Below are 230,686 nucleotides of genomic sequence, written 5' to 3' on the forward strand. Positions count from 1 at the left end.
GGCTGGATACTTATTGTAGTGTCAGCTCGCTTCCCCGTAACCTGTCAACCCTGACAGGTTGACATTCGCAATCCTCCGGGTGTAGGGCTTTTCAGTCGCCCCTAATGGGCGAAACGGACTATCACTTTTGATGCGCACGAATTTATCCACACGCCTGAAGCAGCCGGTTGCGTGAAGAAACAGGCCGACAGAATGGTAGGGGCGCAACAGAAAAAAGTTGATGCGGCGCTACGGATGCAGCCGCAACACCATATACCGCGCATTGGGAATGCAGAGTTGACCGGCCTCAGTCGTCATCGGACAAATTCGACTTTGACCGCTTAAATTCATTTAATTTGAATAGGGCTAACCTCACTCCTTCCGAGGATTTGCCGAATCGCAGTCATAGGTTTTTTTCTCTTGCCGGACTACAGGCTTAAGCATCTTTATTTCAATATCCTGATTATTAAAGTGGAACAATTTTTTCTCCTTTTTCCATTCGATTAGCGTCCCGCTCCATGCATCGCAACTGCCGTTTTCCATGTTGATAAGTGCTCAAGACTAACAGACGTGGAAGATTATTTTAGCTCGCTTTCCAGCCCTGAAGGGAGTTGCTGGCAGTACAAGAGTATATTTCCACGATGGTTAGGCGGACACACTTAGTCACGCCAATACGCTCGAATTTAATATGATTGGTTAACTCATCGCCGTGGTCCGTCTTGTTGACGAAATACTCGATGTAGGGCAGGTTCATAACGTTAACATACTGTTCCTCGCTGCCAATGGCGGATGTGCTTATCAAGGTGTTTGTTGCCAGAAAAAGCACAAAAAAACTCGTTTTCATCGTAATCGTTATCCGGGTTAAAACTACTAAAGGTTAGGGAGTCGACAGGCTTCGACTTATTTGACTGCTTCGTCGGTAGATAGTTCCACTTTTAAAACAACCGAATTAACATCAGATTAGTCATCGTAGAAGATAAGTGCTCAAGACTAACAGACGTGGAAGATTATTTTAGCTCGCTTTCCAGCCCTGAAGGGAGTTGCTGGCAGTACAAGAGTATATTTCCACGATGGTTAGGCGGACACACTTATTGGCAATATGCTTCTGCTCTGTTGTGATCTTGGATTCAATCTACACTCAACCGCATCAAGCGATGCGAAATCCTCAGACGGATAACGGGCGGTGGATTGTTCCACCTTGTGAACGAGGAACTAAGCGGAAAGGGTAACGATGTTGCCCTTGGTAAAAAAAATAACCATGACGTGTTACCCCTATGATTGGTATCTTGTCACTTAATCAAAACAAAACCGACATCGGGGAGGCTGATAAAATAAACGATATAAGCAACCACAATCATAACGGTAATAATGGTTACAACAACATCCGCCCCGCGATTTACAGCCAGAATCAGCCTGAACTGTTGAATAATATCTTTAATAATCATAAAGCCCTCATTTTCGACCTGGAACAGTCGAGGAAGGTATGCCAGCCCGCTGCGGCGCTACTTTGTAAAGCGCTTAATGCGCGCCTGGAGCCGGACTAAAGACCGACTATACCGCGCTGATGCGCTGGCCACAACCGGCTGGCGTTACAGTCCCGGCCTAATCGCGTGGAGACGGGGTAAGTAACGTGGGTGTCCTTTGGGTTTGAGTCGTCTGACCCAATTGGTTTTATTGACTATCAGCTAAGGTGCGGTATGTCTCGAAACGAGGCTATTACATATTTCTCAGCCGTCAGCCTGTTCAGTACCCAAGAAATCGAAGAAGCGTTGACCGTGTTCATCAATATAGCATCGGCTTCCGGCTACGACCTGCTTGCGTGTGTCCGGGGTTCGGGGATAAAGGTTTATCACTGAAACAGATTAAACAACAGGTTTAACCATGTCGCAAAGCAAACGCTCAGCCACCCTACAAATACAGGCCGATCTCGCCAGCCGCTGGCCCGGCCTATTCAATGCAAGCGCGCGCGGCGGCGCTATTCGCTTGCCGCTTGTGTGTTCGATCCGGTCACGATGGCAATTTCCTCCACGACCGCCTGAATCGCGGCTTTCAACCCATAGCGCTTTTGCGTGAGTACCTCCAGCATCCTGGGCGCTACGGTTTTGATGCCGGGCGGAATAGCCACCTGCGCCTTGGCCAGCTTTTGCTGAAACGTCATGCGTCCGGCGTTGAGCTTCTGCACGATTTCGGCAATTGCCGCAACCTGGTCGCTTTGGTTCGTGATCGGCGTAACCGCGCCGTTGATGAGTACCTGGAATACGTCGCCCGTCGCGTTGATGCGCATCACCACGGTTTGAGAATCGTCGAAGGTGAAAGTCATTTCCCGGTAGTTGATGCCTGACGTCCGCTTGATTTTGCCGTCAACGTCCTGCTGCGCGACATTGGCGCCGGCGCGCGAGAAATACTTCATCGCGGCCTTTGCCGCCTTGTCCTTTACCGATAAGTCCGCGAATGAAAATAAGTGTTGGATGCTCATCTGTTTTTCCCTATGCTGCTGAAACTGTATCCGAACCGGATGCCGCATGCCCGCAACTCGCCGCATCTCCGGCGCGGCATACCGGCAGTCCGCCCGCGCGGACTTTGGAAGATCCTTGAACCATAACCGGCGCCGCATGCTGATACTGTCCGTGCGGCGCAACCGTCGCCCCGACAACCGCGATCGGCGCGCCGTTTACTCGCACCTTTGGTGCCAGCGCCCCGGTAATCACACCGCCGGCGCTGTCCACGTTTACGCGTGCTATACCGGCCATTACCCTAAGTCCACTGTTTCGCCGTTGATTTTCATCGCGCCGCCCGCCGTTAACGACATATCGCCCCGCGCCTCCCAGGATATTGACCCCTGCGCGCTGCCCTTGATATCACCCTTGGCCTGCACCGACACATCCTTTTCGCAGATCACCGTTACATTGCCCCCCGCCTTGATGATCGTATCCTTGTCGCTTTCAAGAGCAATATTGAGGTGATGCCAGCGCCGCGTCTCCTTGTCGTTGCCGACGCGCGGGTTACGGTAGCCGGTGATTAACGGATAGCGCGAATCGCCGCCGATGAAATCAACCCATACGGTATCGCCGGAAAGTATCTCGACCTCGGTTGCAATCTTACCATCGGATTGTGCCGATCTATCGCCCAGCGAATATTCTATTTCAGCCTCCAGCGGCGTATCGCCGCCATCGCTGATGCCGGGTATCTTTACCATACAGGTACGGGTATCCGGGTCGTAACTGTGCACGACTGCCGGTTGCCGGCCAATGAGCGCTCCTTTTTCCACTTACCCCTCCAGACTCGATAACCACAATTTGCTGTATTGATTGCTGCCGCTGCCATCCGTGCCGGACTGATACACATGGGCGGCGGTCACGACCGCCAGCGGCGCGCCGCCCACAACGTCGATTAAATCGCCCGCTGCAATCGCCGGGGTGAAACCTACCTGGGCAATTTTTCTTTTGACCAAGCAGCGCGTCATATTGCGCAGTTGCTGGATATTTTTTCCCGGCACGAAACGCGCCGTCCGAGCCTTGTCCCTATTGCCGAAAATAATTTGACCCGCATCGTCGACAGAATAAAAACAGGGTATCTCGGGGCGCTCGGAAAACCCGCTGCCAACATCTTCCGCAGACTCGCTTCTGATGGACATGACCGTCTTTTGGGTAAACAGGTCCGCCAGCCGGAAATACCGGAGCTTACCGCTCTTCCAGCGCACAATTCCGCCCGCTTCCTGTAGGGCCAGCGCGATGGGGAAGGTAGGCGGTTGGCCTATTGGGCATACGAAGCGTGGCACCGGAAAGTCGGCGTCAACTGCCTTTATCGTCGCGCCGCAGGCCCGGTAGATTTGCGATAGCGTGGCGCGTTCCTTGATGATCGCCGTCGAACGGACAAACGAAACCGCGTGGCAGCAATCCAGCACGCCGATCAGCTTGACCGCGCCCATGTCGTGACCGCCCTGGTAATAGCCGCCAGCCGAATAGGGGTCGTTTATGATGCGGTAGGCGTCGCCGTCCTTGCCCGCATAAAATCTTTTCCCCTCCGCCAACTGCCTGCGCATGTCCGCGTCTACTCTAATCTCGGCTTCGACGGTGGATGGTATCGGCGTGGCGTCCGAGCGTAGTATGACCGACTTGATCAGGTCTCCGCGCACAGGCTTGCCGTTTTCCAGCGTGACATTCATACCGTGATGACCGTATAGCAGAACGCCTGCCCAGGAAGATTCTGCTCGGCCAGGGCGATATCCCCGGAGATTTCCGACGACATTCGTCCAAAAGTCTCCAGCCCCATCGCCCTTGACGCTTCCTGATGGATGGCGCACTCGCGCTCGACGTACAGAAGGAACAGCGGACGAATTACCGCCCACTCCGAATCGCTCAGATCGGTATCGGCGGTAATTTCAGCGCCGGTGTTCCCACATTCCAGCACCCCATACCCTGCATACATGCGCGTCGCGGCCAGCGCTTGCCTCAGCACCGTTTCCGGGTCGATAACAATGCCGATAGGGCGCTCATCTTTGGAAAATCTAGCCGACAGCGCGGAAATAGAAGCCATGACGCGTGTTAACGGTAATCTGTCGAATTACCGGCCATGTCGTCGCCGAAATAGTGGAAGAACAGCGTTCCGGAAAAGGTCAGCACCTGCGAACGGTTCTCCCAGTCACGATCCGGGGCGTCCAGCTGAATAAAACAATCGCGAATCGACTTCGCCTTGATGTACTTCATGGGCGTGCCTTCGTAGATCTTCGCGTCGAAAACACCCTGGTTTTTGGTAATCAGACCAACCAGCAACTGATTGACGGAACCGGCGCGCGTTTCCATGATCGAGATTGGGCCTTGTCCGGCAAACTTCACCTGTTGCGGCTGATAGGCCATGCCCCCGAGAACGGTCGGAACCTCGATCTCGCCCTGTGGCGTCAGTTCCGGCCACGGCGCTTGCTTCACCAGCAAATAAGTCCCCTCAAAACCGGCGATCTCGAACGCGAAATCGCTGGATATGGCCTTCAATCCGATCGCCTTGGTTAGATCGAAGAAACCCTTCATGTAACTGGATAATGAAATCGCCATAACAAAAGCCCTTATGCATGCTGCGTAAGGGCTTAGTTTTGAACAATGGTAGCGTGGTTTTTGCTTGGTTTTCCGGTTTTATATGGGGCGGACTCCGCCGCACGGCAGCGCCTTGCGGTTCACATCTTCCCACTGTGCTTTGTACTTCGCGGCGAGGCCGGGCGGGCGAGCCTCGAATATAGATCGCGTTTTCGGCGTTGGCCTTGTCGGCGGACTCGGAGTAATTGAAGCTGCCGGTTTCCACGGATGTCATGTCCACCACGAGAAACTTGTGATGCATGATCTTATGCCGGTGGTCAATTGCGCAACCGATGCCAGACTGGACAAGCTCGGCTTGCGCGTCGCCATGCGCCTGGGTTTTATCCAGCACAACCGCGATCTTGACGCCGCGCTTTTGCGCTCCCAGCAAAGCCCCGACAATATCGTCCTGGGTAAACTGGTACGCGGCCATGTAGATCGATACCTGCGCGTCGGCGATGGCCTGCAACACAATGTCCTTGGCCGACGGTTCGCCGCGCGAGAAGCCTACGAGCACTGGCGGCACGGCGTCATCCGCCGATGCGGACTTCACCCCCATGGCCATGCCAAACAGCATAAAGGACAATACCACAATCGATATCGTTTTGTATTTATTCATCTTTACTGCCTCACTCAGCGTTTATGGCAGAATCAATGCCGTAACCGGTTAAAAACACGGCGTAGGCCGTTACGGGCGTAAGTTCGGGGCTGCTCGATAAAAACCCGAATAGCGCGCCCGAAAATGTAATGGCGGTTGCCGCCGTCGCGCGCCGGTTGTATTTCAGGTAATAGTCGAGCAGCGATGCCGTGGTTTGTTCGCGCAGCCAGCGCTTACACCAATGCGCAATGAGACCGAAGGTTCCAATCAACATGAAAAATAGAATGTTCATGATGTACCCGCTTAAGCAGACGTTCCGGCCAGAAACAGATTACGCTCGTCCTGCCGTCGCTTTACCAAACCTTTCAGCACCTTGCCCCCGGATTTATTCCAGCGCGGGAACTGATCCGCAGCGCCAATGTAGTTTCCGGCATTCAGCAGTTTGAGCAGCGTGGAACCGCCAAGTCCGTCCGAGCCGTAGCCCACGTTGTACGCAAAGCTGACCAATGCGCCGAATTGATCGTCGCTGACATCAACCTTGATCAGCGCAGCAACATGACCGGAGAACTCCGCCAGGTCTTCTGTCAGTACCGCATTGGCCTGGGTTTCGTCGTTGATGCTATGCAGCTTGTTGGCCTTTGCCTTGTTTTCAGCCCCCTTGAGAAATTTACCGGTATCCGGGGCACGCATCGCGTGGCCCCAGCCTTCGGTCCAAATGCCAATCGGGTCCATTTTGGGCTGTAGGCCGATATGGCTCAGATCGCCGTCATGCAGGGAAGGGACTCGTATTTTTTGATGATGGCGACGGCAGCGTCGCACACCTGTCTGTATTTGGTCATATGTCCACCTGAAGTAGTTATCAGGGGGAAGTTTTGAACGAGGGGTAGGGCGGTTTTTGCGCCGTTTTCCGGTTTTGATGGGCGCGGGTATGCGGGACGGCTATTTTTTGCAGGCACAAGAAAGCCCGCTCGGGGCGGGCATAATTTGAACATTTCTCTGAGGTATGCCATTTATTGGTTCAAGCGTGTCGCCTATTTTTTGCTCCTGAGAGGGACTTGGATGACCCGGTAGGTTTCGCTACATTTAAGTTGATGAAATTTCAGGATGGGTCCAATTTTCTTCCACTTCCGAATCGACCCACTGACCTTTATCCCTCTCTTTCAGAATGGTTAGAACCTTGTCGGAGGTTACATTCATTTCTATATGTTTTATGAAATCATTTTCAGCATTGTCCATCTTTTCTATTACAAAATTGATAAGATTAGAATCCTTATCAATCAGCTCCTTATAAGCTTCTGATTTAGAGGCAAAATCGCTTACACTCTCAATGGAAGCCTCTGCATGCATATTAGCATAGGTTGCTTCGTACCTTGAATCGAGAGCTTCCTTAGTATCTTTTTGAAGTTCTTTTTTAGTGGAAGCACCAAGGAAGGCATCCACGATCTCGAATATAGCAAATGAAACAATAATGCCGACGCCAAACCCAGCAGCACGAGACCCCCATTTTACATACCCCGGCATTCTGTATATAAAAGCTTGCCTGGGAGCCAGTCGTGCCAAAAATCTGTTTAAATGCAAATTTTGTAATGCTTTTGTTGTACTGTATCCAGCGACACCACTTGCAAAAGCAGTAACGATGAATGTTGGTACAAGTATTTTAACTGAACTTATTGTTACTTCTTTATCTTTACTCCAGCTGTCGACTTTATCAATCAATTTTTTGACTCTTTCCCATAACTCCTTATTTTCTTCAAGGCTGAGTGTGGCCAAGTACTGTTCTAGCCTCTCTTTCAGTTTAATTAGATTGACTCTTAATTTATTTGCTTTCTCTTCAAACGTTTCACTCTGCTTCTGTTGAGACTCAACAGCTACTGTGAGTTGAGCGCTGAGATTTTTCAGTCTTTCCAATCTATTGGGATTGTCTGGGTAGGTTAGCATTATCTTTCTCCTTAAGTTTATGTTGTTTTAATGAAACTATAAATATAATAGTATACTTCGTTATCGTACTGTTTCAGGGTCTCGCGCAGCCCATTGGAAACACGGGCTACGTCGCCGTGCAAGTTGGCGTTATCGGTTAAAAATCCTTTGCGGGTAGGGCGTACATAATCATCCACGGGGCAAATAACCAACACCTGGCGCACTTTTCAATACCTGCCGTACCCGCCCGTCATGATGTCTGCGGTGCGCCGATCGCTCAACTATTGAACTTGTCTCGGCGCAGTCCATGATCGGAGATCAACCGTGTGTGCCGCCTGTCATAGAAACAATCTTTTGTCTCAGCACCCTTGTTCTTTCGTGTGTCATCGCAGTCATGCAATTCATGCGAGCCGCGTCTTGAGCAGCAAAGTTATTAGGCTCATCTTTTGCGGCTAAAATCTGGCATTCCTGTTCGCGTATCTTTAACCATTCCCGTTGCTCCGGCAAAAGCAATGTTCTATTTTGTTTTGTTGTTCCATTCCAAACAATATTGATTTGTTTGTTTGCCTCACCAAGCGCATCTTTCGCCGATGTCGTTGGGGATGAAACTCCCATTTCCGTTATTTTGTAGCTGGACGTATTAACTCCGCCGTTATTTACTATGCTGTAGGCGGTGCGATAGGCAGCGGCCTTATCCGGTTTTTGTATGGCATCCTTTTCGGCGTGTTCCTTGTAGAAATTGGCTATTTTTTCGCGATTAGACGACCAATAATAGGAAAGCAACAAGGCGGAAACAGCTTTATCCTGCTGTCCCGTTACCACATACGCCTCAGCCAATGGAGCCCACGTCCATGAACGCCGTGGATCAAGCTGTAGCGAAGATAAAAACGGAGTAACCGCTTCACCGGCGCGACCCGCTTCGGTCAGCGCTGAACCAAGATTAGCCTCCAGTTCGGCATCACGAGGGTTTTCTTTCAGAGCCATTTGGAAGTAGGCTGCGGCATTGTTGTAGCCGCCTGCCTTGAATGTTTCCAGTCCTTGCGCATTGAGTTTTCTACTCTGTACTTTATTTCCCAGTTCAGGTTTGGGCAGGGAGTCAATGCGCGAGGCGATATGGCGCACAATGTCAATGTTATTATCCCGAGCAGCTTTTAGGCTTTGCTCAATACAGGACTGAATTTCACTGCACTCTCCGGGCAATGGTTCGTTTACATGAGGTACGGGGGCTGTTGGCGCGATTGGTGCTTGTGTGGACATGGCAGCAGGTACGGTTTCCGCTGGTTTAGCCTGACGCGACAATGGGGTACTTACCGCAGCCGCTTTTAAATAACCGACCAGTACCAAATGAGTGAATTTTCCTCCAAGCTTATTCTCTACTTCTGAGCGCCCAACGGGAAAGCCACAAACCGTAGTCGTCTCCTGAGCTTTAAGTGATCCTGATCCATTGGTTGACAAAAGATCAACGATAGAGCCGTCATTGGTTTCTATTACGACCTCTGACGTTTGGTTGCTCACAAGCACCTTTGATATATCACTACCCGGAGGATAGTCCTCAACCAAAGCTGCCTCGCCGCTAAAGCATAACACTTGCCCGTAGTATTTCCATGGAGCTTTCCAGGCTGTATCGGCTGCTACTTGCGTATTTTCAGTGATAGGTGCGTTTGATTTAAGCTGTTTTACCGCTAATTTAATGTTTCCATTTGAAGCAACGTCTACGTCTTGAGTGTTCCATTCGTACGCTTGAGTGGTCAACTCTTTGCCTGAATTAATATCTGCGCCGCTTGTCGAGATCGCACTCTCATTTTGGTTGAGTGAAAAATAAATTCTATTGCTGCTGGTTGAATTGTTGTAAAATACAGCAGCTATCACTGCTATTGTTAAAGCGCCTATCAATATAAAAAGTGTTGGGGATAACAAGCTAACCCCACCATCTTTTTCAATGCGAAGTGCCGTTATGTCTCTTGATAATCCAAGTGACTTTGTTTTCTTTATTTTTTCATAGGAAAACTGTCTATACCATCCATTTGCATAGCTTAACAGTATCACGCTAGGTATCATGGTGACCCATGTAACACTATGCCCAGCGATGGATTCCACAATAACAACAACAGGAATATAGATTGCGAGACAAATAAAAAGATGTTTGTACATTTTTCTGTATGCAAGCCAGAAAAAAGTAAGGAAAAATGCAGACCAATTTAGCGTCTTTGAATTTCTCTTAGCCCACCATATTGACTTTTGTTTCGGTTGATCTTCTTCCTTCCACTTTTCAGCGTAATAAGAATTGTATTTTCTTCCAACAAACAGTCGCAAATCAGCCTCGGTCACATCCCCATGAATATCGGCTTGAGTTGTGATGTCAGAAACCGTAGATAAAGGTGCGCCGCAAGCACCGCAAAAAGATGCCGAATCACTTACATCGCTACCGCACTTGTTACAGAATGGCATTTGCTGTTTCCTTGATATTGGTGATTGCATAGACATTCGCATATTTTATCAAGCAGCTTAATGCGCAGATACCTGTCAATTCTGACAGATTGACACCAGAATCCCTCCGGGTGTAGGCTTTACCCCGTCGCCCCACATGGGCGGCCTGGGATTGGCGTCCCGGATTAATCAGACGCACAACCGCGTCATGCGGTTTTTTTGTGCGCGTCGTTCAGCACTGCCCATTATGGTGGGCTGGGCGAGGCACCCTTCGGGGTGGCCGGTTCCTGATTACCGGTACGCCAACCTCGTCCAGTCCACCACCTTAAGCTTGGCGTCATATCGGTGGTGGCTCACTAAACTAATCAGGAGTAAAGCCATGACTGCACTCGCACTTTCTTTCCAAGATTTTAATTTCGATGCTATTGACCGTGATGGAAGGCCTTGGTTAAGGCACCCTTAGATTGAGGGTGCCTTGGGGTATACCAATAAAGGTAAAGCGCTGAGCACGATTTACAAGCGGCACGCCGACGAATTCACCGACACCATGACCGCCCTGATCGAACTGGACACGGCAGGCGGCAAACAACAAGTCCGCATCTTCAGCCTGCGCGGCTGCCACCTATGTCACTGCCGGATGTAAATTGATACAGCGTGCCGATTGAAAACTGATACACCGAATTGAGAAGATCGGCTGCATTTGGAACGCAGCCGTGATCACTGACGAGGTGTATGTGGAAATTGAATTATTGAGAAAACACGGCTTGAGTTTACGCAAGATTGCCGAAGAGACCGGATGCGCGGTCAACACGGTACGCCGTCATCTTGCAAGCGATAGCCTGCCCCGATACGAACGCAAAAAGCAGCGCCCTACCAAGCTTTCGCCATTTGAAGCGTATTTACAGGAACGGCAGGCTGCGGCGCAACCGGCCTGGATACCGGCGACGGTGTTGTATCGAGAGATAGCCGCATTGGGTTATAGCGGCGGACAAAGTCAGCTACGTGCCTACCTGCATAGCCTCAAGCCCACATGCGCGGCAGAGCCGGTGGTGCGCTTTGAGACGGTGCCGGGCGAGCAGATGCAGGTCGATTGGGTCGAATTTCGTAAAGGCAGTAACCCGCTCTACGCCTTCTGCGCAACGCTGGGCTACAGCCGAGCCAGCTTTGTCGAGTTCGTCACGGACATGAAAGTGGAGACGCTGATCGCGTGCCATAACCATGCGTTCGACTCTTTTGGCGGTATTCCGCAACGGGCTCTTTACGACAACATGAAGACGGTGGTGTTGGAGCGCGACGCATCGGGTGAAGGTGAGCATCGTTTCCACGCTGGATTTCTCGATTATGCGCGGCATTGCGGTTTCGTTATAAAACTGTGTCGCCCTTATCGCGCCAGGACCAAGGGTAAAGTCGAGCGTTTCAACGGCTATCTGCGCCGCTCTTTTTATGTTCCGCTGGTGGCACAGCTCAAGCAGTCCGGGCTGACGCTGGACGTGGTCACTGCCAATGCTGAAGTGCGACGCTGGCTAAAAGACGTAGCCAATGAACGCATACATGGCACCACGCAAGTGCGTCCCTCGGAGCGCCTGGGAGAGGAACGCCTGCAAGAACTGCCCGCTCCCTGGCGCGGAGATATCCGCGCGGCGCGCCCGCAATCTGAGGCGGTGGTAACGGCGGCAGATCGTCCGGTCGTTGTTATCGAACGGATAGCGCAGGAAACGCCATTACAACACCCGCTCGCGGTCTATGACGGGCTTCTGGAGGCTATCCAGAGTGAAAGGGAGGTGGCGGCATGAACCTGCAACACGAAAGAATACAAACCCTGTGTGAATCGCTGAATCTGCCGTTCATAGCGCAGGGTTACCCGGCTGCCGCTCAGCAGGCCGCGCAACAGGAAAGCGCATATAGCGACTTTCTGGAAGACATGCTCAAAATGGAAGCAGCGGGGCGAACGGTAAGAAAACAGAGTCTATTTACACGCCTTGCCGGTTTCCCGGCGATCAAAACTCTGGAGGCGTTCGACTATGCCTTTGCCCCCGGAGTCAAACGCAGCCAGATTGACGAACTGGCAGGGCTGGGTTTTGTCGAGCGTAACGAGAATGTCGTGCTTATCGGCCCGTCCGGTGTCGGTAAAACCCATTTGGCGATTGCCTTGGGATACAAAGCGGCGCAGGCTGGCGTTAAGACCCGCTTTACCACGGCAGCCGATTTATTGCTGACGCTGGTGGCTGCGCATACCCAGAATCAGTTGAAGGCCGTCATGCATCGGGCGATCAACGCTTACCGCCTGTTGATTATTGACGAAATCGGCTACCTGCCGATGAATCGGGAACAGGCCAACCTGTTCTTTCAGGTCATCGCGGCGCGCTATGAAAAAAGCAGCCTGATTGTAACCAGCAACTTGCCGTTCGGACAGTGGGACGCGACCTTTGCTCAGGACGCAACGCTGACTGCCGCTCTGCTGGATCGCTTGCTTCATCACGCCCATATCGTGCCGATTGCCGGCGACAGTTACCGGTTAAAACATCAACGGGCAGCCGGTATGGTCAAGGCTAAAGGTGAGCCGACAACGATAGTGCCAGCGCGATAATGAATTAGGGGAGGTGTATCAGATTTAAATCGGCATTTCTTCAAAAACTGTATCAATTTTAAATCGGCATTGACAACTGGCGCACAGCTTCAGGTGCGATACCTGTATGCGCCGGTAAATGCCTCCAATTACCAACCCTTCTTCGCTCCAGTCAAACTGGAAGGCTTCGCCAAACTCAAATTTCAACGGCACAAAGGCATGGGGTTTCTTGCCTGTGTCAGTTCGCCAGTCACGAATGAAGGCAGTCACTTGGCTGTAACCGCCCGTGTAACCATCCGTCCTGATTTGTGCAAACAGATTCTTGGCGGTGCGCCGATTCTGTTTGGGGCGATGGGAATCCGCTTTGAGGGCTTGTTCCAGTGTGGGGTGAAACGCGCTGAGCTTGCAGTCCGCCTTTATCCTGCGGTATTTCGGCGGTACTGCTTTCTCTTCCGCCCTTAGCCATTTGCGTATCGTGTTGCGCGATAAGCTCGTGCGCTTTGCTATCGCATGCAGCGACATTTTGTCGCGTAAATACATCCGCCGTATCTTGCCTATCATTTCCATAGTGATCACCTTTATCTCCTGCCCAAAAATTGGACAGGGCAAGTAGAACACCTGGGTCACTTTTGAATCAGCAAACCACCTCTACATGGGTCAGTTTTCGGTCAGCGACAACAGGGAAGGGCGGCATCTGCACAAAATCGGCGCTGATGTTATAAAACGCCCGGTTGCCGCCATGCCGGATAGTTGCGCCGGTATTCCTGAAAAACTGCTCCAGCCGTTCGTCACGTTGTCCCGCTGTTTCCGGCGCCGGTTCCGGCTTAGCCATGTAATGCGCCGGCAAACCCTCGATCTGTTCGACGTTGAAAACTGTATACCCTTTCATGAACGGGATTTGCATTTCCTCATCTTCGCCGGTCTGCTCGTTGGCCTCGGTTTTCGTAAACGTGTTGGCATAAACTACCAGCGAACCGCGCTCACCCTTGCGCACATTCGCGCCCAGCTCCTGCGCCTGCTTAAACGTCATCCAGACTTGAGAAGAAAAACCCTGCTCGATGCTTGCCGCCCACAACAGCAGGATATTAACGCCACGGTAGGGCAGGCCGTTTGCGCGCAACGGTCGGGTAATGTTTCCGGCCAAATGTTCGCCGCTCCACGGCTTAAACCAAGTTCTGACGCCTTTTTCGAGATCGGCCAGAATTTTATCGGTAACGCGTGTATAAACATCCGCTCTGGTTTCGATTGCAGTTCCGCTTTTCCCCTTTGCTCTTTGGTGAGCCTTGGGGGTGCGGGGGAAATCCGCGCTGTGGGTGGCGTTGCTGTTGTGGGTCGTTGTCGTGGTCATCATTCTCTCCTTTGGTCTTCGTTCTGTTGATCTGCTCTTCGGAGCCGCCTTGACGCATGACCAGCGGGCGGAATTAAAGACAGCAAGGGCAGGAACGAAGCCGCACGCGGAGCGCAGCCGAAGGTGAGCACCGAACGGGTGAAGGTCATGGCGAAGCAAACCCTTGCGGGCTTGAAGGCCGTTCGCTATGCGTCGAAAAAAAGGCGGACCGAGAGCAGAGCGACGGGCTAGAACGAAGGACAAAGGAGAAGGAACACGGCAATGGCTCCCCACTACATCAGCGCCATAGAACAACAAGCCGGTTCGCGCCAAAGCGTGATCCGGCCGGGGACAGTCGGAAACGGTCTGCTCAAGCAGTCCGTTTCCACCACGCTGCGAAAGAGATGGAAGCCGACAGGCGCATATCAGGGATTGATAGCGCCGCGCGCGCCAAGGATGGCGTATAGCGCGGAAACAGCTCGCCCCGACGGGGAAAGGCGGGTTCGCCAAAAGAATGACGTCTGTAGATTTCTACTGGGGAACCAACTTGTAACTTATAACACTAAGTGCTATATATCTCTGGTAAAAACAGTGATTAACACAAGCAGGACGGCATGCGGATATTCAAAAACAAAGCCTTCGCGCGTTTTGCCAAAAAGGCAGGGATTGACGATCCCAGCTTATGCAAGGCCGTCATGGATGCTGAACAGGGATTAATTGACGCCAACCTGGGCGGGGGAGTTATCAAGCAACGTGTTGCCCGTAGCGGCGCAGGAAAATCTGGAGGATTTCGCACCCTGATTCTGTTCCGCATGAAATCACTGGCGTTTTTTGTTCATGGCTTTGCCAAGAATGAACAAGACAACATAGACGATGACGAACTGATTGCGCTGAAGAAACTGGCGGCAGCCATGCTCGGCTATGACGACGCCAAGCTGCAGCTCGCATTGGAAAACAAGACATTGACTGAGGTTATCTGCAATGAAAAAGCAATACCGTAGCCGCTTAATGGCTTCCGTGCATGAAACAGCCGAAGGCTTGCATGATGCCGGCGTTATGGACAAGCGCACCCTACGCCAGTTTGACGCGCTTTGCCTGACGCCAGTAAAGCCCCTGCAACCTGAAGAAATCCGCACACTACGACAACGGGAACGCGCAAGCCAAGCCGTCTTTGCAAGATATTTGAACGTGACGGCCGGCCTGGTGAGCCAGTGGGAGCGCGGCGAGAAACACCCTCAAGGCGCATCGCTGAAACTCCTGTCCCTGGTCGCTAAAAACGGACTGGAAGCCATCGCCTGAAAAGCAGCGCGCCTGCCTGAATCGCCCAAGATCACAGACTGCGCCATAACGCCATGAGCAACGAACAGGAAATTCCCGTCTACCCCAACAGCCACGACCTTGGCACGCGTGCGCTTGGCCCATCAGTCAGGCCGAAGGCCTGACATGAAAGCGGTCCTAGTCATAAATGGATGCCCTATCCATTTATGACGACCGCCCAAAACATCACGCCGCATCAGCGGCGCTCAATCCCGGCGCGGAAGTGGGGGGAGCATGACTCGGTGCGATCTGTTGGCGGCTTTTCTTGCCGACAGTTCGCATAGTGCGGCTCAGGGCGAAGCCGTGAATAAGCCGCACGATCCGGGACATGCGGGGGCGTGGGAGTTACGGGGCACTTACGCGCCGCGCCAAGGCCAGCAAATCGGGCATTGGCGCTTTTTTAAGCTTTATTTCAGAAGAACGCGGTCAAGCCGCGCTCTTCTCTCCTATTATTTCGTCCCTTAATTCTGAGCCGCCAGCGCATCGGGATAATGTTTAGCAAGAATGCGGTTCATCTGGTCAACCAGGTCGGGCCGGGTAAAATTCAAGTGCGCGTTGCCGTTTTTGAACCACTTCAAACTGAAATAGTCGCCTATCCATGCCGTGTGGTCATTGATCATATTTGCAACCATATAATAAATCCCCTGCCTGTGGTCAGGCTCCGGCTTGCCGTCCAGCACATGAAATACGCGCAGCAAGTCGTCCAGCTCATTGCTGGTCGAGTGAGAAAGATACGCCCATCTTTGACCGGAACCGTCAAGAAACCGGTTTATGATCAGTCGCTTGCCGAATTTGAACGGCTGGTTTGTTTTGTAGTTCCAGCTTAGGCGATGGAAACAGTTAATAACCCCACGGTCGAACAAATCCCCTCGCGATTCATGCAGCTTTTGAAAAGTCGCCGTGATGTTGTCCTTTGTCAGCTCCGGGATTTTTCCCTCGTAAACGCTCGTATCCCATTCCTTGCGCGCCGCGTTATCCATAAAGGTTCTCATGCCGGATTGCTCCATCAAATACTGCCAGCCTTTACGGTCGAGAACGTTCATCGCCCGATCAACCGCGCCCTCTTTGGTAAATGCGACGCTTTGGCTCATACCGCTGTAGGTTTCAAACAAGTCAGCAACACAGCCCAGGTGCGCTTCGGCGGCAACCTGCGACGCCTTCAGGATAATTTCATGCGCCTGCTGCAACATGGCCTTAACGGCTGCGCGCTGATTTATCAGGTTTTCGATACTGACGCTTTTTACCACATCAGAAAATGCGGCTTGTTCGTTCGCGGTATCTTCGCCGTTCCCATCTGCTTTTTGGTGAGCCTTGGGGGTGCGGGGGAAATCCGCGCTATGGGTGGCGTTGCTGTTGTGGGTCGTTGTCGTGGTCATCATTCTCTCCTTTGGTCTTCGTTCTGTTGATCTGCTCTTCGGAGCCGCCTTGACGCATGACCAGCGGGCGGAATTAAAGACAGCAAGGGCAGGAACGAAGCCGCACGCGGAGCGTAGCCGAAGGTGAGCACCGAACGGGTGAAGATCATGGCGAAGCAAACCCTTACGGGCTTGAAGGCCGTTCGCTATGCGTCGAAAAAAAGGCGGACCGAGAGCAGAGCGACGGGCTAGAACGAAGGACAAAGGAGAAGGAACACGGCAATGGCTCCCCACTACATCAGCGCCATAGAACAACAAGCCGGTTCACGCCAAAACGTGATCCGGCAGGGAATAATCGGAAACGGTCTGCTCAAGCAGTCCGTTTCCACCTCGCTACGAAAGAGATGGAAGCCGACAACAGGCGCATATCAGGGATTGATAACGCCGCGCGCGCCACGGATGGCGTATAGCGCGGAAACAGCTCGCCCCGACAGGGAAGGCGGGTTCGCCCTGAAGATCGCTGACCGAGCAAAACTTGATACAGGCAAATAACTGCGCGCGGCCGCAGATGAAGCCATAAAGCCGGGCTGCTTGATAAACAGGTGCAAAAGATCGAATTGATTCGACGTGATACAGCTTTTCAAATAACCATCACGCCGGGGCTTTCCATGTGCGGAAGCGGGGGAGCATGACTCGGTGCGATCTGTTGGCGGCGTTTCTGCCGACAGTTCGCATAGTGCGGTTCAGGGCGAAGCCGTGAATCCCAGCCGCACGATCCGAGGTATGCGGGGGCGTGGGAGTTACGGGGCGCTTCCGCACCAAACCAAAGCCCGCAGCACGGGCCTCGGCGCTTTGTTTTGACTTTCCGCCATTAGCCGCTGACAATCGGTACCAGCCGATAAAGATAAAGAAAAAGCGCCGCCACCCAACACACAGGAACCCCCAGCCTCTGGGGTATACCCTTCGGGAACCCCGGCTGGTTCCCCTGTGGATGGCTGACGTGAACACCCACGCGATTGCGGAAACCAGATCAAGGCACACACAACAGGCAAAAAGCGCTGGTTTTTATTTGATAACATCATCATAATCGTAGTATGACTACGATTCACAGAAACAAACTAAACACGTTATACACCAACCTGATACCAGGGCGGCCATTGACGTCTGAAAATCTGGCCGAATTAGGTATCTCAGCCGATCTCGCAGTCCACTATGTTCGTGCCGGCTGGCTCGCTCGGCTGGCAAGAGGCATCTACTGTCGGCCCAACGAATCACTGGAGCTACACTCCAGCCTCGTTCTGTTGCAGCAAAAAATAGATGGCCTGCACGTAGGCGGAAAGTCGGCGCTTGATTGGTACGGTATCCGCCATTATCTATCGCAACAAACAACGCTGTACCTGTACGGCTGGGGAATAGCGCGCCTGCCCGACTGGTTCATAAGCCGCTTCCCGGCTGAGTACCACCGTAAGCGCTTGTTCGACGAACGACCCAGCGCATTGCTCCACGTCTATCCTTTCGAAAACCGCAACGGCGCACCCCAAGTATCAGCGCCGGAGCGCGCACTTTTGGAAGTCTTAAGTGAAGTCGGCGTGCGCCAGTCGCTACAGGAAGCTCGCGAGCTTGCAGAAAGCACGTACAGCTTGCGCGCAGAAGTGCTGCGCGAGCTGCTGCTGCGTTGTACCAGTATCAAGACTGTACGGCTGTGCCTGCAACTTGGCCGGGAGCTCTCACTGCCCTGGGTAACAAAGCTTGATGCATCCCAACTCCCTACCGGTAGCGCTCAGCCCTGGGTATCCAGGGTTGACGATGGCCTGCTGATACTCAAACCATGAACAAAATCTACCTCGATACCGCGCGCCTGATGACCCAGGTCGCGCCTTTTATCTTCGCTGATGGTGAATTCGCGCTCAAAGGCGGCACGGCGATCAACTTGTTCATTCGCGACATGCCGCGCCTATCCGTCGACCTCGACCTGGTCTTTCCCAACCACAACATACCACGCGATCAAGCCCTGGCGCGCATCAACCAGGTTATCCGGCAGGCAACCGAGCGCCTAACCGCCCGAGGTTTCCAGACCCACATCCCCACTACCGTAGCCGATACCGGCGAAACCAAACTACTAATACGACGCGACGGCATTGAGGTCAAAATCGAAGTCAATTTTGTGATGCGCGGCACCGTTCATCCGGTTCGCATGGCGACATTAACGCCTAAAGCGCGCGATGTGCTGATGGCCGAGCTGGAAATTCCGGTTGTATCGCTGGAAGATGTCTATGGCGGCAAGCTGGTTGCGGCGATGGATCGGCAGCATCTTCGCGACCTGTTCGACATCATGCAGCTATTCGCGCACGAAGGAATTACTGCCGATATCCGGCGCGCTTTCGTTGTTTACCTGTCCAGCCATAACAGACCGGTTCACGAGGTACTGTTCCCGGCGCTGCGCGACATCAATCAGGAGTACGAACGCAACTTCAAAGGCATGACGGCAGAACCAGTGCAACTGCATGAACTGCTGAATGCCCGCGAACAAATGATACATATACTCCAACAGGGACTGGACACGAATGAGCGCCGCTTTCTGCTCTCATTGGTCGCCAACAAACCCGAATGGCAGTTACTAGGATTCGAGCACCTCGAACAACTGCCAGGCATCCGCTGGAAACTCCACAATCTCGCAGCATTGGAGAAAAATAATCCAAAGAAGTTTGCCACACAAATCGACGCACTTACCAAATTATTGGCATAGAAGCTCCACAACCGGAATTCACCCGTCTTCGCAATAAACCAAGCGAAAGAGGGCGTTACCGAATGGCTGAGACTGGCGGCCAAAAACGGCGAATTAGACAACAATTGAAGCCTTATCTGTTGTCGCTGACCGAAAACTGACCCAGTTAGAGGTGGTTTGCTGATTCAAAAGTGACCCAGGTGTTCTACTTGGCCTGTCCAATTTTTGGGCAGGAGATAAAGGTGATCACTATGGAAATGATAGGCAAGATTCGACGGATGTATTTACGCGACAAGATGTCGCTACACGAGATCGCTAGACGCACGAGTTTATCGCGCAACACGATCCGTAAATGGCTCAGAGCGGAAGAGAAGGCAGTGCCGCCGAAATACCGCAGGATAAAGGCGGACTGCAAGCTCAGTTCGTTTCACGCCATACTGGAACAAGCCCTCAAGTCGGATTCCCATCGCCCCAAACACAATCGGCGCACGGGCAAGGATTTGTTTGCGCAAATCAAGACGGCTGGCTACGAGGGCGGTTACAGCCAGGTGACTGCGTTCATTCGCAACTGGCGTGCTGACTCAGGCAAGAAGCCCCACGCCTTTGTGCCGTTGAAATTTGAGTTTGGCGAAGCCTTCCAGTTTGACTGGAGCGAAGAAGGGTTGGTAATTGGAGGCATTTACCGGCGCATACAGGTATCGCACCTGAAGCTGTGCGCCAGTCGGGCATTCTGGCTGGTGGCGTATCCGGGCCAAGGGCACGAGATGCTGTTCGATGCCCATACGCGCTCCTTTGCGGCGCTGGGTGGCATTCCTCGCCGTGGCATTTACGACAACATGAAGACTGCCGTTGATCGCGTCAACAAAGGTAAGGGACGCGTGGTCAATGCGCGCTTTGCCGTGATGTGCGCGCACTACCTGTTCGATGCCGATTTCTGCAACGTGGCATCCGGCTGGGAGAAAGGCGTTGTCGAGAAGAACGTACAGGACAGTCGGCGGCGCATCTGGCTGGAAGCGCAGAACCAGCGGTTCGGTTCATTCGTCGAACTCAATGTGTGGCTGGGTGATCGCTGCCGGGCATTATGGGGCGAGCTGCACCATCCCGAGTACAAGGAGCTTAGCGTAGCCGACCTGCTGGAGCAGGAGCGCGCGCACATGATGCCCATGCCGGTTCAATTTGATGGGTATGTTGAAAATCCGGCTCGTGTATCGAGCACGTGCCTGATCAATGTACAGCGCAACCACTACTCCGTGCCATGCGAGCTGGCGGGCAAGATGGTCAGCGTCCGGCTCTATCCCAATCAAGTCATCGTTGTGTCGGGTGACGCGTTTGTCGCCTGCCACGAGCGCCTGACAGAACGCGGACATGTTCGCTACGACTGGCAACACTACATCACGCTGATCGAACGCAAACCGGGAGCGCTGCGCAATGGCGCCCCGTTCGCAGACATGCCTGTACCACTCAGACAGCTCAGGCAGGGGCTGATGCGCGATCCGGGCGGAGATCGCTGCATGGCGCAGGTGCTGGCCGCCGTACCACGGGCGGGGCTTGAAGCCGTTATTGTTGCGGTGGAACTGGTCATCGAGTCCGGCGTGTTGAGTGTGGAACACGTCCTCAACGTACTGGGACGGCTGAATGCGCCGCCCCTTCCACCGAATGTGGAAACGAGTTTGCAGCTCAAGGATGTGCCGCTGGCCAATACCCGCCGATATGATGAGCTGAGGCATGACGCTGAAGCTCACCTCAATGCGGAGGAGATTGATCATGCGCTGTGATGTCACTGCTGAACTCAAGGATTTGCGGCTACATGGCATGGCCGGTGCATGGACAGACCTGATCGCACAAGGGTCTGCATCGACCGATTCGTCGAAATGGCTGATCGAACACCTGCTGCAAGCCGAAGCAACGGACCGGCACATGCGCTCAGTGAGAAACCAATTGAATGCGGCCAGGTTTCCGGTACATCGCGACCTGGCCAGATTCGACTTCGCCGCCTCCAAGGCTGATCGGCCGCTGGTAGAGCAATTGGCAACGCTATCATTCACCGAGACAGCGCAGAACGTGGTGCTTATCGGCGGGTCCGGGACAGGCAAGACGCATTTGGCGACCGCCATCGCGGTGTCGGGTATCACCACGCAGAGTAAGCGGGCGCGATTCTATTCGACGGTCGATCTGGTCAATGCACTCGAACGCGAGAAACAGGATGGCCGTGCCGGGCGAATCGCCGCATCGTTGATGCGCATGGATGTGCTCATACTCGACGAGCTTGGCTATCTGCCGTTCAGCCAAACGGGAGGAGCCTTGCTGTTTCACCTGCTCTCGAAACTGTATGAGCACACCAGTGTGATCATCACGACGAACCTGAGCTTCTCGGAATGGTCGGGTGTATTCGGTGATGCCAAGATGACGACGGCGTTGCTGGATCGGCTGACGCATCACTGCCACATTGTTGAAACCGGGAATGAGTCATACCGGTTTCAGCACAGCAGCATGGCCGCGAAGGCCCGCATCAAATCGAGAGAGCAAACACGAAGAGGAGGCAAAAACGCAGCCGTAGAAGAGCCGTTCTAACCAGGCACGCGCGGGGAGTTCACTACGGTCTCCAAACTTCGTGAACTTCCCGCGCATCTAAAAACTTCAAATCAACAATCTGGTAGACTTATCCACAGTTGCTGCAACACAAAACAGCAACAGGTCCTGGGTCAAAATTCAATCAGCACTCTGGGGCATTATTCAATCAGCGTTGACACCTTACCTTTGTTGACGCGATCAACGGCAGTCTTCATGTTGTCGTAAATGCCACGGCGAGGAATGCCACCCAGCGCCGCAAAGGAGCGCGTATGGGCATCGAATAGCATCTCGTGCCCTTGGCCCGGATACGCCACCAGCCAGAATGCCCGACTGGCGCACAGCTTCAGGTGCGATACCTGTATGCGCCGGTAAATGCCTCCAATTACCAACCCTTCTTCGCTCCAGTCAAACTGGAAGGCTTCGCCAAACTCAAATTTCAACGGCACAAAGGCGTGGGGCTTCTTGCCTGAGTCAGCACGCCAGTTGCGAATGAACGCAGTCACCTGGCTGTAACCGCCCGTGTAACCATCCGTCTTGATTTGTGCAAACAGATTTTTGGCGGTGCGCCGATTCTGTTTGGGGCGATGGGAATCCGCTTTGAGGGCTTGTTCCAGTGTGGGGTGAAACGCGCTGAGCTTGCAGTCCGCCTTTATCCTGCGGTATTTCGGCGGTACTGCTTTCTCTTCCGCCCTTAGCCATTTGCGTATCGTGTTGCGCGATAAGCTCGTGCGCTTTGCTATCGCATGCAGCGACATTTTGTCGCGTAAATACATCCGCCGTATCTTGCCTATCATTTCCATAGTGATCACCTTTATCTCCTGCCCAAAAATTGGACAGGGCAAGTAGAACACCTGGGTCACTTTTGAATCAGCAAACCACCTCTACATGGGTCAGTTTTCGGTCAGCGACAACACTTGTAGGGTTTATTTTGCGGTTTTGCGCTACGGATGGCAGTATCTGATAAGGGCATGACGGTAACACCTCCGACGGTATGTGCTGCTACCGTCGATATTACCGTCAAATATGGCGGATGTAAACGCACCTAGCCGCACTTGACCGCACCGCATAAGCATAAAAAAACCCGCTAAAATGCGGGCTTGCGTACTATATGGGACTCTGCGGAACTACCTGATGGAGCCCGAAACAGGAATCGAACCTGCGACCTATTCATTACGAATGACTGGCCTACCCCTATTATCCCCCTATACAAACCTTAACGAACCTTTACAAATCAATATATAAGGTCTATCCTTACCTTAACGGAAATACACCGAAATAGCCCGCTTTTTACCAAATAACGGGCACCGAGCGGGCACCGTATTTTAGCTGTAACCCGTATATAACGTGGTTTTTGTTGTCTCTCATAATCGAAAACGGGCACCACAGATCAAGGCTAGGCGCATGGACAAAAAATTCAGCTTCACAAAACCGCGTTTGGACGCGCTCCCATTTGCCACGGCTGGCGAGCGCATCATCTATCAAGACACTCACAAGAACGCATCGGGTTTACTGCTTCGTGTCACAGTGACCGCCAAGACGTTTTTTATCCGGCGGTTCGTCAATGGTCAGACGGAGCGCGTAACCTTGGGGAAATTCCCCAGTATGACAATTGAGCAGGCACGAAACGATGCAGCGGAGAAAGTTTCACGGATTGCAGGCGGCGAGAGCGTAGCAACTGTAAAGCGAGCCAAGCGCGAAGAAATGACACTGCAAGAGCTGTTCGATGAATACATGGTGCGCCGCGCTGCATTCAATCGCAGACCAGAGAAGGCGCAAAAGTTCTTCAACCTCTACCTGACCCCGTGGGCAAAACGTAAAGCATCAAGTGTCAGTCATGAGGACGTTACAGCGCTGCATACCCGCATAGGCAAGAATAACGGCAGGCCTGCTGCGAATCAGGCACTGGCGTTGCTCCATGTTATGTACAACGAGTAAGGTTAGATTGTGATCGCGAAGCGAGCCACAATCTGAACCGTTTGTTGGACGAGCCCGGTTGATACGAGGTTCCTATGGAAATAGCTTTTGGGGCAGTTCGGTTTTCGAGGGCGCTCGGTCATCATTCGCGCCCTTTCTATCCTTTTCATCATTGCCGTTGCAGCAACGCTTTTATTGAACCGAGCTTTCCCTGTGGAATTCTCCCGGTTTAGACCATTTTCAGGCCAGCCGCGTCCTTCAGCGCCTGAAGTCAGAGCCGGTAACGGGACGCGCGGGTGGGTGGGTGCGATTACATGTTCATCTCCGCTGTTGCTGCCCGCTATCCTGCTCCCTCCGCCATTGTGAAGCGGTCGTATCCCGGTTTGATGCCGGTGCGCACGATCTTCATTTCCCCGCCACAACAAGGGCAGCATAGCGTCGGGCGTTTTTTCGGCTCCACCCATACCGGATCGGGTATCCGATTCAAGAGCAATTGCAGCAGTTTGATCTGCCGTTTGCTGTTGGGATGTAAAAAGCCGAAGTTGCGGGCGCGGCGGAAGCCTTTGGGTAGAACGTGTTGCAGTATCATGCGTAAGAACGCGACACCGCTGACCGTTCTGCGCTCTATCTTTTTGGTTTTGCTGTTTTGATAGCGGTACGTCACCTGGTCGTTTTCGCAGCGGAGGATGTTCTTTTCCGGTATCACGCCACGGTACAGATAACGCCCCAGATAAACCAATGCCTTTTCGCCCGTGCCGACGTTTTTGCAATCAACCACCCATTTTTCCGGATAACGCCTGGGTAAGCCCAGCCCGGCTTGTCGGATGCCATCCAGCATTTTGGCGCGAAATACTTTGGCGAGGGCTTTGTGGTCGAACAGGTACTTCGCTTTTTTGGTGCGCCATAACCGCCGTTTGCTGTCAATCGCTGCGGCGGGTACGACCAGATGCGTGTGCGGGTGGTAATCCAGTGCGCGTGAGTGGGTATGCAATACGGCGACAGCCCCGGGGGTGCCTTGCAGCGCTTTGTCGTTTTGGCTGAAGCTATGTATCGTGTCCCAGGCACATTGCAGGATCAGTGGGTATATGGCCTGCTGGTTGTTCAAGGCAAGCGGGCGCAGTTCTGCCGGCAGGGTGAATGTGATCAGAAAATAGTCGCCCGGCACTAATTTTTCGACCTGTCGTTCGATCCAGCGCTGCGATTCGTGCGCCTGACAATGCGGGCAACTGCGGTGTCCGCAGGAGTGCGGCACCCGGATTTGATGTGCGCAGTCGCTGCATTCAGCCTGCATTTTTGGGCTTATGGCGCTGCGGCAGTTCCTGATCGCGGAGAGTGCGTTGCGTTGGACCGCCAGGAGTTGGCCGGTGTATTGTTGCAAAAACTCGGCTTCGAAAGTCTGAATGATATCGGCCAGCCGGATCATTTGACTTTCCCCCAGCCGATTGCGATCCGATCCATCAGCGCGTCGATGCGTGCTTTGGCATTGTCCTGGGTGCGGTGGGTGAGGCGGGTGTAGCGCGTGGTGGTGAGTATGGAGTGGTGGCCGAGAATCTGCTGCACTTCGAGCAGATCGACACCCGCTTCGATCAGGTGGGTTGCGTAGCTGTGGCGCAGGCTGTGCGGCGTGAGTTTTTTTTAATCCCGCAGGCCTGCGTTACGATACGCAAGGTGTTTTGCACACCGCCACGGTCGAGCGGCGTGACGGCACGATGGGCCTGCTTCAGACCGCCCAGCCGGTTGGGGAATAACAATATCGGGTTGCGATGGACTTGCCAGAAGCGGCGCAGTACCCGCAGAGTGGCGACGGGTAGCGGCACGAAACGATCCTTGTTGCCCTTGGCATCGCGGATATGCACACGCTGGCGCGTCGCGTCGATATCGCCGACTTGCAGCCGCAGTCCTTCGCCGAGCCGTAACCCCATGCTGTAAAGGGTATAAAAAAACACGCGGTAACTGAGTACGCGCGTGGCCGCGAAGATTTGTTGGGCTTGCTCGACCGTCACAATATCAGGCAACTGCTGCGATCTGGGCGGCTTGATCAGATCGGGCGCAACCCAGGGTTGGTGCAGCACATGCTCATAGTAAAACCTGAGGCCATAAAGGTCGAGTTTGACGGTACTCCATGAGTGGGATGCCAGCAGTTCGGCGAAATAATCGGTTAACTGCTGTTCGGTCAATGCGTCAATTTGAAACGCGAAACGCTCACCCGCCCGACGCACGGCGCGAGAATAAGCTTCGATCGTTTTGGGTTGCAAGCCATTGAGTTTAAGTCGCTTGAGAAGGGTTTGATAGTTTTGTTCGAAATCTCTGGGGAAATGTGGTTTCATTACGATACGTCCTCATGAGTAAAAAACCCCGAGCCGGGGATGAGGTTGCATTTTCATCTTTTTGAGCGTGCACTGGAATGCGAACTTGCTGGGGATGGGCTGTTTCTCCGCGTAGCGGCTTCGTCCAACCGAGCATTCGAGCGGACGCGTTTAACGTCGGCTGCTGTTATCGGCGTCATCCTGCGCGCCGCTCAATTTAACGTTAGCGAATTAATCGGCTCGGGCCGCAAATCGCGCCGAAGAAACAGTGTTGCGATACTGCGCATTGTGTCATAGTTGACTTCGGCGTTGCGGAAGACCGGTATGGCAATGGTGCTTTATGCCCGCACGTTAGCGTGGTCCTGGGTGACGTCATCGACATTGGTGAATCGGGTCAGCACTTTTCTTCTGCTGACCCGATATCCCGTTTAAGAGAGTGAGCTAGACGACGTACCCGATGCAGCGCCCACCTTTACTCAACGAATCATGGAGCAAAGCATGGCCCGAGGCAATCGCAAAATCAATCTCAAACTCAAAACCGGCCAGTCGGGTGAGCCGTTGACCATCGCTTACCCCAACGCTGCCGCTGTCGACATCGGGAGCGCTTCTCACTTTGTAGCGGTGCCGCCTGACCGGGATGATGAGCCGGTACGCGAATTTCCCAGCTTTACCTCCGACCTCAACGCCCTGGCCGATTGGCTGACGCGGTGCAGGATCGATACGGTGGCGATGGAATCGACCGGCGTTTACTGGATTCCTTTATTCGAATTACTGGAGTCGCGCGGCTTCACCGTATTTCTGGTGAATGCGCGTCATGTCAAAAATGTAACCGGCCGCAAATCGGATGTACTGGATTGCCAATGGTTACAGCAGTTGATGAGCTACGGATTGCTCAACGGCGCTTTTCGTCCGACCGATGAAGTGTGCGTGCTGCGCGCATTGACGCGACAACGGGCCATGCTGCTGCGCAATCAGGCGCGTTGCGTACAGCACATGCAAAAAGCGATGACGCAAATGAACATCCAGCTCGCCAATGTCATTTCCGATGTGGTCGGCGAGACCGGCCAAAAAATTCTACGCGCCATCGTCGACGGCGAACGCGATGGACAGGTACTGGCAGCGATGAAAAATGCGCGCATACAGGCCAGTAGTGACGAAATAGCCAAAAGTCTGCAAGGTAACTGGCGTTCGGAACATCTGTTTTCACTCAAGCAGGCACTGGCGCAATTCGATTTTATCGCCACCCTGGTGGCGGAGTGCGACGGGGAGATAGAGCAGCAGTTACAATGTCTGCAGAGACATGACGGCGAACCGGCAGCCGTTAAAAAAAAAGCCGTGCACGCAACGCACCACACTTTGATTTACGAACACAATTATTCAAAATGTGCGGCGTCGACCTCACCCGCATAGACGGTATTGAAGTCAGCACGGCGCTGGTGGTGGTCTCGGAAGTGGGTACCGATATGTCGCGATTCCGCTCCGACAAGCATTTTTCTTCATGGCTGGGGCTATGTCCCGGCACAAAAATCACTGGCGGCAAAGTGATGAGCGGAAAAACCAAACGCAGTGCAAATCGGGCAGCGCAAGCATTGCGGATGGCGGCAGCCGCCCTGCGCAAGAGTCAATCGGCGTTGGGGGCGTACTTTCGACGACTCTGCGCGCGAATGGATAAAGCCAGGGCCGTCACTGCTGCGGCGCACAAGCTGGCCCGATTGATCTACGCGATGTTGACCAAAGGTGAAGAGTACGTCGATCAAGGTCAGGAGTATTATGAAGAGCGCTATCGTGAACGCACCGTACGACAACTCGCGCAACGTGCCGAAAAGCTCGGTATGAAACTCGTCGCTGCAGAACAAGGCGCCTAAAAAGCATTTTAAAAACAAACATATTATCAATAACTTGGGATATGTTTCTTAAGAGGCGTAGATAACCGTGCGGTAAACGTTGATGGTTTTAAGCCGTCTTTTATTCTCTGAAGTCGGTGTACTGAAAACTGCAAATTCCCCTATTTACAAAAGCTTAAAAATATGCTACTTACGAAGCGTATTTATGCGCTGACGCATAATGAGTTGATGCGTCAGCGTAGATTCGCTTCGTGGTCATTTCGATGAAAAGTATTGAGAATTTTGGGGTTGTTTTGGCGGGTGTTGGTAGCTATGAGACACATCACTGAACAAGACCTTGTGCTTTTAACGATGTTACTGAAGCACCGTTATCCACGTCTAACGTGCGTTCGAGCGTACATCGCTGCGCTGCGCTTGCGACTGCGCCCACTTGAATTCGAGGTCCGCCATAAATGGCCGACCTCGAATTCTGCGGGGTGACGCTCAACTCTATTCGTTAGGGCGCACAGGACACATGGACTACGACGACGAACAGACACGAGATGTTTATGCGCACTACGGCCTAGCCATGTATCTTGCACAGACTCTCGAACACGGAATAGTGAATGCCCTGGTAATACTGCGGCTACCTGAAAGGGACAAATATACTCGTCAAGACATAGACGAATTCATGGAAAATCGGTTTCAAAAAACCCTCGGGGTTCTGCTCAAGCATCTCAAGTCAGAAGTAGCATTACCTCCAAATTTGGAGTCCGTAGTAACTGAGGCATTGAACCGAAGAAATTATTTAGCCCATCACTATTTTCGAGAAAAGGCAGAGAGCTTTGTTACCCGAAGTGGTCGAGTCCAAATGCTTCAAGAGCTTCAAGCCGACCAACAGCTTTTTGAAAGCGCAGATGAACAACTGGGAAAGATACTGACACCGTTTCGCGTAAAGCACGGAATTACAGATAGTGTGTATGAGGCAGAATACAAGCGCATGTGCCAACAACTCGGCATTGCGCCCTAACATGGCGTTCGAAAGGGACGCGCCAAAAGCGGCGCGCCCCTCAACTTTACGTGTGTGCCGTGCATGGCACGAAACTAGTCGGGTGAAAGTCCCGATACCAGGTTTACGCAGAGCCGAAGGTTAGCCAAAGGGCAAGGGCGTCGTCGCGAGGCGGGGTCTGGAGGAAGTCCAAGGCGAAATCGCGGGGCGATGAACAAAAACCGGATATGAGGCGTGATACATTCGGGGCAAGTGGGCACGTGACCATAAAGCCCTCCATCTGCGATAGGGATGTATTTTGTAAATCCGGCGTCTACGCGAGGAAAGTTTCGTGTCTTACCGCGGGAGGCCTGCCCGGTGTGCGGCAAAGCCGCACTGAGAAACGCGCAAGCGATTCTGACCGCCGGGCAGGAGTCAGCCGAGGGCATAGTAGGCTGGTTGGCCCCAGTCGAAGGCCCGAACGATGAACGACGAGGGTATCGAGATGAAGAACAACGGGATAGCATCTGACAACCGGCCTGAGCCGGGCGCGGCCCAGCCGTGCGATGAACCCGGTGTTGGAGAGTCTGAATTATCCGAGTCCGCAAACCCTGTCGGATTGCTGGAACGCGTGCTTGCACGCGACAACCTGCAGCGCGCCCTCAAGCGAGTCCGCCAGAACAAAGGCGCGCCGGGAATCGACGGCATGACCGTCGAAGAACTCCCGGTCTACCTCAAACAGCACTGGCTGGAAATCCGCGCGCAACTGGTAGCAGGCGTGTATCGCCCCAAGCCGGTATTGCGCGTGGAGATACCCAAAGCCGATGGAAAAACCCGACCGCTGGGTATACCAACGGCAGTGGACCGCTTTATCCAGCAAGCCATTGCGCAAGTTGTCAGCGCGCAATGGGAACCGCACTTTCACCGTCACAGTTACGGCTTTCGTCCCGAACGCTCGGCCCATCAGGCCGTGCGCGAAATACAGAAGCAGGTCCGCGACAGCTACCGCTGGGTGGTGGACATGGACCTGGAGGCCTTCTTCGACCGCGTCAACCATGACCGGCTGATGAACCGTCTTCAACGTCACGTACCGGATCGAGCGCTGTTGCGCCTGATCAACACCTACCTGAAAGCGGGCGTGCGCATCGACACCCTTACCGTACCGACAACGCAGGGCGTGCCGCAAGGCGGCCCCCTATCGCCGGTACCGGCCAACGTGGTGCTCGATGAACTGGACTGGGAACTGGAGCGCCGCGGCCACCGTTTCGCCCGCTATGCCGATGATTGTAATATCGTCGTCAAAAGTCGGCGAGCCGGTGAACGCCTCATGCTCAGCCTGACGCACTGGATCGACAAAACACTGCGGCTCACAGTGAATGAACGAAAAAGTGCGGTGGACAGGCCATGGAACCGGAAATTTTTAGGGTTTACGCTAAGCCGGGGAGATGCCCGGCTCAAAGTGTCGGAACCGTCACTGGCGAAACTTAAAAACCGGATTCGCGACCTGACGCGTCGAACCCGAGGCCGCCGCTTGATCGACATCATCGCCGAGCTAAGAACCGCCCTGCTTGGTTGGAAAGCGTATTTCGGCATCGCCGAAGTACTGAGCCCTCTGCGGGAGATCGACAAGTGGATACGACGCCGACTGAGATGCTACCAGTGGAAACAATGGGGGAGCGCCGGATATCGGGAGTTGCGCAAACGCGGCGTAACGGTGCGGGAAGCCTGGAATACCAGCAAATCCGCGCACGGACCATGGCGGCTATCGAAAACACCGGCGTTGAATCTTGCGCTGCCGGCGAAAACGTTCAGCAACATGCGGCTGCCATCTTTATGCGTTACGCGCTAAAGCATGGCAGAATTGTCGATCATCGAAACGCCGGATACGTGACCCGTATGTCCGGTGTTGTGGGGGGGGAGGAGCCGTGAGACTTCTTCCTATCCCGATTAGCGTGTTTTAGAAAAATGGTACAATGACCATATGAACAATATCTCTATTGCCGATATTCTTGAGCTTCCGGTGCAGGAACGCATTCGTCTCGTTGAGCTTATCTGGGACAGCGTTGCGGCGGTTCCCGAAGCCGTGGAAATTTCGCCTGCACTTAAGGTTCAACTCGAAGCACGCTTGGCGGAGTTCGAGGCAAGCCCGGAAGCAGGTTATTCTTGGGATCAGGTGAAATCAAGCCTTAAAGATGGCTCATGGCGTACCGCCTGAAATTCTCTACACGAGCATTGCGTGAAACTGGCAAAGCTCAAGAGTGGTACGAATTGCAGAGTCCCGGCCTCGGTGAAGAGTTCATTGCCGCAATGGAGTTGCAGCTAAAACGGCTAGAGCAAGCACCGCTGCTTTATGCTGAGGTAATTCCCAGTGTTCGCCGCGCCCTCCTTCCCCGGTTCCCTTATGGTTTGTTTTATGCTGTGCGGGGTGATCTCGTACATGTGTTAGCTGTGTTACATAATGCTCGCAATCCGAGTCGCTGGCCAAAAAACCGCTAACCGAGCGTTCGAGGCGGACGCGCTTGACAACCGGCCTACTTACCACCGTTTTTGCGCGCGCCGCTCAACTTTATACATGGACGCCCACATTTTGCCAGACATTTCAGCCAATGATTTTGAGAAGGTGAAGATTGCTGTCATACATCCGGACTTTGCTTGAAGCTGATGCTTCTGTCCCTGATGGAATCCGCTGAGTGAGGCCCCTATCACGTTATCGGGCTCGAGGCCCGCAAAGTTGACCGGACTTTTCCCACTCACGGTCTGACCTGTCTCGCCATCATTTTCTGATTGCCTGCGCAATCTGCGACGTTGCTCCTTTTACTCGTTCCTGTTTCCAGTTATTGGTTCGTCCTGTTATTTCGTCCGGGCCGATTACACGCCGGCGGCTTTTGCCGCAGGCGCGTAATCGGACTGGAATAGTCTGTCTTTGGCTAACAGCGCCCAGATTATCCGCGCATTTTTGTTCGCCAACGCCACTGCCGCCACATTTTTATGCCGCCTGCCGATCAATCCCAGCAGCCAGTTATCCGGTCGCGCCTGGTTTGCGGCTAATCGGACTACCGAGCGGGCGCCATGAATCAGCAAGGTGCGCAGATAGCTGTCGCCGCGTTTGCTGATGCCGAGCAGCGTGGATTTGCCGCCGCTGGAGTTCTGTTTGGGCACCAGTCCCAGCTACGCAGCCAGTTGCCGGCCATCCTTGAATTCTCGCGCCTGGCCTATCGTGGCGACTAGCGCACTGGCAGTGATCGGCCCGATGCCGGGTATCGCTTCCCGTTTGCGGCTGGCTTCATTTTCCCGGTGCCAGAGGCGAATCTGTTGCTCCAGCTCTTCTACCTGACGGTCCATCTCTTTTAAATTGAGAAACAAGCGCTCAAGCAGTTGCCGCATGACATCGGGCAAACCATTCCCGGCATCTTCAAGAATCTCCGGCATCCGCCTGAAAACCGCGCTGATGCCGTTGGGTATGACGATTCCGAATTCCGACAGCAATCCGCGCAGCTGATTGCCTTGCGCAGTACGCGCATGAACAAATCCCTGTCTGGCACGGTGTACCGACAGGATGCCCTGCTGCTCTACGGTTTTTACCGGAACAAAGCGCAGGTTCGGACGGGCCACCGCTTCGCAGATGGCTTCAGCGTCGGCCCGGTCGTTTTTATTGGTTTTAACATACGGCTTTACAAACTGCGGGGCCATCAGTTTGACCGTATGCCCGTAGCCGGTGAGCTTACGCGCCCAATCATGCGCGCCGCCGCAGGCTTTCATGCCGATCAGGCACGGATCGAGGTTCGCAAAAAACTTCGCCATATCCTTGCGCTTGATCTGCTTGCACAGCAGCCTCCTGCCATGCGTATCCACTCCGTAAACCTGAAAAACTTCCTTTGCCAAATCAATACCGATTGTCGTAATCTTCATGGCAAGGCTCCTTTCTGTTGGTGGTTTGTGCAACCGACACTTTGGCACTTTGATGCCGGTTGGGGAAGTGGGCGTCCATTCCATTACGTTAGACTTTTTCCTTTAACACCAAAATCTTATATGTATTTCTTCCGGCAATAGCTTGGTGGTGTGCCAGTAACCAGCCGTTGAGTTTTAAGGAAAATCTATGCTACATTGGCAACATGAAAGTTAAAGATCTTATCGCTCTTATCGAGTCAGATGGCTGGTGGCAGATACGGCAAAAAGGTAGTCATCGCCAGTTTCACCATCCGTCCAAAGCCGGTACGGTTACAGTGGCCGGTAAGCTCAGCATTGATGTTCCGCCAGGAACACTTCTCAGTGTCTTGAAACAAGCCGGACTTAAACAATAGGGGGTTGTGTATGCATTATATGGTTGTTATTGAAGAAGGGCCAACCAGTTTTGGTGCCTATGTCCCTGACCTTCCTGGCTGCATAGCTGTAGGCGAGTCTTCACAAGAAGCATTGCAACTTATTCAGGAAGCAATCGAGTTGCACATTGAGGAGCTTAAAAGTGAAGGTCTGAATATTCCAGTACCTCATTCTTCAAGCTCTTTTGTCGAAGTTCATGCCTAATTTTGTTCGGTGCTTGCATAAACATTCAGCGTAAAAAATTGCTTCCGGCTTTTTTCTGTTTATTGCGAGATTCAGCGTTATTGGTTCCCTCCGAAGTTCTAACGAGTAAGGTTAGATTGTGATCGCGAAGCGAGCCACAATCTGAACCGTTTGTTGGACGAGCCCGGTTGATACGAGGTTCCTATGGAAATAGCTTTTGGGGCAGTTCGGTTTTCGAGGGCGCTCGGTCATCATTCGCGCCCTTTCTATCCTTTTCATCATTGCCGTTGCAGCAACGCTTTTATTGAACCGAGCTTTCCCTGTGGAATTCTCCCGGTTTAGACCATTTTCAGGCCAGCCGCGTCCTTCAGCGCCTGAAGTCAGAGCCGGTAACGGGACGCGCGGGTGGGTGGGTGCGATTACATGTTCATCTCCGCTGTTGCTGCCCGCTATCCTGCTCCCTCCGCCATTGTGAAGCGGTCGTATCCCGGTTTGATGCCGGTGCGCACGATCTTCATTTCCCCGCCACAACAAGGGCAGCATAGCGTCGGGCGTTTTTTCGGCTCCACCCATACCGGATCGGGTATCCGATTCAAGAGCAATTGCAGCAGTTTGATCTGCCGTTTGCTGTTGGGATGTAAAAAGCCGAAGTTGCGGGCGCGGCGGAAGCCTTTGGGTAGAACGTGTTGCAGTATCATGCGTAAGAACGCGACACCGCTGACCGTTCTGCGCTCTATCTTTTTGGTTTTGCTGTTTTGATAGCGGTACGTCACCTGGTCGTTTTCGCAGCGGAGGATGTTCTTTTCCGGTATCACGCCACGGTACAGATAACGCCCCAGATAAACCAATGCCTTTTCGCCCGTGCCGACGTTTTTGCAATCAACCACCCATTTTTCCGGATAACGCCTGGGTAAGCCCAGCCCGGCTTGTCGGATGCCATCCAGCATTTTGGCGCGAAATACTTTGGCGAGGGCTTTGTGGTCGAACAGGTACTTCGCTTTTTTGGTGCGCCATAACCGCCGTTTGCTGTCAATCGCTGCGGCGGGTACGACCAGATGCGTGTGCGGGTGGTAATCCAGTGCGCGTGAGTGGGTATGCAATACGGCGACAGCCCCGGGGGTGCCTTGCAGCGCTTTGTCGTTTTGGCTGAAGCTATGTATCGTGTCCCAGGCACATTGCAGGATCAGTGGGTATATGGCCTGCTGGTTGTTCAAGGCAAGCGGGCGCAGTTCTGCCGGCAGGGTGAATGTGATCAGAAAATAGTCGCCCGGCACTAATTTTTCGACCTGTCGTTCGATCCAGCGCTGCGATTCGTGCGCCTGACAATGCGGGCAACTGCGGTGTCCGCAGGAGTGCGGCACCCGGATTTGATGTGCGCAGTCGCTGCATTCAGCCTGCATTTTTGGGCTTATGGCGCTGCGGCAGTTCCTGATCGCGGAGAGTGCGTTGCGTTGGACCGCCAGGAGTTGGCCGGTGTATTGTTGCAAAAACTCGGCTTCGAAAGTCTGAATGATATCGGCCAGCCGGATCATTTGACTTTCCCCCAGCCGATTGCGATCCGATCCATCAGCGCGTCGATGCGTGCTTTGGCATTGTCCTGGGTGCGGTGGGTGAGGCGGGTGTAGCGCGTGGTGGTGAGTATGGAGTGGTGGCCGAGAATCTGCTGCACTTCGAGCAGATCGACACCCGCTTCGATCAGGTGGGTTGCGTAGCTGTGGCGCAGGCTGTGCGGCGTGAGTTTTTTTTAATCCCGCAGGCCTGCGTTACGATACGCAAGGTGTTTTGCACACCGCCACGGTCGAGGGGCGTGACGGCACGATGGGCCTGCTTCAGACCGCCCAGCCGGTTGGGGAATAACAATATCGGGTTGCGATGGACTTGCCAGAAGCGGCGCAGTACCCGCAGAGTGGCGACGGGTAGCGGCACGAAACGATCCTTGTTGCCCTTGGCATCGCGGATATGCACACGCTGGCGCGTCGCGTCGATATCGCCGACTTGCAGCCGCAGTCCTTCGCCGAGCCGTAACCCCATGCTGTAAAGGGTATAAAAAAACACGCGGTAACTGAGTACGCGCGTGGCCGCGAAGATTTGTTGGGCTTGCTCGACCGTCACAATATCAGGCAACTGCTGCGATCTGGGCGGCTTGATCAGATCGGGCGCAACCCAGGGTTGGTGCAGCACATGCTCATAGTAAAACCTGAGGCCATAAAGGTCGAGTTTGACGGTACTCCATGAGTGGGATGCCAGCAGTTCGGCGAAATAATCGGTTAACTGCTGTTCGGTCAATGCGTCAATTTGAAACGCGAAACGCTCACCCGCCCGACGCACGGCGCGAGAATAAGCTTCGATCGTTTTGGGTTGCAAGCCATTGAGTTTAAGTCGCTTGAGAAGGGTTTGATAGTTTTGTTCGAAATCTCTGGGGAAATGTGGTTTCATTACGATACGTCCTCATGAGTAAAAAACCCCGAGCCGGGGATGAGGTTGCATTTTCATCTTTTTGAGCGTGCACTGGAATGCGAACTTGCTGGGGATGGGCTGTTTCTCCGCGTAGCGGCTTCGTCCAACCAATCATTCCAGCGGACTTCGCTGACGCTCGCCGCTGAATTCAAACTAGTTTTCAATATGACTATGCCAAACCTTGAATTGAGGTGCCAAATGGAAGTACGCGATTGGATAACGTTAATATCAGCCTTCCTAATTGCTAAGGAACCGAAAAAAAGGACACCCATTTAATATTTACGTCAACACGATCTTACGCTATGATTTTCCCTCTCCTCGCCGTTTAAAACCGGAGTCCACGTCATGACCAATCCCCGACATACCCTTGTTTCTCTGGAAGACACTCACTGGTATCACTGCGTCGCGCGTTGCGTGCGGCGGGCGTTTTTGTGCGGTTACGATGCGCATTCCGGCCAGGATTTCGAACATCGGCGCGGCTGGATACGCGAGCGGATGTTGCAACTGGCCGATATTTTTGCACTCGATATTGCCGCTTATACGGTTATGAGCAATCACCCCAGGCATTAGCCAGTTTTGAACCGAATGGCTTGTTATTCCGAAGAAATCTATCCATTACGCATGCTGTCGAACTCCCTGGAAATAAAGTTGATCACCCATTGCACTTTGGGCAGTTGATGGTGGCGCTTATGGCAAACGAGATATAAATTGCCTGGCGCATCCGAATCCAGGTCGATGTTCAATTCCTGCAATTCACGAAAATCCGCGTAACCCCGTAAAAGCTGCGGCAGTAACATGGCGCCCACACCTGCCTTGCAAGCGGCTATCTGTACAATAAAATCGTCGGAAGTAAACGCGGGCTTGAAATTGGGTATCAACGCTCTTAATGCCCGATTGGTCAGCAGGTTGTCGTAAGGAGCGGCCCAGCATATCCAATCCAAATCGGCTGGACGAGAGACCGCGGGGTGTTGCGCTGCATAGGATTTACTGGCGAAGACGCGAACGGCACTGGAAATTTCATCGACACACAGCAGGTCGGCATCGGTGGGTTTTTCCGTACGTAGCGACAAATCCGCTTCTCCACGGCCTAAATTCAAGGTTTCGACTCCGGACAGGGCTTCGATTTGTATTTGCGGATGGTCGCGGCGTATTTTTGCCGCCCAGGGGGCGATCAGTTCATATGCGATGCCGGGCGGCGCCGCTATTCGCACTTTTCCTTCCGGCAAAAAGCGTTGTTTTTGTATTCCGAGGTTTGCTTCATTGGCCCATTCGGCCATGTTCTGCACCGCCGGCAACAGTTTTTGCCCTGTCACTGTCAGGCTGACGCCGGAATTTTGCCGGTGAAACAGGGCTTCGCCTACGGTTTCCTCAAGCTCGGCAATTCGTCTGCTCAGCGTCGGCTGTCCCAGTTTCAACAGGCGAGCTGCGCCGCTTAGGCTGCCTTGTTCGTACACGGTTAAAAAAAGTTTCAGATCGTCCCATCTTAAATGCATATGCAACTTGCTTCAATAATTAAGGCTATCCGATTATGGATGGATGCATCCATATTTAGCCAATTGATCGGTGATATATGGATGTGTAAGTATAGCCAAAACTCCGGAGCATACTATGAAAACCAAACTCAAGCTTTCGCCTGCTTTGCCCTGTTTTATCATCTTGTTATTGCAGGGCTGTACGCCAACCAGCCATACAGTTGAAACATCGCAGCTGGGCAGAACGTCCAGCAGTGCCGAAATGGAAAGCGTGATCGATCAACCAGGGCCGATTCAGCTTGAAACCATTAACAGTGCTGATTGGTCGGTTCCACTTTCCGGCTTGTTGAATATCAACAGTCCCGAGGCTATACAAGCCGGACTGAAAGACCATGCCGAACCGATACAGATCTATGCGCATCTGCTGAAACATCCGCAACGCGGTAATTACCTGATCGACACCGGTGTATCCAGAAAATTGCTGGATGACCCAGGAAAAGCGGGTGTTGGCTGGTTGATACGTCTAGTGATGCCGCTTCAAGGCATACGTCTGAATAAAAGCACCGCTGATATCCTGCAAGGATTGGACGGCAGATTGTCCGGAGTGTTTTTTACCCATCTGCACCTCGATCATATTTCAGGTATGCCCGATATTCCGGTCGATGCGCACTTGTATATGGGCGCAAATGAATCCGCTGAAAGCAATCTGCAGAATATGTTGCTGCAAGGCACCGTCGATCGCTTCTTCAATCTTAAGCCGCCGCTGCAGGAATGGTCATTTCAGGCTGACCCGCAACATCAGTTTGAAGGCATAGTCGATATATTTGCCGACGGTTCGGTATTCGCCATCAGCGTTCCGGGGCATACGCCCGGCAGCACCGCCTATCTGGTAAGAACCACTCTTGGTCCGGTACTGCTGACCGGCGATGTCAGCCATACCCGGTGGGGCTGGGAGCATGCTGTGGAACCCGGTACTTATACGGAAGACCATGAGCGCAACCTGAAAAACCTGAAAAGCCTGAAAAATCTGGTTGCCAAACATCCGAAGATCGAAGTGCGTTTGGGGCATCAGCCTTAGCCGTTGATCCCCAGCTGCCCGACACGCTGCGGGTTACCGCCGGTCTTAATCGTACAGGCAGGGCCGGGTTTCCCGTTATTGTACGACTTGCGCCGGCACGTTTTTACTGGCCGAAGCCGGAATTCCGGATGGCCGTCGCGCCGTCACCGATTAGGCTTTGCCGGGTTGCCCGTTCACCGCTACCCCAAAATCGATGTCGATGGCGACGAGCTGTTTATCCGCGACGGACACATCTACATTCGGCCGGCATTAAGGCTGGCATGGATTTGGCCTAGCCCATGGTCGAAGAAAATTACAGGCGCGCAACCGCTCTGACGGTTGCGCGTGCGTTTGTGATGTTTCTGAAGCGCCCCGGCGGCCAATCGTAATCCAGTGTACAACGGTTCGGTAAAAATCGTCTTTCCGTCATGCATGTTCCACAACGCGGCAAACTTGACGCTGTCTGCCGCAGCAGGTTCATACAAGCAAGGCGCGCTTAACATGGAATACACTCCGATTTAACGTTTCGTAGCGGATGTTTTTGATGCTGAAAACCGGCGAAAGGTAGCTTCATCAAAACCTCCGGCCTAGGCATCAAGTCGAGCAGATTTCCATATCTTAATGAGGGTAAATATGATAAACAATGACATTTCATCAGCGCAAAAGTCAAAGAGCAATATGTTGCTGCTGGCGTTTGCCGGTTTCTGTCTGGCGATTGCACTGATTATCGCCTGGGTGCTGGGCGTCACCTTGTTTTTTCCGCAAGGCGTTCTGGCTGGATACATTTATGAAAGAGCGGATATTATCAGGGCTCATGTCGATTATCTGATGATGTCGCAATTTTTATTCATATTTTTCCTGCTGTTCAGGCAGTTTGCCGTCAATCCGCCGCTCTGGGTGGTTGGTGCCTGTTGTTTCGGCGCATTTTTTAATCCATTGGCTTTTCTGAAAAGAGGCCTGGCGCCCAAGCCCGACCTGGCGACGGCGATTCCTGTCGAGCCGCATTTTCCGTTGATGGCCGGAATAAGCTTTACGCTTATAACCGTCGGATTTATTACTGCTACGGCTCTGGTTGTCGTTGCGGCGTGGAAATCCAGATCATTGCCGGCTTTGGAACTGAAGTAGGTCTGTCAATATACGCCGGAAATCCATCAGGAGGCCGTCTATGGCATTCATGTCATAGACGGCCTTGCCACAGGTTTCACTCGAGCTTTTTTCAACACGTCGTACCGCAATCGAGGCAAAAGTTCCGTCCCCGGAAGCTTACCGCGGCCACCCTGGCCTTAGCGGCGGTCTATCTAGGCTCCTCTCCATCGGATTACTGTGCTCTGGTAAGGGCGCACAGCAAGCTGATTTTTATTAAGCTATAATTAGCCGCTTGGCGTGTGCTTATGCTGTGTTGGGTGTACTTTTTTTAAATGAGTGCATAGCTGAGTACGTGAAACCGTATTATTACTCAAAGTCATAATGAATTACTTCCGGACGCGATGCCTTTCGCTAAACCGCTCATGACGAGACTGTTGAGTCATGAGCGGAGTAACTATTAATCTGTTATTTCACAGTCCTCTCCGACAAGGCTCTCCTGAGCGTAGCCGAAGGGCTCCGAGCGAACGGAAAAACCTTAAACGAACGGTAACGCGCCCGGACGTCGTCCGGGGATTGTTACGCCGCCGCTACTTCGCCGCCGAACAGTTCCAGTAAACGCGGCAGGAACGTGGAAAGCTCCAGCGTCATGATGGAAAAATCCACGTCAAAACGTTCGATCTCATCCTGCGCGTCGGCGGCTTCGGCCTCTTCCTGTATGCAGTCGAGAAAACGCAGGCGGCGTATTCCGAGCTCTTCGTCGAGTACGAAGCTCAAGCGCTCGGACCAGCTTAGCGCCAGTTTTACCACTTCCTTGCCTGCTTGCAGATGGTTTTGTATTTCTGGAGCGCTCAAGTCCTGCTTGCTGCAGCGCACAATGCCGCCTTCCTCGTCAGGAGAGCGCAGTTCGCATTCGTTTTCGATGGCAATGTCGGATGGCGCTTCACTTTCCGACAACCAGCGCGTCAGCACATCGGCTATACGCTGCTGGGTAGCCGGTGGGCTGACCGCCAGCGTGCCGATGGAGCGGCGCAGCAGCGAGGCCAGTTCTTCGGTTTTCTTGCAGCTGGAACTGTCGACGATCAGCCAGCCGCCCACCGGGTCGAGATAGGCCCAGGTTTTGATGCGATGGCTGAACGCGCGCGGCAACAGTTCGTGGATGATGTCGTCGCGCAGGGCATCGCGCTCTTTGCGGCGTACCGGCGTGCCGCGCTGGAGTTCCAGTTCCTGGGCGCGTTCGGCCAGCAAGTCGTTGACCACCGATGCAGGCAGTATTTTTTCTTCCTTGACGGCGGAAATCATGAAAAACCCGTTGGCGGCATGAACCAGCGGCGCGTCGTCGTCGCCGACCGGCGCTTTCCAGCCGTAGCTCATCGGTTCCAGGCTGCTGCACTGGCGGAAGCGCGCCGACTGCAAATGCTCTTCCAGCTGCGCGCAGGTCAAGGTAAAAGGTGTGTTGAAGCGGAGTAGCGAGAGATTTTTAAACCACATGCGGTTAGCTGTTCCCGAAAGTTGCGTCATTAAGCGGTTATTATCAGGCTATGCCGCCGATTTGTCACCGCATGCGTAGGTAGGAGTTATTCCCGCTGCCTGACGCACGGTGTAAGATGACGCTTTGTATTGATACGAGATAGTTATCATGGCTACTTTTCTTGTTACGTTCGTGGCGATAGCCGTTGTTATTTTTATCATGGCCATCGGCGTCATTTTTGGCCGCCGCGCGATTCGCGGCAGTTGCGGCGGGCCGGGAGCTGCGGATTGTGTTTGTGTCGAGAAATGCGACAAACGCAAAAAACTCGAAGAAGAGCAGGCTGCGCGCGCGGCTCAAGCCGATCACGGCTAGAGCGTGGCCGAAACTACGCTTTACTGGCACGATTACGAGACCTTCGGCGCCGATCCGCGCAATGACCGGCCGGTGCAATTTGCCGGACTTCGTACCGATCGGGAGCTGAACGTCATCGGCGAATCGCTGCTGATTTATTGCCGCCCGCCGCGCGATGCGCTGCCGGAGCCGGAAGCCTGTTTGATTACCGGCATTACGCCGCAACGCGCGGATAAACTCGGTTTGAGGGAGGCCGACTTTATCGGCAGGATACACGAAGAGCTCGGCATGCCCGGCACCTGCGGTCTGGGATATAACACTTTGCGATTCGACGACGAGGTTACCCGCTACGGCCTGTACCGCAATTTCTTTGATCCCTACGAGCGAGAGTGGCGTAACGGCAATTCGCGCTGGGATATGATAGATGTAGCCCGACTCATGGCGGCGCTACGGCCTGAGGGGATACTCTGGCCTCGCGACGATAGCGGCAGAGTGAGTTTCCGTCTGGAAGATCTCACTGCCGCCAACGGCATCATGCACGAAGGCGCGCACGATGCGCTGGTCGATGTGAAAGCGACGATAGATCTGGCGCGTTTGATCAAAACTGCGCAACCGCGACTTTACGACTTCGTCTGGCGTAATCGCGGTAAACGCGAGGTTGCATCCCTGTTGCGTGTGGGCGAGTATCAGCCGCTGATCCATGTTTCCGGTAAGTATACTGCCGAGCAGCAGCGGTTGGCGGTGGTGGTTGCACTGGCGCAGCATCCGGCCAATCCGAACGGCGTCATCGTTTGCGATTTATCGACGGACCCTGAAAGCTGGTTGGCGCTTGACAGCGACGCCTTGAGACTGCGCTTGTATACGCCGTCCTCCGAAAGAGGCGAGGGCGAACTACGTATTCCGCTGAAAACCGTGCATATCAATAAAGCACCGGTAGTCGCGCCATTGTCGGTGATGCGTCCGCAAGACAGCGAACGCTTGGGAGTTAGTCTCGAACAATGCCGGAAGCATTGCCTGACCTTGCAGGCCGCCGCGCCCGCTTTGCTTGAGAAATTGGACCGCGTGTTTTCAAGCGCCCCTGATCTGCCCCCGGACATAACGAGCGATCCCGATACCCAGTTGTACGTTGGCGGATTTTTCAGCGACTCCGATCGTAAAATCATGACGCGACTTCGCCGGATGACGCCGCAGCAACTGGCGGACAGCCGCTTTGACTTTCAAGATGCCCGTTTGCCGGAAATGCTGTTTCGTTATCGCGCCAGAAACTACCCGGAGTCTTTGTCGGCGGCCGAGCTGGGGCGCTGGGAGGTATTTCGAAAAAAGCGGCTGCTGAGCGCCGCTGCCGGAGGCCAGTCGCGCCTGACCCACTATCGCAACAGCTTGGAAAAGCTGGAGGCCAGGCCTGAACTCAGTGAAACGCAGCGCAGCATTTTGAGTGACTTGAGACTATGGGAGCAGGAAATTATCGGTTAACCTGTTCGTCTTAGTCTTGTATACTGCCCAAGTTTGATATAGAGAAAGTCGAATATATTCACAGCCATCCATCTGGAGGATAAATGAAAAAATTGCAGGTACTTTTGACGGGGTTTGTTTTCGCGTTGGCGGGCGTTGCTCACGCGCATGGTCCGGTGCGTCATAAAGTCGTCGAATCCATAGAAATAAATGCTACGCCCGATGCCGTTTGGGCCATCGTCGGCAATTTTGCAAAACCGGAAGTATGGTTGCCGCCGGTTGCAAGCACTACCGAAACAGGCGGCAACGAAGTCGGCGCCACGCGCGAACTGACGCTGAAAAAAGGCGGAGTCGTCAAGGAAGAGCTGAAAAAGTACGAGGTGGACAAGAAGACTCTGGGTTACAAGATTACCGAAGTCGATCCAGCGGTATTGCCGGTAGCGACCTATACATCCACTATTATGGTGGAGGCAGCCGGAGCGGGTTCGAAAGTGGAGTGGAACGGCGCTTTCTATCGCAGTTTCATGAACAATAATCCGCCGCCCGAGCAGAGCGACGAAGCAGCCATTCATGCGGTAACGCAGATGTACAAGGAAGGGCTGGCAAATCTCAAACAGGTTGCTGAAAAGAAATAAGCCATGCTGCCTACTCCACATCGAAAGTGGTTAAATAAGGCGGCAGTCATTGCCGTCTTTTTTATGTCCGGGGCTTTGCAAGCTGCGCCATTCGCCTGGATCACCAATCAAACCGGAAACAGCTTGTCAGTGATCGAAACCGACGGCAATCGCGTTATCGACACGCTGGCTTTCCCACCGCAAGCGGCTCCTGCCGGCGTGGCGGTCAGCGCCAATGGCAGCCGGGTTTGCGTCAGCAACCCTGACGGCAAAAGCGTAACCGTCATCGACGGTGCTACCAGAATCATGCTGGCGACCATTCCTTTGGGAGCGGCCCCGGTGGGTATTGCCGCCGATAACGACGGTAAATATTGTTATGTGGCGGACTGGTATGAACGCGCGGTTCTTGTGCTGGATGTCCGGGCGATGCGGGCCATAGGCCGTATTGCCGTGGGTAATTCGCCTGCCGGACTGGTGTTGAACCGAGACGGAAGCCGCCTTTACGTGGCGAACCGTGACGACGACAGCGTGTCGGAAATCGACTTGAGCAGCCGTCAAGTATTGCGCACGGTCAGACTCGGCAAGCATCCGTTCGGGATAGAGCTGTCGGCTGACGATAGGTTATTATACGCGGCCAACGTCGAAAGCAACGATGTCTCTGTGCTGGATATCGAGTCCTGGCAAATCGTGCAATCTTTAAAAGTGGGCGAACGGCCTTATGCGATTGCCGTCGCACGCGGACGCCTGTTTGTTACCAATCAGGGCGACAACACGGTTTCGGTATTTGACGAACAGGATTACCGCTTGCTGCAAACATTGAAAGTGGGCGAATATCCGGAAGGTATTGCTACACACCCGGATGGTAAGCACGTCTATATTGCGAACTGGTTTTCCAATAACGTGATGGTGCTGGATGCCGATACCTTGACTGTTACGGTTACTGTTCCGACCGGAAACGGTAGTCGTGCATTCGGGCGCTTCATGGCCGTCCAGCCTCAATGAGGTTGCGCCGGTTCCAGGCAGAGCCATTGCAGCAAACAATAGTAGTTACTTAGCTATCCTGCCTGTTCCTACAGGATATTTCAGTCGAAGAAGCGCGTGCCGTTTATCTCCTGGCGTGCTTTTTTTTCTGGAAGCAGTGACACTGCTCCCCTGATGCCTCAATGACTTCGACAGCCGGCAGTTGCCGGCTTTTGAATCCAAAAGCACGGCAGCCATATCGGAAATTGGCGTCATAGGTAATGTAATAGTGAGTGCAATTATTGCAATCAGGGCGCTTGCCGTCTGCTTCTGTATCCATGGAAAGTTGACGCGACAGTCTAAGGCGCGGATGGATGCACTGCGCAGTTTGTCTCTACCGTCATGCCTGTCTCGCTTACGACTGCTTCAGTCATAATGCAAAACACTCGCTGCTAGTTGCCTTGCATCTATATGGCATGGCTTACTGATTACTTCCACGCTCCAGTGCAGCTTCAGCTTCCAAAAGAATAATTGCGGCCAAGGTATCCTCTCGCAGCAAATTACGCTCGGCATCGGGCAGCAGCAGCAAGTCAACCGCAGCCTGTGTTTTCGCGACGGCATTGCGGTAGCGCCCCAGCCGGGCGACTTCGTATGCGTTAAAATCAAACGGCGGCGCGGCGCTTTCAGACGTGGATTCGGGGTCATCGAATCCGCGCAACGATGTTTCGGTTATACCAAGTCCGTAGGCCCATCTTTCAACGGCATCTCCGAGCGGGTCGCCCTGTTTCCCGCTCAGAAATCTGTCGGTAATAGTGCTGGGTACTCTGGAAGCCTTTTCCAGGTCACTGGTTGTCCAGCCCCTTTTATTTATTTCTTCCTGAAGCCTGTCGCGTAATTTGCTCACTTATTCTCACTCATACCCGGTAACCGTCTGTTTCAAAAACATCAAACAACAAAAAAAGGAGTCATGCGGACACCCTGGTTCTTGCGCTGTTATGGGGCAATACCGGATCTATCAATCAGGGTGAGGGACCAAACCAGCCTTGTATTGCTTGTGTTTTATCGCAAGAGTCCGTCAAGTCAATTCTCTCACAATGATATAGTCCGCAGTCCCCGTCGGACGGGAGTATAAACGAAAATTTCCGCGCGGTGAGGGATGCAGGGCGTTCCTTGCGGGCATCTTTTGCCGGTTCGCAGCTGGCAGAAACGCCGCATACCGCGATACAGAACTATTTATCGATAAATAACAGTGGTATGACGGCGCAAGCCGAAGGCTGGAGCTTTGTGCTCCAACGCAGTTTACAACGCTTTAGACGGGGTGCAGGAGATGAATCCTGCACCCGGCGCGACCTGTTTTTTGAATTTTCCCAAAGCATGTGCTGATAGAGAAATGGCTTGTTGACTAAAAAGGATGAATTAATCCTGCGAAGATCGCTTATAACCCATTGACATAACAGCCTTATATAGCTAGGAATGCATCGTTGTCTTATATAACCCTACGCGCATGGTATTAGCGGACTATAGAATAAAACAGCCTAAAAAAGGGCAGTGAGCATATTTTGGGGTATGAGGCGCTTGAGAAACAAAACTTCCCGAACTTTTGCACGAAAAAAAAGAAGAAAGAAAGCTTTCGCAGTGAAAGTAATGTAAGTAGAAACAACTATTTACGGGGTGAATAGTGGCGGAGAGGAAGGGATTCGAACCCTTGTGCCGGGTTTCCCCGACCATCCGATTTCGAGTCGGCGCCGTTATGACCGCTTCGGTACCTCTCCGGAAACGGCATGTTAGTATACGCTCCGGTTGTTAAAAAATTAAGAGGAAAAGTCATGAATTCTAAAAAAATCATGCCTTCTAGCCTTTTTGCAAATAGCAAAATAGTTAAGATAATCACGCGCATTCCTGAGATAACCAGCAAGGGTTTAAGATACCGATTCAAAGTAACGATACTGCCTATCGTGTTGCTGGCCTTGCCTGGGTTGGTTGTCAACGCGCATTCGCCAGGTCAGGAGGTCAATGGCGAGAGCCAGCTGGAGAGAATCCGGCGATCTGGGGAACTGGTGTTGGCGATTCAAGGCCCTGCGCCTACCGATAGCGATACTGCGGTACTGCAGGAAAGCCTCGATTTCGAACTGGCCCAACGTTTCGCATCCAGGCTGGGCGTCAAATTGCGTTATATACAGGGCAACTCGCGTCATGATCTGATACGCATGCTGACTAACCATGAAGCCGACTTTATCGCGACAGCAATACCGATTACGGAAGAGCGGCGGCGTACACTGCGATTTTCTCCCGCTTTCCGGCAAATTACCGAAAAAGTGGTTTTTCGCGCCGAAGCCGGACAAGAAACCCAGAACGGTGCGGTTTTTCGCGACGTTCCGGTCACGGCGAAGGATTGGGTATTGGGCAGCGAGTCCTACGACCTTAAAAACCGCCTGCGCATGGTTAATGACGGCCTGTTGGACTATACCGTCGTACCATCCGATCAGATTGCGCGTATGCAACGCTATTTTCCCAACATTGAAGTTGCATTCGAGCAAGGGGAGCCGCAAGATTTAGGCTGGGCTTTCTCGCAAAGCGAAGATAACAGCCTTTACAACGAAGTATCCTCATTTTTCGATGCTATCCGACAGGACGGCACGCTGGCCCGGCTCACTAAAAAACATGATGCTGTCTGGATGGCTACCGATGCATCGGTAGACGCGGCGCTGAGGTCGCATGTTCGGCAAAGGTTGCCGCGTTATCGCGCACTGTTTCAAAATGCCGGACGAAAATTCGATATAGACTGGCGTTTGCTGGCTGCAATCGCTTATCAGGAGTCACAGTGGGATGCGCATGCAGTTTCCGCCGAAGGCGTGCAGGGCATGATGATGTTGACTGGAAACACCGCGCGTGAGCTCAATGTGACGGACCGTTTTAACGTAAGCCAAAGCATCCACGGCGGCGCCGAATATCTCCACGAAATTCTGGAAGGGCTTCCGTCCCCTGTCCATGGACAGGATCGCATTTGGCTGGCGCTGGCGGCTTACAATATCGGTTATAACCATATCGAGCGCGCGCGCAAGATAGCCGGCCGCCAGGGCCGTGACCCCAATGCCTGGGAAAGCGTGAAAGCAGTGCTGCCGCAAATGGGGGGTAAAGCGGCGGCATCTCCCAGGGAGCGCGCCAGAGGACATTTAACGGTGCATTATGTCGAAAATATTTGCAGACACTACGACCTGCTGGTATGGCTGACCGATGAGAAGCAAACAACGGCAGCCGGCTCGGCTGCATCGCGAGCACGACCTGATGTGAATAAAGGTCGTGCGCTCGAAGGCGGTGCATGATCTCAGCTTAATTAACGCCGGCGTTTAAAAAATGATTTGAGCAGCGCCGAACAGGGTTCGGCCAGAACTCCGCCTTGCCAGGCAACGCGGTGATTTAAAAAATCGGCATCGGCCAGATGCAGAACGCTGCAAACGGCGCCTCGATGCGGATCGCTGCAGCCAAACACCAGGCGTTCGACTCGTGCATGGGCTATGGCTCCCATGCACATCACGCAAGGCTCAAGGGTAACGTAAAGAGTCGTGTTGACCAAGCGGTAGTTATTCAACGCAAGGCCGGCATTGCGCAACGTCACCATTTCTGCATGTGCGCTAGGATCACGTGCAAGGATTGGCTGATTCCAGCCTTCGGCGACAAGCCGGTCATCCTTGGTCAGCACTGCTCCGACCGGTACTTCTCCGCTCTCTTCCGCTTTGTGCGCCAATGCCAGGGCGTATTGCATCCAATACGCATCCTGATACGCATTTTCAGTACGGGCTGTGCTTATTAGGTCCACACTTGGCCATGCCCGCCAATCTTATCTGCCGGTACGAAAAAATGCAGCCACATTATCGAGTCCTCCATGGTTTATCACCACATCGGCCGCTTGCTGCACACGAGGTTTGGCGTGATAAGCCACGCCTAGCCCGGCCATGCCCAGCATACCCAGATCGTTGGCGCCATCGCCGATGGCTATGGCTTGCCGCGGTTCCAGATCATAACGTGTCAATAGTTCCTGCAGGAAAGCGGTTTTTTGCTCGGGGCCGCAAACAGGCCCTGATAAACGCCCTGTTAGCCGGTCTGCCTGAATTTCCAGGTCATTAGCGCGCGCGGCATCCATTGCCAGCATTTCCTGAATTCGAGATGTGAAAAAGGTAAATCCGCCTGACACCAAAGCCGTTTTGACATTTTGCTGTCGCGCCTGAGTTATTAATGCTTCCGCTCCTGGGTTCAGATGCAAACGCTGGTCATACACGGTTTGCAATGCCTGAACCGGGCAACCGGCCAGCAATGCAACACGCTCCCTCAGAGCGTCGGCAAAAACCAGTTCACCACGCATGGCGCGTTCTGTAATTTCGGCCACCCGCGCTTTGACGCCAATCTGGCCGGCCAATTCATCAATGCATTCGATATCGATCAGCGTGGAGTCCATATCGCTGATAATCAAGCCAACCCGGGCGGGATCGAACGACAACGGCAGCGGATTCAGATCAAAGGCGTAGCGTTGGCGTAGCCCGGTCAGAAGCTCGGTTGCGACAGGGGCGGCATGATGGAGGCGGTGATGATCTCCCCAGCATTCGAGATCGCCTGGTACTGCCTCCAGTATCGACTGCTGTTCTGAGGTGTTCAGGCTGGATGTATGTATGATGGTTAAATACACAGGCAAGTCATCTTGAGGGTCTGAAGTTCGATGCGCTTCGGAGCGGCAACTCCTTCACTCATCCTGCTAGTGAGTCTGCTCGCTTAAAACCGGTGTCGTTTATGGTGGATACTTTGACAAACGCCGGGAAGTAGGGCTTTTCAGTATTGGGCCAGTCTCGGAAGAGACTGGCCCAAGGTATCCTACCGAACTGTTTTCCTTGTGTTTTGCTGGAACGATCACTCCGCGGAAGACTCGACGGGAGTCACCACTTACCTCAGCAGCCAACAATGGAAAATGAATGTTCCCATTAATAAAGGGGCTTATCGATTAGTGATGATGACCGCCCGGACCATGCACATGGCCATGTTCCAGTTCAGCCTCGCTGGCGTCGCGCACCTCGACGATTTCGACATCGAAATGCAGCGGGATGCCCGCCAGCGGGTGATTTCCATCAAGCACGACCTCATCGCCCTCCACCGCCAGTACGGTCACCATTTGCAGCCCTTCCTGCGTTTCCGCATGAAACTGCATGCCCGGCTCTATATTTTCGACTCCTTCGAATGCCGTGCTTGGCACGCTTTGAATCAGTTCGTCGTCGCGCACGCCGTAAGCGTCTTCCGGTTCAACGCGTACGTTTAAACGTTCGCCTGCGGTTTTGCCTTCCAGGGCGCGCTCCAGTCCGGAGATGATATTGCCTGCCCCCTGAATGAAGGCCAGTGGATCATTGCCTTCTGAACTATCGAGCACTTCGCCCGCTTCATCGGTCAATGTATAGTGGATAAGAACCACTTTCTGCGGTGCGATTTGCATGTAAATTTCTCGGTTGAGGGTTAGAATTCCGCATCATATAGTCTTTCCTGGGCATACGAAAGTACCATCCCCCGACAAAGTCAAATTTCCCTTATGAAAATTATCAAAAACGGCTTGCTGGAGCACGCCCTGCAAGCAGAATCGCCTAACAGCAACGTGAGGCCGGATGAAACCGATATTTCGCTGATCGTAATTCATTGCATCAGCCTGCCGCCCGGCGAATTCGGAGGTCCCTGGATCGATCGATTATTCAACAATACTTTGCCGGGTGATGCCCATCCGTATTTTCATGGCATCCAGTCACTGAGAGTGTCCGCCCATCTGCTTATCCGGCGCGACGGCAGCATCACTCAGTACGTTCCTTTTCATAAGCGCGCATGGCATGCCGGCATCTCTTGCTATAAGGGCCGTGAAAACTGCAATGATTTTTCCATCGGCATCGAATTGGAAGGCACGGAAACCGCGGACTATGACCCCGCGCAGTACGACAGCCTTGTCACCGCTATTGGCGCGCTGGCCGACACTTATCCCGGTGTCTGCGCCGATCGGATCGTGGGGCATAGCGAGATCGCGCCAGCGCGCAAAACCGATCCGGGTCCCAGTTTCGATTGGGCTTTTTTTCGACAACAACTGGCGCGAGGGAAACATGGAGCTATCTGAAACAATTGTATTGATGATTTTTAAATCAATGGTTTATTATGATGGTTTGCGAAAATATCCGCAAAACCGGCCTTTGTCGGGTTCAGCGCGGCATTGACGCGGCCTTATATTCCAGCCTATTCTCCCCAGCGGTTTTCCAGAGTCAAAACCACGCGTCGCCGGGCAGCTGCACACTGCAATATTTCGTGTAGATACCTGATATAAGAACGTTAAGGAAATGTGCTGCCCGACAGCATTGCCAGAGAGTGGAAGATGCGCCTTAAACCAACAATAAACAAAACGACGGTCAAAACTTATGAGCAACGTTGATCTTGATCTTGTTAAGCAATACCTGATGAATCTGCAGGATGAAATATGCGCGGGACTGGAAGGCGAAGAAAGCTCCGCCCGTTTCATCGAAGATGTCTGGCAATATGAAAGCGGCATAGGGGGCGGACGCACTCGCGTGCTCAGCGGCGGCGAAACCTTCGAACAGGGCGGCGTTAATTTTTCGCACGTCATAGGCAGCAATATGCCGTTGTCGGCAACCGCGCATCGTCCGGATCTTGCGGGACGTTCATTCCAGGCGGTAGGCGTTTCGCTGGTAATCCACCCCCGCAATCCTTATGTGCCTACTTCGCATGCCAATGTGCGATTTTTCCTGGCGGAGAAGGAAGGCGAAGCGCCGATCTGGTGGTTCGGCGGCGGTTTCGACCTGACGCCTTATTATCCTTACGAAGAAGACGCCATCGCCTGGCATAAAACCGCACGCGCCGCCTGCCAGCCGTTCGGCGATGAAGTCTATCCGCGTTTTAAAAAGTGGTGCGACGAATACTTCTTTCTCAAGCATCGCAATGAGACGCGCGGCGTCGGCGGGTTGTTTTTCGACGATCTGAACGAATGGGGTTTCGAGCACAGCTTCGCGTTTTTACGCAGCGTCGGCGATCATTATATTCGCGCCTATCGTCCTATCGTCAATGCGCGCAAGCATCAGCCCTATGGCGAGCGTGAACGCGAGTTTCAGCTTTATCGCCGCGGGCGTTATGTGGAGTTCAATCTGGTATATGACCGCGGCACACTGTTCGGTCTGCAATCCGGCGGGCGCACCGAATCCATATTGATGTCGCTGCCTCCGGTTGCGCACTGGCGCTATAACTGGAGACCGGAACCCGGTACGCCGGAAGACAACCTGTATACCAGCTTTTTAAAACCTCGCGATTGGCTGGGTGTGAAATAATCGTGGAATAAATCCTTATCCCGTCTTCCATGCAGAACAGCGTCCAGGAAACTGCAGAATCGCTCATCGCCTGCAGAGGCTATGATCAACCGTATCGCAAACCCCGGCTGTGGAAAGAGGAAAAAGCGTTGCGCATCTATTGTCGCGCGGTATTGCGCGTGCGCAAACGCGGTGGCCTCGACCTTGTTCCTGCTTCCTGCCTGCGCCAGCCTGTTCCGCGCAAACCGAACGGGCTGAACGCGCTTTCGGGTGCTGCGCCTATCTCATCGATATCTCTGCCAACCTGTTGTCGACCATGACCGTGGTAATGCCTGACCTCGACGAACCCGGACACCCTACTCAGCGGCGTCAAGGAAGAAGTGATCGCCTGCGTCGAGATAATCACCGTGTTCGCCGCGATGCGCTTCTACCCGCATCCGCGCCAGGATAACCTCGAAACTCTGCCCATGTAAGGAAAAGGAATAAGCATGTCCCCAGCTTCAAAAGAACCGAACAAAACCGCAATGGCAAGCAAGCCGCTTCTGCAAACCGGAGAAGCTCTGGTGGAAAAAACCAGAGGTCTTGCGCTGGTGTGGGTCATTCCGCTGATAGCGCTGGCGATCGGTGTCTGGCTGGCGTACAAGACGCTCAGCGCCCAGGGGCCGACCATCACTATCGCATTCAAGGAAGCGTCCGGTCTGGAAGCGGGTAAAAGCAAGATCAAGTATAAAAACGTCGAAGTCGGCACCGTCGAAAGCGTAGAGCTTAGCGAAGACCTGAATCAGGTTCTGGTCACCGCGAAAATGGACAAACACGTTGCCGGCCACCTCAGAGAAAATGCTGTTTTCTGGGTGGTCAAGCCGCAGTTCGGTCTGAATGGTGTATCCGGTCTGGATACGTTGCTTGCCGGCAATTACATCGGCGTTGAATTCGGCAGCGGCGGTGAATCGATGCGCAAATTCAGGGGGCTGGATCAGCCGCCTCACGTCAGCGCCGACACTCCCGGGCGCTCATTCCTGCTTTCGGCGGATAGCGCGGGTCCGCTGGGTTATGGCACGCCGGTCTATTTTCGCGACATTCTGGTCGGTCAGACTGTCGACGTAAGGTTGACTGAAGACCGGCAGAGCGTGCAGATCGAAATATTTATCAACGCCCCTTTCGAGCGTCTCATAAAAGACAGCTCGCATTTCTGGCAAGTCAACGCCATCGATCTGTCGATGGGTGCTCAGGGCGTCAACCTGAAGGTCGGATCGCTGGTATCGTTGCTGAGCGGTGGTATCACTTTCGAAACACCCGGCCTGAACGACTCTGATATCCCGCCCAGCGCCGCCGACACCCGCTTCAGGCTGCACAAGGATTTTGCAAGCATTGCCGAAGGGTCTTATACAGTACGAAGACCCTTTCTGCTCTATTTCGACGATTCCGTGCGAGGTTTGAACATCGGGGCACCGGTAGAGATCAAGGGCATCCGCATCGGCACGGTAACCGATGTACAGTTAGAGGTGAATTTCGCCACCAACAAGGTCAGGATTCCCGTTAAGGTGGAAGTCGATCCCGAGCGTTTGATCCCATTGGGTGCGGCCGAAGCAGTAAAGCTATACAATGAAGCGCATGCGGCAGAGCTTGCCGCCGGACGGCATCCGGGCATAGAAAAACTGGTTCAGCACGGGCTGCGCGCGCGGCTCAAAACCGGCAGCCTGATAACCGGGCAACTGTTTGTCGATGTCGACTTTTACCCGGACGAGCCGCGCAAGAGCATTATTTACGGCGGGAAGTATCCCGAGATACCGACCTTACCATCAATGACCGATGAGCTGATGAAAAACGTTGGCGAGATCATTGCCAATCTGAAGAAACTGCCGCTCGACAAAATAGGGAAGGAATTACTCGGTACGGTCAAGGGCAGTAACAAACTGATCAATTCCGCCGATTTGAAGGAGGCAACGCATTCGTTGAACCTGGCATTGGCGGACATGCGCCATCTGGCGCAAACCACCGATAAACAAATCGCGACGTTGAGCGCCAGCCTGGAAAAAACGCTGGGGTCAACTGCCAGGGTGCTGGAACAAATGGAACCGGGCGCGCCGATGTCGGTCGATATCAGCAATGCGCTGGAAGAACTTTCGGCTTCGGCGCGCTCCATCCGTGCGTTGACCGACTATCTCGAACGACATCCTGAAGCCTTGCTCAATGGCAAGGCGGGGAGTGGAGCCAAACCATGACATGCAGATTACTGACACCATCCGTATTAACTCTCCTGTTGCTGCTGGTCGGTTGCAGCAGCCCTGAGCCGCATTACTACGTACTTGCCGACAGCGCCTCGGCGGCGCCAAGGACGGTGTCGGCGAAAACGGAAGTTTTTGTTGGCGTGGGGCCTGTCGACTTGCCTGAATATCTGGATCGTCCGCAAATTGTAACGCGCAGCGGCCGGAATGAACTGCAGCTGGCAGAGTTCGACCGCTGGGCGGGATCGCTCAAGGATAATGTCGCCCAGGTGCTGGCTGAAAATCTGAGGACACAATTGCCCGGAAACAGGGTGGCGCTGTATCCGTGGAAACGCGCTGCGGGCATAGACTATCAGGTGACGGTAAAAATTATCCGCTTCGATCGCAGTGTCGATGGCGATAGCGTGCTTAATGCGCATTGGGTCATTTTGGACGGGGAGGGCAAGCAGCTGGCCGCGCATGACGCACATTATGCCGAACCGCCGGCCGGGTCAGGTTATCGCGCCACGGTTGCCGCGATGAACCGCACCCTGGAGCGCTTCGGCAACGATGTTGCAGACGCGATCGGCGCTTTTCGTAAAGCCCTGTAGAGTGAGCTAAGAACCCTGTTGCGTAGTTCTCTTCAGTCGAGCCCTGCTTATTGACTGTCAGCTGCTTGCTTCGGGCTGCGACTTATTGGCTTTTTCCAGCATTTCCCGTTTGCGGCGCGTACTTTCTTCTCGCAAACGTTTTTCGTGTTGCTGTCTGGCCTGCCGCGCTTCGAAGCGTATACGCGCATGCTCGGCTTTGCTGCGTTCTTTCGCCTGAGTGAACAGCAGACTTTTGGCTGCGCGGAAATATTGCACCAGCGGAATATGGCTGGGGCAGACATAGTTGCAGCAACCGCATTCTATACAGTCCATGACCCGGTATTCTTCGATGCGCGGCAGATTTTCCGAGCGACAGTACCAATGCATTTGTTGCGGCAGCAGGCTGACCGGGCAGGCTTGCGCGCATTCGCCACAACGGATACAGGGCAGCGCCGATGCATTGTGATGCGGTATCGTTGCCATGTCCTGCACCAGTACACAGTTAGCCGAGCGCGTGATCGGCAGTTCGTCGCTGGGCAGCGCCCAACCCATCATCGGTCCTCCCAGTATCAGGCGTTCGGCGCGTTGGGTGTAGCCGCCGCATTGCTTCACCAGGTCGCTGATCGGAGTGCCGATACGCACCACCAGATTTGCGGGTTGTGAGACGCCAACACCGGTGACGGTGACGATGCGGGAAGTCAGTACTTCCCCATGAACGATGGCGCGGTAGATTGCGGCGGCGGTAGCGACGTTCTGGCAAACTACGCCGACGTTTGCCGGTATACCGCCCGAAGGCACTTCACGGCCGGTAAGCGCCTTGATCAGCTGTTTTTCACCGCCGGTAGGATAGATGGCCGCTAACGGCGCAATGGCGATGCCGGAATATGTCTCGCTTTGCAGCGTGTGTTCCAGGCTGGCGATGGCCTCGGGCATGTCGTTTTCGATGCCGAGCAGGCAGTTGCCGGACAGACCCAGAATGTGCATCAGTATGCGCGCGCCGCCAAGTACCTCTTCAGGATGATACCGCATCAGCATGTCGTCACAGGTGATATAGGGCTCGCATTCCGCACCGTTCAGAATCAGCGTGTCGATAGCGCAAGCTCCGCCGCCGCGCAGCTTGATGTCGGTCGGAAAACCGGCGCCGCCCATGCCGACAATACCCGCTTCGTGTATATGCCGCAACAGCGTTTCCAACGGATAGTCCGAGTAGTTTTCACCGATTGAGGATGCTTCCCGAGCCTGATCCAGTCCGTCGGTGTTCAGTACGATGCAGCGCCCGGAGAGTCCGGACGGATGCGGTAGCGCGCGCGTTTCAATTGCCGCGATGATGCCCGAGCTCGAAGCGTGAACCGGCGGCGTCAGGTTTTCCGGATCGCGCGCCAGAATTTGACCTTTAAGTACATGCTGACCGGCCTCAACGACTGCCTGCGCGTCCTGGCCGTTACGCATGAACAGTGGAAAAATCAATGTTTCCGGTATCGATGCGACAAGCGGCGCGACTCCGCTCGATTCTGTCTTATGGGTGTCGAGGTGTAAACCTCCGGTAAAATAGGATGTAGTCATCAGTAGGCGCTGGAAAATTAAGGTACCAGTTTAAGCGAAGTTTCAGTTCTGATCATCAGTGCCGATGCGACGAAAGACGTAGACATAAAAAAATCCGAGCGAAAGTCTAATATGTGAACGCCGGTGCGGTAATGCATGTGAGGCTGATACACTGACGGTTTTTAAAGCCGCGCAACGAGCCGTTATTTCCATTAATTTAATTGCGCGCCATATTTTAATCCGGCCATGAAGATTTATGCCAAATATATGTGTTATTGTTGTTATGAATAACCACAGGCATTCGGCGTCAATAAAAGATAGAAAACAGAAAACCGTTGAAAAACAGTGATCATTTGTTCTAACCTATGGTCGCCTTCTTTTCGGGCCAACCTTATCAGCGGAGTTAAAGATGAATAAATTTAAATGCGCTATACTGGGAATTATTTTGTCTATTGCACCTTGGACAGTCTGGGCGGATGCTGTTGACATCAATACTGCAACAGCCGATCAGATTGCAGCCGGTCTCAAGGGCGTAGGTAAAAGCAAAGCCGAAGCCATTGTAAAGGATAGAGAGAAAAACGGCCCATTCAAGTCGGTGGACGATCTTGCCAGGGTCAAAGGCGTGAAAGCCGGTATTATCACCAAAAACCGCGACAACATCACTGTAACCGCGCCTGGGCTCGCTGTACCCGCTATACCCAGACCGGCGGCGTCCGTACCTGCGGTTGCGCCGGCAGTACCCGCTGTACCCGCGCCTGTTGTAAAATAGGCTTGTATCCGCTTAATGCCGTTTCGTGAATGTAACAGGCTCCTTCGGGAGCCTGTTGTTTAATAATCAGTTTTTAAATAAATAACGCAAGTTATATGAAAAAGACCATTAAAAAGGCTGTATTCCCAGTAGCGGGGCTAGGTACCCGGTTTTTGCCTGCAACCAAGGCCAATCCGAAAGAGATGCTGCCGATCGTAGATAAGCCATTGATTCAATATGCTGTTGAAGAAGCCGTAGCGGCCGGGGTAGAGGTAATGGTATTCATTACCGGTCGCAGCAAGCGCGCCATTTCAGATCATTTCGACAAGGCGTATGAACTGGAAAACGAACTGGCGTTGCGCGGCAAGGAAGAGACGCTCAAAATTGTGCAGAATATCGTACCGTCGCATGTCAGCGTGGTGCATATCCGTCAGGCGGAAGCACTCGGCCTGGGACATGCCGTGAGTTGCGCAAAGCCTGTCATCGGCGATGAACCGTTTGCGGTGATACTGGCCGACGATCTGGTGGATGATGGCGCCAGCGGCTGTTTGAGTCAGATGATAAAAGTTTACAACGAATGGCAATGTTCGGTATTGGGCGTAGAACGCATTGATCCCTCCGATACGCAAAGCTATGGTATCGTTAAATCGAATCTGATTCAGCCGGGTTTGGGGCGTCTCGAAGCGATAGTGGAAAAACCGAAACCGGAGAATGCGCCATCGAATCTTGGCGTAATCGGACGCTACATCCTGACGCCTGCGATTTTTGAAAAGCTGGATCAGGTTGGCAAGGGTGCGGGCGGTGAAATTCAGTTGACCGATGCGATTGAATTACTGCTTCATGAGCAGGCCGTACTTTCCTATGAGTTTTATGGCAAACGCTACGATTGCGGCTCCAAGCTGGGTTATCTGGTGGCTACCGTGGAACAGGCGCTGAAACATCCCGAGTTGAAGGAAAGCTTCCGTGCTTATCTGCAAAATCTTGTAGTGGAGTAGTGTTCGTCCGTGTTGACGGATTTCGGAGGCCCATAAAATGGGATTAACCTATGCGAGCATCAAACTGACCAACCTGTTTAGCCGGCAAAGCGTGCAAGTGAGCGCTCTGGTCGATACCGGCGCAACGTTTATGTGCGTGACGGAAGAGATCGCGCTGCAGCTTGGCTTTGACATTGGCGAGGTCATGCAGCAGATGGTTACTCTTGCGGATGGACATCAGCGCAAGGTTCCCAAGATTGCCCCTGTCGAGATAGCGTTCGAGAATCGCAGCTATGTGACCGAGGCGGTTGTGCTGGACAATGAGCCGCTGTTGGGCGTCATTCCTCTGGAGGCGATGGACTTGATGGTTGACTCCCGCCTGCAGCGGTTGATTGTTAATCCCCAGCATCCGAATTACCCTGTGGGTCTTGCGAAATAACAAAATAAGGCTTGCGCCGGGAGCGCATAACAGCTCTGTGTCACGAAAACCGGGATACGTGTTTCAAGGCTACTGACACAGCGTTTTGCGGGCCGGGGGCGCGGTTTGATTATTGAGGGGCGCATAGAGAGTGAAGCCATGAAAAAAATAGGGATTTTCGACGAAAAAGCTCAGTGGTTCCGGGTATTCAAGGCGATGGCGACCCCCAGCAAACACGTAACTGCGCTATTCATACTCACTGTGTTACCGCTTTTTGGGGCGGCCGACGCCTTTGCCGGCAGTCCTTTCTACCTGACAGCCGAGCACAGTTTCGCTGCGGGCGAACCGCCGCAAGTCCGCCTTGATTACACCGTCACCGATCAGCCGATGCTGGTACGCGTGCTGAAGCCGAAAAACCTGGAAAGCTTTCTGGACGGTCAGTTGAACCTGAGCCGCAGTTATGAGGAGCCGGTCAGCGAACTCAATCCGGGACACTACTTTGCCAAGGGCGTTAATGCCGCCGAATCGCCGCTGCGTTTATTTCGCGGCATGCTCGATCCCGATTTCCGTAAATCGTTGCAGGGAACCTCGTTCAACAAGGCTATTATCAATGTTGCGCAAAAACCCCTGGTTTCAGTGCCGCAGCAAATCCTGGTCGCTCCGCCTGCCGGCTTTCAAACCATAAAGGAATCCTATCTGGATTTGCAGAACAATGGCGTTAACGCGCACGATCTGGGCTGGTGGTTCAATCAGGACAGCTGGAGCGAGCAAAACTATAAAGTGCGCAAGATCACCCTCGATCCGTTGCCGGACGGTATCTATCTGCTGCAGGCGGTACAGGGTAAAACCGAGGCGCAATGTCTGATCCAGGTCAGCAGCCTGGCGGTTCAGGTCAAACAATCGAGCGAACAGCTGTTGGTGCGCGTCATCACGCGCGCGTTGCAGCCGGTATCCGGTGCACGCGTCAGTTATCGCGACGCTCGCGAGCGCTGGGTTATGTTGCCGGCAACTACAGATGCCGCGGGCGAGTTACGTTTTAACAACCCCGATGGCTTGCTGGACGGCAAACTGGTGGTGCGCGTCGATGCGCCGGGTTCCGATAGCCCGCGTACCGCGTTGACCAGCACCGACTTTTTGCCCGCGCAAAGCAAGGACGATGCGGTTTTTGTCGTCACCGACCGGCCAATTTTCAAACCGGGCGAAACCTTTTACTACAAGGGCATCGTCCGCAAAATGAACGATGGGCAACTGTCTATTCCGTCATTTCAATCGGGACAGGCCGATATTTCCTTAATCCGCGCAGACGGCAACGCCACCGGTTTGCAGGGGCAGTCGAAGCTCAGCGAATTCGGTTCTTTTTCCGGCAGTTTCGATCTGGACGAAGCGCAAACGCCAGGCCTGTACCGCTTGCTGGCCGATATCGACCACAAGCCGTATGGCGGTGAATTCCGCGTTCGCGATTACGTCAAACCCAGCTTTTATCTGGAACTGATCGAGCATAGCCCCGTCGTAACGCCGGGCCAGCCTTTCAAACTGAAATTCAGGGCCAAGCGTTACAGCGGCGGCGCGCCGCAGAACGCCAGGTTCGAGGTTTTTTTGTACCGTAAAAAATTCGAAGCGCCACAGTTTGTCGACGAGGCCGGCGCCGGGCTGACTGCCGGCAGCGATTATTCCGGCAGCGTCAAATCCGCTACGCAGCTCATCCAGCCGCAGCGTGTGTACAGTTCGATTGAGGAGCGCCAGCAAGCCGATAATCCGGGCAGCGCCTGGGACAGCGCGCCGGGTTTGGCGGAAAACGGCGACGCCGGGTTTGAGTTTACCGTTCCCGGCGGCGATAAGGACAAGCCCGACCAGGAATGGATATATACGCTGATGGTGCGCGCCCAGGATAGCGCGGGAAGCCAGGCGATACTGACCGACAATATTTATGCCACCCTGTCCGAAGCCCAGCCCGCCGTGCGCTTCAATAAAACCATCGCGGCAGTGGGCGAGCAGGACTTGAAGCTGCAAATCCAGTCGAGCTATGCCGATGGCAGACCGGCGGCGCAAGCCGGAGGAGTGATTGATGTATTGCTGGAGCAGCCGGGCGCGGCCAGACAAAGTCTGGTCAAGCTGTCCTTTACCACCGACGCGCAAGGACGGCAGGAACTGGCGATTCCGGCGCTGAACGCTCACGGGCGTTTGAGCGCGATAGCGACACTGGAAACACTGGACGGCAGAAAGCTGCATCATGCTGCTGACTCCCAGCCGGCAACGCTGATTGTTGCGGGCAACAGCGGCGAAGCAGTTGCGGATAACCAGGAACTGGAGCTGTACACATCCAGCACTATACTCAGTCCCGGCGAACACGCCAAAGTATTCGCGCTGTTGCCGAAAGACTGGGGTAAGGGGGAAAGCGGCTCTATTTGGGAAACCGTGGCCGGTACGCGTATTTTCGACAGCCGTAGCGTGCAAGCGCAAGGTCGTAGCCGCTGGTTTGAGGTCAGCGCCCAGCCTGAATACGGCACCGGTTTTTATCATACGGTGACGGTACCGGTTTCAGGCGGAAAATACCGCGAACAAACGCTCGGCTTCCGCATCGTTCCGTGGGACAAGCGGCTGAATATCAACATATTGCCTGAAAAATCCGAAACGGAACCGCTGAAGCCGACGCGGATCAAGCTGGAGGTCAAGCGCGCCGACGGGAGCCCCGCCGCCAACACCGAACTTTCAGTATCCATCGTCGATCGCGCAGTGTATGCGGTACAAGCCGAGTTCCGTCCCGGCGTCTTCGATTTCTTTTATCCGCTGCAACGCATCAATCTTTCGACCTTCTATTCCGACGAGCTGCAAGGCTACGGCTACGCCGATCTGCTGCGCAAGCCCAATTTCGCCCTGAGTGCACTGAAAAGCCAGAGCAAGCTGGCCAAGAAGGCCATGCGCGATACCGCAGGCTGGTTCCCGCACGTTGTCACCGACGCCAAGGGCTGGGCAAGCGTCGATGTCAATATGCCCGCGAATGTGACTGAATGGCTGGTCACCGCGATTGCCGGCGACAGGGAAGGACGGCTGGGCGAAACCACCGGCGGTTTCCGTACCGTGGCCGACGTTTCTGTGGATCTGGTTGGACCGCAGTTCCTGCGTGAAGGCGATGAAACCGATTTAATCGTAAAACTAATCAGCCATGTAGCCCATCCGGTTAAATTGGCCGGAAAATTGCTTTTCACAGCGCCGTTGCAATTGATCAGCGGCGGCACGTCCATTCAATCGGAGCTGAAAGCCAATGATGAATATCGCTGGCCTCTCCGGATTGCCGCCCAGAATCGGCAAGGCAAGGCCGGATTGCAGGTGGAACTGGCCGCTTCCGAGAAAAAGATACGTATCGGCGGTGCGGAAGAGTTCGAAATACCGCTCCGGCCCGCTGCGATGGAACAGGTGTATGCAGGCGTGCAGAGCAGGGATACCCTCAAGACGGAATTTCCATCCGATGCGTCCGTCAGAAAAGTCAGGGTACAAATCAACTCCGGGCTGCTCGGGGCCGCGCTGCAAGCCGCGGAGATGCTGGTTCAATACCCTTACGGCTGCACCGAGCAATTGGCGCACAGCACGATACCGAATCTGGTGTTGATGGATTTGCTGGCCCGCGCCGATGTCAAGCCGGATCAGCTCGGCCCGCTCGCAAAAACGCTGGAACGGGCGCAACAAAACGCAGCAATTGGCTTGCGTAAAATTATACGCAATCAAAAAAGCTCAGGAGGTTTCAGTCTGTGGCCCGGCGAAGCGGACGCCAGCCTGCCGGTCACGTTGATTGCGCTGAAGGCGCTTAAGTTTGCCAGTGATTTGAACGTTGAAGGCGCAGCCGTCTCTTATGGCAAGGGCATGGAGTGGCTCGCACAGCAATTGGGCCAGAACGCCGATATTTCCGCTCTAACCGGCGGTTTTGTGCTGGCGGGGCTGGCCGATGTCGGTGAGCTTTATGACAGGCCCTGGCAGCAGCAGGCCGATTTTGTCAAGCAGGTCGCGGGATCGGCAACCGCGCCGGCCAGCGATCTGATTGATGCGCTGCGCATCGTCAAAGCCTACGAAGCCCAGGACTGGCACAGTTTCAACCAACAGTTCAAGGACAGATTCAAGCTTAAATCGGATTTGATTTTGCGTCTGCAAAACAGTCTGGATCAGATAGGAACTGAGCAGCCGGTCCAGCCGGCAGGCAACCAGGTCGCTTTATCCGAGCAGCTGGGTTTCGGTTTTGGCTTGCCCAGTCTGATGTCCGCCGGGATGGGTACGCTGAACGGTCTTCAGGCTTTGCCGCCGGCGCTGGAATTGAAACTTAAAAAGCAGTTATTGCAAACGCAGAAAAACGGCTATTGGGTTTCGACCTACGATACCGCGCAGGTTATTTTCAACACGCGCGACCTGATCAGCCGGGAAGCGGCCGCGTTGGCGCAGGATAACAAGGCTGCCGCGCGCAAACTGATTGCAATAACGAAGGACGGCGCGCAGCTTGGCTCGCTGGGCCGCATTCCCGGCGGCTATCTTTCCACGTTCACGCAAATCGACGATGACGCGGATTTGAGCGAAATTAGACTGCCGGGACTCAAACCCGATGAAGTGGCGACTTCCACGATAACCGTTGATCTGCCCTATGCATCGGTCGATGCCGTTACGTCGGGCCTGCAGGTCGAACGCTCATTTCGCCGCATCACCGGCAAAGGCAGCGAGCCGCTGGATTTGACGCAAGCGCTCAAACCTGGCGATGTCGTGGTGAGCGAAGTGCATGTCAAACGTCCGGCCGACACGCAATGCTGCGAGACTGCCAGCCGCTTCGTGGTCGTCGAAGACGGCATTCCCTCATTGGCCGAAGGGCAGGAGGCCGATCAGACTTATCTGGCCGACGCAAAAATCCAGCCGAAAGAAGACAGCTACTGGAGCAGTATCAAGGAAACCCAGCGTTACCCGGACCGCATAGTGCGTATCGCCAGAATACAGGCCGGCGGAGAATTTCGTTTGTACCAGGTATGGCGCGTCGCCCGCGCGGGCCGCGCTTCGATAGCGCCAGCGCGGGCTTTCGATATGTATCATGAAGCGGTGAGGGGGAATAGCAAGGCCGATGAAGTCATCGGCGGCGCACTCAATTAAGTTGAAAGCAAGTAAGTAAGCAATCGTTTTGATGTGCTGTTGCTTGCCTAATTTAGTAGAAAAACTAGAGCAGTTACTCCATGAATGGCGAGCGAGAAATAGCGCTCCCCTCTCTGTAGCTTATTGTGTATTTTCGACGGGCGGAGGAGGCGGCGCATACGCTTCCTGCTTGTCTTCGTAGATTAGGTGGCCTTGCACCGGGACGCGGTGGCCTTTCGCATACATGCAGTGAATGTAGGCTATATCGTAATTATTCTGGCGCGCTGCGCTTGATGTATCGGTATTGCCCGTTTCCCGGGGTGCGACCGGGCCGATATCGTTATCGTTGCCGGTTAAACCGCTGGAGGCGGCAGCCTGTCTTGGAGAGGCGCCTTGCGCCTGTAGCAGTGCAAAATGTCGGCACACGGTATCGTCGCCATTGAATTGTTCGAAATTTTTGCCTGTTCCCGGCAAGGCGAGTATCGTCGGGCCGGACGGAACGGTAGCGCAGGCCGTTAAAATCAAGGGAGCAGTCAGGATAATGCGCTTCAGTGAATCGGTCATGTCATGGATCTCCATTAACGCGTTTGAGGTGTAATCGCCGTGTTCGCTTCATGAGCCGGTATGACTTTCGTCCATCCCGCCACACACTCCTTGACATAAGGGTAATAGCCTTGCGGATCGTCGCAATGGTACCAGTATCCCGGTTGCTGTTGCGGAGGTACTGCCGCGACCTTTTGCCATCCCGACGGGCATTCCCTGATATAAGGCCAGTACCTCTGTTTTTCGGCGCAGTAGCTCCAATACTGGGGAGCCGGCAGTGCACCGGTTTTAGGTTTGGGCTGTTCTATATAGACCGGGGGACTGGGCGGTACGCTGATAATCGCGGGAGGGTAGTTGTAGTAAGTATACGGATAGTAGTACGCGCCGTAATAAGGCCAGCCCCAGCCCGTTCCTCCGTAGACACCATAACCGTAATAGGGATAACCGCGTACGCCGCCTCTGTACATTCCGCCGCGATAATAGCCGCCATGGAAATAGCCTCCTCTCCCGGCATAGTGGCCGCCGTATCCGCCGCCGAAATGACCGCCGCCGCGCGGCCATGCGGGATTACAGAACGCAAAACCAAAACACAGCATCAAAACAAGGCGGAACTGCTTTCGTTTCAACAGGTTCATAACCGGCCCCCATTGCTACTGGCGATCACCCCTGCCCATAATCGCGAGATGCGTTGGGCAGGCGGTAATCCTGGATACTGAATATCAGCTTTCTTTCCCAGCTTCTACTGTATAAGGCAGCGCTTCCAGCGTCAATCCAACCGGCAAGCTGTTTATATCGGAAAGATTGATGACCGCCAGCAGTTCCTGTCTCTGTTGTTCCGGAACGGACGCCGAGACGACCGTGCCTAGACTGTCGTCCGACCCGTTCAGATGTCTGATCGTGGAGCCGGCCCTGTAAGGCTTGGGTATGGACGTCGCCGTCAGTCTGAACATCCGGCGTTTGCATTGCCCGAGGTAATGCGTGCGTGCGACGATTTCCTGACCGGTATAACAGCCTTTCTTGAAGCCGATGCCGTTCAGCAAATCCAGGTTCAGCATTTGCGGAATGAAAGCTTCCGTAGTGCCTTCTTCTATGTCGGGCAGTCCGTGGCGCAGGACTTCACTGCTCCACAGCATTTCATCAACCAATCTTAGCGACTGCTGCTTGAACTCGGCAAGCAATTCCTCCGTCTGCGCTATCGGCGCCGCATATAGGTTGAGTGCGGGCGCATTAACCGAAAAAGTCATAACCATGCCGGCGACGGCTATGGGTACTTCTGGGGGGGTATCGCCGATGACGCCGAACAGCGTATAGTCTGCGCTGACATCGCTGATACTGACTTTGGCACGCAATATATAACGGCTCAGATGTTGGCGCAGACGTTCGGCAAGCGTGCTGTTCACGGACAGAAAAAAATCGTCGCCCAGACGTAAAGCCTGAAATACGGCGATGACGCGTCCTTTAGCGCTGCAAAAAGCTCCGAGCGTGGATTGTCCCTGTTGCAAGGCCAGTATGTCGCAAGTGCTTTGCCCTTGCAGGAATTTACCGGCGTCTTCGCCGCTGAATGCCAGCAGACTGGTGTGATGCAATCGGCAATAGCAGCCTTGAGCTGTATTCATCTCAGCGTCCCTGCTCTAATGCCGCGATACGTTCTTCCAGCGGTGGATGGCTCATGAAAAAGCGGGACACGCCGCCGCCATTTATGCCGAATGCCGCCATTTCACCGGGCAGCTCCTGCGGGTCGTGAGCGCGCTGCAATGCCTGCAGCGCCGAGATCATCTTGCCGCGACCAGCCAGATGGGCGCCGCCCGCATCGGCGCGGAATTCGCGCCAGCGCGAAAACCACATCACGATCATGGTCGCCAGGATCGAGAGTACAATTTGCGCAACCATTTGCGTAATATAATAGGCCGGACCATAGCCGCCTTTATCGTCGTTGGAGCGGAACACCACGCGGTCGATCACATGCCCGGCGATGGTGGCGAAGAAATAGACAAAGGTGTTGACGACGCCCTGAATCAAGCCCAGTGTGACCATATCGCCGTTGGCTACATGGCTGATTTCATGCCCCAATACCGCTTCGACCTCGTCGCTGCTCATATTGCGCAGCAGGCCGGTGCTGACGGCGACCAGCGCATTGTTCTTGCTCATGCCGGTTGCAAACGCATTCGGATCGGGAGAGTCGAAAATACCGACCTCCGGCATGCCTATGCCGGCGTTGCCTGCCAGATTATGCACGGTTTGTACCAGCCATTGTTCGGTGCTGTTCGAAGGCTGTTCGATCACGAAAACGCCCATTGAGCGTTTGGCCATCCATTTTGACAGCATCAGCGAGATAAAGGAGCCCGACATGCCCATCACCGCAGACATCAGGAGCAGGCTGTCCAGGTTCAGCGACACGCCGTTCTGGCGCAGCAGCGAACCCAGGCCGAGGAAATGAAAGATAATACTGATCAGCAGCAATACGGCTGCATTGGTCAACAGGAACAGCAGGATTCTCATGATGGTATCCGGTAGCGTGGTTGATGGTTCGTTGATAGTATGTGCCGTTCTTTTTTGAAAAATCAAGGTGCCGGCATGAATGAACCACAAACTTCCCTGGAGCGTCAGTTCTCAGGACAAATTGGCGCGGAATACGAAATGCTCAAGCTGATCTGTCCTGCATCCGTCGATATGAGCCGTAGAGTAGGGGAGACTCTGGCGAGCAGGGTAAACAAGGCCGGGCAGACGCAGCAGGTTATGGAGCTGGGGTGCGGTACCGGCATTACCACGCTTTCCGTTCTGGCGCAGAATCCGGGCCTACAACTGCGCTCGGTCGACAATGAACCGACCATGTTGAATCAGGCGCGCGAACACTTGAGCGCATGGCTGGATAAGGGGCAATTGAGTCTGGAGGAGATCGATGCTCTGGGCGCATTGCGGCAGTGCGCAAGCGCCAGTCTGGATGCGATCGTTTCCGCCTATACCCTGCACAATTTTCCGCAGGACTATCGCGCGCTGGTTTATCCCGAAATCTTCCGGGTGCTGAAGCCGGGCGGCGTTTTCATTAACGGCGACCGCTACGCGCTGGACGATACGATCGAACATACGAAATTGATACAGCAGGAGATCGAGGCGTATTTCGACATGCTGATGAAAATGAATCGCGCCGACCTGCTGGAAAAATGGATCGTGCATCTGTTCAGCGATGAGTCTCCGGATCATGTCATGCGCTTGCAGCCCGCGCTGGATGCGTTTAACGCTGCCGGATTTAATCCGGTGGAGCATCGTTTTCACGACGGAATCAACCGATTGCTGCTCGCGCATAAACCGCTGATTTGACATGAGCCGCAAGGACAGCAAATCGGTATACCGCTGCGCCGAATGCGGTCACGTTCAGAACAAGTGGGCCGGACAGTGCCAGGGCTGTGGACTCTGGAATACGCTGATGGAAAGCGTAGAGCTGCGCTCGACCGGGTTGCGCCATAGCGGCTATGCAGGGGAGGGCGGTAGCAACGGTCAGCCGGTCGATCTGGCTTCGGTCAAGGCGGAAAATATCACGCGCTCGTCCAGCGGCATGGAAGAGCTGGATCGCGTGCTCGGCGGCGGTCTGGTGCCGGGTTCGGCGGTATTGATCGGCGGCGATCCCGGTATCGGCAAGTCTACCCTGTTGCTGCAGACACTGTGCGGTCTGCGCGGGCAGCAGCGCCCGCTGTATATTACCGGCGAAGAGTCGATGCAGCAGGTCAGTCTGCGCGCCAGCCGTCTCGGTCTGGACGGGCAGGGCGTGCAGATTCTGGCCGAAACCAGTCTGGAAAATATTATTCAGGTGGTGCAGCAGCACCGCCCCGGTTTGCTTGTGGTGGATTCGATACAAACCGTCTACAGCGGCCAGATGCAATCGGCTCCCGGTTCGGTGGCGCAGGTGCGCGAATGCGCCGCGCATCTGGTGCGTCTCGCCAAACAAACCGGCACCATCATCTTTCTGGTCGGGCATGTGACCAAGGAGGGCGCTTTGGCGGGGCCGCGCGTGCTGGAGCATATGGTGGACACCGTGCTGTACTTCGAGGGCGATCCCGGCAATCGTTACCGCATTATCCGCGCGTTCAAGAACCGTTTCGGGGCTGTCAACGAACTTGGCGTGTTTGCGATGACCGAAACCGGCCTGAAGGAAGTGCGTAATCCGTCCGCCATCTTTCTGTCGCGCTACGAAGACGATATGGTCGGCAGCGTGGTGATGGTGATGCGCGAAGGCAGCCGTTCGATGCTGGTGGAAGTGCAGGCGCTGGTCAACGAATCGCCGCTGGCCGCGCCGCGCCGCATTGCGGTCGGCATGGAACAGAACCGGCTGGCGATGCTGCTGGCGATACTGCATAAACATGGCGGCATAGGTATTTTCAACCAGGATGTGTTTATCAACATGGTAGGCGGTCTGCGTTTAACGGAAACGGCGGGCGACCTTGCCGTTGCGCTGGCGGTATTGTCCAGCTACCGTGAACGCCCGCTGCCGAAAGACTGGTGTGTGTTCGGCGAGCTGGGCCTGAGCGGCGAAGTCAGGCCGGTGCCGAACGGCGAGGAACGCTTGCGCGAAGCCGCCAAACACGGTTTCCGCCATGCCGTCGTTCCGTTGAAAAACGCGCCCAAGGGCAGGATAGACGGACTGGAATTGATCGCGGTCAAGAGTTTGCAGGAGGCGCTGGCGGCGGTGTAAAGTTAAAGCGGATTTCATGATTCCGGCTTGTTCGGATACACCCGCACCTCGCGTATGGCTTTTTTGTCCATTGCCGTAATTTCCAGTTGATGACCGAACAGCTTGATGCTGGTTCCGGCTTCCGGTATGGTTTCGAGGTAATCGGTTAGCAAGCCGTTCAGAGTCTTGGGCCCTTCAGTCGGTAGTCCCCAGCCGGTTGCCCGGTTCAGTTCGCGCAGGCCGACGCTGGCGTCGACCAGATAACTATCGTCGCTTTGTTTGCGCACTTCCAGCGAGTTGGTGGTAATCTCGCCGATGATTTCCCGCATCAGATCTTCCACCGTCACCAGGCCCTGCACATCGCCATACTCGTCCACGACCAGCCCGATACGCACTTCGTCGCGCCTGAAATTGATCAGCAGCTGATGTAACGGCATGTTTTCGGTTACAAAATAGGGCTTTATCAGGGATTGGATCAGGGATTCCTTGCTGAGCCGCTGCTGTCCCATGCATATCAGGGCCTTGCGTAAATGCAGAACGCCAAAAACCTTGTCGATATCCTTGCGAAACACCGGGAGACGCGTGTGCCGGCTGTTGGTGATCTGATCTATGATCACGTCCAGCGGGTCGTCGAGATCTATGCCGATGATTTCATTGCGCGGCACCATGATGTCCTCAACCGAGGCCGATTCGAGATCGAGTACGCTGAGCAGCATGTTTTGATAGCGATCCGGGATCATTGCTCCGGCTTCGGCAACCACGGTACGCAGTTCTTCCTTGCTCAGCGCGCTATAGGTCTCTCCGCTCGCGTTGAAACCGATGATTCTCAACAGCAGGTTGGCTATGGCGTTGACTATCCATACGATGGGGTAGCACAGTTTCAGCAGCGGCAGGATGATGATGGATGAGCCGAACGCGAGCCGGTCGGGATGCATGGCCGCCAGCGTTTTCGGCGCCACTTCAGAGAAGATCAAAATCAGCAGGGTAACGATGCCCGCCGCTATTGCCAGTCCGCTCTCTCCGCCATCGAGACGCAGTGTAATCACCGTGGTCATTGAAGAGATCAGGACATTGGCAAAATTGTTGCCCAGCAGCACAACGCCGATAAAGCGGTCGGGTCTTTTAAGCAGTTTCTGCGCGCGTAACGCACCTGCATGGCCTTTTTTTACCAGGTGCAAAAGACGGTAGCGATTAAGCGTCATCAGCGCGGTTTCCGCACCCGAGAAAAAGGCGGAAACCATGAGCAGGAAAACAAGCGTGCCGAAGAGCACGCTTAGCGGGATGTCGTTCAAGGAAACATTAACTCCAAAGTAGAAAACACACTCACTTTCTAAGGGTTATGAGCCTGAAAGTCAAGTTAATGTCATATTGAGGATGGGGTCGCCGGATCGAGCATCGGCCTTGTCGACAGGATGTCGTCATGCCCCCGGATCAAGTCTGGGGCTGACTTTGACGGCATAATGCTAACTATTTGATTCAAAATTCCCGTTATATCAACAGGACTTAAGCGGGGGCAGCTCACGAAACGGAAAAATCGTACGCTAAGCCGTCAATCATCATCTTCTTCGGCGAAAAAGTCCGCGCTCAGATCGCAGGCGCTATGCAGTACGCGGACGATCTCAACTCCGTTGGACCGGGGAAGATAAAAATGAGACGTACCGGCCAAGTAGTGGGAAACCTCCACAAATCTGCCGCCAGTTCATACCGCAAGCGGCCAATACCCGATACCGGGGCGTTCGTCAGTGCGCTGAATTTCTGGTCAACACGGTTGATGAAGTCGTCCGCCCGCGCTTCGCTGTCTTCGGCGATGTAATTGAGAAAGGCGGATTGTACGAGTACACCGACACAGGCAGCGGCCGCCAAGCTGCTCAAAGTCTGCTGTGCCACAGCTGTACAACAGTTTAAAAGAATAGCGCGGGGCTTTGCCGTTCGTTTCGTCTCGTGTTTGAGGGTGTCGATACCTGATGTAAGCTGCGCCGCGCCTGACGCAGTCATTTCGGCATTGGACAAAAGGGCTCATTTTAATGGAATGGTCGCCCCTCCCTAAACGGCATCGCATGTGCCAAAGTGGGCGTTCGTTTAGTCCACAAAACAGAAAGGGCGACGACCATGAACATTACTACAGTAGGCATTGATCTGGCAAAAAATGTATTCCAGGTGCATGGCGTTGATGAACGAGGTAAGGCGAGTTTGAAAAAACAGCTGAAACGTGCGCAATTGCTGCCGTTTTTTGCCAACCTTCCGTCGTGTTTAATCGGAATGGAAGCCTGCGGAAGTGCACATTACTGGGCCAGAAAGCTCAAGGAGCATGGACACACGGTCAAGTTAATGGCTCCACAATTCATCAAGCCTTATGTGAAGACGAACAAAAATGATGTTGCGGATGCCGAGGCGATTTGTGAGGCGGTGAGCAGACCAAACATGCGCTTCGTTCCTATCAAAGAGGGTGAGCAGCAAGCGGTTCTCGGTTTGCACCGGGCACGCCAGGGTTTCGTCAAGGCGCGAACGGCACAGGCCAATCAGATTCGAGGACTATTGGCCGAATACGGAATTGTTATACCCAAGGGTATTGGCTATATCGCCAGACGACTGCCGGAAATTCTGGAAGACGGCGATAATGAATTGCCGGATGCCTTTCGTCAGCTGATAGAGCGCTTGGGAACGCATCTCAAGGAGCTTGACCGGCAAGTTGATGAACTGGATGCCCAGATACAGGTGTGGCACAGAGGGAATGATGCCAGCAAGAAATTGGAGAAAATCCCCGGCATAGGCCCGATCACAGCGAGCGCCTTGGTGGCCTCGATTGGCGACGCCAAAAACTTCGAGAATGGCCGACAACTGGCGGCGTGGCTGGGTCTTGTTCCTCGTCAAAATTCCAGCGGAGGAAAACAAACCCTGCTTGGCATCAGCAAGCGTGGCGACACCTACCTCCGAACGTTGTTGATCCACGGCGCGCGCGCCGTGATAAGGGTCTCGGAGCACAGGCTTGAGCAAGCCAATGGCTGGCCCACTCGGATAGTGGACAGGCGAAACAAGAATATCGCAACGGTGGCGCTGGCCAACAAGAATGCCCGCATTGTTTGGGCGCTGCTGGCACACGAAAGCGAATTTCAGCCAGATTACTCCGTGGCGGCAGTCGCTGTGTAATAGAACGGATTGATTTTAGATAAATTAAGCTTAAAGAAGAGGGTTAACTCCACCGATTGCACAGGCAATCATTGTTATGATGGCAAGACAGGTCAGACCGTGACCGAATAAACCTGAATGAGACAAGGCACGTTTGAGTGCGCCATTTTGTTGAGGATTCGGTCAGCGCATTCCATCAGGGACAGAGGCGACGGCCTCGATTAAGTCCGAATATATGGCAGCAATCTTTATCTGAAACCGCCTTGATCAAATGAACGCTTGGCAAAACCGGGGCGACCATATATGTCTCATCGCCTTCGAATAAATTTTACGTTTCTATTCTCGGACAGGCTCCTAGTCGGGGTTCACGACGATCAACCAAACGCTTCGGAGGCAAGGGCGCCTCTCCTGCGAGCCGTGTCCAGTTTATCCGGGTAATCGTTATGCGCTACCCACTCTTTTTGCAGAATGGCGTACTGCATCGTGTTCTCGAATATCGGGACGCCTTCGTTATCCTTTTTGAAGGATATGAACTCTTTGAACAGTCCCTCTCTCCTCATCCCCAATCTTTCGCACAGGCGCTGCGAAGCGATGTTGTCTTCCTCCACATAGGCGTAGAGACGTCGGGCGTGTTTCACCGAGAACAGATACTCAAAGAGAGCCCGCGCGGCCTCAGAGGCAAATCCAGCGCCTCCAAAATCCGCGTTGAAATTCCACCCCACGGCATAAGTGTCGGGATGTTCGAGTATGCAGAACACGTCACCGATCAAATTACCAGTGCTTCGCAAGCACACGGCAATTTGCTCATCGCTTCTGCCACGCGTTTCCACTTCTGCTTCTGCAGCGCCAAGATCTTCAAGCTTGAGAGAAAAGAAACAGCTCACCCTAGGTTGGTGCAGATATGCAAGCAGATCGATTGCATCTCCCTGTCTGAAATTTCTCAAGGTCAGTCGGTCTGTCTTGATAACGTCCAGCATGGCGGTCAACAATACGGGGAAACTGAGTATGCGTTGGCGAATGGCCGCAGCAGGTTTGAGTCGGGAATTTTCCAGGAGTTCATCAGATCGGCAGGTACTCGATAAAACAGATAATTATAGTATCGAGCTCAGGAAGTCACTTAAAATATCCTAATATATCAATTGAGTAATAGCCATATTTTATCATAGCCCACTATATTTGTGCTGAATATTTGCTTAAGTTGAGAAGCTTGAGTAAGCATGGGACATTTCGGCACGATCTGTCTAATCGGCAAAAATTGAACAGATCGTGCCTCATATTTTTTCAGTCCGTGACCAGCTTACGGTCCCAGGAACGAAGGAGTTGCCATATGATCATGGAATTGAATAATGTTCAATGATCTTCTGGGCGACATGTTCCGGCGATAGCTGGGAATTGTTGAGCCTCAGGTAGTCTGCTCGCCCATCGAATGCGTTTCCTGAGTTAGAACTGGTAGTTGGCATCATTGTGACCGTCGCAGGTGGCTTGATATGACTGTTGAGCCGCTATCAACTCTCTGGACGTCAAACTCCCTCCAAGCGCTGGAGAGGGAAGTGAGTTGGAGTCAGGCGAGACCTTCTGCGCCCACGGATGGGCGCAGAGAGCTTCCAGACGGACTTGCAGCGTGGTTATTCTCCCCCGCGTGTCTCGACTGGCTTGCCTCACTTCCGATGGCTTCGGTCAGGCCTCAAAAGCACTCGCTGAATAGTTACAAAAATCGTAACTATTCAGCGTCCCATGATATTTTATCTTGTAGCCGTTAAGTCATCCGTTCGTGAGCGTAGTGCCGCTGAAGAGCCCTTGTCTAACCATGAATGGATTAACTATCAATGTAGTAGGATTTTCCATTCATCCTTCGATAAGCTCAGGACGAACGGAAAATCGGAGCGCTGAATAGTTACAAAAAATCTAACCCGGCAACTCGCTGCTTCCCATCAGGAATTCATCCACCGCGCGAGCGGCCTGGCGTCCTTCCCGGATCGCCCATACCACCAGCGATTGCCCGCGGCGCATGTCGCCGGCGCTGAATACCTTGTCTACTGAAGTTTTATAATTATGGGTGTCGGCCTTTACATTACCGCGCTCATCCAGCGCTACGCCCAGTTCAGCCAGCAGTCCTTCCTGTACCGGGTGCAGAAAGCCCATCGCCAGGAAGACCAGATCGGCTTTCAGCGTAAACTCGCTCCCAGGCAGAGTTTCCATGACCCAGCGTCCATCCTGCTGTTTCCATTCTACGCGCGCGCATTGCACGGCGCTTACCTGACCGTTTTCGCCGCTGAAGGATAGGGTGGTTACCGACCAGTCGCGCGCGCAACCCTCTTCCTGGGAAGTGGATGTTCTGAATTTGTTCGGCCAGTTCGGCCAGGTCGTGGCCTTATTTTCTTTTGCAGGCGGTTTGGGCAGGATTTCCAGTTGGGTGACCGAGGCGGCGCCCTGGCGCAGCGATGTGCCGATGCAGTCGGAACCGGTATCGCCGCCGCCGATGACAACAACATGCTTGCCCTCAGCCGAAATAGCTGCCGAAGCAATGCGGTCGCCTGCTACGCGCTTGTTTTGCTGCGGCAGGAATTCCATGGCGAAATGAACGCCTTGCAATTCACGGCCCGGTATGTCCAAGTCGCGCGGTTTTTCTGAACCGCCGGCCAGAACGACGGCGTCGAAGTCTACAGTCAATTGTTTCGGAGCCATATTGACGCCGACATGGGTGTTGGGGCGGAAGATCACACCTTCCGCCTGCATTTGGGCAATGCGGCGGTCGATGACGTATTTCTCCAGTTTAAAATCCGGTATGCCGTAACGCAGCAAGCCGCCGATTCTGTTTGATTTTTCGTAAACGACTACCCCGTGCCCGGCTCTTGCCAGTTGTTGTGCGGCCGCCAGACCGGCGGGGCCGGAGCCGACGATCGCGACGCGTTTCCCGCTTCGGTGCTCCGCGATCTGCGGTTCGATCCAGCCTTCGGTCCAGGCGCGGTCTATAATCGCGCATTCGATGCTTTTGATGGTGACCGGTTCGTCGGTCAGGTTCAGTGTACAGGCCGCCTCGCACGGCGCAGGACAGATACGCCCGGTAAATTCCGGGAAGTTGTTGGTGCTGTGCAGGACTTCAATCGCCGCGTGCCAGTCGCCCCGATAGACCAGATCGTTCCAGTCAGGAATGATATTGTTGATCGGGCAGCCCTGATGGCAATACGGTATGCCGCAATCCATGCAGCGCGCGCCTTGCTTTTGCAAGGCTTCGTCGCTCAGCGCTATCGCAAACTCCTTGAAGTTCTTGATGCGATCCGTAACCGGAGCATAGCCCCGATCCTGGCGCGATATTTCCATGAAGCCGGTAGGTTTACCCATGTTCTATACCTCTAGTCTTTCCGGGAGGGTGTCAATGTTGCGCCGTACTGTTTTGCGATACGGCGGCTGAACGCGCGTTTAACAGCGCTTTTTTGTAATCGACAGGCATGACCTTGCGGAAATGCGGCGCGTAGCTCGACCAGCTGTCCAGTATCGTTTTGGCGCGCTCGCTGCCGGTATAGTGGTAGTGTCGCTGGATCAGGGCTCTCAGGCGTTGCGTATCGTTGCCGGACATGTTTCGCATCAGTTCCTCCAGATCCTGCGTTTCAGCGAGGTTGCCTTCCGCCGTGGCAAGATTGCCATCCGTTGCCTGCGCCAGCGTTTCCAGTTCGACCATCGCGAGATTGCAGCGCTTGTCGAAATCGGCGCTTTCGTCCAGCACGTAGGCGACACCACCGGACATGCCGGCGGCGAAATTGCGCCCGGTATGACCCAGCACCACGACGCAGCCGCCGGTCATATATTCACAGCCGTGATCGCCGACGCCTTCAACCACGGCGATTGCGCCGGAGTTGCGCACAGCGAAACGTTCGCCGGCGACGCCGCGCAGATAGCATTCGCCGCTGATCGCCCCGTACAGCGCGGTATTGCCGGCTATGATGTTTTCTTCCGCTTTAATCGGGCAGTCTTCCGGCGGGAAGATGGCGATGCGCCCGCCCGACAAGCCCTTGCCGACATAATCGTTGCCTTCGCCGCGCAGTTCAACGCTGACGCCTGCCGCCAGAAATGCGCCGAAGCTTTGTCCGGCAGTGCCGCGCACCTTTATGGCGATGGTGTCTTCCGGTAAGCCCTTGTGTCCATGGCGTTTGGCGACTTCACCGGACAGCATTGCGCCGAAAGTACGGTTATAGTTGTGGATTTCAGTTTCGATCCGTACCGGCTGCGCTTTTTCGAGGGCAGGCTGCGCCTGTGCTATCAGTTGCAGATCGAGCGCCTTGTCCAGTCCGTGATCCTGCTGCTCGACATTGCGGATTGCTATGCCCGGAGCCGCTTCTGGCTTGTGCAGGATACGGCTGAGATCGATCTTCGACGCCTTCCAGTGCGAGATCGCGCGGCGCATATCCAGCAGGTCGGAACGGCCTATCATCTCGCTGACGGTGCGGCAACCCAGTTGCGCCATCAGTTGTCTCAATTCTTCGGCGACGAAGAAGAAGAAATTGACGACATGCTCGGGCTGGCCGGTAAAGCGCTTGCGCAGTTCAGGGTCCTGTGTCGCCACGCCGACCGGACAGGTGTTCAGATGGCATTTGCGCATCATGATGCAGCCTTCGACGATCAGCGGCGCGGTGGCGAATCCCACTTCATCCGCACCGAGCAATAATGCGATGGCGACGTCGCGTCCGGTGCGTATGCCGCCGTCGGCCTGTACGCAGATGCGGCCGCGCAGCTTATTCAGCACGAGGGTCTGATGGGTTTCGGCCAGACCGATTTCCCAGGGCAGGCCGGCGTGCTTGATCGATGTAATCGGGCTTGCGCCGGTGCCGCCGTCGTAGCCGGAAATGGTGACATGATCGGCATGGGCTTTCGCAACGCCGGCGGCAACCGTGCCGACACCGACTTCCGATACCAGCTTGACGCTGATGCGCGCCTTGGGATTGACGTTTTTCAGGTCGTGGATCAATTGCGCCAAATCTTCGATCGAGTAGATGTCATGGTGCGGCGGCGGAGAAATCAAGCCGACGCCTGGCGTTGAATGGCGTACTTTGGCTATGGTCGCATCCACTTTGTGACCGGGGAGTTGTCCGCCTTCTCCGGGCTTTGCGCCTTGCGAAATCTTGATCTGGATATCGTCGGCGTTGACCAGATATTCGGCTGTGACGCCAAAACGGCCCGAAGCAACCTGCTTGATCGCGGAGCGCATGGAGTCGCCGTTTGCCAAAGGCAGGAAACGTTCCGGCAGTTCACCGCCTTCGCCGGTATTGGATTTGCCCCCGATGCGGTTCATCGCAATCGCCAGCGTGGTATGCGCCTCCCAGGAAATCGAGCCGAACGACATAGCGCCGGTGGCGAAGCGCTTGACGATTTCCTTGGCCGGTTCGACTTCGTCCAGCGGCACCGGCGTTGTTTTGGCGAACTGAAACTCCATCAGGCCGCGCAAGGTCAGCAAATGCTCGTTTTGCTCGTTGATCAGACACGCATACTCGGCATAGGTCGACGCATTATTGGTGCGTGTTGCGTGCTGGAGTTTGGTGATGGTTTCCGGAGTCCAGATATGGTCCTCGCCGCGCACTCGGTAGGCGTACTCGCCGCCGGCGTCCAGCGCCTTGCGATACAGCGGCGCATTACCGAAAGCTGCCCGATGACGGCGCACGGTTTCCTCGGCGATTTCCTGTATCCCGGCGCCTCCGGTAGTAGTGCCGGTACCGGTGAAATAGTTGTCCAGAAAAGCTTCGCTGAGTCCGACGGCGTTGAAAATCTGTGCGCCGCAATAGGATTGGTAGGTGGAAATACCCATCTTGGACATGACTTTGAGCAGAGCCTTATCGATAGCCTTGATGTACTGTTTGTGTACTTCGTATGCGGACGGCCGCCCCGGCAAGTATTCTCTCAGACTCGATAATGTATCGAAAGCGAGATAAGGGTTGACGGCCTCGGCACCATAGCCGGCCAGTAGCGCGAAATGATGCACTTCGCGCGCCTCTCCGGTTTCGATAACCAGTCCGACCTTGGTGCGCAGCCCCGCGCGTATCAGGTGAATGTGGACAGCCGATGTCGCCAGCAGCGCAGGGATGCCGATATGATCGACATCGACGGCGCGATCCGACAGCACCAGGATGTTGTTGCCGGAGTGCACCGCTTTTTCCGCACTGGCGCATAATTGCGCCAGTGCCTGTTCCATGCCGTTGGCGCCAAGATCAGCGGCATAGCAGAAGCTGATGGTTTTGGTCTGGAATGCGCCTTCGGTGCGCGCTTCTATGCGGCGGATTTTTTCCAGGTCTTCATTGCTCAGTATCGGCTGATGGACTTCCAGACGCTTATGGCTGCCGCCATCGGCCAGTCCCAGCAGATTGGGGCGCGGACCGATGTGGGATACCAGCGACATGACCAGTTCTTCGCGTATCGGGTCGATTGCCGGATTGGTGACCTGGGCGAAGCCCTGTTTGAAATAATCGTAGAGCAGGCGCGAACGGTTGGACAGCACGGCGAGCGCGGCGTCTATGCCCATGGAGCCGATCGGTTCCATGCCGGTTTCCGCCATCGGCTGCAGGCAGAACTTGATGTCTTCCTGCGTATAACCAAACGCCTGTTGACGATCGAGCAGGGTTTGCGCGTCAGGAGCCATCGCCGAAACTTCATGCGGCAGGTTTTCCAGCCGGATTTGCGCCGCGTCCACCCATTGCTGATAAGGCGCGCGGCCGGCCAGTTCGTTCTTGATGGTGTCGTCGTCGACAATCTGCCCCTTTTCCAGGTCGATCAAAAACATCTTGCCCGGCTGCAAACGCCATTTTTTGATGATTTTGTGTTGAGGGATCGGCAATACGCCCATTTCCGACGCCATCACCACATGGTCGTCATCGGTAATCAGGTAGCGCGCCGGCCTCAGGCCGTTGCGGTCCAGCGTTGCGCCGATCTGACGTCCGTCGGTGAAAGCAACGGCGGCCGGGCCATCCCACGGCTCCATCAATGCGGAGTGGTACTCATAAAATGCGCGGCGCTTTTCATCCATCATCGGATTGCCGGCCCAGGCTTCCGGAATCAGCAGCATCATCGCATGCACCAGCGAATAGCCGCCGGTCACCAGCAGCTCGAGCGCATTGTCGAAACAGGCGGAATCGGATTGTTCGGCGTTGATCAGCGGCCAGACTTTGTCAAGATCGGTTCCGAGGAGAGCTGAGGTCATGGACGACCGGCGCGCGGCCATCCAGTTCACGTTACCGCGGACGGTATTGATTTCGCCGTTGTGGGCAATCATGCGGAAAGGATGCGCCAGATCCCAGGTGGGAAAGGTATTGGTCGAGAAACGTTGATGCACCAGCGCCAGCGCGGAAATCATGCGCGAGTCCTGCAAATCTCGGTAAAACAGCCCTACCTGGTCGGCCAGCAGCATGCCTTTGTAAACCAGTGTACGCGACGAGCAGGACGGCAGGTAAAATGCTTTACAGTGCTCCTCGCCAAGCTGTTGAACCGTGTTTTCAGCCTGTTTGCGTATCACGAACAGCTTGCGTTCGAAACTATCCTGATTCTGGCAGTTCGCTCCACGGCCGATGAACACCTGTTTGATGAGGGGCTCCGCCAGTTTTACCGACTCACCCAGTCCGGTGTTGTCGACCGGCACATCGCGCCATCCAAGCACGGTCTGGCCTTCGGCGTTGATAAAATCTTCAAGGATTTTCCGGCAGCTTTCACGATGAGCCGAGTCTTGCGGCAAAAAAACCATGCCGACGCCGTACTCGCCGACAGGCGGAAGCGTAATGTTCAGCGGCTCGCACGATGCGCGCAGAAACTCATCTGGAATCTGGATCAATATGCCCGCGCCGTCGCCGGCCAGAGGGTCTGCCCCCACCGCGCCGCGATGGGTGAGGTTTTTTAGAAGTTCCAAGCCCTGCTGGATAATCTGATGGTTTTTACGGCCCTTGATGTGCGCGATAAAGCCCACGCCGCAGGCGTCATGCTCATTGCGGGGATCGTAAAGTCCCTGTTTGGCAGGTAGAGTATTGTGACTCATCGTTAGACCTCTTTCGGTATTCGTGCCTCGGTGTTGCGCTCGGGCCGTGTGGCTCGATTGCAGCGCTGTCTGTTATCCGCGCACTTGTATCAGTATACTGGGCAATCTTGCGGGCGCCGCTATGTCGGATGCATCGTTCGCCTGCATCCTGCATTTGGCTGCGCGTGAAAGCTATAAGCAAAGCCGTAGGAATATATGGAATTTGAGCGAATTTTTCAAGTATTGAGTGACTTTGCGCGGTAAAATTATAAAACTTCCTGGGTTTTTAGTGGGCGGTATTAATTTCATAGGCCTATGTTCCGGCTTTTCCGCTTTCCGATAGCGGCTGATGAAATACCCGATAGCTCGTTGCTTTGCCTGGGAGTGCGGTCCATAAATCAGCGTTTTACGTTGTCCGCATGTTTTTAAAGCCAAGTGCCGTATGGCCGGAGAGTAAGTAATGCGTGAATATTATGATGTCGCCATAGTCGGAGGCGGGATGGTCGGGGCGGCGCTGGGTTGCAGCCTCGGCAACAGCGGCCTTAAGGCCGTCGTACTGGAAGAGACTCCGCCGCCGCCGTTCGATTCATCTCAGTCCCACGACCTGAGGGTTTCGGCGGTTAGCATAGCCTCGGCCAGTATTATCAGAACCGTGGGCGCCTGGCCCGGAATCGCCAGCCGTCGCAGCTGTCCGTTCCGGCGCATGCGCGTTTGGGAGAATCAAGGTTACGTCGAATTTCGCAGCGATGAAATTAACGAACAGTTGCTGGGGTACATCGTCGAGAATCGCGTAGTCCAGCTGGCTTTGCAGGAACGCCTTGCCGCCTTCGATAATATCGAATTTTTGTGTCCGGTTAAAATCGCCGATATTACTTACAGCGCCAAGCAATCCAGCCTGCGCATGGATGACGGGCGGGAAATCGTCTCGCGTTTACTGGTGGCTGCGGACGGAGGCTCATCGCGCGCGCGGCAGGCGGCAGGCATGGGCGTCAGCGCCTGGGACTATGAACAGCATGCGCTGGTGCTGACCGTGGAAACCGCATACGATCAGCAGGATATAACCTGGCAACGCTTCGAGCCGAGCGGTCCGCTGGCTTTCCTGCCATTGGACGGGCCGCATGCTTCGCTGGTCTGGTATCAGACGCCGGAAGAAGTTAAGCGCCTCAAACAATTGTCCGATGATGATTTATTGCAGGCGGCACGCGCCGCTTTCCCGAAGGAGCTGGGTGAAATTAAATGCATCAGCGCGCGCGGAAGTTTTCCATTGAAACGTCAACATGCGCTTCATTACACCAAGGAAGGAGTAGCCTTGATTGGCGATGCGGCGCATATGATCCATCCGCTGGCGGGGCAAGGCGTCAATATCGGACTGCTGGATGCTGCGGCATTGGCTCAGGTGCTGGTCGGTGCGCAACGCGAAGGCAGGGATGTCGGTTCCGCTGCGGTGCTGAAGTCGTATGAAAAAATGCGCCGTCACGATAATCTGGTCATGATGACCGCGATGGATTTATTCTATCGCGTATTCGGCAACAGCAATCAGCCCTTGCGTCTGCTGCGTAATATAGGTCTGGGGCTGGCCGAGCACGTCACGCCCGCCAAGAAAATGGTCATGAAACATGCGATGGGGTTGGGCGGAAATCTTCCGCGTTTGGCACGCGGCGAAGCTATAGTTTTTTGATACGCGGTTACCGCTGATTCGTGGGGCAGCAAGTGATCGGGAAAAGATATGCTGTGTTTTTTGCGCTCATGATCGTGCTCATTGGATGTGACGGATGCGCAAATACGAGCAACAACGTCTGGAAACCGGTTGTCGATCCCTACAACGATCCGAATGCAGCCCGGATCACTCAGGACGAACATGAGTGCGCAGTATTGGCAAAGCAAGCTGGCGATCCGGAAGCGAGCTCTTCCAATAGCGCCGTTGCCGGCGGTCTGACCAGAGTCGCTGGAGCGGCGGTCAGCGCCGTAATCGGCAATCCTGTTGCCGGTGCGGTAATAGGAGCGGCTTCGGGCGGCGTGGGCGCTGCTGCTTCCGGTTCTGGCGCGGAAACGGACTACAGGAACGCATTAAGCAACTGCATGCGTCAACGTGGACACAAAGTTATTAATTGATTAAAGAGAGCAGGAAGTTTATGCAAAAATTATTGATGATTGTGCTTTTTTGGATGGCGGCCGGGGCGGCTCAGGCTGAAGCGGTTAGTCACCACGGCGGACCGATTTTGCATTGCACCCCGCCGCAGTTTTTCGATGAAAGCCCCGCAGCCGAGAGTTCTGTGGCGTCGGTGGACGAATTTACGCTGTTTGCATCGGACAATACCGATCCCTCAACAGTTAACGTATGGGTAAACAATACCAAAATTCCGGCGCATGTCGAGCAGCAAAGAAGCGGTCGCTGGCTGATCAAGGGCAAGCTGGTAGCTCCCATCACTTCCGGGCGGGTGTGGTTCAAGGTAACCGGCGACAGTCAGGAAGGATGCGACGAGTTGCGCGTCTGGAATGTTTATATACGTTGAAGATAATAGGGTGACTCTGTTTGTGATAGGGATTTTCACGTAATAATACGTTTTAAAAGTAATATTTTCGTACGCTTTCGTTATCGTGCAAATAGCGCGGCTAATACCGGCCCTCATCTCCATCCGGGAGAGGCGGGGTGAGGGAAACCGGTCATGACGCAAGCGCGTCGCCCCCGGTTATGCAAAACGCTTGCGCCATGACCGCTTAGAGGCAGATTGCTGAATCATTTTCAGATTCTCCTCGGCGGGGTTGGTGTTTTCGTTTGTTTGGGGCGCCGTTTGAACAACTCAAGTAGCAGTATCGGCCCTGCGCCAACGGCGGCAGCCTGCGCCATCAAATCAGGGGGCACGAGAGAAAATCTGAAAATTTCGCGGAAAATGGGTACGGTCAATGCCGCTCCCAACAATGCGAACGTTAAAAAAATAATCACAATGAGGGGGCGCGTTATCCCCGCCCACAGCGGGCGGTGTTTGGCGCGCACCGATAATACCAGCATCAGATTGGCAATCACCAATGCAGAAAACGTCAGACTTCGCGCAGCTTCTTCGCCGGTCTGTTGCAACGTGACCCCGTAGTAAATGCCGATGGTTAGCAGCAACAGTACGCCGCGTCCTAGTGCCATTAATACCAAGCGGCGGTTGAATAACGGTTCCGAGGGGGAGTGCGGTGGGCGTTTCATCAAGCCCGGCTCCGCGTTTTCTGCCTCGAATACCGTGGCGCATACCGGGTCTATTACCAATTCGAGAAAAACAATTTCCACGGGTAATAACAGCATGGGCCACCCGGTCAGTATCGGCAACAGCGCCAGCCCTGCGATTGGCACATGAATCGAAATGATGTAGCTCATGGCTTTCAATAAATTGTCATGGATGCGGCGGCCCATGCGCACTGCCGCCACCAGAGAGCCGAAGTCGTCTTTCAGTAGCACCAGCGCAGCGGCTTCCCTCGCCACATCGGATCCATGTTGTCCCATTGCCACACCGATATGAGCGGCCTTGAGCGCCGGCGCATCGTTTACCCCGTCTCCGGTCATGGCGACTATTTCGCCGCTGCCCTGAAGAGCTTCCACCAGTTTGAGTTTCTGCTCCGGTTGCACGCGGGCAAATACCCTGACGTCCTTTATCGCCTTTTGCAGTTCTGTTGCGCTCAGCGTTTCCAGTTCCTTTCCTGCGAGTACGCGGTTTGCGTCCAGTCCGGCCGCCCGGGCGATGACTTGCGCGGTATTGGCATAGTCTCCGGTAATCATGATCACGCGAATGCCTGCTTGCCTGCATTCTTCCACCGCGGGCGCAACGTCAATGCGCAGTGGGTCATGAAAGCCGATCAAGCCGACGAAACGAAAGGAAAAGTCATGTTGATTATCAGTTAGTTCGTTTGTAAACGCCTCGGCCACGCCGAGTACCCGCAAACCTTCGTCAGCCAGTTGACGTACTCCGGCAAGAACAAAATCTGCGGTTTCAGGAGGCAAATGACACAAATCAATCACCGCCTCGGGAGCGCCTTTCGCTGCGACGGTGAAGCAGTCTTCTTGGCGGCTCCACACTTGCGACATGGCCAGCAGGCTTGGATTTAATTCGTATTCCCGTAATAGACGCCAATGAGGACGCAGGACGATTCCCGCGCGTTGCGCTAACTCATGTGCTGCCCGATCCATAGGGTCAAACGATGTTGGCCGACTGGCCAGCGCGGCATATTCGGCCAAGCGGATAAAAGACGCTTCATGAGGTTGGGTCGTATCCTGTGTAATACCGTCACACCATAGGCGAGCCACGGTCATGCGGTTTTCGGTCAAAGTTCCTGTTTTGTCCACGCACAGCGCTGTCGTTGCTCCCAGCGTTTCTATTGCTGCGGAACGGCGCGTCAATACGCCTACCCGACTGAGACGCCACGCTCCCATGGCCATAAATACGGTCAGTACCATTGGGAACTCTTCCGGCATCAGCGCCATGGCCAGACTAAGCCCGGCCAGGCTGCCTCCCAGCCAATCCTGTCGCAGCACGGCATAAAGCGCGCCCGCCAGTATGCTGAGCGCAATACCCGCTATAGCCATATGCCGCACCGCATGCCCGGTTGCGCGCTGCATGGGAGTTGGTTCCGTTCGCGCGATTGTCACGGCTTTGCCGATTTGCCCCAGGCGCGAACGTATTCCGGTTGCGATGACTTCCGCCTGGGCATGACCGCGTACGATCAGGCAACCGGAATAAACTGGGTCTCCCAGTTGTTTTTGTACGGGAACGGATTCCCCTGTCAGCATCGACTCATCAACGTACAGCGCGTGGCTATCCAGTAAAATGGCATCGGCCACGATGTGGTTTCCTTCATCAAGCGCCAGGATGTCTCCGTACACGATCTGGCCGGATGGTAGTGTTGCCGGTTTCCCTTCGCGAATAACGCGTGCCGTGGGCTGACTGAGGCGGCGCAGGCTTTCCAGCACCTTTTCGCTGCGGCGCTCCTGCACCACAACCAGTCCAACGCTGATCGCATTCATCAGCATCATTACGCAGCCTTCCAGTTTATCGCCCAGCAGCAGATAAATCCCGGCAGTCGCCAGCAGCATGAGAAACATGGGCTCGGACAATACATCGCGTAAAATGCGTAAGGCATTGCGCCTGTCCGCATCCGGAAGGGTGTTGGGGCCATCTAGATGAAGACGATATCGGGCTTCCTTGTCAGAGAGGCCCGATAATTTTTTTTTCTGAGGCATGGTGCGATTGTCCTGTCAGTTCGCCATTTTTTTCGGATTAACCGCTATTTCTGACCAAGCGCTTGGCGGCTCTGCCGGAAGGTGGAGCACCATGTTTCATGGTAACCATATGCGCTGGAAAAGTGAACGAAGATCCGTCAGTATATGCATTATCTCCCCTGTTTAGGGGGTTCAACCTGCAGGAGATAATAGTGGTGTTGAACGGAAACCGCATCGATCGTTTTATCGGTATTGCCATGATCGCGGTTTTGATTGCAGGCTGTTTTGCCGTGTTGCGCCCCTTTCTTTCGGCCATACTCTGGGCCGTAATCCTGTCGTTTTCCACATGGCCGGTCTACCAATGGGTGGTCCGCTCTGTTGCCGGCGGAAAGACGGTAGCGAGCGGGCTCATGGTGCTGCTGATCGCGGTCGTGATGATAGTGCCGCTGGTGCTTCTCGGGACCAGCCTGGCCGATAATATTACAGCGCTCGTCGAAATGGTGCGTCATGTTCTCAGCGAAGGCTTGCCCCGTCCTCCAGCGTGGCTAATAAGGCTGCCGGTTGTCGGCGTGCATATGTACGGCCAATGGCAGGCGATGGAGGGTAGCGGCGTCATCCTGACCGAAAAACTGATGCGATACCTGCTTCCATTGCGCGATTGGGCGTTACATAGCGCGGCGAATCTGGGTGGTGGCATTGTATATTTGAGCCTCAGTGTGTTTATTGCATTTTTTTTGTACAGAGACGGTGAGTCATTATCCGCAAGACTGGAAGCTTTATCCGCCCGTATCGGTGGAAAGCAGGCGCTGGGCTTGATGCGTATCGCAGAAAATACGATCAAGAGCGTTGTTTACGGTATTATCGGCACTGCGCTGGCGCAAGGGTTTCTTGCTGGCATCGGGTTTTGGGTCGCCGCCATTCCCGGTGCCTTGCTGTTAGGGGTTCTGACCAGTCTTCTGTCTATCATTCCGGCCGGCCCGCCTTTCATCTGGATGCCTGCCGCGATCTGGCTGTTGGAACGCAACGAAACGGGATGGGCTGTTTTTATCGCGCTCTGGGGCTGCGGGGTAGTGAGCGGGGTCGATAATATTCTAAAACCTTACTTTATCAGTAAGGGAAGCCGTCTGCCGTTCATTCTGGTATTTCTAGGGGTTATGGGCGGTGTGATCGCCTTCGGTTTGATCGGCGTTTTTCTCGGTCCGACGTTGCTGGCCATCGCCTTTACCTTGCTTCAAGAGTGGAGTTCCGGAAAAAAGATTGAAAAATAACGATAATACCCGCTCACAAAGCGTCACACTGGGTGGCATTGGTATAAGTGAATCGGTCTAACCGTCGTGGAAAAATGCTTCGCGTCCCACTATTAAGCTCTTTAACCCGGTGATAGCGGTTGCGGCAACACGTTTCGCACAGAGTTATCCACAGGTTCTGTGGATTTAAAAGCAAAATTATGGGCGCATGTCTCGGTTTGTTACGCCTAAAAAATTGTGATATGGTTAGCACATGAACATAAACACTGTAAATAATTCCATTTTCCTTTCACGACTGTGGTGGCTGGGCCGTAACAACCCGACCGCCGTGGTTTAGCTCGTTTTTTTCTAACACTGCGGATCTTCCGCAGTCTGTTCCATCTTCTGTCGTAAGGTCCGTACAACCGGGGACTTTATGAACAATCAGCAACAACAGGGCGCCGCCCTATGCTCGTCGCTGGCAGGCGGCATCTTCGTGTGTCTGGCGGCTATAGGTTTTTCCGTTAAGGCAGTACTCGTCAAGCTTGCTTATGATTATGACGTGGACGCTGTCAGCCTTCTGGCATTACGCATGGCTTTTTCGCTGCCGTTTTTTGTGCTGATGCTGTTTGCGCCGCAAAGCGGCGGCGGCGGCGATAAACCGCGCTTTGGCGAGTATCTGCACATGTTCGGTCTCGGGTTGCTGGGGTATTATCTGGCCAGCTATCTGGATTTTCTGGGATTGCAGTACATCAGCGCAGGTCTGGAGCGTATGATTCTGTTCCTGTATCCCACGCTCGTTATCGTATTGTCGGCGATTTTTTTGCGCCGCCGTATTTCGGGCAGGGAGGGCGTGGCCCTGATATTAAGTTATATCGGCATCGGAGCGGTGTTTTTTCAACAGATTGTGCTTGATTACTCCATGCAGCAGGAACGTATTTTGGGAGTCGTGCTGGTTTTTATCAGCGCCGTTAGTTATGCGGTTTATCTGATGGGCAGCGGCCGCTTGATCGTCCGTTTCGGCGCTACGCGTTTTACCGCCTGGGCGATGATTACGGCAAGTATCGCTTCTCTGGCGCAATTTGCTTTCGACAAGGAACCGGGGTTGCCGGGCTTCGCCGCGCCCGTATATGGACTGGCTTTGATTATGGCTTTGGTTTCGACGGTTTTTCCATCCTGGCTGCTTGCGCACGGGCTGAAGCGCATCGGGGCCAGCCGTAGCGCCATGTTGGGTAGCATAGGTCCTGTTTCGACCTGTATATTGGCATATTTTATCCTTGACGAAACACTCGATTTATTGCAGATTGCCGGATTTTTGCTGGTATTGGCCGGAGTGCTTGTGGTCAGCGTCAAATCGTCCGCGTCAAATCCGCGATAATCTGTGGCCTTTTCTTGCCTTGGCGACGCTGGAGTGTCAAAATCCTCGCTTGCAGATAGCCTTTCGATGGGCGGCAGCGAACCGGAAAATCGTGGAACTGTTTCTTATGCAATGTATTGTTTATGGCGTTGGGGCAATACTGATGCTACATTTATATGTGTTTGAGGTGTAAAAATGAATAACAAAATCAAAAAAAATTCCTTGCGGAAGGTTTTGCTGCTGACGGCCGCTTTCCTGCCCGGGCTCGCGGTTGCAGAAGTACAACTAAAGGATATAAGCGAAGTGGCGGGATCATGGACGCTGGAGTCCGTCTCTCCGAGCTTGACCAAGCCGAAAATAGCTGAAAACAGGGTATGGGAGTTCCGTCCCAATGGTGTTATTGTGACTTCAGGGTTTAACCGTCACTTCGGACGCGAAGACACTCAACAATTCAATTATGCGATTGTTAATGGTAGGATACTGGCCGATAATCCCGGCCGCCCGGGCAAGAAGGAAGAGTTTGTCGTTTACGAAAAAACCGCGGATAGCATGACTCTGCAGGGCGGTATGGAAGGATTCTATTTTTTCAGAAAAAAATAAGTAACTATGCTCAGTGGTAAGGTTGGCGAGAGACCTGCTGCTACCATGGATGGACGCAGAGAGCTTCCAGGGACGGAGTTACAGCGTGTCTCGACAGCCTTACCCCAGCCGCCAACCTGGTTAGCTGAATAGTTGTTAAAAATAATAAATAAACAATCCTCGCATAAAGGTGCGGGGTGACTTAACAGGGAATCGTTCCAATAATAATTACTTTGAAAAAGGGGGATTTAAATGAACAATTATCTGAAATACCTGGATGATTTTTTGACATTCGATGAAGACGACAGGAAACTATGGATACGCATGGGCGGCGTGCTTGCTCTCATCGTGCTGTTGTTCTCCGTTTTTACCACGACTTCTGTTTTTTATTATCTGGAGCGCGTGCTGATTGCCGTTATGGTGATTTTCCTGCCGGGCTATCTGATCATGAAGCTGTTTCTGGATAAGATCAGCTTTAGCGATAATCGGGTAGCGGATAAAATTATTGTTTCTTTTGCTATTTCCGTTGTAGTGATGGTAGTGCCCTATTTTTTGACGACTTATTTGCGTCCCTATGCATTCAATACCGACGAAGAAGGCATGGAAGCGCTCAGCAGAACACACGAAGTGGTATTGTTGTTATTGCTGGTTGTAGTCATAGCTTTCGGCGTTAAATTTTATCAGAACAAAAAAAATAAAGCTGCAGCGGGCAACAAATAGTGGAGGATGAACTGTGACGACAGCGCCAGATTCCGGGAAACCGGAAAAACCCGGTTTGTTACAAGTAGTAAATAGCGTTTTGGCGGCAGCGTTCGGTGTGCAAAGCCAGAAAAATCGTGCGAGAGACTTTCAAGCCGGATCGGCGAAAGTATATATCGCGGTCGGCGTTGTGGCCACAGTGGTGTTCGTACTGACAGTTTACGGTATAGTGAAGCTGGTGCTCGCCTCCGCGTCTTGAGCTGGCATCTGATAGGCAAGTCTTCCGGGCGCAGGGGTTTACCCCTGCGCCATATTTTTTTGTAATAGTTCAAGTTAGAGGTAAATGTGTTTCAGCCTGATTTGCTAGGGGATAACGATTTTGATACCGCACGATTGGAAAATCTGGCCGCTTTTGTCCTGAATGAAGCGGCAGCGCAAGGCGCTACGGCTGCGGAAGCCGGTTTGAGCCAGGACCGTGGACTTTCCGTCGGCGTAAGACTGGGCGAAGTGGAAACCATAGAACATCATCGTAGTCAGGGCTTGGGTATTACTGTTTATTTCGGACAGCGCAAGGGTTCTGCCAGTACCACTGACCTGGGACCCCAGGCGCTACGCGAATCGGTGACTGCGGCCTGCCGGATTGCCCGCTACGCAGCTGAGGATGAATTCGCCGGTTTACCGGAAGCCGGTCTTCTGGCGACGCAGTTTCCTGATTTGTCGCTTTACCACCCCTGGTCACTGACTCCGGAAGAAGGTATTCGACATGCCTTGGCGTGCGAACAGGCGGCATTGAACCATGACGCCGCGATTACCAATTCGGAAGGCGCCAGCATCAGCACTTATTCCGGGTATCGCGTATTGGGCAATAGCCTGGGTTTTTTGCACGGGTATGCCAGTAGCCGGCATAGTTTGTCCTGTTCCGTCATCGGGCAGCGCGGGGACAGCATGCAGCGCGACGATTGGTGGACAGTGGCGCGTACTCAAGAGGGACTGGAGCCGGCCGAAGCTGTCGGCATCAAAGCCGCAGAGCGTACGGTGCAGAGACTGGGCGCGCGTTCGCTGACGACACGGCAATGCCCGGTCGTGTTTGCCGCTGATGTTGCCGGAGGTTTTTTCGGGCATTTTATTGCCGCTATACGCGGCGGCAATCTCTATCGTAAGTCCTCTTTTTTGCTGGATAGTCTCGGGAAGACTGTCTTTCCGGATTTTTTACATATACACGAGCAACCCTATATACCTGGCGCTCTGGGTAGCGCGGCATATGACGGTGAAGGCGTTCGGACTCGCGCGCACGATCTGATAAAAGACGGCATATTGGAATCCTACGTACTGAATACCTATTCGGCGCGAAAATTAGGCATGACTACCACCGGTAATGCGGGCGGCGTGCATAACCTGACTATTGACCCAGGCAATCTTGATTTGGCCGGACTGCTTAAGACGATGAACACCGGTTTACTGGTGACCGAATTAATGGGGCAGGGCATCAATCTTGTTACTGGAGACTACTCGCGCGGCGCTGCCGGGTTCTGGGTGGAAAATGGTGTCATCCAATATGCGGTCGAAGAAATCACCATTGCCGGGAATTTACGCGACATGTTCCTGAACGTGGTTGCTGTCGGCAACGATGTCGATAAACGCGGCGGTATCTGGAGTGGTTCGGTACTGCTCGAAAAAATGACGGTTGCAGGGAACTAGGCATGCAAGAGCGCTTGCAACGAGGAGCTTTAAGCCCGCAGCTACCCTGTGGGCCTATCGCAACAATGACCTGGAACCGGGGCATCGCATTATCGTCTTCAACTATCAATCAGGACATAGCGGTAAGCATGCGCGCAACTTCCTGGGCAAACAGGTAGGTCGGCCTCATGGTCGACGGCTATGGCGGTTATACAAACTCCTGTTCGCCGTTGAACGCGATGGAGCGCCGTCCTGAATCGAACTCGGCTGTATCGGGCAGCGCCGGATATTCTCGATCTGCATAAAGTCAATGATAGCCCGATGGTGCTGGAAGCCTTGCTGCGTATTGCCAGACTGTACGCAATCGAGGCGGTGACAAAACCCTGAGCATTGCAGTACACCGGCAACTGCACCAGAAAAAAGCAAACCCGAACTGACAGCCCTGCAGGACTGGCTGATAATAGAAACCCGTGTACCCACCCGCCACAGCGGCGGCGGATCAGCCAAAGAGCTGGATTACGCAGTCAAACGCTGGCCTGCCCTGATTGGCTATGCCGACAGCGGCCATCTGCCGATCGACAACAATCCGGTGGAAAACAGTTTTCGTCCCATTGCCATCGGCAAAAAGAACTGGCTGTTCGCCGGTTCCGAGCAAGCGGTCAACGCGCGCCGCGATTCAGATTTTGCTTGGTACAGCCAAACTCAATGGACTCAATCCGGTGCAATGACTGGAAAAACTGCCTGTCTGGCTCAACAACCGTATTGACGAGCTGCTGCCGTTTCCGCTTGAGGCTATTAAAACGCAACCCGCTTCGTAGCGATAGGTGGTGCCGCTAGACGCTTACTGTCTTTGCGTTTTTCCCTCTACATCCGCGTAGTTGGTTGCCGGTTACTTTCGAGGTCGGCCGGGAATTTAGCCCGGCCCGAAGCGTTGATAGTGCGAGCTAGCTATACATGCTTCCTAACGCCCGCGCGCAGGGCGGGGACTATTCACACGCGGACGATTTGCATTGCCGCCGTGGTTTCTATCTCCCGATGCCGGACGCTGTTGTGTTGCTTCACCCGGTCGTTGGCCAACGCTGCTGTGCGGCGGCGGATATCCGGGTTTTGCGCCGGGGCGCGGCACTTGGGCCGTTTTAGGCGGTGTTTTTGGCGCAAGGCGCGGATCGAAACTGAATGTTGCCTCGAACCCCGGGGCGGTCACCCTCGTAATTTCTCTCTTGATCAATTTTTCAATTGCCGCCAGCAGTTTGACTTCTTCGTGACATACCAGCGAAATCGCTTCGCCGCTGGCGCCGGCGCGCCCGGTGCGGCCGATGCGATGCACATAATCTTCCGGCACATTGGGCAGTTCGAAGTTGACTACGTGCGGTAGTTCGTCGATATCGATGCCGCGAGCGGCGATATCGGTCGCTACCAGCACCGCAACCTTGCCTTGCTTGAAGCCGTCGAGGGCTTTGGTGCGCGCGCCCTGGCTCTTGTTGCCGTGCAGTACCGCCGTTTCTATGCCGTCGCGTTCAAGTTGACGGCCCAATCGGTCCGCGCCGTGCTTGGTGCGCGTAAAAACCAGAACCTGTTTCCAGTTGCCGCTGCCTACCAGCCAGGACAGCAATTCGCGTTTGCGGTCTTTTTCAACCGGATAAACACATTGCTGTACATTTTCCGCAGTGGTGTTGCGGCGGGCGACTGAAACTTCGGATGGTTGCTTTAAAAGCTGTCCGGCCAAGGTGCGTATTTCGTCGGAAAAGGTCGCCGAGAACAGCAGGCTTTGGCGCTGTTGCGGCAATAGCGCCATGACCTTGCGCACGTCGTGTATGAAACCCATGTCCAGCATGCGGTCCGCTTCATCCAGTACAAAGAATTCCACTCGCGACAAATCCATGGTTCTTTGCCGTACGTGATCAAGCAGGCGCCCCGGCGTCGCCACCAGTATGTCGACACCACGCCGCAGATGATCGATCTGCGGCACCATCCCGACCCCGCCGAAAATCACCGCCGGGCGTATGCCGGGCAGGTATTTTCCGTAAGTATTCACGCTTTCGAATACTTGCGCCGCCAATTCGCGAGTGGGTACCAGCACCAGCGCGCGAATATAACGAGGACCGCCGTTCGCTGCGGGCGTTTCGCTCAAGCGTTGCAGTAACGGCAGAGTGAATCCGGCTGTCTTGCCGGTACCGGTTTGCGCACCGGCTAAAAGGTCTTTGCCTTCCAGTATCAGCGGTATGGCTTGGGCTTGAATGGGGGTCGGGTTTTCGTAACCTTGTTCCGATACGGCGCGAAGAATTTCGGCGCGCAGGCCGAGTTGGGTAAATGGCATGTCTTTCCTGTGTTTAGGTTAAGGGTATACCGATTTATCGGTGTATCCCGTATTCGTTGTCTGCTTGCGGCTATTCGGCCTGGTTTTTTTCCATATACTCCACTCGCAACTGCACCGTGCGGTTGTTGCGATACTCGTTGATATCGAGACGATAGGCGACTTTGAGCCGGCTGCATCCCAGCCAGCTTTCCGGCTGTTCGACAAAAAAGGCGATGGCATCAATCCGATGCATCGCGCCGACCGGGCATAGCGTTAATTTAAGATGTTTTTGTCCGACGATGCGCGCCTGGGCGACTTCGAATTCGCCGTCGAACAGCGGTTCGGGAAAGCCTTGTCCCCAAGGCCCCGCATTTTGCAGGTACTCCGCCGAGCTGAGTTGCAATTCGCTGACAGCCAGTTCGCCATCGCTGTGCAATACGTTGTCGAGATCGACTCCCTCCAGGTGTTGCGCCGCTTTTTCTTCCAGGCATTGCGAAAACAACGCCAGGTTTTGCCTATCCAGCGTCAAACCGGCCGCCATGGCGTGACCGCCGAAACGAGACAGCAGTTCCGGGCGTTCGGTCGCAATTTCGCTGAGCAGGTCGCGTATGTGCAGGCCGGGTATGGAGCGCGCCGATCCCTTGATTTGGCCTTCGTCAACGGCTGGCGCAAAGGCGATAACCGGGCGGTGCAAACGATCTTTCATGCGCGAAGCCAGAATGCCGATGACGCCCTGATGCCAGGATTGATCGAAAAAACAGTACGCTGCTTTCACGGTTTGCGCTGCGCCGCCGGCGTTTTCCAGTTGTGCCAGCACCTCAAGCGCGTCCTGTTTCATCTGGTCTTCTATTTCGCGCCGCTCGCGGTTCAGCTTATCGAGCCCAGCCGCCATGGTTTGCGCAGCCTGCTCATTCTGGCTCATCAGGCATTCGATGCCCAGCGCCATGTCTTCCAGCCTGCCGGCGGCGTTCAGACGCGGCGCAACGCAAAAGCCAAGATCGGTGGCGGTAATGTTGCGCGGGTTGCGTCCGGCGACAGTTAACAGCGCCAGAATGCCGGGGCGCGCCTGCCCACTGCGGATGCGCTGTATGCCTTGGTGCACCAGAATGCGGTTGACGTTGTCCAGCGGCACTACGTCGGCCACGGTACCCAGCGCCACCAGGTCCAGCAGTTGTCCGAGGTTGGCTTCGGTTCTGCCGGTTTCCTGAAACCAGCCAAGTTCGCGCAAGCGCGCGCGCAGAGCCAGCAGTACATAGAACATCACGCCGACTCCGGCCAGCGAGCGGCTCGGAAAACGGTCGCCGGGAAGATTAGGGTTCACGATGGCGTCCGCATCGGGCAGTTCGGCGCCCGGCAGATGGTGATCGGTGATTAATACCCGCATGCCATGGCTACGCGCGGTTTTCACGCCTTCCAGACTGGAAATACCGTTATCTACCGTGATCAGCACCTGCGGATTGGAGTGCGCGGCGACTTCGACAATTTCCGGCGTCAGGCCGTAACCGTATTCGAAGCGGTTCGGCACCAGATAGGAAACCCGGTTTGCTCCCAGAAGGGTCAGGCCCAGTAATGCCACGGCGCAACTGGTTGCGCCGTCGGCGTCAAAATCGGCTACGATCAGGATATGTTCACGGTTTCTGAATGCGGCGGCCAGTTGGTCTACCATCTGTTCCATCCCGCTCAATAGCCAGGGCGAAGGCAGGCGCGCAAGGGAGCGATCCAGCGCTTCCGCGCTTTCAACGCCACGTGTATGGTAAATACGTTGCAGCAATGGCGGGAGAGCGAGGAGGTCAGGGCGATTTTGCTCGGCCTGATCCGGCAACAGGCAGGCGCGGCGCTGTATCTTTCTGCAAGCGGACGGATGCGCGAGCAACGCCGTGCTTCCCGTAAACGGCTCGATTACAGTGTACCTAGAATGGCTGCTTTGACAGCATCCAGTTTTGCTTCTATGGTGATCGGCGCTACCAGACATTGCGAAATGGCGGTGTCCGGGTCTTTCAGCCCGTTGCCGGTCAAGGTACAGACCACGCTGGAGCCCTCCGCTATCTTGCCGCTGGCGATATCCTGCATTGCGCCGGCCAGCGATGTGGCCGAAGCGGGTTCGCAGAATATGCCTTCCTGTTCGGCCAGCAGTTTCTGAGCGGCGAGGATCTCGCTGTCGCCGAATTCGTCGAACCAGCCGTCCGATTCGCGCATCACTTCCCAGGCGGCGTTCCAGCTTTGCGGGTGGCCGATGCGTATCGCGGTAGCCACAGTTTCAGGATTGTCTACCATATGGCCGCGCAAAAACGGCGCGGAGCCGCTGGCCTGATACCCGACCATGCGCGGCCGGTTGCCGCAAACCGCGCCGCCGCTGACAAAAGCGCAGTTGCCTCCACACAGCGCGCATGCTTGTGTAACGGGACCGTTGCCGCAATGGCTATATTCGCAATAACCGATCCAGTGCGCAGTAATATTTCCGGCGTTGCCGACCGGCAGGCAATGGTAGTCAGGCGCTTTCCCCAGCGCGTCGACGATTTCGAACGCAGCGGTTTTCTGGCCCTGCAGGCGGAACGGGTTGATGGAGTTGACGATGGTGACAGGCGCATGTTCGGCTACTTCTTTTACCAAACGCATGCCGTCGTCGAAATTGCCCTTGATCTGTATCACCGTCGAACCGTACATCATGGCTTGCGCCAGTTTGCCCATCGCAATCTTGCCGTCCGGTATCAGTACGAACGCGGTAATGCCGGCACGGGCGGCATAAGCAGCCGCCGCGGCGCTGGTGTTGCCGGTGGATGCGCAGATAATGGCGCGGCTGCCGGCCTCCATCGCCTTGGTGACCGCCATGGTCATGCCGCGATCCTTGAACGAGCCGGTGGGGTTCAAGCCTTCGTACTTTACATAAATCGCAACCGATTTACCCAGCAGGCGCGGGATGTTTTGTAACCGGATCAATGGCGTATTACCTTCGCAAAGGCTGATGATGGGGGTTTCGGCGCTGACCGGCAAACGGTCGCGATAGCGTTCTATCAGGCCGGTATATCTATTTTGATCGGACATGTTGAGGATTACCGTTGATTATTATCCAAGCGTTTCCACCCGTATGCGTTTTACCGGGCGGTTGATGCAATCCAATGCTTCAATTTCACGGATCGCCGCATTGAGTTCGCGTTCCAATACTTGCTGGGTGAGCAGGATGACCGGCACAAAAGTTTCTTCCGTTAAAGCTTCCTTCTGGATGATGGCTTCGATGCTGATGTTATGACCCGCCAGGATGCGCGTAACATCCGCCAGCACTCCCGGTCTGTCTTCTGCGCTCAGGCGCAGGTAATAGGCAGTGTGAACCGCATCTATCGGCAGGATCGGAATAGCGCTGATAGCCCCGGGCTGGAATGCCAGGTGCGGGACGCGGTTTTCCGGGTCGCCGGTCAAGGTTCTGACGACATCGACCAGATCGGCTACCACCGAGGACGCGGTCGGTTCCGCGCCTGCGCCTGCGCCGTAATACAGCGTGGGTCCTGCCGCATCGCCCTTGACGACGACGGCGTTCATGACGCCGTCGACATTGGCGATCAGGCGCCGATGCGGGATGAGGGTAGGGTGTACGCGCAACTCCACGCCTTCTTTCGTGCGCCGGGCTATGCCGAGCAGTTTGATGCGGTAGCCGAGTTCTTCGGCGTAAGCCACGTCTATGCGGGTTATGCGGGCGATACCTTCAATATACACCTTATCGAATTGCAGCGGTATGCCGAACGCTATGGACGCAAGTATCGTCAGTTTATGCGCTGCGTCTATGCCTTCGACATCGAAGGTCGGGTCGGATTCCGCGTAACCCAGCGTTTGCGCCTCCTGCAGGACATCATGGAAATCGCGGCGCTTGTCGAGCATTTCCGTCAGGATGTAATTGCAGGTGCCGTTTATAATGCCTGCCAGCCATTCGATGCGGTTGCCCGCCAGGCCTTCGCGCACCGCCTTGATGATCGGAATGCCGCCGGCGACAGCCGGTTCGAACGCCACCATCACGCCTTTTTCGCTGGCTTTGGCGAAAATCGAATTGCCATGCAGCGCAATCAGCGCCTTGTTGGCGGTTACCACATGTTTGCCGTTTTCCAGCGCTTGCAGCACCAGCTCGCGCGCGATGCCGTCGCCGCCGATCAACTCGACCACGATCTGGATTTCAGGGTCGTTGACGATGTCGAACGGGTCTTGCACCAGCTCAATGCCGCTGGTGTCGCAGATACGCGCGCGGCTTAGATCGCGCGCCGACGCTTTGCTGACGATGATTTCCCGGCCGGCTCTGCGGCAGATTTCTTCCGCATTGCGGCGCAATACGTTAACGGTGCCGCCGCCGACAGTGCCCAGGCCCAGCAATCCAATTTTTACAGGAGTCACGGTAATTCCTTATGCGCTTATATAATCGATGTCCGGATTATACGGCATGATCCTTACGGAACATATTACGTATGCCGCGTATCGCCTGCCGGGTGCGATGCTCGTTTTCGATCAGGCTGAATCGGACATGATCGTCGCCGAACTCACCGAAACCGATGCCTGGCGATACCGCCACCTGGGCGTCGAGCAGGATTTTCTTGGAAAACTCCAGCGAACCCATGTCGGCATACTGCTCAGGAATCTTCGCCCATACGAACATGGTGGCTTTGGGGGGCGTGACGTCCCAGCCCGCTGAAATCAGCCCCTTGCACAGCGCATCGCGGCGCTGTTTGTACATTTCGCGTATTTCCGCAACGCAATCCTGCGGCCCTTCCAACGCGGCGATGGCGGCGACCTGGATCGGCGTAAAGGTGCCGTAGTCCAGATAGGACTTGATGCGCGCCAGCGCTGAAACCAGTTCGCGATTGCCGCACATGAAGCCGACGCGCCATCCGGGCATATTGTAGCTTTTCGACAGCGTAAAAAATTCAACTGCGACATCGGTTGCGCCCGGCACCTGTAGAATGGAAGGGGCTACGTAGCCGTCAAACACCAGATCCGCATATGCCAGATCGTGCACGACCCAGATTTTATATTCGCGGGCCATTTCCACTACTTTCTCGAAGAACTCCAGTTCCACGCATTGCGTGGTCGGGTTACCCGGAAAGTTCAATATCAGCATCTTGGGGGTTGGCCAGGAGGTCTTGATTGCTTTTTCCAGCTCTTCAAAAAAATCTACGCCATCTTTCATCGGCACATGGCGCACGTCGGCTCCGGCCAGCACGATACCGTAGGGGTGTATGGGATAGGCCGGATTAGGCACCAGCACCGTGTCGCCCGGACCTACTGTCGCCAGCGCCAGATGCGCCAGCCCTTCCTTGGAGCCTATGGTGGCGATGGCCTGCGTTTCCGGGTCGATTTCTATGCCGTAACGGTGCTGATACCAGTTGCAAATGGCTTTACGCAGACGCGGTATGCCTTTGGAAACGGAGTATCTGTGCGCCGTACCTTTCTGCGCGACTTCGACCAGTTTGTCGACAATATGCTGCGGGGTAGGCCGGTCCGGGTTGCCCATGCCGAAGTCTATGATGTCAACTCCGTGTGAGCGCTCCTTGGCTTTGAGCTCATTGACGATATTGAAAACGTAAGGCGGAAGACGGGCTATTCTCTGGAATTCCTGCATTAAGCGCTCTTGAATGTTTGGGGCGGGATCGGGGGTTCGGCTGTTTAAAATCCCAGGCTGATCCTCCGCCCGTCGCGGTTGGATGGTTGATTGTCCAATCGTTTAGTATGATAATTATACTTGCCAATGTCAATGAGCGATTGAAGCTCCGCTCATTGGCTATCACAGCAGGCTTGACATGTGCTCTGTTATTTGTTTGAATAGAGAATCTGAACGTGCACAGTATTCTGCAAGGATACGCAGAGTTCATACTGATGCCCCGGTAGCTCAATCGGTAGAGCAACTCACTTGTAATGAGAAGGTTGAGGGTTCAATTCCTTTCCGGGGCTCCAAAAATATCAGTTACGCGAGTTATGGCGAGCCTGACATAATGGCGCTACTTTTTTCGACAGATCAAATCTATCGCTTCCGCGTTTCTCTTTGAGTTTGATAAGCGCTGTCGATGACTGCTTTTGTTGCCTGCGCAATCAGGTCGGCCCATTGTTCTGCCGACGATGCTTGAGCGAAAGAGCCATCATGACAACGCGCAAATATTTTGACGCAGAGCCGAAGGGCGGCATAATAAATCGGCAATCCATTGATAGATACCGTTTCTTCCAATATCTAGTGGCCAGCAGAGAATGGATATGTTATTTGTGCCATGTTATTATTTTGCAATGAACAGGCCCAAAATGGCAATGACAAAAATCAAAAAGCTATTTGGTTGCTGGCAACGTAATGACAGCGGCGTCGTTGTCATTATCATTAACCCCATAAGCCCCGGTAGCTCAGCAGGATAGAGCGTCCCCCTCCTAAGGGGAAGGTCGTGCGTTCGAATCGCGCTCGGGGCACCAATAAATCAACGTCTTATGTTGTTTTAGCGCTTGCTTTAAAATGACGGGGCTACGCTCTCCAGAAATTCACCACTAAAAATATTTTTGTCAGTGTCATAAAGACCAGACCAAAGCCGTTACACAGTAACAGAGCCGCTTGTTCTGTCGGCGGCGTCTACCTGTAAAGAAGTCTTATGTAAATGAGAATAGTTATCTGTACTATTATTTGCGCCAATACCCCGCCTAATGGGCAACGTAGTTGCCCATTAGGCTACCACAATCCCGGCCATACTTTTTTGATCTGACCTCCCCAAATGTGCGGTAGGTGTTGCGGCCAATTTTTTCCGGATTCAAAACCACAATCATTAGGTTTCCAGTTACGATAATGCTACCCATCCAACCCGGTGCCGTTTTCAGGGTATAGGAAAAGCCTACCCGGTGCCGACGGGCAGGCTTTCATGTGCAATCAGACATTACCTCCCCAGCGCACGCCGGTCTGGGTATGCTTCCTGTAGTAGCTTCAAGCGCCGCTCGGTGTCTTCATCGCCCAGCGTGCCGAACCATGACCACCCTGGGGGAAACCAGCTTGACGGGCCTTTCTTGCTCGATAGGGCAAACGAAAATCCGGTCGCGGTGGAACTGTACCGACCGCTGGCCGAAAACCTCAGTCAAGATAGACTCGGCCTGCGCCCGTGTGATGCTCGGCTCCCTGTCGGAGTAGATGTGGATATGAACCCGCTTGGCTGCTTTAAACGATGTGATAGACCTTGCCATTACACCCCAAGCAGCGGCAAAACCGAGTGTGATCGATTATTTGGCTTCTTATAATGGCCGCCGACACACTCAACATTGGGCTATCGGTCCCCGCTCGAATTCGAGCGGGAATTTTATAGAAACGCCGCCTGAACAGGTGTCCGGTTTTTGTTGGCCATTACAGTCAGGAAAGAGAATTGATACAACAATACTCTGTGATAAATCAAAATCACAGGCGGCATCAAAACTATGGAGCATTACTGCCGCTCGGCAGCGATGTAAAAAGTATCACGCCAACAAGCACTACGAAAACGATAACCAGCCCTGTAATAACCATATGAAAACGCAAGGCATATTGCAACGTCGACTCGGCCTCTCCGGCGGAGTGCTTTCCAAGGTCGTAATTCAGTATGCGATGCGCCTGCATTGCATCGCTCAGATTCGAGAACGTACCCTGACCGTCCAGCATCAATTTGAGCGCCGCGTCCTTTTTTTTGGATTTCGAAAGATAGACCACGCTGGTACGCAGGGAGTTGAGGGCCGATTGCGCTGCATAGTCGGCTATTAATAGCGCGTGATCGCGTTCGTTTACGATCAATCCATCTTTTTCATATTTTTCGAGTGCGCTCAACAGAGCCAAGGTAGAGAGATTCAACTTTTGTTCTATCACTGCCATTTTGTCGGTGTCGGTCATAGCGATATGTTGCCATAACAACCCTTCAATGGTCATGGCCTCCCTATAGGCATCGTCCAGCACCAGTACGCTGGGAAGACTGTTCGTATCTGCAAAATTAGCAACCGCGAATATACGCTCCATCTGATGGAGACTGAAACTTGCCAATCCGATAAGACCGAGGGCGGCAATAAACGTCAGTAAACCGAAACGTTGCGTAATCGACATAATTTGTATCTCAATTTTTATCATTAAGGGTGCGGACTGGCAGACCAGTATGCCTGATGCACCCATGTCTGTTCAGACAATTGCTGAGTAAACTTGCTAAGTTCCTCCCCGTTAAGCGAGCTTGAAAATAGCGTTGCTTCAATTTTAATTTCATCCAGACCGAAGGGGAGAACGGCGAGGTTATTCACCTGATAGTTGGCCATCTCCAATGTCGATCGTAGCGAAGCCGCGCCCTGCTTTTTAAGTTTACGATCTGCTATGGCATAGACAGTATAAGTAGCCTCTGTTTCCACAACACTCAGTGGCTGGCTATTGATGCTGTTGACCACGGGGCGTAGCAGCGTGTTTGCGGTGACGATGAACAACATGCCGAGCACGGCCTCAATTATCAGGTCCGCACCTGCTGCCGCGCCTACTGCTGCTGAGCACCAAAGTGTTGCCGCGGTATTTAGACCGCGCACGCCGCCTTCCTCGCGGAGTATCGCTCCTGCCCCCAGAAAACCGATGCCGGATACGACATAGGCGATAATATGTACGGACCCAGCGGGGCCATTGACGCGATTGGCGATATCGACAAACAGTGATGCGCCTATCGCTACCAGCACATTGGTGCGTAGTCCGGCCGTACGCTGCCGGAACTGGCGCTCCAGACCTATCAGCCCGCCCAGCAAAAATGCGGTTGTCAGGCTGATCAGGGTATCAAGCAGCGAAGCAAGATTCAGGTGGTTAATACTTTCCATAATGGCTGCTCTAATATTCGACATGGGCGTGCGCTGAGTATATTGACCGGCCCACGACCGGTATTGTAAGCGGGGTTGGTGATGAATTGTGAATCAGTCAATACCCGGAACGGCTTCGGACATTATAACTGTAGAACTTAACTATTCAGCGAGAGTTTTATACAGCATTGACCGAAGGCATCGGAAGTAATGCAAGCCTGTCGAGACAAGCGGAGCGTGCCGATAATTTCTCACCACACACCAAACACGTCCCGAAGGCTCGACTGCCGCCATCAGAACTGCAAACGGTCTCGACAGACTGCCGGCTACGTTTTCATCAGCGTGCTACGTTGAGTAATAACTGTAGCGCGGGTCAGACACTTGTTTCGTGTGGTTGCGTTCGTTACTTGCACTCACCGATAAAAGCGTGTGTGCCGACCTTAGCCAGAAACGGTGCGTGTATACCGGCTATTCGGGTCGATTAGTCATCGCGGTAACAGTTTCATCATAAACTGCATCAGAAAACCCTAACTCTACTGTCATTAAGATGACATAAAATAGCGCTAGAGTAGTCAATATGGAAAGCGTGACTCTGCAAGCAGAGGGCTTTTAACCCCTATTCGGTCTTTATCATGGAGGCTACGAAATGAGTACGCATGCAGAAATAAATGTAGAAACCAAACCCAAGCAATTTGAGTCTTCAGGACATGTAGCCCGCAATTTATTGCGGGAAATTCCGGTACTTTCACCTCAACACAGCAACAGCCATGTGCATGGTTTGCTGCACGGGCTTTCTTCCGATGCGGTTTGTCTGCCGGTTGTTGAAGACGGCCGTCCGTTGGGATTAATTAATCGCAATGTGTTTACCACCGGAATGGCCCGGCCTTTTGCGCACGATCTGTTCGCTAAAAAATCCTGCCATACCTTCATGAATGCTGAGCCTATAGTGGTAAACCAGCACACCAGTATAGAAGAGTTAAGCCATAAAATGGTTGGCAACGGCCGCAGCAATCTGAACGATGGTTTTATCATCACCGATGACGATGGCAAATACATGGGCGTTGGAACCGGCGAAGATCTGATCAAGCTGGTAGTAGAGCTTCAGGCCGAAAAGAACCGCGTCATCATGGATAGCATCCATTATGCCAGCACCATTCAGCGTTCGTTCCTGCGTCCATCGGATGAAGATATGGCGTCTGTTCTGGACGATTATTTCATGCACTGGGAACCGCGCGACAAAGTGGGCGGAGATTACTATTTCTGCGAAAAGTTCGAAGACGGTTTTTTTCTTGCCTTGATAGATTGCACTGGTCACGGTGTGCCGGGCGCATTCATGACATTGATTGTTGCTTCTTTTCTGGGGCACATACTACGCGAGCACGATCGTCGCGATCCGGCAACATTGCTGGCGGTAATGAATAAGAAGCTTAAAGTTGCGTTACGCCAATTGAAAAAACACGAATGGGAAATGGATGGCGGCCTAGAAGGGGAAGGACAGTCCGATGATGGTATGGACACTGCCTTCTGCTGGATTGAGCCAGGGAAAATGACTTATGCCGGCGCCAAGACCCCGATTTTTTTCATGGATGAAGGGGCATCTGAAGTACAAAGTATAGAGGGCGACCGTAAAGGGGTAGGCTATATAGAAACCCCCATGGACAATACCTGGACCAATCGCGAAATCGATCTGCCTGGAGGCCGCTGCATTTATCTAACGACGGATGGCGTTATCGATCAGATAGGCCAGGACAAAAGAATTGCTTTTGGCAAGCGGCGGCTTTCCGATCTTATAAAGCAAAACCACCATAAGGCAATGCCGTCACAACGTGACGCGGTACTGCAAGCATTCTACGCATGGCAAGGTACGCAGCGTCGCAGGGACGACGTTTGCTTTTTCGGTTTCCGGGCCTGAGACATCCGCTTGTAAGGAAAAGGCCGGATTCATCGAGTTTTGCTGAACACTGACAAATAAATCCTGCGTGACTTTACCGGGCATGTTGGCCTGAAAAGTAATAAATCAGCGTTTATATAACCTGATGCAATGAACTATTTTCAATCTATAGAGATTATCCATAATGCAAATCGATCAATTCAGTTCCTTTGAGCAAGCTGCGAGCAAAGCCAGCGTGTTGTTTTATTATCGCGGCGACGTTTCTCAAGCGGTTATATCAACCATGGGAGATACCTTGAGAGGCCGTTTGAGCTATATGGATGCCAAAGGCTCTACTTCCAGAAAACTGTTTTCAAGCTTTATCGAGACCATGCAGAATGCGCTGCAGTATTCGCAGGAGCTCCCCGACTCTCCCGGACAGCGCATCGGCTCGGTTTCAGTAGGCACCATTGATGATCAGTTTTTTATCGTTTGCGGAAATATTATTGAAAACAAGTATCAGGCGCGTATTTCCGAGAAGCTTGATTCGATTGCGCGTATGAATTCCGAAGAAATCCGGGCTGCTTACCGCGAACAAATGAAGAACGACAGCTCAGACGACACAATCAGCAAAGGCGCAGGACTGGGCTTCCTGACCTTGGCACGTGATTCGTCTGCGCCATTGCAATACGCCATGTTCGATGTACCGGAACACGAAGGTGACTTATCCTGGTTTTATCTAAGAGTTGTTATTTAATTTAGGTGGAAGTTTTTATGAATATTTATCATGCCGCGGCAGGTGAGTTACCTGAAGTTGACTTTGAGTTTGACAAGCATGTATTGAGTATGAGAGGTGAGGCGTTTCCTGAAAATGCCAATATTTTCTGGGATCCGCTGCTGGCTGCGCTGGATGAGTATTTGAAGGCGACCGACGACGCAGATATAGTTGCCAATTTTCGACTGAGCTATTTTAACAGTGCCAGCGTTAAAAAGCTTTATGCCATGTTCGGCATGCTGAACGAGTCGGCATGCAAAAATAACCGGGTAACGCTGAACTGGTTTCACGAAGAAGATGACGATACCATGCAAAGCTTTGGTAACGATCTGTCCGAAGATTTTCCGGTACTCGATTGCCGGGTTATAGCTGAAGCTGTCTGAATAAAGATTAAGGGGCGGCACTCTTTCGCCCCTATTCGCATCTATTGAAGAAGGATATTTCTGGCTTTGTTTAACTGGCTGGCCAGATAGTCGGACCCTCCGCGGTCCGGGTGCACCTTCTGCATCAGTCTGCGATGCGCGGCAATGATTTCTTCATGTGTCGCCCCCTCGGAAAGACCAAGGACAGCCAATGCTTCGACTCGCGTCATGCCGTTGCCCCCTCCTGTAGCGCCCGTTGTTTCCGCTTCCGGTTTGCGGCGGTGTTCGCGCCAAATTTTTTCCAGCAGCGGGAGTAGCGGAGCAAGGGTCTGCGCGCTTCTTACAAGCAATGCGGCGATTGCGCCGGTTAACGGCACTAACCAACCCAGTCGTCCTGTCAGCGCCAATAAAACGATTGCTATGGCGATAATCGACCATAATACCGTGCTGCGTGACAGATTCTGATTACCTCCAAGCAGTTTGGCGACTCCGTAAAACAGCAACCCCAGTACGATGACGGCAATCAATAGTTGCAGCAAAGCCATTCCTCAACAAGTTTGTAATGCGTATGTGTGAACGGTAGGGTAAAATCACCGGTTTTTCAAGGCGGGTGAGTTGCCTTATGGATAGTAAAGTACAGATAGGCTTGGTTATGGGCAGCAAAAGCGACTGGGATGTCATGCAGCATGCAGCACGTCAATTAAGAAGTTTTGGCGTGACCTTCGAATCACATGTCGTTTCTGCGCATAGAACGCCGGACCGGTTATTCGAATATGCTGAACAGGCATATTCGCGCGGCTTGCAGGCTATTATAGCCGGTGCAGGCGGCGCGGCGCACCTACCCGGCATGCTGGCGGCAAAGACTACGGTGCCTATCCTGGGTGTACCGGTGCCCGGACGCTATCTACAGGGACAGGACTCCTTGTATTCCATCGTGCAAATGCCGAAAGGCGTTCCCGTAGCAACCTTCGCCATAGGCGAGGCCGGCGCGGTCAATGCCGCCTTGTTTGCCATCGCCTTGTTGGCAACAACCGATGAAGCGCTGAATATTAAGCTGCAGGCTTTTCGTAAGGCCCAGGAGCAAGAAGTGCTTAAAATTGACCTCCCCGAGGAGACATGACATGGCGCTAATGCTGCCTATTGTACCAGACGCCATGTTGGGAATGTTGGGAGGAGGACAGTTGGGCCGCATGTTTACGCTGTCTGCACGCTCCATGGGATATCGCGTCACGGTGTTGGACCCCGATGAGGATAGCCCTGCCGGAGCGTTGGCGGATGTTCATATACGGGCGGCTTACGACGATAGCGTCGCCTTGCGCTCGCTCGCGGAAACCTGCGCGGCGGTTACCACCGAATTCGAAAATGTGCCGGGTGAAACGCTGCGTTTTCTGGAGGAGCAAGTGCGTGTTGCGCCTTCCTCCGCCTGTGTTTCGATTGCGCAGGACCGTATTATCGAAAAGCGCTATATCAATCAGGCAGGATTGCAAACCGCGCCGTTTCTTGTCGTCGATTCGGTCGCGGATTTAGATCAGGATTTGTCCTTTTATTTGCCTGGCATACTGAAAATCGCCCGTTTAGGCTACGATGGAAAAGGTCAAATTGGCGTCAATTCTGTTGCCGAAGTACGTGCGGCATTTGCGCAAATGCAGAGCAAACCTTGCGTACTTGAGCGCAAGCTCGATTTGCAGACTGAAATTTCGGTTATTCTGACGCGTGTGGGATCGCAGCATAGCGTATGTTTTCCTGTCGCGGAAAACCGCCATGCGGACGGTATTCTTGATATCAGCATCGCGCCTGCGCGCATCAATGCATCCATAGCCGGCACGGCCAAAGCCATGGCGCAAAAACTGGCGGAAGCCATGGATTATATTGGTGTTTTGGCCGTCGAGTTTTTCGTGCTGTCGGATGACACTCTGGTAATCAACGAAATTGCACCCAGGCCGCATAATAGTGGACACTATACGTTGAACGCAACGCTTAGCAGCCAGTTCGATCAGCAGGTGCGCGCATTATGCGGATTGACGCCAGCGAGCACCCGATTGCTGAGTCCGGTGGTGATGGTAAACTTGCTGGGCGATATCTGGCAGGCAAAAGCTCCGCCATGGGCGCAGTTACTGAATGCAGACAACGTGCACTTGCAATTGTATGGAAAGAAAAGTGCGAGACCCGGGCGAAAAATGGGCCACTTCAATGTATTATCCGAGGATATTGACGCCGCGCTGCAACAAGCTTTGCGGTTGAAAAGCTTATTACTTGAACCATAGCCGTTAGATGCTGCCTTTTGTGTGACTGATGTTTTCAGCGAACCGCCCGAAGCATCCCTAATAATAATGAGAAAAATATGAATAACATTTACATCGCTGTACTACTGTCTGTCGTTCTTGCCGCTTGTAGCGAGAGCAAGGAACAGCTGGACTTAAGGCAAGCGTTGACTGCCAAACTGGCGGAAGACTCCGATCTCAAGGACTATAAACTGGATCCGGCGCACGTCGCCGATTGTATCGTGAGTGAAATCGCGGAAAATGTTTCGGCCCTTCCTGGACATCCGCCGAGGCAGCAGGTACTCGAAGCTTATGCGAAGTTTGTCAGCGTCAATTCTCCCGGTGATGCCCAGAAGGCTGTCGACCAATACAAGGATTTGTTTGGCGGCGTGAAAGAGTCGCAGGCTGCGGCGATGCAGGTAACCGATTATATTATGGATTGCATGGGGCAGGCGATTGAAAAAATCACCCCTGAAAATGGAGCATCGCAGCCGGTATCAACTCCCCATGAGCAATCGAACGCGGTGCCGGCGAACGAAAACAGGCAAGCTGCGCCCCAGGCAAAATAACGGCATGAGCGCGCCCCGTGATTGCGGGTTTTTTCAAATGGATAAAGGTTCACTGTTCAGCTAGCGCTTGTGAGTCAAGCGCGAAGCAGTCGTAAGTGTGAGGCAAGGCAGTCGAGATACGCAGCAAGGCATCGGTTATATTAACCGCGCTAAAAGTCAGGTCTCGTCTGACTAATCGGTCTTCCTTTCCACTGTGGATGCTGAAGCGCTACAAACGAGTAATCAATGCTTCTTTGTCGGTCTGGAGCGGAGTTGCGGCGTAGCCGGTTTACATAGAGGCGAATCTTTTAACGCCTCCATGATCAGCGAGCCGGCGTGCTGCGTCAGCCTTTCAGCGTGACGATCGAGATAACTCAGAACCTCTTCGCTCACCTCTGACGGAGCCTCCGTTTGTGAGCATGGGAGCTTGAGGGCCGCTGCTGTTCCCATGATATAGCCGGTGCATAGTCCGATGTTATACTCGGGAGTCGAACCCAAATCTTCAGGCTGATTTTGAGAATGAAGATATTGACATTTACTTTTTAGTGTTATGCCATTAACCGCATGTGCGGTATTGCTGAATGAAATCATGCATATACTTGCCATGCCTGCCGCGGTGAGAAATACCTTTCCAAGAGCAAGAGGGCGTTTCATGTTTATTTGCTGTGGCATGGGAAGTTCTCTTTCAAGCCGATCAGAATAACTTCCGAGGCATCGAGATCAAGCAGCTCTGTTGCTTTGGTCAGAAACTGCGCCATTTTTTTATGTATGTCCCGCTTCCTTGCATCCTGAGGCAGGCAGAAACCGGTTGCATTTTCCAGCACGGCACTGAAATAGCCTAAACAAAAGCCCGCATCCCGGGCAGAGAAATCACCGGTCATCTTTTGCATGTGTTCGTATTGGATACAGTCTTTTTTGAAATCGTTGCCGGTGTAACTACCCGCAAGAGCGAACTGCCCTGAAATGGATAGGAAAATAAGGCAGAACATGGTTATTGCGGTAATCAGCGGCATGATTTCGCGACGACCGACTGGGCGGTTTGACGGTATCGCGCTATAAAGATGCATATGCGTTTGCAGTTGTCATGGCTGTTATCATACAAACAATCACAAGGTAAAAATAGCAGTGATACGAAAGTTCAAAGCAGAACACGGGGTTATTCGGTAAAATAAGAAAGAAGGTAACTATACAGTGAGTGTCTTAGCGCGATGGCCGAAGCGGTCGGGTTGAGTCAGGGGCCGGCTGGGGGGCATCTTCCCAAGGTACTGTGCGTGCCTGATTGAGAAGAACGGATTCCTGCCGTGATGGCGTCACACTTGTTGCTACTAGTTTGGTTATGTAAAAAATATAGTTTTCGATATCTGAAAAATTTAGGGTGATGGCTCCCCGAGGGCGCTGTTTTTGTTTTACTTGAAATGCGTGTTATATATCCAGCCATGAAAATAGATTTGCATCAGACCACCGCTTTTACTGATCAGAAGCCGGGTACCTCCGGTCTGCGAAAAAAAGTACGTCAGTTCCAGCAGCCGGGTTATTTGGAGAACTTCGTTCAGTCGGTTTTCGACACTATCGGCGATGTATCGGGAAAGGTCCTGGTTCTGGGCGGCGACGGACGCTATTTCAACCGGGAGGCCTTACAGATAATTATACGCATGGCTGTTGCTTCCGGGATAGAGCGCCTGCTCGTCGGTCAGAACGGTTTACTATCGACGCCGGCTGCTTCCTGCGTCATACGCAAATACAAAGCGGATGGCGGTTTCATTTTGTCCGCCAGCCATAATCCAGGCGGCCCCGAAGAAGATTTCGGTATCAAGTTCAATCTTGCCAACGGAGGACCGGCTACCGAAACATTTACCAATTCGGTATTCGAGTGCAGTAAAAAATTGACAGCTTACCGTATAGCCGACATCTCTCCGATAGACATCGATACCCTGGGTAGCCGGCAAATCGGTCCCACTACCGTTGAAATTATCGACTCGGTAGCCGATTATGCCGACCTGATGTCTCATCTTTTCGATTTCAAACTAATAGGCTCAGCGCTGCGTTCAGGCGCACTGACGATCTGTTTCGATGCGATGCATGCAGTAACCGGCCCTTACGCCCGCCGTATTCTGGAGGACCGTCTAGGCGCGCCTCATGGTTCGGTTATCAATGCGATACCGCTTGAGGATTTTGGCGGCGGCCACCCGGATCCCAATCTGATTCACGCTCGTCAATTGGTCGAAATCATGCAGCGGCCGAACGCTCCCGCGCTGGGTGCGGCTTCCGACGGCGATGGCGATAGAAACATGGTAATGGGCTCTCGTTTCTTTGTAACGCCAAGCGACAGTCTGGCTGTTATTGCTGCGAATCTTTCCCTGTTGCCGGGTTATAGATCGGGTTTATGCGGCGTTGCTCGTTCTATGCCTACCAGTCAGGCGGTGGATCGTGTCGCGCGCGCCGTCGGCATCGATAGCTATGAAACGCCGACCGGGTGGAAGTTTTTCGGAAACCTGCTGGATGCGCGCAAAATTACCGTATGCGGCGAGGAAAGTTTTGGAGCCGGCTCGGACCATATTCGCGAAAAAGACGGCTTGTGGGCGGTGCTGTTCTGGTTGAACCTGCTGGCCATCAAAAAGAAACCTGTTTCGGATATCCTGCGCGAACATTGGTCCAATTTTGGCCGCGATTACTACACTCGCCATGATTATGAGAGTATCGAAAGCGCCAAAGCGGAAGATATCATGGCGCACCTTCGCTCTCAGCTGGCGCAACTGCCCGGTGCCGAATTCGGCATTTACCGCGTTGTATTGGCCGATGATTTCAAATACAAAGATCCAATTGACGGCTCGGTTACGGAGCATCAGGGCATTCGGGTTATTTTTGAAAACGGTTCCAGAATAGTATTCCGTCTATCCGGAACAGGTACTGAGGGCGCTACGTTGCGAATTTATATCGAGCGTTACGAGCGTCGCGCCTCCCTGCACGATCAGGAAACACAGGTCTATCTGAGCGACCTGATTGCAATTGCCGAGTCGCTTAGCCAGGTGCATCAACGTTCCGGCATGTCCGGTCCGAGCGTGATTACCTAAATGCCGTTACGCACCAGGCTGATTGTGAATATGCTGTTTATCAGCTTGATTACGGCGGTTTCGGTGGGGGGAATAGCCTACTTGAAGCTAAAGCGGGATTTTCTCTCTGTAACTCTAGAACTTGCATTCCAGGACTTTCAGCAGGATGTAGTGGCCTACTTGAACCGCTACGGCTCATGGGAAAAGGGGCAGCATGTCGAGCCTTTTCCTGCTTTCGCAAGGCGCGTGCATTTCCTCCAGGGATTCCCGGAGGCCGGTTCAGCAGACAACGCCATTCGCGGATCGAGCGGGACTCCACTGGCTGATGGAGATGGCAGCCAACCCGAGAATACAATAACATCGGATCGTACACCGCCATTCATGTTTTTGCTCATCGATTTGCAGGGACGAGTACTGCATGGCGCCGGACATTACCTTAATGGTGACTTGGTCGATGAACGTCTCCGCTTGACGGGGCGGCCGATCAGCGCCAACGGGAGGGTGGAGGTGCTGGCGATACCGCCTGTCGGCACGCCGCAGTTGAATATCCGCGATGAGGTCTATCTGAAAATTATGCGCGAAGCGTTAATCGGCGGAATGGCCGTCGCTGGCGGGCTGGCTATCGTGCTGGGGGTGCTGACTGGTAATCGTCTTAGCGCGACAGTACGCGAATTGACGGCAGCGATTCGTTCGATGAGTCCCGGAGACGCTCTGCGCCAGCGGGTAGAGGTGCGTTCCAAAGATGAAATGGGCGTGCTGGCTGCCGCTTTCAATCGCATGAGCATTGAATTGGCGCAAACCCATGAAGCGTTGCAGTTGACTTCCGATCAATTACGATTTCAATCGGAGCAGTTGAAGGAGTTGAGTATTCGTGATCCGCTGACCTATTTATACAATCGTCGCCATTTCGATGAGCAGGCCGCTTTTTTATTCCTGCAGTCGTTGCAAAATGACGCCCCTTTTTGCGTTATGGTTGGTGACCTTGATCATTTCAAGTCCATCAACGATAATTTTTCCCATGCAATCGGTGACGAAGTATTGCGCCGGGTCGCTACGTTGCTACAACAGAATCTCCGCCAGAACGACATAGCGGCGCGTTACGGAGGAGAGGAATTTGTCATTGCCTTTGCCGGCTGTTCGTTGCAACATGCGGCGAATCGTTGCGAAGCGCTGCGGAGCTGTATAGAAAAACACACCTGGCGCGATCTTCACCCCGGTTTGCTGGTTACCATGAGTATGGGGTTGAGCGACGACACGGCGGTTGACAGCATTGAGAAGATGCTGGCTGCAGCCGATAAGCGTTTATATGAAGCGAAGAATGGCGGACGCAACCGTGTTGCTTACGCCGCTCGGCATTCGGAAGCGCGGAGCGGCAACATGAATACGAATAGTCGCCCGCCTGGGTAATGCCGCTATTGCCGGGCTAAATCAGTTTACCTGGGGGGGTGTCTTGTGCGGGTTAGCAAAAAAGCAATCAGCAAGCTGATCCATACGATGGAAAACCATCCGATAATGCCATCGAAACTGCTGACCAGCCATGCAAACGGGGAAGGAACCGTCAAAGTGGTAAACGACTTGACGATTTTTATGACAAAAATCCAGCCTGTATGAATGCCGATAGTGAACGCCAGGCCTTGTTCCGGTTGCCTGATACGTATAGCACTCAAAAACAATCCGCAGACGAATAGCGCCATAAAGTCATCCAGTTGTGTGCCGACAAGATGTTTAAGTCCACTATCCAGCAATATGAAACCGGAAAACCATTGCGCTTCTTCGGCTCCCGGTCTCAAATCGGTACTGAGGAAATGCAGTCCTGAATAATAGAAGGAGCTGGTAATTCCGGCAATGACCCATCCACCCTTATTTCTGAGAGCGCCCAGCAAAAAACCCCTGAACAGCAATTCTTCCGCAATACCCAGGATCAGTCCGACCAAAGCCGCTTTCCAGGCTGCATCCAGCAGTGTTTTCAAGCCGAGCCGCTCCGGGTCGATATGCCGTATGTCGAGTATAATCAGAAACAGAGTATGCACGCCCAGCATCAGTACTCCCCAGCCGAAGCCGCTGCTCAGGCGTCTCAAGGACTGGCTTGCTGAAAAACTCAGGCCTAGTTCTGCACGGCCAATGCCGAGCCAGCGTCCTATGGGATAGATACCTAAAACCAGTAACAAATAGGCGCCGCGCGAAACATGCCCGTGAAAATCGAGCGGGATAATATGTAATTTGTATAGCGGGTATGCCAGCGCAGCGGCCACCAGCAAGCATGACGCAAAATAGATAAATGGCGTCGAAAAAAGGAAAAGGAGACGCGCCGCTTTTCCCGTCAAGGCAAGTGCACTCATGTTTTCCTAACCGAACGTCGAACCGTTCCATCCCCAAAAATTGCCCGGTGCATTGCTGAACTCGATATAAATTCTATCGCGCGACAGCTTCAGGTTCTCCTCCAGCAGTTGCGGCAGCGAGGCCGATAGAGATTTGGCTTGTGCGGGACTCAAACCTATGCTCTTGCATTCGAGATAGGCCAGCGGCTCATCACTGCCGCCGAACAGCATGGAAAGTCCTCCGGCGACTTCCAGCATGACATAGCTTTCCGGTTTGCCGGTTTCTTTGGCAATAAGCCTGGAAAGCTCGCCGAGCAGTTGCTGCGTTTGCTGTTCGCTCAGACTGATGTTGGTGTTTAATTTTAAAAAAGGCATACTCTTCTCCGCTGGTCAGGTCCAGGTTAACGAGATGCTATTATGCCCTAACGTTTACGGTTACCGCTATCCACCCGCTGCCCTTGTCCGGACCTTGTATCCATAGCGAAGCACTGTACAATGCGATAAACAAATGTATATGCGTCTTTCGGACAACCTTAGCTACAGGAGATAAACATGAGTGAACTGATCGTAATTGGATACGACGATGCATATAAGGCGGAAGAAGTCAGGCTTTCGCTGCTGCGTCTGCAGCGCGAATACTTGATTGATCTCGAAGATGCTGTGGTTGCAATAAAAAAGACGGACGGTACCATCAAGCTGAATCAGGCCACCAATCTGACAGCGATCGGCGCTACCGGCGGCGGTTTTTGGGGACTGTTGATCGGTTTGCTGTTCCTAAACCCGCTATTGGGCGTAACTGTAGGCGCGGCATCCGGAGCGGTGGCCGGAGCGCTCTCCGATGTAGGAATCAACGACCAGTTTATGAAGGATTTGAGCCAGTCATTAAAACCAGGCGCCTCGGCTTTATTCATTCTGGCCAGAAAAATTACTCCAGACAAGGTGCTGGAAGAATTGAAGGGCGTCGGCGGGCGTATTATCAAGACTTCGCTGAGTCATGAAGACGAGGAGCAACTGCAACAGGCGCTCGACTCCGCGAAACGCGGCGAATGAGCTAAATCGCCAGCAATTTTTCCCGTACTGACGCGGGATTAAAACTACTTTGCGTGAATCTTTGAAAACAGCGCGGATGCTGTTTTCAAATGCCCGGCGATTTGAGTATAATCAAATCCTAGTTCTCAAGCGAATGTGGCGAAACTGGTAGACGCGCTGGATTTAGGTTCCAGTGGGGGAACCCTTGAGAGTTCGAGTCTCTCCATTCGCACCAACCCCATCCATTTCGCATACGAGCATGTCCGGAGGCGCAAAGACAGCCTCCGGCAAGCTGTGTGCTGTCTTGGTTTTTTAGATTCCATATGTTTTGTTAAGGTTTATAAAATGCAGGTCTCCGTCGAAGCCGTGTCTGAGTTAGGTCGTAAACTGACTGTTCAGGTGCCAGAAAATCAAATCAGGGAGCAGGTAGCCAAGCGGCTGAAGTCGCTGAGCCGGCAAGCGAAAATTGACGGTTTCAGGCCCGGGAAAGTACCCGAAAGCGTGATTCGTCAGCGCTATGGCGCCAGTGTGCGCTTCGAGGTGCTGGAAGACGTTATACAGTCCAGTTTCCGTGAAGCCGTCCTGCGCGAAAAGCTGAAACCTGCCGCAGCACCGGAAATCGAACCGGAAAACCTGCAGGAAGACAGCGACCTGCGATATATAGCCAGCTTCGAAGTTATGCCGGAAGTTGCCGTGACGGCGCTGGAGTCATTGACTTTGCCGCATTATGTTTCGGAAGTAACCGAAAGCGATGTAGACGTCATGGTTTTAAAGCTGCGAGAACAGCGCAAAACATGGAATGAAGTGGAGCGTCAGGCGCAAAACGGCGACCAGTTGCTTATCAGCATGGAAGGTCGTGCCGGTGAACAGGATTTAACCGGGGGCAAGGTTGAAAACATGCCACTGGAACTGGGTTCCGGACGCTTCATACCGGGTTTCGAAGACCATCTGCTGGGTGCGTCGGCTGGCGAGACGCGCAGTTTCGATCTTGCTTTTCCGGAAGATTACGGCAAAGCGGATCTGGCAGGAAAAAACGCTTCGTTTACCGTCGAAGTTATCAAGGTTTCAGCTCCGGTATTGGCAGAGTTGGATGCCGACTTTTTCACGGCGTTTGGCGCCGAAAACGATATCAATGTTTTTCGCTGCATGGTTAAAGACAACCTGGAGCGAGAAATGCATCGCGCGCTAAGGAAAAAAACCAAAGACGCCATGATGAGCGCATTGAGCGAGTCGCATAGCCACATTCCATTGCCGCAAGCGCTGGTGGAGCAGGAAATTGAAGCGATGCTTACGCCAAACGATAATGCCTCACAGCGTAATAATAAACGGAAAGAAGCTGTGTCCCCTGAGCTGAAAGAACAGGTTGAGCCTTTTGCGCGCAAACGCGTACTGCTGGGGTTTGTAATCAATCAGGTAGTGGAAAACGAGAAGTTGAAAGTGGATGCCGGACGAGTGCGTACGTCCGTCGAGGATGCAGCGAGCAGCTATGAAAGCCCGGAGCAGGTCGTAAACTGGTATTACAATAATCCGGATCAATTGCGCCATATTGAAGAAATGGTACTTGAAGATCAGGTGGTAGACCTGATATTGTCCAAGGCAACGGTCAAAGAAGAGTCTGTAGATTTTCAAACACTGGTGGAACCTGCACGGCAAATGGCCTGATTCTGGTTTAGGAGCATTAAATATGATGAGTTACAGTAACAAGGCCGAGTCTATCCGTAATGCCGGCGGTCTGGTACCGATGGTTATCGAGCAGTCCGCCAGAGGCGAACGCGCCTACGATATATATTCGCGCCTGTTGAAAGAGCGGGTCATTTTTCTGGTAGGACAAGTCGAAGACCACATGGCCAATCTGGTCGTCGCCCAATTATTATTTCTCGAGTCCGAAAATCCGGATAAGGACATTTATCTTTATATTAATTCACCTGGCGGCGCGGTGACCGCCGGCATGGCAATCTACGACACGATGCAGTTTATCAAGCCTGACGTCAGTACCTTGTGCATCGGACAGGCAGCCAGTATGGGCGCTTTACTGCTGGCGGGCGGCGAGCATGGAAAACGTTACTGCCTGCCCCATTCGCGAGTGATGATTCATCAGCCCTTGGGCGGTTTTCAGGGACAGGCGAGCGATATTGACATTCATGCGCGCGAAATTCTGGCGGTCAGGGAACGGCTTAACAATATTCTGGTTCAGCATACCGGGCAACCGCTGGAAAAAATTCGCCAGGATACCGATAGAGACAATTTCATGGGAGGGGACGATGCGGTTCAATATGGCATCGTCGATAAAGTATTAACAAAACGCAATGAAACAGATGCCGCATAACATAAACTTAAAGTCGCCGGTGGCGCGGGATATTCCCGCCGCCACGGTTTTGAGTTACGTTTTGACAATCGAGGTAGATCATGAGTGACGATGTAAAACGTAAAACTACAAAAGGCAAGCTGTTGTACTGCTCGTTTTGCGGCAAGAGCCAGAATGAAGTTCGCAAGCTGATTGCCGGTCCGTCGGTTTATGTTTGCAACGAATGCGTAGAGCTTTGTAACGATATAATCCGCGAGGAACTGGAGGAGCAGGAAGCCGCGTCGGCTGATAGCTTACCCAAGCCCAAGGAAATCAAGCAGGTTCTGGATGAATATGTGATCGGCCAGGATAAGGCAAAGCGTATTCTCGCAGTGGCCGTTTACAATCATTACAAACGCCTGCGCGTGCAGGGCAAAAAGAGCAATGATGTCGAGCTGGCAAAAAGCAATATACTTTTAGTAGGGCCGACAGGGTCGGGTAAAACCTTGCTGGCTGAAACGCTTGCGCGCCTGCTCGACGTACCGTTTACCATCGCAGACGCTACTACCTTGACCGAAGCGGGGTATGTCGGCGAAGATGTTGAAAACATACTGCAGAAAATACTGCAAAAATGCGATTACGATGTCGAAAAGGCCGAGTCCGGAATCGTTTATATCGACGAGATCGACAAAATATCTCGTAAATCCGACAACCCTTCCATTACGCGCGACGTTTCGGGGGAGGGTGTTCAACAAGCGCTGCTGAAACTGATCGAAGGAACAGTTGCTTCGGTACCGCCTCAGGGCGGGCGCAAGCATCCGCAGCAGGAGTTCCTCCAGGTCAATACCGCAAACATGCTGTTTATTTGCGGCGGCGCGTTTGCGGGTCTGGACAAGGTGATCCAGGCGCGCTCGGAAAAAGGCGGTATCGGGTTTTCCGCTGAAGTAAAGAGCAAGGACGACAGGAAAAACATAGGTAAACTGCTGGCCGGAGTCGAAGCGGAAGATCTTATCAAATACGGATTGATTCCCGAATTCGTTGGCAGATTACCGGTTGTTGCAACGCTGGACGAGCTTGATGTTGCCGGTTTGGTGGAGATACTCGTCAAACCTAAAAATGCTCTGGTCAAACAATACAAAAAATTATTCGAAATGGAAGGGTGCGAGCTCGAAATACGCGATGACGCCCTGCAGGCCATCGCCCGCAAGGCCATGGATCGTAAAACCGGCGCGCGAGGACTAAGAACGATAGTCGAGTACGCATTGCTGGACACCATGTACGAGCTTCCGTCTGCTGAAAATATCTCCAAGGTTGTTATCGACGAAAAAGTAATCGAGGGGATAAACGAACCGTACCTGGTTTATCGAAGTGAAGAGAAGCAAGCGGCTTCGAGCTAAGCGTCAATCCATTTGGTGACATCCAGCGAGCGTCTTTAAATCATGACCGATGCAATCCGGTAGTAGTAAGGAAGCATGTCGCGGTAGATTCAAACTGCGCCGCAAACGGTTTTACCGGATTTGGTTCGCCTTATCTTTATCAACATACTGTGAATGGATACTCTGTTATTTGATTGCACATCGGCCTTGATTTTCTGTTTAGCCATGCCTATATCTGTGATAACAGCAACGTAGAGAGAGTCAGTAATGGAAAAAGATTTGGATAGGCCAGACGCATTAGACGGTCGTGCAGCGCCGGTTTTACCGTTGCGCGATGTAGTAGTTTACCCCTACATGGTGATACCGCTTTTCGTAGGGCGCAATAAATCCATAGAGGCCCTGGATATCGCCATGCGCGATAACAGGCAGATTATGCTGGTCGCGCAAAAGGATCCCGAGGTCGACGATCCTGAGCATGCGGATTTATTCGACGTCGGAACACTGTCGAATATCCTGCAGTTGCTGAAATTGCCCGACGGTACTGTCAAAGTGCTGGTGGAAGGTAGCGTGCGCGCGCGTGTAACTCGTTACGAACAGCAGGAGAACCATTTTCTTGCGTATACGGAACTCCTGACCGATGAACTGAGCGTTAACGAGCAAGAGCTGGACGTACTGGTCAGAACCGCGATCAGCGCTTTCGATCAATATGTCAAACTCAACAAACGCATACCGCCAGAAGTGCTGAATTCGCTGTCGGGTATCGATGATCCCAGTCGTTTGGCCGATACCATCGCTGCACATATGACCATCAAGGTTGAAGATAAGCAGGCTGTGCTCGAAACCGGCAATATTGCGGCTCGTCTGGAACGCTTGATGACCCTGATGGAAACCGAGGTCGATATTCTTGAAATGGAAAAGCGCATCCGCGGCCGCGTCAAGCAGCAAATGGAAAAAAACCAGCGCGAGTATTACCTTAATGAGCAAATGAAGGCGATACAAAAGGAGCTTGGCGAACTCGATGACGTTCCCAATGAAATGGAAGAACTGGCAAACCGGATTGAGAAAGCCGGAATGCCTGAAGCGGCTCACAGCAAAGCCGTCGCTGAACTGAACAAGCTGAAACTGATGTCGCCGATGTCGGCGGAAGCTACCGTAGTGCGCAATTATCTGGACTGGATGATTAACGTTCCATGGAAAAAGAAAACCCGCGTCAATCATGACCTGAAAAACGCCGAAGCCATACTTGAGTCCGATCATTTCGGTCTTGAAAAAGTCAAGGAACGCATACTGGAATATCTTGCCGTGCAACAGCGAGTCCGCAAGATAAAAGGCCCTATCCTATGTCTGGTGGGACCACCGGGCGTAGGTAAAACCTCGCTGGGTAAATCCATAGCCAAGGCGACCAATAGAAAATACCTGCGCATGGCTCTGGGCGGTGTACGCGACGAAGCTGAAATTCGCGGGCATCGGAGAACCTACATCGGTTCCATGCCTGGAAAAATCCTGCAGAATCTGGCTAAAGTGAAAACCAGAAATCCGATGTTCCTGCTGGACGAAATTGATAAAATGGCGATGGATTTTCGTGGCGATCCGTCATCAGCCTTACTGGAGGTTCTGGACCCGGAGCAAAACCATACCTTCAGCGACCACTATCTTGAGGTCGACTTCGATCTTTCCGACGTGATGTTTGTCGCTACGGCAAACACCATGGATATTCCTGCTCCCTTGCTGGATCGCATGGAAGTGATACGCATAGCGGGTTATACCGAAGATGAAAAAATCGGCATTGCAATGAAGTATCTGATTCCGAAACAAATCAGGGATAACGGACTGAAGGAAAAGGAAATCAGCATCAGTGAGGCGGCTGTACGCGATATTATTCGTTATTATACGCGCGAAGCTGGCGTGCGCGGATTGGAGCGCGACTTATCCAAGATATGCCGCAAGGTTGTAAAAAATCTGTTGCTGAAGCCAAGTACGCGCAAAACAACCATTACTCCGCAAAACCTCGATACCTATCTCGGCGTTCAACGCTACCGCTTTGGCCGCGCGGAAGAAAGCGATCAGGTCGGGCAGGTTACAGGTCTGGCATGGACTGAAGTCGGCGGTGAGTTACTAACGATAGAAGCAGTTGTTATTGCCGGCACCGGTAAGCAGACATATACCGGCAAACTGGGCGAAGTCATGCAGGAGTCGATACGCACCGCCATGACTGTCGCACGTGCAAGAGCGGAAATGCTGGGTATCGACCCCGAGTTTTATCAAAAGCATGATGTACACATTCATGTGCCGGAAGGCGCTACGCCCAAAGACGGTCCCAGCGCGGGAATAGGAATGTGTACCGCGTTGGTCTCCTCATTGACACGCATCCCGGTGCGTTCGGATGTGGCGATGACCGGCGAAATTACCTTGCGTGGAGAGGTATTGCCCATCGGCGGACTCAAGGAAAAGTTACTGGCAGCGCGGCGCGGAGGGATTCATACTGTGTTGATTCCGCAAGAAAATGAAAAAGATCTTGCCGAAATTCCGGCTAATGTGAAAAAGGATCTGAAAATTATCCCTGTAAAGTGGATAGACGAGGTTTTTGCGACGGCTTTGCAACGCATGCCCGAACCGCTTGAGGTTATCCCGGCTGTTGTTGAGGCGGAAATAGGCAAGCCGACGAAACCTCAAGTCAAATCCGGCAAAAGAACTGCGCATTGAGGCAAAGAAAATCAGTTATCTAGAGACATACGCCGGCAGTGCACGTTTCTTGACACTGCTTTCGCGGAACTGATACATTTACTCGTAATGCCACCAGGGGCATGATACAAGGTGCGCGTTGATTACACCAGCAACGGTTAAAACCGGCGGCTGGTATTCATCCGTCGTTTACTCAGTACTGAATCAAATAGAGGAAATCATGAACAAAGCGGAACTCGTCGATCAAATCGCCAGTGTAGCGGATATCTCCAAAGTGGATGCGGGGCGTGCACTGGATGCATTCGTTACCGTCGTTACGGATGCATTAAAGACAGGGGATACAGTTTCACTAGTGGGATTTGGTTCATTTTCCGTGAAGGAAAGAGCGGAACGTCAGGGTCGCAATCCTCAGAGTGGGGAAGCCATTACTATTAAGGCAGCAAAAATTCCTTCATTTAAAGCTGGTAAAGTCCTAAAAGATGCTGTAGACTAATCGGATATTCAGTAAAGAGATACTGGGTGCTTAGCTCAGCTGGGAGAGCATCGCCCTTACAAGGCGAGGGTCGTAGGTTCGATCCCTACAGCACCCACCAAAATTGGAGCGGTAGTTCAGTTGGTCAGAATACCGGCCTGTCACGCCGGGGGTCGCGGGTTCGAGCCCCGTCCGCTCCGCCAAGAACCGAAACCCCGCGATTTATTTCGCGGGGTTTTTTTTTGTACGCTATATTGATTTTCGGGTTGGTGCTTCATGTTGCAAGCGATACGTGACAAAGCTCAAGGGGTCTTTGCCTGGGCCATGTTGATTCTGGTAGGCATTCCTTTCACGCTTTGGGGTATAGAAAACTACTTCGAGGGGGGGAAAGAAACTCCTGTCGCCCAAGTTAGCGGACATGAAATATTCGAACGGGACGTTAATCGCGCTTACGAAGGTATGCTATCCAGTATCGCCGGATTGGGGCAGTACGACGAAACCCAGATCAGGCAGGAGGCATTAAACAAGCTGATTGCGGACACCCTGGTAGCAAAGTTCACCAGCGATAACCTGATGGTTGTCGGCGACGAGGATATCCGTGCTTTTGTACAGGGCTTACCGTATTTCCAAACCGATGCTCAATTCGATAAGGAAAAATACAAACAGGTATTGCGAGCTCAAGGCTCGACGCCTGCACAGTTTGCAGAGCAAATACGCAACGCATTGATCCAGGAGCAAGTTCAACGCGGAATAACTGAAACAGCTTTTACTACGCACAGGCAGTTGGAAGAATTTTATCGCTTGCGTAATCAAAGCCGGAGCATTGAATATTTGACCATTGCATTGCAGAGAAACATAGAAAACGTAGGCAGCGATGAAATAACGGCGTTCTATCATGAGCATGAAGCGGAATTCGTTACCCCGGAAAAAGTTGCCATACAATATCTCAGCGTTTCGCTTGATGATGTAGCGAGTGCTAGTCAGGTAAGCGAAGATGATCTGAAGGGCTTATATGAAGAGCAGAAAAATCATGTTGCCAACAACGAACGTCGCCGTGTAAGCCATATTCTTATTGCAGCTGATGCAGCGGTAAATCCGGAAGAAGACAGGAAGGCGAAAGATAAAGCCGGCGAGATATATCAGCGCATTATTAAGGGTGAAGATTTCTCGCGTCTGGCAAGTACATCCTCCGATGACAAAGTTTCTTCGGCAAAAGGCGGGGACTTGGGAATAATGAGCCGTGACGCCATGGATCGCAGTTTTTCAGACGCGGCTTTCAAGCTTGCCAAGGGGCAGGTTTCAGCTCCGGTTAGAACGGCATTCGGCTATCATTTAATACGCGTAACGGAAATCGATCGCGATGAATTGCGTTCATTCCAGGAAATGCGCCCGGAACTACTGAAAACTGCCCAGCGTAGCGCGGCGGAAAATCGTTTTTACGAAATCGGACAAACATTGACCGAACAGGCTTTTGAACATCCGGATAGCCTTGAGGCAGCCGCCGCCGCTCTGAATCTGAAAATACAGGAAACGGCGCCATTTACGCATAATGAGGCAGGGAATGGAATTACCTCCGAAGCAGCGGTGCGCGATGCCGCCTTTAGCGATGACGTGCTGAACGGTAAAAACAGCGAAGCAATCGAATTGGGGGCCGAGCGTGTAGCCGTATTGCGAGTGAAAACGCATATACCGTCGGCAACGCTCGATTTGGCTACTGTGAGCCCGGATATAATTAAGCGACTAAGCGAGCAGAAAAAGCGGGAACAAACGAGGAAGAAAAGCAATGAACTCTTTGAACAGGCAAAACAGGGAGCAAGTTTGTCGGCGTTGGCGAAGTCAGGCGGGTATATATTACAGCAATCCCAGAATTTGCTGCGCACCGGCAACAATCTGCCGTCAGAGCTGATTGCTGCGGTATTCAAGGCGCCAAGGAGTTTATCGGATGCGGAGCCGGTACAAGCCGCTCTCAATAACGGCGACCAGATCATATTTCGGTTAATAGCCGTCAAGGACGGCGATCTGAATAAGATCGACCCCAAGGAGCTGGAGATGGCTTCCGAGTATCTTCAGAAAAAAACGGCGCAGGATGATTTTGATGGCTGGGTAGATCAGTTACGAGTAAATGCTGATGTGCACGTTTCCAATAAAAAAGAATAACGGTTACCGGAAGTGGAAAAAGTGGGGCAGGCTGCTGTCGTTATTCGAAATGGTCGTGACGCGTTTAATGGCTGTGATTTTCTGGCGGATGTACTATCTTCGCTCGACGCAGGGAAAGGCGCTGACATCAAGGTGCTGGACGTCCGAAATAAAACCAGCATAACGGATTATATGGTGATTGCGAGCGGCACATCAGAGCGTCATGTATGTTCTCTGGCTGACAGGATAGTGGACAAGGCTCGGGAAATTGGCGTGCGAACGTTGAGTTTGGAGGGTAAGGCCAGTGGCGACTGGGTACTGGTCGATCTTGGCGAGGTAATTATCCATGTAATGAAACCTCAAACCAGAGAATTTTATCAGCTGGAAAAACTCTGGATGGGTTAGTTAAAGTATACTCAATAGTCCGTCCAGGAGGCGAACGCAGAACCGAAGCGGCGAATAACGCATGCCGTCCGAACAGTATTGGTTTATTCAAGGCCCGAGAATTTCGTACTTTTTTGATACTTGGATCGTAACATTGGCTGGACGTTTGGAAGTTCATGGCTGAAGCATCCGGAAACGGGGTAAAGCAGCCGAGACGCGTTGAAGCGTTGCGGACTATCAACTATGCTGTGTATCCATCGGTGGGGGCTTGTTTGCGGTCATTCGGACGCATACCTATTTTGCTACAGTTCCTCAAGCAACATCACTCTCGGTTGAGCTGAATAGTTACGGCTATGAAACCTTTATCAGGAAGGCTTTTCGAATCGTCGCGTTACCAACGGGCAAAGCTGCTGATTCCATTGGCGCTGGTTGTTATGGTAACGGTTGTCGGGACGCTGGGTTACAAGTGGTTGGGGAAAACGCAAGGCGCTTCATGGCTGGATAGTCTGTTCATGACTATTACCACTATTTCTACGATAGGTTACGGTGAAATCATAGCGCTTGATGCCAGCGGCAAGATATTTACCATTTTCATTGCCCTGACGGGTATTGGGAGTCTTTTTTACAGTTTCACGGTCATCATAGAAAACCTGCTGAGCAGCCGCTTGATCGACCCGTGGGGAGAGCGGCGTATGCAGCATGAAATCAAAAAGCTCAAGGATCACATAATTATTGCCGGTCTTGGCAGGGTAGGGCGTCAAGCAGCAATGGAACTGCACGAAGCAAAAATGCCGTTTGTCGTCGTCGACAGCAATTCGGAATCGCTGCAACTGGCGAGTCAACAGGGCTATCTGTTGATTGCCGGTGATGCAACGCATGATAGCGTATTGGAAATGGCCGGCGTGTCCAGTGCACGCGGCTTAATTGCCACCACCGGCGATGACGCCAGCAATCTGTATATAGTTCTATCGGCACGCGCACTGAACCCCAAACTGTACATCGTATCGCGCGCGCTGGATGAATTCAGCATCCCAAAAATCATACGTGCGGGCGCTGACCGCGCCATTAGTCCTTACGCCATAGGCGGACGCAGGCTGGCTCATCTGATTCTCAGCCCTGCCTGTGTCGATTTTTTCGATAATGTAATGAAGAAAGGGGAAGAAAAATTCAGTCTGGAAAGCATTACGGTAGGAGCCGCTTCTCCTTTGCGGGGTAAATGCATATCCTCTTTGACGCTGCTTCGGGAAACAGGCGCCAATGTGCTGGTTCTGGTCAGAGAAAACGAAGTAATACCCAACCCGGATAGCAGTACCGTGGTACAGGTGGGCGATCAACTTTTGGCGTTGGGAACGGTAGAACAATTGGATAGACTCGAAAACCTGTTGGCCGGATAGTCAGGTGAAAAAACAGGCGTCGTTTTTAGGTTTATACTACATCCCCTAATATTTAGTCAGATGATGGAGAAAATCATGAGCAAGTCTGAAATTTCGCGGGCGCTGGATGCATTGCGTCAGGAGATCGATCAAATTGAAAACAGCGCGCATGATGATAAGCAACGGCTGCTGGCATTGCTGGATACCATTGAGGACAGTCAGGAAGAGCGCACGGAAGCCGAGGCTCCGCATGCACTGTTGTCGGAAGTAAGCGAAGCGCTTACCGAGTTTGAAGTTAAGCATCCAAGCATAACCGGTATTCTGAACGATATTCTGGTGATATTGGGTAACTCGGGCATTTGAGCCGTCCTTTTTTATCCTTACCGCATTGCAACAATCAGGAGCGCTTCGTGCCGGAGAAATTACCACAAAAAAACCTGACCGGTCATTCGGCCCGGGATGGCTTGAGTTATAAGAGCGCGGGCGTCGATATTGACGCAGGAAGCGCGCTGGTCGAAAGAATCAAGCCTATCGCCGCGCGCACGCGGCGACCGGGGGTATTGGCTGGACTGGGAGGGTTCGGTTCATTATTCGAGCTTCCCACCGAAAAGTACCGTCATCCAGTGCTGGTGGCAGGCACCGATGGCGTAGGCACCAAGCTGAAACTGGCGATTGAAGCGGAACGGCATGAAGGCGTGGGTATCGACCTCGTCGCGATGTGCGTAAACGATATTGTCGTACAAGGAGCCGAACCGTTATTTTTCCTCGATTATTACGCGAGCGCGCAGTTGAATGTCGATGTCGCGGTGGCGGTGGTTGCCGGCATAGGTAAGGGCTGTGAATTGGCCGGTTGTGCGCTGGTTGGCGGCGAAACGGCTGAGATGCCGGGGATGTATGGCGCAGGCGAGTATGATTTGGCGGGATTTTGTGTCGGTGTAGTCGAAAAGGAGTCGATCATCGACGGCGGTCGCGTGCAAACAGGTGATGCGCTGATCGGCTTGGCTTCCTCAGGACCTCATTCCAATGGCTTTTCTCTGATAAGGAAAGTTATGGTGCACTCAGGCGCAACATTGAATAGTGAGGTTGAGGGGAAAAAGCTGGCGGAATGGTTGCTGGAACCCACCCGTATCTATGTAAAATCACTATTGACGCTGTTTGATAAGCTCGAGGTGCGGGCCTTGGCCCATATCACCGGCGGTGGTATTACCGAAAATCTTCCGCGCGTATTGCGCGATGGACATCATGCACGCATAGACACTTCCGCCTGGCTAAGCTCTCCCGTATTTTCCTGGCTGCAGAAGGCCGGGAATATCAGCGATAACGAAATGTTGAAAACCTTCAATTGCGGCATCGGCATGATTATTTGCGTAGCGCCGGAAAATGTCGCCTTGGCGCTGGATTCATTGCGTGCGTCAGGAGAGGAGCCGGTCCTCATCGGGGAGGTTTTTGCGAAACAGGGGATGGCTTCGGTTGAATATTCCCCGGTCGTGTGCACAAGATAAAACTTTTACGTTGTATTTCAAGAGATACGTTCATGAATCTTTCCGTTGTTGTTCCCGTACATAATGAAGCCGAAAATCTGAAACCATTGCTGGAAGAAATTTGCAAAACCCTAGATGGTTTTCTGGACTTTGAAGTCATCTACGTGGACGATGGGAGTACCGATGATAGTTATGTAAGATTGATCGATCTTGCAAGACATATACCTCAGTTAAGAGTGCTTAAACATCGCCGGGGCTATGGACAAAGTACGGCGCTGTTGACGGGTATCCGTCATGCAAAGGGCGGCGTCATCGCCACATTGGATGGAGACGGCCAAAATGATCCTGCTGATATTCGCGCGTTGCTGAATGCGCTGGAAACCCTTCAAAAGGAGCATGCGCTGGCAATGGTGGTCGGTTATCGCAAAAAACGGCAGGACACGGAGTGGCGGCGTATTTCCTCGCGTATCGCCAACGCCGTGCGTGCGAAGTTACTGGGCGACAATACCCCTGATACCGGATGCGGGCTGAAAGTATTTTCGAAAGAGCTGTTTCTGTTGTTGCCGTATTTCGATCATATGCATCGTTTTTTACCTGCACTGGCGCAAAGAGCCGGTGGCCGCGTTGTATCGGTTGAGGTCAATCACCGCGCCCGGCTTGCCGGCGTATCGAAATACGGGACCTGGAACCGTCTGTGGGTTGGAATTGTGGATATTCTAGGCGTTATGTGGCTGCAGAGCAGGGCCCACATACCCATTGTTGAAGAAGTAGTGCAGAAACAATAGCTGTGACCATGCTGAATAGTGGTATCCCTTTAGTAGTTACTCATTAATTTCATGGTAATCCATAAGTGATAGACAAAATTGCCAAGTTGATTATTGTATCGTTCGCCCTGTTTAGGCACGCGGCTTTTGCGGCAGAGTTCTCCCCACCCGGGGCTCCGACACAAAACTTGCTTGAGCATGAGTTGGAGTTGCATTCCAACAAACTTAAAACCCGCGTCGTGCGCATTAATCTGCCCCCCGGCTTTAATTCGCCGCTATATATACACGAAGTCCCCGGGCCTCGCTATGTGGTGAAGGGACAAGTCAAAATTGAAGAGGGTGCTGAGGCCCATGTTTATGGACCGACCGGTGTTTTCTGGGAAAGCGGGCGCTGGATGCGTATTGAAAACGTAGGCTCGGAAGAGGCTGAGTTATTGGCGGTCGAATTGACGCCGGCTGTCGCGGTCGAAGCTGCGCCGGTACAACAAAAATAGCGCACGCGGCGCACTCTTTTCGTCCTGAACAGTGAAAACAACGAAGCTACCGCCATTAATCAGATCGATACGCGAATTGATAGCCACGCCGTCTATCAGCTCTGCCGATGCTGCGTTGGACATGTCCAACGCAGCGGTGATCGACTTGTTATCCGACTGGTATTCGGCGGCTGGATTCCGAGTCAGCCAGCAAACGGTAGCACCGGGTAAACGCAACATGATTGCGACGCTCGGTGGCGGTACAGGCAGCGGAGAAGGACTGGTGCTGTCAGGACATACCGATACCGTGCCGTTTGACGAAGGCAAATGGAGCAAGAGCCCTTTCGCAGGAGAGGAGGCCGAGAACCGTATTTACGGTTTGGGTAGTTGCGATATGAAATCTTTTCTCGCCATCGCGCTTAACGCCGCGCAAGGGATCGATGCGGCGAAGTTGCGGCGACCCTTGACCGTACTGGCCACTGCGGACGAAGAAATATCGATGTCCGGCGCCAAACATCTGCTAGGCGAAAACATGAGGCTGGGGCGTTACGCCGTAATCGGAGAGCCGACAGGACTCAAGCCGATACGCACGCATAAAGGCGTGATGATGGAAAGCATACATATCCATGGTCAATCCGGACATTCCAGCGACCCGGCTCTAGGCGCAAACGCTATTGAAGGCATGTATCGCGTCATTGGCGAACTGCTGGCGTGGCGAGCGGAATTGCAAACTCAATACCGTAATCCGGCATTCCAGGTCGAAACGCCTACGTTGAATCTCGGCGTATTAAAGGGCGGCGATAACCCCAACAGAATCTGCGGTCATTGCGAACTGCAAATCGATATCCGCCCGTTGCCGGGCATGGACCTGAACGAGTTGCGCGAACGGATGAATGCGCGGCTGGATTCGCTACTGGGAGATTTCCCCGGATTGCGAATTGAAACCCGTCCGTTATTCGACGGACTTCCACCTTTCGAAACATCTCAAGATGCCGATATTGTAAAAGCCTGCGAGTATTATACCGGACAAGATTCCGCATCGGTTTCTTTCGGTACCGAAGCGCCTTTATTAGCCCGGACCGGTCTTGAAACAATTATTCTTGGGCCTGGAAACATAGCGCAAGCGCATCAGGCGGATGAATTTCTTGAAGTAGCCCAGATTCAACCGGCGATAAACATATTACAGCAGTTAATTCATAGATTTTGTATTGAAGTGCGATGAAAAACCAGTTCAAGAAAATTCTGGCGCTTTTGCTCCTTGGGTGAAATGCTTTTTGTGTTGTCCGCGACGTAGCTGCATAGCGCATCAATTCATACTTCGGTTAGAGATAATCCATGTTTTCATCTGGTTTTAATGCTGCTGGATTTGTCAGCAGTTTCCGTCACTCATCTCCCTATATTCACGCTCATCGCGGCAAGACCGTAGTTGTAGTTTTTGGCGGCGAAGTTATTGCCGACGCTTCGTTTTCAGGGTTGGTCAACGATCTTGCGTTATTGAACAGCTTGGGGATACGTCTGGTGCTGGTTCATGGCATACGCCCTCAAATCGAGGCGCGCATGGCTTTGCGGGGAATTCCACAGCGCTATTATAAAAATTTGCGCGTCACCGACGCCGACGCGCTGGAATGTGTCAAGGAAGCTGCCGGTACGGTGCGCGTCGAAATTGAAGCGATGCTGTCGCTAAGCCTCATCAACACTCCGATGGCGGGAGTGCGTGTGCGTGTGTCATCGGGCAATGTGGTAATGGCGCGGCCATTGGGCGTGATTGACGGTATCGATTACCAGTATACCGGAAGCGTACGTAAAATCGATGATGCGGCCATATGCGAAAAACTCGATTGCGGCGATATGGTGTTGTTGTCACCGCTTGGCTATTCATCCACCGGCGAAATTTTCAATTTACGCGCGGAGGACGTAGCCAAACAGACGGCTATCGCGCTGAATGCCGATAAACTGTTGCTGCTTTCCGATCAGGTTTACAAAAAACAAGGCAGCGGCGCCATCCGTGAATTGACGGTTATGGAGGCTGAGCGTTTATTGCTCAAACAGGAAATGCTGCCGGAAGGCGTCGTTAACCATCTCAAACTGGCTGTGGAAGCAATAGAAGCCGGCGTAAAGCGCGTGCATTTATTGAACCGGAGCGTGGATGGCGCCATTTTACTGGAGCTGTTTACCCGCGACGGGCAGGGAATGTTGATCAGTGCTTCGCCGTTCGAAGAAATGCGCGCCGCGCATATCGATGATCTGCAGGGAATGCTGGAACTCATTCGTCCGCTGGAGGAAACCGGCATCCTGCTGAAACGTTCACAAAAAGATCTGGAATACGACATTGGCAACTTTAGCGTAATAGAGCGCGACGGCAGTATCATCGGTTGCGCAGCGCTGCATCTTTTCCCGGAAGACAACATGGCCGAACTGGCGTGTCTTGCCATACATCCCGATTATCGCAGTGAAACGCAAGGTGAGCGTCTGTTGCGCTATCTCGAACTGAAGGCAAGCGTACTCGGTATCGGCATATTGTTTGTTCTTACCACGCAGGCATTGCATTGGTTTCGTGAAATGGGTTTCAGCCTTGCCGCCGTGGATGTCTTGCCTCGGCAAAAGCAAAGCACCTATGATTACCGGCGCAATTCCGCTATATTGATTAAAGCGCTGAGCCAGTGAACACGCCACCCGTTTTACGCGTACTGCAGGCCAGCGACTTTCATCTGTGCGCCGACCCCGATACGCTCACTTATGGAACAAACACCGATCAAAGCCTGTGCAGCGTTCTTAATGTTCTGAGGGAATATGCGTTGCCGGACGGCCTGCTGATCGCAACCGGTGATCTGTCGCAGGACGGCAGCGCTGCCAGTTACGATCGCCTAGGTTTAATTTTGCAGCGAACCGGGCTGGAGTTTTGCTGTTTACCCGGAAATCATGACGATGCTCCGCGTATGCGGGCATCTCTTCCTTGTCCACAACGGATACGCAGGGCAGGGTGGCATGTCATCTTGTTGGATACTACGCTTCCCGATTCGCCAGGAGGAAGTATCAAGGAATCGGATCTGCTCCATATCGGCGAATGGCTGCACGAGTTTCCCAATACGCCATGCCTGATTTTCATGCATCATGCCGCCGTCTCCGTAGCAAGCCCGTGGCTGGATACCATGCGTATCGACAATGCCGATAATCTGCTGAACTGCCTGGCTTCTTTCGATCAAATCAAGGCAGTCGTCTTCGGACACGTACACCAGGAACTGGATATCCATTATCGCGGAATCCGTTTTCTCGCCTGCCCATCGACGTGCGCGCAGTTTCTCCCTAAAAGCGCTCAATTCGCACTCGACCCCATTGCTCCCGGTTTCCGCTGGATAGATTTATACGGGAACGGACATATGGAAACGGGTATCGTCAGGGTATGACAGATGACGGCCCATAGCCAATCGGTTACATTATTTAACATAATATACATTATGCGAAGTAGCTAGGTTGATAAAATCGCGCTTCCGAAAAACCTATAGGAAGCAAAGAGCATGGCTAAGCGAAAGCGTAAAAAATCCGATTTTTACAAGCTACGCATCAAGCTGGGTATTAGCCTAGAGAAAACCGCAGAGCTGTGCGGCGTAACAGAACGCAGTGTACAGAACTGGGACAGTAAAGGCGCACCGCTCATGGCGACGCGCCTTTTGTGGTATTACGACTCCAAAAAAATAAACTATCCAGGGTGGCGCGGCTGGGAATTTACACGCGATGGAGTTTTAAGGAACAAACGGCTTAAAGTCAATATCACACCGGACTGGCTCAACAAGTATAAGCTGGTTATCGATCGATTTCTTGCGCTGAAAGCCGAGCAAGATCAGATAACCGGATCATGGGCGTATCGAATGTTGCAGCGATTCGAACGGCTAACAGTCAAAATCAAAAGATACGCAAACAGAAAAAAGCGGCTGGTTAGAGGGTGGTAATTCCACCACAGAGCGGTATTTCTCCAGCGCCCTACCTCAGTCTATTCTATTCAAGCTCGAAGTCGAAAGCGTTACGGCGCGTTGATGCTCCGACGAGCACGAAGGAACAGCGCTGGCGAGCCGGATGAAATATACCTTCATCCTATGCGCCTCTATGCGACAGCCGCCGCATACCGGTCTGGCTTCGCCAGCACTTTCAAACAGGGTGTTGTGACTATCATGAAAAATGCCGTATTTATAGCTCGATCATCGGTCCCCCCGACTGTCTCGATCATCAGTCCCCCCAACTGTCGATCATCGGTCCCCCCGGCTGTAGATCATCGGTCCCCCCAACTGTTCGATCATCGGTCCCATCGACTGTCGATCATCGCCCCCCCCCGACTGTCGATCATCAGTCCCCCAACTGTCGATCATCGGTCCCCCCGACTGTAAATCATCGGCCCCCCTTCTCTATATACCCCAAAAATCTATCAATTAGATTTTTCAATTAGTCTCTGCAATTAAACACCGGCGTCTGTGGATAACTCAATCAAGATCAAAAGGAGCCGGAAGAGTGGCTCTCAATGCGCGCCAGAAGCGAGGCGAGCTGTATCGCCATATCCTTTTTAACTTCTTCGTGTGAAATCCAGACTGCATCCGGCGCATCCGCTTCCTTGATGGCAAGCTCGACCTGCTCGCGGAACCACTTGTCATACTCGGCAGCTTCATGGGCTTTTTTCATGTGTTCCGATGCATATTTCATGGCTTGCGCGGTTGATCTGGCAAGTCAAGTATATTAGCAGACTTGCGCTTTTGGTCGAGCTTTTGCTCAATGGCGCTGGATGCGCTGGGTGCACCGACCGTTTGTTTTACCTGCACACAAGGATCCATATTTATAGAATTTTTATTAAGAAGGAATGAACACATAAAAAGCAATTCTTTCTTTTGTAAAAACAGAATAAACGCAGTAGTCATTGCAGGCATGTTTGAAGATTTAACCTCAAAGCCATCGTTCAATAGTTCTTCCATCGTTTTAACTGTATCGGTTTGGCTGGCTTGTGCGACACCGATACATGAAAATAACAGTACGGCTGCAAACATTAATGCAAACTTATTCATTTAAAATTTCTCCACCATTTTGAATGACATCACTGATAAAAAACTCGTCGTGTTGATCCCGGTCGTACTGCTGTACCTTTAAGCACCCTGCCCGATCAAGGCGATGAATATTCTACCAGCGCCGCGCGCATTTGGTGAGAATGTAAAATCGTATCAATATATCATATCATTACTTGATATACCGTATCGTATCAGATATGATATACATAAATTATTCATATCATGTAGAGGGTATTATGAACGCAGTTATAGAGTTAAGGCCCGGACGTGCAGGCGTCAGCTTTGAGCGGGTTGTGGCAATTGCAGAACAGATCGTAGCGGAAGGTGGACGCCCTACCCTGCGCGGAATACGTGAACGACTGGGGAGCGGTAGCCTTGGAACGATTCAGGCTCATTTAAAAGAGTGGAACGAAAGCAAAACGCCTGCTATACCGACAAGCACAACACTGGCGGCTGATGTGCAACTGGCCGTTATGGAGGAGATCGCGCGGCAAGTGCGCAGCAATCGCGCTGATCTGGATATGGAAATTGCCCAGGTAAAAAGCGAACGCGACGAGCTGACCGAGGAAAATAACAGGCTTTCCTTGGAAATCGAAGAGCAAAAGGCAGTGATCGAGTCGCTAACAAAAGCGCTTGCAGTCGGCGCCGGGAAAACAGACGCAATGGCCGTACAGATCAAACAGCAGGAAACAGAACACCAGATATTGAGAGACCAAGTTGAAGCGCTGAAAGTCGAGGCAGCGACCGCGACAGGCAAAGCCGAGGGACTAGCAGTACAGCTCAACGAAATGTGGGCGCGGATAGATCAGGAGCAGGAGCGCACAATAAAAGCGAACAAGGAACGGAGATAGCCAGAATCGCAGAGCAGGCTTGTCAGGCCCGACTCGAAGCAGCGGCGCGGGAAATCGAGACATTGAAAAAACCGGCCAGTGCTAACGGCGGTATGTCAAAAAAAGCCAAACAAAAAACAGTCACACATGCAAACAACGACCCGGCCAACGAGACCAGTCATGTCAAAGCTGAATCTACACAATGAGCATGGTAGCCCCATATGTGGCGCGGCTTGTCACCGATTACACGTCCACGTCAAAGCGGAGGCTACAGCATGAGGAACTATGACGGAATGCTTAAATAAAAAACGCTACCCTTACCATTAAAACGGCTGTCCCAAGTTGGGACAGCAAAAAATGGGTATCCGGATTTGAGTGTGTTTAGGGCGTCTGAACCGGACTCCGTTATTTTGGTGTAAAACCGGATTTTGTTATGGGAGAAGAAGACATGAAGCCCTCTGAAGCCTTGGCCTCGAACCGTGCTGCGATCCGGCATGTGGTCGAGTCTCACCGCGCCCGCAATGCTCGGGTGTTCGGCTCTGTCCTGCGCGGCCAGGACACCGATAGCAGTGACTTGGACATCTTGATTGATCCGACGCCGGACACGACCTTATTCGACATCGGCGCAATCCGCCACGAACTCGGCAAGTTGCTCGACATGCCGGTGGACGTGCTGACGCCCAACGCATTGCCCGACAACTTCCGGGCCACGGTGCTCGCGGAGGCTCGCCCCGTATGACCCGCGACCAGCAACGCCTTATACCCCAAAAAATAAGGTTATTTTCTACGAAAGCTTTACAGGTTATGCGGCCAACTTTTAGTCATCTAGGCGTACTCTGCTTGACTATTTTGATGTCTCTGACATCGGGACGGCCAATTTTTTAGGCTGCAACATTTCTAAGGCCAGCGCCGCCCCCATAATTTCCAGCAACACGTCTGATGCCGGCCTGAAGTGTTTCACATCCTCAGCCGTAAGCTGGCGGACTTCGCCGGTTTCATCGGTCAATGGTAAGCGGTTAGTCATAAATTCCTAGGCCGCCTGATCCAATGTAATTTTGAACTTAATGCCCGCTTTGCCTGCAAGTGTCAACAACATGTCAATGCTAAACTTCTTCCAATGTCCACGCACCAGATCGGAAACCCGAGCTTGGGATACGCCCAATAGCTCGGCGGCTTCGGTCTGAGTCAATTGCTGTTCGTTAATCCACAAACGCAACCGAGCCATTAAATCTGCGCGAAATTGCAAAATTTCCGCCTCATAGGGCGAAAAACCCAAGGCAAGGAACAGGTTTTCACCTGATTTCACTACTTCAGTCATTTTTCAACTCCAATCTGCTTAAAACGAGTTTTTGCCAGTTCGATATCCTGACGAGAAGTTTGTTGTGTTTTCTTTTGGAAGCAATGCAGAACATAGACACCTTCCGGGCGGGACGCCAAATATATGATCCTGAATATGCCGGACTCACGCACACGAATTTCACGAACACCTGGGCCAATGCTCGGCATTGGCTTCCAGTCGGAAGGATCAAGACCCATTTGCACTTGAAACAACTCAATACCGCTAGTTCGTCTAGCGTCTTCGGGAAACGCGCGAAGATCGGCTTTGGCACTACCAAGAAAAATTGCGTCTTTCATAAAAAAATATTATACAAGTATTTATATAAAAATCCAACAAAAGCATGCCACCATTTCTAGCGAAACCTGACCGGACATCTCCGATTGGCTCGAAGATGGGACTTCTCGCCACACATGACTAGACGCCTTGTCATTGGATTTACAGGATTCCTTCAAAATCCCACGCCCAGCGCTAAGGTGTTAACGCTGATTGAATAATGCCCCAGAGTGCTGATTGAATTTTGACCCAGGACCTGTTGCTGTTTTGTGTTGCAGCAACTGTGGATAAGTCTACCAGATTGTTGATTTGAAGTTTTTAGATGCGCGGGAAGTTCACGAAGTTTGGAGACCGTAGTGAACTCCCCGCGCGTGCCTGGTTAGAACGGCTCTTCTACTGCTGCGTTTTTGCCTCCTCTTCGTGTTTGCTCTCTCGATTTGATGCGGGCCTTCGCGGCCATGCTGCTGTGCTGAAACCGGTATGACTCATTCCCGGTTTCAACAATGTGGCAGTGATGCGTCAGCCGATCCAGCAACGCCGTCGTCATCTTGGCATCACCGAATACACCCGACCATTCCGAGAAGCTCAGGTTCGTCGTGATGATCACACTGGTGTGCTCATACAGTTTCGAGAGCAGGTGAAACAGCAAGGCTCCTCCCGTTTGGCTGAACGGCAGATAGCCAAGCTCGTCGAGTATGAGCACATCCATGCGCATCAACGATGCGGCGATTCGCCCGGCACGGCCATCCTGTTTCTCGCGTTCGAGTGCATTGACCAGATCGACCGTCGAATAGAATCGCACCCGCTTACTCTGCGTGGTGATACCCGACACCGCGATGGCGGTCGCCAAATGCGTCTTGCCTGTCCCGGGCCCGCCGATAAGCACCACGTTCTGCGCTGTCTCGGTGAATGATAGCGTTGCCAATTGCTCTACCAGCGGCCGATCAGCCTTGGAGGCGGCGAAGTCGAATCTGGCCAGGTCGCGATGTACCGGAAACCTGGCCGCATTCAATTGGTTTCTCACTGAGCGCATGTGCCGGTCCGTTGCTTCGGCTTGCAGCAGGTGTTCGATCAGCCATTTCGACGAATCGGTCGATGCTGCCCCTTGTGCGATCAGGTCCGTCCATGCGCCGGCCATTCCATGTAGCCGCAAATCCTTGAGTTCAGCAGTGACATCACAACGCATGATCAATCTCCTCCGCATTAAGTTGAGCTTCAGCTGTCAATGCCGATTTAAAATTGATACAGTTTTTGAAGAAATGCCGATTTAAATCTGATACACCTCCCCTAATTCATTATCGCGCTGGCACTATCGTTGTCGGCTCACCTTTAGCTGTAACGACCCGCAATCGAAAACACATGAACCCGCAATCAGCGCATCGGCAAACCCAGATTAAGTGAGAATGAAAATAGCGCTCGACCCACATTATTTGAGAATGAGCCCGCAATCAACCGCACCGACCTGCAATCAACCGCGACCAACCCACATTATTTGAGAATGACCGCTGCACCCAAAAACGGCAGGCGGCGCTCAAATTCCTCCCTGACGCCAGTCAAGAAAACGAGGGTTTTTTTAACATCATTCGGCGTGCGATTATCCATCATATTGGCAGCCCTGCCTTCAACATCTTTTCACGCAACTCACTCGTGCGTACTGGATCGAGTGTCTGGGTGAACAGCGCCCTGATTTCTGCCGGCTTGACGTCGAACTGCTCCGCCAGATCCTTGATACGGTAGCCGTTGCGCGTCAGTGTCGCTTCAATATCGTCTGAATGACGCGTCAATACGGTATTGACGATCTCAACGGAGACAGGCCTTTCGCCGGTTTGGTAACCTGCAGTCAAGGCTTGAGTCAGGTAGTCCTCTATCTGTAACGGCGTGCGCAACTTGCTGGACAGTAGGTAGATCGCGTCTTCAGATAGGATGGACTCCGCTTCTACCTGGCCTTCAGTGCACGTTTCAAGCAGCCAATAGATATATTCGCGCTGGCTGCCGGTGATGCCGTCCAGGGAGAAGAGTGTGGTGCGGTGACCAATTTCCTCCATCGTGGGCCGACGTAGATCGTTCCTCAGTTTGGGGTGGCCGGCGAGTACCACCGACAGTCGACCGCCGCCACCGCCACTCCGCGCAAGCTCAATCAGGCGTTTCAAGCTGGTCAAAGTGTAGGTGTTCAGGTCGTGTGCTTCATCAATGAACAGGGCGACGGGGCGTTTTCGTTTTTTTATCAGTTCGTGCAACTGCCTGTCACGGGTCTCGATGTCGGTCGGCACACGCATTTGTTTATCGCCAGACAGGTCGTAGAACAGCGCCGTAACCAGGGTCGATAGTTTGATGGCGCGCTTGTCGATGGCAAAGGACTGCGACACGATGACGTGCTTTTCCTCTTCCAGCGCCTGCCGAATACGCTCCAGCATGACGGTCTTGCCGATGCCGATCACGCCGGACAAAGCCACCAGCCGACCATCGAGGATAGCGCCGCGAATATCGCTCATTAACTGCTGGTTATGACTGGTTTCGTAGTAGCCTGCCTGATTCAATGGCACCGTCAGGCCGTAATGTTTCATCACGTCAACCCGCATGGTTTGTCTCCCTTTTTCTTGTTGCGTCGAAAGTAATCGCGCACGCGCTCCAGCACGATACGGCGCACGAGCGTTTCGCTCAGCACCTGGTCGATAAATGACCGATCTTCTGGTGGTAGCTTCGCCAACGGTTGCGCGAGATCGTCAGCGATGGCGAGTTTGGCCGCAATGACGCTGGGAAAGTGATACTCATGTGCTTCGGCATTAAAAGGCTGTTTCGGTATCGGCGCTGCCGCAGCTGCCGTCGGCGGTGAAAGTCTCACATCGTTGCCAGACAGTGCGGCGATAGGCAGACCCAGCTGATCGGCCAGGGCGCGGATATGATCGGCGCGTTCATCTGCTTTGCCCCGTTTGAAGCTGCGGTACCGGTGTAGCGGGATCGGGCCGGACACGGGATGATAAGGGCCGAAGCGTTCACCTTTGAACTCGACATACAGCTCGTCGTCGAACAAGCCCCACAGTAACACCACACGCTCGCCCGCCATGTCTGGCTCTACTTCATACTCGGTGCCGCCAACGCTGAGGCGGGCGTCGATGCCGACCTTGCGCCGTTCCGGCTCGCGGGCGAAACGGCAGAACTGTTCCCAGGCGCACATCTCGCGCACGCCTTCCGACGGCAGATTCTTCAGCCAGTCGTCCATCAGCGTGTGGGGTTCGGAGCGATGCCGGCGCGCATTATGGATATGGATCAGATGACGCAACAGCCACTCGTTGGCCTGCCGCTCGGTTTCCGGCTTGTGGAAGTGATACAGCGTCTCATAGGCTTCCTTGAGGGTGCGAAAGGCGCGCTCAACTTTGCCTTTTGATCGAGCCGTGGTACGCCTGCCGTCTTTCCCTGCCGGCATATGCGTTTGCCACTCAATGCCCAGTGCCAGCATGACGTTCTGGAATACCCGGCTCTTGGCGACCGGGCCATTGTCTAAATAAATCATTTTTGGCATCCCTTGAAAGGGAAACGCCGCATCGGCTTTCGGCGCCATTGCGTTGAACAGGAAGCGCAAAGCGGATTCTGCATCCTCACCATAGACGCAGCGGTATTCCTGATAGTTCACGCCGCTACGGTCATCCACCACGCTAAACAGCATGAGCGTCGGCTGGCCCTTCGAAGGATCAACCCATTCAGGCTTGTCGATATGCTTGAGATCGGAAGGCGACATATCGAACTGCCAACAATCGTTGCTGCATTCGGCCTGGAAACGCACGGCGGCAGGCTCGCGCGTCAGGCGTGGCTGATCCAGATGCCACAAGGACAGGTACCGGTTTACAGTCGTGCGTGTCAGTAGTCCTTTGGGTGCTCGCACCAAACCCAATGCGGTCTCAACGCCGTAGTCCTCTAACAGCCCAATAGCACGCCGGGTGGACAGATGCCGACCGTTCTTATTCGTCGTGCGCAATTTAAGTGCGGCAACCAACTCGCAGTAGCGCTCCAGTTCAGACGCTTGCAGTATGCGCGGCTTACCGTGGTCGGCACGGTGCGCTGCGTGTGGTCTGTTGAATTCGGTTAATGCCCGGTAGACCGTCGCAATCGAAACACCGTACAGTGTGGCGACAGCAGCGATTTGATTCGCGCGCTCGGAACTCTTGCGGGGTAAACGATCAAGCCGCTGCCGCAATTGCAGCAGGGAATCAATGGGTATTTGCTTATGCCGCGTGAATGGCGTCGGCATCGGCTTCCGCCAAATAGCTATACAGCGTTGGTTTTGAGATGCCCATCATCCGGCAGAGCTCATCAATACTGTGCTGGCGTTCATGGTAAAGGCGAATGGCGAGTTGCCGCTTATTGGAATCCAGCGCCTTAGGACGTCCGCCGGTTCGTCCTCTCGCCCTGGCGGCTGACAGTCCTGCCTGGGTGCGTTCGCGGATCAGGTTGCGCTCGAATTCAGCCAGCGCGCCAAACAGATGAAACACCAGTTTACCGCCGCTACTGCCGGTGTCGATATTTTCCTGCAGGCTTTTGAGTGCAACCCCGCGCTTCTCAAGCTTCTCGACCAAGGCAATCAGGTCTTTGAGGGAGCGCCCCAGCCGATCCAACCGCCAGACCACCAGCGTGTCGCCGTCACGCAGCACATCCAGAGCGGTCAGCAGACCGGGGCGCTCCGCCTTGGCCCCACTTTCCTTGTCTTCATACTGTTTGGAACAGCCGGCCTGCGTGAGCGCGTCGTGCTGCAGGTCAAGGTTCTGATCATCAGTAGAAATCCTGGCATAACCAATAAGCATTACACTACTCATGCGTCGGTGATGGAAAAAAGGGCGGGGCGGCATGGCTGAGTTGTAAATAAACTCGTGTGAAGGAAGTATAAATTAAAGTTGTATTCCTTACCGAATTTATTTACTGGTTTTGGGCTGTTTTACGATGATCTGTATGGTTGCCGGAAACAGTAAGGAAAACCCTCGTTTTCTTGACTGGCGTCAGGGAGGAATTTGAGCGCCGCCTGCCGTTTTTGGGTGCAGCGGTCATTCTCAAATAATGTGGGTTGGTCGCGGTTGATTGCAGGTCGGTGCGGTTGATTGCGGGCTCATTCTCAAATAATGTGGGTCGAGCGCTATTTTCATTCTCACTTAATCTGGGTTTGCCGATGCGCTGATTGCGGGTTCATGTGTTTTCGATTGCGGGTCGTTACATTTAGCCTTGACCATACCGGCTGCCCGTTGATGTTTTAACCGGTAACTGTCGCCGGCAATCGGCACGATATGGGCGTGATGAAGCAAGCGATCCAGCAGAGCGGCAGTCAGCGTTGCGTCCTGAGCAAAGGTCGCGTCCCACTGTCCGAACGGCAAGTTGCTGGTTACAATCAGGCTGCTTTTTTCATAGCGCGCCGCGATGACCTGAAAGAACAGGTTGGCCTGTTCCCGATTCATCGGCAGGTAGCCGATTTCGTCAATAATCAACAGGTGGTAAGCGTTGATCGCCCGATGCATGACGGCCTTCAACTGATTCTGGGTATGCGCAGCCACCAGCGTCAGCAATAAATCGGCTGCCGTGGTAAAGCGGGTCTTAACGCCAGCCTGCGCCGCTTTGTATCCCAAGGCAATCGCCAAATGGGTTTTACCGACACCGGACGGGCCGATAAGCACGACATTCTCGTTACGCTCGACAAAACCCAGCCCTGCCAGTTCGTCAATCTGGCTGCGTTTGACTCCGGGGGCAAAGGCATAGTCGAACGCCTCCAGAGTTTTGATCGCCGGGAAACCGGCAAGGCGTGTAAATAGACTCTGTTTTCTTACCGTTCGCCCCGCTGCTTCCATTTTGAGCATGTCTTCCAGAAAGTCGCTATATGCGCTTTCCTGTTGCGCGGCCTGCTGAGCGGCAGCCGGGTAACCCTGCGCTATGAACGGCAGATTCAGCGATTCACACAGGGTTTGTATTCTTTCGTGTTGCAGGTTCATGCCGCCACCTCCCTTTCACTCTGGATAGCCTCCAGAAGCCCGTCATAGACCGCGAGCGGGTGTTGTAATGGCGTTTCCTGCGCTATCCGTTCGATAACAACGACCGGACGATCTGCCGCCGTTACCACCGCCTCAGATTGCGGGCGCGCCGCGCGGATATCTCCGCGCCAGGGAGCGGGCAGTTCTTGCAGGCGTTCCTCTCCCAGGCGCTCCGAGGGACGCACTTGCGTGGTGCCATGTATGCGTTCATTGGCTACGTCTTTTAGCCAGCGTCGCACTTCAGCATTGGCAGTGACCACGTCCAGCGTCAGCCCGGACTGCTTGAGCTGTGCCACCAGCGGAACATAAAAAGAGCGGCGCAGATAGCCGTTGAAACGCTCGACTTTACCCTTGGTCCTGGCGCGATAAGGGCGACACAGTTTTATAACGAAACCGCAATGCCGCGCATAATCGAGAAATCCAGCGTGGAAACGATGCTCACCTTCACCCGATGCGTCGCGCTCCAACACCACCGTCTTCATGTTGTCGTAAAGAGCCCGTTGCGGAATACCGCCAAAAGAGTCGAACGCATGGTTATGGCACGCGATCAGCGTCTCCACTTTCATGTCCGTGACGAACTCGACAAAGCTGGCTCGACTGTAGCCCAGCGTTGCGCAGAAGGCGTAGAGCGGGTTACTGCCTTTACGAAATTCGACCCAATCGACCTGCATCTGCTCGCCCGGCACCGTCTCAAAGCGCACCACCGGCTCTGCCGCGCATGTGGGCTTGAGGCTATGCAGGTAGGCACGTAGCTGACTTTGTCCGCCGCTATAACCCAATGCGGCTATCTCTCGATACAACACCGTCGCCGGTATCCAGGCCGGTTGCGCCGCAGCCTGCCGTTCCTGTAAATACGCTTCAAATGGCGAAAGCTTGGTAGGGCGCTGCTTTTTGCGTTCGTATCGGGGCAGGCTATCGCTTGCAAGATGACGGCGTACCGTGTTGACCGCGCATCCGGTCTCTTCGGCAATCTTGCGTAAACTCAAGCCGTGTTTTCTCAATAATTCAATTTCCACATACACCTCGTCAGTGATCACGGCTGCGTTCCAAATGCAGCCGATCTTCTCAATTCGGTGTATCAGTTTTCAATCGGCACGCTGTATCAATTTACATCCGGCAGTGACATCAGCGTCATGCCTCAGTTCATCATATCGGCTGGTATTGGCCAGCGGCACATCCTTGAGCTGCAAACTCGTTTCCACATTCGGTGGAAGGGGCGGCGCATTCAGCCGTCCCAGTACGTTGAGTACGTGTTCCACACTCAGCACGCCGGATTCGATGACCAGTTCCACCGCAACAATAACGGCTTCAAGCCCCGCCCGTGGTACGGCGGCCAGCACCTGCGCCATGCAGCGATCTCCGCCCGGATCGCGCATCAGCCCCTGCCTGAGCTGTCTGAGTGGTACAGGCATGTCTGCGAACGGGGCGCCATTGCGCAGCGCTCCCGGTTTGCGTTCGATCAGCGTGATGTAGTGTTGCCAGTCGTAGCGAACATGTCCGCGTTCTGTCAGGCGCTCGTGGCAGGCGACAAACGCGTCACCCGACACAACGATGACTTGATTGGGATAGAGCCGGACGCTGACCATCTTGCCCGCCAGCTCGCATGGCACGGAGTAGTGGTTGCGCTGTACATTGATCAGGCACGTGCTCGATACACGAGCCGGATTTTCAACATACCCATCAAATTGAACCGGCATGGGCATCATGTGCGCGCGCTCCTGCTCCAGCATGTCGGCTACGCTAAGCTCCTTGTACTCGGGATGGTGCAGCTCGCCCCATAATGCCCGGCAGCGATCACCCAGCCACACATTGAGTTCGACGAATGAACCGAACCGCTGGTTCTGCGCTTCCAGCCAGATGCGCCGCCGACTGTCCTGTACGTTCTTCTCGACAACGCCTTTCTCCCAGCCGGATGCCACGTTGCAGAAATCGGCATCGAACAGGTAGTGCGCGCACATCACGGCAAAGCGCGCATTGACCACGCGTCCCTTACCTTTGTTGACGCGATCAACGGCAGTCTTCATGTTGTCGTAAATGCCACGGCGAGGAATGCCACCCAGCGCCGCAAAGGAGCGCGTATGGGCATCGAATAGCATCTCGTGCCCTTGGCCCGGATACGCCACCAGCCAGAATGCCCGACTGGCGCACAGCTTCAGGTGCGATACCTGTATGCGCCGGTAAATGCCTCCAATTACCAACCCTTCTTCGCTCCAGTCAAACTGGAAGGCTTCGCCAAACTCAAATTTCAACGGCACAAAGGCGTGGGGCTTCTTGCCTGAGTCAGCACGCCAGTTGCGAATGAACGCAGTCACCTGGCTGTAACCGCCCGTGTAACCATCCGTCTTGATTTGTGCAAACAGATTTTTGGCGGTGCGCCGATTCTGTTTGGGGCGATGGGAATCCGCTTTGAGGGCTTGTTCCAGTGTGGGGTGAAACGCGCTGAGCTTGCAGTCCGCCTTTATCCTGCGGTATTTCGGCGGTACTGCTTTCTCTTCCGCCCTTAGCCATTTGCGTATCGTGTTGCGCGATAAACTCGTGCGTCTAGCGATCTCGTGTAGCGACATCTTGTCGCGTAAATACATCCGTCGAATCTTGCCTATCATTTCCATAGTGATCACCTTTATCTCCTGCCCAAAAATTGGACAGGCCAAGTAGAACACCTGGGTCACTTTTGAATCAGCAAACCACCTCTAACTGGGTCAGTTTTCGGTCAGCGACAACAGCAAACATTAATGCAAACTTATTCATTTAAAATTTCTCCACCATTTTGAATGACATCACTGATAAAAAACTCGTCGTGTTGATCCCGGTCGTACTGCTGTACCTTTAAGCACCCTGCCCGATCAAGGCGATGAATATTCTACCAGCGCCGCGCGCATTTGGTGAGAATGTAAAATCGTATCAATATATCATATCATTACTTGATATACCGTATCGTATCAGATATGATATACATAAATTAATCGTATCATGTGGAGGATATTATGAACGCAGTTTTAGAGTTAAGACCAGGACGTTCAGGCATCAGCTTTGAGCGGGTAGCAGCGATTGCGGAGCAGATCGTAGCGGAAGGTGGGCGCCCTACCCTGCGTGGAATACGTGAACGGCTGGGGAGCGGTAGCCTTGGAACGATTCAGGCTCATCTGAAAGAGTGGAACGAAGGCAAAGCACCTGCTATACCGACAAGCACAACACTGGCGGCTGATGTGCAACTGGCCGTTATGGAGGAGATCGCGCGTCAAGTGCGCGGCAATCGCGCTGATCTGGATATGGAAATTGCCCAGGTAAAAAGCGAACGCGACGAGCTGACCGAGGAAAATAACAGGCTTTCCTTGGAAATCGAAGAGCAAAAGGCAGTGATCGAGTCGCTAAAAGAAGCGCTTGCAGTCGGCGCCGGGAAAACAGACGCAATGGCCGTACAGATCAAACAGCAGGAAACAGAGCACCAGATATTGAGAGACCAAGTTGAAGGGCTGAAAGTCGAGGCGGCGACCGCGACAGGCAAAGCCGAGGGGCTAGCAGTACAGCTCAACGAAATGTGGGCGCGGATAGATCAGGAGCAGGATCGCACAATAAAAGCGAACAAGGAAACGGAGATAGCCAGAATCGCAGAGCAGGCTTGTCAGGCCCGACTCGAAGCAGCGGCGCGGGAAATCGAGATATTGAAAAAACCGGCCAGTAACGGCAGTATGTCGAAAAAAACCAAACAGAAAACAGTTACACAAACAAACAGCGCCCCGGCCAGCGTGGCCGGCCACGTCAAAGCGGAGGCTGCACCATGAACACTATTTCCATAGAGATAGACGACAAAACCACGTCCGATCTGAACAGCATAGCAGCGCTTTCACACCAGAAATTTGAGGATGTCATCAAAACCGCTATCAGCCGCTATGTAGCAATGGAACAGGAAAAAATAGAGGATGAGCGCAGGTATCAGAACTGCCTGAATAATGGCGGAATTGATAATGCACGCGTAATCAACTGGCTGGAGCGTTGCAACGCTGGAGAAGATGCGCCATGCCCCAAGTAATTTGGAGCCATGAAGCCCTTGATGACTTGGCGCGTTTAGTAAATTTCCTCGAGGAAAAAAGCAGCCCTACAGCAAAGAAGGCGCGTAAGGCGATTATCGAAGCAACAAAAATAATCGAACAATTCCCGGAATCAGGAAAAATAATCTACGAAAACCCAAAAACATGGGAAGTCTACGCGGAATTTGGAAGAAGCGCTTATGTAGTCAGGTACAGAGTAAAAGCAAACGGTAACGCAGTTATTTTGCGCGTTTGGCATGGTAAAGAAAACCGGTAACATACAGCAGACTCGCCGTGCCGCGCGAGCGCGTCCCGGCAAGTCTGCTTCTTTAAATAGTGTAACGTTGAAGGTTTAACCAGAAAGACCGTCAATAATACCCTTCTTTTTACTATCTTGATCAGGTTCCGAATAAAGCTCATCGAAGCGCTTTCCACCATAATCACACACATAACGACCAGATTCACGTTTGCAGAACGTTATCGGGACATGAAAAGAACGCTGTCCGGTATGAAGCAAAGCATAAGAACCGGTCGGCCCGCTAACGACACCGGAAACACGGCCAGAAGGTTCTACCTGCTTAGGTGGACTCAAAGACGAAGCGCCGGGATTAGCAGGAGAAGATACAGGCGTTACACGAGAAACGGGCTTAGACTTTTCTGGTGCAGCTTCTGCATTCTTGAAAAAAGGGTTAAGCGCAAAATAAAAAAGAGTCAAAGAGCAAACAACAGCCGCCGCAAGAATTGCAAACTTCTTGTAAGGCAATTCTGCTTTATACGTGTGATCGACAGAAGAGCGATAGAACTGAAACAATTCAGGATCATAGGGCTTTTTTTGTTTTTGCGCATCATCATCAGTTAGGGCTATTTCAGGCTCATCGTTAACACCTTCCCAGCGGCAAACAGTCTGAACTTTAGACTTGAAATGGCGGCGATGATGAAAATGTACATCAGAAAGACGACGGATATTCTGATCTATAAATTTTGGATGCTGCGTAATTAAATAAAGATCAAAACCCCGATGACGACCCCGTTTACACAAAAACTCTTACACCCTCGACACCCTCTAGCATCAATCGAATAGACGCAACTCAACGGCACTTCCCAGATATGCGCCCAATTCGTATCGCGCAGATATGGCCCCTTCTCTATCGCCTTTACTGAACAATAGGCCGATCACGCTACCGCTATGCGCAACCTGAACGCCTAATGCGCCGTAAGATCTGCCGATGCACTCTATTTCCTCCAGATGCGGCTTGTGCAAAAAAAGCTGGTTAATACGTGCGCTGGCACTGGCTACCGCAGCGACTTGCCCTGGGTCGCGTTCGAGTACGCACTGTCTTAACCGATTCAACAATGCGGCGAACTCAACGGCCTCCTGAGTGGAGTATTCGGGAAGCGGCAATGCAATCGTGTCGATACTTGCACTTTCTGAGATATACTGAATGCTGAGTATATCCATCGGCGGCAATGGTGCTGAAAACCGCTCGACGGCAACGCCTTCGCGTTGCGCAAACAGTACACAGGCGTCGTCAAACATCAACGAATCGGAAGCTGCTTCGGCTTGCACCGCCAAACGTGCGATGGTTTGCGGCGGCAAGGTTTTACCAAACGCATTGGCAACCGCACGAATAGCCGCTATAACATCGGCGCTGGACGATCCCAAACCACGCCCTACCGGTATGTTGCTATCGATAGATAACCAGCCGCCCAAGCGGGAGACGCCAAGCAAAGCCAGCGTATGTAGTGCCGCCCGCAATGCTTTTGTTTTATTGGAAGGCAATATTTGCAGGGATTGTTGCGGCAGTCCATGATAAACCGCCGTGGAGCGATACCTTGGACACGGCAAGGTCACCAAAACAGGCTGCGGGCGCTTTTTACCGCCTTGCAGTGTAACGCCCTGGAAAATTTCTCCATGATGCCCTTGAGAATAGCCATAACCAACTATTTCGGTGTGTGGTTTAAACTTTACCTGCATTTTCTTATATTTAGCGCTTGAAAGCTTGATATCGCAGGTGGGTATGCCCGCGAAACGGAAAAATAGCAACGACCATGTTTTAAGCATGTTTGACGTTGCGGGAAAGCGCTTGATGACTGGGTCTGACCGCCGTAAAGAAAAAATTGCACATTAAAAATGGTGATTAGGTTCTGTTATGGGATAGATAACGCTATAGTCTTCGGCGCTAATTTCGAGTCGGTTATCTTACCTTCTTGTTTCCGCTCAGACCATTTTTTTCCTTTAAAAACGGGTTTTCACGACCCTGGAACCCATATTTAGCTAAAGTTTAATCGACTTAATTAACTGTACAATGCTGTGTAATTGAACATGTATTAGGCAGCTATTCATAATAATACTGTGATATTTATAGCATCCTGAATCCGTGGTTTATTTTCTGAATAGCCATAGAATTCATATGGATGCGGCGCTTTTTGCCTCACCCATAATGAACGTGAATTTCTTGTAAAATCACGCTGTTGACTCTAACCATCACGGATTCAGGAGCATATTTCGGAAGCTTTGCTAAACCAGATTAGACCTATAATGCTAGATGCGATTCTCTTTCGCTTTCAATTAAGCGCATCACATGTATTATTCCGCAATTACACCATATGAAGCACCGAGCGTTTCAGGCCATATTACGGCGGCGTGAATATTTTAATAGCGCTTTCAACAGCGATTTTTGCAGTTACAACCTTGCTGTTGGCTTTTTTTATTTCCGCTATTACTTCATCAAGTCTAGCTCCAACGTATGCTGCCGTCGCCTCTATCGTTTTTAGTTCTGACATGATTTCGGATAAACCGAGATCTTGCGCTTTAATTTGATCTTCTACATATTCATTTGAATTCCATCGTTCATAGTAAAAGTACCTCTATTTATTACAGTAGTACTGCTCCGCATAGACATTGATGATTCTTGTAATTCAAATTCAAGAGAACTTATTCTACATTGTGCGTCCAGCAGCTCTGTCGTGACTTCTTGAATTTGTGCCTCTAAACTTTGAATTTGAGCTTGCACACTGTCAACCACCACTTCTTTTACATTGACTTCAACATCTTCTTTCTTAACCGCCATTGCAGTATTTTTAAAATTAACATATTTATTTTCAATATTTGGACCAAGTTTATTATCAAAAGTTACACCCGTAGTCATTTTAAAAGCTGCGGCTGTAGTCCACTCAAACTTAGCCCCAAGAAATGTGTCAAGCTTCGTCCCAACAGTCATTGTTGTTGATGATGAAGCGTTTATATCAAACTTGACGCTCGCTGCTAAGTCTAGCTTATTGCCTATAGTCACAGTGTTAGACTGCCCTCTTATAATTTTGTTTGTATCTCCAACCAACTGAAACTCCTCTCCAAGAAACAATTCAGTTTTGCTTGCAGCTGTAGTAATCACAGGTCCTGCAGAACTCAGAGTTATATCAGTTGGCGCAGAAAGCTTAATGCCCACAGCGGCTTTTATATCAACAGCAGATGCTGTATCGATTAAAACATTTCCGGCGCTGGCAAGCGAAATAAGACCCGCTGTGTTAGCGCATATCCCTAATGGAGCACCCAAAGTCAACGACGATGCGAACATAGGTGACCCCATAAATAGATTCGCAAGTAACGCTTTATCCTCCATAATAATATAGTTACCCGCAGAGCTTTGCAGCTTTGACTGCGTCCGGTTGTCGTTATTAACAACATTGCCGGCGACAGAGTTTGGAACGGCTCCTATAATAACAGGCTGATCCGGATCGCCATTGATAAATGACAGCAATACCTCGGCGCCCTTTCTCAATGGAAAGTGCATGCCTTGCCCGCCAAAGCCGGCATATTCAGAAGATTTTCTGATCCAGGCTGAGCATTTCCCCGCATATTTATCAGTGACAACAAAGGGCATCTGTACCTTGTATTCGCCGCTTTCATTCAATTCAGCGTATTCGCCGTCGCCTTCGGCATCGATAAATGCAGTCAGCGTGCCCTCTATTTTGGGCCATGGACGCCGCATTTCGGAGCGGAACTGAACATCAGACGGTATCGCATTGATGTCCGCCCGATAAAAGTCTACACTCGCCGTTTTCTCTTGCGCTGACGCGGGGACAGTCAAACCCAGCTCCAGCAGCGCAATTGCCTGCGAACCGCAATGCCGGACGCGCGTCAGCAGATAGCGGCGGTTAAAACTGCTGCGCGGATGCCCGGTCACCTCCAGCAGATGCCCGCACCGCAAGCCGGTTGCGTCACTGCTGCCCGAATATTGTTTGGCTCGGCAGCGGAGGGTTTCAGCGTGCAATTGCGCCACTTTGCTTGCCACTTCATTGCTTCTCAGGTTTTGTCCGTACAGAAACACTTCACCGATACCTTCAGGATCAACCGTTTGCGTCGCCTTGATGCCCAGAGATGATTTCTCATGAAAATAATCCATTACAGTGACCCGTTCCGGTAAACAGCGGGTTTCACACTCCAGACTTTGCAAACGGCGGATTTCGTTCGCGCCGGCATGATTGCCGATAGGCAGATAATGCAGTTGAAGCGCCTCGTTCTTGTGCGCCATGAGCGAATGGGTGAAAACGATTTTTTCACTGCCTTCGTTTTCTTCATACCACCAATAGTCGCCCAAACGGTCGGCCCAGCGCTCGATAAATTCGTAATAGCTTTCCTGATATTGGCAAATATAATTGATTAGAAAACTTTGCCTGTCACGAGGTAATCGCCACTCGAAATCATTTGAGCTAAACCCGGCATTATCCAAAATCAGTTTAAATATTTCATTAGGATTTTTATTGAGATAAACCTCGCTTAAATGGTAGGCCGTCAAGCGCCACATTTTGGGTACCAGAACCGCGCGATAGATAGTCCAGCCGGTTGTTGCCTGATACGCATAGCTGAAATCCTGCACCAGACCGTGATAAGCGGTGGTCATGCCGCCTGCTACGCCGTCGTTGAGGGTAAACAGCGCGGGCCGCCCTATAATCCGGCTTTCGTCCAGATCGCCGTGATCCGCTACAGCGAGCAGCAGCTCAAAGCGGTAAAGCGAAGATAAGGCTTCTTCGCCTTCGAAGCGCACCACTTCGAAGCTAGTGTTCGCCAGATTTGCGCAGGAAAAGGTAAAGCGGCGATTCGAACCGCTGAGTTGACCGGATGCGTTCATGATTTCACCGAATTGCTGATTTTGACAAAATTAATTGAAATCTGCGCCATTATTTTTGATGGCGGAAATATATTTTTTCCATAATCATGCGAATTGACATTGTTGAGATAAATATCTCATGTAGAAAAAAAATCAGCCCTGCAACAAGAAACAGCATGGAAATGACAAACAATATCGCAACGGCTAAAGATACGCTGTACTGAAACAATCCGCCAATAAAATGAAGCGCAATTAGAATGCAAATAAACAACTCTGAAATGACGCACAGCGTAATGGACCAACCAGCTACTTTTGAACGATAAGACAATGCCCTTAGTTCTTCATTTAGATGGTTATGGTGAACTTCATCAACACCGTCCAACCGCTGATCCAGCTGGCGCGCGACATCTATTATCCTCGTTATCCGTGCGGAAAGAATGGAAATAATTGCCCCTATACCAGCCAGCAAAAAAACAGGGGCTACGGAAATCTGAATCAATTTACCGATATCAATATCTGAGAAACCATAATTCATGATATTATCAGCATACTTAAATGCCATTTTTCAATAATCTGAGCCAAAACCGGTCAGGATTTTGTCAATGTCATCTTCGAGTGTCTTGGCATCCCGTGCATCAAACGCCATCCATTCGCACTTAAATTTTGCGCCGCAACTTCTCGTTACGGTTGAAGAGTTCAGGGCTGTACTGCATGCGCTATTGCAAACGCTTGTCTCCCGAGACCCTGATATGCATATTGAGCCAGCCGGAAATACTTTTCGAGGGACATTCGAGCCCCGGGCGCCGGTTCGGTAGCGCGCCATTCGGCGCACGACATACTTTGAAGACCGTGGTCAGCGCTGGCGGAAAGTGATGCGGCCTTTACTAAGGTCGTAAGGCGTCATTTCCACTTTAACGCGGTCGCCGGTTAGAATACGAATGTAGTGCTTGCGCATTTTTCCGGAAATATGGGCCGTGACAATATGACCGTTATCCAGTTCCACTCTAAACATGGTGTTCGGCAAGGTATCGATTACCTTTCCTTCCATTTCAATTTGATCTTCTTTTGACATGCACCTTTCTCTGAACTGTTGTTGGGCGATTCGGTACAAACCTGCCAGGGTTTGACCGGAACCATTGATTGTTTGTAACTATTCAGCGAGCGCTTCGGTCATGCCGAAAAAGCGCTCGCTGAATAGTTACAATTTGTTTCATTGTATCAGAGTCGAGGCTATCTTCTCGCCTTTTTCAAAACGCCGCCACTCACCGTTCAATAACGCATCGATAGGCCGATAGCTGTTTTTATAGGTCATTTTCCGGCAATGCTCGACCCAAAAACCAAGATAGAGCCATGCCAGGTCCAATCGACGAGCTTCTTCGATCTGCCATAAAACCGCGTAGATTCCCAGGCTGCGTGCTTCGGCTGCATCGATATCGTAGAAGGTGTAAACAGCGGAAAGTCCGTCAGCCAGATAGTCGACGACCGCAACCGCCAGCAACTTCTCTTCGAGCCGGAACTCAACCAGGCGCCCGTTCACCCAATCGGCCTGAAGAAAGTCTTCGTAGCTGGAAGCTACGCTGTCTTCCGCTGTTTCATCATGACGCGCCCGCAGGTAGTTGAACAGCAAATGGCGCTGCTCATGCTGAAAATTCAGCGGCTTGACCAGCGCTACAAGGTCGGAATTACGCCGCCAGACTCGCGACTGCGCTCGATTCGGCTTAAAGCTGTTCACAGGCAGGCGAACAGGTATGCAAGCCTCACATTCATCGCAAAAAGGAATATAAACAGCATCGCCACTACGCCGGAATCCCTGGTGTGCAAGTTGGGAATACAAGGTAGTATTCATCGGCGTTTCGGGAGAAACCAGCGCCATGCGCGCGCGCAGGTCGGGCAAGTAAGAACAGGGCTGCTCTCCAGCCAGATACAACTCCACACGCTTCATGCTCCACTCTCCTGCTCCCAAGCGCTGGCCAAAGGCTCGTGCCTGCAAGCAACATATAATTTCCCGGCAAAATCGGTGCGGGAAATTGCCTCTGCGCCCAGCGATTCCAAGTGAGCGCTATAAACCTGGCAATCCACCAGTTTATAGCCCCAAGCGGCAAGGCAAGTCATGGCATAAGCAAAAACGGCCTTGGATGCATTGCTGACGCGATGAAACATGGACTCGCCAAAAAAAGCCCGCCCTAGCGTCACCCCATAAAGTCCGCCCATCAGCTTCCCGCCCTGCCAGGCCTCGAATGAATGCGCGAAACCCTTGCGATACAGCTCCTGGTAGGCAGCCTGCATTTCCGGAGTAATCCAGGTTCCCGCAACGCCCGGCCTCGGCGCAGCGCAGCCTTGCAACACATGCTCGAAAGCGCGATCATGACTGAAGCTGAAGTCCCCGCGACGCATTTGTTTGGCCAAACTCCGAGCCGGCTTGTAATCTTCAGGGTGAATCACCCAGCGCGGATCAGGCGACCACCACAATATCGGGTCATCATTCCCATACCATGGGAATATGCCATGGCGGTACGCATTGAGCAAGCGAACCGGAGACAAACACCCGCCTACGGCCAATAATCCGTTCGGCTCCGCCAGCGCCATCCGGATATCCGGAAACGGCTGATACGGATTATGCGGGTCCAGCGATGCCGGCATGTGACTATAGGCGATGCACAACCTCCTGGTAGATTTCCCGCATGGCGGTATCGGCGCCGTCCAGGATCACGTCCAGTTCGGTTATGCTTTGCGTCGCAAACGATACGTCGCTTAAGGCTCCGGTATTGACACGGACACTGAGCGCAGACGATTTCAGCGCCGCATAAGCCGCTACAACCGCCACTCCGGCGTCGCTCACTACATTCTTGTTGCCTTTTTCCGCAACTACGCGGCTCAGCGCGATTATCTCGGCACTGGCGCGGGCGCAAGCGAGCGGTACTTCGGTTGCGTCCTTGAGCGCCGACTGGATAGCCTGACTACGCACAGCCTTCTCCGCTTCAGTCTCCCTGGGTAACCCATAAGCCGACATTACACGGTCAAATGCTTCGATATCCTGCCGCATCATGCCCGTCAATTGCTCGCGCAAAACTTCCGCCCGCTGCAGAATATCCCTCATTTCTGCGTCTACTGCTTCATAAGCTTTTTTGTTTATGGTCAGGTTACAGACCATCGCGACCAGCGCCGCCCCCATGCCGCCCATGATGGCGGCGGCGCTGCCGCCACCCGGCGTAGGGGTCTTGCTGGCCAGCTCATTCAAAAATACCTCAAGCGACGTATCCTCAATCATACGTTTCAATTCCCGCTTCTCAATATGTAAAAACCAATAGGCAAGTATAACAGCGCGGCCATGCCTGTTTACTTAAAATATACGCCCATTTTTTTCAATGATTTATCCTGGCGACAGGCAGCGAATGATTGTGTATGGACACTCTTTCCTGCCCTTCATTACTCTACACTTCCAAGTGTCCTGATTTACGCCCGGAAAAACTGGGATACAATGTAATAATGTGCCGGTGAGTCCCGATCAGGGCAATTACAAACTTCACTACAGTAAGGATTCATGAAAAAACTTTTATTCCAGTTTGACACAGATATTCACACATCGGCTTTCGACACAGTCGTGGCTTACGATGGCGGAGCCGATCACGTTATCGGTCATGCCGGACTATCCCCGGAAACCGTAGGAAAACTGGTCGAAGGCGCCATTTTCACGCGCGCGCCCAAAGACAAAAAAAACACCGCGATTTTCATCGGCGGCAGCGATTTGATCGCCGGGGAGCATCTGTTGAAGGCGGTAAAAAACACGTTTTTCGCCGACTTCCGCGTTTCAGTGATGATCGACAGCAACGGCAGCAATACCACTGCCGCAGCCGGCGTGGCAAAGCTGATCGGAAGCTTTAAAAGCGGCAATCTAGCGGCAAAAAAGGCGGTAGTGCTGGCAGGCACCGGTCCCGTCGGGCAGCGCGCCGCCGTCATGCTAGCCAGGGAGGGCGCAGATGTCAGCGTCACCTCGCGCAGTCTGGCCCATGCAACGGATGCCTGCGCAGCGATGCAAAGCCGTTTCGGCGTCAAACTGACGCCGGTTGAAGCAATAGACAACGAAGCGCGCGCGACCGCCATCCGGGATGCGCAAATTGTCTTTGCAACTGGCGCGGCGGGCATTGCGCTGCTTGACGCCGAGCACTGGCAAAACAATACGAATCTGGAAGTAATCATGGACGCCAACGCCACTCCGCAGCTCGGGATAGGTGGAACCGACGTGCTGGATCGAGGCGCAGAAAAGCACGGCAAAATCGTCTGGGGCGCCATCGGTTTCGGCACACTGAAACTGGCGCTGCACCGCGCCTGCATAGCGCGCCTGTTCGAGCAAAACGATTTGGTGCTGGATGTCGAAGAAATCCTGGCGATTGCGAAGAACATGGCGTGATTAAACGGCCGACTCTTGAAAAAAACAATAACAGCCCCCATCGAATGACGCGTACAGAGTTAATAAACAACTTGTTCCACCATCCAGGGTTAGCTAAAACATGACAATTGCAGAACAGAAAGTAACATTGGGCTTCGAAGCCGAAGTCAAACAGCTGCTTCAGCTGATGATCCATTCGCTATACAGCAACAAGGAAATCTTCCTGCGCGAACTGATTTCCAATGCATCGGACGCCGCCGACAAGCTGCGCTTCAGCGCACTGAGCCATGAAGCGCTGTACGAAGACGACAGCGAGCTGAAGATCCGCATCGAACTCGACAAGGATGCGCGCACGCTGACCATTACCGACAACGGCATCGGCATGAGCCGCGAGGAAGTGCAACAGAACATCGGCACCATAGCGCGCTCCGGCACGCGCCAGTTCTTCGAAGCACTCACCGGCGACGAAGCGAAAGACAGCCAGCTGATCGGCCAGTTCGGCGTCGGTTTTTATTCGTCTTTCATCGTCGCCGACCGCGTGGTGCTGGAAACGCGCCGCGCGGGCGCGGCGCATTCCGAAGGCGTGCGCTGGGAATCGCAGGGCGAAGGCGATTACACGCTGGAATCGATAGAAAAACCGCAGCGCGGCACCCGCGTCATCCTGCATCTGCGCGACGGCGAGGACGATTTCCTGGAAAGCTGGCGACTGCGCACCACGGTACAGAAGTTCTCCAACCATATCTCGCTGCCTATCGAGATGAAGAAAGAACATCACGGCGAAGATGCGGACGCTCAGCCCGAAGAATACGAAACCATCAACAGCGCTTCCGCGTTGTGGACCAAATCGCGCGACGAGATAACCGACGAAGCTTATAACGAATTCTACAAGCACGTTTCGCACGACTTCCAGGAACCGCTGGCGCGCGTACATAGCCGCGTCGAAGGCACCAACGAATTTACCCTGCTGCTGTACGTGCCGGCTCATGCGCCGTTCGACCTATGGGACCGGGAGACCAAGCACGGCATCAAGCTCTATGTGCGCAAAGTCTTCATCATGGACGATACCGAAAAACTGATGCCGCGCTATCTGCGCTTCATCCGCGGCGTGATCGATTCCGACTCGCTGCCGCTCAACGTCTCGCGTGAAATCCTGCAGGAAAACAAACTGCTGGACAAAATTCGCGCCGGCGCTGTGAAAAAAGTGCTGGGGCTGTTCGAAGACCTCGCCAAAAACGATTCGGAAAAATACGCCGCACTGTGGAAGCAATTCGGCCAGGTCATCAAGGAAGGTCCGATCGAAGACTTTGCCAACAAGGAGCGCATTGCCAAACTGATGCGTTTCAACTCGACGCACAGCGCCTCGGATGTACAGGATGTTTCCTTCGACGACTATATCGGACGCATGAAGGAAGGCCAGGATAAAATCTGGTATGTCACTGCAGAAAATCTGGCTGCGGCCAAAAATAGCCCGCATCTGGAAATCTTCAAGAAAAAGGGCATCGAAGTCATCCTGCTGCACGAACGCGTCGACGAATGGCTGGTATCGCACCTGTCCGAATACGACGGCAAGCATCTGCAATCCGTCGCCAGAGGCGAACTGGATCTGGGCGATCTGGAAACGGAAGAAGAAAAACAGGAAGTAGAAAATGTCGCCAAGGATTTCGAGGGGCTGATCGAAAAAATCAAGAAAACCCTCAACGACAAAGCTGGCGATGTCAAACTCAGCCACCGTCTCACCGATTCGCCCGCCTGCCTGGTCACCGAGCATTACGGCATGAGCCGCACCATGGAACGCATCATGAAGTCGGCAGGCCAATTCGCGGCAGGCGGCAAACCGATACTGGAAATCAACCCCAAGCACCCTATCGTGTTAAAGCTGCGCGACGAAAGCAACGACAGCCGCTTCGACGATCTGGCGCATATCCTGTTCGATCAGGCGGTGCTGAGCGAAGGCGGGCAACTGGACGACCCGGCCAGCTTCGTGCATAAACTGAACGGCTTGCTGCAAAATCTGGCAGACTAAAAAGTCACAGATCCCCCGCCTGAGCGTACTTGCTCAGGCGGATCGCCGCTCGCCGCATAAACGCCTGATGGTGACTCGCTCAACATCTGGCTCGTTATCGTGCAAAACCAACAATGCAGAAGTATCGAGTAAAAGCCGCTCATGCTTCATGCTCGATGCAACGATCCATCAACAGGCGTTCCGCTGCGGCACCTTTACCTAGAAAAGCAGCAATGGCATCGACTGGCGATAACTCGGCAGACGGTTAGTCCCGCACTGGATCAAGTGCGATAGAAATCACTTCAGTGCAACGGTGGCGCAATTCCTGCCGAATGGTAATCATATCTTGTGGATCATCAATAATTTGACAAATGGCACACTCGATATGTTTCCTTCGTATTGTAAGCATTAACGCGCGATCGCGCACATCTAATCATCCCGATTACGGCATGAGGCATGCGGCATGCGGCTCTTAGAAGCTGTTCACATAATCTTTTCAGTAGTAACGCCAGGAAGGCCAAATGGATAAACTGCAAGCTGGTATTGAGCTCGCGCTCGCAGTTTTTCCATAAACGCCGGCATTTTTCCAACCAGGCGAAAGAGCGTTCAACCATCCGGCGTTGAGGTATCACCGCAAAGGTTGGATTTGCTCAAAGGCTTCTTTAACTGATATCGCTTGGGTATTTTTTCTCACTCTGCTATTTTACAACTTGTTAGCAAAAATCGTGAACAGCTTCTAAAAACTGTCCATTTGTAATTCGCCCGCTTGATCACATGGCTTTAGTGACTACTTGACTGATCGAAGCAATGCATCAGCGTCATGTTACAAGAAAATGACATGAATACTTGACATATTACCTACACATCTGCATAATAGACGGACTAACGCGGGGTGGAGCAGTCTGGTAGCTCGTCGGGCTCATAACCCGAAGGTCATAGGTTCAAATCCTGTCCCCGCTACCATATACAAGTTATAATAATAAAAATAAGCGGTTAGCGCGCATCATGAGGCCATACACGATTATCGGTTTGGCCTTTTTGTTTACCCCACTCAGAAATCCCCATGCTCAGCTATCGCCACGGCTTTCACGCCGGCAATTTTGCCGACGTATTCAAGCACTTGGTGCTGAGCCTGCTCATACAATCCCAGCTCCGCAAAAACAAGCCCTTTTATTACCTGGATACGCATGGTGGCAGCGGGTGCTACGACCTGAATTCCGGCATGGCGCGTAAAAACCGCGAATATGAAAGCGGTATCGGACGAATATGGCAGGAAAAGGACATACCTGACGAGGCGCAAGGTTATTTCGAAGTGGTTCGCCACATCAACCCGCAAGGCGCGCTCAATACCTACCCCGGCTCTCCCTGCCTGACACGTTTTTTCATGCGCGCCGGCGACCGCATGGATGTATGCGATCTGCACAACACCGAGGCGGGCGCATTGAAAACCCTGTTCGCAAAAGACAGCGCGGTAAAAGTACACGCAATGGACGGCTATCAAGCGCTCAAAGCCCTGCTTCCTCCCAGAGAGCGTAGAGGCGTTGTGCTTATCGATCCCGCCTTCGAGTTGAAGGACGAACGCGAACGCCTGCTGGAAGCACTGAAACAGGCCTATAAACGCTGGTCTACCGGCATTTATGCGGTGTGGTATCCGATACAGGACAAAGCCGCGCTGGACTGGTTTCATCGCCAACTGGCGCGTAGCGGCATTGCGCCCATCTTATGTACCGAGCTGACCATACACGATCAATATCAGCCGTTACGCCTGAACGGAAGCGGACTAATCATTATCAACCCGCCCTGGCAACTCGATCAACAACTCGAAGCTGCCGGTCCCTGGCTGCTGAATAAACTTTCCCCGGACGGCAAGGGCTTGTTCAAACTGGAGTGGCTGGCGTATCCACCTGAAAGATTGCCCGGAAACGCAAACTCGTAAAATTTAGTCAGAGCGTCATTGCTCAGTCAGCAGAACTTGTGCATGAAAAGCTTGCTCATAAATCTGTCGCGCAATTATAGCCTCCAGTGAGTATTTTTGCAGGAGTGACCTTTAGTCAGCGCATTGCAGACCGATCGCGGGCTGAAGCCCGCTCCTACGGGGCATGGGTATATACACAAATCAATAAATCATTGTTTTTAATCGCCATCACCCACAACGGAGGCTGGCAACGAAAGTTGACTTGTTACACGTCAAAACTTCATTTCAACAACGCTTTCATATCGCGCACCGCCGATTTCAGTCCGGTAAAGATCGCGCGCGCAATGATGGCATGTCCGATGTTTAGTTCGACGATTTGAGGAATTTGGCAGATTTCGGCAACATTGTGGTAATGCAGGCCATGCCCTGCGTTTACCTGCAAGCCCAGCGCTTCCGCCTGCTGAGCGGCCTGTCGTAACCGGGTCAATTCCTGTGCCTGCGTAACAGTGGTGGCGGCGTCGGCGTAATGCCCGGTATGTAACTCGATAACGGGCGCGCCGCTACGCCCTGCGGCTTCTATTTGGGCGGGGTCGGCATCGATGAACAAGGATACTTCAATACCGGCCTCCCCCAGCTGGTGGCAGGCGCGTCGTATGCGCGCAAAGCTGCCTATGACGTCCAGTCCGCCTTCCGTGGTCAGCTCTTCGCGCCGCTCCGGCACCAGGCAGCATGCCGGCGGCTTGATGCGCGCGGCAATCGCGACCATTTCGTCGGTTACGGCCATTTCCAGATTCAGGCGCGTCTGTATCATATCCAACAGCCGCTCGATGTCGATATCCTGCATGTGGCGGCGGTCTTCGCGCAAATGCGCGGTGATACCGTCGGCGCCGGCCTCTTCAGCCAGTAATGCAGCCTGGATTACATCGGGGTAGCGCGTGCCGCGCGCCTGACGTATGGTGGCTACGTGGTCGATGTTGACGCCGAGCCGCCGTGGTTTGGATTCAGTCATGAGCCAGGCTTTCCATAAGCATATTTGAACAGGTCGCGGCTTTTTAATGTCCGTCCGGCGAGGTAGTGGTTAATGATTTGCCGCATAAGGCGTTTGGCTTCGGCCTGCTGGTCTGCGCCGGAAACGGCGCCGGCCGCAAGAGCCAGCAAGGTGGAGCCGCTATAGGTTTGCGCGTCGGGCCGAACCGCCGGACGCGCGCCGTGTTCGACTATAAAATGGTAATGGCGCCCGGATTCCAGTGGCGTATAGCTGTCCGCTTCATGTTCGAGCTCCAAGCCATACCCCATTTGTTCCAGCAGGCTGAGCTCGAATCCGCGCAGTAGTTTTTCTATCCGCTGATCGCTTTGCAGCGTCGCCAATGTCGATTCGTACAGTTCAAACACGCCGGGATGTGGATCGTGCCTGTGCAACAAATAATAGAGTAACTCGTTGAGATAAAAACCGCAATAGAGCGCTCGGCCGGATAATTGCATGGCTTTTCCGCGTGGCTCGACGGCATTCAGAACCGGTAAATCGGTGCGTCCGCGCCAGAAAACGTTGAACGGCAGAAATGGCTGCAATAATCCGGCCTGCGTCCTTTTTCCACGCAATGCGCCCTTGGCCAGCACGCTGACCAGGCCATAATCGCGTGTGAAGACATCCATGATCAGGCTCGTTTCGCGCCAGGCGCGCCGGTGTATCAGCCAGGCAGGAGTTAATGAGATATTTTCCAACAGAAAACCGCACGCTTTGATGAGCATCCAACACCGATTGACTTGAAACATTTTCATTCGACCGGAGCCTCTTTCGCTCCTCCACTTAACTCAGGACGAACGAACCCACTTTACGACTGAAGAAAGAAAGAGCCCCCCTACCCTGTTCAATCGTTGTACCCCAGGCTTAACAGCGCGCGCTCGTTATCGGACCAGCCTTTTTTCACTTTAACCCACAGGTTGAGATAAACCTTGCTGTTTATCAATTTTTCTATATCTTCACGAGCGCGCTGGCCGACTTTTTTCATTACTTCGCCATCGGTGCCGATTACAATCTGTTTCTGGCCCTCGCGCTCCACCCAGATGATAGCGTGAATACGCACCAGATTGCCCTCCTGCTTGAACTGCTCGATTTCGATGGTGATGGCATGCGGTACTTCCTGGCCTAGACTGCGTATCAGCTTTTCGCGGATAATTTCAGCCGCCATGAAGCGTTCGGAACGATCGGTAATCTGATCGTCCGGATAAATGGGTTCGCTTTCCGGCAACAGCGCCATGATTTGCGCTTCGAGCGCATCGAGATTGATTTGGCGCAACGCGGAAATAGGAACAATGGCGGCAAAGTCGAATTGCGCGGACGCTTTTTCCAGAAAGGGCAATAGCCTGTCCTTGTCTTCGCACTGGTCTATCTTGTTGACGGCCAGAATTACCGGGCAGTCGGCCTGTTTGATTTTTGCCAGCATCCAGTCGTACTCGGCTTGCCAGCTCCACTGGTCGACCAGCCAAACCGCCACATCGACGCCTTGCAGCGCCGAATCCGCCGTACGGTTTAAATAGCGGTTCATCGCACGCTTTTCGCTGTCGTGCATGCCCGGCGTATCGACAAAAATAGCCTGGCCGTGCTCCGTGGTTTTAATACCGTGTATGCGATGGCGCGTGGTTTGCGGCCGGCGCGATGTGATGCTGATTTTTTGCCCTATCAAATGATTGAGCAAGGTGGATTTGCCTGCATTCGGCAACCCTATCAAAGCGACATAACCGGTTTTTTTTATCATTATTTGATTCTCAATTCGGTGCTAAGCCGCGCCAATAACAACTCGGCGGCCTCCTGCTCTGCTTTTTTGCGCGAACTGCCTTCGCCGGTTACAACATCGTTCAATAATGCGATCTTGCACGCGATACGAAAAAGCTGATCATGCGGTTGCCCTTTTTGAGACAGCAGGGTGTATTCAGGCAATGGCAATCCGCGCGCCTGCATGATTTCCTGCAAGCGTGTCTTCGGGTCCTTGTTGCGATTTTCCAGCGACAGCCGCTCGATGGCATCGTGAAATAGCTGAAGTATCCATGTCCGGCAGGCTTCCATGCCTTGATCGAGCACCAAAGCGCCCATGATCGCTTCCATAGCGTCGGATAGCGCGGAGTCGCGGCGATAGCCGCCGCTCTTCAGTTCGCCGGAACCCATGATCAAATAGTCGCCCAGCTGCAGCGCACGCGCTATCGCCGCCAGAGAGCTTTGATTGACCAGGGAAGAACGGAAACGGCTGAGAACGCCTTCATCCGCATCGGGAAACTTTTCGTATAGGCGCTCGGCAACGACAAACCCCAGTATCGAATCTCCGAGAAATTCCAGGCGCTCGTTATGTTTGATATCGGCGCTGCGATGCGTCAACGCGCGCTTCAGCAGTTCGGGATTATTGAAATAAAGCCCCAACTTTTTTGCGAGTTTGTCCGGTGCCAGGATCAAGGTTGTCCGGTCTCGGTGCTGTCGTCAAAAAAAATCAGGGCCGACAGGTTGCCCACGAGCGGCACTACGACGTCATAAGCTATCCGTATCTGATGGCGACCATCCGGCTGGGACTGAATCATTATATCTTCGCGCGCAATATCGTCGACTTGCTCAAGTTGCCAGCGCTGTTGCAATAAACCGATAATTTCCTCTTCGGATTTTTCGCCTCTGGCCAGCTCCGACGACAGCTGCATCAGCACGGCTTTGGCATGGAAATGTTCGATATAGACGGGAACCACCTTGACCGCTACTGCCGCGAAAATTCCGATCAGCGCGAATACCCCAAAAAAACCTATACGTCCCATCCCTATGTGCTCCCTTGCTCGATTTACCGCCTATTTCACCAGCGTACCCAGCCGATTCCAGGCAACGCCGCCATTATCCAGATCCCAGCTCATCCAAATGAAAAAAGCCCTGCCAACCAGATTTTCTTCCGGCACGGTCCCCCAATAACGGCTATCGTTACTGTTGTCGCGATTATCGCCCATCACGAAATAACGCCCTTCCGGCACGGTAAAATCGCCTTGTACCGAAGGCTGTTCCTGCCGAATCAGGATATCATGGCTGACGTTACCCAAATCTTCGGACAAGGTCAATGCGCCGCTCATGGTTTCACCCTTGCCTTTACCCTGATAAACGCCCAGCGGCGTAGCTTCCACGCGTTCGCCGTTAATAAACAATTGCTTGTCATGATACCCGATGCGGTCTCCCGGCAGCCCTATCACGCGCTTGATGTAATCTACCGATGGGTCTTTCGGAAAACGGAACACCACGATATCGCCGCGCTTCGGCTCGTTCAGCTCTATTACCTTGTCATGCAGCACCGGCAGCCTGATACCATAAGTAAATTTGTTGACCAGGATAAAATCGCCGATCAGCAAGGTAGGCATCATCGAACCGGAAGGTATTCTGAACGGCTCGACCAGAAACGAGCGCAACAGCAATACGATGAATATGACCGGAAAAAAAGAACGCGCATATTCAACGATGACTGGCTCCTGCACCGGGTGGGAATCCGGCCCGCGCAATTTTGACCAGAACAGGTAACCGCCCCAGATCAAGCCCGTGCCTATGCTGCCCAGCACCAGAACCAAGGAGAAATCTACATTCATACTAAATCCTTATGAGTCTTTTGCAACGCGCAGCACCGCCAGGAATGCTTCCTGCGGAATATCTATCTTGCCGACCTGTTTCATGCGTTTTTTTCCGGCCTTCTGTTTTTCCAGCAGTTTTTTCTTACGGGTAATATCGCCGCCATAACATTTGGCCAGCACGTTCTTGCGCATGGCCTTGACTGTCGAACGCGCTATGATTTTTGCGCCTATCGCAGCCTGGATCGCCACTTCGTACATTTGTTTCGGTATCAAGTCCTTCATGCGCTCGACCAGATCGCGTCCGCGCGTCAAACTGATATCCCGGTGCACGATCAAAGACAATGCGTCGACCTTGTCGCCGTTAATCAGAATATCGAGCTTGACCAGCGGCGCTGACTGAAAACGGACAAACTCGTAATCGAACGACGCAAAACCGCGGCTGACCGATTTGAGCCGGTCGAAGAAGTCCAGCACCACCTCGCTGAGCGGCAGCTCGAACCCCAACGCGACCTGGTTTCCCATATATTGCAGTTTCTGCTGCACGCCGCGTTTTTCTATGCACAAGGTAATCACCGCACCGAGATAATCCTGAGGCACCAGAATATTGGCCAGGATAATCGGTTCGAGAATATCGGCGATTTCGCTGGGTGCGGGCAAATCGGCCGGATTATGAATTTTGATGGTTTCGCCGCCGCTGGTAACCACTTCATAAACAACAGTCGGCGCCGAAGTAATAAGATCCAGGTCGTACTCGCGCTCCAGGCGCTCCTGAATAATTTCCATGTGCAGCATGCCGAGGAAACCGATGCGGAAGCCGAAGCCCAGCGCCTGCGACGATTCCGGTTCGTATTGCAGGGCAGCGTCGTTCAGGCGCAGTTTGCTGAGCGCTTCGCGCAGATTTTCATAATCATCCGATTCTACCGGGAACAAACCGGCAAACACGCGCGGCTGCACCTGCTGAAATCCCGGCAAGGCATCCGTCGTCGGGCAGTCGGTAGCGGTAATCGTATCGCCGACCGGCGCGCCGAAAATATCCTTGATCGACGCCACCATGAAACCGACTTCGCCCGGCCCCAGGCTGTTCTTGTCGACCTTTTTCGGCGTAAAAACGCCGACTTGATCGATGGTATGGCTTTTTCCGGTAGATAGCAGCATAATTTTCTGTTTGCGCGACATGACTCCGTTGACTACGCGCACCAGCGAAACCACGCCCAGATAGTTATCGAACCAGGAATCGATGATCAGCGCCTGCAGCGGCGCATTGGCGTCGCCTTGCGGCGGCGGAATGCGCTCGACCAGCTGCTCCAGCACATCTGTGACGTTCAACCCGGTCTTGGCGCTGATGCGCACCGCATCCTCGGCCGGTATGCCGATAATTTCCTCGATCTCCTTGATGACTTTTTCGGGATCGGCGGAAGGCAGATCGATTTTGTTCAGTACCGGCAGCACTTCCAGACCCTGCTCGATGGCGGTGTAGCAGTTGGCGACGCTCTGCGCTTCCACGCCCTGCGCCGCATCCACCACCAGCAGAGCGCCTTCGCAGGCCGCCAGCGAACGCGACACTTCATAGGAAAAATCGACATGCCCCGGCGTGTCGATGAAATTGAGCATATAGACTTGCCCGTCTCGCGCCTTGTAATCCAGGGTAACGCTCTGCGCCTTGATGGTAATGCCGCGCTCGCGCTCGATATCCATGGAATCGAGCACCTGATTGGCCATTTCCCGGTCGCTTAGACCACCGCACAGCTGAATGAAGCGATCGGCCAGCGTCGATTTGCCATGATCGATATGGGCGATGATGGAAAAGTTTCGTATGTACTTGAGGTTTGAAGAATTCATTAAGAATTTTAGTATGATGTTTTGGGGCTATGCACACCGCCATGTACACAAAGCGAAAACTACCTGTATTCGTTCCGCATACTACAACAGAAGATTATAGCGCAATCGATCGACTTGCTGTAGGACTTTCCCAACCTTCTACGTTGTCCTGGCCCCAGGACACGAAGCGACTGTTTGGCAATTTTTTGGACGTTGATTGACATGTCATGGGATAGTGGAACCAGCCTGGACAAGGTTGACCATGGCGCAACCGTTTCCATTCCAGCCAGAAAACGTCCGCTCTCCCAATGCTGTAAAGGCTAGTTGTTTCTTCCGGTGAACCAGGTTATCCGTCAGCCCGCCGTTAGAAAATCATTGACTACTAAATCATATTATTTTTTAATATTTGCAAACCTTATCGGTTTAAATTTCAACATTGTTTGTATAACAAATGTTTTTAGAACCGAGACCGCGCATGAGCAAGCAAGCGATTTTTTGCCTATCCTTCCACCAACACAAGCGGGTCCTTAAGCAAGTTCTTAGAGAAACACGGAATAAGACGTTTCCATTAAAGGTTCGACACACTCACAACCTGCCAAAACAATTGCTTGCCGTTCATCCTGAGGCAATCGAAGAATTTTATCGGCGCTTCATCTGCATTAGGTGCTTTGCAGCCTTCCCCCCAACTCGACACCCGTAACCTGACTGTGTTCATCGTTGTCCCGCGCCGGCACTCGGGCGATGGCAGGCACCAAGCTGGAACGATTCAACCCTAAGGTTTACAGTCCAACGCGATTTGACGGCTACTAAAGCCTATATTCCTCAAAGGAGATTCCTATGGCAATCATCAAAAAATCAGTAAACGTAAACCGTGACGTGCCGACTGAAGTTCGCGCTTCAGCTGCCAGGGATGCGGAAGTTCAGCGTAAGAAAGCGCGTACCCTGGCCAAGCAGCAGCAAGCGGCAGAGCGTATCGCCGCCGCCACCGGCCAGTTGTCCGCAGGCGTGAACGAAGCCGCTTCCGCCGCCGAAGAGCTGAAGCGCGCTTCCGATCAGATCGCCACCGGCGCGGAAGAAGCGTCCGGCTCCGCACAGGAATCGGTAACCGCGCTGGGACAGGTCGCAGCCGCCGTTACCCGTCAGCTGCAAAACGCGGACATCAGCCAGACCAAGATGGATGCCTGCCAGACGCTGGTAGCCAAAACCAGCGCCGAAGTCGCCAGCCTGATCACCAACGTTGATGTTGCAGCGCAACGTCAGATCGCATCCGTGGCCATGGTCGTCGAGCTGGAAAAGCAGGCCGCCAACATCGGCGATATCGTCAAGGCGGTCGGACGCATTGCCGACCAGACCAACCTGCTGGCATTGAATGCCGCCATCGAAGCGGCGCGCGCCGGCCAGCACGGCAAGGGTTTTGCCGTGGTGGCCGACGAAGTGCGCACGCTGGCGGAAACTTCGGAGAAAAGCGCGAAACAGATTCAGGATCTGGTCGGACAAATCCAGCAGGAAGTCAAGGTGATTGCCGAAGGTATCAATACCTCGGCCAAAACTGTTGAAGCCGAAATCGAAAACGGCAAAACCATTTCCGCACAACTGGAGCAGATCCGTCTCGACGCGATTGTGGTAACCGACGCCGTGCGCGAAATCGCTACCGGCGCGCAGCAATCCAATACCGCATCGCAGCAGGCGCTACAAGCTGCCGAAAACATAGCTTCCGCCGCCGAGGAGCAATCCAGCGCCGCCGAAGAATCCGGAAAGACAGTTGCCGAACAGGCGCAGGCGCTGGCCGAATGCGAACAGTTGGCGCAAAGCCTGTCGGAACTGGCCGACGAGCTGAAAAACTCCACCGATGTCGCCAAGAGCGCAGAAGAAGTCGCCTCAGCCGCCGAAGAACTGTCTTCAGCCGTGCAGGAAATCAACCGTTCCGGCACCCAGATCATGGCCGCCATCGAACAGATACGCAAAGGCGCGCAGGTGCAGGCCGCCGCCACCGAAGAATCCGCCTCCGCGTTGGCGCAGATCGAAAAAGGCCTGGAAGTCGGGCAGGCGCGCGCCGCAGTCTGTCTTGAAAAAGTCAATGTAATAAGAGGCCTGCTCGACACCAACAAGACATCTGTCGATGCCTTGATCAAGGGCATCAGCGATTCAGCAGTCGCATCGCGCGACAGCATCAAGCAGGTCAAGGATCTGGAACTGGTATCGCGCCGCATCGACAAGATCGTCGACGCCATCGCCACCGTGTCGATCCAGACCAATATGCTCGCCGTCAACGGCTCCATCGAAGCTGCGCGCGCCGGTGAATTCGGCAAGGGTTTCGTGGTAGTCGCCACAGATATTCGCAATCTGGCGCACGATTCCGCCGAAAACGCCGACCGCATCAAGGACCTGGTCAAGGCGGTACAGGACCAAATCGGCGTGGTCGGGCGCGACCTGAATGAAATCGTCGTCGCGGCGCAGAGCGAAGTGGAAAAGGCCAAGGCCAGCACCGTTGCGCTGGTGAATATCGAAATCGATGTCGCCGGCGTGGAAAAAAGCACACAGGAAATCCTCATCGCCGCCAACGAAATCGCCGCCGCGCTCGGACAAGTAAAAACCGGTGTCGATCAGATTGCAGCAGCCGCGCAGGAAGCCGACAAAGCCGCCACAGAAGCCGCCGCCGCCGCCACCCAACAGTCCAAGGGCGCGGAAGAACTGGCCGCAGCCATCGAAGAAATTGCTTCTCTCGCCGACGAATTGCAGAGCGCCTGAACCTCATCCATCCCTGGGACATAAAGTATGACTGCAGAAACTCTGGAACAGCCCGAGAACAGCGCGAGCTCGGAGAGCGATGCTCTCCAGGCGCAAGAGTCCAACGTCCGCCAGTTTGTCACGTTTATTGTCGACGATGAGGTATTTGCCGTGGATATGGCGCCGGTACAGGAAATCATTCGCGTACCCGACGTGGTGCGCGTGCCGCTGGCCCCACTCACGCTGGACGGTCTCGCCAACCTGCGCGGCAAGGTGTTGCCGATCATTTCCTTACGGCGCATTTTCGGCTTTCCCGAACGGGACGATGACGATGCCACGCGCGCCGTGGTCATAGACTTGGGGCAACCGCTCGGTTTTGTGGTGGATCACGTCGCCAGCGTAGTCGGCGTCGAGATTGGCAAAATCGAAGATGTCAGCGCGATCCGCGGCACTGTCAATACCGAACTGCTGGCCGGTCTGCTGAAGGACGCCGGCGGACATGCGATGATCATGGTGCTCGACTTCGGCAAACTGATCGCCAGCGAATTCGCCGAAATCTCCGCGCTTTCCCGCCGTGCCGAGAGCGGCGGCCGTTATGGTGATACGGCGAACGAGGCAGAAAAATCGGGCGACGAACTGCAACTGGTGAGTTTTGCCGTAGCAGGACAGGAATACGCTATAACCATCGACGACGTGCAGGAAATCGTGCAGATGCCTGAGCACATCATGCATGTGCCTCACGCCGAATCGCATGTGCTGGGCGTGATGACGCTCAGAAACCGGCTGCTGCCGCTGGTCAGTTTGCGCCGCATGTTCGCGCTGCTGCCGCAGGATGCCGACGAGCGCAGCCGTATCGTGGTGGTTACGCTGGGCGCGATCTCGGTAGGCGTGGTCATGGACAGCGTCAACGAAGTGCTGCGCGTGCCGAAAACACAGGTTGACGCCATGCCCGGCCTGCTGGCGCGCGACGGCGAACTGTCAGAGATCACCCAAATTTGCCGGCTGGACGGAGGCAAGCGCCTGGTATCGATCATTTCCGCCGGCAATATATTCCGCCATTCGGCAATCAAGGAGGCTTTGAGTACCGTGGAAAAAATGCAAGACGACAATGCCGTGTATGCAACCGGCAACCAGCAGGACGATCTCGTCGAGGACGACGAGCAAATGGTGGTGTTCCGTTTGGGCAAGGAGGAATTCGGTGTGCCGATCGAGAGCGTGCAGGAAATTGTACGCGTACCCGACGAACTGACCCATGTGCCCAAAGCGCCCGCTTTCGTCGAGGGAGTGATCAACCTGCGCGGCGCTGTGCTGCCGGTGATCGACCAGCGTCTGCGTTTGGGCCTGGAAACGGTGGAACGCAATGAGCAGCAGCGCATCATGGTCTATCTGTTCGACAATGTGCGTACCGGTTTCATCGTCGATTCCGTCACCGAGGTGCTGAAAATCCGCAAGGATACGATTGAAGCCTCGCCTCACCTTTCCGGGGAGCAGGCTCGCCTGATCGCGCGCGTGGCCAATCTGGAAAAGCAGAAGCGTATCATCCAGTTGATCGATCCTTCGCGATTGATGGAAGGCCAGGATATGCAAGGTTTGGCGGCGCTGGCGGGGTAAAAACGAGCTAACAAACGGGACGAAATTCAATCTCGTCTCACAATCATCGCAGGAGCGGGCTAAAGCCCGCTCCTGCGATGATGATCAAGCCGCCAACACGGCAAGATTAATTAAACTACCAACAACCATGATCAAGCTGCTTATAGTCGACGATTCGGCGTTGATGCGCCGCCAACTGACCACACTGTTCGAAGCAGAGGGCGGTTTCGAAATACGCTTGGCGCGCAACGGCAAGGAGGCGGTCGAAGAAAATCTGCTGTTCAAACCGGATGTGGTGACTTTGGACATCAACATGCCGGAAATGGACGGCCTTACCGCATTGTCGTTGATCATGGCGCAACGGCCGGTGGCGGTGGTCATGGTGTCGTCGCTGACGGAAAAAGGCGCGTTGGCAACTTTTGAGGCGCTGGCTCTAGGGGCCGTGGACTATGTGGCCAAACCGGAGGGAACCATTTCGCTCACCATTGATGTTATTCGGAGCGAATTGATAAACAAGGTTCGAGCTGCCGCAAGAGCCAGACTCAAGACCAGCAGAGGGCTTGTTTCACGCATCCGCGAGGAACGTTCGCAGCAAACGGCTGCGCGTCCGGCCAATGTGCGCCGTGATATGAGTAGTGAGGGTGTGGTCATCATCGGTGTCTCCACCGGCGGGCCACGCACACTGGAGGATATTCTGCCTTTGCTGCCGGCGGATTTTCCGTGGCCGGTGCTGGTGGCCCAACACATGCCCTCCAGTTTTACTTTGCCTTTCGCCGCGCGTATGAACGAATTATGCGTATTGCAGGTGGTCGAAGCCTCTCGCCCGGTGCTCATCAAAGCCGGCACCATTTACATCGCCAAGGGCGGCGCCGATCTGGTGCTGACGCAACGCGGCGGAAGCGGAGTCATGGTATTGGCCAAGCCGGAAAGCAAGGATTTTCTTTGGCACCCTTCGGTGGAACTGCTGGGGCGCTCGGCTCTGGAGCATTGCGACCCGGCGCGCATCATAGCGGTGATGCTGACCGGCATGGGTTATGACGGCGCGGATGCTTTTACCGAGATCAAAAAACGAGGCGGGCGCACGATCGCCGAATCGGAGGAAACCGCGGTGGTATTCGGCATGCCGGCAGAGTTGATCAAACGCGGCGGCGCATCGATCGTATTGAGCGCGGAAAAAATTGCCAACCAAATTATTACCTGGGCCGGATAGACCGGCTGGACGATATATGCCCATAGTAAAACAGCAAACACTGCAAGTAACAGAAGAAGAGAAACGGCAGTGGCCGCGTGATTTCGACGGTTTGACCATAGCGCTGGAGAGCGGCGACACCACTGCCCGGCGTTGGGCTGCGCGTGATCTGGCGGAGTTTCCGGGGGCCTCAACAATTTTGGCGGCGCGCCTGAAATCTGAGCCCAGTCCCAATGTGCGCGACGCAATCCTGAGCGCGCTGACGCGTTTGGGCGACAGGCAAGCCGTCGCCGGGCTGGTGGAATGCCTGCGCAGTGAAGACGCGGCCTTGCGCAACGAGGCCATCGAGTCGATGAAGGCCTTACCGGAGGAAGTTGCGCCCATCATGGATGAACTGCTCTCCGACGCCGACCCGGATGTGCGAATTTTTGCGGTGAATATACTTGAATCGCTACGCCATCCCAGGGTCGAAGCCTGGCTGGTGGCGGTGATTGAGCGCGACGCGCATGTCAATGTCTGCGCCACCGCCCTTGATCTGCTCAGCGAACTAGGCTCAGAAATTTCCAGGCATGCGCTGGAACGTCTCCCGTTACGATTCCCTGATGAACCCTATATCACATTCGTGACCAACCTGGCCTTGAAGCGCCTCAATGAAAACTGATGCCGCTACGGCGAAAATGTCCATCAGCGATGAGGATTTCCGGACATTCCGCGAATATTTTTATCGTAAAACCGGCATCCATTTCGAGGATTCCAAGCGTTACTTTGTCGACAAACGTCTGATGGAGCGCATTGCGGCGACCGATTCCAAAAGTTTTCGCGGTTATTTTATCATGCTGCGCCTAGAGACTTCCGGTGTAGAGCTTCAGGCCCTGGTCAATCTGATGACGGTCAATGAGACCTATTTCTTCCGGGAAGAGTATCAGTTCCAATGCATGGTCACTTCCCTGCTGAAGGAAATCACCCAGCACAAAAAAGACAACCGGTTTCCTATTCGGATCTGGTCTATCCCTTCTTCATCGGGCGAAGAGGCCTATTCCATCGTGATTTACCTGCTGGAATACTGGCCAGGCATCCATGATTGGGATGTGGAAATTATTTCTTCGGATATCGACACGAATATTATCAGCCGGGCGCAGCTCGGACATTACTCGCCCCGTTCGGTGCAGCACCTGCCGCCGCATCTGCTGGATAAATACTTCACGATGTCCGCCGGTAATTACCAGATCAATGACGATATCAACCAATCGGTGGAATTCACTCGCGTCAATCTGATGAACTTGGCCGATGTACGAGCTTACCGCGGTTTCGATATTGTGTTTTGCCGCAACCTGCTGATTTATTTTGACGAACTGTCTCGCCGTCAGGCAGCCGATACTTTTTTTGATGCGCTGAATCCGGGCGGTTTTGTGTGTCTCGGCCATTCGGAATCGATGAGCCGGACGTCCTCGTTGTTTCGGGTACGCAAATTTCCCGAAGCCATCGTGTACCAAAAACCCCTGGAGGATGCATGAAGCGCATACTCGTTGTCGACGATGCCGCCACGGTACGCTTGTATCACCGCAATATTCTTGAATCTTCCGGTTATACGGTAGATGAGGCGGTAAACGGTATCGAAGCGCTGGAAAAGACCTTGCAAATGCAATTCGACCTTTATATCGTCGATGTCAACATGCCCAAGCTGGACGGTTATGGCTTTCTCGAAGAGCTGCGCAGCCACGATCTGCCGCAGGCGCCTGCGATGATGGTCTCCACGGAAGCGGGAGCCAGAGACCGGATCCGCGCCTTAAGCGTGGGCGCCAACCTTTATCTGGTTAAACCGGTTAAGCCGGAAGAACTGTTGTCTCACGCCAGACTGTTGTTGGGGGAGGCAGAAACATGAATCCTTTACTCGAACAATTTATTTCCGAAGCGCGCGACTTGTTGCCGGCTATCGGCGAAAAACTGTTGCAGCTCGAAACCGACCCGACAAGCGCCGAGCTGATTAAAGAACTTTTTCGTCTGGTGCATACACTAAAAGGCAGCAGCGGTTTGTTCGAGTTCCCGGAAATGACCCGTGTACTGCATGCAGGTGAAGACTTGCTGGACAGGGTGCGCGATGCGCGTGTTGCCTATTCCCGTACCCTGGCTGACCGGTTGCTTGATGGGATGGATTTCGTCGGCATGCTGCTGGACGAAATTGAAGCAACCGGGGGCATCAATGCCGCACACGCCGATAACTCGGCGCGTCTGGCCCAATCATTACGCCAGCTGACGGGCGATAGCGATGAAGCGAAACCCACGGAATCGGGGTCGATTGCGGCAAACAGCGCTCCAATCGGGCTGGATTGCCAGCAACCATCCAACTCATCGTCTTCCGTTGATTTGAGTGAAATACCTGAAAACCTGCGCATGCAGCTTTACCGCGATGTGCTGGCGGGAGCGCCGTTGACGTGGCTGGAGTATACGCCGGAGGAAGATTGCTTCTTCAAAGGCGAAGACCCGTTGTTTCTGATGCAACAGATTCCTGAAACTGCTTGGGGCAACATCGCGGCGCGGCAGGCATGGCCGCCGTTGGCGGAATTGGATGCCTACCGCTGCAAGCTCGTTTTCCGGGCGCTGACAACCGCCGGCCCCGCCATTCTGCATGAACTGTTCCGTTACATTCCCGAACAAGTCTGCATTGTTGCCGTACCCGCGACTGCATTGCTTCAACCCTGCGGCAACGAAAACGGCGAAGCGGTTTTGGAAGCTGAATCCCATGCCCGAAGTTTCCGTACCATCGTTCAAACCCAGCGCGAAATACTGGGCTTGCCGGATAGCGACGCATTACTGCCGGGCCGCTTGAAATCGATTGCGGCAGCGCTGGCGGCTTGCCTTCGAGCCATCGGTAAAACCGGACTGCTGGCCGGTTTGGACGCTGCGCTGGAGCAAGCCTTGAGCGTGACGAAAGCAGGTCCGCTGCTGGCCTGGCTGGATGAACACCTGCCCGAAGCGCAGGCGCTGAAGACGGCTGAACGGCGCGCAGAAGTTACGTTGCAAGCGGGCGCTCAGGCGGCGGAGCCATCCGCGCCCCATCCGGAAGCAGCGATCAAGTTTGGCCGCCGCGCCGAGGACAGCATCAGCAGCATCAAGACAGTCAAGGTAGACCAGGTCAAAATTGACCGATTGATGAACCTGATCGGCGAAATGGTCGTGGCCAAAAACAGTCTGCCTTATCTCGCCAGCCGCGCCGAGACGCAATATGGGTTGCGCGAACTTTCGCGCGAGATCAAGGCCCAGTACGCTGTGGTCAACCGCATCGCAGAAGAAATGCAGAATGCCATCATGCAGATACGTATGATGCCGGTTTCCTTTATTTTCCAGCGTTTCCCGCGCCTGGTACGCGATACATCCAGAAAACTGGGTAAGGAGGTCAATCTGGTGCTGGAGGGCGAGGATACCGAAGCGGATAAAAATATTATCGAAGCCTTGGCCGATCCGTTGATTCATATCGTGCGCAATAGTCTGGATCACGGCATCGAATTGCCGGATTCGCGCCGCGCCGCCGGCAAACCGGCAGCCGGATGCCTGAGCATACACGCCAGTCAGGAAACGGACCGGGTACTGATCGAAATTTCCGATGACGGCAAAGGTATAGATCCGGACATCATCAAACGCAAAGCTTACGAAAAAGGCCTCATCGACGAAGCCGCCCTGGAACGTATCACTGATAAGGAAGCCGTGAATCTGGTGTTTGCTGCCGGTTTTTCTACAGTAGAGGTGGTGTCAGATCTATCGGGCCGCGGCGTCGGTATGGATGTGGTGCGGAGCGCCGTGGAGAAGGTGAGCGGCATCGTTTCTTTAGACAGTGAAAAGGGCTACGGCACCCGCATCCGCCTGTCCTTGCCGCTGTCCATGGCGATCACTCATGTCATGATCATTGAGTCCAACCAGCGGATTTTCGGTGTACCGATAGAGAATGTAGTAGAAACGGTCAGAGTATCATGTGCTGCCGTTCATACCATCAAACGGCGATTGACCACGGTCTTGCGCGGACGTATCGTTCCACTCGTAGCACTCAATGATCTTTTGGCTCTGGACGAACCGCAACAGCTCAATCAGGACAATGAGATGGCGATCCTGGTCGTGCGCTTGAACAACGATCTGATCGGCGTCATCGTCGATGATTTTCGTCAAACCGTGGACATCATACTCAAACCGTTGACCGGCATTCTTGGCGGCCTCCCCGGGTATGCCGGTTCGGCGTTGCTGGGCGATGGATCGGTGCTGATGGTGCTGAATTTCAAGGAACTCATTAAATGACGATTGAATATCAGGAAAACGTGGCGCGATTGCACGATATCGTTGGTGTGGAGGAAGCGGAATCTCTGCTCGAATGGCTGCAGGCACATCCCAAAGGGAAAGTGGAGCTTTCCAGGTGCAACCATCTCCATCCCGCTAATTTGCAAGTATTGATGGCGGCAAAAGTCGACATCAGCTATTGGCCGGAGGATAAAGTTTTAATGGCCTGGTTAAAATCGGCTCTTGTACAACAAAAGGATATGGAAAAATGACTAAAACTATCATGATAGTAGATGATTCGGCCACCATGCTGATGAGTTTGCAGAGCACCCTCGAACTCATCGGCTTCGAGGTCGTATCGGCAGCCGACGGCGAAATCGCGCTCGACAAACTAAAAAACAGCCCGAAACCCGACCTGATCATTACCGATATCAACATGCCGAAAATGGACGGCATCGAGCTAATCCGTCAGACGCGTTCCCTCCCCGGTTTCCGCTTTACACCCATTTTGGTGCTCACAACCGAAAGTCAGCAAACCAAGCGCGAAGAAGCAAAACAATTGGGAGCCACCGGATGGCTGATTAAACCCATAGGGGGTGAAAATCTGCACAAGGTCATCAAGCAGGTACTTCCGGGGGCCTGAAGTAAGCAGCAATCAGGCCGCGGGACCGGCCGATCAGCAAAAACGAGGGGTAACTTCCTGTCCCTGAGCAAAGCCATAGACAGCGAATACACATCAGGTCGGCTCATACTCCACTTTCATCGGGCAGCACAGCTGGGCGTAAATCAGCGGCACAGGCGGCACTTTCTCTAAAAACAGAGTAGTTTGCGGGAGTTGGTTGTAACCCGGAATCCAAGAACATTCCGTCTACGTCCGGAACAGCGACTTCCCGGCGCTAATTGGAGCTGCACTACGGCCCGAAAGCTATGTAAATCGCGAAGCGAACACCTAACCCCCTATCCCTGCCGGGAGAAGCGGGGTGAGGGAAACCCGCGCGGCGGGCGCATGCCTTTGCATGATACGAGGGGCGACGCTTGCGCCATGACCGGTTAGGCAGACGTACCTAGCAAAGCGTCTGCTGAAACTGGGCAAGATCACTCCTTTCCACTATTCGCTTTTGACCACGCCTCGTACACAAATATATACACCATTTCCGCTGCTCCAATTAAACATTAGGGCCAAAGGTGGCGCATGCCGGCAATAAAGAAACGTCATCTAATTGATTAACTGTTACTTTATTGCCAACCCAAGCACTGCGTGATCTACCCGGAAACCTTAACAACCATCATTGATATGGGAGAGGATGGTTAAGTTTCGTATGCGTTTAAGATCAGTCACTGCGTCACTGCATCAATCTTTTAATTTCATCGCCAGGAACAAGGAACCGCCGCGCCGCTGAACCAGTACCGCCACGGATTTACCTTTCGGCAGCGACCTGATCAGTTCTTCGAAATGTTTGGTGTCGCGTATCAGCTGATCCTGTACGCGCAGGATGACATCGCCGCGGCGTATGCCGGCATCGTATGCAGGACCAGGTTTTGCTTCCTGTACCAGTACGCCGTTGGCAGAAACGTCAAACTGTTTTCTCAGTTCCGGCGTCAAATTCGCGACGCTGATGCCGGTGCGCTGATTTACCGGCGAAGCTCCCGGTTCGGTACCGGCAATGACCGGCTCGTCTTCGTCGGGCAACGCGCCTACTTTTACAGTCACTTCCTTGACGTGGCCCTGACGTATCAGCTTGACCTTGAAGCTTTCGCCAATTTTCGCCATGCCTACCATAGGCGGTAAAGTAGAGGACGTGGTGATTTCCTGACCGTTGAACTCGGTAATAACGTCGCCGACCTGTATTCCGGCTTCCTCTGCCGGGCTCTTGGGCAACACTTTGGATACCAGAGAACCTTGCGGTTTTTTCATACCGAACGATTCCGCCAGCTCACGCGTTACATCCTGGATCTGTACGCCCAGCCAGCCGCGCGCCACCCGCCCGCCGGATTTGAGCTGATCGGCTACCTTCATCGCGACATCTATCGGTATTGCGAACGAAAGCCCCATGAACCCGCCCGTGCGGCTGTAAATCTGCGAGTTGACGCCGACGACCTGCCCCTGCATGTTGAACAACGGCCCGCCCGAGTTGCCGGGATTGATCGCAACATCGGTCTGAATAAACGGCACGTAATTATCGCTCGGTAAATTGCGCCCTTTGGCGCTGACGATACCCGCAGTCACCGAATGCTCGAAACCGAACGGAGAGCCGATCGCCAATACCCATTCGCCTACTTTCAGGTTTTCCGAGGAACCCATTTTTACCGTGGGCAGATCGGTGGCGTCGATTTTGATCAGTGCAATATCGCTACGCTTATCGGATCCTATGACTTTTGCGACCAGCTCGCGGCGATCCTGCAATTTGACGACGATTTCATCGGCATCCTTGACCACATGATGATTGGTTATCACATAACCGTCCTGCGAAATGATGAACCCGGATCCCAGCGATTTCGCCTCGCCCGGCTCGCCGTCGGATCCGCCGGGCATGCCCGGCATGCCGCCCGGACCGCCTTCCCCGAAGTAATGCTTGAAAAACTCATCTAGCGGTGATCCTTCAGGAATATCAAATCCTTCAGGCAACTGCTGCTGCGCATTGCCCGCAGCCAATTTTTGCGTGGTGCTGATATTCACCACCGCCGCGTTGTTGTTTTCCACCAACCCGGTAAAATCCGGCAACTCGGACGCCCCGACATTTACACAGAAAAAAACCAGACCGGCAGCCCAAAATAAAGCCGCAAGCATCCTATTCAGCATCAGAGCGCTCCAAACAAATAAAAATGGAAGATAAAAACAGGCAAACACACAACCGCTTACTCCCCAACAGGGAGCATTTCAAGACTTTCGTAAAAAACAGCTCAGGAAAGCTTACGCAGAATGACGGGCCGATACATTGCGCCTTCAAAAAACCCCGAAAAACGGATTAGTATCAGGCAAAAAACAATTCCTAGCAAGCCGCCCGATAGACTTAAAAGATCATGCGCAGGCAAATTCAGTCTTGCCGCCAGCTCTCCGACCAAAAATGCGCCGATGAAAAATCCCATCAACGGCAGCAGGTAAACCAGAAACGAAGCGCGTACCAAGGCGCTGTCCGGCAAACCGACCACAATGCGGTCGCCAATATTCAACTGTGGATCGGCATGCACGGAAAAACTCAATTTACGCCGCGCAAACAGTTTTCCGGCAATGCTGCCGGCGCAAGCTTCCCGGCAGGACCCGCATGGCGACACGCTGGTTTTTTCAACCCAGGCAACATCGTCTTTCACTGAGGTAACGCATACTTCTTCTTCGATCATGGCGCGTGTATCCCATCACCTATGGCTTTTACGGTTTTAAACGGCACTTCGCCTAAAACCGTTATCTGATAATTACCTATTTGACGCGCATAAAGGCTGATTGCGCCCATCTTACGCCGATGCGTGGAGAGGCCTTCACCGGGAAGCTCCTCCGTATAAACGGAAACTGACGAAAGCCCATCGCTCAGCAGTATGTGGTCGATTTCATGTTCGCTGCCGCCACGCTTCAGGCGAGTGTACGACGTCAACCCGAACCCCTCCGGTACATTGCTCAAAGTCCAGCGTAGCTTATCGGCAGGCAGGTTTTCGTTATGTTTAACCGTCCAGCTCGCATCGGGATGTGTCGATGCCGCCAAATCCGAAGCTGGAAGTTTCTTTTCCAGACTCAGGTCACTGAACAGCATTTGTTCTATCACGTTGCCGTTTTCATCAATAAGCTCGTATTTGAGAGGAAGGCGCGTTTCATCGTCAACCCATAGCGCACGTTTATAACGATAAGCATCGCGCGGGTCGATGGCAATCAGATGAGCGGATCTTTGTGCGACAACCCCGGCTTCGCCCGGTTTAATGACGTAGTAACGCGCCAGCCCGTTCAAGTCTTCCGGCAAATCACGCAGAAACGGCCGTTCCCTGCCACTTTCCTTGGTAGACAGCGACCGCGACTCTGGAAAGTAACAGGTCACTTTACCTTGTTCGCGTATCACTTCACGCATCGGCGAGTTGACCGACAGGATGCGCTCATGTTCCACACCGTCGACGACGCCGTGATAAACACGTAATATTTCAATTTGATTATTTCTGGAATAAGTCACTGTGCCGCGATAATTGAGATGGCTCATCGCAAAACGCATTTCTGCCAGCCAGACTTGAGCGTCCGGCTCATTCGCAGCGTAAACCGGGGGCGTTAACAGTAGAAGTGCGCACAAGCTCAATAGCTGAAGCATAACGGCAATACGGTTACACACACCCAACATCGGCTTATCGTCCCGGACTACTGACCAGACGCGCATGCGGCAGCATGCTTGTCGAGCCGACCTGAGAAGAAACCTCGTTATGCGTCATCAAATAATCATTGAAGCGGGCATCGGCCACGGCCTCCTGAGACTGATCGAGGGTTGCATCCTTCTGCTGCAGCGCCAAATCAATGCGGCTCAGGTCGGGAGTGCTCCCGGAATACCCTATTACGACGGCAAAACCCGCCAGCGCGGCGGCCCACGCCAGCCCGCTTCTCGCGTTGATAACGCGCGCCTTCCGCGACGGTTCCGGCGATGACCGCGCCGATCTTCCCGGAAATACCGCGACCGCAGGCGGCTCCTGCGCAACAGCCCGGCTGACCCGGCGGGCGAAATCGTCCCCAGCGAATACTCCCTTCTCCGAGCGTATTACCTCGCCTATCAGGTTATATCTGGCCCATGCCTGACGCAATTGCGGCTCATCGTTCACACGATCAAGCAGTCCATGGCGTTCCGCGGATGAAAGCTCATTATCCAGCAGTAAGGACAGCTTCAATTTTAATTCCTGATTTGTAGTGTTCATGGCCTTACCTCGACACTTTCCAATCTTTTCTCAATAAATTCTCGCGCCCTGAATATGCGGGATCTCACCGTACCAACCGGACAAGACATCGCTTCGGCGATTTCTTCGTAGCTCAATCCGTCAAACTCTCGCAGAGAAATTGCAGTACGCAACTCGGATGGAAGATCGTCGAGCGCGTTCTGTATGATGACCGCCATTTCCTCGCTGAGCAGTATCGCATCAGGGGTATCTATATCCCTGAGACTATCGACGCCCTCGAATTGTTCCGCAACATCAGGATCAATATCTTCTTCGGAAGGTCTGCGCGACCGGCTTACGATGTGATTCTTTGCCGTATTGATCGCGATCCTGTATATCCATGTATAAAAAGCACTTTCGCCGCGGAACGAACCTATTGCCCGGTACGCCTTGATGAAAGCGTCCTGAGCTACGTCCTGCGCTTCGCTCTGATCGCGTAAATAGCGGTTAACCAGGTGTATTACCCGGTTTTGGTACTTAAGCACCAGCAGATCGAAGGCTTTTTTATCTCCTGCCTGTACGCGTTGCACCAACGCCTCATCGGTTACTTCAACAGAGCTTGCCACAAATCCAGCCTAATCGTTGATACGGTAAAATCGAAGTAACGCGCACATACTCACCATATTATTTTTGCTAACTATCCGGCACCAACAAGCATGACTAAGCAAAAGATTCCGCCCGCATGGCTTGGTGGGGCCGTCCTGGACGAGGAAGCCATAGATGAGCTTCCACGAAGAAATGCATGCTTCAACAGTTATACTCCAAAGCCGGTTGCTGAATTGTTACTTTACATCTCAACTATTCAGCATACCCGCTGGAAACGAGGTAAGGCAAGTCAGGAGAGACCTTCTACGACTATAATGGGCCTAATGAGCTTCCTGGGCCTGTCCTGAGCATAGCCGAAGGGGGAAGGACTTGCTGCGAAGCTCGGGTAATAATCCGACGCGCTTCCGCGCGTCACAACTGGCTTGCCTCAACCCGACCGCTTCGGTCATGAATCCTAAGCTCTCACTGAATAGTTACCTTTCAATTTTAATTATCGCCTTTTAAGCGGATGCTTACAATGCAGGCACGTTTTCCAGTAGGATATTATGAACATAGTGTTACCTGAATCATAAAGAAATATTTTGCCATGTCATCCCATATGCTCGATACCGATGTTCTTGTCATCGGCAGCGGCGGCGCCGGACTCAGTCTTGCCCTGCGCCTGGCCGATCACACCCGCGTCTGCGTTGTAACCAAGGTTGCGCTACGCGAAACCAACACCCTCTACGCACAAGGCGGCATTTCCGCGGTGCTCGATAAAAAAGACTCCTGGGAATCGCACATCAGGGATACGCTGGATGCCGGAGCGGGATTATGCAACCCCGAAGTCGTGCGTTTCGTGGTGTCGCAGGGAAAAGACTGCATAGACTGGCTGCTCGCGCACGGCGTGCCGTTTACCGAATTTCATACCGACGAAGGACAGACTCATCTTCATCTGACCCGTGAAGGCGGACATACTCACAGACGCGTGGTGCACGCGGACGACGCCACAGGCGCGGCCCTGGAAACATCGCTGGAAAAACATGTCCGCAATCATCACAACATCAGAATCCTCGAATACCATAATGTGATCGACCTGATTACGGAACGTAAACGGGGCATGCCGGGGCAACGCGTACTCGGCGCTTATGCATTGCATACCCTGGACAACCGTGTAAAAACCTTGCGGGCGCGCATCGTGGTGCTGGCGACCGGGGGTGCCAGCAAGGTCTACCTGTACACCAGCAATCCGGACATTTCCACCGGTGACGGCATCGCACTCGCCTGGCGCGCCGGCGCGCGCATCGCCAACATGGAGTTCATGCAATTCCATCCGACCTGTCTTTATCATACCCAGGTGCGTTCTTTTCTCATTTCTGAGGCCTTGCGCGGCGAAGGCGCCAAACTACTGCTGCCCGACGGCAGCGAGTTCATGAGCCGCTTCGATTCTCGTGCGGAACTGGCTCCGCGCGATATCGTCGCACGGGCTATCGACCATGAAATGAAACGGCTCGGCATTGACTGCGTCTATCTGGATATCAGCTTCAAACCTGCTGAGTTCATCCGCCAACATTTCCCGATGATTTACGCGCATTGTCTCGAACTGGGCATGGACATTACGCGCAGCCCAATCCCGGTGGTACCCGCAGCCCACTTTACCTGTGGCGGCGTATTGGTCGATATCAACGCCAGAACAGATATTCCCGGTTTGTACGCGATAGGCGAAGTCGCCTCCACCGGACTGCACGGCGCAAACCGCCTGGCCAGCAATTCGCTGCTGGAATGCCTGGTTTTTGCACGTCTGGCGGCAGAGGATATTCTACGGGAAATCGATCAAGCGCCCATGCCTCCGGCTTTACCTGATTGGGACGAATCGCGCGTCAGCGATTCGGACGAGGAAGTGGTCGTATCGCATAACTGGGATGAAATCCGTCGCTTCATGTGGGATTATGTCGGCATCGTCCGCACCTCCAAGCGGCTGGAGCGGGCCAAACATCGCATCGACATGCTGCAATCGGAAATAGCCGAATACTACGGCAATTTCCGCGTAACCGGCGACTTGCTGGAATTGCGCAACCTGGCAACCGTTGCGGAGCTGATTATCCGCTCCGCGCTGGGCCGGAAAGAAAGCCGCGGGCTGCACTACACGCGCGACTATCCTCGCACCGACGACAGCCAAGCGCCGAAAGCTACCATACTTTCTCCTTCCGTCGGGCAGGATTCTGCATTTCCACCCGGTTGAAGTTATCGACTAAAGTTCATCCGGATGCGTCTGACCGTCGCCCTGTCAATCCGGCACTCGCGTTTGCCACACCCCTTCATCGGTGACCCCGTTCTGAACCGGGGCCGCCAGCGGCGCGCCGCTCTGATCACTCGCCAGTAGCGTACTTTGCAATTCATAACCGACATCTGTGCCGTGTGTCGGTTGTTTGCGATCCTTCCTTATCGTGTGCGTGTTGTAGTTGATCCGCGACCCATCGTGAACACACAACGCATGGGCGTCGCATTCTGTCTCCACGTTTTGCTGAGACAACGCCGGCAACGGCCTCGCCAAACTCAAGGGTGTTTCTTGTTTATTTGACGGAAACCGCCACAATGCCTGCGCATGCGAAGCACGGCGCGTACCAGCAAACAGCGCTTTCATGTCCGCTGCCGGCTCATGCGTGCAATTGCCATACGCGCTGACCAGGTTTTCGTACCGCCTCTTCAGCCGAGGTTCAAGCTTTAAAAAATCTGATGCATACTACATATCATCGCAATTTATCCGACTTGTGTAGATACCTATACCCAAGACAGAAAGGAGAGCCGGTGTTCGCTTCGCGATTTGCACGGTAGCGGGCGGATTAGTGTTAAACTTAACCACGTTTTTTTGGTTGGACCCATGCATATATTACTTAGCAACGACGACGGCTATTCGGCTCCCGGCCTGATCGCGCTGTCCGCAGCATTGAAAGAGCGAGCCAAAGTTACCGTAGTAGCGCCGGAGCGCAATCGCAGCGGCGCGAGCAACTCGCTTACGCTGGACAGACCCTTGCACGTAAGCGTTGCGAGCAACGGTTTTTTCAAGGTCGACGGCACGCCCACCGACTGCGTACATCTGGCCATTACCGGCCTGCTTGAGCAGGAACCGGATATGGTATTCGCCGGCATCAATCACGGTGCGAACCTGGGCGATGACGTCATCTATTCAGGTACGGTGGCGGCGGCAACCGAAGGCCGCTTTTTGGGGTTGCCGGCAATGGCGGTTTCACTGGACGGCACCCATCCGCAGCATTTCGAAACGGCGGCGCGAGTGGCCACGCGCCTGCTTGAGCACCTGCTAGCAAACCCGCTGCCGGACGATACTATCCTGAATGTCAACGTTCCCGACGTCCCGCTTGACGCAATACGCGGATTTCAGTCCACGCGGCTGGGACAGCGTCACAAGGCCGAATCGGTCATCCGCTCGACCGACCCCAGGGGACGCGAAATTTTCTGGGTGGGCAGCGCCGGACCGGAACAGGATGCCGGGCCAGGCACCGACTTTTATGCAATTCGCCACAACTTCGTTTCGGTGACGCCTTTACAAATAGATCTGACCCGCCATGACGGGCTGGCGGCCCTTGCTGATTGGCTGCCGTCAGGAGGGAATCTTTGACACTGAGTCACGAAGGCATAGGCATGACCTCCCGCCGCACGCGGGAACGCATGATAGGACGCATACGCGAACAAGGCGTCCACATGGAAAGGGTACTGGAAGTCATGCTGCAAACGCCGCGCCACCTTTTTGTGGAAGAGGCGTTTGCAGGCCGCGCTTATGAAGACATGCCGCTGCCGATCGGTTTCAACCAGACCATTTCGCAGCCCTACAGCGTCGCGCGCATGACCCAGCTGCTGCTCGAAAACCGCAATGTCGAAAAAGTTCTCGAAGTCGGCACCGGGTCCGGTTATCAGACCGCCATATTGGCGCAACTGGTCGGCAAGGTTTACAGCGTGGAACGCATCTACCCGCTCCAGCAGCGCGCCCGACGCTGCCTGCAAAACCTGCGTTTGCGCAACATCCGCTTACAGCATACCGACGGCAACGAAGGTTGGGCCGAGTATGCGCCCTACGACGGCATACTGGTCGCAGCCGCGCCGACGCGAGCGCCCCAGGGCTTGATCGACCAGTTGGCGATAGGCGGCAGACTCATCATTCCCATAGGCGACGGCAGAGACCAGATGCTGCACAAGATTACCCGCACCGAGACCGGTTTTGAAGATGAGGTCATCGAACCAGCCATTTTTGTTCCGCTGCTGGATGATGTTATTTAATCGCTAAATTGCATGTATTCTTCGAAAGCCATTGATATACCAAGCTGTTGAACTTTCCCAAAAATAGATTTATGTTAACGGCTCCAGAGTCATTCGACTCATTACCTAGCAGGAGCATCCATGGGATTGTTCAGTTTTATAAAAGATGCGGGGGAAAAACTCCTCGGCGGCGCTTCCAGCGAAGATCAGGAATCGGCAAATCGCTCCGCAAGCGCGGCGATTACCGCTCATGTCCAGTCACTGCAATTGCCGGTAACCGAGCTGCATGTTGCGGTAGAGAAGGCGGCGCATAGCGCAGAGGTCTCCGGCAGCGTACCCGATCAGGAAACGTGCGAAAAAGTCATACTCGCGTGCGGAAACGTCGAAGGAATCGACTCGATAAACGACAAACTATACATCGCAGGCAACAATGGTGCTGCAACAGGCGAAGCGGTATTCCACACAGTGGCTGGCGGAGAGACCTTGTCCGCAATCGCAAAAAAACATTATGGCAACGCCAACGGCTACACTGCCATTTTTGAAGCCAACAAGCCGATGCTGAAGCATCCGGATAAGATTTATCCGGGTCAGGTGTTGCGTATCCCACCGCAAACAGCAAGCGTATAAACCTGCGCTCATGCGCCTTTGAAAACGTGCGGGGATTTTATTCCGCACGTAATGCGTGTGGCTTTTTTCCACTGTCGCATTAAACTCGGCCTTGTTATCGCTTTAATAGGCATTTACACCATGAAAACAACGGCGGATGCGGTAATAAGTCTATAGTAGAGTGCAAAGCAACGATCAGGTAAAGACAATACTTTGATATCGTTACCGTGTAAATCGTGAAGCGAACACCTCACCCCCTCTCCGGGGGTGAGGGTGTAAAGCGCTTGTTGCCTGCATCAAAGTTTTTGATAACTCAAACGCTTTTAGCCTCACCCTAGCCCTCTCCCACAGGAGAGAGAACTTGTCTAGATACCTATGCGCTCCGGGAGAGGCAGGGTGAGGGAAACCGTTCATGGTGCGAGCGTTTTGCATGATAGGGAGCGACGCTTGCGCCATGAACGGTTAGGCGAGAACGCGTAAACCGTACTTCATTAAATACGCCTTGCAGGGAACCTTGCTGACTTCGGCGATAAAAAGATGCGTTTATCATATACGGAATGCTGCTGAAGTGAAACGCATACGGCTTTAAATCCTGTTCGCTGATGTTCCGCAAAACCGCATTGACTTGGTAATTGAGTTGCCGTTGTCGCACCAGAACGGGTAACAAGGTCTTTGGCGTACCCTGGCGGCATCCAAGCCCCATTAATCTTTGCCGTAAGCATCCCGTAATATATCTTCCGCGCTCCATCCCGCTTCCGCCAAGGCTTTTGCACGCTCAACAGCCATGCCTTGGCCGTGACCGGCTCCGGCACCGCTGAAAATCCAGGCATTTTCCGATACAAGATGCTCAATGGCGTCGGGGCATGACGGCAGCTTGAAGGCGTTGCGGAAAATTTCGCAACCAAGCACCTCTTCGTTTTCGGGATAGAGCAGGTGGATTAACACCGCGCCATCCTTGCGCCGCTCCCTGCGAACATCCAATACCGTCGGCTCAGCGAGCCGGACTGCCAGCTCCCCGCCATCCAGACGGCGCTGCCAACGCTCATCGCCGCCGTAGGCAAAAGACAGCCAATCCAGTTTCGCTTCGCCAGCCAGACGGTCCAGATAACGCAGCAAGCGCGGGTCGGTGGTAACGGAAAGTTGTTGCTCCGGCTTTGTGGGAACAGCATTGCCCATGAATACCATGCAGTGCGTGGTATCGCATAGCGATGCGGAATCGCTGTGCCGATGTGCGCCATGGCTGCCGTTCCAGACAATGATTGCGCGCAGCGCGGCGCGGGCAGCGCCTTTAAGCTCCTGCGCCTCCGCCGCCAGCACCGCGTCGGCGTAACTTTCACTGTCGGTTTCCAGAATCACCGGGCCGCCGGCAGACTGCTCTTTCAATATGCCGCTGACCCAGCGCTCTGAACGGCTGCTTTTCGCGCTGGAAACTATACGGAACTGTCCGCACAGGCTGAAGCGCGAGTTAAAGGCAGTCAAGGCAGGGCAATCCTGTTGCGCCTCCCAGCTGCTGCGCGGCGTCAGCGTTAACAATCTGACTTTAGCGCTGGAGTAACGCACAGGGTGCGTCTGCCGCCATTGAGCCAGCTGCTGCGCGGCTCGTTGCAGCAACGCGGCGCCGGGAACGCCACGTTGCCGGAACAGGGCCAGATAAACCGGGTGCTCCGCCGGCCAGACCACCAGTAAATGACCCAGCAGCGGATTGCCGTTCGTGTCTGAAACCGTTCCTGTTTTGCTCAAGGCATGAAGCTGTTGCAATAAGCGCTTATCCGGCGCGCTCTGCGCGGCCAAAGTCGAATCGGGCGATACGCCGTTTTGATTGAGTCCTGAAAAGTAGAACGGTTTTGACAGCAGCGAAATACGCAATACCAGCGCCAATTCATTCAGTGTGCCTTCAATTGGAAAAATTCCATCAGCGTTGCGTTCTCCCAGATAAGCACGTATGGGAGTGCTCGCTGTCCGCTCAAGCGAAGCAAGCCCCTCGCCGGAGGATGAATGGTTGGGGCGAGAGTTTCCGAAGCCCGCAACATCGGGCGCTGTCACGGAATGAATATCTATCGCCCCCTGACTTTTGAGCGGAGAAAGCAGCAAACGCAGACGATCGATATCCAGTTGATCCTGACGCCCCAGCAGTTTATCGGTGTTGCTGGTTACCAGCTCCGCTCCCAACGAGACAGGGTCGGCCTGTTTTAACGCGGCGGCATAAGGAATCTTCAGCAGGGAGCCGGGAGGATAGCGGGTTTTACGGTCGCCGGATATTTCCAATATGCGCCCGCTCGACAAACTCATCAACAGAAAGGCGCTGCTTCCACTTGCATCGAAGGGCGCGCCCAGCAACGCGGCCAGCCTGGCGGAAACCGCGCACGCGGATTCAGGCCAGCCTGTCTGCATCAGCAACCGGCCCAGCGTCTCTCTTTCGGAATGCCCCAGATTCGCGCCGCGCCGTACCACAGCGTGCAGAAGCTCCCTATCCTGCTCGCTCGGCGCATCGGTTGCAACCTTGTGCGCCAGTTCGCCGCTGAAATACATCGCAGCGGCTTCTTCGGCCCATAACGGCAACCGTCCCGCACAACTGCGATGACTCGCTTCATGGAGTAATTCATGACGCAGATAAACGCTGCTGTCGAAATTGCCCCGAGGATACGAACGCAGATAAATACTGCCCGGCCGCCAACCTCCGGCGTGGCCGCCGCTGAAATTTCCATCGGTCAGCGCCGGAAAAACGCGCACCGGATCGTTCTCCGAGGGAATATTGTAGCCTCTGTCCGCCAATTGACTCAGCGCCGCCTGCCCTGTCTGATGCAGCGCCGGTTGTTGGGCAAGTATGCCGAAGAACAGAATGGCGGCGCTCGCTTCTCGAAAAACGCAGCGCCGGAACCCCTTCGGATGGAGTATCATCTTACACATCTATTCCACCTGAGTGGTGCTGGAAGAGTTCGTTCCACGACGGTTAAGCCGATTTGCTTACCCAAAAAGTACAACAACATTAACAAACGATCTTGATCGCATATCATGCCGTAACAGCGCGCTCGGCGCATATGTAATGGTCAACAAACTCCGGACGCCTGTTCAGGCAGCGTTTCTATAATATTCTTTCTCGAATTTGAGAGGGGACTGGGACTGATAACCCAATGTTGAGTGTGATCGGCGGCCATTATAAAAAGCCAAATAATCAATCACACTCTGTTTTGCCTCCTCCGTTGGGCCTTGAATTTTTCGTAGTTGAGCTGCTCATGCTTCAAGCTGCGAAAAAAACGTTCGGTCGGCGGTCGAGTCAACCGAAAGGAACCGCCCCCTTCAGTTGCTCACGGAACCGTACGTGAATCTCTCGATTCATACGGCTCTTGTTATTCAGCCACCCAGCTCCAAACTCGCCAGTGAGCAAATAATGTCGGATATTGTCGATATAGCTCTCGTAACCATTGGCTGGCACGCCATTTCCGGCGCTGTAGCGATTTGAATTTCCGCCTCGCCCAGCTCAATAGCTTTTCGTTGATGTCGCTATAAATAGCAGACATAGCCGATTTCCTGAACTTTCCGTCATAAGTTATCCATCCCTGAATAATCGGATTAATGGCCTTCGCCAAATCTACAATGCTCTGACTGTACCCCCGCTTTTATCAACGGATGTCTCTTGCGCTTTACCCTCATGGCTTTCAACGCCTTACGCCTAACAGCCGGTGAGAAGCTCACAAAGAATTTGCCGTTTCCATCGCGGGCGCTTCGGGGTCTGAATGTATACCCCAGAAAATCAAAGCTCTGATTCGGATACTCATCGTTCCGGCTTGAGTCCTTGCAGTACACTATCCTGGTCTTCTCCTGACAGAGTTCAAGTCCGCACAGGGTAACCGCCGCTTGTTCTTTAAATCAGACTCAAAATCCTCCATGGTTTGCCCATCAATGCCGGCAGCTCCTTTATTTATTAGCTTTCACCGCCAAATAGGCATCCCATACGGCATGTTTGGATAGTTCAAATGACCTTTGCCAAGGTTTACCGCTCCTCCCTTTAGTGGTTGGCGGCAGCACTTGGCTGAATAACGCAACCCCTTCGCTCCACCGCCATTACAGCGCTTTCATCACTACTACGAGTTGCTCCGCCCCTCTGGCTGACATCGGTACTTGCAAAGCTGCTGAAAACAGCCACTTCTCTTCCCTTGGCATTCAGCCAGCAGGTTCCCACGTTCCACACAAGAGCCTGAATTAAGCTCATGCAGCCTCTACGCCGAACGCCACCCAGTCCATAAACAGGTATTGTCTGGGTTTGTCCCGGATCAACAACTCTATCCGGTTTTGATGTTGGTTGGTTTGCTTTTCGACATGTCATCGGCTATTCACTTGCGTTCATCTGCTTAATCCATACCTGACACGTTAATCGTGGCTTTTCCAACGACGCTCACCACCGTGACTTTTGATCACAGCAGCTCGTGGTGGTTTGAAGCCGGGTCCTGTAATCAGACTTCGAGGGGCCTACCCTCATCTCTCATGCAGCATAGCTGCAGGTAAGGACTTTGTCCTTCTTTGCGCCTTCGTGGCACACCGTTGTCCCAGCAATTCCCTTTGCGGTTCATACTCTGTTCCCTCTTCATCACCTCTAAATGCCGGCGATATTCCCGGCTCGCGTACCGGCTGCCACGATCCGGGTGACGCAACAAGCCGGGCGGCGGTTTACGGGGCGCCAGAAGGCCATTTGCAAGGCACTGACGCAGAGCGATACATATTGTAAATAACTACAACACACTAAGCGCTCACAATTTGCCGCCATGGAATATCAGCCGCGTAACGCCGTAATCATGTTGTAAACGCGACAGGCTGGCGTGAGGCACGTCGATTCGGAACAGATTGGCGGGGGGGATTTCCAGGAGCAGCCGCAGTAGCACGCGTATGACGCCGCCATGGGCCAGCAGCAGCCAGTGCCGTTCGCTAGCGATATCCAGCAATTCATTCCAGGCATCGGCGATGCGGCGCTCGAAATCGGGGTAATCTTCGCCGCCCGGCGCGGGATTTTCGGTTGGGTTGCGCTGAAAGGCCAGCAGACGCTCGCCTTCATCTTTGTAGAGCGATTCCCAGCTCCGGCCTTCCCAAGCCCCGAAACCGAGTTCTCGAAAGCGCACATCAAATTCCAGAGGCAAATTATGCTTACCCGCGACTTCGCGCGCAAACTCGGCGCAACGCAGCAGCGGCGAGCTGATAATGCCGTTCCAGGGCGGCGCAGAGCCGTCCGCCGGCAACACTGCGCGCATCTGCGCCCAGCCGCGCGCATTGAGCGGCGCATCGCATTCACCGCCCATACATAAAGCGCCGTCCACCTCGCCGTGGCGCAACAGGTCGATTACGGCAGGATTCATGCGCTCGAAATGCCGGCTTCGCTGAATGTCGCCATGTCGTTGTGTATCGCACAGGCCGACCGCAACAGCGGCACCGCCAGAGCTGCGCCGCTGCCCTCCCCCAGCCTCATGTCCATGTCGAGTATCGGCCGGGCCTGCAAGGCTTCCAATACCACGATATGACCCGGCTCCGCCGAGCGATGCGCAAAAAACAGCCAGTCGGCGCATGCCGGTTGCAAGCGAACGGCGAGCAATGCGGCGACACCGGCAATAAACCCGTCTACCAATACCGGTATCGAAGAAGAGGCGGCGTGCAAGTAAGCGGCGCTCAGCGCTGCAATTTCAAAGCCGCCCAGACAACGCAGGATTTCCAGAGGATTACCGCCATGTCCGTCATGGCGCATGAGTCCAGCCTCGATCACAGTGCGTTTATGCCGGACTCTCTCCGCATTCAAACCGGTTCCGGGACCGGTCAAAACTCGGGGATCGGCATGCAGCAACGCACAGGCCAACGCGCTGGCGGACGTGGTATTGGCTATGCCCATTTCGCCGCCTATGAACAACTGTGCACCCGCCATCCTCGCCCGCGCAACCGCCTCGGAGCCTGCCGTCAATGCTCTGACCAGCTGCTCATCGGTCATGGCCGGTCGTAGCGTGAAATTGGCGGTGCCGTTTCCGGCACGCGCGGAAACGATGTCGGCGTTGTCGGGCGATTCATTTTCATGTTCGATTACGCCGACATCGACCACCTCAAGGCCTGCGCCGATCCGGCGCGCGAGCACGCTGATCGCGGCGCCGCCGCAGATGAAGTTGCGCAGCATTTTGCGGGTTACCGATTGCGGAAAGGCGGAAACGCCTTCATCGGCTACGCCGTGATCGGCGGCAAACAGGCTGATCGTAACCTGGTCAAGCGCCGGACGTACCCTGCCCTGCATCGCGGCCAGACGCACAGCCAGCTCTTCCAGCAGGCCCAGCGACCCCGGAGGTTTGGTCAACTGCGCCTGACGTTCCAGCGCATCGCGAAAAGTCACGGCGCAAGGCGAAGCGACCTCGGGAACATCCCAACACATGCTATTGTCCATTTATCCGCTACCGCGCAACACATCCTACAGAAGAAAAGGATGCCTCAGCACGATGGTTTCTTCCCGGTCCGGGCCGGTTGACAGAATATCGATCGATACGCCGACCAGTTCCTCTATTCTGCGTATGTAGCGTTTGGCGTTGTCCGGCAAATCATCATAACGGGTGATGCCGAGCGTGTTTTCCGTCCAGCCCGGCAGCTCTTCGATAACCGGACGGCACTGCGCATACTTTTCGGCGCCGGCGGGAACTTTATCGGTGACGACGCCGTCCAGGGTATAGCCGGTACAAATGCCTACTGTTTCCAATCCGTCGAGCACATCGAGCTTGGTCAGGCAAATGCCGCTCAGGCTGTTAAGGCGCGCCGATTTGCGCATCAAAACCGCATCGAACCATCCGCAGCGCCGCGCTCTTCCGGTGGTCGCGCCAAACTCGACGCCGCGCTCGGACAAGCGCCGTCCTACATCATCATCCAGTTCGGTGGGAAACGGGCCATTACCCACGCGCGTCGAATAAGCCTTGGTGATACCTAGCACATAATCGAAATCCAACGGCCCGAGCCCGGTGCCGCTGGCAGCGCCGCCCGCCGTGGTGTTCGAGGACGTCACAAACGGATAGGTGCCGTGATCGATATCCAGCATCGCGCCCTGCGCGCCTTCGAATAACAGGTTGCCGCCGTTGTCCTGACAGGCATAAAGCATTTCCGATACGTCGCCCAGCATCGGTTTGATCTGCTCGCCGACGCTCAGCATATGTTCCAGCATCGACTCGAAATTCAAGGCTTCCGCCCGGTAGTATTGAGTCAACACAAAATTGTGATATTCCAGCAATTCGCGCAGACGCTCGGCAAACCCGGCAGGGTTGAGCAAATCGCCGGCGCGCAAGCCTCTGCGCGCCACCTTGTCTTCATAAGCCGGGCCGATACCGCGTCCGGTGGTGCCTATCGCCTTGCTGCCGCGCGCAAGTTCGCGCGCGCGATCCAGCGCAACATGCACCGGCAGAATCAACGCGCAGGATTCGCTGATCAGCATACGGTCGCGCACCGGCACTCCTGCCTGTTCCAATACTTTGATTTCTTCCATCAGCGCATCGGGACAGAGTACGACGCCGTTGCCGATGGCGCAACGCACCCCTTCGCGCAGGATGCCTGAAGGAATTAGATGCAGCACTGTTTTGGTTCCGTTGATAACCAGCGTATGGCCGGCATTGTGTCCACCCTGGAAGCGAACAACGGCATCCGCCTTTTCCGTCAACAGATCGACCAGCTTGCCCTTACCTTCGTCACCCCATTGAGTGCCGATTACAACAACATTTTTTCCCATAGTCACTCCAAAGTGTCTCATCGTTTGGAAGCGCGCCGCACAGCTTAGCCGTAGGCAGCGCTTGCCTGCAGCAGCGTGTCAGGTTACGGAAACAAGTTCCCAGCCGGTTTCCATGGTTGCTTTAACCAGACGGAGACTGCAAGCGAGATCCGTTGCTTCGCATGCATTATCGGTGAGCCCCTCTATCACAACGCGCCCCTGTTGACGCAATTGCCGAATCTCGGCGCTCAGCCCGGTGTCGCCTTGTGCAAGCGGCGCATAAATTCTTTCCGGCGCTATTCCAGAGCGTTCGGATAACCGCGCCATCACTTTGAGATCGGCGCTGAAACCGGTAGCGGGCCGCGCACGCCCAAAAACCTTGCCGATTTCATCATAACGCCCGCCACGCGCAACTTCGCGCCCGTAGCCGGATACGAATACCGCAAACACAACGCCGGTCTGATAGTGGTAGCCGCGCAGTTCGGCAAGATCGAAGTGTATGGGCGTATGCGGATAGGCCTGCCGAACGCACTCGGCTGTCGCTTCCAGATCATCCAAAGCCTGCCGCACGCCTGCATCGGCGGCGGTGAAGATTTTGCGCGCCTGAACGATCGTTTCCGATCCGCCGTTTAACTCCGTCAGCGCTATCAACATCGCCGCAACCACGGAATCGATACGCTGTTCGGCGACGAACTGCCTGAGCTCCGGCGTCGCCTTGCGCTGCAATATACCGAACAGACCCGCCTCTTGAGCCTCGTGCAAACCCGCCTGTTTCGCCAGACCGCGGTAAATGCCGACATGCCCCAAATCCAGGTAAACCTTGGGGATTCCCGCCACCGAAAACATTTCCAGCGCCAGACGGATGATTTCGGCATCGCCGCCGCAACCGGCAGACCCGTAAAGCTCGGCGCCGATCTGCCAGGGACTTCTGGAACCATGCAGGCAATCAGATTGCGTATGCAATACGGTGCCGCTATAGCAAAAACGGGTGGGCGTGTCGCCGCGCGAATTTCTGGCGTCTATGCGCGCAACCTGCGGAGTCATATCCGCACGCACGCCCATCAACCGTCCGCTGATTTGATCGATTATCTTGAAGGTTTGAAGATCGAGATCGTGGCCTGCCCCGGTCAATAAAGACTCCATGAACTCCACGAATGGCGGTATGACCAGATCGTAGCCCCAGCGCTCAAAAAGATCGAGTATATCTCTACGCAACCGCTCCAGGGGCTTGGCTTCGGCCGGCAGTATTTCTTCTATGCCTTCCGGCAACAGCCAATATTCTTCAGACAACATGATGAAATTAAAAGTCTATAGTGCATGTCCAAGCGGACATAACCCGCTCATTCTCGCACCTGCGGCGCGGAAATGAACGGGTTACTGATGAACTCATTGCTGAGCTTAATGCGCTTTCTTGAAATACTTGAAGAAATCGGAGTCCGGGTCCAGCACGATGGTATCGCCATCGCCTCTGAATACCTGCCGGTAAGCCGTCAAGCTGCGATAGAAATCAAAAAACTCCTTGTTCTTTCCATAAGCCTGGGCATAAATTTCAGCCGCAGTGGCATCGCCTTCACCACGCTTCAGCTCGGCATCGCGATAGGCGTCGCCCAAAGTCACTTCGCGCTGGCGATCGGCGTCGGCGCGTATGCGTTCGGCCATTTCAGCACCGCGCGAACGGAAATCTCGCGCCACGCGCGCGCGCTCGGCTTCCATGCGTCTGTAAACCGACGAGCTGACTTCGCTGGGCAGGTCAACGCGCATGACGCGAATATCGACTATATCGACGCCCATTTCATCCGCTGCCGGCTTGACCGACTTCAACAGTATGTCGCGCACCTGTCCGCGCTCCGATGAAACCAGTTCACGTATGGTGCGCTTGCTGAATTCGCCGCGCATCGCGTCCTTGACGATCTGATCCAAACGGATATTGGCCTGTACGACATCGCCCGCGACCGTAGTGTAAAACTTCGAAACATCCTTGATCCGCCATTTGGCAAACGAATCGACAATGACGTTTTTCTTCTCGGATGTCAGGAAACGCTCGGGTTTGGATTCCAGCGTCAACACGCGCGCATCGAACTTTTTAACATTGTTGATTAATGGAATTTTAAAATAAAGACCGGGAGCATAATCGGTTTCCACCACTTCGCCCAAGCGAAACTTCACCGCCCTCTGCGTCTCGCCTACGGTAAATACCGACATCGACAGCAACGAAACGACGGCAATTATCCCAATCAGTATCGGTTTGTTATTCAGCATCATTGTGTCCTCGACTCACGTCCACGTAAATTGGCGGCGCGCGCGGCGGCAGTATTGGCTACGTCGGAAAGCGGCTCCAGCGCATTTTGCTGCGGGGATGACAGCTCGCGTTCAGTTTCGCGCGCGGATTCCGTTACGGCGGGAATGAGGTTCTTTCTGACTTTGTCCATGGGTAGATAAAGCACATTATTTCCGCCCTTCACATCCACCAGCATAGTGTTGGATTTTTCGAGGACCGACTCCATGGAATCCAGATACAAGCGTTCGCGCGTCACGTCTGGCGCTTTTTCGAACTCGGCCAACAGTTGCTTGAAGCGTCCGGCTTCACCTTGCGCCTTGGCGATCAGTTTCAGCTTGTACGCTTCGGATTCCTGTATCAGACGCGCCGCGGCGCCGCGCGCTTTCGGCACAACTTCGTTGGCATAAGCTTCGGCTTCGTTCTTTAAACGCTGTTCGTCTTCGCGCGCTTTGATGGCATCTTCAAAAGCGCTCTGAACTTCTTCCGGCGGCTGGGCGTCGACGAAGTTGACGGTAGTCACGCGTATACCGGCCTGATATTGATCCAGTATCTGCTGGATCTCGCTTTTGATTTCCTCGGCTATCCCGCTACGCCCTTCCGTCAGCACAAAATCCATGGTGCTTTTACCGATAATGCCGCGCTCAGCGCTTTCGGTTACCTGTTTCAAAGTCGCATCGGGGTCGAGCAGTTTGAAAAGGTAGTTTCTGGCATCCTTGATCTGGTACTGCACAGCCAGGCGGATATCGACTATATTTTCGTCCTGGGTCAGCATCAGTGCTTCCTTCGGCACCGGCCCCAGCGATTGCTGACGCCCGCCGGAACGGTAACCTACTTCAATGAAGCGCTGCTGCTCGACATTAACGTTGATTACGCTTTCTACTGGCGAAGGTATGTGCCAATGCGGACCGGGTTGAGTCGTTTCCACGTATTTTCCGAAACGCGTCACCACGCCGCGGTTGCCTTCGTCGACAATGTAAACGCCGGTCAGGCCCCAAACCAGCAGCGGCACAGCAAGCAGCAGCAGCCAGCCTCCGGGCGCGCTTGATGGGAACTTGCTTCCGGAACTGCCGCCACCGGAAAATATTTTTCCCAAACGCTCCTGCATGGAGCGCATCAGCTCATCCAGGTCAGGGGGGGTCTGTTGCGGATCCCGCCCACCCCACGGATCTTTTTTGTTACTGCCCGGTTCATTCCAGGACATAAATTAACTCCTCGTTAAGAAATAAATGCGGACATCAAACCAGCTAAGGTATTCACAACGCTCATGGCTATTGCGTGAATTATCCGGGAAACTCGATTGCGACACAAAACTACACTATTTTTGAATGAGCCCCTTCAGCTCAAGCGTCAACCCCGCTTCGGCTAGAAAACCCAATGCCCGCGCCGGGACGACAACCTCCATCTCCCAGCCGCCGCCTTCCAGATTATTTTCATGCAATACCTGCGCGTACTGGAACAGGCGCGCGCGCCAGACTGCCTCGGCAGGGGCGATTCGGATTGAAAAGTGACGGCTGGCTCCAAACAAACGCTCATCCAGCGCGCCGAGCAGCAAATCCAGACCGTCGCCATGGACGGCGGAAACCCACACGCGATCAACCAGTCCCTGTTCATTGCGTTCCACCGAAGCGGAGCGCCCCTCCTGTAAATCCAGTTTATTGTAAACCTGGATGCGGGGAACGTTGTCCGCGCCGATTTCTTCCAGCACGGATTCCACTTCGATAATGGTATCACTCATGCGCTCATCGCCGGCATCTATGATGTGCAACAATAAATCGGCATCGCTGACTTCCTTCAGCGTCGATTTGAATGCGGCGACCAGCTCATGGGGCAACTGGCGGATAAAACCCACGGTATCGGCCAGAACGGCTACGTGGTTGGGTGCCACCTGAAGCTTGCGCAAGGTGGGGTCCAGCGTGGCAAACAGCTGATCCGCAGCGAGAACGCCTGCTTGCGTCAACGCATTGAACAGTGTCGATTTCCCTGCATTGGTATACCCCACCAAACCGACCACCGGCACATCGGCCTTTCTTCTTGCCGCCCGTCCCTGATTACGCTGTTGCTCTACCTTTTCCAGGCGCTTCTGAATTTGGCGTATGCGATTCGCCAGCAAGCGCTTGTCGGTTTCCAGCTGCGTTTCACCCGGCCCGCGCAGGCCTATCCCCCCCTTTTGCCGCTCAAGATGCGTCCATCCGCGTACCAGGCGAGTCGCCAGATGGCGTAATTGAGCCAGCTCGACTTGTAATTTACCTTCGAAGGTCTGTGCGCGTTGCGCAAAAATATCCAGAATGAGACCGGTTCTGTCCACTACGCGGACCGACAACGCCTTTTCCAGATTTCTTTCCTGGCTGGGGGTCAATGCATGGTTGAACAATACCAGCTCCGCTCCGGTTTGCGCTATAACCGCTTCGAGTTCATCCAGTTTCCCGGTACCGATGAAGTAGCGGGGATCCGGCCTGCCTTCGCGCACCGGCAGCGACGCCACCGGCTCGGCGCCGGCGGAAAGCGCCAAATCCCGCAACTCATCCAGGTCTTCGCTGCCGGAATGAGTATTCGGATGCACCAAAACCGCCCGTTCGCCGCTTCCAGGTCTGTCAAACAACAGCTGTGTTCTCCCTTGATCCGGCGTGCTTCGCTGCTGAATACCGGCTCAAACCGTTTCCTCGCCATCTTCATTCATACCCGGCATGCGCACCTGGCGCGCCGGTACGATGGTAGAAATAGCATGTTTATAAACCATCTGACTCACGGTATTTTTCAACATGATGACATATTGGTCGAAGGAATCGACTTTCCCCTGAAGTTTGATGCCGTTTACCAGATAAATCGATACGGGAACATGCTCCTTACGTAGGGCATTCAAAAAGGGATCCTGTAAATTTTGAGCTTTAGACATCCTATTTCTCCTTTTATTCTTTTTGGTCAGGGCTCTGGCCTGACATTATTCAGCTAATTCCGGGCTTGCGACCGGAAAGGCGCATCAGGTCAGCGGCCATCAACAAACCGTTTGAGCCTGCGTCACCGAATTACTCACAGTTTCGGCGATTCTGTGCGCCATGGCGTGCGCCAAATCCGCATTTCTGGCCTCTACCATGACGCGAATCAACGGTTCAGTTCCTGATGATCGTAACAAAACCCGCCCGCTTCCGTTCAGTTCCCGTTCTACTTCGGCCTTCACGGCATTGACCGCTTCTACCTTGTCAATATCCACACGTCCGTTTATTTTTACATTAAGCAGTATTTGAGGATACTTTTCCATACCCTGTTTTAATTCGTGCAGACTCCTGCCCGTTTGTACCATTTCGGCAATAACCTGCAGTGCGCCAACAATGCCGTCTCCGGTCGTGGTTCTGTCGCGGCAAATAATATGTCCGGAACCTTCTCCGCCCAGCAAGCTGCCGTGAGCGTGCATCATCTCCACCACATAACGGTCGCCGACGCGCGCGCGCTTCAGTGTCAACCCTAGGCAACCCAGCGCATGCTCCATCCCGAGATTGGTCATTTGCGTACCGACAACCGGCCCCAACGCCACCCCTCCGCCCAAGCGGGAGCGGGCGATGATGAACAACAGTTCATCGCCATCAACAACATCACCGAGGTGATCTACCATGACCACCCTGTCGCCGTCGCCATCCAGCGCTATCCCGCAATCCGCCCCGATCGATTTGACGGTTTCAGCCAGCGCCGCAGTGTTGGTTGCGCCTACGCCGGTATTAATGTTCAAGCCGTTCGGCTGAACGCCTATACAGTTTACCAGAGCACCCAATTCTTCAAATACATGAGGCGCGATATGATAGGTCGCGCCGTGAGCGCAATCGATCACGATCTTCATGCCGCTCAGGTCTATTCTTGGGGGCACGGTCGATTTACAAAATTCGATATAACGCCCTGCAGCATCGTTAATACGCGAAGCTTTGCCGATACGTTCCGACTCCACCGTCGTCATCGGTTGATCAATGTACTGCTCTATTTTATGCTCGAGATCGTCCGGCAGCTTGCCGCCCTCGCGCGAAAAAAACTTGATTCCGTTATCGTAATGCGGGTTATGCGATGCGCTGATAATGATACCGGCCTGCGCCCTCAGCGTCCGCGTAAGATAAGCAACTGCGGGCGTAGGCATAGGCCCCAGCAACTGCGTATTAATACCTGCTGCGGATAATCCTGCTTCCAGCGCGGATTCGAACATATAGCCGGAAATCCGGGTGTCTTTGCCGACCAGTACGCTATTATGCGCGCCTTCTCCCGCCAAAACCCGTCCGGCAGCCCATCCCAGTTTAAGAAAAAAATCCGGTGTAATCGGATACTCGCCTACGCGACCGCGAATACCGTCCGTTCCAAAAAACCTTTTCTTCAATGATAACCTCGAAACCTTAAAGCAAAACTCACAGGGTGACAATTATAGCCGATCCCCGCACGCGACACTAAAAAGCCCCTTCCTTCCAGCAGGAAGGAAGGGGCCGGCAAAAAGCGGAATCAATGTTGGGTAGCCGGATTTCCGAAACCGGTTGTTTCATCCTTGCCAACGCTTTCGGATGGGGCAGCCGGTCCATTATCGTTTTCCGTAGGGGTGCCTTCGTCCCAGTTTTGAGGCGGACGCGGCGATTTGCCTTCCATGATATCGTCTATTTGATAATGATCTATTGTTTCATACTTCATAAGCGCATCAGCCATCACATGCAGCTTGTCGAGATTATCATGCAGCAGACGATCAGCGCGTTCGTAGTTGCGATCGATTACAAAACGAATTTCTTCGTCTATCAAATGCGCGGTTTCCTCGGATACGGATTTATGCTTGGTTACGGAACGCCCCAGAAAAACTTCGCCCTCTTCCTCGCTGTAAGCAAGCGGACCCAGGCGCTCGGAAAGTCCCCAACGCGTCACCATATTGCGCGCCAGGTTGGTTGCACGCTCGATATCGTTTGATGCGCCGGTCGTCACGCGTTCCTTGCCGACTATCATTTCTTCGGCGATACGTCCGCCAAAAAGACTGGATATCTGGCTTTCCAGCTTTTGCTTGCTGGCGCTGTACTGGTCGCGCTCAGGTAAAAACATGGTAATACCCAGCGCGCGTCCACGGGGCATAATGCTGACCTTGTAAACCGGGTCATGCTCAGGTACCAGACGTCCGACGATGGCGTGTCCCGCTTCATGATACGCGGTCAAATGTTTTTCCTCTTCGGTCATTACCATGGAGCGGCGCTCCGTGCCCATCAGTATTTTATCCTTGGCCTTTTCAAAGTCTTCCATGTTGACCAGATGCTTGTTCTTGCGCGCGGCAAACAACGCAGCCTCGTTAACCAGATTGGCCAGATCGGCGCCGGAAAACCCGGGTGTGCCGCGTGCGATATATTTGACCTCCACATCGTCCGCTACAGGAACGCGTTTGGCGTGGACCGCCAGAATCTGCTCTCTGCCGCGGATATCCGGCAAACCGACGACCACTTGACGATCGAAGCGGCCCGGACGCAGCAAGGCAGGATCAAGCACATCGGGTCTGTTGGTTGCAGCGATAACGATTACGCCTTCGTTTCCTTCGAAACCGTCCATTTCAACCAGCAGCTGGTTCAATGTCTGTTCGCGCTCGTCATGACCGCCACCCAGACCGGCGCCTCTGTGCCTGCCGACGGCATCGATTTCATCAATGAATATGATGCAAGGCGCATGCTTTTTAGCCTGTTCAAACATGTCCCGGACACGCGATGCGCCTACGCCGACGAACATTTCGACAAAGTCGGAGCCGGAAATGGTAAAGAAAGGCACTTTCGCTTCGCCTGCAATCGCTCGGGCCAGCAACGTCTTACCCGTACCCGGAGGCCCAACCATCAACGCACCGCGCGGTATTTTCCCGCCCAGCTTCTGGAACTTGCCGGGGTCCTTGAGAAAATCGACCATTTCGGAAACTTCTTCCTTGGCTTCTTCGACACCTGCGACATCGGCAAACGTAACTTTAACCTGATCTTCTTCCAATAGACGCGCTTTGCTCTTGCCGAACGACATCGCGCCGCGCCCGCCGCCGCCGCCCTGCATTTGCCGCATAAAGAAAACCCATACGGCAATCAACAGCAGCATCGGAAACCAGGAGATAAAGACCTGCATGAACAGCGACTGCTGCTCCGGCGGCTGAGCCTTGATTTCCACGTGGTTCTTGAGCAAATCGTCGACCATATGCGGATCTTCAGGACTGTAGGAAGTAAACTTCTCGCCGGAGCTCATCATCCCGCGTATTACCTGGCCGTCTATCGTAACCTGTTTAATCTGTCCTTCATTCACAGCAGAAATAAACTGGGAATAGGACATGGACGCATCTGCTGTCTTCCGAGAGCCAAAGTTATTGAACACCGACATCAATACGACGGCGATAACCACCCATAAAATAATATTTTTTAACATATCGTTCACGTTGCCCACCCTTGCCTGCTGGTAATGCCGGCCTGTTATTTTTATATTAATCAATACGTTAGATGTAAAAACTCAATACATCACATCTCGCATTGGTTTATATTATTGTTATACATACAGTTCGACCACATCCTGCCCTCCTGGTTCCCATAAAAGAATCATCCTTCACGTTTAAGCCCTCTGGCAACAAGGTACAGCTCGCGGCTGCGATCACGGGAAGCTTTGGGTTTACGCACGGCAGTCTGGGCAAATCCGGCTTTCACGGCACGCTGAAACTCGTCGCATCCTGCTCCCATGAATAGTTTTACCACAAAGCTGCCGCCTTGCTTCAAGTTTTGTTGCGCCATATCGAAAGCGATTTCCGCCAGATACATCGCACGAGCCTGATCGACTGCGCGCATTCCTGACATATTGGGGGCCATATCCGACAAAATCAAGTCCACACGCTGTCCGGCAAGCGAGGTATTTAATTGATCGAGTACGGCGTCATCCTGAAAATCGCCCTGTATGAAGGTGACGCCGGGAATAGCTTCCATCGGCAATATATCCAAAGCTATAATCCTACCGTTTTTACCGATTTGCCGGGCTGCATATTGCGACCACCCGCCGGGTGCGGCTCCCAGGTCGACTATACTCATACCTGGCTTGATCAGCCGGTCGCGGATCTGGATCTCTTCGAGTTTGAATATGGCCCTCGAACGATAACCCTGTTCCTGCGCTCGCTTTACATATTCATCGGAAAAATGTTCCGCCAGCCAACGCTGACTACTACCGCTACGCGCCATGATTTAACCCAATATACCCCAAAAAAACAGGAGGACACTTGCATCCGGAACAAAGGAAAGAATTACGCGCCCGCTCGCATCATCTGAAACCGGTCGTCATTACCGGTAATGCCGGGATCACGCCTGCCGTGCTCAACGAAATCAGCCTCGCGCTGGATCATCACGAATTGATAAAGGTACGCGTGAATGCTGCTGATCGAGACCAGCGTGCGGAAATGACGCAGATGATCTGTTCGGAACTGGAGGCCTCGCTGGTGCAAGCCATAGGCCACATTGTTACCATCTATCGCCCTGCGCCCCAAACCACAAAGGCACGGTAAGCCGCTCCGCTCCTCGCCCGCCATGCCGTTAAGACCAAGACTTTTCCATTCGGCCTGAGTTTGCCGAAGGATGGACGGAAAAACGTAACGTTTCCATGCACCCTCTCCCCTTGGAGAGGGCTGGGGTGATCGTGGAGGACACTGATCTGCGCCTGAGTATACAACAACGGGGTACATCAAGACTCACACACCTGTAGCAGGACTCACGGCTGCGTTGCGACTTTTATAACATAATCAAATATATTGTACCAAGCGTATCTCATATTCCCGCACGCCGCCAGGAGCTTGAACGGTGGCGACATCCTCCACGCGCTTTCCGATCAGCGCTCTGGCAATGGGCGAAGTGATTGAAATGCGTCCTTCCTTGATGTCGGCTTCGTCTTCGCCGACGATCTGATACGTCACAACCTGTTCGCTGTCCAAATCTTCCAGTTCGACCGTGGCGCCGAATACCACCTTGTCGTCAGCACGCAGAGCGGTGACATCGATAATCTGGCAATTGGAAAGCTTGCTCTCGATTTCCTTGATGCGCCCTTCGGTGAAACCCTGTTGTTCTCGCGCGGCATGATACTCGGCATTTTCCTTAAGGTCGCCGTGCGCCCGGGCTTCTGAGATCGCATCGATTATGCGGGGACGCACTACGGACTTCAGATTAATCAGTTCCTCGCGCAGCTTTTCCGCGCCGCGAACCGTTATGGGTACTTTCTTCATAAAAAATCACTCTGACACTGAATAGTTACACTTTTTGATGCAAATCCTGCAACCGGTTCACGCTCTCGGCATTCAGCTCTTCGAGCGCGCGGCAGGTTGCGCGCGCGCCGGACAAGGTGGTGGTGTAGGTAACCTGATTCTGCAACGCCTGACGACGAATTGTAAACGAATCGGCAATTGCCTTTTTCCCTTCCGTCGTATTAATGATGAAATGAACCTCGCCATTCTTGATCATATCCACGATATGGGGTCGGCCTTCGTGCACCTTCAAGACCTTGGCGCAAGGAATACCCTCCGACCCAAGTACCCTGGAAGTGCCTCCGGTCGCCGCCAGAGTGAATCCCAGCTTGACTAAATCGCGAGCCACCCCGACAACGCCTGCTTTATCCGCATCGCGCACGCTGAGAAATACCAGCCCCTGATGCGCCAGTTTTACACTGGCCGCCCTCTGCGCTTTTGCATAGGCTTCGCCGAAAGTAGTGCCCACCCCCATGACTTCGCCGGTAGACTTCATCTCGGGGCCCAGCAGAGGATCGACGCCGGGAAACTTGATAAACGGAAATACCGCCTCCTTAACCGAAAAATAGGCCGGAACTATCTCTTCGATAACGCCTTGATCGTCCAGACTGATGCCCGCCATGCAACGCGCGGCAATCTTTGCCAGCGGGTATCCAGTCGCCTTGGAAACGAACGGCACCGTGCGCGACGCTCGCGGATTCACTTCGAGTATGTAGATTTCGTTTCTTTTGATCGCGAACTGGGTATTCATCAATCCGACAACTCCAAGCGCCTCGGCCAGCTGTCTGACCTGCCCCCTCAATTGCTCCTGCAGTTCGGATGATAAATCATAAGGCGGTATCGAACAGGCGGAATCACCCGAATGCACCCCGGCCTGCTCGATATGCTGCATCACACCGCCGATCAATACGCGTTTGCCGTCGCAAACGGCATCGACATCCATCTCGATCGCATCGTCGAGAAAACGGTCCAGCAGCACAGGAGAATCGTTGGAAACACTTACCGCTTCGCGCATGTAACGCCGCAAGTCTTCGTCATTGAACACGATTTCCATCGCGCGGCCGCCCAAAACATAGGAAGGCCTGACCACAAGCGGATAGCCGATCTCATTGGCCGAACGTATCGCATCTTCCGCCGAGCGCGCGGTACGGTTGGGCGGCTGTTTCAGATTAAGCCGCTCGACCAGTTGCTGGAAGCGTTCGCGGTCTTCCGCAAGGTCGATGGAGTCGGGAGACGTGCCGATAATTGGAGCGCCCGCGGCTTCCAACGCGCGCGCCAACTTCAACGGCGTCTGCCCGCCATATTGCACGATGATGCCGACCGGCTTTTCCAGATCGACAATTTCCAGTACATCTTCCAGCGTCAGCGGCTCGAAATACAAGCGGTCGGAAGTATCGAAATCCGTCGAAACCGTTTCGGGGTTGCAATTGACCATGATGGTTTCGAAACCGTCTTCGCGCAAGGCCATCGCCGCATGCACGCAGCAATAATCGAACTCGATACCCTGCCCTATGCGATTCGGGCCGCCGCCGAGCACCATGATTTTTTTTCGCCCGGTCGGGTCGGCTTCGCATTCCTCCTCGTAGGTGGAATACAGATAGGCAGTGCTGGAAGAAAACTCCGCGGCGCAGGAATCGATACGTTTGTACACCGGACGCACGCCCAGCTTGTTGCGCACGGCGCGCACTTCGGCTTCCGCGCTGCCCAGCAAACGCGCCAGCCGCGTATCGGCAAAGCCCTTGCGCTTCAGCACGAATAATTCGTCGCGCGTCAGCGTAGCCAGAGTACGCCGCGACAAGGCGGTTTCGTCAGCGATCAAGTCCTCGATCTGCGCCAGGAACCACGGATCGATACGGCTTTGTTCATGCACCTGTTCGAGCGGCCAACCCGCGCGGAATGCGTCCGCCACATACAAAATACGTTCCGGTCCCGGGTGACGCAATTCGCGTCTCAGTATTTCATCTGCATCTTCGCCCTGTTTGTTGATGCGCGGCGACAACCCGTCCACCCCGGTTTCCAGGCTGCGCAAAGCCTTTTGCAGCGATTCCTGAAACGTGCGGCCGATCGCCATCGCTTCTCCGACCGACTTCATCTGCGTCGTCAGACGATCATCGGCCTGCGGGAACTTTTCAAAGGTAAACCGCGGTATTTTGGTGACGACATAATCGATACTGGGTTCGAACGAGGCCGGCGTAGCGCTGCCGGTAATTTCGTTTTTCAGTTCGTCCAGCGTGTACCCGACTGCCAGTTTTGCGGCCACCTTCGCAATTGGAAAACCGGTTGCCTTGGACGCCAGCGCCGAAGATCGCGATACGCGCGGGTTCATCTCGATCACGATCAGGCGACCGTCATCCGGATTCACCGCGAACTGAACGTTCGATCCGCCGGTTTCGACGCCGATTTCGCGCAGTACCGCCAGCGAAGCGTCGCGCATGATCTGATATTCCTTATCGGTCAGCGTTTGCGCCGGTGCGACGGTTATGGAGTCGCCGGTATGCACGCCCATCGGGTCGAAGTTCTCTATCGAACAGATGATGATGCAATTGTCGTTGCGATCACGCACCACCTCCATTTCGTATTCTTTCCACCCCAGTATGGACTCTTCGATCAACAGTTCATGCGTCGGCGAAAGCTCCAGGCCTCGCTCGCAGATTTCGACAAACTCCTGACGGTTGTATGCAATGCCGCCACCGCTGCCCCCCAGCGTGAACGATGGGCGAATAATTGCCGGGTAGCCGACGTCGTCGAGAACGGCCAGCGCTTCTTGCAGAGTATGGGCAATGCTTGAGCGCGCGGAGCCCAAACCTATTTTGGTCATGGCATCCTTGAACTTCAGGCGGTCCTCGGCTTTGTCGATCGCCTCCTTGCTGGCGCCTATCAGCTCGACGCCAAAACGTTCGAGCACGCCCTCGCGATCGAGATCCAGCGCGCAATTCAGCGCAGTTTGTCCGCCCATGGTCGGCAGCAGCGCATCGGGACGCTCTTTTTCAATGATGCGGGCAACCGTCTGCCAGTCCACCGCCTCGATATAGGTCGCATCCGCCATTTCCGGATCGGTCATGATGGTCGCGGGATTGGAATTGACCAGTATGACGCGATAACCTTCCTGCTTCAGCGCCTTGCAGGCCTGAGCGCCCGAATAATCGAACTCGCAGGCTTGACCAATAATGATGGGGCCTGCTCCCAGCAGCAAAATGGACTTGATATCTGTTCTTTTTGGCATGTTGAAAGTATTCGGCAATTAACGGCTGTTAGCCATGGATACGACAAAGCGATCAAACAACGACGACAGATCGTGCGGACCGGGACTGGCTTCCGGGTGCCCCTGGAAGCTGAATGCCTGGCAATCCGTGCGCTCCAGGCCTTGCAGCGTGCCATCGAACAATGAGCGGTGCGTGGGGCGCAGAGTAGCGGGCAGGACCGTCTCATCCACAGCGAAACTATGGTTCTGGCTGGTAATCATAACGCGTCCGCTTGACAGCTCCTGTACCGGATGGTTGGCTCCGTGATGACCGAACTTCATTTTAAAGGTCGCGGCGCCGCTTGCCAAAGCCAGTAGCTGGTGTCCCAGACAGATACCAAAAATCGGGATATGCGCCGCCAATAACTCACGAATGGCCGTAATGGCGTAATCGCACGGCTCCGGATCGCCGGGACCGTTGGACAGAAACACGCCATCCGGCTTCAAGGCCAGCACTGCGGCTGCGGTAGTACGTGCGGTAACGACGCTCACACGGCAGCCGCGCTCGGCCAGCATGCGGAGTATATTGCGCTTTATGCCGAAATCGTAGGCAACGACATGGTAGTTCTGACACAATGCATGACCGTACCCTGAATCCAGCCGCCACTCTCCTTCACTCCAGGCATAGGCTTTGGAAGTCGTCACTTCCCCAGCAAGGTCCATACCCTGTAGACCTGGAAATCCACGAGCCAGCGTCAGCGCATGCTCGGTATCAATCGCATTCCCGGTCATCAGACAGGCCCGTTGCGCACCGCTATCGCGAAGCAACCGGGTCAGCTTACGGGTATCGATTCCGGCAATACCCACAACGCCCCGCTCTTTCAGGAAGGTTTCGAGCGTTCCCTGTTTACGCCAGTTACTGGCCAGACGCGGTACATCCCTCACCACCAAACCCCCGGCAAACACCGACTCCGATTCATTGTCCTGAGGGGTTATGCCGGTATTGCCTATATGCGGATACGTCAAGGTGACAATTTGTTTCGCATACGAAGGATCGGTAAGAATTTCCTGGTAACCGGTCATCGAAGTGTTAAAAACCACCTCGCCCACGGATTCACCTTCAACACCGATAGAGGTGCCACGAAACAGCGTTCCATCCTCAAGCGCCAGAATAGCGTACATATTCAAAATCACCTATCTACCAGATATGGAAAACGGGACGTAACTATTCAGCAAGTGCTTTTGAGTCCTGACCGAAGCCAGTCTGAAGTGAGGCAAGCCACAGTCGAGACACGCTGCAAGTCCGTCCCTGGATGCTCTCTGCGCCCATCCATGGGCGCAGAAGGTCTGGCCTGATTCACCTCACTTCCTCTCCAACGGGTATGCTGAATAGTTACAACGGGACAAACACAAGGCTTATCCCGTTAGCTTAAAAAAATTGCGCGGCGATTTACGTAAACCTGCCCATCGTGTCCATGCCGCCCCTACATCGCCACGGGCGACACACGAGATATCGGAACGCTGAACCAGCGGCGCGGAACCAGACCGCCATCGGCTTTCAATTCCGCCATGCCCAAAAACGCATCGCCGCAAACCACTTTACGAATCCCTTCGCGGTCGGTATCAGAAGATACGATAACAGTCTGCCCCCTGCTCAGCCGCACGGCCTGCTCGCCATCGACTTCCAGAAATATTAAACCCTGGACCATCAGTTCCGAAGGGTGAACCAGGGGCAAACGCGCATCATCAGGGCAACGCTGCATCTGATCCAGCGAGACGGCGCCCTGCTGTAAAGTCAGCGCGCCGACAGCGGTTCTACGTAATAATTCGACATGCCCCCCGCAGCCCAGAGCCTCTCCAATATCAGCGGCAAGGCTGCGTATATAGGTTCCCTTGGAGCAGTGCGCCTCAAGATCGAGATAGTCGGCCCCGTATCCCCTCAGCAACAGCTCATGGATACGGATATTTCGCGGCGCGCGCTCTACCTCCACACCTTTTCTGGCAAGTTCGTACAAGCGCTGCCCCTGATGCTTAAGAGCTGAATACATCGGCGGAATCTGCGATATCGCGCCGCGAAATTGCGCAAGGACAGCCTCGATTTTTTCTTCATTCAACTCAGGCACATCACGCGTCTCCAGCACCTCGCCTTCGATATCCGCGCTGGCCGTCGTTATGCCCAGACGCACGCGTGTTTCATAACGTTTGTCGTCATCCAGTAGAAACGCCGCCAGTTTGGTAGCCTCCCCCAGACAAACCGGCAACAAACCGGTAGCTATCGGATCAAGGCTACCCGTATGCCCCGCCTTTTTTGCACCCAGTAGCCTTTTGACACGCTGAACTGCGCTGTTCGAGCTTAATCCGGGCGGCTTGTCGAGCAATACCACGCCATTTATCACGCGTTGTTCTTCCCTGCTTTTTTCAATATTTTCACAAACAAAAATCTAATCGAGTTTCCCGGCAGTCTCATTCAAGCCACTCAGCAAGCTTTGAATACGCAAGCCACGCTGTAGCGATTCGTCGAAAATAAAGCGTAACTCGGGCATAACCCTTAGCCGCATGCGTTTACTCAGCTCGTGCCGATAAAACGGAACCGCTTCGTTCAAACGGGCAACGCATTTTTTCGTATCCAGGCTTGCCCCCAGAAAACTCACATAAGCCTTCGCGACCGACATGTCGCGGGTTACCTCAATCGAACTCAGCGTCACCATGCCCAATTCAGGATCGCGCGCATTCACCCGCAGCAACTCCGACAGTTCGCGCTGGATTTGCGAAGAAACACGATCACTACGGGTAAACTCTCTTGGCATTTCAGATAACCTCTTGTTCCGATAAAGCGGGCGGATTACTGATGTGCGACCAACACTTTTTCGAATACCTCAATTTGGTCGCCCGGCTTGACGTCATTGTAGTTTTTAACGCCGATACCGCACTCCATACCCATTTTGACCTCGCCGACGTCATCCTTGAAGCGGCGCAATGACTCCAGCTGGCCTTCATAGATAACCACGTTTTCACGCAGCACGCGGATGGGAAGATTACGCTTGACAAAACCTTCGGTAACCATGCATCCGGCGATGGCGCCAAATTTCGGTGAACGGAACACATCGCGCACCTCGGCTATGCCGACAATCTGCTCCTTGTATTCAGGCTCCAGCATGCCGTTGATAGATTTTTTGATTTCATCGAGAGCTTCGTAAATTACGCTGTAATAATGCAGGTCGACGCCGCGCTCCTCAATCAGCTTGCGCGCGCTGGCGTCGGCGCGCACATTGAATCCGATCAGAATGGCGCTGGAAGCCAGGGCCAGATTGGCGTCCGACTCGTTGATTCCGCCTACGGCCCCGGCGATAACCTTTACTTTCACCTTGTCCGTGGATAAGTCGACCATCGCGCCGCGCAGCGCTTCAAGACTGCCTTGTACATCTGTTTTGAGGATAACGTTCAAGTCGGCGGATTCACCGCTTTCCATGCGCGAGAACACATCCTCCAGCTTGGTTGCCTGTTGCGCCGCCAGCTTGCTGGTACGGGACTTTTCCTCGCGATGCAGCGCGATTTCACGCGCCTTGCGTTCATCGGCGACGATAATAAAATCATCCCCTGCATTGGGCGCAGCCGACAGACCCAGTATTTCAACCGGCATCGACGGCCCGGCTTCCTTGAGCGGCTTGCCGTTCTCGTTGAACATCGCCCTGATACGGCCGAATTCCTGACCGCAAAGTATAAAGTCGCCCTTTTTAAGGGTGCCGCGCTGAACCAGTACGTCCGCCACCGGCCCTTTCCCTTTATCCAGCCGTGACTCCAGCACAACGCCGGAGGCCGGGGTTTTAAACGCAGTCTGCAACTCCAGAATTTCAGCCTGCAGCAGGATTGCATCCAGCAGATTATCTATGCCGGAGCCGGTTTTGGCCGAAACATTGACGAATTGCGTGTCACCGCCCCATTCCTCCGGCACTACTTTCAATACCACCAGCTCCTGTTTGACCCGGTCAGGATCGGCATCGGCCTTATCAACCTTATTGATGGCGACCACGATAGGAACGCCGGCGGCGCGCGAATGCTCGACGGCTTCGCGCGTTTGCGGCATCACCCCATCGTCCGCCGCGACCACCAGCACAACGATATCCGTCACTTTCGCGCCGCGTGCGCGCATGGCGGTAAAAGCGGCATGACCGGGCGTATCCAAAAACGTCACAGCGCCATGGTCGGTCTTGACCTGGTACGCGCCGATGTGCTGGGTAATACCGCCTGCTTCGCCGGCCGCGACCCGGCTCTTGCGAATGTAATCCAACAGCGAAGTCTTGCCGTGATCGACATGCCCCATAATGGTAACAACCGGCGCACGCGGCTGCTGCTCGGCTGATTCTTCCAGAGCCATGGTGGCAACCATCTCCGCTTCAAGATGATCCGCAGCCTGGGCAATAGCCCTGTGTCCCATTTCATCGACAACCAGAATAGCCGTTTCCTGATCCAGCATTTGATTAATAGTGGCCATGACCCCCATTTTCATCAGCGTCTTGATGACTTCGCCTGCCTTGACCGACATGCGGGCAGCCAGTTCGGAAACAGTTATCAGCTCAGGCACATTGACATCGTGAATCTGTGGCGCAGTAGGTCTTTCGAAACCATGCTTCTGCTCCGGCATCACCACCGGACCACGCATTTTGGCCTTCTTTCCTTTTCCTGACCTGCGGTCATCCAGACTGAATTCAGACCGCTTGTCATCATCGCGGCGACCTTCGCGATCACCTGTTGCCCCCGTTTTTCGTTTCGCGCGTCGAGCATCTTCCTGCGCTCTTCCTGCCGCCACATCGGGTGGAAAGCTAGCAGGGAGCGCCGCCGCCGCCGCCGCGGGTACGGGGCGGCGGGGCGGGCGCTGCTCGCTACGCGGCGCGGCAGCTGCCGGTGCAGAAGGCGGGCGCGGACGTTCTGCAGCTTTTTCAGGCCGTCTTTCGGCCGGTTTCTGCGGCGCAGCCCTGGCTTCGGCATCAGGCGGCGCCTTCGAAACAACTTTAGCCTCCGCCGCTTCAACCTGTTCAGGTTCTACGGAAACTGGAAGCGCAGCTTCTTCCTCCGGCTCAACTATCGGGGTCGCAGCAACGGCGGGAGTAGGCTCGGCTGTTTCCTGCTCTGCAACTCGCTCCTGAGCAGCGGCAACGGCGCTCACCACGAGTTCTTCCTCCACCTGTTGCGGCTTCGGTTCCTGCCCGTGATGGAGTTCCTCCGCCGATGCGACTAGCCGCGCCTTTTCAGGCTCCGGCAACCGCTCCTCGACTTCGGGGAGTTCGCTGCGCTTGACGTAAGTGCGTTTTTTTCGCACTTCCACGCTCACTGTCTTGCTGGCTTTGCCAGGCATCTTGCCCTGCTTAAGCTCGCTGACGGTTCTGCGTTGCAAGGTCACGCGCTTGGGCTCCGCCGCATCCGCATATTCCTTTCCATGACTCTGACGAAGAAAACTTAACAATTTCATCTTTTCAGCATCGTTCAGAACATCGCCCGGGGCAGTCGCGCTCAACCCTGCATCACCCATTTGTGCGAGCAAGCGGTCAAGGGGAATCCCTACCACTTCAGCCAACTGTCTTACTGTTACATCACTCATAACTATCCCACCCTCGGTAATTCCTAGCCTTCGGCAAACCAGGAGGCTCTCGCCTTCATAATCAGATTCGCCGCTTTTTCCGAGCCTATGTCATGGATTTCCAAAAGCTCATCAACAGATTGCTCGGCCAGATCGTCCAGCGTACGTATACCCTTTTCGGCCAAAAGACGCGCCAAATTTTCGTCCATCCCTTCCAGATTCAGCAATTCATCGCTGGGTTCCGCAGGCTCCATACGCTCTTCGCGCGCTATTGCCTTGATAAGCAGGGCATCGCGCGCGCGGTTGCGCAGCTCTTCGACAATGTCTTCGTCGAACTCTTCAATATCAAGCAACTCCTTCGCAGGGACATACGCCAGTTCCTCGACGCTGGAAAAACCTTCTCGAATCAAAATTTCGGCAACGTCTTCGCCTACGCCCAACTGATCGACAAAAGACTGCATCAACGTCAGCGCTTCCGCTTCATTTTTTTGATCGGCCATGGTGGCGCTCATGACATTAAGCTCCCAGCCGGTCAGTTCCGAAGCCAGACGCACATTTTGCCCGCCCCGCCCGATAGCCTGAGAAAGATTTTCATCGGCGACGGCAACGTCCATGCTGTGCTTATCTTCATCCACGACTATCGATACGATTTCAGCCGGCGACATCGCGTTGATCACATACTGCGCGTCGTTTTCATTCCACAGTATGATATCGACACGCTCGCCGGCAAGTTCATTGGAAACGGCCTGTACTCGTGAGCCGCGCATGCCTACGCAGGCGCCCACCGGGTCAAGACGGCTGTCATTGGTTTTAACCGCGATCTTGGCTCTCGCCCCTGGGTCGCGCGCGGCGCCCATTATTTCGATAACATTTTCGTTGATTTCAGGCACCTCGAGACGGAACAGCGCAATTAAAAGTTCCGGCGCCGTGCGCGATACATGCAACTGCGGACCCTTGGCGTCGGGCTTCACATCCTTTAGGTAACCACGCACCCGGTCTCCGGTTCTTACCGCCTCGCGCGGTATCATTTCCTCGCGGGGAATAACCGCCTCGGCATTGCCGCCCAAATCAAGATAGACATTGCCCCGCTCGATACGCTTGACCACACCGGTAACCAGCTGACCGATACGATCCCGGAAAGCATCGGCAACCTTTCTGCGCTCGGCTTCACGCACTCGCTGCACTATCACCTGTTTTGCGGTCTGGGCTGCAATACGCCCGAATCCCACCGACTCCACAGGCTGCTCTACATAGGCGCCAAGCCTGGCGGACGGATCAATTTTCAACGCATCGTCGAGAAACATCTGCGTTTCAGGAAACTCGATTCCATAATCATAGTCGTCATTCGGCTCGACCACCAACCAACGGCGATAAGTTTCATAATCGCCGGTTTTACGGTCGATCGAAACGCGCACATCGATCGGCTCTTCGTAACGCTTCAAGGTAGCCATTTTCAACGCGTCTTCAATGGCTGAGAAAATCACATCCTTCTCGATGTCCTTTTCGTTGGATACGACATCGACAACCAGCAAAATTTCTTTATTCGCCATTACTCTTATTCCTTTGAAATTTTTTCAAACTCGGGCACCAGCCGTGCCTTCTCAATCAAATCGAACGGGATGCTGAACAGATCCTCCCCATCCTGCAATGTAACTTCGGCGCCGCCGGAAACGCCCACTATGCGCGCCTTCAACCGGCGCGGTCGTCCATCGACAGCACGCAGCATCTGCAGCCTGACCAGGCAGCCTTGAAATCGCGCAAAGTGTTCGGGCTTCGAAAGCGGTCTATCCATGCCGGGCGAAGAAACTTCGAGATGGTAGTTTCCGGGAATGGGGTCCTCTACATCGAGTACTCCACTCAACTGATGACTCACCCTGGAGCAGTCATCAACCAGAATACCTTCTTCCTTATCGATATAAACCCTCAGTATCCGCTGCCCGGAATCGAATTCTATGCTCACCAGTTCGTAACCGAGTCCGTCCACGACCGGTTCAATCATGTGTCTCAAACGCTCGGGTATCCTCATGAAAACACCTAAAACCAGCCACAAAAAAAGGGCGCAAGGCCCATAATTACTTCCACAAGTCTCATCAACGTCCATTCCGTAGGTTACAGCTCCTATTTCGTCACCAGCCTTTCCCCGTGAAGGAAAGCAAACCTTGACCAAGCAACTGTACTAATTTTTTAATTATACCAGAAAATTCACACCTTATGAAGAGCTCTCGCACAATCTGTTTTAAATGCGTCGCTCAACCCCATTCAGTCGCTACCCACATAAAAATCACGGATATTACGATGAAACCCTTAGAAATGAGGTTATCAAGCATGCTACTATTTTGACTCCTGACGGAGTGGCGCCGAAACACGCGGAACACATGTCAAACGCTCTGAGCAATCCTGTCGCGTCGCGTATCCGTCAGGGACACACAATAAATATTTAGGAGGAGCTGTTTATGTTCAAATTCAAAACCGATACATTCATAGATTACCCGATACACAGCAGTACTTTCCTGGTTCTGTTTGGTTTACTGATGTTTCTTCCGCTTATTCGCCCTCCGGTGATTTTGTCGCTGATACTGGTCAGCGGACTGGTCTATCTATCCATGTTCTTTGGCGCGAAGCTACATGTTTCAGAACCGGACGGCCAACTAACCAAATAATCCGGTTGCGCCTTGCGAAAGGCCCGCCGTATTAGGATATCGGGGGTGTGGTAGAGCGATATGGCCGGCCCCGAATACGATCATTACTCGACCGCACCCCGATCCAGAAACACTTAAATAAAGAAATGAAGGATAGCAAGACTACCCATGCCGGCCTGCTACTCCTACGCCTAGGGGCCCTGCTTTACGACGCAGTGCTGCTGTGCGCGATTCTTTTCGCGGCAACAGGCCTGTTAATGACAATACTGCACAAACAAACGCCGTTTGATACGCATGCACGGCTGTACCATATCGGGCTATTACTGCTGTGCTTCCTTTTTTTCGGATATTGCTGGACTCACGGAGGACAAACGCTGGGTATGAAAGCCTGGAAAATACGCCTGATCGGCAGCGACGGTTCTCAGGTCGGCTGGTTCCAAAGCGCCATCCGTTTCATCGCAGCGTTACTCTCGGCGAGCGCATTCGGTTTAGGCTTCCTGTGGGCGCTATTCGACCGGCAGGCGCAGTGCTGGCATGACATCGTATCCGGAACGAAACTGGTGAGGATAGAGAGGCTACCGCAAACGAAGCAACCCGTAGATAGCTCCGGCAAGAACCGTTAAAGTCGGCAATGTTGCGGTAAAAACCGGATTGACCTCATAAACCAGACCCAAATGGCCCACCATGCGGTTAAACAGATAGAATCCGAGCCCGAATACCACACCGACTACGATACGCTGCCCCATGGTGCTATCCCGCCCGACAGACAGCACGAAAGGCACAGCAACGAGCAGCATCGCTATCGTTACGAACGGGTTGACCATACGCTCCCAGAACGCCAGCTCGACGCTCAACGACTGCTGTGCGTTGTCCTCCATATAATCCATGTATTTCAGAAGTTCGGCAGCTGAAAGATGCTCAGGTTTGACGGCAAACAGGCTTAACAGATCAGGAGCGACGATCGTATCCCAACGCGTGCTATCGGCTCGATCGATGACAACGCGCGGCCCGCCAAAATAACTGCTTTTGATGCTTTCCAAATACCAGGTGCCCTTATCGTAAACCGCCTTGTCGGCATGCGACGCGCGCTTGAGTAATTTATTGCTTTCAACCTCGTAAATACTGATATCGTTCAGCATCACATGCTGATGGGTTTTTCTGATATTGATAAAAATATTGCCGTCCCTAACCCAAAACCCATATTTTGTCAATGACGCAACCTGCTCATGCAGCGAACTCGACCTTAGAATCTGTGCAGCGCGCTCGCTCACGGGAGAAACGTATTCGCCAACCAGCGCAGTAAAAATCGCCAGCAACACGCCTGCTTTGATTACAGCCAGCACGATGCCAAGCTTTGAACCGCCTGCTGCCTGAATCGCGACCAGTTCTCGATTATTGGCCAGCGCGCCCAGGCTGGACAATGCCCCCAACAGCGCTGCGGACGGAAGCAGGTCGTAAAACCCTCGCGGCGTAGTTAACGCCAGATATTTAAAAATCTCAAAAAAGCCATAATCGCCATGACCGATCTCGCCCAGTTCATCGGTAAAGGTAAAAAAATTCAATAACGCCAACAGCACCAGAATGGCGATAAACACGCCCTTGATCACCTCAAACCCAATATATCTGTCTAATACGCTCATCCTACGTATGCCTTAGCCTTTTTACCCATTAATTTTTCGTGCAATAGCTGTAGCACCCAACGTATGCCATAGAGTCTTACGATATAAAACACAATAATCGACACTACGATGGAGTAAACCCCGGCAAAACAAAACCACAGAGGGAGTTTGCCGGTTGTCATCAAGCCCTGTGAAATGCGCTGCAGATTTTCATACACCACGAAAATCAGAAATGCCTTGAATACGCTTCCGTAGACACCACCTCTGGGCGCAACCTTGGCAAGCGGCACAGCAAGCAGCGCCAGCAACAATGTTCCCGCCGGCACCGCCACCCGGCGTTGCAGTTCCGCCCATTCGCGCGGACTTTTGGAAACCAGCAGTTCTGCGGTCGCCTTGCCTTCCCGATGCAATTCCTCTTCCTGATTACTGCCCTCATCAATGCGCACTGCATAATCTTCGAAATCGCTGATAACAAAATCGGCCTGCCCAGGCGTTCCCTGATAACGCCTCCCATGCTGCATCACGACGAAGTGCTCGCCCAGATTGTTTTCCTTCAAATAGCCGCTTTCGGCAATCACCACGCCAAATTGATCGCCGCTGCGGCTTTGCGCAAAAAGCTTGCTCATGGTTTGATCGTCATCGGACAAGGACTCCGCGTACAAAACCACATCACCTTTACTGAACTCGTTGAAACGCCCCGGTTTGATACTGCGCACATCGGAAGTTTGCGAATCCTTTTCCATCAGGCTTTGCGAATTTCTCTCCGCCCAGGGCATTACATAAAAGGCAAGCAAGGCGCTAAGAAAAAACAGCGGCACAACAAAAAAGGCGATCGCGCGATACAGTCGCGACAAGCCCACGCCGGCGGAAGACCATCCCGACATTTCCTGATCGCGATACAGGCGCCCGAATACCAGCAGCACGGCCAGAAACAACGAAGGCGGCAGCAAGGTAATGGCAGCGGCCAGCATTTTCAGACCCAGCAGCTTGAACAGCGTTTCGCCGGCGATCTGCCCTTCTATGGCCTTGGCCAGTATGCTCAGAAACTTGCGACTGACGATAATCGTCATCAGCACCAGCAGCACCGTCAGCATGGTGCGCGCCACCTCGCTTGCTATGGTGCGGTCGATCACCTGCAGCCAACCCGAGCGGCGCACAGGTAAAGGTTTCAATGAAGAGTGTTTCATACTAAGCTTAACGTTTATGACACCAAAATTGCGTACACGGCGGATGGAGGCATGACTGCAACCGCCCGAGCCAAGAAAGACTGAAGGATAATAACATGGACTACTCTATCAAACTGCTGGAAAACTGGGGTGCCCTGGACACCGATTGCCTGATTGCCGGTTTTTACCATAAACGCAAACTGGGGACGAGCGCTGCTCAGCTCGACGAAAAACTCAGTGGGTTGCTGAGCCGGATACTCAAGCGCGACAGCGTCGAAGGCAAAATCGGCGACACCTTATTGATCAATCACCTTCCGGACGAACAGATACAGCGCATCCTGCTGGTCGGGCTGGGCAAAAAGGAAGAGCTGAACCGGACAAGTTATCGCAAGCTGCTCGGCGAAGCCATCCATGCGCTTAAGGCCTCCCACGCCAAACAAGCGGTGAGCACTTTACACGAAATCGATGTGCCTGACGCCTGTATCAGCTGGAAAATACGCCAGACCATCGAAATATTCGAAGCCGGAAACTACCGCTTCGATCAGCTCAAAACCACGCCGGAAAATACATCTCCCGAAAACCGTCTGTCCAAAATACGTTTGCTGGTCAGCGGCATCAAGGACGAAGCGGCAGCGGCCAAAGGCATTAAACAGGGCGAGGCCATTGCCGCCGGCATGAAGCTGGCCAAAGATTTAAGCAACCTGCCCGGCAACATCTGCACGCCCGCCTACCTTGCCGAACAGGCGCAAAAGGTAGGGAAAGGCCATAAAAAACTCAAGGTAAAAATCCTTGATGAAGCCGACATCGAACAGCTTGGCATGGGCTCGTTTCTGTCGGTTTCACGCGGCAGCAGACAACCGCCGCGACTGATCGTAATGGAATATTATGGCGCTGCCGACAAAACCGGCCCCCATGTATTGATAGGAAAAGGACTGACCTTCGATGCTGGCGGCATTTCCATCAAACCGTCCGCAAATATGGATGAAATGAAATACGACATGTGCGGCGGAGCAAGCGTGATTGGCGCGCTTGCCGTCGCCGCGGAGCTGGAGCTGCCTCTCAATGTCATCGGTCTGGTCCCCTCGTCCGAAAATCTGCCGGACGGCAACGCCAACAAACCCGGAGATATCGTCACCAGCCTGTCCGGCCTGACGATAGAAATCCTCAATACCGACGCCGAAGGCCGCTTGCTGCTCTGCGACGTGCTCACCTACGCCAAACGCTACGAACCGGCTGCGGTAATCGACGTCGCCACGCTGACCGGCGCCTGCATCGTCGCGCTTGGACGCCACCCCAGCGGCATCATGGGCAATGACGATGACCTTTGCCGTCAGTTAACAGAAGCGGGGGAACACGCCTGCGACCGGGTATGGAGATTGCCGATCTGGGAGGAATACCAGGAGCAGTTGAAGTCCAACTTTGCCGACCTCGCCAATATCGGCGGACCGGACGGGGGGACCATCACCGCAGGCCGCTTCCTGTCCAATTTCGCCAAGGAGTTCAAATGGGCGCATGTCGACATAGCCGGCACCGCATGGAAAACCGGCAAGGAAAAAGGCGCGACCGGCAGGCCGGTTCCGCTGTTGAGCCAGTATCTTATCGATCAGGTCGAATAACGGCGGGCGCAGCCCGCCCCCTCATCTAAACCCGATGAAAGACAGCCCATGCCGCAGACCAGCGCCACTGTTTTCATATCCATTCCAGCAGCAACGATGATGAGGAAGCCAGGCGGGTCAGGCGAGCCTCCTGCGCCTAAGAATGGGCGCAGAGAGCTTCCGGCGACGGATTTGCAGCGTGGTTATTTTACCGACACGCTTCCGCATGTCTCGACTGGCTTGCCTCAACCAGACCGCTCCGCTTATGAATTTTCAACCACTCACCAAAAACAATAACCAGACCTCCTGAAACTATTCAGATCAACAGCATGACCCTACCCTTTCAAAAAAACACCCCGGATCAGGGTTGCAAATCATGACCCGTATCGATTTTTACAAACTGGCGTCCGGCGACCCGCGCCAGCGCCGGCTGCTGGCCTGCCGCATCGTGGAAAAAGCCTGGCGCACGCGCATCCATATCTATGTTCTGGCAGCCGACCTCGACGAGGCGCGCGCGCTGGACGACATGTTGTGGACATTCCGCCAGGGCAGCTTCATTCCGCACGCCGTTTTAGCCGAGGACGGAACCGCGACGGACGGCGTTTCCATCCTGATCGGAGTGCAGACCCGGCCGCCGCCGGGTTACAGCGAACTGTTGGTCAACATGAAACTCGATCATAACGGCCATGTAGACGCATTCGAGCGCGCAATTGTGGTGCTGAACGAAGACCCGCGTATCCTCCGCCTCGGGCGGCAACGCTACAAGGAATACCGCGAAGCCGGACACCAGATCGAAACTCACTTTTTCGATGCATCAGGCAATGCGGCGGTTGGCCCGCCGCCCGCACAGGAATAGACTTGAACGAAAGAGCGGCATACATCCCTACTTTGCGTTACCGTGCAAATCGCGGAGCGAATGCCTAAGCCACTTCCCCGCCGGAGCGAAGGCGAAATTTTGCGAAGCGTGCTACGCACCGCCTGAGACGGACTGCGCTGCATTGCAGTCCGTCGGGCTCGTAGCGGGCTGGGTGAGGAAAACCGGGTGTGGCGCTAGCATTTGCATGCCAAGGGGGGCGACGCTTGCGCCACGATCGGTTAGAATTCTTTTATCTCTCACATTCGAGGTATTCATACAATGAACGCGCGTCTAACGGCCTCGCTATGCTGTGCCTTGTTTCTTTTCGGCTGCCAATCCGTTCCCGACAAGGGAGCCAGAGGCACATGGACCGAATCCACCCTTTCCGAACAAACGCTGAAAAAAATCCAGGCTGACTCCTTCGACTACCAGCAATGTCTGCACCAGCAACTCATGGGTGAAATTCCGGCGGAAACGGATGAGAGCACCGTCACCGACATGATCCTGGGCCGTTGCGAAGAGCGCCTGAAACCGATAAAAGCGACTTTTGACGCCGAAAAAGTGCCTGACGATATCAGCAGCCGTTATCTGGAAAAAAAACGCAGCTACGCAAAACGCAATGTGATGAGATTTGTGCGCTCCGTGCAAGCAGCCCAGGCTGCGGAAGCGGCCTCGAAACCGGCCGCCATCAAAAGCTCTCCGGCTGATCCGCCGCAATGAGCGACCTGATCCCCACCACGACTGGAATTCGTGTTACAAAAACCGAGGTAGTTTAAAAATGATCTTTCGCCCTGTTTTACTGATGTCAATCCTGATTATCGCCGGCGGTCAGGCCGTAGCGGAAAACAAAGCGGACGCCGCGACGGCGGATAGCTGGAGCGAATCGACGCTTTCCGAAAAAACCCAGCAGCAAATTCAGACCGAGGCGTTAAACTATCAAAAATGCCTGAATCAACAGCTCATGGCGGGATTTCCGACGGAAACCGATCCGCGCGCGGTAACCGATACCATCCTGCGCCGCTGCGAGGAACAGTTGATACCGATAAAAAAGACTTTTGACGCCGAAAAAGTACCCGACGAAATCAGCAACCGCTATCTACGCCAAAAACGTACGCAGGGCGCGCGCAACGTGCTGAAATTCGTGATGTCGGCACAGGCGGTAAAAGCGGCGGAAGCCGCTTCCAAACAAATCGATAATCAAAACAACCAACCCAGGTAATACGTCATGATGAAAATCGATCTGAACCTGATTCCTACCACCTTCGACGCCATACACGCGGCATTGGCAATGACGGTGGCCGGTCTGTTTTTCCTGCTGATTTTGCTGCTGATACTGGCGCTGCTGACTTTCCTCAGGAGAAAAAATACAACGGATTCAATGCCGGAGCTATCCGCCACTGCCGCGCCTGTCAGCGAAACGCCGTCCGCTTCGAACGGAAGCAGCATACCGGAAAAGCCGGTTCAAGCTCCCGAGATTGCAGCCGGCTCGGCGCTGCAACTGCTGGCGCTGCTGCAACAGGAAGCCCGTTTCGTCGATTTTCTCCAGGAAAATGTCGCCGTCTACAGCGACCAGGAAATCGGCGCCGCGGCGCGGGTAGTACATGACGGCTGTGTAAAAATCGTGCGCAAGCACTTCGATATCCGGCCGGTATACGAACAGAGCGAAGGCAGTTCCATCACCCTGCCCCCAGGCTTCGACGCTTCCAGTACGCGCCTGATAGGTAACGTGGTGGGCCATGCGCCGTTTACCGGCACCCTGGTGCATAGGGGATACCGCGCCACGCGTTGCGAATTGCCTCATCTCACAGCCGGACATGACCCGCACATCATCGCCGCAGCAGAGGTTGAGCTGTGAGCCGCATATTTTCGCTCGGCATCGACCTCGGTACGACCAACAGCGTTTGCGCCTACCTGCGGCTGCCGCAAACAGCGGATGAAACTCAGACCGTCGAGGTATTGAATATCCCGCAGCTGGCGCAGCCCGGCTCGATCGACGAGCTGACGCAACTGCCTTCATTCATCTACCGGGCGCACCTCGACGAACTCAAGGCATCCGATCTGGCGCTGCCATGGAATGAGCACCCTGCGGCGATAAGCGGCGAAATTGCCAGACAACTGGGCGCCCGCACCCCTATCCGTCTGGTCGCCAGCGCGAAAAGCTGGCTTTGCCATAGCGGCGTGGATTGCCGCTCGACAATACTCCCCGCGCAAGCGCCGCCCGAGGTCGAACGTATATCACCGTTACAAGCGTCCATACATTATCTGGAACACATCAAAAACGCCTGGGATCATAAGAACCCGGAATACCCGTTGAGAGATCAGAGCGTCGTACTGACGGTGCCTGCGTCATTCGATCCGGCTGCGCGCGAACTGACCCTGGAAGCGGCCAGGGCGGCCGGAATACAGCAGGCTGTATTGCTCGAAGAACCGCAGTCGGCGGTTTACAACTGGCTGCAGGACAGCGGCGGAAGCTGGCGCGAACAGGTTAAACCGGGCGATGTCATACTGGTAGTCGATGTCGGCGGAGGAACGACCGATCTTTCGCTGATTGCAGTCAGCTCGGATGAAGGCAATCTGGCGCTGAACCGCATCGCAATCGGACAGCATATCCTGCTCGGCGGAGACAACATGGATCTTGCCCTGGCTTGGTCGTTGAAACTCAAGCTGGAGCAGGAAGGCAAAAAACTCGACGCCTGGCAAATCCAGGCCTTGACGCATAGCAGCCGCGACGCCAAGGAGTCGCTGATGAGCGATGACGAGTTACAGGAAGCCGCGGTGGTGGTTCCGGGACGCGGCTCTTCCCTGATAGGCGGCACCATACGCACTACCTTGACGCGTCAGGAAATCAATCAGACCTTGCTGGAAGGTTTTTTCCCGCAGATAGCCATTACCGAACACCCGGCCCCGCAGACGCGCGCCGGCCTGACCGGCCTGGGACTGCCGTATGCGCGTGACGCCAGAATTACCGCCCACCTGGCTGCGTTTCTGAGCCATCAATATCAGGCCGGAGAACAGGGCGGCCAAACAGGCTTTCTCCACCCGACCGCGCTGCTGCTGAACGGAGGCGTATTCAAATCCGCTTCATTAACGCAAAGACTGCTGGCTGTGCTCAATGGCTGGCTGTCCAAGGAGCAAGCGCCGCCAGCGCGCGTTTTGAGCGGGATCGATCTCGATCTGGCCGTAGCCAAGGGCGCAGCCTATTTCGGACTGGTACGCCGGGGCCACGGCCTGCGCATACGCGGCGGAACGGCGGCCTCTTATTACGTCGGCATCGAAAGCGCGATGCCGGCCATCCCCGGTTTTCCTGTCCCAATGGAAGCGCTGTGTATTGCTCCTTTCGGCATGGAAGAAGGCAGCAGCGTCGAACTGTCCTCCGATACCCTCGGATTGGTGGTCGGCGAGCCGGTGCGTTTTCGCTTCATGCACTCGACCACCCGCCATGGCGACATCCCCGGAATCCGTCTCGATCAATGGCAGGAGCACGAACTCGAAGAGCTCAACGAAATAGAAATTCAGCTTCCTCCCGGCGAGCGCAATCCGGGCGAAATCGTTCCCGTACACCTCGCGGCGCATATTACCGACGTAGGAACATTACAGCTCGAAGCCGTTGCCGCCAACAGCGACGAACGCTGGAAGGTGGAGTTTGATGTACGCGCCGGCGGTACCGACAATACGCAAAGATAAGATCTTGACATGAGCAATGCCGAATCGCCGCGCTATCTGATCGGCATCGACCTCGGAACCACCCATACCGCAGTCGCTTTTACCGATCTGATTCAAGCCCGGCGAACACAGCCCGAACTGGAATTGTTTCATATACCTCAGTTGATAGCGCCGGGCAAAGTGGAAGCCCGCTCTCTGCTGCCTTCTCTACGCTACCACCCTGCCATAGACGAGCTGGCGGCAACCGATCTGCTGTTGCCATGGCAACGGGAATACGAACCCGGATCGCCGGTGCATGGCGAGTTGGCGCGCCTACTCGGCGCCAAATCGCAAGGAAGGCTGGTCAGCAGCGCTAAAAGCTGGTTGTCACACAGCCTGATCGACCGTCACGCACCGATACTGCCATGGGATGCCGTCGAAGATGCCGCACGCATCTCACCGGTAGAAGCCAGCGCAGGCTATCTGAGCTACGTTCGCGACACATGGAACCACCAACGTCCGCTTTTTCCGCTGGAAAATCAGGACATCGTACTGACCGTACCCGCATCTTTCGATGAAACCGCGCGCAAGCTCACTCTCAATGCCTCAAACGACGCAGGATTAACGCGCATTCATTTGATTGAGGAACCACTGGCGGCCTGTTATGCATGGCTGTGGCAACATAGAGACACCCTGAAATCGCATCTGGCGAATGTATCCCTGCTTCTGGTTATTGATGTCGGGGGCGGTACCACGGATCTGACCCTGATCAGCGTTACGCAGGGAGATCAAGCTCCGGAGCTCAAACGTATTGCAGTCAGCAATCATCTGATGCTGGGCGGCGATAATATTGACCTGATGATGGCGCATCATGCCGAACAACAATTAACAGGCGGAGTTCAACGGCTCTCCGCCGCCGAATTCGGACAATTGACCCATCAATGCCGTTTGGCCAAGGAGAAAATTCTCTCTGCCGATGCCCCGGAAACCTTGACGCTTACCCTGCTGGGTTCGGGAGCGCAAATCATCGGCGGCGCACGCTCCGTCACGCTCGATCGCGACGAGGTGAAAACACAGATACTTGATGGTTTTCTGCCGTTTGTTGCGCTTGGAGCCGGCATCCAGCAAAAACGCAGCGGCGTAACCGGACTGGGTTTGCCCTACTGCAGCGACCCGGCCATTACCCGGCATATTTCCGCTTTTCTATCGCTACACGGCTGCTCCGCGGATAACTCCGATCGCGGCATACCCGACGCCGTTCTGTTCAACGGCGGCCTGTTTAACAGTCCATACACTACGCGTAGAATTCTGGATCAACTGACGCAATGGCGTGGCGTGGCGCCGATCGAACTCGTCAATCAGGATACCGGCACCGCAGTTGCCCGCGGCGCGGTTGCCTATGGGCTGTCCCGGCGCGGCGTCGCCATTCACAAAGTGGGAGGCGGTTCCGCTCGCAGTTATTTTCTGCAGCTACCGGCCGAACGCGACCAAGAAAATCCTGGAATCTGTTTGCTGCCTAAAGGAACGGAAACCGAAACCGAAATTCCGCTGGAAAGCAAAACCTTCAGTCTGACATTGGGGCAAACGGTCAGCTTTCAAATTTTTTCCACCACGGAAGAACTGGCGGTTACAGCCGGCAGCCTGGTGGATTTGAATCACGAGCGTTTTCTCCCGCTTCCGCCGCTGCTACTGGCGTTTAACCTTGAAACTGAAAGCGGGCGTACCGATGCGCCCGTCAAGCTGGTCTCTTGCCTGACGGAAATAGGAACCATGGAAGTCGGCTGTTTATCGCTGGATGAGCCAGAGCGGCGCTGGAACATGGCGTTTGAACTGCGTGGCGCGCAACCGGTTTCAGACAGCCGGCTTCAAACGGCGTCTCACCCCGGCCTGGATGAAGCGCTGGCTTTAATCCGTCCGACTTTTGAAAAAAAAAGCAGGGAAGTAGACTCGCGTAAAATAAAAAACCTGCGCCAGGATCTGGAAAATATTCTGGGCGCCCGAGATACCTGGAACATCGGTTTGTTGCGCAGATTGTTCGACGAACTGATGCTGGGGCTGTCTCAACGCAAGCGTTCAGCGGTACACGAACGGCTTTGGCTTAACCTCGCCGGATACTGTCTTAGGCCCGGCTATGGTGACCCTACTGACCCATCGCGTATCATATGCCTGCTCGATATCTACGCTCAAGGCATACAATATACCAAGGAAACGCGAAACTGGGCCGAATGGTGGACGTTATGGCGGCGTATCGCCGGTGGTTTGAATCAACAGGCGCAGGAGCGTATTTATTCTTCCATAACCGGTTTTATCAATCCTGAAAATGCCAAAAGAAAAAACCTGCAGGCAAGCGGCGCGCAAAAAGCCTTTGAAGACATGGTGCGGCTGGCAGGCTCTTTGGAACGGATTGCTATCCCTCAAAAAACGGAACTGGGAGGCTGGCTCGCGCAAAGGCTGGAAAAAGCCGCGGAAGCCGCAGCCGCTTGGTGGGCATTGGGGCGCATAGGCAATAGAATACCCTTGTACGGCAGTTGCCACACAGTGGTAAGCGCGTCCACCGGTCAGGAGTGGCTGCATCTGCTATTGGAACAGGATTGGAAACGAAACCGGCAGGCCGCCTTTTCCGCCACCCTGATCGCGCGAATGAGCGGCGACCGCAGCCGGGACATTGATCAACAAACGCGCGCATTGGTCGCGGATAAACTGACACGCGCAAAAATGCCGGAAAACTGGCTGGCCATGGTCAACAATCTGCAGCCTATCGACCTATCCGATGAAAATCGGGCGCTTGGAGAAATGCTGCCTCCCGGCCTAAAGCTTGTCTCAAATGGCTCGCCGGAATGAAGCGGCGGCGGATTTGCATCTTATCGAATCAATGAACATAACCGGGCTTAAAGCGCAGATACGCTTACCAGCTCTATGGATCATCGTTGCCGGCAGTTATTTGGCCATGGCTAAAATATGCCTGGAGCTTGGCGCTATCGGCGGCACGATATCACCGTTCTGGCTTCCCGCAGGACTGGTGATGGGATTGACGCTGGCCCTCGGCTATCGAGTGCTTCCGGGGATTTTCATCGGCCAGTTGCTGAGCGGCGTTCTGCTGGAAACGCATACCGGGTGGCTGGCGCCCTTTGCTGAAGCGGGCGGCAATATCCTTGAGGGCATTATTTTCCGCTATCTGGCAGCCGGCCGGCCCATCACTACCGTGCGCAGCTTCCTGAATGTTCTACCCGGCGCCGCGCTGGGCAGTCTGGCGAACGCCGCCATAGGTGTAAGCGCATTTACCTGGTCCGGTGCCATTAACCCCGACATAGCGCTACAGGCCGCTTTAACCTGGTTCATAGGAGACATAGGCGGCGCCTTGATAATAATGCCGGTAATCGCCGGTTGGAAAATCATCAATTGGAATGTATGGAAAAAAACCCGGTTTCTGGCGGAATTCGGTTTTTTATCGCTGTTGACGGTTACGCTGAGCTATATCGCATTTTTCGATACATTTTCGCTTCCAAGCTACCCACTGGTATTTTTGCTGCTGCCGCTGCTGCTCTGGGGAGCCTTCCGCTTCGATTACAGCGCAGTCAATTTGCTCAACGCAATATTGACCGGAGTAGCCGTTGCCGGAACCACCCATGGTCACGGCCCGTTCGCAATTGCAGCGCCGATCATGTCGCTCACGCTGTTGCAAATATTTACTGCGGCGCTCGTTTGCACTTCATTGCTGGTGATGCTGATCAATCGCGAACGCCGGAATGTCATGATTGATATTCGACAGCAGGCAATCGAACTGGAACATCGCGTACAAAAGCAGACAGGAGCATACAGGGCCGCCAACTGGGAGCTTAGAGAATCGGAGAAGCGTTTCCGCTTTATGCTGGAAACCAGCCCTATTTCGGTACGCATCACCAGCACTGACGGTCGCAAGATCCTGTTTGCGAACCGGCGCTACGAGGAATTGATCAATGTCTCTGCCGGTCGCGCCATTGGTATCAACCCGACCACCTTTTATAAAAATCCGGACGATTACGAGAGTGTGCTGAAAATACTGAAAGCGCGCGAAAACATTTTCAATCGTCTGACCGAGTTGAGCGTACCGGGAGCCGGGACCAAATGGGTGCTGGCATCCTACCTGTCTATACGTTACCAGGGAAAAAGCGAGTTTCTCGGCTGGTTTTACGATATTACCGAACACAAACAAGCCGAAGAAAAGCTGACCTTGTCCGATCGGGTTTTCAACGAAACCCATGAAGGCATCATTATCACCGATGTCCAAAACCGCATCATCGACGTCAATCCGGCCTTTTGCACTATCACCGGCTATACACGCGACGAGGCTATCGGACAAACGCCGCATTTTCTTCGCTCCGGCAAGCAACCCCCCGAATTTTACACCGCGCTGTGGGGCACCTTGAACGAAACCGGACACTGGCAGGGCGAACTCTGGAACCGCAAGAAAAACGGCGATCTCTATGCCGAACGCCTGACCATTTCGGCCCTGCGCGACGATCATGGCATCGTGCTGCACTATGTCGCGCTGTTTTCCGATATCACCCAAACCAAGCAGCAGCAGCAGGCGCTCGAACTGATGGCCCACTACGATGCGCTGACCCAACTGCCCAACCGCGTGCTGTTCGCCAAGCACTTCAATCAGGCCATTTCTTACAGCCGGCGCGAGTCGGCGCTGCTCGCGGTGTGTTATCTCGACCTGGACGGCTTCAAGCAGGTGAACGACTCGCTCGGTCATGACGCCGGCGATCAACTGCTGATCGAGGTCGCCAACCGCATTCAGAGCAGTCTGCGCGGAGAGGATACGCTGTCGCGCCTCGGCGGCGACGAATTCGCGTTGCTGATTAACGATCTGCAGTCGTTCGACGAATGCGAACAGGTGCTGGTGCGTATCCACCAGGCCATCGCGCAACCGTATTTGATCGGCGGCCAGGCGGTCAATGTCGCCGCCAGCACCGGCGTAACGCTATACCCCCGCGACGACGCCGACCCCGATACCTTGCTGCGCCATGCCGATCAGGCCATGTATCTGGCCAAGACCTCCGGACGCAACCGCTATTGCCTGTTCGATAGCGAGCAGGCGCAACAGATGCAGCGCCAAAGCCGGCAACTGGAGCAGATCGAAGCCGCTTTTGTGCGCAAGGAGTTCTGCCTGTTCTATCAGCCCAAAGTCAACATGTCCAGCGGCGAGGTGGTCGGCATGGAAGCCTTGATACGATGGAATCATCCCGAGCGCGGCATCGTAGCGCCGGCGGCTTTTCTGCCGGCTGTGGAAGGCAGCGCGTTCGAGATTGTGCTCGGCAACTGGGTGATCGATACCGCATTGGCGCAGCTGGATAGCTGGCGCGGCATCGGCCTGGAAATCGAAGTCAGCGTCAATATTGCGCCGCGCCACCTGCAGGATCCGGATTTTTTTATCACGCTGCACGCGCTGCTGGCCCAGCACCCCGTCATCCCGGCGCGCCGGCTGCAGCTGGAAGTAGTGGAAAGCAGCGTGCTGAACGATCTGGGACGCGTCAGCGAAGTCATCGCGCTGTGCCGCAGGGAGCTGGGGGTCGGCTTCGCGCTGGACGATTTCGGCACCGGCTATTCGTCGCTGACTTACCTGCGCCGCCTGCCGGTAGACAGCGTCAAGATCGATCAGAGTTTCGTACGCGACATGATCGACGATCCTGAGGATCACGCCATCGTCAACGGCGTCATCGCATTGGCCCGGGCATTCAAGCGCGAAGTCGTCGCCGAAGGCGTGGAAACCTGCGAACATGGTATGGTATTGTTGGACATGGGCTGCGATCTGGCCCAGGGTTATGGCATCGCGCGGCCGATGCCTGCGGATGCGGTTGCGTCATGGGTACGTGATTATCGACCCGATGAGGTGTGGCGCAAAGCGCCTGTTTCCTGACGAAAGGTGCCCGATGCAGAATTGATCTTTTTTATAGTTTTAATCCTGCACCCGGCCTCAGTTCGCTTTACTCTCCTCCTGGCAGCTCTTTCTTGTTTCCTCTGCTATCCGCGAGCGGCTCTATTCAGTCTATGCGCTGAACAGGCAGCTTCTTTTTTTATTTCTTGGCGCTACTGATCTGTTTATCAACCTGCGCCTTGGTTTCAGCAAACGCACTCGTCGGTACGCTTTCCATTTCCCTGCTTTTCAGCATAAACACCAATCCTATTGCCACAACAATGACGCCTGCGATGTAGAACCAAAAGTTGTCATTCTCTTTTTCCATCTTAGCCACCTCATGAAGTGAAACACTAAATAATCAAGGTGGTACGACCACTGATGACCGCCCACCGGAAGCATAGTCGCATTACGCTACGTTACCTGAGGGACGGCGCCCGGAAAGGCGTCGCTCTCAAGGCAGGATTATTCTATTACATCAAATTATCTATTTCAACAAAAAAGCACCAGAAAATCGAATCAGCGCCTATATCCCTCCGAAAACACGAGGAAGATCACGTCCCCCTCTTGCTTTCTACAAGCTTTTTGATCCAGATCACATTTTTAACAGGGAAAAAAACTTACAGTAAACACACGCTGGCCCAGATCAGCGGGATCTGTAAACTATTATATTTAGGAGAGCTACTATGAGCGGAACGCAAGAAAAAGAAAAAGATTATTTCTGGTTCTATGTTGGCGGCGTTGTTCTGGCTGCCATTGTCGTATTGGGTCTGGTAAAAAGCAGCGAGCACGGCAAATATGAAATGGCCAGCAAAGCCATTGCAGTTGATCCAACCCAATCCGCCTATTTCAATAAGAAATAATCTGCATTTACGCGATGACGGGGATATGCTCCCCGTCATCGCGATCTACTCTTCCGAACAATACCGATACAAACCCGCGCGGTCGAGCAGCGTTAACTGCTTGGACTTCACGTTTATCAAGCCTTGAGCCTGAAACTGGTGTAATAACCGGCTCACCGTTTCGTGGGTGATACCCAAATAGTTTCCTATTTCCTCGCGCGACATGCTTAAACGAAACTCGGTCGACGCATACCCACGCAATCTAAGCCGCTCGGAAATATGTATGATGAAACTCGCCACGCGTTCATCCGCGCTTTTCCGGCTCAACACCATTTTTTCGACGCTTGCGTCGAACTGATAGCCGGAACGCTGCAACAATACTTGTGCCAGACTCGGCGTATCCCTGGCGAGCACTTCAAGCTGCTGTGTCGGCAGCTCGCAATAATTGACGTTTTCGAGTGCGATCGCAGTGCAACGATAACGCTCCGTAGAAAAGCCGTCGAATCCCAGCAGTTCTCCAGGCAGCACGAAATCGACTACATACTCGTTGCCATTTTTATCGAGCGCGACCAGTTTGGAGCTACCCGACCTGATGGCGATAACCCCCCTGAAAGGGCTGCCCGCATGGTATAAGGCGGCCCCCTTCGGAAGGGTATTGTTACGTCTGACCAGGGTTCCAAGCGACTCGATTTCCTCACGGGTCAGTCCTTTGGGGATGCAGATCCGGCCCAAATTGCAATGTTCGCAAGTTACGGGCATACGCGCATGGAGCGCAGAATGTGTGTGATTTAATACGGCTGTCATCTGCCTTGATGATTACAATCCGAACAACAGGAGGTCAACGATGAACCCCCACAAGCATGAGGCAATACCCTGAACTATTAGCTTATTTCAGACTATCTTCGTAGGCCTTGCGGTCCTTATCATAAAGCCGCTCGAGCGCTGCGCAGGAAGGCTGCCCAGGCGCATCACGGCATTCTCGGTACTCGCGCCGCGACGTTTCCATCCGAATAGCAGCTTCTTCCGACGCAGGATTTTTAGGCACTACAGTTTTAGAGCATCCTGCCGCTGTCAACACCAGCGCCGTCATT

The 230,686-nt window shown here is 53.7% G+C and carries 215 protein-coding genes, 7 tRNA genes and 6 pseudogenes (1 of these 228 only partly in view); 112 read left to right on the top strand and 116 right to left on the bottom strand.

Annotated features, from left to right (window positions below):
* Positions 1–562: 562 nt before the first annotated feature.
* On the bottom strand, positions 563–823 hold the full coding sequence (locus tag F6R98_RS09120; RefSeq protein WP_153248753.1) for a hypothetical protein: 261 nt from the start codon (positions 821–823) through the stop codon (positions 563–565).
* 445 nt (positions 824–1,268) lie between these two features.
* Positions 1,269–1,424: a hypothetical protein gene (locus F6R98_RS09125; RefSeq protein WP_153248754.1), complete on the bottom strand. Its 156-nt coding sequence runs from the start codon at positions 1,422–1,424 to the stop codon at positions 1,269–1,271.
* A 252-nt stretch (positions 1,425–1,676) separates the two neighbouring features.
* Between F6R98_RS09125 and F6R98_RS09130 the strand changes: the two genes are divergently transcribed.
* The gene (locus tag F6R98_RS09130) at positions 1,677–1,835 is read left to right on the top strand and encodes a hypothetical protein (RefSeq protein WP_153248755.1); all 159 of its coding nucleotides are present in this window, start codon (positions 1,677–1,679) and stop codon (positions 1,833–1,835) included.
* A gap of 119 nt (positions 1,836–1,954) precedes the next feature.
* Here F6R98_RS09130 and F6R98_RS09135 read toward each other — a convergent pair whose 3' ends face one another.
* From F6R98_RS09135 to F6R98_RS09185, 11 genes are all read right to left on the bottom strand, one after another.
* Positions 1,955–2,455, bottom strand: coding sequence for a defense against restriction DarA-related protein (locus F6R98_RS09135; RefSeq protein ID WP_153248756.1), 501 nt, complete (start codon positions 2,453–2,455; stop codon positions 1,955–1,957).
* A 10-nt stretch (positions 2,456–2,465) separates the two neighbouring features.
* Positions 2,466–2,729, bottom strand: coding sequence for a PAAR domain-containing protein (locus F6R98_RS09140; protein WP_153248757.1), 264 nt, complete (start codon positions 2,727–2,729; stop codon positions 2,466–2,468).
* Entirely contained in the window at positions 2,729–3,247 is a 519-nt protein-coding gene (locus F6R98_RS09145) for a hypothetical protein (protein WP_153248758.1), read from the bottom strand. Before F6R98_RS09145 ends, F6R98_RS09140 begins: the two co-directional genes overlap by 1 nt.
* Complete coding sequence (locus F6R98_RS09150) at positions 3,248–4,144, bottom strand: hypothetical protein (protein ID WP_153248759.1); 897 nt, start codon at positions 4,142–4,144, stop codon at positions 3,248–3,250.
* Positions 4,141–4,515 carry a hypothetical protein gene (locus F6R98_RS09155; RefSeq protein ID WP_153248760.1) on the bottom strand — a complete coding sequence of 125 codons (375 nt, stop codon included), beginning with the start codon at positions 4,513–4,515 and terminating at the stop codon, positions 4,141–4,143. The genes F6R98_RS09150 and F6R98_RS09155 overlap by 4 nt, the downstream gene beginning before the upstream one ends.
* Before the next feature lie 8 nt (positions 4,516–4,523).
* The gene (locus F6R98_RS09160) at positions 4,524–4,967 is read right to left on the bottom strand and encodes a hypothetical protein (RefSeq protein WP_228125189.1); all 444 of its coding nucleotides are present in this window, start codon (positions 4,965–4,967) and stop codon (positions 4,524–4,526) included.
* Positions 4,921–5,664 (bottom strand): phospholipase D-like domain-containing protein, encoded by a 744-nt coding sequence (locus tag F6R98_RS09165; protein ID WP_153248762.1) that lies wholly within the window; start codon positions 5,662–5,664, stop codon positions 4,921–4,923. Before F6R98_RS09165 ends, F6R98_RS09160 begins: the two co-directional genes overlap by 47 nt.
* Positions 5,665–5,674: 10 nt before the next feature.
* Entirely contained in the window at positions 5,675–5,935 is a 261-nt protein-coding gene (locus tag F6R98_RS09170) for a hypothetical protein (RefSeq protein ID WP_153248763.1), read from the bottom strand.
* Positions 5,936–5,946: 11 nt separating this feature from the next.
* Positions 5,947–6,462, bottom strand: coding sequence for a lysozyme (locus F6R98_RS09175; RefSeq protein WP_228125190.1), 516 nt, complete (start codon positions 6,460–6,462; stop codon positions 5,947–5,949).
* Between the two features lie 264 nt (positions 6,463–6,726).
* Entirely contained in the window at positions 6,727–7,581 is an 855-nt protein-coding gene (locus tag F6R98_RS09180) for a hypothetical protein (RefSeq protein WP_153248765.1), read from the bottom strand.
* Between the two features lie 297 nt (positions 7,582–7,878).
* Positions 7,879–10,008: a DUF2628 domain-containing protein gene (locus F6R98_RS09185; protein WP_228125191.1), complete on the bottom strand. Its 2,130-nt coding sequence runs from the start codon at positions 10,006–10,008 to the stop codon at positions 7,879–7,881.
* A gap of 454 nt (positions 10,009–10,462) precedes the next feature.
* Here F6R98_RS09185 and F6R98_RS09190 point away from each other — a divergent pair, with 454 nt between their 5' ends.
* From F6R98_RS09190 to istB (F6R98_RS09200), 3 genes are all read left to right on the top strand, one after another.
* On the top strand, positions 10,463–10,630 hold the full coding sequence (locus F6R98_RS09190; RefSeq protein ID WP_153248767.1) for a BRO-N domain-containing protein: 168 nt from the start codon (positions 10,463–10,465) through the stop codon (positions 10,628–10,630).
* 70 nt (positions 10,631–10,700) lie between these two features.
* Positions 10,701–11,780, top strand: a complete 1,080-nt coding sequence (istA, locus tag F6R98_RS09195) for an IS21 family transposase (RefSeq protein WP_194270021.1) — start codon at positions 10,701–10,703, stop codon at positions 11,778–11,780.
* On the top strand, positions 11,777–12,574 hold the full coding sequence (gene istB, locus F6R98_RS09200) for an IS21-like element helper ATPase IstB (protein WP_153247439.1): 798 nt from the start codon (positions 11,777–11,779) through the stop codon (positions 12,572–12,574). The genes istA (F6R98_RS09195) and istB (F6R98_RS09200) overlap by 4 nt, the downstream gene beginning before the upstream one ends.
* A gap of 75 nt (positions 12,575–12,649) precedes the next feature.
* On the opposite strand, the pseudogene F6R98_RS09205 reads toward istB (F6R98_RS09200), so the two are convergent.
* Both F6R98_RS09205 and F6R98_RS09210 read right to left on the bottom strand, forming a co-directional pair.
* Positions 12,650–13,120 (bottom strand): annotated as a pseudogene (locus F6R98_RS09205) (IS21 family transposase); the annotation flags it as partial.
* Between the two features lie 67 nt (positions 13,121–13,187).
* A complete protein-coding gene (locus F6R98_RS09210) occupies positions 13,188–13,901 on the bottom strand; it encodes an ArdC family protein (RefSeq protein WP_153250982.1) in 714 nt (237 codons plus the stop codon).
* 593 nt (positions 13,902–14,494) lie between these two features.
* Between F6R98_RS09210 and F6R98_RS09215 the strand changes: the two genes are divergently transcribed.
* Positions 14,495–14,881, top strand: coding sequence for a type II toxin-antitoxin system RelE/ParE family toxin (locus F6R98_RS09215; protein WP_153248768.1), 387 nt, complete (start codon positions 14,495–14,497; stop codon positions 14,879–14,881).
* Positions 14,862–15,179, top strand: a complete 318-nt coding sequence (locus tag F6R98_RS09220) for a helix-turn-helix domain-containing protein (protein WP_153248769.1) — start codon at positions 14,862–14,864, stop codon at positions 15,177–15,179. Before F6R98_RS09215 ends, F6R98_RS09220 begins: the two co-directional genes overlap by 20 nt.
* Before the next feature lie 479 nt (positions 15,180–15,658).
* Here the strand turns inward: F6R98_RS09220 and F6R98_RS09225 are convergent, their stop codons facing one another.
* On the bottom strand, positions 15,659–16,573 hold the full coding sequence (locus F6R98_RS09225) for a DUF4942 domain-containing protein (RefSeq protein ID WP_153250983.1): 915 nt from the start codon (positions 16,571–16,573) through the stop codon (positions 15,659–15,661).
* A gap of 261 nt (positions 16,574–16,834) precedes the next feature.
* On the opposite strand from F6R98_RS09225, the gene F6R98_RS09230 reads away from it, so the two are divergent.
* The 5 genes from F6R98_RS09230 (at position 16,835) to istB (F6R98_RS09250) (ending at position 21,848) form a co-directional block, all read left to right on the top strand.
* Positions 16,835–17,104, top strand: coding sequence for a hypothetical protein (locus F6R98_RS09230; RefSeq protein WP_153248770.1), 270 nt, complete (start codon positions 16,835–16,837; stop codon positions 17,102–17,104).
* A 542-nt stretch (positions 17,105–17,646) separates the two neighbouring features.
* Complete coding sequence (locus F6R98_RS09235) at positions 17,647–18,384, top strand: type IV toxin-antitoxin system AbiEi family antitoxin domain-containing protein (RefSeq protein WP_153248771.1); 738 nt, start codon at positions 17,647–17,649, stop codon at positions 18,382–18,384.
* The gene (locus F6R98_RS09240) at positions 18,381–19,298 is read left to right on the top strand and encodes a nucleotidyl transferase AbiEii/AbiGii toxin family protein (RefSeq protein ID WP_153248772.1); all 918 of its coding nucleotides are present in this window, start codon (positions 18,381–18,383) and stop codon (positions 19,296–19,298) included. The genes F6R98_RS09235 and F6R98_RS09240 overlap by 4 nt, the downstream gene beginning before the upstream one ends.
* A 230-nt stretch (positions 19,299–19,528) precedes the next feature.
* Positions 19,529–21,052, top strand: coding sequence for an IS21 family transposase (gene istA, locus F6R98_RS09245; RefSeq protein WP_153250984.1), 1,524 nt, complete (start codon positions 19,529–19,531; stop codon positions 21,050–21,052).
* Positions 21,042–21,848, top strand: coding sequence for an IS21-like element helper ATPase IstB (gene istB, locus F6R98_RS09250; protein WP_153248773.1), 807 nt, complete (start codon positions 21,042–21,044; stop codon positions 21,846–21,848). The genes istA (F6R98_RS09245) and istB (F6R98_RS09250) overlap by 11 nt, the downstream gene beginning before the upstream one ends.
* A gap of 179 nt (positions 21,849–22,027) precedes the next feature.
* On the opposite strand, the pseudogene istA (F6R98_RS09255) reads toward istB (F6R98_RS09250), so the two are convergent.
* Positions 22,028–22,648 (bottom strand): annotated as a pseudogene (gene istA / locus F6R98_RS09255) (IS21 family transposase); the annotation flags it as partial.
* A gap of 601 nt (positions 22,649–23,249) precedes the next feature.
* On the opposite strand from istA (F6R98_RS09255), the gene F6R98_RS09260 reads away from it, so the two are divergent.
* A complete protein-coding gene (locus F6R98_RS09260) occupies positions 23,250–23,783 on the top strand; it encodes an Arm DNA-binding domain-containing protein (RefSeq protein ID WP_153248774.1) in 534 nt (177 codons plus the stop codon).
* A 319-nt stretch (positions 23,784–24,102) separates the two neighbouring features.
* Here the strand turns inward: F6R98_RS09260 and F6R98_RS09265 are convergent, their stop codons facing one another.
* From F6R98_RS09265 to F6R98_RS09275, 3 genes are read right to left on the bottom strand one after another with little or no spacing between them, the layout of a single operon-like run.
* A complete protein-coding gene (locus F6R98_RS09265; RefSeq protein ID WP_153248775.1) occupies positions 24,103–25,185 on the bottom strand; it encodes an IS91 family transposase in 1,083 nt (360 codons plus the stop codon).
* Positions 25,182–25,376 (bottom strand): tyrosine-type recombinase/integrase, encoded by a 195-nt coding sequence (locus F6R98_RS22455; protein ID WP_153248776.1) that lies wholly within the window; start codon positions 25,374–25,376, stop codon positions 25,182–25,184. The genes F6R98_RS09265 and F6R98_RS22455 overlap by 4 nt, the downstream gene beginning before the upstream one ends.
* Positions 25,349–26,089, bottom strand: a complete 741-nt coding sequence (locus F6R98_RS09275; protein ID WP_153248777.1) for a tyrosine-type recombinase/integrase — start codon at positions 26,087–26,089, stop codon at positions 25,349–25,351. Before F6R98_RS09275 ends, F6R98_RS22455 begins: the two co-directional genes overlap by 28 nt.
* A 477-nt stretch (positions 26,090–26,566) precedes the next feature.
* On the opposite strand from F6R98_RS09275, the pseudogene F6R98_RS09280 reads away from it, so the two are divergent.
* The 5 genes and pseudogenes from F6R98_RS09280 (at position 26,567) to F6R98_RS09300 (ending at position 31,375) form a co-directional block, all read left to right on the top strand.
* A pseudogene (locus F6R98_RS09280) lies at positions 26,567–27,933 on the top strand (IS110 family RNA-guided transposase).
* A 493-nt stretch (positions 27,934–28,426) separates the two neighbouring features.
* On the top strand, positions 28,427–28,921 hold the full coding sequence (locus F6R98_RS09285) for a hypothetical protein (RefSeq protein ID WP_153248778.1): 495 nt from the start codon (positions 28,427–28,429) through the stop codon (positions 28,919–28,921).
* Between the two features lie 442 nt (positions 28,922–29,363).
* A complete protein-coding gene (ltrA, locus tag F6R98_RS09290) occupies positions 29,364–30,728 on the top strand; it encodes a group II intron reverse transcriptase/maturase (RefSeq protein WP_228125192.1) in 1,365 nt (454 codons plus the stop codon).
* A gap of 132 nt (positions 30,729–30,860) precedes the next feature.
* Complete coding sequence (locus F6R98_RS09295; RefSeq protein ID WP_153248779.1) at positions 30,861–31,094, top strand: addiction module protein; 234 nt, start codon at positions 30,861–30,863, stop codon at positions 31,092–31,094.
* Entirely contained in the window at positions 31,079–31,375 is a 297-nt protein-coding gene (locus tag F6R98_RS09300; protein WP_153248780.1) for a type II toxin-antitoxin system RelE/ParE family toxin, read from the top strand. The genes F6R98_RS09295 and F6R98_RS09300 overlap by 16 nt, the downstream gene beginning before the upstream one ends.
* Before the next feature lie 372 nt (positions 31,376–31,747).
* Here the strand turns inward: F6R98_RS09300 and F6R98_RS09305 are convergent.
* Positions 31,748–32,788 (bottom strand): annotated as a pseudogene (locus tag F6R98_RS09305) (IS110 family RNA-guided transposase).
* 203 nt (positions 32,789–32,991) lie between these two features.
* Here F6R98_RS09305 and F6R98_RS09310 point away from each other — a divergent pair.
* The gene (locus F6R98_RS09310; protein ID WP_153248781.1) at positions 32,992–33,180 is read left to right on the top strand and encodes a type II toxin-antitoxin system HicA family toxin; all 189 of its coding nucleotides are present in this window, start codon (positions 32,992–32,994) and stop codon (positions 33,178–33,180) included.
* Positions 33,181–33,190: 10 nt separating this feature from the next.
* Complete coding sequence (locus F6R98_RS09315) at positions 33,191–33,403, top strand: type II toxin-antitoxin system HicB family antitoxin (RefSeq protein ID WP_153248782.1); 213 nt, start codon at positions 33,191–33,193, stop codon at positions 33,401–33,403.
* A 428-nt stretch (positions 33,404–33,831) separates the two neighbouring features.
* Here F6R98_RS09315 and F6R98_RS09320 read toward each other — a convergent pair whose 3' ends face one another.
* The 3 genes from F6R98_RS09320 to F6R98_RS09330 are packed head-to-tail and all read right to left on the bottom strand — an operon-like array spanning position 33,832 to position 35,818.
* Positions 33,832–34,914: an IS91 family transposase gene (locus F6R98_RS09320; RefSeq protein WP_153248775.1), complete on the bottom strand. Its 1,083-nt coding sequence runs from the start codon at positions 34,912–34,914 to the stop codon at positions 33,832–33,834.
* Positions 34,911–35,105, bottom strand: coding sequence for a tyrosine-type recombinase/integrase (locus F6R98_RS22460; protein ID WP_153248776.1), 195 nt, complete (start codon positions 35,103–35,105; stop codon positions 34,911–34,913). Before F6R98_RS22460 ends, F6R98_RS09320 begins: the two co-directional genes overlap by 4 nt.
* Positions 35,078–35,818: a tyrosine-type recombinase/integrase gene (locus F6R98_RS09330; protein WP_153248777.1), complete on the bottom strand. Its 741-nt coding sequence runs from the start codon at positions 35,816–35,818 to the stop codon at positions 35,078–35,080. Before F6R98_RS09330 ends, F6R98_RS22460 begins: the two co-directional genes overlap by 28 nt.
* A 366-nt stretch (positions 35,819–36,184) precedes the next feature.
* Between F6R98_RS09330 and F6R98_RS09335 the strand changes: the two genes are divergently transcribed.
* Positions 36,185–36,409, top strand: a complete 225-nt coding sequence (locus F6R98_RS09335; protein WP_228125193.1) for a hypothetical protein — start codon at positions 36,185–36,187, stop codon at positions 36,407–36,409.
* A gap of 38 nt (positions 36,410–36,447) precedes the next feature.
* Here F6R98_RS09335 and F6R98_RS09340 read toward each other — a convergent pair whose 3' ends face one another.
* Positions 36,448–37,332, bottom strand: coding sequence for a LysR family transcriptional regulator (locus F6R98_RS09340; protein ID WP_153248783.1), 885 nt, complete (start codon positions 37,330–37,332; stop codon positions 36,448–36,450).
* Between the two features lie 115 nt (positions 37,333–37,447).
* Between F6R98_RS09340 and F6R98_RS09345 the strand changes: the two genes are divergently transcribed.
* Both F6R98_RS09345 and F6R98_RS09350 read left to right on the top strand, forming a co-directional pair.
* A complete protein-coding gene (locus F6R98_RS09345; protein WP_153248784.1) occupies positions 37,448–38,389 on the top strand; it encodes an MBL fold metallo-hydrolase in 942 nt (313 codons plus the stop codon).
* 612 nt (positions 38,390–39,001) lie between these two features.
* Entirely contained in the window at positions 39,002–39,493 is a 492-nt protein-coding gene (locus F6R98_RS09350; protein WP_153248785.1) for a hypothetical protein, read from the top strand.
* Positions 39,494–40,030: 537 nt separating this feature from the next.
* Here the strand turns inward: F6R98_RS09350 and rdgC are convergent.
* Positions 40,031–40,942, bottom strand: a complete 912-nt coding sequence (rdgC, locus tag F6R98_RS09355; RefSeq protein WP_153248786.1) for a recombination-associated protein RdgC — start codon at positions 40,940–40,942, stop codon at positions 40,031–40,033.
* A 148-nt stretch (positions 40,943–41,090) separates the two neighbouring features.
* Between rdgC and nqrM the strand changes: the two genes are divergently transcribed.
* The 4 genes from nqrM to F6R98_RS09375 all read left to right on the top strand — a co-directional run bounded on the left by nqrM (position 41,091) and on the right by F6R98_RS09375 (position 44,341).
* Positions 41,091–41,294, top strand: coding sequence for a (Na+)-NQR maturation NqrM (nqrM, locus tag F6R98_RS09360; protein ID WP_153248787.1), 204 nt, complete (start codon positions 41,091–41,093; stop codon positions 41,292–41,294).
* Between the two features lie 3 nt (positions 41,295–41,297).
* Entirely contained in the window at positions 41,298–42,746 is a 1,449-nt protein-coding gene (gene sbcB / locus F6R98_RS09365; RefSeq protein WP_153248788.1) for an exodeoxyribonuclease I, read from the top strand.
* Between the two features lie 83 nt (positions 42,747–42,829).
* Positions 42,830–43,360 (top strand): SRPBCC family protein, encoded by a 531-nt coding sequence (locus tag F6R98_RS09370; RefSeq protein WP_153248789.1) that lies wholly within the window; start codon positions 42,830–42,832, stop codon positions 43,358–43,360.
* Positions 43,361–43,363: 3 nt separating this feature from the next.
* A complete protein-coding gene (locus F6R98_RS09375) occupies positions 43,364–44,341 on the top strand; it encodes a cytochrome D1 domain-containing protein (protein ID WP_153248790.1) in 978 nt (325 codons plus the stop codon).
* A 439-nt stretch (positions 44,342–44,780) separates the two neighbouring features.
* On the opposite strand, the gene F6R98_RS09380 is transcribed toward F6R98_RS09375, so the two are convergent.
* Both F6R98_RS09380 and F6R98_RS09385 read right to left on the bottom strand, forming a co-directional pair.
* Positions 44,781–45,203: a hypothetical protein gene (locus F6R98_RS09380; RefSeq protein WP_153248791.1), complete on the bottom strand. Its 423-nt coding sequence runs from the start codon at positions 45,201–45,203 to the stop codon at positions 44,781–44,783.
* Between the two features lie 775 nt (positions 45,204–45,978).
* A tRNA-Ser gene (locus F6R98_RS09385) sits at positions 45,979–46,071 on the bottom strand.
* Positions 46,072–46,125: 54 nt separating this feature from the next.
* Between F6R98_RS09385 and mltF the strand changes: the two genes are divergently transcribed.
* A complete protein-coding gene (gene mltF, locus F6R98_RS09390) occupies positions 46,126–47,622 on the top strand; it encodes a membrane-bound lytic murein transglycosylase MltF (protein WP_194270207.1) in 1,497 nt (498 codons plus the stop codon).
* Positions 47,623–47,633: 11 nt separating this feature from the next.
* On the opposite strand, the gene tadA is transcribed toward mltF, so the two are convergent.
* The 3 genes from tadA to F6R98_RS09405 all read right to left on the bottom strand — a co-directional run bounded on the left by tadA (position 47,634) and on the right by F6R98_RS09405 (position 49,772).
* Positions 47,634–48,107: a tRNA adenosine(34) deaminase TadA gene (gene tadA / locus F6R98_RS09395; protein ID WP_265588153.1), complete on the bottom strand. Its 474-nt coding sequence runs from the start codon at positions 48,105–48,107 to the stop codon at positions 47,634–47,636.
* Positions 48,108–48,137: 30 nt separating this feature from the next.
* Positions 48,138–48,980, bottom strand: coding sequence for a phosphoserine phosphatase SerB (serB, locus tag F6R98_RS09400; RefSeq protein WP_153248794.1), 843 nt, complete (start codon positions 48,978–48,980; stop codon positions 48,138–48,140).
* A 309-nt stretch (positions 48,981–49,289) separates the two neighbouring features.
* Positions 49,290–49,772, bottom strand: a complete 483-nt coding sequence (locus F6R98_RS09405; RefSeq protein WP_153248795.1) for an FKBP-type peptidyl-prolyl cis-trans isomerase — start codon at positions 49,770–49,772, stop codon at positions 49,290–49,292.
* A gap of 93 nt (positions 49,773–49,865) precedes the next feature.
* On the opposite strand from F6R98_RS09405, the gene ampD reads away from it, so the two are divergent.
* Both ampD and hemF read left to right on the top strand, forming a co-directional pair.
* Positions 49,866–50,432, top strand: a complete 567-nt coding sequence (ampD, locus tag F6R98_RS09410) for a 1,6-anhydro-N-acetylmuramyl-L-alanine amidase AmpD (RefSeq protein ID WP_153248796.1) — start codon at positions 49,866–49,868, stop codon at positions 50,430–50,432.
* 295 nt (positions 50,433–50,727) lie between these two features.
* Entirely contained in the window at positions 50,728–51,648 is a 921-nt protein-coding gene (hemF, locus tag F6R98_RS09415) for an oxygen-dependent coproporphyrinogen oxidase (RefSeq protein WP_153248797.1), read from the top strand.
* 136 nt (positions 51,649–51,784) lie between these two features.
* Here hemF and F6R98_RS09420 read toward each other — a convergent pair whose 3' ends face one another.
* Positions 51,785–52,033 (bottom strand): hypothetical protein, encoded by a 249-nt coding sequence (locus tag F6R98_RS09420; protein WP_153248798.1) that lies wholly within the window; start codon positions 52,031–52,033, stop codon positions 51,785–51,787.
* A gap of 82 nt (positions 52,034–52,115) precedes the next feature.
* Here F6R98_RS09420 and F6R98_RS09425 point away from each other — a divergent pair, with 82 nt between their 5' ends.
* Positions 52,116–53,849 (top strand): PqiB family protein, encoded by a 1,734-nt coding sequence (locus tag F6R98_RS09425; protein WP_228125195.1) that lies wholly within the window; start codon positions 52,116–52,118, stop codon positions 53,847–53,849.
* Entirely contained in the window at positions 53,846–54,442 is a 597-nt protein-coding gene (locus F6R98_RS09430) for a PqiC family protein (RefSeq protein ID WP_153248799.1), read from the top strand. The genes F6R98_RS09425 and F6R98_RS09430 overlap by 4 nt, the downstream gene beginning before the upstream one ends.
* Positions 54,443–54,499: 57 nt before the next feature.
* On the opposite strand, the gene rsxC is transcribed toward F6R98_RS09430, so the two are convergent.
* Positions 54,500–55,984: an electron transport complex subunit RsxC gene (gene rsxC / locus F6R98_RS09435; RefSeq protein ID WP_153248800.1), complete on the bottom strand. Its 1,485-nt coding sequence runs from the start codon at positions 55,982–55,984 to the stop codon at positions 54,500–54,502.
* A gap of 388 nt (positions 55,985–56,372) precedes the next feature.
* Between rsxC and F6R98_RS09440 the strand changes: the two genes are divergently transcribed.
* From F6R98_RS09440 to F6R98_RS09455, 4 genes are all read left to right on the top strand, one after another.
* Positions 56,373–56,732 (top strand): ComEA family DNA-binding protein, encoded by a 360-nt coding sequence (locus F6R98_RS09440; RefSeq protein ID WP_153248801.1) that lies wholly within the window; start codon positions 56,373–56,375, stop codon positions 56,730–56,732.
* 95 nt (positions 56,733–56,827) lie between these two features.
* Positions 56,828–57,706 (top strand): UTP--glucose-1-phosphate uridylyltransferase GalU, encoded by an 879-nt coding sequence (galU, locus tag F6R98_RS09445; protein ID WP_153248802.1) that lies wholly within the window; start codon positions 56,828–56,830, stop codon positions 57,704–57,706.
* 37 nt (positions 57,707–57,743) lie between these two features.
* The gene (locus F6R98_RS09450; protein WP_153248803.1) at positions 57,744–58,124 is read left to right on the top strand and encodes a clan AA aspartic protease; all 381 of its coding nucleotides are present in this window, start codon (positions 57,744–57,746) and stop codon (positions 58,122–58,124) included.
* A 138-nt stretch (positions 58,125–58,262) separates the two neighbouring features.
* The gene (locus tag F6R98_RS09455) at positions 58,263–63,221 is read left to right on the top strand and encodes an MG2 domain-containing protein (RefSeq protein ID WP_228125196.1); all 4,959 of its coding nucleotides are present in this window, start codon (positions 58,263–58,265) and stop codon (positions 63,219–63,221) included.
* 120 nt (positions 63,222–63,341) lie between these two features.
* Here F6R98_RS09455 and F6R98_RS09460 read toward each other — a convergent pair whose 3' ends face one another.
* From F6R98_RS09460 to htpX, 4 genes are all read right to left on the bottom strand, one after another.
* The gene (locus F6R98_RS09460; RefSeq protein WP_153248804.1) at positions 63,342–63,764 is read right to left on the bottom strand and encodes a glycine zipper family protein; all 423 of its coding nucleotides are present in this window, start codon (positions 63,762–63,764) and stop codon (positions 63,342–63,344) included.
* Positions 63,765–63,778: 14 nt separating this feature from the next.
* Positions 63,779–64,378, bottom strand: a complete 600-nt coding sequence (locus F6R98_RS09465) for a hypothetical protein (protein ID WP_153248805.1) — start codon at positions 64,376–64,378, stop codon at positions 63,779–63,781.
* Between the two features lie 84 nt (positions 64,379–64,462).
* Entirely contained in the window at positions 64,463–65,359 is an 897-nt protein-coding gene (gene ygfZ, locus F6R98_RS09470) for a CAF17-like 4Fe-4S cluster assembly/insertion protein YgfZ (protein WP_153248806.1), read from the bottom strand.
* 1 nt (position 65,360) lies between these two features.
* A complete protein-coding gene (gene htpX / locus F6R98_RS09475; protein ID WP_194270241.1) occupies positions 65,361–66,245 on the bottom strand; it encodes a protease HtpX in 885 nt (294 codons plus the stop codon).
* A gap of 72 nt (positions 66,246–66,317) precedes the next feature.
* Here htpX and F6R98_RS09480 point away from each other — a divergent pair, with 72 nt between their 5' ends.
* On the top strand, positions 66,318–67,061 hold the full coding sequence (locus F6R98_RS09480; protein WP_153248808.1) for a class I SAM-dependent methyltransferase: 744 nt from the start codon (positions 66,318–66,320) through the stop codon (positions 67,059–67,061).
* A gap of 1 nt (position 67,062) precedes the next feature.
* Positions 67,063–68,430 carry a DNA repair protein RadA gene (gene radA, locus F6R98_RS09485; protein WP_153248809.1) on the top strand — a complete coding sequence of 456 codons (1,368 nt, stop codon included), beginning with the start codon at positions 67,063–67,065 and terminating at the stop codon, positions 68,428–68,430.
* A gap of 14 nt (positions 68,431–68,444) precedes the next feature.
* Here radA and F6R98_RS09490 read toward each other — a convergent pair whose 3' ends face one another.
* Positions 68,445–69,701, bottom strand: coding sequence for an HlyC/CorC family transporter (locus F6R98_RS09490; RefSeq protein ID WP_153248810.1), 1,257 nt, complete (start codon positions 69,699–69,701; stop codon positions 68,445–68,447).
* Between the two features lie 292 nt (positions 69,702–69,993).
* The gene (locus tag F6R98_RS09495; RefSeq protein ID WP_153248811.1) at positions 69,994–70,419 is read right to left on the bottom strand and encodes a hypothetical protein; all 426 of its coding nucleotides are present in this window, start codon (positions 70,417–70,419) and stop codon (positions 69,994–69,996) included.
* 99 nt (positions 70,420–70,518) lie between these two features.
* Here F6R98_RS09495 and F6R98_RS09500 point away from each other — a divergent pair, with 99 nt between their 5' ends.
* Positions 70,519–71,556, top strand: a complete 1,038-nt coding sequence (locus tag F6R98_RS09500; RefSeq protein ID WP_153248812.1) for an IS110 family RNA-guided transposase — start codon at positions 70,519–70,521, stop codon at positions 71,554–71,556.
* 353 nt (positions 71,557–71,909) lie between these two features.
* On the opposite strand, the gene F6R98_RS09505 is transcribed toward F6R98_RS09500, so the two are convergent.
* From F6R98_RS09505 to gltB, 3 genes are all read right to left on the bottom strand, one after another.
* Positions 71,910–72,512, bottom strand: coding sequence for a GNAT family N-acetyltransferase (locus F6R98_RS09505; RefSeq protein ID WP_228125197.1), 603 nt, complete (start codon positions 72,510–72,512; stop codon positions 71,910–71,912).
* Between the two features lie 928 nt (positions 72,513–73,440).
* The gene (locus F6R98_RS09510; RefSeq protein WP_153248813.1) at positions 73,441–74,877 is read right to left on the bottom strand and encodes a glutamate synthase subunit beta; all 1,437 of its coding nucleotides are present in this window, start codon (positions 74,875–74,877) and stop codon (positions 73,441–73,443) included.
* A 31-nt stretch (positions 74,878–74,908) separates the two neighbouring features.
* The gene (gene gltB / locus F6R98_RS09515; RefSeq protein WP_153248814.1) at positions 74,909–79,543 is read right to left on the bottom strand and encodes a glutamate synthase large subunit; all 4,635 of its coding nucleotides are present in this window, start codon (positions 79,541–79,543) and stop codon (positions 74,909–74,911) included.
* A gap of 439 nt (positions 79,544–79,982) precedes the next feature.
* Here gltB and F6R98_RS09520 point away from each other — a divergent pair, with 439 nt between their 5' ends.
* The 3 genes from F6R98_RS09520 to F6R98_RS09530 are packed head-to-tail and all read left to right on the top strand — an operon-like array spanning position 79,983 to position 82,035.
* Entirely contained in the window at positions 79,983–81,200 is a 1,218-nt protein-coding gene (locus F6R98_RS09520; RefSeq protein WP_153248815.1) for a UbiH/UbiF/VisC/COQ6 family ubiquinone biosynthesis hydroxylase, read from the top strand.
* A gap of 32 nt (positions 81,201–81,232) precedes the next feature.
* Complete coding sequence (locus tag F6R98_RS09525) at positions 81,233–81,634, top strand: hypothetical protein (RefSeq protein WP_228125198.1); 402 nt, start codon at positions 81,233–81,235, stop codon at positions 81,632–81,634.
* Positions 81,635–81,654: 20 nt separating this feature from the next.
* Positions 81,655–82,035 carry a hypothetical protein gene (locus tag F6R98_RS09530; RefSeq protein WP_153248817.1) on the top strand — a complete coding sequence of 127 codons (381 nt, stop codon included), beginning with the start codon at positions 81,655–81,657 and terminating at the stop codon, positions 82,033–82,035.
* Positions 82,036–82,265: 230 nt separating this feature from the next.
* On the opposite strand, the gene F6R98_RS09535 is transcribed toward F6R98_RS09530, so the two are convergent.
* The gene (locus F6R98_RS09535; protein ID WP_153248818.1) at positions 82,266–84,740 is read right to left on the bottom strand and encodes a cation-translocating P-type ATPase; all 2,475 of its coding nucleotides are present in this window, start codon (positions 84,738–84,740) and stop codon (positions 82,266–82,268) included.
* 191 nt (positions 84,741–84,931) lie between these two features.
* Here F6R98_RS09535 and F6R98_RS09540 point away from each other — a divergent pair, with 191 nt between their 5' ends.
* The 7 genes and pseudogenes from F6R98_RS09540 to F6R98_RS22740 all read left to right on the top strand — a co-directional run.
* Complete coding sequence (locus F6R98_RS09540) at positions 84,932–85,987, top strand: AI-2E family transporter (protein ID WP_194270208.1); 1,056 nt, start codon at positions 84,932–84,934, stop codon at positions 85,985–85,987.
* 394 nt (positions 85,988–86,381) lie between these two features.
* Positions 86,382–87,323, top strand: coding sequence for a DMT family transporter (locus F6R98_RS09545; RefSeq protein ID WP_153248820.1), 942 nt, complete (start codon positions 86,382–86,384; stop codon positions 87,321–87,323).
* A 174-nt stretch (positions 87,324–87,497) separates the two neighbouring features.
* Positions 87,498–87,902, top strand: a complete 405-nt coding sequence (locus F6R98_RS09550) for a hypothetical protein (RefSeq protein ID WP_228125199.1) — start codon at positions 87,498–87,500, stop codon at positions 87,900–87,902.
* A gap of 231 nt (positions 87,903–88,133) precedes the next feature.
* Positions 88,134–88,601, top strand: coding sequence for a hypothetical protein (locus F6R98_RS09555; RefSeq protein ID WP_153248821.1), 468 nt, complete (start codon positions 88,134–88,136; stop codon positions 88,599–88,601).
* Positions 88,602–88,614: 13 nt separating this feature from the next.
* Positions 88,615–88,839 carry a DUF2970 domain-containing protein gene (locus F6R98_RS09560; RefSeq protein ID WP_153248822.1) on the top strand — a complete coding sequence of 75 codons (225 nt, stop codon included), beginning with the start codon at positions 88,615–88,617 and terminating at the stop codon, positions 88,837–88,839.
* 86 nt (positions 88,840–88,925) lie between these two features.
* Positions 88,926–90,278, top strand: a complete 1,353-nt coding sequence (pmbA, locus tag F6R98_RS09565) for a metalloprotease PmbA (protein ID WP_228125200.1) — start codon at positions 88,926–88,928, stop codon at positions 90,276–90,278.
* 400 nt (positions 90,279–90,678) lie between these two features.
* A pseudogene (locus F6R98_RS22740) lies at positions 90,679–91,023 on the top strand (IS66 family transposase); the annotation flags it as partial.
* A gap of 195 nt (positions 91,024–91,218) precedes the next feature.
* Here the strand turns inward: F6R98_RS22740 and F6R98_RS09575 are convergent.
* From F6R98_RS09575 to alaC, 5 genes are all read right to left on the bottom strand, one after another.
* Positions 91,219–92,574, bottom strand: a complete 1,356-nt coding sequence (locus tag F6R98_RS09575) for a DEAD/DEAH box helicase (protein ID WP_153248823.1) — start codon at positions 92,572–92,574, stop codon at positions 91,219–91,221.
* 70 nt (positions 92,575–92,644) lie between these two features.
* On the bottom strand, positions 92,645–94,426 hold the full coding sequence (gene recJ, locus F6R98_RS09580) for a single-stranded-DNA-specific exonuclease RecJ (RefSeq protein WP_315699200.1): 1,782 nt from the start codon (positions 94,424–94,426) through the stop codon (positions 92,645–92,647).
* A 26-nt stretch (positions 94,427–94,452) separates the two neighbouring features.
* A complete protein-coding gene (gene thrC, locus F6R98_RS09585) occupies positions 94,453–95,595 on the bottom strand; it encodes a threonine synthase (protein WP_153248825.1) in 1,143 nt (380 codons plus the stop codon).
* A 21-nt stretch (positions 95,596–95,616) separates the two neighbouring features.
* A complete protein-coding gene (locus F6R98_RS09590) occupies positions 95,617–96,927 on the bottom strand; it encodes a homoserine dehydrogenase (protein ID WP_153248826.1) in 1,311 nt (436 codons plus the stop codon).
* Positions 96,928–96,964: 37 nt separating this feature from the next.
* Entirely contained in the window at positions 96,965–98,149 is a 1,185-nt protein-coding gene (gene alaC / locus F6R98_RS09595; RefSeq protein ID WP_153248827.1) for an alanine transaminase, read from the bottom strand.
* Between the two features lie 256 nt (positions 98,150–98,405).
* Here alaC and F6R98_RS09600 point away from each other — a divergent pair.
* Together F6R98_RS09600 and F6R98_RS09605 are read left to right on the top strand one after the other, a co-directional pair.
* Positions 98,406–98,481, top strand: a tRNA-Thr gene (locus F6R98_RS09600).
* Between the two features lie 424 nt (positions 98,482–98,905).
* Positions 98,906–98,982 (top strand) — tRNA-Arg (locus F6R98_RS09605).
* A gap of 979 nt (positions 98,983–99,961) precedes the next feature.
* Here the strand turns inward: F6R98_RS09605 and F6R98_RS09610 are convergent.
* A complete protein-coding gene (locus tag F6R98_RS09610) occupies positions 99,962–100,615 on the bottom strand; it encodes an MCP four helix bundle domain-containing protein (protein WP_194270209.1) in 654 nt (217 codons plus the stop codon).
* Between the two features lie 23 nt (positions 100,616–100,638).
* The gene (locus tag F6R98_RS09615; RefSeq protein ID WP_228125201.1) at positions 100,639–101,379 is read right to left on the bottom strand and encodes an MgtC/SapB family protein; all 741 of its coding nucleotides are present in this window, start codon (positions 101,377–101,379) and stop codon (positions 100,639–100,641) included.
* A gap of 601 nt (positions 101,380–101,980) precedes the next feature.
* On the opposite strand from F6R98_RS09615, the gene F6R98_RS09620 reads away from it, so the two are divergent.
* From F6R98_RS09620 to F6R98_RS09630, 3 genes are all read left to right on the top strand, one after another.
* Positions 101,981–103,246 (top strand): SpoIIE family protein phosphatase, encoded by a 1,266-nt coding sequence (locus F6R98_RS09620; RefSeq protein WP_153248829.1) that lies wholly within the window; start codon positions 101,981–101,983, stop codon positions 103,244–103,246.
* Between the two features lie 163 nt (positions 103,247–103,409).
* A complete protein-coding gene (locus F6R98_RS09625; RefSeq protein ID WP_153248830.1) occupies positions 103,410–103,961 on the top strand; it encodes a SiaB family protein kinase in 552 nt (183 codons plus the stop codon).
* A gap of 17 nt (positions 103,962–103,978) precedes the next feature.
* Positions 103,979–104,362 carry a DUF1987 domain-containing protein gene (locus tag F6R98_RS09630; RefSeq protein WP_153248831.1) on the top strand — a complete coding sequence of 128 codons (384 nt, stop codon included), beginning with the start codon at positions 103,979–103,981 and terminating at the stop codon, positions 104,360–104,362.
* 41 nt (positions 104,363–104,403) lie between these two features.
* Here the strand turns inward: F6R98_RS09630 and F6R98_RS09635 are convergent, their stop codons facing one another.
* Positions 104,404–104,886: a DnaJ domain-containing protein gene (locus tag F6R98_RS09635; protein ID WP_153248832.1), complete on the bottom strand. Its 483-nt coding sequence runs from the start codon at positions 104,884–104,886 to the stop codon at positions 104,404–104,406.
* Positions 104,887–104,963: 77 nt separating this feature from the next.
* On the opposite strand from F6R98_RS09635, the gene purE reads away from it, so the two are divergent.
* The 3 genes from purE (at position 104,964) to F6R98_RS09650 (ending at position 107,171) form a co-directional block, all read left to right on the top strand.
* Positions 104,964–105,461 (top strand): 5-(carboxyamino)imidazole ribonucleotide mutase, encoded by a 498-nt coding sequence (purE, locus tag F6R98_RS09640; RefSeq protein ID WP_153248833.1) that lies wholly within the window; start codon positions 104,964–104,966, stop codon positions 105,459–105,461.
* Between the two features lies 1 nt (position 105,462).
* On the top strand, positions 105,463–106,605 hold the full coding sequence (locus F6R98_RS09645; RefSeq protein ID WP_228125202.1) for a 5-(carboxyamino)imidazole ribonucleotide synthase: 1,143 nt from the start codon (positions 105,463–105,465) through the stop codon (positions 106,603–106,605).
* A 77-nt stretch (positions 106,606–106,682) separates the two neighbouring features.
* Positions 106,683–107,171 (top strand): hypothetical protein, encoded by a 489-nt coding sequence (locus F6R98_RS09650; RefSeq protein ID WP_194270210.1) that lies wholly within the window; start codon positions 106,683–106,685, stop codon positions 107,169–107,171.
* Between the two features lie 222 nt (positions 107,172–107,393).
* On the opposite strand, the gene F6R98_RS09655 is transcribed toward F6R98_RS09650, so the two are convergent.
* Both F6R98_RS09655 and F6R98_RS09660 read right to left on the bottom strand, forming a co-directional pair.
* Entirely contained in the window at positions 107,394–107,822 is a 429-nt protein-coding gene (locus F6R98_RS09655) for a Rap1a/Tai family immunity protein (RefSeq protein WP_153248834.1), read from the bottom strand.
* Positions 107,807–108,217: a Rap1a/Tai family immunity protein gene (locus F6R98_RS09660; RefSeq protein WP_153248835.1), complete on the bottom strand. Its 411-nt coding sequence runs from the start codon at positions 108,215–108,217 to the stop codon at positions 107,807–107,809. The genes F6R98_RS09655 and F6R98_RS09660 overlap by 16 nt, the downstream gene beginning before the upstream one ends.
* Before the next feature lie 369 nt (positions 108,218–108,586).
* On the opposite strand from F6R98_RS09660, the gene F6R98_RS09665 reads away from it, so the two are divergent.
* Positions 108,587–110,221, top strand: a complete 1,635-nt coding sequence (locus F6R98_RS09665; protein WP_153248836.1) for an alpha-D-glucose phosphate-specific phosphoglucomutase — start codon at positions 108,587–108,589, stop codon at positions 110,219–110,221.
* Positions 110,222–111,607 carry a GGDEF domain-containing protein gene (locus tag F6R98_RS09670; protein WP_153248837.1) on the top strand — a complete coding sequence of 462 codons (1,386 nt, stop codon included), beginning with the start codon at positions 110,222–110,224 and terminating at the stop codon, positions 111,605–111,607.
* Positions 111,608–111,633: 26 nt separating this feature from the next.
* Here the strand turns inward: F6R98_RS09670 and F6R98_RS09675 are convergent, their stop codons facing one another.
* Positions 111,634–112,539 (bottom strand): CPBP family intramembrane glutamic endopeptidase, encoded by a 906-nt coding sequence (locus F6R98_RS09675; protein ID WP_153248838.1) that lies wholly within the window; start codon positions 112,537–112,539, stop codon positions 111,634–111,636.
* 6 nt (positions 112,540–112,545) lie between these two features.
* Entirely contained in the window at positions 112,546–112,893 is a 348-nt protein-coding gene (locus tag F6R98_RS09680) for a phenylpyruvate tautomerase MIF-related protein (RefSeq protein WP_153248839.1), read from the bottom strand.
* 177 nt (positions 112,894–113,070) lie between these two features.
* Between F6R98_RS09680 and F6R98_RS09685 the strand changes: the two genes are divergently transcribed.
* The 20 genes from F6R98_RS09685 to F6R98_RS09780 all read left to right on the top strand — a co-directional run bounded on the left by F6R98_RS09685 (position 113,071) and on the right by F6R98_RS09780 (position 130,919).
* The gene (locus F6R98_RS09685) at positions 113,071–113,568 is read left to right on the top strand and encodes a DUF1269 domain-containing protein (RefSeq protein WP_153248840.1); all 498 of its coding nucleotides are present in this window, start codon (positions 113,071–113,073) and stop codon (positions 113,566–113,568) included.
* Positions 113,569–113,697: 129 nt separating this feature from the next.
* A tRNA-Leu gene (locus F6R98_RS09690) sits at positions 113,698–113,782 on the top strand.
* Positions 113,783–113,892: 110 nt separating this feature from the next.
* Positions 113,893–115,209 (top strand): trigger factor, encoded by a 1,317-nt coding sequence (tig, locus tag F6R98_RS09695; protein WP_153248841.1) that lies wholly within the window; start codon positions 113,893–113,895, stop codon positions 115,207–115,209.
* Between the two features lie 22 nt (positions 115,210–115,231).
* On the top strand, positions 115,232–115,873 hold the full coding sequence (clpP, locus tag F6R98_RS09700) for an ATP-dependent Clp endopeptidase proteolytic subunit ClpP (protein ID WP_407079287.1): 642 nt from the start codon (positions 115,232–115,234) through the stop codon (positions 115,871–115,873).
* An 80-nt stretch (positions 115,874–115,953) separates the two neighbouring features.
* Positions 115,954–117,228: an ATP-dependent Clp protease ATP-binding subunit ClpX gene (clpX, locus tag F6R98_RS09705; protein WP_153248842.1), complete on the top strand. Its 1,275-nt coding sequence runs from the start codon at positions 115,954–115,956 to the stop codon at positions 117,226–117,228.
* A gap of 246 nt (positions 117,229–117,474) precedes the next feature.
* Positions 117,475–119,910, top strand: coding sequence for an endopeptidase La (gene lon / locus F6R98_RS09710; RefSeq protein WP_153248843.1), 2,436 nt, complete (start codon positions 117,475–117,477; stop codon positions 119,908–119,910).
* Between the two features lie 199 nt (positions 119,911–120,109).
* Complete coding sequence (locus F6R98_RS09715; RefSeq protein ID WP_153250995.1) at positions 120,110–120,382, top strand: HU family DNA-binding protein; 273 nt, start codon at positions 120,110–120,112, stop codon at positions 120,380–120,382.
* Positions 120,383–120,406: 24 nt separating this feature from the next.
* Positions 120,407–120,482 (top strand) — tRNA-Val (locus F6R98_RS09720).
* A gap of 5 nt (positions 120,483–120,487) precedes the next feature.
* Positions 120,488–120,564: transfer RNA gene (locus tag F6R98_RS09725), tRNA-Asp, on the top strand.
* Positions 120,565–120,637: 73 nt separating this feature from the next.
* A complete protein-coding gene (locus tag F6R98_RS09730; protein WP_153248844.1) occupies positions 120,638–122,518 on the top strand; it encodes a SurA N-terminal domain-containing protein in 1,881 nt (626 codons plus the stop codon).
* Between the two features lie 21 nt (positions 122,519–122,539).
* Complete coding sequence (gene rsfS, locus F6R98_RS09735) at positions 122,540–122,902, top strand: ribosome silencing factor (protein ID WP_455423472.1); 363 nt, start codon at positions 122,540–122,542, stop codon at positions 122,900–122,902.
* Between the two features lie 332 nt (positions 122,903–123,234).
* Positions 123,235–124,275, top strand: a complete 1,041-nt coding sequence (locus F6R98_RS09740) for a potassium channel family protein (RefSeq protein ID WP_153248845.1) — start codon at positions 123,235–123,237, stop codon at positions 124,273–124,275.
* A gap of 75 nt (positions 124,276–124,350) precedes the next feature.
* Complete coding sequence (locus tag F6R98_RS09745) at positions 124,351–124,617, top strand: DUF4404 family protein (RefSeq protein WP_194270212.1); 267 nt, start codon at positions 124,351–124,353, stop codon at positions 124,615–124,617.
* A gap of 101 nt (positions 124,618–124,718) precedes the next feature.
* The gene (gene purM / locus F6R98_RS09750) at positions 124,719–125,756 is read left to right on the top strand and encodes a phosphoribosylformylglycinamidine cyclo-ligase (protein WP_407079309.1); all 1,038 of its coding nucleotides are present in this window, start codon (positions 124,719–124,721) and stop codon (positions 125,754–125,756) included.
* Positions 125,757–125,788: 32 nt separating this feature from the next.
* Positions 125,789–126,520 (top strand): glycosyltransferase family 2 protein, encoded by a 732-nt coding sequence (locus F6R98_RS09755; protein ID WP_153248847.1) that lies wholly within the window; start codon positions 125,789–125,791, stop codon positions 126,518–126,520.
* A 65-nt stretch (positions 126,521–126,585) separates the two neighbouring features.
* Positions 126,586–126,993, top strand: coding sequence for a cupin domain-containing protein (locus F6R98_RS09760; protein ID WP_153248848.1), 408 nt, complete (start codon positions 126,586–126,588; stop codon positions 126,991–126,993).
* A gap of 31 nt (positions 126,994–127,024) precedes the next feature.
* The gene (gene argE, locus F6R98_RS09765) at positions 127,025–128,194 is read left to right on the top strand and encodes an acetylornithine deacetylase (RefSeq protein ID WP_153248849.1); all 1,170 of its coding nucleotides are present in this window, start codon (positions 127,025–127,027) and stop codon (positions 128,192–128,194) included.
* A 113-nt stretch (positions 128,195–128,307) separates the two neighbouring features.
* Entirely contained in the window at positions 128,308–129,636 is a 1,329-nt protein-coding gene (gene argA / locus F6R98_RS09770; protein WP_153248850.1) for an amino-acid N-acetyltransferase, read from the top strand.
* Positions 129,633–130,376 (top strand): metallophosphoesterase, encoded by a 744-nt coding sequence (locus tag F6R98_RS09775; protein WP_153248851.1) that lies wholly within the window; start codon positions 129,633–129,635, stop codon positions 130,374–130,376. Before argA ends, F6R98_RS09775 begins: the two co-directional genes overlap by 4 nt.
* A gap of 111 nt (positions 130,377–130,487) precedes the next feature.
* Positions 130,488–130,919, top strand: a complete 432-nt coding sequence (locus F6R98_RS09780; RefSeq protein WP_153248852.1) for a hypothetical protein — start codon at positions 130,488–130,490, stop codon at positions 130,917–130,919.
* Between the two features lie 535 nt (positions 130,920–131,454).
* Here F6R98_RS09780 and F6R98_RS09785 read toward each other — a convergent pair.
* Together F6R98_RS09785 and F6R98_RS09790 are read right to left on the bottom strand one after the other, a co-directional pair.
* Complete coding sequence (locus F6R98_RS09785) at positions 131,455–131,661, bottom strand: hypothetical protein (protein ID WP_153248853.1); 207 nt, start codon at positions 131,659–131,661, stop codon at positions 131,455–131,457.
* A complete protein-coding gene (locus F6R98_RS09790) occupies positions 131,658–132,017 on the bottom strand; it encodes a hypothetical protein (RefSeq protein WP_153248854.1) in 360 nt (119 codons plus the stop codon). The genes F6R98_RS09785 and F6R98_RS09790 overlap by 4 nt, the downstream gene beginning before the upstream one ends.
* 236 nt (positions 132,018–132,253) lie before the next feature.
* Here F6R98_RS09790 and F6R98_RS09795 point away from each other — a divergent pair, with 236 nt between their 5' ends.
* On the top strand, positions 132,254–132,868 hold the full coding sequence (locus F6R98_RS09795) for a DNA-binding protein (RefSeq protein WP_194270213.1): 615 nt from the start codon (positions 132,254–132,256) through the stop codon (positions 132,866–132,868).
* Positions 132,869–133,280: 412 nt separating this feature from the next.
* Positions 133,281–133,586, top strand: coding sequence for a nucleotidyltransferase family protein (locus F6R98_RS09800; protein WP_407079289.1), 306 nt, complete (start codon positions 133,281–133,283; stop codon positions 133,584–133,586).
* A gap of 105 nt (positions 133,587–133,691) precedes the next feature.
* Here F6R98_RS09800 and F6R98_RS09805 read toward each other — a convergent pair whose 3' ends face one another.
* The 10 genes from F6R98_RS09805 to istA (F6R98_RS09850) form a co-directional block, all read right to left on the bottom strand.
* Positions 133,692–133,871: a hypothetical protein gene (locus F6R98_RS09805; protein ID WP_153248856.1), complete on the bottom strand. Its 180-nt coding sequence runs from the start codon at positions 133,869–133,871 to the stop codon at positions 133,692–133,694.
* A gap of 6 nt (positions 133,872–133,877) precedes the next feature.
* Positions 133,878–134,165, bottom strand: coding sequence for a helix-turn-helix domain-containing protein (locus F6R98_RS09810; RefSeq protein WP_153248857.1), 288 nt, complete (start codon positions 134,163–134,165; stop codon positions 133,878–133,880).
* Entirely contained in the window at positions 134,162–134,482 is a 321-nt protein-coding gene (locus tag F6R98_RS09815) for a type II toxin-antitoxin system RelE/ParE family toxin (RefSeq protein WP_153248858.1), read from the bottom strand. The genes F6R98_RS09810 and F6R98_RS09815 overlap by 4 nt, the downstream gene beginning before the upstream one ends.
* 356 nt (positions 134,483–134,838) lie before the next feature.
* Positions 134,839–135,645 carry an IS21-like element helper ATPase IstB gene (istB, locus tag F6R98_RS09820; protein ID WP_153248859.1) on the bottom strand — a complete coding sequence of 269 codons (807 nt, stop codon included), beginning with the start codon at positions 135,643–135,645 and terminating at the stop codon, positions 134,839–134,841.
* A 415-nt stretch (positions 135,646–136,060) separates the two neighbouring features.
* A complete protein-coding gene (locus tag F6R98_RS09825) occupies positions 136,061–137,038 on the bottom strand; it encodes an ExeA family protein (RefSeq protein ID WP_153247651.1) in 978 nt (325 codons plus the stop codon).
* Positions 137,023–138,675 carry an IS481 family transposase gene (locus tag F6R98_RS09830; RefSeq protein WP_228125217.1) on the bottom strand — a complete coding sequence of 551 codons (1,653 nt, stop codon included), beginning with the start codon at positions 138,673–138,675 and terminating at the stop codon, positions 137,023–137,025. Before F6R98_RS09830 ends, F6R98_RS09825 begins: the two co-directional genes overlap by 16 nt.
* 4 nt (positions 138,676–138,679) lie before the next feature.
* Positions 138,680–139,255, bottom strand: a complete 576-nt coding sequence (locus F6R98_RS09835; protein WP_153247653.1) for a recombinase family protein — start codon at positions 139,253–139,255, stop codon at positions 138,680–138,682.
* 342 nt (positions 139,256–139,597) lie between these two features.
* Positions 139,598–140,425, bottom strand: coding sequence for an IS21-like element helper ATPase IstB (gene istB, locus F6R98_RS09840; RefSeq protein WP_194270214.1), 828 nt, complete (start codon positions 140,423–140,425; stop codon positions 139,598–139,600).
* Complete coding sequence (gene istA, locus F6R98_RS09845; RefSeq protein ID WP_194270021.1) at positions 140,422–141,501, bottom strand: IS21 family transposase; 1,080 nt, start codon at positions 141,499–141,501, stop codon at positions 140,422–140,424. Before istA (F6R98_RS09845) ends, istB (F6R98_RS09840) begins: the two co-directional genes overlap by 4 nt.
* A gap of 48 nt (positions 141,502–141,549) precedes the next feature.
* The gene (gene istA / locus F6R98_RS09850) at positions 141,550–143,073 is read right to left on the bottom strand and encodes an IS21 family transposase (RefSeq protein WP_153250999.1); all 1,524 of its coding nucleotides are present in this window, start codon (positions 143,071–143,073) and stop codon (positions 141,550–141,552) included.
* A gap of 375 nt (positions 143,074–143,448) precedes the next feature.
* On the opposite strand from istA (F6R98_RS09850), the gene F6R98_RS09855 reads away from it, so the two are divergent.
* Genes F6R98_RS09855 through F6R98_RS09865 form a run of 3 tightly spaced genes read left to right on the top strand, consistent with a single transcriptional unit; the run spans position 143,449 to position 144,769 of the window.
* Complete coding sequence (locus F6R98_RS09855) at positions 143,449–144,246, top strand: DNA-binding protein (protein ID WP_153248860.1); 798 nt, start codon at positions 143,449–143,451, stop codon at positions 144,244–144,246.
* Positions 144,243–144,494 carry a ribbon-helix-helix domain-containing protein gene (locus F6R98_RS09860; RefSeq protein ID WP_153248861.1) on the top strand — a complete coding sequence of 84 codons (252 nt, stop codon included), beginning with the start codon at positions 144,243–144,245 and terminating at the stop codon, positions 144,492–144,494. The genes F6R98_RS09855 and F6R98_RS09860 overlap by 4 nt, the downstream gene beginning before the upstream one ends.
* Entirely contained in the window at positions 144,482–144,769 is a 288-nt protein-coding gene (locus tag F6R98_RS09865; protein WP_153248862.1) for a type II toxin-antitoxin system RelE/ParE family toxin, read from the top strand. Before F6R98_RS09860 ends, F6R98_RS09865 begins: the two co-directional genes overlap by 13 nt.
* A gap of 75 nt (positions 144,770–144,844) precedes the next feature.
* Here F6R98_RS09865 and F6R98_RS09870 read toward each other — a convergent pair whose 3' ends face one another.
* The 9 genes from F6R98_RS09870 to fchA all read right to left on the bottom strand — a co-directional run bounded on the left by F6R98_RS09870 (position 144,845) and on the right by fchA (position 152,868).
* Complete coding sequence (locus tag F6R98_RS09870; protein WP_153248863.1) at positions 144,845–145,531, bottom strand: zonular occludens toxin domain-containing protein; 687 nt, start codon at positions 145,529–145,531, stop codon at positions 144,845–144,847.
* A gap of 30 nt (positions 145,532–145,561) precedes the next feature.
* Positions 145,562–146,467, bottom strand: coding sequence for a GHMP family kinase ATP-binding protein (locus F6R98_RS09875; protein WP_194270215.1), 906 nt, complete (start codon positions 146,465–146,467; stop codon positions 145,562–145,564).
* A gap of 659 nt (positions 146,468–147,126) precedes the next feature.
* On the bottom strand, positions 147,127–147,276 hold the full coding sequence (locus F6R98_RS09880; protein ID WP_153248865.1) for a hypothetical protein: 150 nt from the start codon (positions 147,274–147,276) through the stop codon (positions 147,127–147,129).
* A 41-nt stretch (positions 147,277–147,317) separates the two neighbouring features.
* Positions 147,318–149,621, bottom strand: a complete 2,304-nt coding sequence (locus tag F6R98_RS09885; RefSeq protein ID WP_153248866.1) for a type VI secretion system Vgr family protein — start codon at positions 149,619–149,621, stop codon at positions 147,318–147,320.
* 49 nt (positions 149,622–149,670) lie between these two features.
* Positions 149,671–150,162, bottom strand: a complete 492-nt coding sequence (locus F6R98_RS09890) for a DUF2721 domain-containing protein (RefSeq protein ID WP_153248867.1) — start codon at positions 150,160–150,162, stop codon at positions 149,671–149,673.
* A 291-nt stretch (positions 150,163–150,453) separates the two neighbouring features.
* The gene (gene infA / locus F6R98_RS09895) at positions 150,454–150,672 is read right to left on the bottom strand and encodes a translation initiation factor IF-1 (protein ID WP_153248868.1); all 219 of its coding nucleotides are present in this window, start codon (positions 150,670–150,672) and stop codon (positions 150,454–150,456) included.
* Between the two features lie 138 nt (positions 150,673–150,810).
* On the bottom strand, positions 150,811–151,542 hold the full coding sequence (locus F6R98_RS09900; RefSeq protein WP_153248869.1) for an arginyltransferase: 732 nt from the start codon (positions 151,540–151,542) through the stop codon (positions 150,811–150,813).
* Entirely contained in the window at positions 151,539–152,240 is a 702-nt protein-coding gene (gene aat / locus F6R98_RS09905) for a leucyl/phenylalanyl-tRNA--protein transferase (RefSeq protein WP_153248870.1), read from the bottom strand. The genes F6R98_RS09900 and aat overlap by 4 nt, the downstream gene beginning before the upstream one ends.
* Positions 152,241–152,244: 4 nt before the next feature.
* On the bottom strand, positions 152,245–152,868 hold the full coding sequence (gene fchA, locus F6R98_RS09910; RefSeq protein ID WP_153248871.1) for a methenyltetrahydrofolate cyclohydrolase: 624 nt from the start codon (positions 152,866–152,868) through the stop codon (positions 152,245–152,247).
* Between the two features lie 273 nt (positions 152,869–153,141).
* Between fchA and F6R98_RS09915 the strand changes: the two genes are divergently transcribed.
* Positions 153,142–154,008, top strand: a complete 867-nt coding sequence (locus F6R98_RS09915; protein WP_153248872.1) for an NADP-dependent methylenetetrahydromethanopterin/methylenetetrahydrofolate dehydrogenase — start codon at positions 153,142–153,144, stop codon at positions 154,006–154,008.
* A gap of 100 nt (positions 154,009–154,108) precedes the next feature.
* On the top strand, positions 154,109–156,010 hold the full coding sequence (gene htpG / locus F6R98_RS09920) for a molecular chaperone HtpG (RefSeq protein WP_153248873.1): 1,902 nt from the start codon (positions 154,109–154,111) through the stop codon (positions 156,008–156,010).
* 467 nt (positions 156,011–156,477) lie between these two features.
* Here htpG and F6R98_RS09925 read toward each other — a convergent pair.
* Positions 156,478–156,630 (bottom strand): annotated as a pseudogene (locus F6R98_RS09925) (transposase); the annotation flags it as partial.
* 245 nt (positions 156,631–156,875) lie between these two features.
* Between F6R98_RS09925 and F6R98_RS09930 the strand changes: the two are divergent.
* A tRNA-Met gene (locus F6R98_RS09930) sits at positions 156,876–156,952 on the top strand.
* Positions 156,953–157,052: 100 nt separating this feature from the next.
* The gene (locus F6R98_RS09935) at positions 157,053–157,925 is read left to right on the top strand and encodes a 23S rRNA (adenine(2030)-N(6))-methyltransferase RlmJ (protein ID WP_153248874.1); all 873 of its coding nucleotides are present in this window, start codon (positions 157,053–157,055) and stop codon (positions 157,923–157,925) included.
* A gap of 259 nt (positions 157,926–158,184) precedes the next feature.
* Here F6R98_RS09935 and pdxJ read toward each other — a convergent pair whose 3' ends face one another.
* The 7 genes from pdxJ to lepA all read right to left on the bottom strand — a co-directional run bounded on the left by pdxJ (position 158,185) and on the right by lepA (position 164,324).
* Entirely contained in the window at positions 158,185–158,913 is a 729-nt protein-coding gene (gene pdxJ / locus F6R98_RS09940) for a pyridoxine 5'-phosphate synthase (protein WP_153248875.1), read from the bottom strand.
* On the bottom strand, positions 158,910–159,653 hold the full coding sequence (gene recO, locus F6R98_RS09945) for a DNA repair protein RecO (RefSeq protein WP_194270216.1): 744 nt from the start codon (positions 159,651–159,653) through the stop codon (positions 158,910–158,912). The genes pdxJ and recO overlap by 4 nt, the downstream gene beginning before the upstream one ends.
* A gap of 119 nt (positions 159,654–159,772) precedes the next feature.
* On the bottom strand, positions 159,773–160,660 hold the full coding sequence (era, locus tag F6R98_RS09950) for a GTPase Era (RefSeq protein WP_153248877.1): 888 nt from the start codon (positions 160,658–160,660) through the stop codon (positions 159,773–159,775).
* Entirely contained in the window at positions 160,660–161,349 is a 690-nt protein-coding gene (gene rnc / locus F6R98_RS09955; protein ID WP_153248878.1) for a ribonuclease III, read from the bottom strand. The genes era and rnc overlap by 1 nt, the downstream gene beginning before the upstream one ends.
* On the bottom strand, positions 161,346–161,696 hold the full coding sequence (locus F6R98_RS09960) for a DUF4845 domain-containing protein (RefSeq protein WP_153248879.1): 351 nt from the start codon (positions 161,694–161,696) through the stop codon (positions 161,346–161,348). Before F6R98_RS09960 ends, rnc begins: the two co-directional genes overlap by 4 nt.
* A 30-nt stretch (positions 161,697–161,726) precedes the next feature.
* Positions 161,727–162,503, bottom strand: a complete 777-nt coding sequence (gene lepB, locus F6R98_RS09965) for a signal peptidase I (protein ID WP_153248880.1) — start codon at positions 162,501–162,503, stop codon at positions 161,727–161,729.
* A gap of 9 nt (positions 162,504–162,512) precedes the next feature.
* Positions 162,513–164,324 (bottom strand): translation elongation factor 4, encoded by a 1,812-nt coding sequence (gene lepA / locus F6R98_RS09970; RefSeq protein WP_153248881.1) that lies wholly within the window; start codon positions 164,322–164,324, stop codon positions 162,513–162,515.
* Between the two features lie 816 nt (positions 164,325–165,140).
* On the opposite strand from lepA, the gene F6R98_RS09975 reads away from it, so the two are divergent.
* The 9 genes from F6R98_RS09975 to F6R98_RS10015 all read left to right on the top strand — a co-directional run bounded on the left by F6R98_RS09975 (position 165,141) and on the right by F6R98_RS10015 (position 174,715).
* Entirely contained in the window at positions 165,141–167,051 is a 1,911-nt protein-coding gene (locus tag F6R98_RS09975) for a methyl-accepting chemotaxis protein (RefSeq protein WP_153248882.1), read from the top strand.
* 27 nt (positions 167,052–167,078) lie between these two features.
* The gene (locus F6R98_RS09980; RefSeq protein ID WP_153248883.1) at positions 167,079–168,641 is read left to right on the top strand and encodes a chemotaxis protein CheW; all 1,563 of its coding nucleotides are present in this window, start codon (positions 167,079–167,081) and stop codon (positions 168,639–168,641) included.
* A gap of 127 nt (positions 168,642–168,768) precedes the next feature.
* Positions 168,769–169,830 carry a chemotaxis-specific protein-glutamate methyltransferase CheB gene (gene cheB, locus F6R98_RS09985; protein ID WP_153248884.1) on the top strand — a complete coding sequence of 354 codons (1,062 nt, stop codon included), beginning with the start codon at positions 168,769–168,771 and terminating at the stop codon, positions 169,828–169,830.
* 16 nt (positions 169,831–169,846) lie between these two features.
* Positions 169,847–170,470: a HEAT repeat domain-containing protein gene (locus tag F6R98_RS09990; RefSeq protein WP_153248885.1), complete on the top strand. Its 624-nt coding sequence runs from the start codon at positions 169,847–169,849 to the stop codon at positions 170,468–170,470.
* The gene (locus F6R98_RS09995; RefSeq protein ID WP_153248886.1) at positions 170,460–171,323 is read left to right on the top strand and encodes a CheR family methyltransferase; all 864 of its coding nucleotides are present in this window, start codon (positions 170,460–170,462) and stop codon (positions 171,321–171,323) included. The genes F6R98_RS09990 and F6R98_RS09995 overlap by 11 nt, the downstream gene beginning before the upstream one ends.
* Positions 171,320–171,691: a response regulator gene (locus tag F6R98_RS10000; RefSeq protein WP_153248887.1), complete on the top strand. Its 372-nt coding sequence runs from the start codon at positions 171,320–171,322 to the stop codon at positions 171,689–171,691. Before F6R98_RS09995 ends, F6R98_RS10000 begins: the two co-directional genes overlap by 4 nt.
* Positions 171,688–174,093, top strand: coding sequence for a chemotaxis protein CheA (locus F6R98_RS10005; RefSeq protein ID WP_153248888.1), 2,406 nt, complete (start codon positions 171,688–171,690; stop codon positions 174,091–174,093). Before F6R98_RS10000 ends, F6R98_RS10005 begins: the two co-directional genes overlap by 4 nt.
* A complete protein-coding gene (locus F6R98_RS10010) occupies positions 174,090–174,344 on the top strand; it encodes a hypothetical protein (protein WP_153248889.1) in 255 nt (84 codons plus the stop codon). The genes F6R98_RS10005 and F6R98_RS10010 overlap by 4 nt, the downstream gene beginning before the upstream one ends.
* Complete coding sequence (locus F6R98_RS10015) at positions 174,341–174,715, top strand: response regulator (protein ID WP_153248890.1); 375 nt, start codon at positions 174,341–174,343, stop codon at positions 174,713–174,715. The genes F6R98_RS10010 and F6R98_RS10015 overlap by 4 nt, the downstream gene beginning before the upstream one ends.
* Positions 174,716–175,423: 708 nt before the next feature.
* On the opposite strand, the gene F6R98_RS10020 is transcribed toward F6R98_RS10015, so the two are convergent.
* From F6R98_RS10020 to rpoE, 5 genes are all read right to left on the bottom strand, one after another.
* Positions 175,424–176,872 (bottom strand): DegQ family serine endoprotease, encoded by a 1,449-nt coding sequence (locus F6R98_RS10020; protein ID WP_407079294.1) that lies wholly within the window; start codon positions 176,870–176,872, stop codon positions 175,424–175,426.
* Between the two features lie 101 nt (positions 176,873–176,973).
* Positions 176,974–177,411: a SoxR reducing system RseC family protein gene (locus F6R98_RS10025; RefSeq protein ID WP_153248891.1), complete on the bottom strand. Its 438-nt coding sequence runs from the start codon at positions 177,409–177,411 to the stop codon at positions 176,974–176,976.
* Complete coding sequence (locus tag F6R98_RS10030; protein WP_228125203.1) at positions 177,408–178,355, bottom strand: MucB/RseB C-terminal domain-containing protein; 948 nt, start codon at positions 178,353–178,355, stop codon at positions 177,408–177,410. The genes F6R98_RS10025 and F6R98_RS10030 overlap by 4 nt, the downstream gene beginning before the upstream one ends.
* A 34-nt stretch (positions 178,356–178,389) precedes the next feature.
* On the bottom strand, positions 178,390–178,947 hold the full coding sequence (locus F6R98_RS10035; protein ID WP_153248893.1) for a sigma-E factor negative regulatory protein: 558 nt from the start codon (positions 178,945–178,947) through the stop codon (positions 178,390–178,392).
* Positions 178,944–179,531, bottom strand: coding sequence for an RNA polymerase sigma factor RpoE (gene rpoE / locus F6R98_RS10040; RefSeq protein WP_228125204.1), 588 nt, complete (start codon positions 179,529–179,531; stop codon positions 178,944–178,946). Before rpoE ends, F6R98_RS10035 begins: the two co-directional genes overlap by 4 nt.
* A 566-nt stretch (positions 179,532–180,097) precedes the next feature.
* Here rpoE and nadB point away from each other — a divergent pair.
* Complete coding sequence (gene nadB / locus F6R98_RS10045; RefSeq protein WP_153248894.1) at positions 180,098–181,732, top strand: L-aspartate oxidase; 1,635 nt, start codon at positions 180,098–180,100, stop codon at positions 181,730–181,732.
* A gap of 45 nt (positions 181,733–181,777) precedes the next feature.
* Here nadB and F6R98_RS10050 read toward each other — a convergent pair whose 3' ends face one another.
* On the bottom strand, positions 181,778–182,134 hold the full coding sequence (locus F6R98_RS10050) for a hypothetical protein (protein WP_153248895.1): 357 nt from the start codon (positions 182,132–182,134) through the stop codon (positions 181,778–181,780).
* A gap of 237 nt (positions 182,135–182,371) precedes the next feature.
* Here F6R98_RS10050 and surE point away from each other — a divergent pair, with 237 nt between their 5' ends.
* The 3 genes from surE to lysM all read left to right on the top strand — a co-directional run bounded on the left by surE (position 182,372) and on the right by lysM (position 184,389).
* The gene (gene surE / locus F6R98_RS10055; protein ID WP_153248896.1) at positions 182,372–183,127 is read left to right on the top strand and encodes a 5'/3'-nucleotidase SurE; all 756 of its coding nucleotides are present in this window, start codon (positions 182,372–182,374) and stop codon (positions 183,125–183,127) included.
* Complete coding sequence (locus F6R98_RS10060; protein WP_455423473.1) at positions 183,124–183,783, top strand: protein-L-isoaspartate(D-aspartate) O-methyltransferase; 660 nt, start codon at positions 183,124–183,126, stop codon at positions 183,781–183,783. The genes surE and F6R98_RS10060 overlap by 4 nt, the downstream gene beginning before the upstream one ends.
* Before the next feature lie 120 nt (positions 183,784–183,903).
* The gene (gene lysM, locus F6R98_RS10065; protein ID WP_153248897.1) at positions 183,904–184,389 is read left to right on the top strand and encodes a peptidoglycan-binding protein LysM; all 486 of its coding nucleotides are present in this window, start codon (positions 183,904–183,906) and stop codon (positions 184,387–184,389) included.
* A gap of 681 nt (positions 184,390–185,070) precedes the next feature.
* Here lysM and F6R98_RS10070 read toward each other — a convergent pair.
* The 13 genes from F6R98_RS10070 to rlmE all read right to left on the bottom strand — a co-directional run bounded on the left by F6R98_RS10070 (position 185,071) and on the right by rlmE (position 201,535).
* Positions 185,071–187,275: a hypothetical protein gene (locus F6R98_RS10070; protein WP_228125205.1), complete on the bottom strand. Its 2,205-nt coding sequence runs from the start codon at positions 187,273–187,275 to the stop codon at positions 185,071–185,073.
* Positions 187,276–187,715: 440 nt separating this feature from the next.
* Positions 187,716–187,964 carry a group II intron maturase-specific domain-containing protein gene (locus F6R98_RS22745; protein WP_153251004.1) on the bottom strand — a complete coding sequence of 83 codons (249 nt, stop codon included), beginning with the start codon at positions 187,962–187,964 and terminating at the stop codon, positions 187,716–187,718.
* Positions 187,965–189,113: 1,149 nt separating this feature from the next.
* Entirely contained in the window at positions 189,114–189,713 is a 600-nt protein-coding gene (cobC, locus tag F6R98_RS10080) for an alpha-ribazole phosphatase family protein (protein ID WP_153248898.1), read from the bottom strand.
* Positions 189,710–190,762: a nicotinate-nucleotide--dimethylbenzimidazole phosphoribosyltransferase gene (gene cobT, locus F6R98_RS10085; RefSeq protein WP_153248899.1), complete on the bottom strand. Its 1,053-nt coding sequence runs from the start codon at positions 190,760–190,762 to the stop codon at positions 189,710–189,712. Before cobT ends, cobC begins: the two co-directional genes overlap by 4 nt.
* A 36-nt stretch (positions 190,763–190,798) precedes the next feature.
* Positions 190,799–192,094, bottom strand: a complete 1,296-nt coding sequence (locus tag F6R98_RS10090; protein WP_153248900.1) for an adenylosuccinate synthase — start codon at positions 192,092–192,094, stop codon at positions 190,799–190,801.
* A gap of 78 nt (positions 192,095–192,172) precedes the next feature.
* Entirely contained in the window at positions 192,173–193,366 is a 1,194-nt protein-coding gene (locus F6R98_RS10095) for an ATP phosphoribosyltransferase regulatory subunit (protein ID WP_153248901.1), read from the bottom strand.
* Positions 193,367–193,471: 105 nt separating this feature from the next.
* Entirely contained in the window at positions 193,472–194,332 is an 861-nt protein-coding gene (gene hflC, locus F6R98_RS10100) for a protease modulator HflC (protein WP_153251005.1), read from the bottom strand.
* On the bottom strand, positions 194,332–195,552 hold the full coding sequence (gene hflK / locus F6R98_RS10105; RefSeq protein ID WP_153248902.1) for an FtsH protease activity modulator HflK: 1,221 nt from the start codon (positions 195,550–195,552) through the stop codon (positions 194,332–194,334). The genes hflC and hflK overlap by 1 nt, the downstream gene beginning before the upstream one ends.
* A gap of 114 nt (positions 195,553–195,666) precedes the next feature.
* Positions 195,667–196,950, bottom strand: a complete 1,284-nt coding sequence (gene hflX / locus F6R98_RS10110) for a ribosome rescue GTPase HflX (protein WP_153248903.1) — start codon at positions 196,948–196,950, stop codon at positions 195,667–195,669.
* A gap of 48 nt (positions 196,951–196,998) precedes the next feature.
* Positions 196,999–197,244 carry an RNA chaperone Hfq gene (gene hfq / locus F6R98_RS10115; RefSeq protein ID WP_153248904.1) on the bottom strand — a complete coding sequence of 82 codons (246 nt, stop codon included), beginning with the start codon at positions 197,242–197,244 and terminating at the stop codon, positions 196,999–197,001.
* 99 nt (positions 197,245–197,343) lie between these two features.
* Entirely contained in the window at positions 197,344–198,702 is a 1,359-nt protein-coding gene (glmM, locus tag F6R98_RS10120) for a phosphoglucosamine mutase (protein ID WP_153248905.1), read from the bottom strand.
* Between the two features lie 119 nt (positions 198,703–198,821).
* Positions 198,822–200,738 carry an ATP-dependent zinc metalloprotease FtsH gene (ftsH, locus tag F6R98_RS10125; RefSeq protein ID WP_194270243.1) on the bottom strand — a complete coding sequence of 639 codons (1,917 nt, stop codon included), beginning with the start codon at positions 200,736–200,738 and terminating at the stop codon, positions 198,822–198,824.
* Between the two features lie 167 nt (positions 200,739–200,905).
* Positions 200,906–201,535, bottom strand: a complete 630-nt coding sequence (rlmE, locus tag F6R98_RS10130; RefSeq protein ID WP_228125235.1) for a 23S rRNA (uridine(2552)-2'-O)-methyltransferase RlmE — start codon at positions 201,533–201,535, stop codon at positions 200,906–200,908.
* Between the two features lie 35 nt (positions 201,536–201,570).
* On the opposite strand from rlmE, the gene yhbY reads away from it, so the two are divergent.
* Complete coding sequence (gene yhbY, locus F6R98_RS10135) at positions 201,571–201,852, top strand: ribosome assembly RNA-binding protein YhbY (RefSeq protein ID WP_153248908.1); 282 nt, start codon at positions 201,571–201,573, stop codon at positions 201,850–201,852.
* A gap of 234 nt (positions 201,853–202,086) precedes the next feature.
* Here yhbY and greA read toward each other — a convergent pair whose 3' ends face one another.
* From greA to rimP, 8 genes are all read right to left on the bottom strand, one after another.
* The gene (greA, locus tag F6R98_RS10140) at positions 202,087–202,563 is read right to left on the bottom strand and encodes a transcription elongation factor GreA (RefSeq protein WP_153248909.1); all 477 of its coding nucleotides are present in this window, start codon (positions 202,561–202,563) and stop codon (positions 202,087–202,089) included.
* Positions 202,564–202,588: 25 nt separating this feature from the next.
* Positions 202,589–205,804, bottom strand: a complete 3,216-nt coding sequence (gene carB, locus F6R98_RS10145; RefSeq protein WP_153248910.1) for a carbamoyl-phosphate synthase large subunit — start codon at positions 205,802–205,804, stop codon at positions 202,589–202,591.
* Between the two features lie 18 nt (positions 205,805–205,822).
* On the bottom strand, positions 205,823–206,950 hold the full coding sequence (gene carA / locus F6R98_RS10150) for a glutamine-hydrolyzing carbamoyl-phosphate synthase small subunit (RefSeq protein ID WP_153251006.1): 1,128 nt from the start codon (positions 206,948–206,950) through the stop codon (positions 205,823–205,825).
* A 296-nt stretch (positions 206,951–207,246) separates the two neighbouring features.
* The gene (gene truB / locus F6R98_RS10155; protein WP_228125206.1) at positions 207,247–208,158 is read right to left on the bottom strand and encodes a tRNA pseudouridine(55) synthase TruB; all 912 of its coding nucleotides are present in this window, start codon (positions 208,156–208,158) and stop codon (positions 207,247–207,249) included.
* A gap of 45 nt (positions 208,159–208,203) precedes the next feature.
* Positions 208,204–208,569, bottom strand: a complete 366-nt coding sequence (gene rbfA / locus F6R98_RS10160) for a 30S ribosome-binding factor RbfA (protein WP_153248912.1) — start codon at positions 208,567–208,569, stop codon at positions 208,204–208,206.
* A gap of 35 nt (positions 208,570–208,604) precedes the next feature.
* The gene (gene infB / locus F6R98_RS10165; protein WP_153248913.1) at positions 208,605–211,358 is read right to left on the bottom strand and encodes a translation initiation factor IF-2; all 2,754 of its coding nucleotides are present in this window, start codon (positions 211,356–211,358) and stop codon (positions 208,605–208,607) included.
* A gap of 23 nt (positions 211,359–211,381) precedes the next feature.
* Positions 211,382–212,887: a transcription termination factor NusA gene (gene nusA / locus F6R98_RS10170; protein WP_153248914.1), complete on the bottom strand. Its 1,506-nt coding sequence runs from the start codon at positions 212,885–212,887 to the stop codon at positions 211,382–211,384.
* 5 nt (positions 212,888–212,892) lie between these two features.
* On the bottom strand, positions 212,893–213,363 hold the full coding sequence (gene rimP / locus F6R98_RS10175; RefSeq protein ID WP_153248915.1) for a ribosome maturation factor RimP: 471 nt from the start codon (positions 213,361–213,363) through the stop codon (positions 212,893–212,895).
* A 427-nt stretch (positions 213,364–213,790) separates the two neighbouring features.
* On the opposite strand from rimP, the gene F6R98_RS10180 reads away from it, so the two are divergent.
* On the top strand, positions 213,791–213,997 hold the full coding sequence (locus F6R98_RS10180; RefSeq protein WP_153248916.1) for a hypothetical protein: 207 nt from the start codon (positions 213,791–213,793) through the stop codon (positions 213,995–213,997).
* 125 nt (positions 213,998–214,122) lie between these two features.
* A complete protein-coding gene (locus F6R98_RS10185; RefSeq protein WP_153248917.1) occupies positions 214,123–214,599 on the top strand; it encodes an RDD family protein in 477 nt (158 codons plus the stop codon).
* On the opposite strand, the gene lptG is transcribed toward F6R98_RS10185, so the two are convergent.
* Positions 214,552–215,616, bottom strand: coding sequence for an LPS export ABC transporter permease LptG (gene lptG, locus F6R98_RS10190; protein WP_153248918.1), 1,065 nt, complete (start codon positions 215,614–215,616; stop codon positions 214,552–214,554). The genes F6R98_RS10185 and lptG overlap by 48 nt on opposite strands.
* Entirely contained in the window at positions 215,613–216,782 is a 1,170-nt protein-coding gene (lptF, locus tag F6R98_RS10195; protein WP_153248919.1) for an LPS export ABC transporter permease LptF, read from the bottom strand. Before lptF ends, lptG begins: the two co-directional genes overlap by 4 nt.
* Positions 216,783–216,877: 95 nt before the next feature.
* Here lptF and F6R98_RS10200 point away from each other — a divergent pair, with 95 nt between their 5' ends.
* The 8 genes from F6R98_RS10200 to F6R98_RS10235 all read left to right on the top strand — a co-directional run bounded on the left by F6R98_RS10200 (position 216,878) and on the right by F6R98_RS10235 (position 228,756).
* Complete coding sequence (locus F6R98_RS10200) at positions 216,878–218,377, top strand: leucyl aminopeptidase (protein WP_153248920.1); 1,500 nt, start codon at positions 216,878–216,880, stop codon at positions 218,375–218,377.
* Between the two features lie 355 nt (positions 218,378–218,732).
* Positions 218,733–219,212, top strand: coding sequence for a DNA polymerase III subunit chi (locus tag F6R98_RS10205; RefSeq protein ID WP_153248921.1), 480 nt, complete (start codon positions 218,733–218,735; stop codon positions 219,210–219,212).
* A gap of 279 nt (positions 219,213–219,491) precedes the next feature.
* On the top strand, positions 219,492–219,932 hold the full coding sequence (locus F6R98_RS10210; RefSeq protein WP_153248922.1) for a hypothetical protein: 441 nt from the start codon (positions 219,492–219,494) through the stop codon (positions 219,930–219,932).
* Between the two features lie 82 nt (positions 219,933–220,014).
* Positions 220,015–220,431: a hypothetical protein gene (locus F6R98_RS10215; RefSeq protein ID WP_153248923.1), complete on the top strand. Its 417-nt coding sequence runs from the start codon at positions 220,015–220,017 to the stop codon at positions 220,429–220,431.
* 6 nt (positions 220,432–220,437) lie between these two features.
* Positions 220,438–221,067: a DUF2760 domain-containing protein gene (locus tag F6R98_RS10220; protein ID WP_228125207.1), complete on the top strand. Its 630-nt coding sequence runs from the start codon at positions 220,438–220,440 to the stop codon at positions 221,065–221,067.
* Positions 221,064–222,896, top strand: coding sequence for an Hsp70 family protein (locus F6R98_RS10225; RefSeq protein ID WP_153248924.1), 1,833 nt, complete (start codon positions 221,064–221,066; stop codon positions 222,894–222,896). Before F6R98_RS10220 ends, F6R98_RS10225 begins: the two co-directional genes overlap by 4 nt.
* A gap of 9 nt (positions 222,897–222,905) precedes the next feature.
* Positions 222,906–225,695: an Hsp70 family protein gene (locus F6R98_RS10230; RefSeq protein WP_153248925.1), complete on the top strand. Its 2,790-nt coding sequence runs from the start codon at positions 222,906–222,908 to the stop codon at positions 225,693–225,695.
* Complete coding sequence (locus F6R98_RS10235) at positions 225,679–228,756, top strand: EAL domain-containing protein (RefSeq protein WP_153248926.1); 3,078 nt, start codon at positions 225,679–225,681, stop codon at positions 228,754–228,756. Before F6R98_RS10230 ends, F6R98_RS10235 begins: the two co-directional genes overlap by 17 nt.
* 157 nt (positions 228,757–228,913) lie before the next feature.
* Here F6R98_RS10235 and F6R98_RS21590 read toward each other — a convergent pair whose 3' ends face one another.
* Positions 228,914–229,081 carry a hypothetical protein gene (locus F6R98_RS21590; RefSeq protein WP_194270218.1) on the bottom strand — a complete coding sequence of 56 codons (168 nt, stop codon included), beginning with the start codon at positions 229,079–229,081 and terminating at the stop codon, positions 228,914–228,916.
* 358 nt (positions 229,082–229,439) lie between these two features.
* Between F6R98_RS21590 and F6R98_RS21595 the strand changes: the two genes are divergently transcribed.
* A complete protein-coding gene (locus tag F6R98_RS21595) occupies positions 229,440–229,616 on the top strand; it encodes a hypothetical protein (protein ID WP_194270219.1) in 177 nt (58 codons plus the stop codon).
* A gap of 45 nt (positions 229,617–229,661) precedes the next feature.
* Here the strand turns inward: F6R98_RS21595 and F6R98_RS10240 are convergent, their stop codons facing one another.
* Positions 229,662–230,354 carry a helix-turn-helix domain-containing protein gene (locus F6R98_RS10240; protein WP_153248927.1) on the bottom strand — a complete coding sequence of 231 codons (693 nt, stop codon included), beginning with the start codon at positions 230,352–230,354 and terminating at the stop codon, positions 229,662–229,664.
* Positions 230,355–230,481: 127 nt separating this feature from the next.
* Positions 230,482–230,686, bottom strand: partial view of a hypothetical protein gene (locus tag F6R98_RS21600; RefSeq protein WP_194270220.1) — the 3' portion only. 14 nt of this gene lie beyond the right edge of the window; 205 of the gene's 219 nt are visible here — the last part of the coding sequence; its start codon lies off the right edge, out of view; the stop codon is at positions 230,482–230,484.

The sequence above is a fragment of the Candidatus Methylospira mobilis genome, assembly GCF_009498235.1.
In the GTDB taxonomy this organism is placed as follows: Bacteria; Pseudomonadota; Gammaproteobacteria; order Methylococcales; family Methylococcaceae; genus Methylospira; species Methylospira mobilis.

Excerpts from the sequence above, each read along its gene's own strand:
- F6R98_RS09230 (WP_153248770.1), top strand. The coding sequence starts at position 16,835 with ATGGCTCCCCACTACATCAGCGCCATAGAACAACAAGCCGGTTCACGC.
- F6R98_RS09260 (WP_153248774.1), top strand. The coding sequence starts at position 23,250 with ATGGACAAAAAATTCAGCTTCACAAAACCGCGTTTGGACGCGCTCCCA.
- F6R98_RS10215 (WP_153248923.1), top strand. The coding sequence starts at position 220,015 with ATGTCAATCCTGATTATCGCCGGCGGTCAGGCCGTAGCGGAAAACAAA.
- F6R98_RS09350 (WP_153248785.1), top strand. The coding sequence starts at position 39,002 with ATGATAAACAATGACATTTCATCAGCGCAAAAGTCAAAGAGCAATATG.
- F6R98_RS09645 (WP_228125202.1), top strand. The coding sequence starts at position 105,463 with ATGGCGCTAATGCTGCCTATTGTACCAGACGCCATGTTGGGAATGTTG.
- F6R98_RS09650 (WP_194270210.1), top strand. The coding sequence starts at position 106,683 with ATGAATAACATTTACATCGCTGTACTACTGTCTGTCGTTCTTGCCGCT.
- F6R98_RS10030 (WP_228125203.1), bottom strand. The coding sequence starts at position 178,355 with ATGCTTCAGCTATTGAGCTTGTGCGCACTTCTACTGTTAACGCCCCCG.
- F6R98_RS09405 (WP_153248795.1), bottom strand. The coding sequence starts at position 49,772 with ATGCAAATCGCACCGCAGAAAGTGGTTCTTATCCACTATACATTGACC.
- clpX (WP_153248842.1), top strand. The coding sequence starts at position 115,954 with ATGAGTGACGATGTAAAACGTAAAACTACAAAAGGCAAGCTGTTGTAC.
- nusA (WP_153248914.1), bottom strand. The coding sequence starts at position 212,887 with ATGGCGAATAAAGAAATTTTGCTGGTTGTCGATGTCGTATCCAACGAA.
- F6R98_RS09935 (WP_153248874.1), top strand. The coding sequence starts at position 157,053 with ATGCTCAGCTATCGCCACGGCTTTCACGCCGGCAATTTTGCCGACGTA.
- hflC (WP_153251005.1), bottom strand. The coding sequence starts at position 194,332 with ATGCTGAATAACAAACCGATACTGATTGGGATAATTGCCGTCGTTTCG.
- F6R98_RS09520 (WP_153248815.1), top strand. The coding sequence starts at position 79,983 with ATGCGTGAATATTATGATGTCGCCATAGTCGGAGGCGGGATGGTCGGG.
- istB (WP_194270214.1), bottom strand. The coding sequence starts at position 140,425 with ATGAACCTGCAACACGAAAGAATACAAACCCTGTGTGAATCGCTGAAT.
- F6R98_RS09835 (WP_153247653.1), bottom strand. The coding sequence starts at position 139,255 with ATGCTTATTGGTTATGCCAGGATTTCTACTGATGATCAGAACCTTGAC.
- lptF (WP_153248919.1), bottom strand. The coding sequence starts at position 216,782 with ATGAAACACTCTTCATTGAAACCTTTACCTGTGCGCCGCTCGGGTTGG.
- F6R98_RS09550 (WP_228125199.1), top strand. The coding sequence starts at position 87,498 with ATGAATAACAAAATCAAAAAAAATTCCTTGCGGAAGGTTTTGCTGCTG.
- htpG (WP_153248873.1), top strand. The coding sequence starts at position 154,109 with ATGACAATTGCAGAACAGAAAGTAACATTGGGCTTCGAAGCCGAAGTC.
- F6R98_RS09555 (WP_153248821.1), top strand. The coding sequence starts at position 88,134 with ATGAACAATTATCTGAAATACCTGGATGATTTTTTGACATTCGATGAA.
- purE (WP_153248833.1), top strand. The coding sequence starts at position 104,964 with ATGGATAGTAAAGTACAGATAGGCTTGGTTATGGGCAGCAAAAGCGAC.
- F6R98_RS09810 (WP_153248857.1), bottom strand. The coding sequence starts at position 134,165 with ATGACTGAAGTAGTGAAATCAGGTGAAAACCTGTTCCTTGCCTTGGGT.
- F6R98_RS09455 (WP_228125196.1), top strand. The coding sequence starts at position 58,263 with ATGAAAAAAATAGGGATTTTCGACGAAAAAGCTCAGTGGTTCCGGGTA.
- clpP (WP_407079287.1), top strand. The coding sequence starts at position 115,232 with ATGATGAGTTACAGTAACAAGGCCGAGTCTATCCGTAATGCCGGCGGT.
- surE (WP_153248896.1), top strand. The coding sequence starts at position 182,372 with ATGCATATATTACTTAGCAACGACGACGGCTATTCGGCTCCCGGCCTG.
- F6R98_RS09440 (WP_153248801.1), top strand. The coding sequence starts at position 56,373 with ATGAATAAATTTAAATGCGCTATACTGGGAATTATTTTGTCTATTGCA.
- F6R98_RS09545 (WP_153248820.1), top strand. The coding sequence starts at position 86,382 with ATGAACAATCAGCAACAACAGGGCGCCGCCCTATGCTCGTCGCTGGCA.
- F6R98_RS09345 (WP_153248784.1), top strand. The coding sequence starts at position 37,448 with ATGAAAACCAAACTCAAGCTTTCGCCTGCTTTGCCCTGTTTTATCATC.
- F6R98_RS09980 (WP_153248883.1), top strand. The coding sequence starts at position 167,079 with ATGACTGCAGAAACTCTGGAACAGCCCGAGAACAGCGCGAGCTCGGAG.
- F6R98_RS09795 (WP_194270213.1), top strand. The coding sequence starts at position 132,254 with ATGAACGCAGTTATAGAGTTAAGGCCCGGACGTGCAGGCGTCAGCTTT.
- F6R98_RS09220 (WP_153248769.1), top strand. The coding sequence starts at position 14,862 with ATGAAAAAGCAATACCGTAGCCGCTTAATGGCTTCCGTGCATGAAACA.
- era (WP_153248877.1), bottom strand. The coding sequence starts at position 160,660 with ATGATAAAAAAAACCGGTTATGTCGCTTTGATAGGGTTGCCGAATGCA.
- recO (WP_194270216.1), bottom strand. The coding sequence starts at position 159,653 with ATGCTCATCAAAGCGTGCGGTTTTCTGTTGGAAAATATCTCATTAACT.
- F6R98_RS09240 (WP_153248772.1), top strand. The coding sequence starts at position 18,381 with ATGAACAAAATCTACCTCGATACCGCGCGCCTGATGACCCAGGTCGCG.
- F6R98_RS09295 (WP_153248779.1), top strand. The coding sequence starts at position 30,861 with ATGAACAATATCTCTATTGCCGATATTCTTGAGCTTCCGGTGCAGGAA.
- F6R98_RS09785 (WP_153248853.1), bottom strand. The coding sequence starts at position 131,661 with ATGAAATATGCATCGGAACACATGAAAAAAGCCCATGAAGCTGCCGAG.
- F6R98_RS09575 (WP_153248823.1), bottom strand. The coding sequence starts at position 92,574 with ATGCCATTTACCCAACTCGGCCTGCGCGCCGAAATTCTTCGCGCCGTA.
- rimP (WP_153248915.1), bottom strand. The coding sequence starts at position 213,363 with ATGAGGATACCCGAGCGTTTGAGACACATGATTGAACCGGTCGTGGAC.
- F6R98_RS09135 (WP_153248756.1), bottom strand. The coding sequence starts at position 2,455 with ATGAGCATCCAACACTTATTTTCATTCGCGGACTTATCGGTAAAGGAC.
- F6R98_RS09430 (WP_153248799.1), top strand. The coding sequence starts at position 53,846 with ATGACATGCAGATTACTGACACCATCCGTATTAACTCTCCTGTTGCTG.
- F6R98_RS09125 (WP_153248754.1), bottom strand. The coding sequence starts at position 1,424 with ATGATTATTAAAGATATTATTCAACAGTTCAGGCTGATTCTGGCTGTA.
- F6R98_RS09635 (WP_153248832.1), bottom strand. The coding sequence starts at position 104,886 with ATGGCTTTGCTGCAACTATTGATTGCCGTCATCGTACTGGGGTTGCTG.
- F6R98_RS09755 (WP_153248847.1), top strand. The coding sequence starts at position 125,789 with ATGAATCTTTCCGTTGTTGTTCCCGTACATAATGAAGCCGAAAATCTG.
- F6R98_RS09130 (WP_153248755.1), top strand. The coding sequence starts at position 1,677 with ATGTCTCGAAACGAGGCTATTACATATTTCTCAGCCGTCAGCCTGTTC.
- F6R98_RS10035 (WP_153248893.1), bottom strand. The coding sequence starts at position 178,947 with ATGAACACTACAAATCAGGAATTAAAATTGAAGCTGTCCTTACTGCTG.
- F6R98_RS09780 (WP_153248852.1), top strand. The coding sequence starts at position 130,488 with ATGGCTAAGCGAAAGCGTAAAAAATCCGATTTTTACAAGCTACGCATC.
- F6R98_RS09530 (WP_153248817.1), top strand. The coding sequence starts at position 81,655 with ATGCAAAAATTATTGATGATTGTGCTTTTTTGGATGGCGGCCGGGGCG.
- F6R98_RS09625 (WP_153248830.1), top strand. The coding sequence starts at position 103,410 with ATGCAAATCGATCAATTCAGTTCCTTTGAGCAAGCTGCGAGCAAAGCC.
- F6R98_RS09675 (WP_153248838.1), bottom strand. The coding sequence starts at position 112,539 with ATGAGTGCACTTGCCTTGACGGGAAAAGCGGCGCGTCTCCTTTTCCTT.
- argA (WP_153248850.1), top strand. The coding sequence starts at position 128,308 with ATGTTTTCATCTGGTTTTAATGCTGCTGGATTTGTCAGCAGTTTCCGT.
- greA (WP_153248909.1), bottom strand. The coding sequence starts at position 202,563 with ATGAAGAAAGTACCCATAACGGTTCGCGGCGCGGAAAAGCTGCGCGAG.
- radA (WP_153248809.1), top strand. The coding sequence starts at position 67,063 with ATGAGCCGCAAGGACAGCAAATCGGTATACCGCTGCGCCGAATGCGGT.
- F6R98_RS09900 (WP_153248869.1), bottom strand. The coding sequence starts at position 151,542 with ATGAAGCGTGTGGAGTTGTATCTGGCTGGAGAGCAGCCCTGTTCTTAC.
- F6R98_RS09370 (WP_153248789.1), top strand. The coding sequence starts at position 42,830 with ATGAAAAAATTGCAGGTACTTTTGACGGGGTTTGTTTTCGCGTTGGCG.
- F6R98_RS09340 (WP_153248783.1), bottom strand. The coding sequence starts at position 37,332 with ATGCATTTAAGATGGGACGATCTGAAACTTTTTTTAACCGTGTACGAA.
- F6R98_RS09730 (WP_153248844.1), top strand. The coding sequence starts at position 120,638 with ATGTTGCAAGCGATACGTGACAAAGCTCAAGGGGTCTTTGCCTGGGCC.
- infB (WP_153248913.1), bottom strand. The coding sequence starts at position 211,358 with ATGAGTGATGTAACAGTAAGACAGTTGGCTGAAGTGGTAGGGATTCCC.
- F6R98_RS09465 (WP_153248805.1), bottom strand. The coding sequence starts at position 64,378 with ATGAACCTGTTGAAACGAAAGCAGTTCCGCCTTGTTTTGATGCTGTGT.
- F6R98_RS09745 (WP_194270212.1), top strand. The coding sequence starts at position 124,351 with ATGAGCAAGTCTGAAATTTCGCGGGCGCTGGATGCATTGCGTCAGGAG.
- F6R98_RS10240 (WP_153248927.1), bottom strand. The coding sequence starts at position 230,354 with ATGCCCGTAACTTGCGAACATTGCAATTTGGGCCGGATCTGCATCCCC.
- F6R98_RS10010 (WP_153248889.1), top strand. The coding sequence starts at position 174,090 with ATGACGATTGAATATCAGGAAAACGTGGCGCGATTGCACGATATCGTT.
- F6R98_RS09215 (WP_153248768.1), top strand. The coding sequence starts at position 14,495 with ATGCGGATATTCAAAAACAAAGCCTTCGCGCGTTTTGCCAAAAAGGCA.
- F6R98_RS09630 (WP_153248831.1), top strand. The coding sequence starts at position 103,979 with ATGAATATTTATCATGCCGCGGCAGGTGAGTTACCTGAAGTTGACTTT.
- istA (WP_153250999.1), bottom strand. The coding sequence starts at position 143,073 with ATGGAAATGATAGGCAAGATTCGACGGATGTATTTACGCGACAAGATG.
- F6R98_RS09990 (WP_153248885.1), top strand. The coding sequence starts at position 169,847 with ATGCCCATAGTAAAACAGCAAACACTGCAAGTAACAGAAGAAGAGAAA.
- F6R98_RS09315 (WP_153248782.1), top strand. The coding sequence starts at position 33,191 with ATGCATTATATGGTTGTTATTGAAGAAGGGCCAACCAGTTTTGGTGCC.
- mltF (WP_194270207.1), top strand. The coding sequence starts at position 46,126 with ATGAATTCTAAAAAAATCATGCCTTCTAGCCTTTTTGCAAATAGCAAA.
- F6R98_RS09335 (WP_228125193.1), top strand. The coding sequence starts at position 36,185 with ATGACCAATCCCCGACATACCCTTGTTTCTCTGGAAGACACTCACTGG.
- pdxJ (WP_153248875.1), bottom strand. The coding sequence starts at position 158,913 with ATGACTGAATCCAAACCACGGCGGCTCGGCGTCAACATCGACCACGTA.
- lptG (WP_153248918.1), bottom strand. The coding sequence starts at position 215,616 with ATGAGCGTATTAGACAGATATATTGGGTTTGAGGTGATCAAGGGCGTG.
- F6R98_RS09875 (WP_194270215.1), bottom strand. The coding sequence starts at position 146,467 with ATGCAGGTAAAGTTTAAACCACACACCGAAATAGTTGGTTATGGCTAT.
- istB (WP_153247439.1), top strand. The coding sequence starts at position 11,777 with ATGAACCTGCAACACGAAAGAATACAAACCCTGTGTGAATCGCTGAAT.
- F6R98_RS09375 (WP_153248790.1), top strand. The coding sequence starts at position 43,364 with ATGCTGCCTACTCCACATCGAAAGTGGTTAAATAAGGCGGCAGTCATT.
- F6R98_RS09180 (WP_153248765.1), bottom strand. The coding sequence starts at position 7,581 with ATGCTAACCTACCCAGACAATCCCAATAGATTGGAAAGACTGAAAAAT.
- nadB (WP_153248894.1), top strand. The coding sequence starts at position 180,098 with ATGTCATCCCATATGCTCGATACCGATGTTCTTGTCATCGGCAGCGGC.
- tig (WP_153248841.1), top strand. The coding sequence starts at position 113,893 with ATGCAGGTCTCCGTCGAAGCCGTGTCTGAGTTAGGTCGTAAACTGACT.
- F6R98_RS09655 (WP_153248834.1), bottom strand. The coding sequence starts at position 107,822 with ATGCCACAGCAAATAAACATGAAACGCCCTCTTGCTCTTGGAAAGGTA.
- F6R98_RS09210 (WP_153250982.1), bottom strand. The coding sequence starts at position 13,901 with ATGACCACGACAACGACCCACAACAGCAACGCCACCCACAGCGCGGAT.
- F6R98_RS09285 (WP_153248778.1), top strand. The coding sequence starts at position 28,427 with ATGGACTACGACGACGAACAGACACGAGATGTTTATGCGCACTACGGC.
- F6R98_RS09225 (WP_153250983.1), bottom strand. The coding sequence starts at position 16,573 with ATGACCACGACAACGACCCACAACAGCAACGCCACCCATAGCGCGGAT.
- F6R98_RS09480 (WP_153248808.1), top strand. The coding sequence starts at position 66,318 with ATGAATGAACCACAAACTTCCCTGGAGCGTCAGTTCTCAGGACAAATT.
- F6R98_RS09535 (WP_153248818.1), bottom strand. The coding sequence starts at position 84,740 with ATGCCTCAGAAAAAAAAATTATCGGGCCTCTCTGACAAGGAAGCCCGA.
- lepA (WP_153248881.1), bottom strand. The coding sequence starts at position 164,324 with ATGAATTCTTCAAACCTCAAGTACATACGAAACTTTTCCATCATCGCC.
- F6R98_RS09165 (WP_153248762.1), bottom strand. The coding sequence starts at position 5,664 with ATGAATAAATACAAAACGATATCGATTGTGGTATTGTCCTTTATGCTG.
- F6R98_RS09825 (WP_153247651.1), bottom strand. The coding sequence starts at position 137,038 with ATGCGGGTTGACGTGATGAAACATTACGGCCTGACGGTGCCATTGAAT.
- gltB (WP_153248814.1), bottom strand. The coding sequence starts at position 79,543 with ATGAGTCACAATACTCTACCTGCCAAACAGGGACTTTACGATCCCCGC.
- F6R98_RS10230 (WP_153248925.1), top strand. The coding sequence starts at position 222,906 with ATGAGCAATGCCGAATCGCCGCGCTATCTGATCGGCATCGACCTCGGA.
- hemF (WP_153248797.1), top strand. The coding sequence starts at position 50,728 with ATGAGCAACGTTGATCTTGATCTTGTTAAGCAATACCTGATGAATCTG.
- F6R98_RS09510 (WP_153248813.1), bottom strand. The coding sequence starts at position 74,877 with ATGGGTAAACCTACCGGCTTCATGGAAATATCGCGCCAGGATCGGGGC.
- F6R98_RS09915 (WP_153248872.1), top strand. The coding sequence starts at position 153,142 with ATGAAAAAACTTTTATTCCAGTTTGACACAGATATTCACACATCGGCT.
- F6R98_RS09995 (WP_153248886.1), top strand. The coding sequence starts at position 170,460 with ATGAAAACTGATGCCGCTACGGCGAAAATGTCCATCAGCGATGAGGAT.
- aat (WP_153248870.1), bottom strand. The coding sequence starts at position 152,240 with ATGCCGGCATCGCTGGACCCGCATAATCCGTATCAGCCGTTTCCGGAT.
- F6R98_RS09670 (WP_153248837.1), top strand. The coding sequence starts at position 110,222 with ATGCCGTTACGCACCAGGCTGATTGTGAATATGCTGTTTATCAGCTTG.
- F6R98_RS09185 (WP_228125191.1), bottom strand. The coding sequence starts at position 10,008 with ATGCCATTCTGTAACAAGTGCGGTAGCGATGTAAGTGATTCGGCATCT.
- istB (WP_153248773.1), top strand. The coding sequence starts at position 21,042 with ATGCGCTGTGATGTCACTGCTGAACTCAAGGATTTGCGGCTACATGGC.
- F6R98_RS10185 (WP_153248917.1), top strand. The coding sequence starts at position 214,123 with ATGAAGGATAGCAAGACTACCCATGCCGGCCTGCTACTCCTACGCCTA.
- F6R98_RS09425 (WP_228125195.1), top strand. The coding sequence starts at position 52,116 with ATGTCCCCAGCTTCAAAAGAACCGAACAAAACCGCAATGGCAAGCAAG.
- F6R98_RS09815 (WP_153248858.1), bottom strand. The coding sequence starts at position 134,482 with ATGAAAGACGCAATTTTTCTTGGTAGTGCCAAAGCCGATCTTCGCGCG.
- F6R98_RS09320 (WP_153248775.1), bottom strand. The coding sequence starts at position 34,914 with ATGATCCGGCTGGCCGATATCATTCAGACTTTCGAAGCCGAGTTTTTG.
- istB (WP_153248859.1), bottom strand. The coding sequence starts at position 135,645 with ATGCGTTGTGATGTCACTGCTGAACTCAAGGATTTGCGGCTACATGGA.
- F6R98_RS09880 (WP_153248865.1), bottom strand. The coding sequence starts at position 147,276 with ATGTCAGAACTAAAAACGATAGAGGCGACGGCAGCATACGTTGGAGCT.
- F6R98_RS09505 (WP_228125197.1), bottom strand. The coding sequence starts at position 72,512 with ATGCTGGACGTTATCAAGACAGACCGACTGACCTTGAGAAATTTCAGA.
- nqrM (WP_153248787.1), top strand. The coding sequence starts at position 41,091 with ATGGCTACTTTTCTTGTTACGTTCGTGGCGATAGCCGTTGTTATTTTT.
- ltrA (WP_228125192.1), top strand. The coding sequence starts at position 29,364 with ATGAACGACGAGGGTATCGAGATGAAGAACAACGGGATAGCATCTGAC.
- cheB (WP_153248884.1), top strand. The coding sequence starts at position 168,769 with ATGATCAAGCTGCTTATAGTCGACGATTCGGCGTTGATGCGCCGCCAA.
- F6R98_RS09975 (WP_153248882.1), top strand. The coding sequence starts at position 165,141 with ATGGCAATCATCAAAAAATCAGTAAACGTAAACCGTGACGTGCCGACT.
- F6R98_RS09665 (WP_153248836.1), top strand. The coding sequence starts at position 108,587 with ATGAAAATAGATTTGCATCAGACCACCGCTTTTACTGATCAGAAGCCG.
- F6R98_RS09610 (WP_194270209.1), bottom strand. The coding sequence starts at position 100,615 with ATGTCGATTACGCAACGTTTCGGTTTACTGACGTTTATTGCCGCCCTC.
- F6R98_RS09460 (WP_153248804.1), bottom strand. The coding sequence starts at position 63,764 with ATGACCGATTCACTGAAGCGCATTATCCTGACTGCTCCCTTGATTTTA.
- F6R98_RS09235 (WP_153248771.1), top strand. The coding sequence starts at position 17,647 with ATGACTACGATTCACAGAAACAAACTAAACACGTTATACACCAACCTG.
- F6R98_RS09265 (WP_153248775.1), bottom strand. The coding sequence starts at position 25,185 with ATGATCCGGCTGGCCGATATCATTCAGACTTTCGAAGCCGAGTTTTTG.
- thrC (WP_153248825.1), bottom strand. The coding sequence starts at position 95,595 with ATGTCCGATCAAAATAGATATACCGGCCTGATAGAACGCTATCGCGAC.
- rsxC (WP_153248800.1), bottom strand. The coding sequence starts at position 55,984 with ATGACTACATCCTATTTTACCGGAGGTTTACACCTCGACACCCATAAG.
- F6R98_RS09860 (WP_153248861.1), top strand. The coding sequence starts at position 144,243 with ATGAACACTATTTCCATAGAGATAGACGACAAAACCACGTCCGATCTG.
- F6R98_RS09615 (WP_228125201.1), bottom strand. The coding sequence starts at position 101,379 with ATGTCGAATATTAGAGCAGCCATTATGGAAAGTATTAACCACCTGAAT.
- F6R98_RS10220 (WP_228125207.1), top strand. The coding sequence starts at position 220,438 with ATGATGAAAATCGATCTGAACCTGATTCCTACCACCTTCGACGCCATA.
- infA (WP_153248868.1), bottom strand. The coding sequence starts at position 150,672 with ATGTCAAAAGAAGATCAAATTGAAATGGAAGGAAAGGTAATCGATACC.
- F6R98_RS10090 (WP_153248900.1), bottom strand. The coding sequence starts at position 192,094 with ATGGGAAAAAATGTTGTTGTAATCGGCACTCAATGGGGTGACGAAGGT.
- cobC (WP_153248898.1), bottom strand. The coding sequence starts at position 189,713 with ATGAATCCTGCCGTAATCGACCTGTTGCGCCACGGCGAGGTGGACGGC.
- F6R98_RS09865 (WP_153248862.1), top strand. The coding sequence starts at position 144,482 with ATGCCCCAAGTAATTTGGAGCCATGAAGCCCTTGATGACTTGGCGCGT.
- lon (WP_153248843.1), top strand. The coding sequence starts at position 117,475 with ATGGAAAAAGATTTGGATAGGCCAGACGCATTAGACGGTCGTGCAGCG.
- F6R98_RS10235 (WP_153248926.1), top strand. The coding sequence starts at position 225,679 with ATGGCTCGCCGGAATGAAGCGGCGGCGGATTTGCATCTTATCGAATCA.
- F6R98_RS10200 (WP_153248920.1), top strand. The coding sequence starts at position 216,878 with ATGGACTACTCTATCAAACTGCTGGAAAACTGGGGTGCCCTGGACACC.
- F6R98_RS10095 (WP_153248901.1), bottom strand. The coding sequence starts at position 193,366 with ATGTTGTCTGAAGAATATTGGCTGTTGCCGGAAGGCATAGAAGAAATA.
- F6R98_RS21595 (WP_194270219.1), top strand. The coding sequence starts at position 229,440 with ATGAGCGGAACGCAAGAAAAAGAAAAAGATTATTTCTGGTTCTATGTT.
- F6R98_RS10180 (WP_153248916.1), top strand. The coding sequence starts at position 213,791 with ATGTTCAAATTCAAAACCGATACATTCATAGATTACCCGATACACAGC.
- galU (WP_153248802.1), top strand. The coding sequence starts at position 56,828 with ATGAAAAAGACCATTAAAAAGGCTGTATTCCCAGTAGCGGGGCTAGGT.
- F6R98_RS09120 (WP_153248753.1), bottom strand. The coding sequence starts at position 823 with ATGAAAACGAGTTTTTTTGTGCTTTTTCTGGCAACAAACACCTTGATA.
- istA (WP_153250984.1), top strand. The coding sequence starts at position 19,529 with ATGGAAATGATAGGCAAGATTCGACGGATGTATTTACGCGACAAGATG.
- hflK (WP_153248902.1), bottom strand. The coding sequence starts at position 195,552 with ATGTCCTGGAATGAACCGGGCAGTAACAAAAAAGATCCGTGGGGTGGG.
- F6R98_RS09330 (WP_153248777.1), bottom strand. The coding sequence starts at position 35,818 with ATGAAACCACATTTCCCCAGAGATTTCGAACAAAACTATCAAACCCTT.
- F6R98_RS10020 (WP_407079294.1), bottom strand. The coding sequence starts at position 176,872 with ATGCTGAATAGGATGCTTGCGGCTTTATTTTGGGCTGCCGGTCTGGTT.
- rdgC (WP_153248786.1), bottom strand. The coding sequence starts at position 40,942 with ATGTGGTTTAAAAATCTCTCGCTACTCCGCTTCAACACACCTTTTACC.
- F6R98_RS09805 (WP_153248856.1), bottom strand. The coding sequence starts at position 133,871 with ATGACTAACCGCTTACCATTGACCGATGAAACCGGCGAAGTCCGCCAG.
- F6R98_RS10000 (WP_153248887.1), top strand. The coding sequence starts at position 171,320 with ATGAAGCGCATACTCGTTGTCGACGATGCCGCCACGGTACGCTTGTAT.
- F6R98_RS09715 (WP_153250995.1), top strand. The coding sequence starts at position 120,110 with ATGAACAAAGCGGAACTCGTCGATCAAATCGCCAGTGTAGCGGATATC.
- fchA (WP_153248871.1), bottom strand. The coding sequence starts at position 152,868 with ATGATTGAGGATACGTCGCTTGAGGTATTTTTGAATGAGCTGGCCAGC.
- ftsH (WP_194270243.1), bottom strand. The coding sequence starts at position 200,738 with ATGTTAAAAAATATTATTTTATGGGTGGTTATCGCCGTCGTATTGATG.
- F6R98_RS21590 (WP_194270218.1), bottom strand. The coding sequence starts at position 229,081 with ATGGAAAAAGAGAATGACAACTTTTGGTTCTACATCGCAGGCGTCATT.
- F6R98_RS09450 (WP_153248803.1), top strand. The coding sequence starts at position 57,744 with ATGGGATTAACCTATGCGAGCATCAAACTGACCAACCTGTTTAGCCGG.
- ampD (WP_153248796.1), top strand. The coding sequence starts at position 49,866 with ATGAAAATTATCAAAAACGGCTTGCTGGAGCACGCCCTGCAAGCAGAA.
- F6R98_RS10005 (WP_153248888.1), top strand. The coding sequence starts at position 171,688 with ATGAATCCTTTACTCGAACAATTTATTTCCGAAGCGCGCGACTTGTTG.
- F6R98_RS10070 (WP_228125205.1), bottom strand. The coding sequence starts at position 187,275 with ATGTGTAAGATGATACTCCATCCGAAGGGGTTCCGGCGCTGCGTTTTT.
- F6R98_RS09790 (WP_153248854.1), bottom strand. The coding sequence starts at position 132,017 with ATGAATAAGTTTGCATTAATGTTTGCAGCCGTACTGTTATTTTCATGT.
- F6R98_RS09660 (WP_153248835.1), bottom strand. The coding sequence starts at position 108,217 with ATGCATCTTTATAGCGCGATACCGTCAAACCGCCCAGTCGGTCGTCGC.
- F6R98_RS10210 (WP_153248922.1), top strand. The coding sequence starts at position 219,492 with ATGAACGCGCGTCTAACGGCCTCGCTATGCTGTGCCTTGTTTCTTTTC.
- hfq (WP_153248904.1), bottom strand. The coding sequence starts at position 197,244 with ATGTCTAAAGCTCAAAATTTACAGGATCCCTTTTTGAATGCCCTACGT.
- lysM (WP_153248897.1), top strand. The coding sequence starts at position 183,904 with ATGGGATTGTTCAGTTTTATAAAAGATGCGGGGGAAAAACTCCTCGGC.
- F6R98_RS09680 (WP_153248839.1), bottom strand. The coding sequence starts at position 112,893 with ATGCCTTTTTTAAAATTAAACACCAACATCAGTCTGAGCGAACAGCAA.
- F6R98_RS09155 (WP_153248760.1), bottom strand. The coding sequence starts at position 4,515 with ATGGCTTCTATTTCCGCGCTGTCGGCTAGATTTTCCAAAGATGAGCGC.
- F6R98_RS09620 (WP_153248829.1), top strand. The coding sequence starts at position 101,981 with ATGAGTACGCATGCAGAAATAAATGTAGAAACCAAACCCAAGCAATTT.
- F6R98_RS09890 (WP_153248867.1), bottom strand. The coding sequence starts at position 150,162 with ATGGCATTTAAGTATGCTGATAATATCATGAATTATGGTTTCTCAGAT.
- carB (WP_153248910.1), bottom strand. The coding sequence starts at position 205,804 with ATGCCAAAAAGAACAGATATCAAGTCCATTTTGCTGCTGGGAGCAGGC.
- F6R98_RS09740 (WP_153248845.1), top strand. The coding sequence starts at position 123,235 with ATGAAACCTTTATCAGGAAGGCTTTTCGAATCGTCGCGTTACCAACGG.
- F6R98_RS09170 (WP_153248763.1), bottom strand. The coding sequence starts at position 5,935 with ATGAACATTCTATTTTTCATGTTGATTGGAACCTTCGGTCTCATTGCG.
- F6R98_RS09275 (WP_153248777.1), bottom strand. The coding sequence starts at position 26,089 with ATGAAACCACATTTCCCCAGAGATTTCGAACAAAACTATCAAACCCTT.
- rbfA (WP_153248912.1), bottom strand. The coding sequence starts at position 208,569 with ATGCCAAGAGAGTTTACCCGTAGTGATCGTGTTTCTTCGCAAATCCAG.
- F6R98_RS09800 (WP_407079289.1), top strand. The coding sequence starts at position 133,281 with ATGGGAGAAGAAGACATGAAGCCCTCTGAAGCCTTGGCCTCGAACCGT.
- F6R98_RS10050 (WP_153248895.1), bottom strand. The coding sequence starts at position 182,134 with ATGAAAGCGCTGTTTGCTGGTACGCGCCGTGCTTCGCATGCGCAGGCA.
- F6R98_RS09310 (WP_153248781.1), top strand. The coding sequence starts at position 32,992 with ATGAAAGTTAAAGATCTTATCGCTCTTATCGAGTCAGATGGCTGGTGG.
- F6R98_RS09140 (WP_153248757.1), bottom strand. The coding sequence starts at position 2,729 with ATGGCCGGTATAGCACGCGTAAACGTGGACAGCGCCGGCGGTGTGATT.
- F6R98_RS09500 (WP_153248812.1), top strand. The coding sequence starts at position 70,519 with ATGAACATTACTACAGTAGGCATTGATCTGGCAAAAAATGTATTCCAG.
- cobT (WP_153248899.1), bottom strand. The coding sequence starts at position 190,762 with ATGTGTTGGGATGTTCCCGAGGTCGCTTCGCCTTGCGCCGTGACTTTT.
- F6R98_RS10025 (WP_153248891.1), bottom strand. The coding sequence starts at position 177,411 with ATGATCGAAGAAGAAGTATGCGTTACCTCAGTGAAAGACGATGTTGCC.
- F6R98_RS09855 (WP_153248860.1), top strand. The coding sequence starts at position 143,449 with ATGAACGCAGTTTTAGAGTTAAGACCAGGACGTTCAGGCATCAGCTTT.
- F6R98_RS10015 (WP_153248890.1), top strand. The coding sequence starts at position 174,341 with ATGACTAAAACTATCATGATAGTAGATGATTCGGCCACCATGCTGATG.
- lepB (WP_153248880.1), bottom strand. The coding sequence starts at position 162,503 with ATGAATGTAGATTTCTCCTTGGTTCTGGTGCTGGGCAGCATAGGCACG.
- alaC (WP_153248827.1), bottom strand. The coding sequence starts at position 98,149 with ATGCAGGAATTCCAGAGAATAGCCCGTCTTCCGCCTTACGTTTTCAAT.
- F6R98_RS09150 (WP_153248759.1), bottom strand. The coding sequence starts at position 4,144 with ATGAATGTCACGCTGGAAAACGGCAAGCCTGTGCGCGGAGACCTGATC.
- F6R98_RS09960 (WP_153248879.1), bottom strand. The coding sequence starts at position 161,696 with ATGGGACGTATAGGTTTTTTTGGGGTATTCGCGCTGATCGGAATTTTC.
- F6R98_RS09300 (WP_153248780.1), top strand. The coding sequence starts at position 31,079 with ATGGCGTACCGCCTGAAATTCTCTACACGAGCATTGCGTGAAACTGGC.
- F6R98_RS10205 (WP_153248921.1), top strand. The coding sequence starts at position 218,733 with ATGACCCGTATCGATTTTTACAAACTGGCGTCCGGCGACCCGCGCCAG.
- ygfZ (WP_153248806.1), bottom strand. The coding sequence starts at position 65,359 with ATGAATACAGCTCAAGGCTGCTATTGCCGATTGCATCACACCAGTCTG.
- F6R98_RS09885 (WP_153248866.1), bottom strand. The coding sequence starts at position 149,621 with ATGAACGCATCCGGTCAACTCAGCGGTTCGAATCGCCGCTTTACCTTT.
- F6R98_RS09685 (WP_153248840.1), top strand. The coding sequence starts at position 113,071 with ATGAGTGAACTGATCGTAATTGGATACGACGATGCATATAAGGCGGAA.